Raw genomic sequence first — 224,759 nt, forward strand, 5'->3', positions numbered from 1 at the left:
AAGTTCGGCGTCCAGTCCACGGTTCCCTGCCCCAACTCACCCAGCAGAACATCGGCAAAGGCAGCCAGGCGGGATTCGGTGTATCGCATGGCGGCGAACGATTTCGGGTCGTCCGGGGAGCCCCAGTTACCTTGACCATCCACCAACGGGTAGCGATAGGAGAACGGCTGCGCCATCAGCACCATGGCTTCATAGCAGGCGCTGTCACCATGGGGGTGGAACTTACCCAGCACATCACCAACGGTACGGGCAGATTTCTTGTACTTGGAGGTGGATTTCAGCCCCAGCTCCGACATGGCATAAACAATCCGACGCTGCACCGGCTTGAGCCCATCCCCTACGTTGGGCAATGCACGGTCCAGGATCACGTACATGGAGTAGTCGAGGTAGGCCTTCTCGGTATAATCCCGTAGCGATACTCTTTCGAAACCTTCATCCGTTGTCTGAAACTCTGGCATAGATGCCTCTTTGCCTTAACTGCCTGTTTTGAAATGCGGCTTTGATGCAGCCCCGGTAACCCGGCACAAACACCGGGCAATGTGGCGCACATTATATGGACGCAAGCAACGATACACCAATTTCCAATAGCGGAATTCCCGCATGGAGAGTCTGTAAGGTGCACCGTATTCTCGCCACAGTGAATAGAAAGCCGTTTTATCCCCTGACAAGCGGAAACCTATGAAACCCAATCTTAAAGCCTGCGGGCACGCGCTGGTGACAGCCCTGGTGAATGCTACCCTGGCCGTCGCGCTGATGCTGCTGGTGGAATTCGCCATCAGTGGATCGTTCCAGATGCCGGAGCCCTACCTTTGGGCCGGTCTGGTCATCGGTGTTGTAATCTTTATTGCTCAGTTCTGGCGCCAACGACACCTTTGCCGAGCCAGTGAACAGTCTGGCAACGTCCAATAGCCCTGATTAGCCACCAAAATCTGAGCCAAATCAAGATTTCATCCCCTTGTTCAGGGTGACAACCCCCCGCCCCCTGCTACGCTTAGCCTCAAGGGCGGCCGAGATCACCCGGGAAGCAGACCTCAAGGGGCAGAACAGTGCCGAAATCATCCGAAATTCATCCAGGCAGGTGCACCGGATGGGCCGGGGCTTTGCGGTTGTGGCGGATGAGGTGCGAACGCTCGCCCAACGCACACAACAGTCCACCGAAGACATTCAGACTATGATCACAGCACTGCAGACTGGCGTTTCGGATGTGGTCAGTGTGATGGAAACCGGCAGTAAAGAAGCCGCTGAGACAGAAAAACTGGCCACCGAAGCCGAGCAGGAACTGCAAGCCATTCTGGAGGCCATCTCCAATATCACTGATGTAAACACCAGCGTGGCGTCGGCCACCGAGGAACAGACCCAGGTTGTTGACGAAATCAATCGCAGCATTACCGACATTAACGACCTGGCCGCGGCCAGCGCTGAACGCTCTCGTGCCATCGACGGAATCAGCAAGTCACTCAAGGACTATGCTGCAGAACTGGAGCAACAGACAGGCAGGTTCCGGGTTTAACCCCGGAACCTGAGGCAGAGGTTTCAATCAGGATTACTGACGAATGCCTTCGATGGAGATCTTGATTTCAACGGTTTCGGAGGCTTCACCCAGATCCATCGGAATACCGAAATCCTTCAGACGAAACTCAGTCTCGGCCTCAAAGCCCATACGGTAGCCGCCCCAGGGGTCTTCACCGTGGCCCAGCATTTCCGCTTCCAGAGTGATCTCACGGGTCACGCCGCGCAGGGTGAAGTCGCCGATGATATCAGCCTCGCCGTCGTCATCCACAACCACGCGCTTGCTCTTGAAGGTGGCCTGCGGGAACTGGCTCACATGCAGGAAGTCATCGCTGCGCAGGTGCTTGTCGCGCTCGGCGTGGTTGGAGTCCACACTGGCGGTGTCGATTGTGACGGTGACGGTGCTGTTCTCCGGGTTCTCGGCGTCGTAGACAAATTCGCCGTCGAAGTCGTTGAACCGGCCATACAGCCAGCTGTAGCCCAGATGGGAAATCTTGAAGGTGATGAACTGGTGTGCGCCCTCTTTATCAAAGGCATAGATGCCGCTGTGTTCGCTGGCGTTGGCAGTGCCGATCAGCGCCACGGAAACGGCGGATGCGAGCAAGAGTCTTTTCATGGTCTTCTCCCTGAGTGGGTCATGGTTATCGTTTCGGTCTTCGGATCTGCGTCAACCGCCGCCAAGCATGCGCCTGAGCGTGGCATCCCGATCAATAAAATGGTGTTTCAAGGCCGCCAGGGCATGCAGCCCGGCCAGCCCGACCAGTGCCCAGGTGCTCCAGTAATGGACCGCACCCGCGGTGTCCTCCATCCCCCTGATCCGGCCGGTAACTGAAGGCACCTCAAACCAGCCAAATACGCTGATGGACGAGCCATCGGCCGTGGTAATCAGGTATCCACTGATCATGGCTACGAACAGAAGCAGATAGAGCAGCCCATGGGCCCCATGGGCTGCGATCACTTCCCACCGCTGGTGCTCAGGCAGTGGCCTGGGGGGCGGAGTCACAACTCGCCACAACAGCCGGGCCACCACCACTATGAACAGCAGGATGCCAATGCTCCGGTGAATGTGTGGCCCCTGTCGGTACCAGGGGTCATAGTAGGACAGTTCCACCATCCACCAGCCGAGCCCGAACAGGCCAATGACCGCCAGCGCCACCAGCCAGTGCAAACTGACGGCGATCAGACCGTAGGCGGTGTTGGTATTTCGTAATTTCATGATTTGGGAAATCCTCCATCCCTGGACTGCGCCAACCTGTGCGACTGATACGTTAAGATCAGTCTAGGCCCCGAACCGCCGGGTGAAAATCAAAATATTCTGCCGGGATACATCAAATTATCTGATCAAGTCTCTGGCAGACGCCGGCTCTGGCATTGGCCACTTTGGTCGAATACGGCTTCTACGGATTGTGCAAATTCACAGCACCGCTAAACTTCTCACATACTTTAATTCGCCCCGTCGGGGGCCTCAGTGACCGAGAGGAAACGACATGGAACTGGAATTCGACGAATCCGTAGTAGTACCCAGCAACAATTAATACGCCCCATTCTGATCCCCCGGCCTGCCGGGGGTTCTGCTATCCAAAGCCCCGCCCCGAATTCCCCATACCAACACAAAGTCACAAACTGTTTCGAGTTTTACCGGTTAAACAGTGGTAATGATTCCTGTTTTTTGGCAATCTGCGCCTTAGCTAAACAGTTAACGCCTTGAAATACAGGCAAACGTGCCAGGGATGTCGGCACTCTGGCTAACAGTTCAGTGGTCAGCACCACAACTGCTGCTCCTGATGCGTTCGTTAAACGGTTCAGACTCGCCTATGTCCCACAGCCTTACCGATATCCTGCCAGCGCCAGAACTAGACCTGCTGTCGCCCATGTTCACTCAGCAAGGAGAGACCTGGACAGCCGATTTCAGAGGGCTAAAGCTCAGAACCGCCCTGCAACCGATTTACAGCATCTCCCACAAACGGACCGTTGGTTATGAGGCCCTGATCCGGGCGTTCGACAATGACAACGCGGCTGTACTTCCCAATCACCTGTTTGAACTTCCGGACACCGACGCTGAAAACCTGCTGCTGGACCGACTGTGTCGATACCTGCATATCCGTAACTACAGCGGCGTAAAAGACCAGCTGAACTGGCTATTCCTGAACGTATCCCCACGGGTGGTGACCAGTGGCAGCCGGTCTGATTCGTTCTTTGGGGCGCTTTTGAAGAAAACCGGGCTACCACCCCATCGAATTGTGATGGAGATTGTTGAGCAGCCCACAGACGATGCGGAGAGACTGAGAGACACCGTCGCCTACTACCGGAAACTTGGCTGCCTCACCGCGATCGATGATTTTGGCGCCGGCCACTCGAATTTCGAGCGAATCTGGAACCTGTCACCGGATATCGTCAAACTGGATCGTACGTTGCTGACCCGCGCCACTGACGATCAGCGGGCACGGCAGATTCTGAATGGCATGGTGTCGCTGCTTCACCAGTCGGGATGCCTGGTACTGCTGGAAGGCGTGGAAACCCGTGATCAGGCCATGATAGCCATCGATGCTGGCGTGGACTTTGTACAGGGATTCTATTTCCGGCGCCCTTGCCTTGAGCTCGGGGAACTGCCCCACACGCCGGCAGACCTCGAAGAATTACTTCAGGAATACAAGAAGCGCAAACAGATCACCCAGGACCCCACACAGCAACTGGTAAACTATTTCAACGGGCCGTTCCGGCGGGCTATTGAACGACTGCAGGACGGCAGCCTGATGTCACAGGCCTGCTTTGAACTGCTGAACCACCCCGTCGTATCCCGCTGCTATCTGGCGGATGACAAGGGCATCCAGATTGAAGACACCCTGGTCTCCGATTCCGCCATTGAGAATCGGGACCCTCGTTTCCGGCCGCTGGAGAACACCACCAGCGCCGACTGGTTCCGCCAGCAATACCTGCGCCAGGCCCTGGCCCAGCCTGAGAACCTGCACGTTACAACACCCTACCTGTGCGTAACCGGCGCCTATATGTGCGTCACCCTGTCACTGGCCTACGAGCACAAGGGACGTTTGCAGGTGCTGTGCTGCGATATCCTCGCCAACCCCCATCAAACGCCGTAAACCACAGAAATAACTCCAACCGTCACCAGGCCGATAAAGACATTCATCGGCAAACCCACCCGGATAAAATCACTGAAACGGTAGCCTCCCGGCCCGAACACCATCATGTTGGTCTGATAACCCAGCGGTGTGGCAAAGCTTGCCGAAGCGGCCATCATCACCGCAATGATAAACGGCTCGGAGTCCACGCCCATCGCAGACGTGAGCGACAGCACTACCGGCACAATCAGGACGGCGGCTGCGTTATTGGTAATGACTTCCGTCAGCACTGACACCACCAGGTAAACCAGTAATAACGCCAGCAGGGTGTGGCCATCGCTCAGGCTGAACACCGCACCGGCCAGGTAACTCGCCGCTCCGGTCTGTTCCAGCGCTCCGCCCATGGCAAAGGAGGCAGCGATCGTGAGAATCACCGGAACGTCTACCGCTTTCTGAGCCTGGCCAACCGTGCAGCAGCCGGAAAGGATCATCACGAATGCCCCTACCAGGGCAGCGTTGAGCATCGTCATGATGCCGCAGGCGGCAAGCCCGACCAGCACCAGCAGAATGCCCCAGGACAACCAGGCCCGGTCGTGGCGCGGCGCTTCTGTCTCAAGGTCGTTGATCAGCAGGAAATCCTTGTTGTATCGCTGCCGGCTGACGAACGCAGGGCGCGCTTCCAGCAACAACACATCACCGGGCTTCAGGCGAATGTTGCCAAGGTTACCCGGCACCCGCTCACCTCCGCGTGCAACCGCCAGCACCACGGCACCGTACCGGTCCCGAAACCGGGCATCCCTGATGGTTTGGCCAAGCACATCTGACTGAGGTGACAACACGGCCTCCACCAAACGTCGTTCGGCGCGGTCCTTGCTGAGCGACGGCTCATCATCATGCACCGAAGGCACGATGCCATTGATCCGCAACAGATCGGAAATGGCCTGGGTATCGCCGGCAAACACCAGGCGGTCACCGCCTCGAAGACGCTCTTCCGATGGCACCGCCGTTACCACGCTGCCATCCCGCTCAATTTCCACCAGATAGAGTCGATCCAGCTCCCGCAGCCCGGCCTCGCCTACGCTTTTGCCGACCAGCGGCCCCTCGAACGCGACCGCCACTTCCAGCGTAAACTCTTTAACCGAGCCGAACTTCTGCTGGTCTTTACGATCTGGCAGCATCCGCGGCAGTACCAGCAACATCACAGCAACCCCGATGATCGCTACCGGCAGCCCAACCTGGGTAATGGCGAAGATTGAAAAGCCTTCTTCACCGGTCAGCTGCTGGTACTGACCATTGACCACCAGGTTGGTACTGGTACCGATCAGGGTGAGCGTTCCGCCAAAAATGGCGGCATAGCTGAGGGGAATCATCAGCTTGGAAGGGGCAATACCAATCTTTCGGGACCACGCATGCACTGCCGGAATCATGGTGGCAACCACCGGTGTATTATTCAGGAAACCACTGAGCAGAGTGACTGGAAGGGCGATGCGGGCCTGGGCCCCGCGGACGGTTTTCGGGCTGCCGAGAATGTAGTGCACCAGGAGGTCAACACCCCCGGAATGGTGAACACCGGAGGCCACCACAAACAGAGCAACCACGGTGATCAGCCCCGGATTACTGAAGCCGGCAAGGGCCTGTTCCGGGCCGATGATACCGCTGGCACTCAGCACTACCAATGCCGCCATCATCACCAGATGCGGCGCAAAGCGGCCAGAGCTCATCAGTAACAGGGCGGCACCCGCCAACCCAAGGGAAAACCATCCGTGCCAGTCCATAACTCGGTTATTCCGGTTAGAAAACTGGCAGGATAGCGGCCCTCATCAATTCTGAGAAAGAATAAGTAATGATTTTTATAGTACTGCAGAGAATATCAAACCGCGATATCCGCCATATTGCCGTAGGCTTCCAGCCAAACCCGACGGTCTGAAGCCCGCTTCTTGCCCAGCAACATATCCATTCGCTCATCGGTGTCGTCACCCTCTTCCAAGGTGAGCATCACCAGTCGGCGAGTGTCAGGCGCCATGGTGGTTTCACGCAATTGCAGGGGGTTCATCTCACCCAGGCCCTTGAAGCGGGTTACCTGAACCTTGCCCTTGCGCTTCTCAGCCGCCAGACGGTCGATAATGCCCTGCTTCTCGTGCTCATCCAGGGCATAGAAGGTTTCCTTGCCCAGATCCACCCGGTACAGCGGCGGCATGGCGACAAATACGTGGCCAGCAGAAACCAGTGGACGGAAATGCTTTACGAACAGCGCGCACAGCAAGGTGGCGATATGCAGGCCGTCAGAGTCGGCATCCGCCAGGATACAGATTTTGTTGTAGCGCAAACCGGTAAAATCCTCTGCGCCAGGATCAACACCGATGGCCACGGCAATGTCGTGGACTTCCTGAGAGGCGAGAATTTCACCGGAATCCACTTCCCAGGTATTCAGAATCTTGCCCCGCAGCGGCATAACCGCCTGGAATTCCCGATCCCGGGCCTGCTTGGCGGAACCGCCAGCCGAATCACCTTCCACCAGGAACAGTTCTGAACGGGTGGTATCGGCACCGGAGCAGTCCGCCAGTTTGCCGGGCAACGCCGGGCCGGAGGTCACCTTTTTACGGGCCACCTTCTTGCTGGCCCGTAGCCGGCGCTGGGCATTGCTGATAAACAGCTCTGCCAGGGCTTCAGCGATATCGGTGTGCTGGTTCAGCCACAGGCTGAAGGCGTCTTTCACCACGCCAGAGACAAACGCCGCCGCCTCACGGGACGACAGACGCTCTTTGGTCTGGCCAGAGAACTGCGGCTCCTGCATCTTGAAGGACAGGACATAGGCCACCCGTTCCCAAATATCCTCGGGCGACAACTTGACGCCACGGGGCAGCAGGCTGCGGAATTCACAGAATTCCCGCATGGCTTCCAGCAGTCCGGTACGTAAACCATTGACATGGGTACCGCCCTGGGCGGTGGGAATCAGGTTGACGTAGCTTTCCATGACGGCATCGCCACCCTCCGGCAGCCACTGGATTGCCCAATCCACCGCTTCCTTATTACCGGAGAAACTGCCGGTGAAGGGCTCAAGCGGCACGGCTTCAATATCGGCCAGGGCGGTGCGCAAATAATCCCGCAGCCCATCTTCATAGAACCACTCATCTTTCTCCCCTGTTTTCTCCTGTACAAAGGTCACGTGCAGACCGGGACAAAGCACCGCCTTGGCCCGCAGGTTATGGCGCAGGCGACTGACGGAGAAATTCGGACTGTCGAAGTATTTCGGGTCGGGCGTGAACTTCAGGCGGGTACCGGTGTTGCGCTTACCAACGGTATCGACCACTTCCAGCTCGGAGGCCTTGTCGCCATTGGCGAAGGTCATCTGGTGAATCTGCCCGTCCCGCCGGATGGTGACTTCCAGGTGGGTAGACAGGGCGTTCACCACAGACACACCCACCCCATGCAAACCACCAGAGAAGTTGTAGTTACCTTCGGAGAACTTACCACCGGCGTGCAGGCGGGAGAGAATCAGCTCCACCCCCGGAACGCCCTCTTCCTTGTGGATATCGACGGGCATGCCGCGACCATCGTCTTCCACACTCAGGGAGTTGTCACTGTGCAGGATCACATCAATCCGGCGGGCATGGCCGGCCAGCGCCTCATCCACACTGTTATCGATGACTTCCTGAGCCAGGTGGTTCGGCCTTGAGGTGTCCGTGTACATGCCCGGGCGTTTGCGCACCGGGTCAAGACCGCTCAGAACTTCAATGGCATCGGCGTTGTATTGTTGCTGGCTCATAGTAACGGCATGGCTCCGCAAGTGGTCGTTAAAGCTGAGCCATAGCTTAGGGATTCGGGCTGAAAGATCAATGTTTGTTTTGTGGCTACGCCAAGTGGTTTCAGTTTCCGAGCTCTTTCAACAACGGCGTTTCAGACAACCCGGATACTTCCAGGCGCTGCCACTGGCTGTCCGCTACCGCAAGCACCGCGCAGGGCGAGGTAATCACCTGCGCCACCATCATGTCCGGTGCGGGCGAATTTACCTTCATGGCGAGTTTCAGGGTTTTCCGGTCCGCCGTAGCAGACGCAAGCCCAACGCTATAACCGGCAGTAGGCTTCTGGCCCAGGGTGACAATCACCAATGACTCTTTCTCAAGATTAACCTGGCGAATGATGCCGGTTGCCATGTTCTGCCCGCCAATATCCAGCAATGCCTCCAGTTCCGAACCGGTCCGCACGTGCGCGACGCCTGGTCCGGTCAGGCCACAGTGGGCGGACTGGGTTACCTGGCGCACCTGGGGCTGCACGCTGGCGTTTTCACCGCCGGTGGCACTGCAAGCCGTTATCAGGGCCGCTGCCAGCGGCAAGGCAAACAGCCGGGGAATGCGATCTGTCATTGTGTCATCCTGGGTCGGTTATCACTGTTAGTGCGGGCGCTGTCGCGCTCCGGCGTGATCAAACGGTAACCCTGAAACCCCGGCCTGGGCAAGATTTCCGGGGTTTCCGCAGAAATTGTGGGGCGGGTAAAGCTGGTGGTCATTCGAAGATCAGAAAGGCTTTGGCCTTCCTCAATAGTGATCACCTCACGCAAACCGGAAATCGGGTATTCCGCGCAGGCCTCACCGGGCTGACAGATAATGCCGTCGCCATCGATATCCGTGCCTGCTACCAAAAAGTAGTCGCCCGGACTGACTTCATTGAGCCGGCGCGGCTCCTCTCCATCCCAGGACTCAAAGCGGAAACCGTAGCTGCCATTGGAGGCCTCCACAGCAACCTGGGCCTCGGCCCAGTAGAAACCGTCATCATCCGGAGTGGTATCCACCAGCAGGACGAAGTGGGTGCCGGCGTTGCGGGCCTGTTCGTCGCTGATGAGCTGGGCGATAACGGGAATGCGCAGGCTGCGCTGAGTTCCACCATCGTCATAGGTCACCCGGATATCACCCCGGTAAGCCGTATCTGGCTCAATCTCCGACTCCACCAATGATACATTAAATACATACCGCCCGTTCTCAGGGGTCGGTTGGTTTGAGCTGAGCCAGGCAAGGTTTTCGGTAAGGACAACGTTGGAAATGGAGCCATCACCAATCTGGTTCAGGGTCACCGTGGCACTCGTCGCTCCCTCATTGCTGAGCGAGACCTGGGACGGCGACGGCGACAGAATCGTCACGCTGCCTTCCAGATTTGCCTGAAGCGCCTTGGCGGCATCGAGAACGCCATAACCCAACTGGTCGTTTCGGCTTCCCGGAAAATCGGTGAGTTCGCCGCTTTCCAGTCGGGCTCTAACCTCGCTGTAGGTGAGAGTATCCTTCTGGGCTTTCAGCAGTGCCATGACGCCAGACACATGAGGTGTGGCCATAGACGTACCCTGCAAGCCCGTATAACTGGCAACGAATTGACCGGCCTGCCCCACCGCACTGGTACTCCAGATCAGATCGGCGCGGCCATCGTTATTGCCATCCCGGCTGGCATCCCCACCGGGTGCCGCCAGATCAATCCAGCTGCCAAAGTTTGAATAAGACGCCAGTCGACCACCGGCATCTACAGCACTGACCGCCAACACGTTGGGCGACGCCGCCGGGAACGATTGCGTTGAGGTTGCTGAGTTTCCGGCTGCACCAACGAAAATCATGCCTCGCCCTACGCCGAAAGCAATGGCGTCTTCCAGCGCCTGAATCCTGGGCAAACCACCCAGACTCAGATTGACGATTTCGGCCCGGGGCAAGTTCTGCCTGGGAGAGTCCCCGGTCACCCAGCGAATGGCATCAATGAGATCTGTGGAGGAGCCAGTGCCACCCTCTCCCAAAACCCTGACTGGAACGATCCTGGATCCGAACGCAACCCCTCCGATGCCTTCACCGTTAACCACCGCAGCTACCGTTCCGGCAACGTGAGTACCGTGAAACACACTGGCGCCAACGCTGCCACCAGGATCCTCAGGATAGAAATCGTTATCCACCAAATCCCTGCCACCATCCACATTGGCGTCAAGATCGGTATGCCAGGCAGTCGTTCCGTTGGGGCTAAACAAACCGCTGTCCAGAACAGCGACGCTGGCGCCCTCGCCACCGTCAGGAGCCAACTGCCAGGCTCCGGGCCCGTTGATCAGATCGTAATGCCACTGCAAACCGTACAGAGGCTCATCCACCGGCGAGTTCTGCATGCTCGACATGGTGTAGTTGGGCACCGCATCTTTCACTCCCGGCATCTGCCGAAGTTGGGTAACCCAGGACAGGGTTTCCGCCTGCCTCTGAGTCGCACTGACAGCACGGGAAGAAGCCTGAGCCGGCATCCGCATCAACCAGTCCGAACCACCCAGATGCCGCTCAGCATTGGCCATACCGGTCGCCAGCGAAGACATGGTTCCGGAGTCGGTTGCATCCAACGTGACAATGGCCTGGCCGGGGAGGAATTGGTAATCCGGCCAGTCAAGACTGACGCTATCGAGTTGGCTATCGGCGGCTTTGACCAGAACATAGCGGGCGGGCCCACCTACGCTGGCCACACTGACCTCAACGGAGTAATTCCCTTCCGGGGCGCCGCTACCCAGGGTCACGCTGACGGAAGGCCTGTCCTTGTCGGTCTCTACGGCCCCATAGAGAATTCCACCGCCGGTAACACGCAATTCAAGTTCCGCATTGCCGTCACGGCCGCCAAAATTTCTCAGAATTACCGTTTCACCGGGCCCCATGGGCACGGTGTAGTTATCCACCGGGTCAGCGGCGTAACTGAACAACTGGCCGTTCAACGGCGGATAGGAGCCATCTCTTGAACTGACGAAACCCGCCAGAACAAAGCTGGCCGGCAAGATTTGAGTTCCCGAGGCGGGGCTGGCGTCAACAAACCGCAACTGATCCATGGTGTCCTGATCAATCCGGCTACCGGATTCGATACTGATCACACCAGATAGAGGGCCAAGATCAATGGCCGGGGGCTGGGATTCAGAACTTCCGGAACCACCACCGCACCCTGCGAACAATACCACTCCCGAGAGCACAAGATACTGCGGCAATGTTCTTCTCACGACCACCCTCTTTGCCTGTTTTATATGAACCTCCTTATCCATACGCAAACTATAGGTCAAAAGTTCCAAAATCGTTTACTCCCGGCCCGGGTAAAATGAGCGCTAGGATGGAGGAGCAGGTTGGAGGGGCTTTCTGAAACCCTGCGGAACCATGGGTGAAGCGCGACGCAGGAGCAATAAGCGCTGAGGGGCGAAGCGGAGCGTACAGGGATGTATTCACAGCATGTTTCAGACAAGCCCTCCGGCCTTCTCCCCCGCCCCCGAAACTCGAATATGTCGAACCAACAAAAAAACCCGTGAAGCAGAACTCCACGGGTTTTCAGTCTTCACGCCAACTACAAGGCGTAGAACAGCATCGGCACAAAGGCCACCAGCAGCAAGCTGGGTATCATCACCGCCAGCGGTAACAGCAGGCGCTGATAACGGTGCCAGAAGGTACCGGTACGCTCGGCGGCCAACACCTCGGTCTCACCAACCACCTGCCGCGTCAACAGATGGTTCAGGGCCACAGGCGGGCTCAGGTAACCCAACTCGAAGGCGACCAGACACACAATCCAGAAGTGCAGCGGGTCGACGCCAATCTGTATTGCCGGCTGGGCAATGGTGGCCGATACCAGAATCACCGCACCGAACGGGTCCATCACCATGCCGATCAGCGTCAGCATCACCACAATCACCATCATGGCAATCCAGGGGCTGGTCAGGGTCTCCGGGAAAACCGCATGGACGATATCGGAGCGCTCCAGAATACCGCCCAGGCAGATGGAGAAGCCGATCAGGGCCAGCAGCGCGCCGATGTGAACGGCTGAATCACTGGCAGCATTGCTGCTGCGCTCAAAGAAGGTCTGCATCCGGGAGACAGAAAGTTCCTTACTCTCCTTTCCGGAGTCCAGCACCACCAGGGCCAGCATCACCAACGGCAAAATCATCGGCGCACTGTACTCGTTGAATTTCAGACCCAGGACCACCCAGATTGCAAAGATCACAGCAGCGGCAGTCAGTGCATAGGGTACCAGTGGCAACAGTTGCTTCAGCGCTAGCCGGAAGGCCCCGGGTGCCGGCTTGGGCTTCCAGTTACCTTCGGTCTTGCACACGATGAACGAGAATAGACTGGCAGACAGAATGAACACCCAGAAGCCCCAACCGTACATCTCAGAGGTGGTCACTTCTTTGTTCAGAGCGGCGATCACCACAATCAGCAAACACGGATTGAGCACCACCCCGAGACTGCCTGACATGGCCGTAGTCGCCAGGGACAACTGCCGCCCAGCGCCGGCTTTGCGCAGCTCGTCGTACACCACACCGCCCACGGCAAGAATGAAGATACCGGAGGCACCGGTGAATGCCGTCGGGAAAGCCGTGGCAAAGATGATCACCGAGGCCAGCATAGGCGCCGGCAGGTTGAACGGCTTGACGATGTTCAGCAGCAATTCCGGTACCCGGGTCTGCTTGAGCATCATGCCCACCAACACATAAAGACCAATGTTGATGAACATGGAAGACAGGTTCGCCATCATGCCGAAGTAGATTGCCAGGCCCGAAGTGTAGCCATCCACAAAGAAGAAGTACGACATGGCGATCAAGCCCATCATGCAGTACAACGGGATGACCAGGCTCGATGACAGGTTCAGGCTGCCAGGCTTCATGCGTTCGGGGATATGGAAGAAGCGGATGGCGTTGATCACCATGAACAACCCGAATACCCCGGCCCAGGCGTACTGAAGAATCATGGTGCTTTCCGTGCCCGGCGATGTCGATAGCCGACCAAGATAGGCATTAAGCGAGAGCACCATCAAACCGTTGACGATGAACTGGATACCCTGACTGAGACGCCATTCCGAGCGGTTACGGGACAAACGCAAGGCAATGTGGTCTGCATCCAGAGCAGATATGGCTGCGGCCATGGCAAACATGGCAATGAACAGGTACTTGGTCAGTTCAATATTATCAAGCAGGAAACCGGCCAGACCCTGCTCAATACCCTTGTACACTCCCAGAGCCCAGGTAGCGTGTTTCTGGTTCTCAGCGAACTGCAGGTGACGCTGCTCGCACAATGCCAGATTGCTCTCCAGAGACTGTCGCAGTGCTTCAGGGTTAGGCGGCGAACTGAACAGATCATCCGGATCCGGCTTGTAGGCCTGGAGTCGCCGTTCCACCTCGGCATCCACATCCATAAACATATTACAGGTGGGCTCAGTGGCATCTGGGTTCAACAGGTAATAGTTCGGCCATACCTGCTCACCAACCCACAGCAATCGGGAATGAAGAGAGTTCCCCATACCCAGCAAAAGAGTTGACAGGAGCAAAAGTAGTAAAATAACCCCATGTATCCTGTGTACGGGGTAGAGCGTCCTTGCACCAGAGGCAGTCATCGCGCGCCAGTTCATGTGTTTTCTCTCCGATTATTCCCGGTTGTCAGCCGTGCACTCAGAAGCGCCCGGGTTGCTGGCGCAGCGAATTTTGCTCAATAGGCTCATCATGCGAGGGTCATACACACTCGGTGCACCGTTCACGCCATCACGCATTTCCAGACGGTTTTCACGGAACATCTCCTGATAGCCAGTGATGTCCTCGTCTGGAATCCGAATCCATTGCTTTTCAGGGATCGCTTTTTCCTGGCTCTCAATCAGGTTCATCGCCTGCGGGAACATGTCCCAGGCCACTTCACGGGATTTCTGCGCAGCGTCATCATCCAGAATGCCTTCGCGGGCAATGATCTGGATAGTCAACTGGGCCAATGGGTAGTCAACAATACCGCCTTTATCACCGATACCCTTGTATAACTCGAGGGCTTCATAGGCGAACGCTGGCGCATACGCGGTATCAACGGAGCCATTATTGAACTTGCCTGCGAAGTTGGTGATATCCGATGGCACCACCGTTGCCTTCACATGATTGACCATATGAATGGCGTCACGCTGGTAATCAAGGGTGGCCATTCGCTTCCCGGCCAGTTTGCTTGCGGTGTTGATGCTTCGGTCGTTGACGAACAAATACCCCGCACCCGCCGGCACAATCGCCAGCACCTCATAGCCGCCTGACTTCATCAGAGATGCCGCCCGGGGCTGGGCCAGTGTCGCCAACAAGGTTTCCAGGTCATCGTAGGTAGGAATAGCGCCAACCGCACTGACACTGCCCGTAAACTTGTTGAACGGTCGAGTCCGAATGTCGGTTGCGGCAACGGCATCACACTGTCCGGCGTTAAAGTCGCCAACGGCAACACCTTCGTCAGTGTACGGGCGAAGATTAAAGTCCACTCCATGGGCTTTCATTTCCAGGGCGTAGTCTTTGACCAGGTTGTATACGTCGCCATTAGCGCCGATAACGTCAAACACACACATGGAAACTGTCTGGGCTGATGCCAACGGAGCGGCAACGGCCAACGACAGCGCGGCAAGGGATTTACGGATCATGACGACCTCCGGGTCATTCTTGTGTTTATCGATCAAACAGGGCGTGGATGGGAGGGTTGCCTCAGAGCAACCCATCCAGATCCATGGTTTCAATATTCTCTCTCGCGCGCTCAGGACTCATCTTGCCGAAGAAATTGCGCGGCGTGCGGTGGCCATATTCCGATGTCCAGTGCTTGTCGGATGAGAACTGAACGATGGTTCGAGCCACTTCATCCACCAATCGATAGTCGTCCCAAACCTCGATCTGGTCATCGGCATCGGCGAAATGCGCAATCGCATCGGCGAGCACTTCAGGGCGGCCAAAGGTTTCAGCAGCAACAATCTGCACCGCATGGGAAGCCCGCATACCAGCCTTTACACCCATCTCAGCGCTGTACTCAAGCACCTGCCAGGGGTCGGGCGACAGTTCGGGACGGGTATCAGGCAACAGCAACCAGACCAGCGCCCGAACAGCATTAGGCAAACCGCCCCATTTTTCGTTATCTACACATTGCGCGGCACGCTCTGCCCTCGGCGCAATATTACGAGGCACGCCTGCAAGCGCACCAGAGTTGGAATCGTTCACGATAGCCTGCATACCGGTCAGAAGCCCCAACAGAAACGTCAGTTCGTCCTGATCGGTAAACAAGAAAGGGCACTCGATGGGCTCAGCAGCGGGATCGAAGTCGTAGGCTGCCATTGCCCGAAGATAGGCATTGTAACGGCGCGAGGCTGTCGTGGCATAGAGTCGTTTAGCGCGCTCGCGGGCATCTTTTGCGGCGGGCACATCACCATTGTACTGGGCACGGAGATAGTCCAGTTCTGCGTTCCAGGCACGATATTCCATGCAATTGCCGGCCAGCAGCATAAGCAATGAACCGGTGCTGTCAGGCGCAGAGGTTACGCGAGAAAAGGAGTAGACGAGAGGATCAGTACCCTCACCCAGCGCGCACGCCATTTCAGTGTCCGACATCTGCAGCACATACGGTGTTGCCTCAGACTCTGCATAACTGGAGAGCACCATACCCGTTGTCGTATATATGGGGTTGGCGGAGCAGCCGGCCAGGACAATCGCCAGTCCTGCAAGTGCGAACTGTCTGAGCAGGGCCGAGCTACGGCCCACTAGGGAAACCTCTGGGTAGAACATAATTTGCCCTGTCTTGCTTTGTTTTTGTCAGTAAGGGGTGACGAGTTTTTTATCACATTTTCGCTTCGTCAAACCGTGAACCAGAACCTTCACAGCCAGCATTCGGGCTGCTCCCCGAGGAACTGATCTCTATGACGCGAAGAATGCTTTGATTTTTGTCAGACAAGAATGGCTGGAATGCCGAAAATTATATGCCGATCGGGCCAATGGCCTCTAAGGAAAGCACAAAAATTTAAACTAATTGATTTAAAACAATAAGCTCCATAGGCAACCTGTTGTTACAGTCCGAGCATCGCCATGACTTGATCGGTCAACCCATCCTGCGTCAGTCCACCGCGCTCGGGCTTGTACCAGGTCACCGTCCAGCTCAGCGCTCCGGTCAACATCCGCCTTACAATAAAGGGGTCTGCCTTGAGCTGGCCACGCTCATTAAGCTCCTCCAAAACAGACAGCCACAGCCCTTCGTAGATCTCCCGCAATTCCAGCACCTGCACCTGAGAGCTCTCGGAGAGACTGCGCCACTCATAAACCAGCACCGCCATGGCTTCACCGGTCTGGCCGTTAATGGATTCCAGCTCACTTCGCACCAAAGCCCTAAGCTTGCCCCGGGGGGACTCCTCGCTGTCGGCCGCCGCCTGCATCAAAGCGGTATTGAGGCGGATGGTCTCAACCATCACCGCTTTCAGGATTTCCTCTTTGGTTCGGAAGTGATGGAACAGACTACCGGACTGGATGCCGACGGCTGCCGCCAGATCACGCACCGTGGTGCGCTCATAGCCCTTGTCCCGAAATAACCTCGCCGCTTCCTTTAACAAGCGCCCACGAGCACTGGCGGGGTCGGAAACGAGCTGTTCGGCAATCAGGGACTGAAGAATCTGGTTCTGGTTCACAAAGGCCATCCGGTTGTCTTGGTGGGACTTTTTATATTACCCGAGATTTGCCTGTTTACAAACCAAGCGCTTGCTTGGTATTGTCGTTCTTAACGTTGGATAACTTCCCGCCGACGCGGGCTTCATAACAAGGCCAAGAACATGTCACACGCCAACAAAACCATCCGTATCGGGTGCTCCGCCGCTTTCTGGGGTGATACCGAAACCGCAGCCGCCCAGCTGGTGCGCCAGGGCAATATTGATTACCTGGTTGCCGACTACCTGGCCGAGATCACCATGTCGATCATGGCTGGCCAGAAGATGAAAGACCCCACCCAGGGCTATGCCCGGGATTTTGTGGAAACCGTTATGGCGCCCTTGCTGGGCGACATTAAAGAAAAAGGCATCCGGGTGCTGGCCAACGCCGGCGGCGTGAACCCGGTGGCTTGCCGGGATGCGTTGCAAACGCTGTGCGAAAAAGCGGGAGTCGATCTGAAAATCGCCCTGGTGCTGGGCGACGACCTGCTGATGAAGAAAAAGAAACTGGCCGATGCCGGTGTCACCGAGATGACCACCGGCCAGCCCTTCCCCGCCATGATGGTGAGTTTGAATGCCTATCTGGGCGCGCCTGGCCTGGTGGCCGCCCTGGAACAGGGTGCCGACATCATTATTACCGGCCGGGTAGCAGACAGTGCGCTGGTACTGGCGCCGCTGGTGCATGAATTCGGCTGGCGCTGGAACGATTATGACAAGCTGGCCCAAGGCAGCCTGGCCGGGCACTTGCTGGAATGTGGCGCCCAGTCTACCGGCGGCAACTTTACCGACTGGGAGCAGGTGGCTGACGGCTACGTCAATATGGGCTTCCCCATTGCGGAAGTGAGCGCCTCCGGCGACTTTGTGATGACCAAGCCCGAGGGCACCGGCGGCCTGGTCAGCCGGGGCACGGTAAGCGAGCAGCTGGTGTATGAGATTGGTGATCCAAGGGCCTATCTGTTGCCCGACGTTACCTGCGATTTCACCCAGGTTGGGCTTGAGGAAATCGGTAAGGATCAGGTTCGCGTTTCCGGCGCCAAAGGTCTGCCACCTACCGACAGTTACAAGGTGTCTGGCACCTGGCCGGATGGCTTCAAGTGCACGGTCACCTTTTTGCTGGCTGGCATAAACGCGCCCGCCAAGGCTCAGAAAGTCGCAGAGGCGATTCTTGGCAAAACCTCGGCCATGTTTGCCGAGCGCGGCCTGCCGGACTATTCCGAAACCAGTATCGAATTATTGGGCACCGAGACCACCTATGGCGACCATGGCAAGGGCGACCAATGCCGGGAGGTGGTGGTGAAGATTGCTACGGCCCATCCGAAGAAAGAGGCGCTGGTGCTGTTTTCACGGGAGATTGCCCAGGCGGCCACCGGGATGGCTCCCGGCATTACCGGCATTGTCGGTGGTCGGCCGACGGTGTGGCCGAAGATTCGCTTGTTCTCTTGCCTGGTACCAAAATCGGAAGTGGCGGTTTCGGTGGATTTGGCTGGCGAGAAGTCTGAGGTGCTGGTCGCAACCGAGGGTGGTTTCGATCCAGGTGCTCTGGCGGCTGAGCCGGACTCTCGGATGGAGGTGGCGGCGGATACTACGGTGCCGTTGATCAAGCTCGCTTGGGCGCGGTCCGGGGATAAGGGTGATCACAGCAATATCGGGGTGATTGCGCGGGATCCGGAGTATGTTCCTTATATTGAGGCGGCGTTGACGGAGCAGGCGGTGGCGCAGTGGATGTCGCATACGCTGAATCCGGATTCTGGCAGGGTGACGCGTTGGTCTATGCCGGGGTTGTATGCGTTCAATTTCTTGTTGGAACACAGTCTTGGTGGTGGTGGTGTGGCTTCGCTTCGGATTGATCCGCAGGGTAAGGCGTTTGCGCAGCAGCTGTTGGAGTTTCCTGTGCCGGTGCCTTCGAATCTGGCGGCGCAATGAACATTCTAATCACACTCCGGCGCAAGATTCTTGCTTGGGACTCGGGCCCACAACTTGGGTGCTGGCACCCTGGTGGGGGAATGCCCTACAAAAAGCGCGCCTTCGGCACATCCATGTGGCGCTTCGCTCCGGCCATCCATGGCCTACGAGATTTTTGTAGGGCATTCCCCCACCAGGGCGCTCCGACTTTTTACGTGGATTCAGCTTTTTTTGAGAAGGATTATTTATGAGTTATCAGTCTGTTCTTCGGCCCGGATTGTTTGAAGGCCAGGTATTCATTGTGACCGGCGGCGGCTCTGGCATTGGCCGCTGCACGGCTCACGAACTGGCGGCGCTCGGTGCTCGGGTTGCGCTGGTGGGTCGTAAGCAGGAGAAGGTGGACGCGGTTAAGGCCGAGATTGAGGAAGACGGCGGCATTGCCAGTGCTCATGCCTGCGATATCCGTGAGGAGGAGTCGGTCAAGGCGACGGTGAAGGCCATTATTGAGACTTACGGTGGGCTGAACGGGGTGGTGAATAACGCCGGCGGGCAGTTTGCGTCTCCGCTGACGGGGATTAACCAGAAGGGTTGGGAAACCGTGGTTCGGACGAATCTGACCGGTGGCTTTCTGATTTCCCGGGAGGCTTATACCCAGGCCTTGAGTAAGACCGGCGGTTCGATTGTGAACATTGTGGCGGATATGTGGGGCGGCATGCCTGGCATGGGCCACTCTGGGGCCGCGCGGGCCGGGATGGTGAATTTTACTCAGACGGCGGCGGTTGAGTGGGCGCCGTCCGGAGTTCGGGTGAATGCGGTGGCGCCGGGGTGGATTGCGTCCAGTGGGATGGATAACTACCCGGCCCATATGAAGTCGTGGATTCGCAGTCTGGCGGATGCGGTGCCTATCAAGCGGATGGGTACGGAATCGGAGGTGAGTTCGGCGATCTGTTTCCTGCTTAGCCCGGGGGCGGCGTTTATCAGTGGCGATTGCTTGCGGATTGACGGTGCGGCATCCCAGGGCGGGCGTGTTTGGCCGATGCCGAAGGCGAAGAACAATGAGCCCTATAACGGTTTCCACCGGGCGGTAACGCCGAAAGTATTGAGTGACGACTGAGGATTTCCCATGCAGGTACTGGAAACAGCAATAAGCCCCCAGTCCGACGAGTTCCGGGCCAATGTGGAGGCCATGGAAGCGCACATCACCACCTTCCGGGATGTGGAGCAGAAGGTGCTGGACCTGGCGGAATCGGCCCGGGAGAAGTTCACCAAGCGGGGCAAGCTGCTGCCACGGGATCGCATCAACCGGCTGCTGGATCGTGGAAGTGAGTTTCTGGAGCTGTGCTCCCTGGCCGGTTACAAGATGCACGATGACAAAGACGGCTCCATGGCCGGTGGCGGGATTATTGCCGGTATTGGTCGGGTAGCGGGTGTTCGTTGTCTGGTGGTTGCCAGCAACAGCGCCATCAAGGGTGGCACCATTACCCCCGCAGGTCTGGATAAAACTCTGCGTCTTCAGCAGATTGCCATGGAGAACAAGCTGCCGGTGGTGTCGCTGTCGGAATCCGGCGGTGCCAACCTGAACTACGCCACCGATATCTTCGTGCTTGGCGCCCGAGGCTTTGCCAATCAGGCTCGTATGTCCGCTGCGGGCATTCCACAAGTGACGGTGGTGCATGGCAACGCCACCGCCGGTGGGGCCTATCAGCCGGGCCTGTCGGATTATGTGATTACTGTGCGTGAGCAGGCCAAGATGTTCCTGGCCGGCCCACCGTTGCTGAAGGCCGCCACCGGCGAAGTCGCCACCGATGAAGAACTCGGCGGCGCAGAAATGCATGCCACCGTGGCCGGCACTGCTGAATATCTGGCCGAAGACGACGCCGATGGCATCCGCCAGGCACGGGAAATCCTCGGTGCCCTGCCCTGGAACGAAAACCTGCCGCTGCGTCAGGAGCCCCAATGGGATGAACCTCTCTATCCGGCAGAGGAACTGCTGGGCGTGATTCCCTCCGATGCCAAGAAGCCTTACGACGTGCGGGAAATCCTTGCCCGGATCGCTGATGGCTCCCGCTTCCTGGATTTCAAGAACGACTACGACAACCAGACCGTGTGCGGCACCATCCGCATTCAGGGCCACAGCGTGGGCATCATTGGCAACAACGGCCCGATCACACCGGCCGGCTCTACCAAGGCTGCGCAGTTTATCCAACTGTGCGACCAGGCCGGTACGCCAATCCTGTTTCTGCATAACACCACCGGTTTTATGGTGGGCACGCATTCCGAGCAGAACGGCATCATCAAACACGGGTCCAAGATGATTCAGGCCGTGGCCAACTGCCGGGTTCCAAAGCTCGCCGTGGTTGTCGGTGGTTCCTACGGCGCCGGCAACTACGCCATGTGCGGCCGGGGCCTGGACCCGAGATTCATCTTCGCCTGGCCCAACAGCCGTACCGCCGTCATGGGCCCGGCCCAGGCCGGCAAGGTGATGCGCATCGTGGCGGAAGACAAGCAACGCAAAAGCGGCATAGAACCAGACGAGAAAACTCTGGCGTTCCTTGAACAGGCCACCGCCAAGAAACTCGAAGACGGCTCCACCGCCCTGTTCGGTACCGCACGGCTGTGGGACGACGGTTTGATCGATCCACGGGATACCCGGCGCGTGCTGGCCATGGCTCTGTCTGTTTGCCGCGAAGCCGAACAAAGACAACTACGACCCAACGTATACGGCGTCGCCCGTTTCTGATTTCCACACTGATTTACTGGGAGAACAACAATGAAATTCACAGCCGAACACGAAGCCCTTAGAAAAACCGTCCGCGATTTCGTGGAAAAGGAAATCAACCCACACTGCGACGAATGGGAAGAGGCCGGCGAGTTTCCGATTCATGACCTGTTCAAGAAGCTCGGCAACCTGGGCCTGCTGGGTATCCAGAAGCCGGAAGAATACGGCGGCATGGGCCTGGACTACAGCTACAACCTGGTGGCGGCTGAGGAACTGGGCATGGCCAAATGTGGCGGCGTGCCGCTGGCCGTGGGCGTGCAGACCGACATGTGTACTCCTGCTATCGCGCGCTTTGGTTCAGACGAACTCAAACGGGATTTCCTGGCACCGGCCATAGCCGGCGATATGGTGGGCTGTATTGGCGTGAGTGAAGTAGGCGCAGGTTCCGACGTGGCGGGCCTGAAGACCACGGCCAAGAAAGACGGCGATGACTACGTCATCAACGGCTCCAAGATGTGGATTACCAACTCCCCGAAAGCGGATTTTATGTGCCTGCTGGCCAACACCAGCGACGACAAGCCCCACAAGAACAAGACGCTGATGATCGTGCCCATGAACACGCCGGGCATCAGCTTCAGCCCGCACCTGAACAAACTGGGTATGCGGTCGTCTGAAACAGCGCAGGTGTTCTTCGACGACGTGCGGGTTCCCCAGCGCAATCGCATCGGTGCCGAGGGCACGGGTTTTATGATGCAGATGTTGCAGTTCCAGGAGGAACGTTTGTGGGGCGCGGCCAATGTCATCAAGGCTCTTGAGAATTGCGTTACCCAAACCATTGAGTACTGCCGGGAGCGCAAGACGTTTGGTCAGCCGCTGATCGATAACCAGTACATCCACTTCCGCCTGGCGGAGTTGCAGACCGAAATCGAAGCGCTGCGAGCGCTGACCTACCAGGCCTGTGAGCTGCACGTTGAAGGCAAGGATGTCACCAAGCTGGCATCTATGGCCAAGCTGAAAGCGGGTCGTTTAGGCCGCGAAGTGACGGACGCTTGTCTGCAGTTCTGGGGTGGCAACGGCTACATGTGGGACAACCCCCTGTCACGGGCTTACCGAGATGTGCGGCTAGTCTCCATCGGCGGCGGCGCTGACGAAATCATGCTGGGCATTATCTGCAAGCTGATGGGTACCTTGCCTGGCAAGAAACGCGACTGAGTTTTTAGTTTGGCGGAAGGCCATGAGGCGGGGTTCCCCTTCCGGGACACGCCTACGAGCACCCGCAAGCGGGTCCAGCCCGCAATCTTAGATTGCGGTCGTTCGTCTGTCGCATGAAGCAATGCTTCATAAACGCTCGGACGAACCGACGAACCCATGTGGGCTTGTTTCGGGCCGTCCATGGCCCTCAACGGTCCCGGAAGGGGAACCCCGCCTCATGGCCCCAAACGTTTTACGTGGAGTCCTGTATGGAATACCAACTACCACAATGCGAAACCCTGATACTTGAAAAACAGGGCCCGACACTGCTCATTACGATTAACAGACCCGACGTTCGCAACGCCATGAGCCTCCACATGGTCGCGGAACTGTCCACCGTGTTCAGCGAAGTCGAACACGACCAAACCATCCGAGCCGTCGTCATCCGCGGCGCCGGTGGACACTTCTGCGCCGGCGGCGATATCAAAGACATGGCCGGTGCCCGGGGCCAGAAAGCCGGCGAAGGCCGCAACGACCCGTTCTACAAACTCAACCGCGCCTTCGGCCAGATGATCCAGCAGGTCAACGAATCCGCCAAAGTCGTCATCGCCATCACCGAAGGCGCCGTCATGGGCGGCGGCTTCGGCCTGGCCTGCGTCTCTGACCTCGCCATCGCCGGCCCGACGGCCAAGTTCGGCATGCCGGAAACCACCCTCGGCGTCATCCCGGCCCAGATCGCCCCGTTCGTAGTAGAACGCATCGGCCTGACCCAAGCCCGTCGACTGGCCTTGCTGGGTTTGAGAATCGACGCAGCGGAAGCCTGCGCACTCGGCATCGTCCACCAGGTTGCAGAATCCGAAGAAAAGTTAAGCGACATGCTGAACCAGGCTCTGGAACGCATTCGCCTGTGCGCCCCAAATGCCACGGCAGAAACAAAGGCCCTGCTGCACCGGGTCGGCCATGAAGCCATGGCCGGTTTGCTGGATGATGCCGCCGAGAAATTCGCCGCAGCCATCCGGGGCCCGGAAGGCATGGAAGGCACCATGGCGTTCATGCAAAAGCGTGAGCCAAAGTGGGCCGGCAACGAAAGCTAATCAACAACAAGAAGCAACAGCAGCAGACTGCTTACACAACATGTCTGCAGGCACGAACAAAGTCAGCGGAAGCGCCGCTGGCGGGGAGGGCCTCCGGAAAATCTCGGAGGCCATGGATGGCCGGAGCGAAGCGCACACGGATGTGCTCGTAGCGTTTTTCCGGAGGCCCTCCCCGCCAGCGGTGCGCACGAGCACCCAAACACGCAGGCGCGTATCAAGGCAGGTGACATACAAATGTTAAAAAAACTACTCATCGCTAACCGTGGCGAAATCGCCGTCCGGGTCATCCAGACAGCCAAGGCGTTGGGCTACCGAACTGTTGCCGTCTACTCCGAAGCCGACGCCAACGCCCTACACGTTGAACAAGCCGACGAAGCCGTCTGCATAGGCCCGGCACAGGTTGCCGCCTCCTACCTGAACGCCGACGCCATCCTCGATGCCGCAAAGAAAACCGGCGCCGACTGCATCCACCCCGGCTATGGCTTTCTCTCCGAAAACGCCGGCTTCGCCAAAGCCATCAAACAGGCCGGCCTCACCTTCGTCGGCCCGCCCGAAAACGCCATCGAACTCATGGGCAGCAAACGCCGCTCCAAAATCGCCATGCAGGAAGCCGGCGTGCCCGTAGTCCCCGGTTACGAGGGCAACAACGCCAATGACGATGAACTCGTCACCGCCGCCAAAGACATAGGCTACCCCCTCATGCTCAAAGCCTCCGCCGGCGGTGGCGGCCGGGGCATGCGCCTGGTCGAGAGTGAAAACGAGCTGGCCGACAACATCAAACGGGCCCGCTCCGAAGCCAAACAGGCCTTTGGTGACGAAGAACTGATCATTGAAAAGGCCGTTATCGAACCCCGCCACGTGGAAATCCAGGTGTTCGCTGACCGCCACGGCAACGCCGTGTACCTGGGCGAACGGGACTGTTCCGTGCAGCGCCGGCACCAGAAAGTGGTTGAAGAAGCGCCCTCACCCTTTGTCACCCCGGAGCTGCGCAAAGCCATGGGCGAAGCCGCCGTCAAAGCCGCCCTGGCTTGCGGCTACGAAGGCGCCGGCACCGTGGAATTCCTGGTCGACAAAGACCGCAATTTCTACTTCCTCGAAATGAACACCCGCCTCCAGGTAGAGCACCCGGTTACCGAACTGATCACCGGGCAAGACCTGGTGGCCTGGCAGCTGATGGTCGCCGAAGGCCGCCCCCTGCCGCTGACCCAAGACGAGATCGAACTCAACGGCCATGCCATCGAGGTGCGCCTGTACGCCGAAGACCCGGCCAACGGCTTTACTCCGCAAACCGGCACCCTGCACCAATTTACACCGGCCGAAGGGGAAGGATTGCGCTACGACACAGGCGTGCGCTCCGGCGATGTGGTCAGCTCCCATTACGACCCAATGCTGGCGAAAGTCATCGCCTGGGGCCAGAACCGGGACGACGCCCGCCGCCGGCTGATCCGTGCCTTGGAAGACACCACCGTGTTCGGTGTGACCACCAACCGGCACTTCCTCAGCCGCATTATTGCCGACGACACCTTCGGTGCCGGTGAAGCCACCACCGCGTTCCTCCAGCAGGCCTTCAAGGATGATCCATCCCTGGCGCCCCAGCCGCTCACCATCCGCGAACTGGCGCTGGGCGCCTGCGTTCTCAGCCTGAGTGGTACCGGGCAGGAAGGCTGGAGCAACGCCCCTTCCACAGTCATGCCCATGAAGCTGGAAGCACAGGAAGAAAGCCTGGAATTGCTGGTCCGCCACAGCGGCAACACACTGCAGGTATCCCACGGTGAAGAACATTATGAGCTGCAACTGCAAAGCCACGAACTTGGCCTGCTATGCATTATCGACAATGGAGTTCGTCAGCGGTGCCAATACTACCGGAGCGGAGATTCCCTATATTTGCAGGCATTCGGGCGTTCCTGGTCCGCTCGGGACATCACCCACCAGCCGGCACAGGGTGCCCAAGGCGCCGGCAGCGGTAAGGTACAGGCCAGCATGGACGGCGCCATCATCGACGTCCTGGTGGCCGAGGGGGATCAAGTTGAACAGGGTCAGACCCTGGTGATTCTGGAAGCCATGAAAATGGAACACCCGGTGAAAGCCGATCGCAGCGGCACCGTCGGCCAACTGCTTGCCCGGCAGGGTGATCAGGTTAAACGGGGCCAACTGCTGGTTCAGGTAAAAGAGAACGAGGAGGCTGACGCATGAGCCGACTCAATCAACGCACCGTGTTCATCACCGGCGGAAGCCGGGGCATCGGCCGCGCCATCGCCCTGGCCTGCGCTCGGGAAGGGGCCAATGTGGTGATTGGCGCCAAGACCGATACACCACATGCGAAGTTACCGGGCACCATTCACACTGTGGCGGAGGAAATTCGCAACGCCGGCGGCCAAGCGCTGCCTTTGGTGCTGGATGTGCGGGATGAACGCCAGGTAAGACAACGGATGGAAGAAGCCGCACATCATTTCGGCGGCATCGACGCACTGGTCAACAACGCCGGCGCCATCCGCCTGACCGGTGTCGAAAACCTGAAGATAAGCCGCTACGACCTGATGCACCAGGTCAATGCGCGGGCGGTGTTCACGTGCAGCCAGGCTGCCCTGCCCTGGCTGAAGCAATCCGGTGGCCACATCCTGAGCCTGTCGCCACCGCTGAACCTGAACACCCGGTGGTTTGCCCAATACGGGCCCTACACCACCACAAAATATGGAATGACCATGCTCAGCATGGGCATGGCGGAGGAGTTCCGCCGCTACGGCATTGCCGTGAACTGCCTGTGGCCGAAAACGCTGATAGCCACGGCGGCCATCGAGTACGAAGTTGGCGGGCCCCAGCTCATGGTGCAGGGGCGCAAGCCAGAGATTATGGCGGATGCCGCCGTCAGCATTCTTTCCCGTACAGCAGAGGAACTGACGGGGCAGGCGCTGATTGATGAAGAGGTGCTTCGTCAGGATGGCGTAGAGGATTTTGAACACTACCGGTACGCCCAGGGCGACAAACCTCTGCTGCCGGACCTGTTCCTGGATTAGCCTCGGGGCTCTGTGTTGCTCCGCGGTTCAAAATTGATAAAGACAATGACGACTGAAACGGAAGCAACATGAGCCAAGAGATCGTAACCGCGCGCGACATCATACGTAGCCTGCCGACGGTACTGAAAAAATTCCCCTACGTGGCCAAGGGGCTTTATTACTACCGGCTGAAGGACGACAAAAAAGACCTGACACTGGGCCGGCTGGTCGAACGCAACGCTGACAAATACCCCAACCGCCCGGCCATTCTGTTTGATGATCGCACCACTACCTGGTCTGAGCTCGACGCCTGGAGCAACCGGATTGCCCATTACCTGAAAGACCAGGGACTGGTAAAGGGCGATGCCATTGCCGTACTGCTGGATAACCGGCCAGAGTTGCTGGCCACGGTAGTTGGCGCCGCCAAAGTCGGCGTCGCCTGCGCTATGCTAAATACCTCACAGAAGGGCAAGGTCCTGGCCCACAGCATCAACCTGATCCAGCCGCGCATGCTGGTGGTGGGCGCCGAACTGGTTGACCACGCCGAAGGTGTGCGAGACGACGTTCAACTACGCCACAGCAAACCCCTACAGTACCTGGCCGATGCTAATACCCTGAATATGTTTGGCGAAGCCCCAGAGGGCTACACCAACATGGCGTTTGAGGTCAGCCAGCGATCATCCACCCGCCCCATGCTCTCTAACAACGTCACCATGGGCGACACCGCGGTCTACCTTTACACCTCCGGCACCACCGGCCTGCCCAAGGCCGCACCAGGCTCACACCGCAAGTTTATCCGAGCCTATGGCGGCTTTGGCATGCTGTCCCTGGCCATGGAACCGGAAGACGTCCTGTACTGCACCCTCCCCCTGTATCACGGCACCGCGCTGCTGGTGTGCTGGGGCTCGGTACTGGCCGGCGGCTCCGCCATCGCCCTGCGCCGAAAGTTCTCCGCCAGCGCGTTCTGGGACGACGTCCGAAAATACAACGCCACCACTTTCGGCTACGTGGGCGAGCTCTGCCGCTACCTGCTGAACCAGCCCGCCAGCGACCAGGACCGCAACCACGGCCTGACCAAAATGATCGGCAACGGCCTGCGCCCGTCTATCTGGACTGAGTTCAAGGAGCGTTTCGGCATCGACAAAGTGGCGGAGCTGTACGCCTCGTCTGAGGGCAACATCGGCTTCAGCAACTTCTTCAACATGGACAACACCGTGGGTTTCTCCACTGCCCCGTACAAGCTGGTGAAGTACCACGAAGGCACCCGAGACCCGATCCGCAATGACAAGGGCCGCCTGGAAGAAGTGAAGAAAGGCCAGCCAGGTTTGCTGATCGGCGAGATCAACAAGAAGTGGGCGTTCGAGGGCTATACCCAGAAAGAGGCCACGGAAAAATCGATCCTTCGCGATGCCTTCAAAAAAGGCGATGCCTGGTTCAATACCGGCGATGTGTTGAAGGAAATCGGCTGCCGGCACCTGCAGTTTGTGGACCGCATGGGCGATACCTTCCGCTGGAAGGGTGAAAACGTTTCAACCACGGAGGTGGAAAACATCATCGACGGCTCCGGTATGGTTCAGGAAGCCATTGTCTATGGTGTGGAAATTCCCAAAACCAACGGCAAGGCGGGCATGGTGACACTGGTACCGCAAAATCCGGAGGCGGAGTTTGATGCCGATAAGCTGTTTGCTTACCTTCAGGACAATTTGCCACCGTATGCAATACCGGTATTCGTGCGGGTCACCCACGCCATCGAGAAGACGGGGACGTTCAAGTATCGGAAGGTGGATATCCAGAAACTGGGCTATTCACTGGACCGTCCCCATGAGGAGGTTTACGCGTGGCTTCCGGGCTCATCCTCGTACACGCAGCTTACGCCGGAGTTGGTGGCCGATATCGATGCTGGTGGTGTTCGGTTCTGACTTTTGGTGGTGGGGTCTAGTTTGGCCCTAGCCTGTTTGTTTCTGAGTTAGCCGGGTTGGCTTGGGCTTCCAAAAAAACGCTACGAGCACATCCATGTGCGCTTCGTTCGGGCCATCCTTGGCCCTCAAGATTTTTTGGAAGCCCAAGCCAACCCGGCTATTCGAGCATCGAGTAATAGTCTAAAAACACCGCTACTAGTCCAGCTCCTATCCAGGGACTAATGCAGACTACAACCGAACAGTTGAAGGGACGAGTGGGTGGCCCCTCCCAAAAATCTCGGAGGCCATGGATGGCCGGAGCGAAGCGCACATGGATGTGCTCGTAGCGTTTTTTGGGAGGGGCCACCCACTCGTACCCAGCACCCAGCCTAAAAAGCTAGGAGCCCAAACCAGACCTAAGAACCAACCCGAAGAACAATCTTGCCAGTAGCACGGCGACCGGTCAGGGCACCCAGAGCCTCGGCGTACTGGTCGAATTCGAATACTTCGCTGACCTTCGGGTCGATTTTGCCCTCGCTGTACAACTGCAACAGCTCCATCATATTCCGGGCACTGGCCTCCGGCTCCCGCTGGGTGAAGCTGCCCCAGAACACGCCGACTACCGAACAACCCTTCAACAACGTCAGGTTCGCCGGCACCTTTGGAATATCGCCCGCGGCAAAGCCGATGATCAAGTGGCGGCCATTCCAGGCCATGGAGCGCAGGGCCTGTTCGGTGAAGTCGCCGCCGACAGGGTCGTAGATCACGTCTACGCCCTTGCCTTTGGTGAGCTTCTTCACCGCATCTTTCAGAGATTCTTCGGAGTAGTTGATCAGCTCATCAGCGCCTGCGGCTTTGGCCACCTCCAGCTTCTCTACGGTGCTGGCCGCCGCGATTACCTTCGCGCCCATGGCCTTGCCCAGCTCCACCGTGGCAAGGCCGACGCCACCGCTGGCGCCGAGCACCAGCAGGGTTTCACCGGGCTGGATGTTGGCCCGTTGCTTCAGTGCGTAATAGGAGGTGCCATACACCATCATAAAGCCAGCGGCCTGTTCGTGGGGCATGCCGTCAGGAAGGGGCAACAGATTGGATTCGGGGGCAACGACCTCTTCTGCGAACGCACCCCAGCCGGTGAGGGCCGCCACGCGGTCGCCTGGTTTGAAGCGGGTGACTTTTTCGCCTACTTCAATCACTTCACCCGCCAGTTCGCCGCCCGGTGAAAACGGCATGGGTGGCTGCAACTGGTACTTGCCCTCGATGATCAGGGTATCCGGGAAGTTGAGGCCCGCGGCCTTGACCCGGATTTTCACGCCCCGGCCCTTGGCTTCCGGGCTTGGGATGTCTTCAATAACCAGGTTTTCGGCAGGTCCGTATTCTTTGCACAGAATGGCTTTCATGATCTCTCCTGATGCCTTGGGGCCGATCAGCGTAACTGCAGTGTTCAGGCTCAAGCGGCGCCTTGTTCAGCTTTTTTATTGAATCGCACCAAGCTAAACGCAGTTGCATCATGAAGCAAATCAAGATCGTTTATCGTTTTGCATAAACCACGCTGATGCAGCCCTATAACATAGTCGCGCTAACCGCCAGCACCACGACCAGCCCCACCGCAGCAACAACCAGACCGGCTTTAAGGCCTGGTGACAGGGTTTGTGGGGCGGGCGACTTACTGCGCACCGGCTCGTCGTGGTTGACCAGTTTCTGGTCCTGGCTGGAGCGTCGGATCAGGTCAATCATTTCTTCACACTGGGTGCTGTCAAAAGCGGATGGATTGAACTCTGGCAATTGGTGCTTCTGAAGAAATGCCTGAACGTCTGCAGACGCCGGCACGTACTTCATCGACCAGTTTGTGAACGAACGCTCGGCCACAGGTTCCTCGATCAACGTCCGGACATTACGATGCCTTGGGTCCTGAAGAATTCTCTGGTAAGTGTCCCGAACGGCTTCTTCTTCGCCTTCCAGGTATTGGAAAAAGCGGTTGTCACCGTAATACAGCCCTCCCACAAGGCCCACTTTTCCGTTGTTCCGACGAGACACAAGCAGAATACGGGCAACGTGGGGCTCTACCCCTTGCTCCAGGGGCTTGGCTTCAAAGGTCGCTTCACTGGCGTAGGCAAGACGAATCAGCGGCATTTATGGTGTACTCCGGATCAATGAAAACAGGGGCCGGTGAACATACGCCCTGCCAGCGGCTGACAGATCACTCCCCGGGTAATTCTGCATCCTGTCTCTGGTCTTCATCCTGGCCCGGCACAATGGCGTGTCGTCAGGTGAATTCGAGCCCGTTTTCAGCTATCCTCCGCGCTCCCGTTTGATCGCCTTTGCTTACGTACACTTTCTGCCCCAGAGCCGGCCATGTTCGACATCATCTATACACTTGAAATGATTGGGGTTGTGGCATTTGCCATTTCCGGCATGATTGTCGCGCGTTCGAAGAACATGGACCCCGTGGGCATTTTCGCCATCGGTTTTATTACTGCTCTGGGTGGTGGCACGTTGCGGGATCTGATCATGGATAACCACCCGCTGTACTGGATCAAGCACCAGGAGCAGCCTATCCTGATTCTGGCCATGGCGATTGTGTTCAGTTACTGGAGCCGGGCGCACAGCCTCAAGGAATCCCGTATCGTCTTTCCGGATGCCATTGGCCTCGGCATTTTCTCGATTCTCGGCGCCCAGCTGGCGCTGGATCTGGGCCATTCCTGGTTTATCGCCTCCATGCTTGGGGTAATGACGGGCTGCTTCGGCGGTGCACTGCGAGACACCCTGTGCAACGAAGTGCCGTTTATCTTCCGCAAGGATCAAATCTACGCCTCCATCGCGTTTGCCGGCTGCTGGCTGTACTTTGTGTGCCAGTGGTATCTGGAAAGCGAATCCATTGCGCTGACCATTGGCCTACTGTTCATTGTAATCGTGCGCATGCTGGCAGTGCGTTTCGATATCCGGCTTCAACGCGACCACATGGCAAACTGAACTGTCAATCATCCCTTGGCCTCAGCGTTATGAGCCGGTAAGATTGCCGTTTTTTCACCCAGTTCACGATTTCCGCACGTAAACAGAGTTTCAACCCCCAACCCAGGCATCCCGAGAGGCAGACCCCCGTCATGCTTGAACGACTGTTCCAACTCCAGGCCCACGGCACCAATGTTCGTAAAGAAGTGGTCGCGGGTATTACCACCTTCCTGACCATGGCTTACATCATCGTGGTCAACCCCAGCCTACTGTCCTCCACCGGCATGGATTTCGGTGCGGTGTTTGTTGCGACCTGCCTGGCGGCAGTAATCGGCACCCTGATTATGGGCCTGTGGGCCAACTACCCGATCGCACTGGCCCCGGGCATGGGCCTGAACGCGTTCTTCTCGTTCACCGTGGTTGGCAGCATGGGCTATACTTGGCAGGTGGCTCTGGGAGCCGTGTTCCTGTCCGGTTTCCTGTTCTTCCTGTTGAGCATCTTCAAGGTGCGGGAGTGGATCATCAATTCCATTCCCATGTCGCTGCGGTTCGGCATTTCTGCCGGCATCGGCTTCTTCCTGGCCCTGATCGCCCTGAAGAACGCCGGCATTGTGGTTGATCACCCCGCCACGCTGGTCAGCCTGGGTGACGTCATGGTACCCGAGGCACTGCTGTTCTTCGGTGGTTTTGTACTGATCTGCGCGTTGTCTTTCCGTCAGATCACCGGCTCTGTGATGATCGGCATTATCGCCATTACGGTGATCGCGATGATGCTGGGTATGGTGGAATACCAGGGGCTTGTGTCGGCGCCGCCAAGCATTGCCCCCACCTTCATGCAACTGGACCTGGCCGGCGCCCTGAACGTAGGCATGATCAGCGTGGTGTTTGCCTTCCTGTTTGTGGATCTGTTCGATACTTCCGGCACCCTGGTGGGCGCTGCCCAGAAAGGCGGCCTGCTGGATAAAGACGGCAAACTGCCGCGCCTGGGCCGGGCCCTGATGTCGGATTCGGTCGCAACCATGGCGGGCTCTGCCCTGGGCACCTCCACCACCACCAGTTATGTGGAATCCACCGCCGGTATCGCGGCGGGTGGCCGCACCGGCCTGACTGCCGTCGTGGTCGCCCTGCTGTTCCTGGCCTGTCTGCTATTCTCACCCATTGCCAGCGTGATCCCGCCTTACGCAACGGCCCCGGCGTTGCTTTACGTTGCCTGTCTGATGGCCAGTGGTCTGAAACTGGTGGACTGGGACGACATCACCGACATCGCACCGGCCATCGTCACCGCCTTAATGATGCCGCTGACGTTTTCCATCGCCCATGGTATTGCCCTCGGCTTTATCACCTACGTGGCAGTCAAGGCCCTGGCCGGCAAATGGTCTGACCTGAACTGGAGTGTCACCACCATCGCCGTTGTCTTCGTTCTGAAATTCATGTTCCTGGATCTGGCGTAAGCCAGGTCCGCACAGGTGAGTTATGGATTATTTTTCCGAGAGTATAAAGAAAGCCATCCGCACCGTGCCGGACTGGCCCAAACCCGGTGTTTCCTTCCGGGATATCACCACGGTTCTGCAAGACAAAACCGCATTTCGCAAGCTGATTGACGCCTTTGTTCACCGCTACCATGGCCAACATATCGACGCTGTGGCAGCGGTGGATGCCCGCGGATTTATCATCGGCTCGGCCCTGGCCTACGAGCTCAACGCCTCACTGGTGCTGGTACGTAAGAAGGGTAAACTTCCCTTTGATACCCTGGTGGAAGACTACGAGCTGGAATACGGCACGGCGTCGGTGGAGCTGCACAAGGACGCCTTCAAGCCGGGCGATAAAGTGGTACTGGTAGACGACCTGATCGCCACCGGCGGCACCATGCTGGCCGCTACCCGACTGATTCGGCGTATTGGCGCGGAGATCGTGGAAGTCGCCGCCATGATCGACCTGCCGGACCTGGGCGGTTCGCGCAAGCTGCAGGAAGACGGCCTGCAGGTTTATACTGTGTGTTCGTTCGAGGGAGAATAACCACCGTTAAAGGAGGCGACCATGCCCGATTATCAACATCACTGGAAAGATGGCACACCGGTTCATATGCCTCTGGGCAAAATCGTGTGCATTGGTCGCAACTACGCCGAGCACGCGCGTGAACTGAACAACCCGGTGCCCGACGAGCCGCTGCTGTTTATCAAACCCTCAACGGCAGCGGTGCACATCACCCGCCCTCTGGACTTCCCCCGCAACCAGGGCGAAGTCCACTTTGAAACTGAGCTGGCCGTGCTCATCGGCCGGCCGCTCACCAACGCCTCTGCCAGCGAAGCCGAGGGTGCCATTCTGGGCTACGGCCTGGCGCTGGACCTGACGCTGCGGGATGTGCAAAGCAAGCTCAAGGAGAAAGGCCAGCCCTGGGAGCGAGCCAAGGCCTTTGACGGCGCCTGCCCGCTCTCCCCGTTTGTGGCTGCCGACAAGCTTCCCAAAGGCAATATCCGTTTCACTCTGGACATAAACGGACAACGCCAACAGACCGGCGACACCCGTGATATGCTGAACCCCATTGTGCCGCTGATCGCCCACATGAGCAGCCAGTTCACCCTTCAGCCCGGGGACGTGGTGCTGACCGGAACTCCCAAAGGGGTCGGGCCGCTCGTCTCCGGCCAGACCCTGTCGCTGGAACTGGAAGATGTGCTGTTTGTGGAGACAACAGTGGTCTGATTTGCCCGCCTGAACGCATATTCAGGCGAACCACGCGTTTCAGGGGAAACAGACAGGACCATGGCGAAGAAACCAGTTACGTCCCGTACAGGACGCTTCTTCAAACTCGCGGGCATGACCGCCTCCGTGGCGGGCCAGTACGCAGGCCAAAGGGCGCGGCGCATGTTCCGCACCGTCGACGACGAAGGCGCTCGTAGCGAAAGTTACACCCGTATGGCCGGCGAGATTGCCGACACCTTGGGTGAACTCAAGGGTGCAGTGATGAAGGTGGGGCAAATTGCGTCCCAGACCCAGGACTTCCTGCCCAAAGAGTTTTCCCAGGCTCTGGAAAAGCTCCAGAAAGAAGCCCCACCCATGCCTTTCGATGTCATTCTTGCGCAGATGGAGAGCGAGCTGGGCAAACCGGTGGGTGAACTGTTCGAGTACCTGCAGGAAACCCCTTACGCGTCCGCCTCCATTGGCCAGGTACATCGCGCCCGCCTGCACGATGGCACCGATGTGATCGTCAAGGTGCAGTACCCAGGCGTTGACGAATCCTGTGACTCCGACCTGAAACAGCTACGCCTGGCCCTGAAGCTGGGCGGCCTGCTGAAAATGCCAAAGGAGACCGTAGACCAGCTGTTCGGCGAAATCCGCCTGCGCCTGAAAGAAGAACTGGACTACGAAAACGAAGCCCGCAATCTCAAACTCTTTCGCGAATTCCACAAAGACCAGCCCTGGGTGGTTATTCCGGAGGTGGTCGACAGCCACTCCACCCGACGGGTACTGACCCTGGAACTGGTGGAAGGCGACCATGTCAGCAAGGTCACCCCGGAACGCTATAGCCAGGACACTCTTAACGAAATCGGCCACCGCATCTTCACCATCATGGCCGACCAACTGTTCCGCTTCCAATGCATCCACGGCGACCCACACGCCGGCAACTTCGCCTACCGGCCGGACGGCACCATCATCATGTACGACTTCGGGTGCGTGAAGAAGCTGAAGCCGGAGATTGTCGAGGCTTACCGTAAGGCCTTGATTGCAGCGTTGGATGAAGATTACCAGGCTCTCGATCAATACCTGATCGATCTTGGCGCCAGGGTTGATAATCAACCAGCAGTTGACGAAGCCTACTACGCCATGTGGCGGGACATCCTGATCATTCCGTTCCTGAATGATGAGCCTTACGACTTTGCCGAGGCCGACATCCACAAGCACGTAGCGGCAAAAACCAGCACCGTGTTCAAGTACTTGGATTACTTCAAGCCACCCGTGGAGAGCATCTTTATAGACCGGATGATTGCAGGGCACTACTGGATGTTAAAAAGGCTGGGCGTACAGGCGGCCTTTAGATCAGAACTCGAGAAATACCTCCGTGGTTGAGGCAAGAGCCCTGTCGGGGAGGGCCAACTATCGAGCGCAGTGCTGCTATGGGGAAGGCTTTCCAAAACACGCTCCTTGCGGCACATCCCTGTGACGCTTGGGCTCCGCCATCCATGGCTCCGCACAGTTTTGGAAAGCCTTCCCCATAGCAGCACTCCAAACGTGGGTGCTAGGTCAACGTCGAGACCCACTCACTCAAGCCGTCACTCGCACTTTTGCGAATGACCCTTGCCCTGGAAACCGAGGCAGGCTCGCCGGGATCGATCACCGTGATGGGCACATCAATATCCACTTCGTAGACCAGCCCGGCGGCGGGGTAGACCTGAAGTGACGTGCCCACGATCAACAGCCGGTCAGCAGTACGAACCACCTCCGCTGCCGCATCCAGCATCGGCACTTCCTCACCGAACCAGACAATATGCGGCCGCAGCTGGGTGCCGCGTTCGCATACATCGCCGGGGTGGATTTCATTGTAGCCGATGTCGTAGATCAGCTCAGGAAAACCAGAGCTGCGGGCCTTGGTGAGTTCGCCGTGAAGGTGCAGAACGTTGGTGGAGCCGCCCCGCTCGTGCAGGTCATCCACGTTCTGGGTAACCACTGTGACGCGGTAGCGGCTTTCCAGCTCAGCCAGCATGCGATGGGCAGGATTGGGCTGGGCAGATTTCAGCTGGTGCCGGCGCTCATTGTAGAAACGCAGCACCAGTTCCTGGTTACGGGCAAAAGCCTCCGGCGTGGCCACATCGTACACGCTGTGTTGCTCCCACAGGCCGCCGCTGTCGCGGAAGGTGGAGAGACCGCTTTCGGCGCTGATACCAGCGCCGGTGAGCACAACAATGTGTTCCTGCACTCGCCGAAAACCTCGCCTTCAAAGAACCCGGATCAATCGAAGATTTTACCCGGGTTCATGATGCCATTGGGGTCGAACACCTGCTTGATGCCGCGCAGATAGGCAATTTCGGCTTCGCTGCGGGTGTACTGCAAGTATGGCTTCTTGGTCATGCCGACGCCATGTTCGGCGGAAACACTGCCCTGGTAGCGTTCAACAATCTCGAACACCCACTTGTTCACCTGCTGGCATTTCTCGAAGAAATCTTCGTTAGCCATGCCTTCAGGCTTGAGAATGTTCAGGTGCAGGTTGCCGTCTCCAATATGACCGAACCAGATAATCTCGAAATCCGGGTAATGGTCGGTTACCACGCTCTCGATTTCCTGCAGAAACCCCGGCACCTTGGACACCACCACGGAAATGTCGTTCTTGTAAGGCGTGCGCGGGGCGATGGATTCGGAAATCCGCTCCCGCAGCTGCCACAGGTTCTGGGCCTGGGTTTCGCTCTGGCTGATCACGCCATCCAGTACCCAGCCTTCCTCAACGCAGTGCTCGAACAGCGCCATGGCGTCGTCCATTACCTGGTCAGAGACTGCCTCGAACTCCAGCAGGGCATAATAAGGCGCTTCAGTTTCAAACGGCGCCTGCACCTGGCCGTGAGCCAGAACGTGGCCCATGGCCTGATGGGAGAAGAACTCGTAGGCGGTCAGGTCCAGCTTGCTCTGGAACTCCTGCAGCACATCCATGGTGTTGGTCAGGTCGCCCAGCCCCAGCACCAGCACGGTCAGGTTGTCTGGTTGGCGGGTGAGCTTCATGGTGGCTTCGGTAATGAAGCCCAGGGTACCCTCGGCACCGATAAACAGATGGCGCAGGTCGTAGCCGGTGTTGTTCTTTTCCAGGTCCTTGTTCAGGTCCAGGATATCGCCCTTGCCGGTGACCACTTTCAGGCCGGCCACCCAGTCGCGGCTCATGCCGTAGCGGATCACCTTGATGCCGCCAGCATTGGTGGACAGGTTACCGCCGAGCTGGCTGGAGCCCGCGGAGGCAAAATCCACCGGGTAGTACAGGCCGTTTTCTTCGGCAAAGTTCTGCAGCTGCTCCGTGACGACACCGGCCTGGCAACGCACAATGCGGTCGCTGGCGTTGAAATCCAGAATCTGGTTCATGTTGTCGAACGCGACGACCACCTCACCGTTCGCCGCCACCGCACCGGCACTCAAACCCGTACGTCCGCCTGAAGGCACCAGCGCTATCTGGTTCTCATTGGCAAACTTCACCAGCGCCTGCACCTGCTCAGTGGTCTTGGGCAGAACAATTGCCAGTGGTTTGGGGGGATAGATCTTGGTCCAGTCCTTGCCGTAGGTGTCCAGGTCGGCCGGGTCCGTCAGCACTTTTCCCGGTGCGTCACCGGCGGCTACCAGCTCTTTCAGGGAAGCAATGATCTGTTCGGAATTCATGGATGCGTCAGTCTCGTCAGGTTTGGGCCGGGCCTGTGGTTCGGCGATTCGCAAGGAATTGATTCAGGCAAACCGGCGCGCTGTGAAAAGTTCCTTTTATGGTATCATATCGCCCCTGTTCTGTGAGCCGGGTTGACGATCCCCGGCCGCGGTCATTTCACGTGACGAAAGGTTCGGAAGCAAGCCCATGTCAAATACGTCTCTCGAAAAGAGCAAAATCCGGATCCTGCTGCTGGAAGGCGTGCATCAATCCGCCATTGATACCCTGAACGCTGCGGGTTACACCAACATTGAATACCTGTCCCATTCCCTGGGCGAGGAAGAGCTGATCGAGAAGATTGCCGATGCGCACTTCGTCGGTATCCGCTCCCGCACCCAGCTGACCGAGAGGGTATTTGACGCCGCCAAAAAGCTGGTGGCCGTGGGCTGTTTCTGTATTGGCACCAACCAGGTCGACCTGCAAGCCGCCACCCGCCGTGGTGTTGCGGTATTCAACGCACCGTTTTCCAACACTCGCTCCGTCGCCGAGCTGGTATTGGCCCAGGCCATCCTGCTGCTGCGCGGCGTGCCTGAGAAGAGCGCCAAGGCGCACCGGGGCGAATGGCTGAAATCCGCCAAGAACAGCTACGAAATCCGTGGCAAGAAGCTTGGCATCATCGGCTACGGCAATATCGGTACCCAGTTCAGTGTTCTGGCCGAAGGCCTGGGCATGGACGTGTACTTCTACGATGTGGTCTCCAAGCTGTCGATTGGTAATGCCACTCAGGTAGGCACCCTGCAGGAACTGCTGAACATTGCAGACGTGGTTTCCCTGCACGTACCGGAAACGCCGGCCACCAAGTACATGTTCAAGGCCGAGCAGTTCGCCCAGATGAAGCCTGGCTCCATCCTGATGAACGCATCCCGGGGCACCGTGGTCGACATCGACGCCCTGGCCAACGCCCTCCGTTCCGGCAAGCTGCTGGGCGCTGCGGTAGACGTGTTCCCGGTTGAGCCGAAGTCCAACGATGAAGAGTTCATCTCTCCGCTGCGGGAATTCGACAACTGCATCCTGACCCCGCACGTGGGCGGTTCTACCATTGAGGCTCAGGAAAACATCGGTCGCGAAGTAGCCGAAAAGCTGGCCATGTACAGCGATAACGGCACCTCCGTCTCCTCTGTGAACTTCCCGGAAGTGGCCCTGCCTTCGCACCCGAACCAGCACCGCCTGCTGCACATCCATGAGAACGTGCCGGGCGTGATGTCCGAGATCAACCAGGTGTTCTCAGAGAATGGCATCAACGTGTGTGGGCAGTACCTGCAAACCAAGGAAGACATCGGCTACGTGGTAGTTGATGTTGACAAGGCCTACGGAGAGCTGGCACTGGAAAAATTGCGCCAGGTGAAGGGCACTATCCGTTGTCGGGTATTGTTCTGAGCGCAGTGCTTACGCTAAGAAACCGGGGCTTGGCTCCGGTTTTTTTATGCCATTTCGGGCCACAATACCCCGAATTAAGGTGACTTCAACAAAACTTAATCCTGACGCCCTTGAGTTTCCAGCACCCGAGGCCATGCTGGTAGATACCACTCATTGAAATGGTCGAGGAAGATGCCCGGCCTGACAGGAAAGTTAGCTATGTCATTGAAGGATTCTTTGCAGCGAAAACTGGAAACCCAGACAGAGCACTGGAGCAAACAGATCGAAAGCCTGAGAGCCGAGGCCAATGAGAAAATTGCCAAAGCAAAGGACGAAGAAGCTGAGGCTCAGATTCAGCGGGACTTCTCAGAGCGCATTCAGGCCATGGAAGACCAGATCGAAACGGCCCGGGCCAAGCTGGGCGAGCTGAAGGAGTCTGGCGAGAACCAGCTGGATGAACTCAAAAAGCGCGTTGATGAGTGGCTGCCCAGTAACACCAACTGATGCTCCACCTGCCAACACGGCAAACAAAAAGCCCCGGTCTTTGCAGCCGGGGCTTTTTCGTTGGGCGATGGCAAAACCCAGCCGGGCTTTACTGCATCGGCACCAGGGTCAACTCAACACGGCGGTTCTGCTCACGACCAGAAGCGGTGTCGTTGGAGGCAATCGGATAACGCTGGCCATAGCCCACAGCGCGGGTCCGGCGCGGCTCAATGCCCTGATTCAGCAGGAAGTCACGAACGGATGACGCGCGGCGCTCTGACAATAGCTGGTTGTAGTTTTCAGACCCTGTGCTGTCAGTGTGGCCTTCAATCTGAATGATCGTCTTATCGAATTCCTTGAGCACCAGACCCACGGATTCCAGGGTGTCGTTGAAGCCAGGGCGGATGGTGGACTGGTTAGTATCGAAAGTGATGTTTCCAGGCATGATCAATTCAATCTGGTCACCGTTGCGAACCACCCGAACGCCAGTGCCTTCCAGCTTATGACGCAGCTCGGCTTCCTGACGATCCATGTAGTAGCCGATACCGCCGCCGATGGCCGCCCCACCAGCCGCACCGATCAACGCGCCCTTGCCGCGGTCGCTTTTGCTGGAGGTTGCCGCACCTACAGCAGCACCACCGATAGCACCAATGATGCTGCCCTTGGTGGCACTGGAGGTTTTCTCTTCGCCGGTGTAAGGGTCGTAAGTCATACAGCCGCTAAGGCCAACGGTTGCCACTGCAAAGGCAAGAATGGTCTTTTTCACTGTGTTCTCCTGCTTCAGTTCCTGACTGGCGGCCACTCGTGGCGCAAACCAATGTATTACTCGATGAAAGTATCAATAATGGTGTTAAACACCGTCGCCTGCAAATCCTGCGCTTCGTTTACCAGATGATGACGCCCATCCGGGATTCTTTGTTCCCTTACTGAGGCAAATTTATTCCGGATAATCCGTAAATTGTGCTGCCAGTCCACGGTCAGATCCTTTTCCCCCTGAACCACCGTCACCGGAAAATCCACCGGCCGTGCCGATTCTATATGTGGCACCCATTTACGCAGGGCAGTCACCCAATCCACATGCACGGCCCTGGCCTGCAGGGGATCATGCTCCCGCAGAAAGTCCAGAAAGCGGGCATTGCCACTGTTGGTGCCAAACACCCTGCGCCAGCGGGTCAGAAAGGGTTTGACCAGACTATGCAGAATCTTGGCGCCCAACCATCCCATGGGGCGCACCAGCGGTGCCAGCAACACCACTCTACGGAAATCCGAGGTTTCCCGGCTATGGTGATTCGACAACAGGTAGTCGATCAGAATCGCCCCGCCCGTACTCTGCCCTACTGCAAACCAGGGGCCGCGGATTTTTTCCCGCACCCGCGCCATCACCTCCGACAACACCGCCTGGTATTCCAGGAAGCTGCCGATGGCGGCCGGTGTGCCGCTCGAAAGCCCGTGCCCCGGCTGGTCGTAGGCCAAGACATCAAAACCGGCACCAAGACAGCGGTCAATCAGCTGCGTGTAGAGCCCCACATGATCAAAATAACCGTGCAGGATGAACACCGTGCCCTTGGGGGCCGACGACTCCGGCAGCCGGAAGTAATGAACCATGACCTCATGCCGCTCAGCCTTGATGTAACCCTGATGGTAGGCCACCTCCGGATGCTCTACCCACAAGTCCAGGCCATAAAAACGGCAGTAGGCCTCCATCTCGACACTGAGTTCACGGTTGATGGCCGGATCAAAGGGTTCCAGACGATCCAGCAAAGAATGTCTGTCCCAGTTCGGAATTTCTATGGAATCTGTTTTCCAGTACACGTAGAGTTAAACGCCTGTCATGAATCGAGAATTGTTCGACATCCTAACGCATTCACGAGGGAGAACACAGATGTTCCAGCCGCTTCTTGAAGCCGGGCTGCGCCAGACAATGCAGCGCTTGGTCCGCCCGATGCTCTCGAATGCTGTACCCCTGAAACTGCAACGCCAGCTGATTCGCCAGGCCTATCGGTCGTCCGTGCCGCCTCGCAGCGCCCGGTTTGTCCGGGACGATCTGGGCGATGTACCGGTGGTGCGAACCACGGCAACAGCAACGCCGTCAGGGACGATTCTCTACCTCCATGGCGGCGGCTATATCATTGGCTCTGCCAACACCCATCGAGGCATCACCGGGCATCTGGCCAAACTGTCCGGGTGCGAAGTGATTACCCCCGATTACCGCCTGGCTCCGGAACATCCGTTCCCGGCAGCGCTGGATGATGCCGAATCCGTTTACCTGGCGCTGATCAGCCAGGGACGGTCGGCCAATAGCCTTGCCTTGGCCGGTGATTCGGCCGGCGGCGGATTATCCATCGCTCTGGCGATGAAACTGCGTGACCAGAAACACCCGCTTCCCTCCTCAATCACGTGTTTCTCGCCTTGGGTCGATCTCAGCCAGGGCGCGCTCTATCAGCCGGAGCGCGAGCCGGTGTTGCAGGAAAGCTGGACCGCCAATGCCGCCCGGATGTACGCCGGTGACACACCGCTGACCACGCCACTGATATCGCCGGTGTATGGCCAGCTGGATCACTTGCCACCGTTACTGATCCAGGTTGGCAGCGAGGAAATCCTGCTGAACGATGCTACCCGGCTGGCAGATGTCGCCAAGCGAGATGGCGTAGCAACCCAGCTGGAGATCTACAATAACCTGTGGCACGTGTTTCAAGTCCATTGCGGCCAACTGGACCGCGCCACCGAGGCCGTGCAGGTTGCCGCCGACCATGTCAGGGCCCATCTGGCAAGCTGAGAGCACCTCTGATAAGCGCTTCCTTACGGGCTTTGGACCAGCGTTTGACCTGCCATTCCAGTTGCGAGGCCCGGCTACGGTTGCCGACCGATGCCTGGAATGCCAGGGTCAAAGGCCCTTTGCCCCGCAGGCTGCGGGCCCCTTTGGGGGCCCCGGCCTGATGCTCTGAGAAGCGGCGTTCCACGTCTGTGGTAATGCCGGTATACAGGCTGCCGGTTCTGGTGCGAACCAGATAAAGGTACCAGCCGTCATCCATGGTTGAGCCCCCGCTGCCGAACCCGAACCTTCCTCTGCTGTAACCACAACCCGGCCATGATCAGCGTCAGCCCGACGTAGGTAGACGGCAAAATGATTTCGCCGAGGATGAAGTAGATAAACACTAACGACAGAAACGGTGAGATGAAGATCAGATTGCTGACCTTCGCGGTATTCTCAGCTTTTTTCATGGCCTGGGACCAGAGTACAAACGCTATTCCCATCTCGAATACGCCAACATAGACCGCCGCCGCCAGCGACCCGCCCAATGGGAGCGACAGCCCCACCGTGTACCAGCAGGCCAGCGTTATGAACGGCAAGCCGAACAGGAAATTCAGGAACAGGCCAACCACCGGGTCACGGGTGTCCCGGGTGGCAATAATCCAGTAGCTGGCCCACACCAGGGTACTGCCCAAAGCGAAGGCTACCCCCAGTGGGTCTGAAAAACTGAGGCTGGTGACCGCGCCCCGGGTAGCAATGACCACCACTCCGGCATAGCAAGCCAGACCGGCAAGAATGTCGATGCGGCGCAGTTTCTGGCCCAGAAAGGGCACCGAGAGATAGGCAAGCACCAGCGCCCAGGTGTAGTTGAGTGGCTGCGCCTCCTGGGCGGGCAGGCGATCAAAGGCGCCGAACAGGAAGAAGTAGTAAAGGCACGGGTTGATCAACCCCATCCCGATCGACTGCAGGTACTGCCGGCGGGATAACGCAAACACCAGATGCCAACGGCCCTGGGCCGCGAGAATTCCACCCATGACCACCACCGACGCCGCACAGGCTACCAGTAACATCTGCACCGGAACCAAATCGGCCAGGGCCAGTTTGAAGGCGGTTGCCACAGTCGACCAAAGCAGTACTGTCGCCAGGCCATATAGCATGGCCTGCTTCTGGTTAGTCATTTGCCGGTCCTGTTTCGGTTTCCAGCCAACGATACAGTGTTCGCCGGTTGATACCCAGAATCTGAGCAGCCCGGCGCTTGTTACCATCCACCGCCGCCATGACCCGGCGCACATAGTCCTGCTGTAAGACCTCCAGCGTCGGCCACTCTGACAGATTCACCGAACCCGGTGCCGCCAGCGGCTGGGGCGAGCCCCCCTGACGTTTTCGGATGCGCTCCGGCAAATGCTCAGGCTGTATAGTATCGCCCTCGCAGAAGGTGACCGCCCGTTCAATGGCGCTGGACAGTTCCCTGACGTTACCAGGGAACGGATAGTCACGCAGCACCCGCAGGGTCACATCACTGAGTTTGATAAACCCCCGGTTATGGCGGCGGCAGGCCTCCTTGAGGAAATGCATCGCCAGCAGTTCAACATCTTCGCCCCGTTCCCGGAGTGGCGGAATACTCAGCGACAGGGTTTCCAGGCGATAGTACAAATCCTCCCGGAACTCCCCCTGCTCCGCCGCCCTCATCAGATCAACGTGGGTGGCGGCGAGAATCCGCACATCCACGGTTTCTTCATGATCAGAGCCCACCGGCTTGATGGAGCCTTCCTGAAGCACCCGGAGCAGCTTCGCCTGCAGCGCCAGGGGCATCTCACCAATCTCGTCCAGCAACAGGGTGCCGCCGCTGGCTTCCGCAAACAGCCCCTTGCGCCCCTGTCTGGCGCCGGTAAACGCGCCGGCTTCATGGCCAAAGAATTCACTTTCCATCAGGTCTGGCGGAATGCCCGCGCAGTTTACGGCCAGAAACGCCTGCCCGGCGCGATCACTCTGCTGATGAACCGCCCGGGCCACCAGTTCCTTGCCGGTCCCGCTTTCACCGTTGATCAATACCGCCGCCTGGCTGCGAGCCACCTGCCGGATTTCGGTGCGCAAGCGCGCCATGGCGGAACTGTCTCCCACCAGGCCCAGGTTATCTCCGCCATTCTGGCTCGCCTGAATCTCCGCCAACTGCCGGTTGATGTCCGCCTGAGCCAGCAGCCGCTTTATCTTGAGCCTCAGGTGATCAGTCGATAACGGCTTGGTCAGAAAATCGTCAGCACCCGCTTTCAGTGCATCCACCGCCTGATCGACCGTGCCAAAGGCGGTAATCACGATAAACGGAATTCCCGGGTGCTCTGCCTGCTGAAACGACAGCACCTGCAGGCCGTCGCCATCCGGCAATCGCAGGTCGGAGACAATCAGGCTTGGCCGCTGGCCCCGCAGTTGCTGCCGGGCCTCATCAACGGTCCCGGCCCGGAGCATGGTGTAGCCGTCCATCTCCAGCTCTTCGGCCAGCAACTGGCCCAGGCTCTGGTCATCCTCAACCAGTAATATGGTCGCTACCGAATCACTCATAAGCCAGTCTCCCTGGGAAAATACAGACTCATTCGACACCCGCCCAGGCTGCTTTCTTCCACACCTACGCGACCTCCATGCTCCTTCATGACACTGCTCACAACCGCCAGCCCAAGGCCAGTCCCTTCACCGGCGGGGCGGGTACTGTAGAAGGGCTCGAAGATCCTGTCCCGGTCCTCAGGCGCGATGCCCGGGCCGTCATCCTCTACCCGGATTTCCCAGCAATCACTGGACTGGTGAGCCGTCACCCTGAGCCGGCTGCGGGCAGACTGGCAGCCATTTCGGATCACGTTCAGACACGCCAGACCAGCCCGCAGCGGCTCGGCCCGGGTAGGCATAGGTTGATCAAAGCCGTCGGTTTCCAGCCGACAATGGCTGCAACGTTCATCTTCGGGGGCGCGGGCCATAACGTCTCGCAGAACATCAGACAGGTCCAGTGGCCGCCTGGAGTCCGGCACATGGCGGAAACAGTCCAGCAGCTGCTGAATGATGGTGGTCATCCGCTGCACCTGGTGCTCGATATCCTTAAGGTGCCGCTGTTGATCGTCCGGCAGCCCGGCCCTGGCTAGTATCCGGGCACGGCCCTGAATCACATTCAGCGGCGCCCCCAACTCATGAGCCACCCCGCCGGCAACGCGGCCGATCATGGCCACCTTCTCTTGATACTCCAGTTGTTCCGCCAGCGCTCTTTCCCGGGCGATCCGGTCTTCGATCTCCGCCTCGGCATCGCCCATGCGCCGGCCCATATCCCGAATACCCCGGTGAATCTGTCGCAACTCCCGCGGCCCTGCCGCAGGGGTCGCCAGAAGCCAACGGCCAGGCGCCAATTTATCCATGTTCTCCATCAATCCATTCACGTGGCGCCCCACAGTACGGTAATGCCCCAGCACCACCACCAGGATGATGGTCACCGCGAGCACAGACCAGATACCCACCGCCCACCAGCGGCTTGATGCCACCAGGTCGTGGAAGTCACTGCGCTGTCTGGTCACCTGTAGCAGCCCCTGAATACGGCCGTCTTCGCCGACCAGCGGCGTGAACTGCGAAAACACCGATTCGCCATCCACCCGCCGGAAGGCACCGCCCAGCTCGCCACTGGAAATCACCCGCTCAGCGCTCACGCTGTTGGTGACGTCTGAATCCGCCACGCCCAGACTGGCCACCCGGTTACCTTCTTCATCAAACACCGACGCCCCGGAAATGCGGCCGATCTGGAAGATGGATTTGAGGGACTCTCCCAGCACCAGTTCGTCTTTCTCCACCAGGGCATTGGACAGTGGGCCGCTGACCGCCCTGGCCACCAGTTCAAGGTCTTCACGAAGGCGCTCATTCAACGCTTTTTCAACCGCGCCCAGGCCGATGTAGATCGCAATACCACTAAACAACAGAAGTGGGACCACGATGCTCAGAACCAGCGTTAACTGGAGCGAGCGAAACAGATCACCAATGCGGCGGCCAAGGGAAGCCATGAGCGATTCCTATGTAGAAGTGTCACAGCATTTGTGCCACATGTGGCATTTCGCCACAACCGGGATTACCCGAACGTAATGCCACGAAAAACATAACTACTTGTTTTTATTGCCTTTAATATTATTTGGGAAAGTTGGCACAGCACTTGTTAGGTCTACTGTGTGTTTCACAAATCGGCGGAACCTCTTAGTTCTCCGCCAAACCCTAAGTAAGGAGCTTGTTTATGAATAAACTGCTGATTTCCATGACCGCTTCCCTCGCCATTCTCGCGGCTGCACCTGCCATTGCCCAGCAAGATGCACAGCAAGGCGCAGAATACGCAGACCCAGCGGCTCAAAATGCTCAGGATGCCAACTACAGCGATTCCGAGCTGCAGCAGTTCGTCGAAGCGCAATCCGGTGTGATGGAAGTTCGTGAAGACTACATCGCGAAGATCGAAGCGGCCGATTCCCAGCAAAAGGCCCAGGAGCTGCAAATGGAAGCCAACGACAAGATGGTGGGCGTGATCGAGGAAGTCGGTATGGACATCCCGACTTACAACGCCATCGCAACGGCTTACAGCAGCGACCCGGAAGTACGTAATCGCGTTGACTCCATGATGTAAGCGAACCCTGCAACCCGGTTCGTCCTTCAGCCCCGCTCCCAGCGGGGCTTTTTATTGCCTGTCCCGGTTATATTACGGCCTATCCGGATCTGCCACTGGCTTCATCTTGTGATACCTTTCTGTGAGGAATAACGATCTGCTTTTCATCTTTCCGGGCCGGAGTCCGACCGCTATGATCAAAACACCCAGCCGCCCCTGGCTTGCACTGGCCGCCTGCTCCCTGATGCTCTCCGGATGTTCTGACGACCCGGCGCCCGGTGATCAGGGCAGCCTGCAACCCATCTCGGAGAAATACCCGATCACCTGGCGCTTTGCCCTGGAAGAGATTGAAGGCAGCGAGCAGCATCAGTACGCAGAAGCATTCCGCGCCCATATTGAGGATATTTCGGACGGCCTTATTGAAGTGGACGTCTTTCCTTACGGGTCTCTGGGTACCTCCACCCAGCTCACCGAACTGGCCCGCAATGGCTCGGTGAACCTGGCCTATGCCTCGCCCGGCCACCTGGCCGACACGGTTCCGGAAGCCGGCATTTTCAATCTGCACTTTCTTATGCCCGAGCAGCCGGAAGCCGCGCGGCAGTTGCTGGAAGACCCAGAATTGATCTTACAGTTCCAGCAGCCCTACCAGCAAACCGGCTTGCAACTGTTGGGCTTTATTCCGGAAGGCTGGATGACCTAGCCCGCGAATAAGCCCCTGCGCTCGCCAGACGACTTTCAGGGCTTGCGCATCCGTACGATGACGTCAGACATGGCTGCCGAGGCTTACCGTGCATACGGTGCAGAGCCGGTACAGACACCCTATTCACAAGTCTAAAGCGATCTTCAGCTACGCAAGATCGACGGCCAGACCAACCCGGTGTTTGCCATTGAGGAAATGGACTTCCACGAAGTGCAGACTACCCTCACCATGGCCAGGGCTTCTTATTTTGTCGCTTCTATCGTGTCGAACCAGCAATGGTACAACGACCTGCCCGACCGGGAACGAAAGTGGCTGAACGACGCGGTACCGGACCTGGCGGGTTTCGCCTGGGAAAGTCAGGAAGCACTCAATCGGCAGCGCCTCGAAAGTATCGTGGAAGCCGGCGATATACAGGTAGTACTTCTGGATGACGATGAGCGTGAACGATTCCGGCAGGCCAGCCTGCCAGTGCGCGACAAGTATCTCAAACAGACCGGTGAAACCGGCTGGGCCCTTCTGGAATTTGTGGATGAATGGACGCAGCCCTGGTGCTCCATGGAGCTCTAGTCTGCGTCAGTCACCCTTTTTGATACCATGCGAACGCCTTCCCGGGCACAGACATCGGCCGCTCTTGCGGTCAGGTCCGAGATAAACCGGCTCTGCTCCCTGGGCTCCGATGGGTAGGCTTTGAGGCGGTAGCGCATGGCGTCGTCGGTTGCGGAAACGGTCACAATCACCGGCTGATAGGTTTTGGTCAACGGGCAGGTAAACACCACGTCCCGAAACAGCTGCTGCATCCGCGCCACGTTGTGGTTTGGGTCCAGGTGCAGCTCGGCCACACACATCAGGTTGTCGGTTCCGTCATTGCCGTTCGCCAGCAGGGTATTCCACAGCAGGCTGTGGGGAATCACGATCACGGTGTCATCCAGGGTGACAATCTCCGCTGCCCGGGTACCGATAGACCTCACCTCACCGTACCGACCGTTCACCTCAATCCAGTCCCCCGGGCGATAAGGCATCTCATACAGGGTCACAATGCCCGCAATCAGGCTGTTGGCGTAATCCTTGAAGGCAAACCCAAGCGCCAGGCCCAGGGCCCCGAAAATCGCCACCATGTTCTCAAAAGACGGCTCCACCAGGATTGGCACCACGGTTACGATGGTCAGCACAATGATCAGTAACCGAAGTAGCGGCACCGACGCCAGCAGGTACAACCGGAGCTTGCCCCCCAACTTGCCGGCAAGGGCAGGTATCAGCTTCTGCACCAGCATGATCAATACGGATGCCAGTATCACCACCGCCAACGCTTCGAGCAAAGCGTCTGAGGTGATGGAAGAGAATGTCTCCTTGAAACCAAAATCGCCCATCGGAATCTCCTAGAAACCATCCACGGGATAGCCCCTGGCCTGAAGGTTTTTGCGAACTGAGGGGTATCCCAGTGGTGTCGCCCGATACACATCGGATGCCTGGTCACGGCCCACCAGCTCTGCCCGGATCAACCTGTCCAGCGTCAGGGCGATATCCTGTTTCTGCATTCCGGTCACCAACGCCAACTGCTCGGCATTCAAGCCGTCGTGCAGCAGCAAGGCGTGCAAAATGTGGCTAGGCTGCCGTCCGGCACTCGCCGGCACCGAGGGCAGGCTGATCTGATCCAGCGGAGCAACCCAGCACCGGCTCCCGGCCAGCCGGACAACTTCCTTGCCTGTGTCTTCATCATCTTTCTCGGGCCGGGCCCGCAAGGTGCGTTGCCAGATGGCGAGGGCCACGCCCCGGTTGCCCCGGGCAAGCGTTGCCAGATCCTGGGTGAAGCTGCTGTATTTCAGGTCAGAGTCCTGCTGAGGCGCCGGCAGTACATACAGCCCATCGCGCGTCATTCTGGCGGTTACCTGCTGCTCTCCATCGCCGGAAGCCAGGTAATCCAGCCATCGGGTCAATTGCTCACCGGTAAGCGGCGCCAGGGTATAGGGCGCCAGGCTGAGCTCCGGCGAATACTGGCGCCAGAACTGCCAGCACCAGCTGGAACAGCCAACCATGCCATTACCGGCGTGGTCCAGCGCGATGCGAGCGAAGAGTTCCCGAAGCAGATTCAACCCGGCCGGATGCCTGAGCCAGAAATCCGCCAGTTCCGGAATCACCCAGTCGCCGCCAGACAGTTGTTCATCCCACCAGGCACCAGCGTCCTGCTCTGTCATCAACAGGTTATCCGGAGGTGTCAGCACCCTCCGGGACAGGCAGCGTAGCGCCTCCGGCACCCCCGAAAACGGGGGCGCCACCACAAAGTTCACCTCGCGATGGCTGGCTCCGTCACGGTGAAGCTGATCGAACTGGTCCACCATTACCTGTGCCAGCAATGCGGCATCCGGTTCCGGCGCAAATTCCTCCAGCCGGTCCCCAGACAGCATCGGCAGATCATCCAGGCTCTGGAATGCCTGTTCCTCCGGGCTGATACCGGCTCTCAACTGGTCGAGAATGTCCCGAAAGGCGCCGCGGATGGTTTTCTGAACCGAGGTCTCAGGGGTTTTCCATTGGTCCAGCGGAATCAGTCCGCCAGGCAGATACGGGTGGTCTTCTACAACGTCATTCGCCAATGCGTTACTCCCGTCAGGTCATTCCGGAACCAGCCAGTTCAAGGATTGAGACAAGCCGAGCCCGGGGTCTCCCTGCACATCATCCATCATAGCGGCCAGGCGTTGTTCAAAGCCCCATGGCGGATTCACCACCAATATACCTGACCCGACCATGCCGCGCTCCGGCGGCTGATCCAGCCGCACCTCATGGCGCAGGATCTTGCGCACCTCGCCTTTTTCCAGCTCACTGATCAGGCGCTGCTCCAATCCGCTGGTCAGGATGGGATACCAGATAAGATAGACCCCGTGACGGCATTTTTTCCATGCCTTGTGCAAAGTATCCGAAACCTGCTGGTAATCGTCTTTGATCTCATAGGAGGGATCTATAAGGGTCAGCAGTCTTGGCTGGGGCGGCGGCAACTGCCGCACCAGCCCTGCCAAACCGTCCTGTTGAAGCACCCGGACACCGGCATCACGGGCCCAGGCTTCCAGAGCTCGCCCCTCGGAAGGGTGCAGTTCAAACGCCGTCACGGAATCACCAGGGCGGGCAAATTCCGCAAACCAGGCCGGAGAACCGGGATAATGGGCCAGCGTTTCACCAGCACCATTATGACGTGCCAGCACCTCCAGCATCGGGCGCCAGTCCGGTGACGACAGCCTCTGGCGCATGGCCCACAATCGCTGGATACCGCTGTCGGCCTCCGCCGTTTTCCTGGCCCGGTCGCTGGCCAGATCGTACATGGCACTGCCGGCGTGGGTATCAAAACAGGCAATCGGGGTCTTTTTCGCCTGCATCATGGCCAGCGCCAGCGTGAGGGCAGCGTGTTTTTGCACATCGGCAAAGTTGCCGGCGTGAAAGGCGTGAAGGTAACTCAGCATATCGGGCTCCTGATCTCAGGCGCCCATTAAGCATCACCTGCCGGGCCCAGGCAACCCTGCTGGAAGCCCGCAACTTGGCACTGGCACCCTCCAAGCCGGTGAACAGGCACCCGGCAACCTGCTATGCTTGCGTTCTTGTAAAATAAGGAGAATCACCTTGCCTGGCCAGAGTAACGCCCCCGTTGACCAGCTGTATGCCCTCATCGCCAACGAAGAAGACGCCAGGGTCTGCAAAGACATTCCCGAGGAGGCCTGTCGGGAGGTGCCCAGGAATTTCTTTCTGATTCTTGCGGCCAATGTTTTGACCAAGCTCGGCGACCTTCTGATCAGCCCGAAAACCGTTCTGGCGTGGATGATGAGCGCCGTCGGCGCCCCTGCCCTGGTGGCCTGGCTGGTGCCGATACGCGAATCCGGTTCCATGGTGCCTCAAATGGTGATTGCCGCCTGGGTTCGGCGCAAGGCGGTGCGCAAGTGGTTCTGGACACTGGGTAGCTTCGGGCAGTCAGTCAGCGTGGTTGGTATGGCCGCCAGCGTCTGGTTTCTGGAAGGCTATGCCGCCGGCCTGGGCATCGTTGCAGGGTTGGTGGTGTTTTCCCTGGCCCGGGGCTTTTGCTCAGTGGCCATGAAAGACGTTCAGGGCAAGTGTATTCCGAAAACCCGCCGGGGCCGTCTGTCTGGCCTTGCCACCACCCTTGGCGGTTCCCTGACGGTCGCCATGACCGCGCTACTGTTCTGGGACCGGGGCGATCCGACTCTGGCTTTCTACAGCCTTCTTTTGCTGTTGGCTGCGGTGCTCTGGGTGATCGCCGGCTTTCTGTTTGCCAGTGTGGAAGAATTCCCTGGTGAAACCGGCGGCGGCAGTAACGCCATGACCGAGGCCATCCAGAGCCTGTCGCTGCTGAAAGACGACGCGCCGTTTCGGCACTTTGTGGTTACACGGGCGCTGCTGCTTTGCTCTGCCCTGGCGTCACCCTATTTCGTGGTGCTGGCGCAGAAGCAATCGGATGTCGGCTGGATGCTCGGGGTGTTCCTGCTGGCCAGTAGCCTGGCCAGCTCAGTCAGTGCCAGTTTCTGGGGCTGGGCAGCGGATACCTCAAGCAGACGGGTCATCATACGGGGCGCAGCCATGGCCAGCGCCCTCTGCCTGCTGGTAGGCTTCAGTGCCTTGATCTTCGGGCCGGATGTAGGCGGTGCCTGGTTCTACCCCGCCGCATTCTTTGTTCTGAGCATCGCCCATGCCGGCGTGCGACTGGGGCGTAAAACCTACCTGGTGGATATGGCCGGTGGCAACAAACGCACAGACTATACCGCCGTCAGCAATACGGTGATCGGGGTTCTGCTGCTGGTAACCGGGGGGATTACCGCCGCGCTGTCGCTAATTTCAGACATCGCGGTGATTATCGTACTGGGGCTGATGGGCTTTACCGGAATGGTCAGCGCCCTGCGCCTGAAAGAGGTCACTGAAGACTGAGCATACCGTTACTCGGGTGCCTTGCCGTCGTTCAGCGCCAGGGCGCCTTTAACAATGCGATAAATCACCCAGATAGCCATCCCCAGAAGGATAAACCAGCCAATAATAACCATCAGGGTAATGGTGCCGATCACCAGCCACAGCAGACCAATCCAGAAGGTGCGGACCTGCCAGCGAAAATGGGGCTCAATCCAGGTGCCGCGCACCTCATCCATCTTGACGTAGTTGATGATCACCCCGACCAGCGCCGTGATCCCGCCAAGAAAGAAGGCCAGTCCCTGCAGAATATAGACAATAATCGCCAGGTTGCGGGCGGAATCCGCCCCCTGCGGTTTGTTCTGATCCGATTCAGCGGGAATAAACTCAGGCTCAGCCACACGCAACTCCTATCAACCAAACCCGCAGCATAGCAACGAACCTCAGTGCCCGGAAGGCCGATAGCCGATCCGGAAACCACCCCAGTGCTTGCCGTTGACAAAGATGGGCACCGACAGGTCATGCATGATTTCACCGGTATCGCGCCGGTAGGTTTGCAACAGCATGTCCTGAGTGTGGCTACCACAACGAATACCGGTGCGATCATTGAACAGTCGCTTGCTCCGGCTTTTCACCAGATCCACTTCGGGGTTACCGGTGGGCGGGTGGGCAAAATCCCGATTGTGGGTGGGCACGTAACCGTCCTGGGCGCAGGCAATGGAGAAGACGATGGCATCCTGGGAATTCTTGATGTTCTCCTGCACCGCTGGCAACACCTGGTCCGTGAAACGGTCGAAGGCGCTACTGTATTGCTGGGGGTTGGTGTTCGGGATCGGCTCTCGCTTCTTCTCGAATAGGGCCGATTCGCTCAGTTTGCCCTGCTGAATGGCCTGCTCAAAAATCTCACCGATCTGGGCGGCCCCCGCACGCGCCTGATCAAAGAACGATCGGTGGTAACTCTGGCTACTGTTCAACGCAAACGCGGCATTGGCGTTTTCCGCCAGTTCCATCAGAGTGGCCGCCTGATCCGCCAGCGACGCCACACTGCTATCGCTTTCGGCAATGTGGTCCCGCACCGATTCAATGACAGAGAACACCTGTTCCAGACTCTGCTCATTGGCCTGGTCAATCTCTGCAATGCGGGAAACCTGCTGCTGCACCCGGTCGGACTGGTCGCGAATCAAATCCAGCTGCGCGCCAACGCTTTCAACGGATGTCAGCCCCTGCTCCACGGAGCGGGCCAGGCCCTCAATGCGGGCAACGATCAGGGAAGTATCGCCCTGGATTTCTTCCAGGGTTTCCGCCACTTCGCTGGTCGCTTGTGCAGTGCGCCCCGCCAGCTGTCGAACCTCATCTGCCACCACGGCAAAGCCCCGGCCCTGATCACCGGCCCGCGCTGCTTCGATAGCGGCGTTCAGGGCCAGCAAGTTGGTCTGCTCAGCAATGCCCTGGATGGTAGAGGTAACGCCCTGAATCTTGGTGGACTTTTCATTCAGTGCCTGAATCAGGCTGAGATTCTCTCCTGACTGCTGATGCACAATCCGGACACTTTCAATGGCGGAAACCAACGCCTGGCGCCCCTCAACGCTGACTTCCCGGTTCTGCAACGCCATGGTGGCGGCGTTGATGGCCTGTTCGGACGACTCACGAACAGACTCGGTTATCTTGCCGGCGTAATCGGCCATCTGGGCGGTTTCTTCCACCTGCCGGTCGAGGCGTTTTTTCACCTGATCCGCCGCGTAGGACACTTCGGCCGCGGAAATGGCGTTCTTGTCGGCACTGTCTGACAGGGTCTCCACCAACGCCTTGCCGGCACGGGCATCCTCCAGCAAGCGCTGGCATTGGGCTCTCAGGGGGTGACCTTCCGCAAGCGAGCCATCATTCAGGCCGGCAATACCTTTCTCGATCGGCTCCAGTACCCGCGCAATCAGATATCCGGCCGCCACCGCCAGACCAAGCACCAGGCCGATCAACATCGAGGCCGTATCCAGCCCTAACAACGGTGCCACCCACAGACAGACAATGCCGAGCGCAACAGCAATGCCCACCCCCCAAATAATTGCAGCGCGATCGAGTAAGCCCATGGTGCCCTCTTCTTTATCATTGCATGCGCAAACATTTTGTTATTTAAGGCCAGTGTTGAGAGTAAAGAATTGATACAGGTTAATAACTCATACTTTAGTGGATTCTGGATGCCACCATTGGCTCCCTGATCAATTTATCGGCAGATTCCCGGGAATCTGTAACAAAAAAACCGCACCCCGAAGGGTACGGTTTTCAGGGCGGAACGTGACGGAGCGTTAGCTGCCGATCTTGCCACCGTCATCCTTGGTGATCACCACGGTGGCAGAACGCGGAATGCTGTTTCCTCCGTCTGGCCAGTGGCTGATCAGGTTGCCGTTCTCAAAATCATCACGGCTTGTTGTTGCGCCAGGGTGCTGCACGTTGATAAACATTGTGCGCTGGTCCGGGGTGGTAACAACGCCGGTGATTTCCTGGCCAATAGGGCCTGTCAGGAATCGGCGCAAAACGCCATTGACCGGGTCTGCAGCCAGCATCTGGTTATTACCGAACTGGGCAAAATCGCCACTGTTCTGGACGCTTTCACTGATGTCGGTCTGGATCCACAGACGGGAATCTGCGTCGAACCAAAGGCCATCGGGGTTAACAAATTTCTGATCATCATCCAGACCAGTATTCTGAAACTCCGAATCGTCCTCAGGACCAGCCAGCAGGAAGATATCCCAGTTGAATACCATGGCAGTTCCAGAGTCATTTCCTTCCTGCCAGCGAATGATATGTCCCCAGGGATTGGCAGCACGCGGGTTGGCTTCATCACTCTCTTCCCGGCGGGAGTTGTTGGTCAGTGTGAAGTACACCTCGCGGGTGTTTGGATCTACTGCCCCCCACTCAGGACGGTCCATTTTGGTAGCACCGACCGCATCGGCAGCAGAGCGTGTGCGTACCAACACATCCGCCTGGCTGCTGAAGCCATTCTCAGCAGTCAACTCACCCAAGCCAAATACCAGGGGAATCCACTCGCCGGTGCCGTCTTCGTTAAACTTGGCGACGTATAAGGTACCAGAATCCAAAAGGTGTCCACCGGCCGTAGCGGCATGAAAGGGCTGGGCACTAACGAACTTGTAGATGTACTCAAAGCGCGCGTCATCACCGGAGTAACAGACAACCGGCTGACCCTCGATTGCAGGAGCAAAGACGACCCCTTCGTGGGCAAAGCGACCCAACGCCGTTCGTTTGACCGGTTTGGAGGTTGAATCGAACGGATCGAACTCCACCATCCAGCCAAAGCAATGGGGCTCATTACGGAAGTCATCCGTTGCAGACGCACCGGACGGAGTGGCGTTAAATCGGGTGTATTGCTCTTCGCCGCTCTGCGCCAGTTCCCACGCATAGCGGGACGAACCCGAAGAGCGAACACCGTAGCGGCTCTGGGAATCCGGCTGCTCATCGGTGTTGAGGAAGTAACCCGCCCAATTCTCCTCAGACATCATGTAAGTGTTCCAGGGTGTTACGCCATGAGCACAGTTGTTCAGGGTTCCACGGGTTTCGGTACCGGCCGGGCTGAACTGGGTTTTGACAAAATCAGAGCCCCGGACAGGACCGGAAATTTCCATCGCAGTCAGCGCGGTAATGCGACGGTTGAACGAATCTCCTGGCACAGGCGCCCACACACCGCTGGCATCACGCTGAACACGATAAACGGATATACCGTGCGCATTCATTTCACGAAGCACCTGATCGGTATCCCGGGTTGACTCATCAATCATCGGAAAAGAACCGCTGCCGAAGTTCTGACCTTGAGCAGCTTGATGCATGAAGCGGGGTTCGATGTATTCATGGTTCAGGACAAGCAAACCATCTTCCGAGCTACCCTCGATCGGGAAGTAATGCATGCCGTCGTGGTGGGAGCCGATCTGGGCCGCCTGATCGGCACCGGAGTTATCCAGTGAAAACTCAGGGAAAACGCCCTCGTTAGACAAGATCGGGTCGCCCCAGGCGCCAATCACACGAGCAGAATATCCTTCAGGCACGACAATGGAGTCTGCCTCACTCACGGGAACAGCCTTAAAGCCTACAAGGTCAGGCGCCGTTGTCGAACCGTCCGTACCGCCAGAGGAGCTTGAACCTCCGCATCCGGTCAGAGCTGCCCCGCCAAAAACGCCTGCAACGGCAGCTGCAAGACCGCCTTTCAAAACGCCACGACGGGCGAGGCGGGCCTCAAGGATAGAGCCGAAGGTGCGATTGCTGGAGTTATTGCATTCTGGCTCGTAACCCGGATCTTGATGAACGGGGTTGAGATTACGCTTATCCATGGTTTCTCTCTCTTTTCGAGTTATGTTTCGGAAACCTGATGGTCGCTACTAATCTTTGCGTTTGGTTGACGATGAGATTGCAAATGCTGGTCATATTTATGACAGCGGTAGGTATGTTCTTGTCTAGCCCGTTCGGCCATTCGCTCACTGGATCCGACATGGAGTCAAATCGAAGAAAAAGGCAGGGCACCTATGTGCCCTGCCCAGCCAATATATCTAAATATCTAAGATTACTGGACCATCTCGTCATAACCCTCTTCCATGGCATCGCCGGCTTCATCGGCCGCTTCGCCCATTTCTTCACCGGCTTCCTCAGCACCTTCTTTCATTTCACCCCAGGCGCTTTCGTCCTGACCAGTGGCGTTTTCCCAGGTTTCTTCAGCAGCATCGGTGGCATCGTCCATCATCTCGCCAGCGTTCTCACCAGCCTGCTCAAAGTCTGCACCTTCATCACTTTCAGAGCTGCAGGCCGCCAGGCCGAATGTTGCAACCAAGGCCAGTGCACTCAACGTGAGCTTGTTCATAACATATCCCTCTGTTGATACATGTTTAAGACGCCAACAGAGTAGTGCCGATGCCCCGTAGAAGGCAATTACCTGCCGATTACTCTTTGGTTAACCGCTGGCCGTCCACCATGATGACATGCTCCACGCCTACCACTTTACCTTTACCCAATACCAGAAAGTCATGACCGGCGCGGCTCAGGAGGTCGCGGATAACTTCATGTACCACGCATATCTGCCCTGCCGGGTCCCGGTAGACAATCTCGGCCAGCTGCCGTGACCGCACGTATTCTCGAAGCCTTTCCTGAACGCTCCAGGAGATAATCGCTGGAGAAGGATTTGAGGCACTCATAGTTTCTTCCCTGTTGTTCTTGTTTTGACAAAGTCTGGACCAGAAGCGCAAGTCTTGCCACTTCCCATGAAAGACCATCAGCGCCATCCGAGGGCTCTGCCCGGTGTTGACACCTAAAGCATTGTCATTCAAGGCCAAGGTCGCCATCGATCACAAACGACTGTTGAATTGCAAGATTGTCCGACATAAATTAAAGGCACAATAACCGAAGAACACCACGGAGAGTCAGACATGAATGCCAAAGTGAAAGGGTCCCCGGACTCCCAACAGGTAGACGCCAACTGGAAAGATCCCAAACGGTACATGTGGTTGCTGGGGCCCGCGCTTCCCGGCATTGGCCTGGCGGCGTTAACTGGCTATGCCCTGGCCCCGAAGAAACTCAAGGCCCTGGCCTGGACTGGTCCCGCCCTCGTGCATGGCATCATTCCCGCACTCGATCGCGCCATCGGCGAGGACAAGAGCAACCCGCCGGAGTCTGCTGTTAAGTCTCTTGAGCAAGACAAGTACTACGACCGCATTGTGAAGGCGTTTATTCCAACCCAGTACGCCATGACCTTTATGGGCGCCTGGCTAGCCAGCCGCAAGAAAACGCCCCTTGAAGACAAGATCGGCCTGACCCTGACCGTGGGCGCCATTAACGGTGTGGGTATCAACACCGCCCACGAGCTGGGCCACAAGTCCAACAAGCTGAACAAACTGATGGCCATGGCGGCACTGGCGCCCACCGGCTACACCCATTTCGTGGTTGAGCACAATTTCGGGCACCACAAGCGGGTGGCCACACCGGAAGACCCGGCCAGCAGCCGGATGGGTGAGAGTTTCTGGAAGTTCCTGCCGCGCACGGTGTTTGGTGGCATGAAATCAGCGGTGAAAATTGAAAAGGCGAGACTGGCACGCAAGGGTAAAAGCTTCTGGAGCCTGGACAATGAATTGCTTCAGGGTTGGGCCATGAGTGCCGGTTTCTTTGGCGCTACCACGTTGATCTGTGGCCCTCGGGCGGTGCCCTTCCTGGCGGCACAGGCGGTATACGGTGCGAGCCTGTTGGAGAGCGTGAATTACATTGAACACTATGGCCTGCTGCGCCAGAAAGACGAGAACGGCAAGTACCAGCGCACTCAGCCGGAGCACAGCTGGAACAGCAATCACATTGTGACCAATCTGTTCCTGTATCAGTTGCAGCGGCATTCAGACCATCACGCGCACCCGACCCGGAGTTACCAGGCGCTGAGGCATTTTGAGAAGGCGCCGCAGTTGCCGGGTGGTTATGCGTCGATGTTGTTGCCGGCTTACTTGCCCCAGTGGTGGTACGAGACCATGGATAAGCGGGTGATTGACCACTACGAGGGGGATCTGTCGAAGATCAACTGGGACCCTGATCGTAAGGAGGAGTTGATGGCCAAGTATGCGGATTACGCTGCAAAAGTGGCGGCGGAGGCTGCGGCTAGGCGGGCTGACTCTGCTTCCGAGTCTGAAGCTGCATGAGGTCTGACTGATTTATTGGCTTGATTGCCGGCCCTAGCCTGTGGGTTATGGTGCCGGCGGCGGGTTGGGGCCATCCTTCCGGGAGACGCCGTGAACCCATCCATGGGGGCTTGAGCGCAGCATCCCTGCTGCGCACACTCCCGGAAGGATGGCCCCAACCCGCCGCTTTCGCTTCCGTGGGATAGTCGCTGATCCTACGGTTCGCTACGGACGTGATCTGGAATAACCTGACAATCCCGCTACTTTCCTTTGAACACCGCTTCCCTTCTTTCCAGGAACGACTGGATTCCTTCTTTGACATCTTCACTGGCCATGACCGGGCGTAGTTCCGGGAACAAGCGTTCCTTGGCCACTTCCTGGCCTTCGGAAACGGCAATCTTTGAGGATTTCAGGCTGCCCTGAACGCCCAGAGGTGCGGCCTTGGAGATCTTCTCAGCGATCTCCATGGCCTTGTTGAATTGTTCGCCAGGCTCCACCAGTTCCTGGATCAGGCCCCACTGGTAGGCCTGTTCGGCCGTCCATTCGTCGCCGGTGAGCAGGTAGCGCTGGGCATTGCCCCAGCCGATTTCACGCTGCAGGCGGATGGTGGCGCCGCCGCAGGCGAAGATGCCGCGTTTCACTTCCAACTGGGCGAAGCGGGTGCCTTTGGCAGCGACGCGGATGTCGGTGTTGAGCATCATTTCGACGCCGCAGGTGAAGCAGATGCCCTGGGCGGCGAAGACGACGGGTTTGGTGAGGCCCTCTCCGGTGATGTGGAACGGGTCGAGTTCACCTTCACCGGGCTCGATGCCTTTACCGTTGGCGAACACGCCGGCCCAGTCGTCCAATTGCAGGCCGCTGGTGAAGTGGTCACCTTCCGCGTACATCACGGCTACCCGCAGTTCCGGGTCGTTCTGGAGCTGGTGATAGGCGGCTGCAATTTCGTGGTACATGGCCCGGTTCATGGCGTTCATTTTTTCCGGGCGGTTCAGGCCAATCAGCAGGATGTGGCCTTGTTTTTCTATGTTTACGAGTGACATTGGCGTTTTCCTCGACTTTGGGAGCCTAGCCTGTTTGTTTGGGCGCTTGCACGATCAACGGGTAGAGCTTTCCGGGACACGCTGTGAATACGTCCCTGTACACTTGACTGCAGCACCCCTGCTGCAGACAGTCCCGGAAAGCTCTACCCGTCGCTCGTGCGCCATACTTCTGCGATATACCTCAGACGAAAGACTTGGAAATAGAACTCAGATTTCTCGATGCGGCTCCTTAATGACCAGCGAACCCGACCGCTGCTCGGGCGCGAGCGGCTGGGAGTCCTTTCAGGGACCGTCTTTGGCCATGGATGGCCAAAGCCGAGCGCACATGGACGTGCTCGTAGCGTGTCCCTGAAAGGACTCCCAGCTGATCGTGCCTGCACCCAAACATGCAGGCTACAACACGAACGAGAGCACCAAACTCAGAACCAGTCAGCCTTCATATTCAGGCAGGTATCATCCTGGTTCCTAAGCAACACCAGATCCTGGGCCACGGTGGGCAGCTCCCAGTGGAAGAAGTACTGGGCGGCCTGGAGTTTGCCCTGGTAGAAATTGCGCTCGCTGTCGCTGTTGGCAGACGCCAGCGCATTGGCTGCCGCATTAGCCTGCCGCAACCACATCCAGGCGACGACGATTTGGCCGAACAGGTGCAGGTAGCAGCTGGCGTTGGCCAGGGTTTTGTCCACTTCGCCGCCCATCAGCGATTTGCCCAGGCTCTGGGTGACTTTCACTGCCTGCTGCAGAGTCTCGCTCAGTGACAGCGCCCATTGCTGGCAGCGGTCGGTGGTGGCCGCTTGCAGGTCGGTCTGCATTTCCTGCATCAGCAACTGCAAACCGTGGCTTTGGTCCTGCCAGATCTTGCGCCCCAGCAGGTCCAGAGCCTGGATGCCGTTGGTGCCTTCGTGGATCGGGTTCAGGCGGTTGTCGCGCCAGCATTGTTCCACCGGATATTCCCGGGTGTAGCCTGCGCCGCCGTATACCTGAATCGCCAGGTCGTTGGCTTTCGGGCCGTATTCCGAGGGCCAGGCTTTGATCACCGGAGTGAGCAGGTCCAGCAGTTTGCCGGCTTCCATCCGCTTCTGTTCATCCGGGTGGGTGTGCTGGTCGTCCATCAGGCGAGCGCCATACAGGCACAGGGCCAGGCCACCTTCGCTGTAGGCTTTCTGGGCCAGCAGCATGCGGCGCACGTCGGCGTGGTCGATAATGGGCACCTGCGGGCTTTCGGGGTTCTTTTCGCTGGCTTTGCGACCCTGCAGGCGGTCTTTGGCGTATTCCAGGCTGTGCATGTAACCCCGGTAGCCGATCACGGCAGCACCGAAGCCGACGCCAATGCGGGCTTCGTTCATCATCTGGAACATGTATTTCAGGCCATGATGTGGTTCGCCTACCAGATAACCATGGCAGGGGGCATCATCGCCGAAGCTCAGGGCGGTGGAGGTGGTGCCGCGATAGCCGAGCTTATGAATCAGGCCGGCCAGGCTGACGCCGTTGCGGTCGCCCGGGTTGCCGTTTTCGTCCACGTGGAATTTCGGGACGATGAACAGGGAGATGCCTTTCACACCGGCCGGGGCGCCTTTGATTTTCGCCAGCACCATGTGAACGATGTTTTCGGTGATGCTCTGTTCACCGCCGGAGATGTAGATTTTGGCGCCTTTGATCAGGTAATGGCCATCGTCAGTGGGCGTAGCGGAGGTGCGGATGTCCGCCAGGCTGGAGCCGGCATGGGGCTCCGTCAGCGCCATGGTGCCGCTATAGCGACCACTGAGCATGTTGGGCAGGAACTTTTCCTTCTGCTCGTCATTGCCAAATACGCGGATGAGGTTGGCGGCGGCGGTGGTCAGGAAAGGATAACCGGCGGTGCCGGGGTTGGCGGCGGTGAAGAAGCCGTTACACGCGGCCATAACGGATTCCGGCAGTTGCATGCCGCCGAGGTCGTAGTCGTAGCGACCGGCGAGGAAGCCGGCTTCAGCATAGGCGTCGAAGGCCTGTTTGACGTCCGGCAGCATCTCCACCTGGCCGTTGACGAATCTGGGTTCGTCTTTGTCGGCAGCGCTGTTGTGATTGGCGAATTTTTCTTTCGCCATTTTGTCGGCGGTTTCGATGACGGCGTCGAAGGTGTCTTTGCTGTGTTCGCTGAAGCGCTCCCGTTCGGTGAGGGCTTCGGTGTTCATGACTTCGTAGAGCTGGAATGCCAGGTCTCGGCGGTCGATCAGGGTGTGGGTCATTCTGGGTCTCCTGTTTATTGCCTCTAGCGTCTCACAGTCTTTGCGGTTGATGGAATTGTCATTTCTGACTTATTCTTGTTTATATCCGCCACTCATTACTCTGACAAGACGGCCACTGTCGTGGGAGATCCCTTCCGGGAGACGCCGTGGACCCGTCCGCGGGGGCTTGAGCGCAGCTTCCCTGCTGCGCACACGCCCGGAAGGGATCTCCCACGCCAATGGCCTAATTAGGAGGCTGCCGTCATTCCATTCCAAATCATGCTTCCACCCACGATAAAGGAGCAGCTTCCTTGAAAACCGTCACTATCGTCGGCTTCAACGGGGCGCTCGCCAGCGCCATCACCGGGATCATCGACTTGTTCCGTCTTGCGGGGGTTACCTGGGCGCGGATTCATGGGGAGCAGCCTGCGGCGTTGTTCAAAACGCGGCTTTTGACGGAGGGCGGCGAGCCCTGTCGGTGTATTAATGGGGTGACGTTGCTGGCAGATGGGTCTTGGCAGGAGGCGGATGGGCTTGGACTTGATGATTTGCTGATCATTCCGACCATCGGTGCACCAATTGATGAAATTCTGGCCGGCAATCAGGCGCTGGTTAAATGGCTAACGCAGTTTCAGGCGGTGCCGGAGGGTCAGGTTCGGGTGGCGAGTAATTGTACCGGGGCTTTTTTGTTGGCGGCCGCGGGCTTGCTGGATGGTCGGGAGGCGACGACCCATTGGGGGTTCGGGGATCAGTTCCGGCGGCGGTTTCCGGAGGTGAAGCTCCATCCGGAGAAGCTGGTGACGGTGGACGGGCCGGTAGCCTGTGCCGGGGGCGGTATGGCCTGGTGGGATTTGGGGGTGTATCTGGTGGAGCGGCTGGCGGGGGCGCAGGTGGCGCGGGAGTTGGCTAAGGCGTTTGTGATTGATGCCGGGCGTACCAGTCAGGCGCCATACAGCGTGTTGCAGGCCAAGCGGTATCACTCTGATTTGGCAGTGCTTCGGGTACAGGATTGGCTGGAGGCGCATTTTCGGGAGCCGGTGTCTTTGCCGGCGCTGGCCGAGGCCGAGGGAATGTCGGAGCGGTCGCTGTTACGGCGCTTTCAGCAGGCGACGGGGGATGCTCCCTCGACCTATTTGCAGCTGTTGCGGGTCGAGGAGGCACGGCGGTATCTGGAATCTTCACGGCTCGGGCTGGAGGCAATCACCCGGGCGGTGGGGTATGAGGATGTCAGTTCGTTCAGCCGGCTGTTTCGCAGGCACACGGGGCTGGCTCCGGGGGCCTATCGGGCAAAATTCAGCCGTTAGTCGGAGCATTCCGGGGTGGATTAGACCTTTGGTAGTATTCGGCTGGCCCGGGTTATGCACCAGAATAAGTGAGTAGGCGGTTTTTTGCCGTTTTACGTAAATAATTCTGACATAGCCAACCCCTGCGGGGAGGTCGTTCACATGAACACGTCACTGAAGCAAAGCCAGGTCGATATTCTCAGCCGTCTGTATGACATGAAGCGCAAGCAGGTGGAGCACGCCCTACAGCAGGGTAACAGCCTGCGCTGCCAGGTACTGCAGGCCGAGGCGGAGGCCATTTCCAACGCACTGAAAGCTGCCCGTTAACCCTCACTCGCCTTGTTATCCGGAGGCAAACTTTTTCAGGCGACGGCTCCAGCGATGCTTCGCATAACGGCGAAGATTAGAGACATTGTCGGTTTCATCCATGATTTCCGTGCCCAAAAGTGTCTCCAATATGTCCTCCAGCGTCACTATTCCCAACCAGGTACCCAGCTCGTCATAGACCACGGCCAGATGTTGCCGCTCTCTCAGCATGTCCGAGAACAGGAATTCGATATTGGTATTGCCTTTCACACGCTTGATCTTGCGCATGTGCTCCCATAGGTCGACATCGCTATCGAGGCTGATCAGATCGGCCCGGTGGAGGTATCCAAGCGCCTCGCCGTCTTCATCAATCACCGGGTAACGGGAGAACGGGGATTTTCTGACTTGGTCTCGGAACTGCTCATAGGAGATTTCCGGATTAACGTATTTGCAGACCGTCCGCGGAGTCATCACCGAACTGACCTTGATTTCGTGAAAGCGAAGGACATTGTGGATCATTCGTCGTTCGTCTTCGTCCAGCGCCTGCTGATCCTTCCCTATCTCTGCCAGGGCACTGATCTCCGCACGGATATCAACGTCTGCCTCACCGGAGCCAATTCGACGGGTTATCTGTTTGGATAACCATATGAACGGCAACAACGCCTTGATCATGACGCCGAGAATGGCTGGCAACCGTGGCGCAATGCTCCGCCAGTACTTGGCGCCTATCGTTTTCGGAATAATTTCCGACAAGATCAGTATTGCCAGGGTCATCACAGCTGAGGCGACCCCCAGCCAGGCTTCACCATATAACACCGTTACCTGTGCACCTACACCGGTCGCGCCGACCGTGTGGGCAACGGTGTTCAATGTAAGAATTGCAGATAGCGGGTCATCCACATCGTCCTTGAGCTTGCGCAACCGAACGAAGAGCTGCGGCCTCTCTTTTTTGAGCGAGGCAATATAGCTCGGAGTCACCGACAACAGCGCCGCTTCTAAAATGGAGCACAAGAAGGAGAAGCCAATCGAGATTACTGCGAAGGCAATAAGTAGTGTCATAGTTTAGCTGCGACTTCTGTTCCCTGCCGGATGGCCCGTTTTGCGTCCAGTTCTTCGGCAACGTCTGCGCCGCCGATCAGATGAGTGTTCACACCAAAGGCCGACAACTGATCGAAAAGTTCCCGTAACGGTTCCTGACCTGCGCAAATTATCACATTATCCACTGGTAACACTCTATTTTCCGTAACCTTGCCATCCTTGTCGGTCAGGGTGATGTGCAAGCCCTGGTCATCAATCCGGTCGTAACGGCACCCTCTGAGCATTTCAACATCCCGGTGCTTGAGGCTGCTGCGGTGCACCCAGCCTGAGGTTTTGCCCAAGCCGCCGCCCACTTTTCCGGTTTTGCGTTGCATCAGGTAGATCTTCCGGGGTGACGCCGTTGGCTCCCGCTCCGCCAGGCCGCCCGGGCCCTCAAACGCGGGGTTCACACCCCATTCGGCCTGCCAGTCGGCCACACTCACCTGCTCGCCTTCGGGCTGTTTGCCGAAGTCGTGGGTCAGGAACTCGCTGACATCAAAACCGATACCCCCGGCGCCGATCACCGCAACACTCTTGCCCACCGGCTTGTTGTGGCGCAGCACGTCGAGATAACCCAGCACTTTCGGATGGTCAATGCCGTCGATCTTTGGTGTCCGGGGTTTCACGCCGGTGGCGACGATGACATCGTCAAAGCCTTGCTCAATAAGGTCTGAGGCCTCCACGCGGGTTTCAAGTCTAAGATCAATCTCCAACAACTGGATCTGGCGCTGGAAGTAACGCAGGGTCTCGTAAAACTCTTCCTTGCCCGGTATGCGCTTGGCGTAGTTGAACTGGCCACCGATCTTGTCGTCGGCTTCGAACAGGGTCACCTTGTGGCCGCGCTTGGCGGCGGTGGTTGCCGCGGCCAGGCCCGCCGGCCCGGCACCGACCACGGCCACCCGCCGCACCACCGGGGCAACGGTCAGCACCAGTTCGGTTTCGTAGCAGGCCCGGGGGTTAACGAGGCATGAAGCGCGCTTGGCCTGGAACACATGGTCCAGGCAGGCCTGGTTGCAAGCGATACAGGTGTTGATTTCATCGCTACGCCCCTGCTCTGCCTTACGTACGAACTCGCTATCGGCCAGTAATGGGCGAGCCATGGACACCATGTCTGCCTTGCCGGCAGCAAGGATCTCTTCACCTTTCTCGGGTGTGTTGATGCGGTTGGTGGTGCACACCGGAATGTCCACCTCGCCGTAGAACTTGGCGGTAACATCGGCAAAACCACCGCGGGGCACCGAAGTCACGATGGTGGGTACCCGGGCCTCGTGCCAGCCGATGCCGGTATTGATGATGGTGGCACCGGCCTGTTCGATAGCTTTGCCCAGGGTCACTATCTGATCCCAGGTCTGGCCGCCTTCCACCAGGTCCAGCATGGACAGCCGGTAGATGATGATGAACTCCGGCCCTACTGCCTCACGCATGCGGCGCACGATCTCCACCGGCAAGCGCATGCGGTTTTCGTAGGGCCCGCCCCACTTGTCGGTTCGCTTGTTGGTACGTTCGCACAGGAACTGGTTGATGAAGTAGCCTTCGGAACCCATCACTTCAACGCCGTCATAGCCGGCAAATTTGGCCAGCTTCGCCGCGCTGACGAAATCGTTGATCTGCCGCTCAACACCTTTTGTCGACAGGGCCCTGGCCTTGAACGGGCTGATCGGCGCCTTGGTTGCCGAGGCGGACACAATCAGCGGCTGATAACCATACCGGCCAGCGTGCAGTAACTGCAGGCAGATCTTACCGCCCGCCTCATGCACTGCTCCGGTCACATGACGATGCAACAAGGCTGTTGCACGGTTATTCATGGTTGACGACAAAGGCGCAAGTTGGCCAACAAGGTTGGGCGAAAAGCCTCCCGTTACCATAAGGCCAACGCCACCCTCGGCGCGTTCTGCAAAATACCGGGCAAACTTGTGAATATTCCAGAAACGGTCTTCCAACCCGGTGTGCATGGAACCCATGAGCACACGATTTTTCAGCTCGGTGAAGCCAAGGTCGAGCGGTTTCAGCAAGTTAGGGTAATTCGCAGTCATGATACAGGTCGCCAGAGTGTGATGAATGAACGCTGACTGAGATTAGCACACCCTCTACGACCAAGGTATTACCCGGCGGGACCCTTCTGCTTTATTTACCGTCAGACGGCACCGGTTGTGGAGCACGGTTTACCTTGCCTTTGATCAATCTGTCAGATAGTCTTTCTGGCACCTATAAAAGGCTAAACCATAGATATTCCCTATCAATGAATATCCCGCACCCCGGTGTCGGCATATCGCCGCGGTGCCCAAATGGAGCTTTGACGCACATGCTGTTAGCTGTGTTATCCGGCTTTTTGCTGGCAATTGCCGCCCCTTTCCTACACCGGGTTGCGGGCAAATACGTTGGGTGGGTGCTGGCACTTTTGCCGGCAAGCCTTGCGGTCTACTTCAGCACCTTTCTTTCTCAGGTTCAGGATGGGCCGGTGCTGCTGGAGTATCAGTGGCTGCCAGGCCTCGATATCTCCCTGAACTTTCTTGTTGATGGCCTCTCGCTGACGTTTGCCTTACTGATCAGCGGTATCGGTACCTTTATCCTGATCTATGCTGGCTCTTACCTTGCCGGCCACAAGTATCTGGCCCGCTTCTATGTGATCATGCTGTCGTTCATGGCATCAATGCTCGGGCTGGTGCTCTCGGATAACCTGATTACCTTGTTTGTGTTCTGGGAGCTGACCAGCATCACCTCTTACATGCTGATTGGCTTCAACCACGAAGATCTGGATGCCCGAAAGTGTGCATTGCAGGGTCTGTTTGTGACCGTGGCCGGCGGCCTGGCGCTGATGGCCGGGCTGATCATGCTGGCCATAATGACTGGCAGCTATTCCCTCGCGGAAATCCTGGCATCCAGTGAGCCGCTGCATCAGCATGTTTTCTACACGGGTGCCGTGCTGTGCATACTCGCGGGCACCTTTACCAAATCGGCGCAGGTGCCCTTCCATTTCTGGCTGCCAAATGCCATGGCAGCGCCGACTCCGGTCTCCGCTTTCCTGCACTCCGCCACCATGGTCAAGGCCGGCGTTTATTTGATGGCACGCCTGAATCCCTCCCTGGGTGAAGGTGAGCTATGGAGCCTGATGCTGATGGGCTTCGGCGCTGCCACCATGTTTACCGGTGCCTGGCTGGCCTTTGGCAGCACTGGCATCAAAAAGATTCTGGCCTATTCAACCGTGATGGCACTTGGCACCCTGACCATGCTGATCGGTGTTGGCACAGAACTGGCCATGACGGCCTTTATCTGTTTCCTGGTAGCCCACTCCCTGTACAAAGGTGCGCTGTTCATGCTCGCCGGTGCCCTGGATCATGAAACCGGCACCAAGGACATCACATTGATGGGTGGCTTGCGCAAATCCATGCCCGCGACAGCGACCATTGCCGCCTTCGCAGCCCTGTCCCTCGCAGGCCTGCCACCACTGTTCGGTTTTATTGCCAAAGAGTTGATGCTCGAAGCGCTGATTGATGCGCCGGTCTGGAGTGGTGTGCTGCTCTTCGTGACTGTTGCCTCTGCCATGCTGATCGTTGGCGTAGCGGGTCTGGTTGCGATCAAGCCGTTCTTTGGCGCCAAGGGAGATACGCCGAAAACGCCTCACGAGGCACCGTTTGGTATGCTCATCGGTCCAGCGGTGCTGACTATTATTGCACTGGTTTTCGGCCTGCTGCCCTTCATCCCGGAGAATGCCTTGCTGACGGCTGCGGTTGCCTCAGTTTATGGTGCCCCGGTGGATTTCTATCTGGCGCTCTGGCACGGAATCAACGCACCGCTGATGCTCTCCGTGGCCAGCCTGGTCGTTGGTCTGCTGCTGTTCAAGGCCTGGCCGCGTATTCAGCCAACGCTGTATGCCATCAACTACGCAGGCGGTCGTGTCGGCCCGGAGGCGGGCTACTTCAAGTTCATGGAATGGATTACCGTAGTGGCAAGTTGGCAGACCCGGATGCTGCAGAACGGTGTACTGGGCATCTACATGCTGGTGATGGTTGCCGTTACCTTCGGTCTGGCCGGCTACACCATGCTGGACCAGTATGGTGTGCATTTCACGCTTAACCTGGCCGACAGCCACTTTTATGAATGGGGCATTGCGCTCTTGCTGGTTGCGTCTGCGGCGTTTGCCAGCGGCACCCATTCCCGCCTGGGCTCGGTAGCGTCTATGGGGGTACTTGGCTTTGGTGTAGCACTCACGTTCATCCTGTTCAGCGCGCCGGACCTCGGGATCACCCAGCTACTAGTGGAAACCCTGACGGTCATTCTGTTGGTACTGGTGCTATTCAAGCTGCCGGAATTCGTCAACCTGTCTACACCTTTCCAGCGTTATCGGGATCTGGCCGTGGCGATCTTCGGCGGAGTTGTTATCACCCTGATGATCCTGGCGGCACTGGACATCCAGTATTTCGAGTCGATCTCTTCGTATTACGTGGAGAACAGTGCTCCACTCGCCTATGGCCGGAACATTGTGAACGTAATCCTGGTGGATTTCCGGGCCCTGGATACGCTCGGTGAAATCTTCGTACTGGCGCTGGCGGCCTTGGGCGTGTTTTCCATGGTTAAACTGAAAGCGGAGGATCAGCACAAACCATGAAATCCAACACCATGATTCTGCATACCGCGGCATTGCTGATCATGCCGCTGCAGCTGATGTTCTCGATTTTCCTGCTGTTACGGGGCCATGATGAACCCGGTGGCGGGTTCATCGGCGGGCTGGTTGCCTCTGGTGCTTTCGTGCTCTACGCCTTTGCCTTTGGCGCTGAAGCCACTCGTCGGATTCTGCGGGTTGGCCCCCGCGATCTGCTGGCAGCAGGCCTGCTGATGGGGTTGGTATCCACCCTGCCTGCGTTTTTCTCTGGCCAACCCATGCTGACAGCCCACTGGTGGGAAGTACCGTTGCCAGGCGATGCCTACCTGAAGCTGTCCACGCCGTTGATTTTTGATATCGGCGTCTACTTTGCGGTTCTTGGCACCATCATGACCTTTGTGATCGGCTTGATGGAGTCTGAAGAATGATCTTCTCCCAAGAGCAGAACTCCGGAGGATCTTTATGGAGAGCCTGATGGCGTATGTGGTGGGCATCATGTTCACTGCGGCCTTTTACATGATGCTCAGGCGGTCCATCGTCAAACTGGTTATCGGTTTGATGATACTCAGTAATGCCGCCAACCTGCTGATCTTTGTTGTTTCCGGCATGACCCGTGGCGCGCCGCCACTGATTGCGGAAGGCGCCAGCGCCCCGGCCGGCATGATTGCCGACCCGCTGCCCCAGGCATTGATCCTAACCGCTATCGTGATTGCCTTTGGCGTATTGGCCTTCGCCGTGGTTCTTATCCGCCGTGCTTATGAAGTGGTTGGAACCGATGACCTGGACCAAATGAAGGATACGGACACTTGAGCCCGGAAATCATTCTTCCTGTATTTATTCCCCTGACGGCTGGTGCCCTGTCGCTGGCATTGTGGCGGTCGGTTCGCTATCAGCGAATTCTGGGTGTACTGGCTAACATCCTGTTGCTGTGGAGCGGCATCTGGCTGCTGATGTCCACCACCGACCAGGGCTTTGTGACCATGGAAATGGGCAGTTGGCCAGCACCGTTCAGTATTGTGTTTGTGGCCGATGTTCTGGCCGCCATCATGATCGTACTGACCGGGATTATCGGCCTGGCCATCGCTATCTACTCGCTGGCGTCCACGCCCCGGGGTCATGAAAAGTTTGGCTACTACCCGCTGATGCATCTGTTGCTGGCCGGCGTGGCTGGCTCTTTTCTGACCGGCGACATCTTCAACCTGTTTGTCTGGTTTGAGGTCATGCTGCTGGCCTCGTTCGCGTTGCTGACCCTCGGTGGTGAGCGGGCGCAAATGGAAGGCGCCATCAAGTACGTCACCCTCAACCTGTTCTCGTCTGCGATTTTCCTGTCTGCGGTGGGCCTGCTCTACGGCATGGTCGGCACCCTGAACATGGCGGATATCGCCCAGAAAGTCAGCCAGGTGGAAGACACCGGCATGCTGACCGTGGTCGCCATGATGTTTATGGTGTCGTTTGGTGTTAAGGCAGCAGCGTTCCCGCTGTTCTTCTGGCTACCTGCGTCTTACCACACCCCCCAGGTTGCGGTTTCAGCGCTGTTTGCCGGCCTGCTCACCAAGGTGGGCGTATATGCCCTATTCCGGATGTTCACTCTGGTTTTCACCCAGGACGTCGATTACACCCACAACATCCTGCTCTGGGCGGCCACCCTGACGATGCTGACGGGTGTTCTGGGCGCGGCAGCGCAGTTCGAATTCCGGCGAATCCTGTCGTTCCACATCGTCAGTCAGATTGGCTACATGATGCTGGGCCTGGCGCTGTTCACACCACTGGCCATCATCGGCGGTGTGTTCTACATCATGCACCACATCATTGTGAAGACGAACCTGTTCCTGGTCAGCGGCTTTACCTATCGCCTGCTGGGCAGCTATGAACTGAAAGACCTCGGCGGTGTTTACAAGTACCGCCCGCTGCTAGCGGTGCTGTTCCTGATCCCGGCCCTGTCTCTGGCGGGCATTCCACCGCTGTCGGGTTTCTTTGCCAAGTTCGTAGTGATCCGCGCAGCCCTCGAAGCAGAAGCCTACCTGGTCACCTTTGTGGCCCTGCTGGTTGGCCTGTTGACGCTCTACTCAATGATCAAGATCTGGGCAGAGGTGTTCTGGAAGAAGATACCAGACCACGTCAGAAATACCGAAGAGCTCAAGGGCAAGCTGAACGAAAAGCATGCCTGGGCCTACTACCTGCCCATGGTTGGCCTGGCCATCTGCACCCTGATTATCGGCCTGTATGGCCAGCCCATCTATGAGCTGGCAGAGATGTCTGCCGAGCAGCTGATGAACCCGCAGCTCTACATCGAAGCGGTGTTGGGAGGTGATCAGCCATGATCGGATTTTTCTGGAACGTTTGCCTGGCACTGGCCTGGGTGGCCCTGAGCGGATCATTTACTGCATGGAACCTGTTTGCGGGCCTGGCCTTCGGTTACCTGGCGTTGATGGTGCTACAGAAGCATGTTCCCGCGCTGAAGGGTTATTCCCGGCGCCTGCCAAGACTGATTTCCTTTTCCCTGTTTTTCATCAAGGAACTGATCAAGGCCAACTTCCGGGTGGCGTACGACGTAGCCACCCCCGTCTGGTACATGAAGCCCGGCGTTATTGCCTTTGAGATGGAAGCCCACACCGACGCGGAAATCATGTTCCTGAGCAGCTTTATCTCGCTGACCCCCGGCACCCTGAGCCTGGACGTCTCCGATGATCGGCGAGTGCTCTATATTCACGCCATGTTCCTGCAGGACGAGGAGCAGTTGCGCAAGGATCTCAAGGAACTTGAGTTCCGGATTCTCAAGATCATGCGCTGAGGAGCCCAAACGTGCTGGATGTTGTTATCAATATTGTCTATTTCATGCTGTCGGTGGCCCTGTTGTTCGGGTTTATCCGGCTGATTAAAGGGCCATCACTGCCCGATCGGGTAGTTTCTCTGGAACTGATCGCCTCTATCGTGGTCGGTTACGTAGGGGTGCACGCCATCGATACCGGCGTGCCCAGCCTTCTGGATGTCGCCATTGTTATCGCCCTGACAGCGTTCCTGACTGCCGTTGGTTTTGCCCGGTTCCTGGAGCGAGGAGGACCCAAGAGTGATTGAACTGATTGTTGCCATATTGCTCCTGACTGGTGCCAGCTTCATGATTCTGGCGTCTGTGGGTATCCTCCGGCTTCCGGACCTGCCCACCCGAATGCACGCATCGACAAAGGCCGGTGCCATGGGAGCCATGATGACCATGGCCGGTGTGGCGGTGTATTTCGCGGATGTGGTGGTGTTTACACGGGCGTTCGCGATTGTGATTTTTATCCTGATCACCGCGCCGATTGCCGCACATGTGATTGGCCGGGCAGGCTACTTCCTAGGCACACCACTTTGGGAAGGCACCGTGAAGGATGAACTCAAAGATAACTACGACGACAAAACCCACAAACTGTACAGCGGCTTTGAACCCGCTCCGGAAAGCGTGATCCCGCCCAAGCACGAAAAGCGCAGCGAGGATGACGAAGACTGAATAAACAAGAACAACCATCCAACAAGATGTCGAAGAGGTGTAGACCATGGCACAAACCCGCATTCTCCCCGCGGCCGACAACGCTTATCAGTACTCCCTTCTGATCAAACGGCTTCTGCTGTCTGGCCCCCGCTATAACCCGGACCAGGAAATCGTTTACGCCAACCGCAGCAAGTACACCTATACCGACCTGGTTGAACGCATTCACCGGCTTGCCAACGCCCTGACAGACGCGGGCGTAAAGCCCGGCGACACCGTTGCCGTCATGGACTGGGACACCCCACGGTACCTGGAATGTTTCTTCGCGATCCCCATGATCGGTGCCATTCTGCACACGGTTAATGTGCGCCTGTCACCTGAGCAGATCGTGTACACCATGAACCACGCGGAAGACGATGTGGTGCTGGTACATGACGACTTTATGCCGATCATCGAAGGCGTTAAAGACGAAATCAAGACCGTCAAAACCTGGATTCAACTGACCGACAGCGACAGCGCAACGGCAACCTCAGTTGACACGCTTGGCGAGTACGAAGCCCTGCTGGCCAAAGCCGACAACCAGTTCGATTTCCCGGACTTTGACGAAAACAGCGTGGCCACCACCTTCTACACCACGGGCACCACCGGCAATCCCAAAGGCGTCTATTTCAGCCACCGGCAGCTGGTACTGCACACCCTGGCCATGACCGGCACCATTGCTCACTTCGATGAAATGCCGCTGCTGCGTTCATCCTCCGTGTATATGCCGGTCACCCCCATGTTCCATGTTCACGCCTGGGGTGTGCCCTACGCAGCCACGATGATGGGCATCAAGCAGGTTTACCCGGGCCGCTACGAGCCGGAACTGTTGGTTGACCTGCTGAAAACACACAAAGTGTCTTTCTCCCACTGCGTACCCACCATTATGCAGATGATGATGGCCACCGAGTCCATCAAAACGGCCGACCTCAGCAACTGGCATGTTCTCATTGGCGGCAGCGCCCTGACCAAGGGCCTGTGTGATGCCGGCGCCAAGCTCGGCATCAAGATGTTCACCGGCTACGGCATGTCGGAAACCTGCCCGCTGCTGAGCGCTACCCATATGAAGCCGGAAGACCTGGAGCTGCCCCTTGAACAGCAGACCGCCATTCGGGTGAAAACCGGCATTGCGGTTCCGATGGTCGACCTGGAAATCGTCGACCCGGATGGCAAGCCCGTACCCCACGACGGCGAAGCCAAGGGCGAAGTGGTTGCCCGGGCACCCTGGCTGACCCAAAGCTACTTCAAACAGGCAGACAAGGGCGAGGAACTCTGGGAAGGCGGCTGGTTGCACACCGGTGACGTGGCCAGCATGGAGCCGGACAACACCCTGACCATCAAGGATCGCATCAAGGATGTGATCAAGACTGGCGGTGAGTGGCTGTCGTCCCTGGACCTTGAGAACCTGATCAGCCAGCACCCGGCCGTGGCGGGTGCCGCCGTGGTTGGCGTTCCGGATGAGAAATGGGGCGAGCGGCCGCATGCCCTGGTGACACTCAAACCCGGTGAGCAGGCCGGCGTCGAAGACATCCAGAGCCACTTGAAACAGTTCGTGGAGAGCGGCGAGATCAACAAATGGGCAATCCCGGAGCAAATTGATTTCGTGGAGGATATCCCCAAGACCAGTGTTGGCAAAATCAACAAGAAGTTGATTCGAGACCAGCTCAAGGACTGACCACCTCCGACCCAAAAAAGCCGGCCACTGCCATGCAGTCGCCGGCTTTTTTGTGCACGGAAATCAGAGCCCGGAGAACGTGAAGTCAACCTCGGGTTTACGCCCTGCCACAATGTCTGCCAATGCCGCTGCGGAACCACAGGAGTGAGTCCAACCCAGGGTGCCATGGCCGGTGTTCAGGTACAGGTTGGCAAAATGGCTTTTCCCGATATAGGGCACGTTCGAAGGTGTTGCTGGCCGCAGACCAGTCCATAACTCGGACTTGTCCCAGTATGCGGCTTCCGGCATCAGTTCCGCTGATCGTCGCACGATAGCCCGGCACCGAGTGTAGTTCAGATCCCGGGTATAGCCATTGAGCTCAGCCGTACCAGCCACCCGTATCCTGTCCCCCAGTCGCGAATAGACCAGTTTGTACTCATCATCGGTCAAACTGACATTGAACGCCGCGTCCGGGTTCTTGACCGGCACGGTGATTGAGTAACCCTTGGCGGGGTAAATGTTCAGGAATAGCCCCAGTTTGCGGGCCAGGATGGCACTGAAGCTGCCGAGACTCAGCACATAGCTGTCCGCGCGAAGGATCTGGTGTTTGCCTTCGTTAACGACCTGCACGCCCAGAATACGGTCACCGGCGCGATCAAAATCCAACGCCTCGGTCCCGTACACAAACTTTACGCCGGCCTCCTCACAACTCTTTGCCAACGCCTGGGTGAAGGCCCGGGCATCACCACTTTCGTCATCGGCGGTGTAAGTGGCACCGGCAATTCGATGGCGTACTGGCTGCAGAGCAGGTTCAATCTGCACCGCCCGCTCCGCATCGATCACCTGTCGGTCACAGCCGAGGTCACGCATAATCCGGGCGGGCTCCATGGCCGCATCGAATTCTGCAGGGTTGGTGTAAAAATGAAGGATACCTTTCTCGAGGTGGTCGTATTCGATACCCACATCTCTGCGCAGTGCCTGCAGGCAGTCCCGGCTATAGGTGCCCAGATTAACCATCTGGCGAATATTATGGGCTGCCTTGGCTGAGGTGCACTGAGTCAGGAAAGACAAGGCCCAGCGCCATTGGTAGGGGTCCAGTCGGGGGCGGAACAACAGAGGCGCATCCGGCTGAAACAGCCACTTCAGCACCTTGACAGGCGCCGAGGGATTGGCCCAGGGCTCGGCATGAGAGACAGAAATCTGGCCACCGTTGGCGTAACTGGTTTCCAGGCCTGACTGGCTCTGACGGTCGACTACCGTGACCTGATGGCCCTGCTGGTGCAGATACCAGGCCGAGGTAACTCCTACGACACCGGCCCCTAGAACCAGTACATGCATGCGCGCCTCCACTGAATCGTTGTCTGTAGTGAAATCTCAGCCTCCGGATTTTTTTACCGTCCATCCTTTCTGCTGAAGCAAGGGCACGAGAATATCGCGTTGGTCTCCCTGAATTTCCACCACACCGTCCTTCACTGTACCACCTGTGCCGCATTTGGCTTTTAGCACTTTGGCGTAGGCCTTCAGTTCTTTGTCATCCATCGGGATACCGGTAATCAGAGTGACTCCCTTACCTTTTCGCCCTTTGGTTTCCCGGCTGACCCGAACAACTCCGTCACCCGACGGCCGTTCCGGCTGCCCGCAGGTGCAATCCGCGACAGGGTTCCGACACTCCGGGCACATACGCCCCTGCTCTGTGGAGAAAACCAGGCCGCCTTCCCGCTTTTTCATTCCCATACACCAGCCTCTGCCTGTTGATCAGTTCAGGCCGGGAGGGTATTTGGAAAACATTTCCGAGACAACCTCGTCAATCAACTTGCGCCGGGTTTCCGGTGACTGGTTTTCGTTCAGGTAACGGCGGCTCGCAGCACGCCAGACCACCTCTGAGGAACGTCTATCAGCAAGTTCGACAACCAGCTTGCCCTCGGTGATTTCCCGAACCGGTGGCGGAGCCGATACGCCCCAGCCAAAGTTGCCTCGACCAAAACCGAAGCCGAGCCCTACACCCACTTGCTCCAGGCGCTCTTCCGGAACGATCTGCCAGGTAACCAGCAGATCAGCCTCCGTACCAGGAACCCGCTTCATTGCCTTGCGGGTCATTTCGCGCTCTATCGCGGCACGAACCCGACTGTCATCCAGCGACGCGAAGCCGGAATCCTGTTGTCCCGGTGCGTATGCCCAACTGGTGAAGTTTCCGAACACGGTCGCCGAGTTGTAGTCGGTAACCACGTTGCTGGCGCAGCCGGTGATAAATGCGGCCATCACCGCTATGATTAACATTCGCATGGTCTTCTCCTGCATTAAACACTCATATGGTCCAGTATACGCCCGACTGGGCACTTTCAGTTTGCCACCGGGTTCAGGTTTCCAAACGGTAATCCATCTTCTGCGCATCACAGAACGCTGCAAGCTCACCCGCCCGGATTTCAGGGACCGACACCAACGCATTGACCCGGTCACTGTACCGAATCGACTCAATGTGACCTTCATGGCCTTCACACCAGTGCCTAAGTGGTTGCTCGTCGGCAAAACCCAGAACCACCTCTGCCTGCACCCGGGACTGCTGTATGGTCCGCCCCACCTCCGACAACACACTCTCCGCCGCGCCGGCGTAGGCGCGAACCAGACCGCCCGCACCCAGCTTGATGCCCCCAAAGTAGCGGACAACGATCACCAGTACGTCCCCCATGTCCTTGTGCTGGATCACGTTCAGTATGGGCTTGCCGGCCGTACCGGAGGGTTCGCCATCATCATTCATGGCGGCTTCTGCCGCCGAACCGGGCCGGCCAATCTGGTAAGCCCAACACACATGGCGGGCATCCGGGTAGTCCTGATGGGCACGAGCAACATGTTCCCTGACCTCATCACGAGAGCTTACCGGATACACCCGGGCGATGAAGCGGCTCTTCTTCACTTCCGTTTCTCGCTCAAGGTATCCTGAGGGTACAGGGTAATCTTTACTCATGGAGCAACCTATGACCTCCGAAGATAACGATCAAAACAGTCCTGGTACCGCCGCCCCGGCAAAAATACGCAAAGCGGCCTGCGGCATTCGCTTTGATGAGGACGAGCTGCAAGAAGGCATCGACTTCTCAGCCGCTGAACGCCTTAAACCCGAAGACGAGCCAAAAACTGCCAAAAGGCAGTCAACCACCGATAAAAACCGGTAGCCGGATGGTCACCTGCAGGCCACCCTCGGGACGGTTCCGGGCCGAGATCGTGCCATCGTGAGCGTTAACAATGTCCCGGGAAATTGCCAGCCCCAGGCCCCAACCTTTACCGCCCCGGGACTTGTCAGCCCGGAAAAACGGCTCGAACAACTGCTGTAACAGCTTGTCTGGTGCGCCGGGGCCATCATCCGCTATCTCCAGCTGGATGCTGCCATCCACCAAAGCCAATGATGCGTGCACGGATTTCCCCGGTGGTGTGTGGTCCAGCGCATTCTGCAACACGTTATCCAAGGCGCGCTGCAACAACCCCGAATCGCCAAGCACTGACACTGCCCTGGTGTCATCGGTCGCGATCAGTTTACAGTCCACCCCCCGGTGTTCGGCGTAATCGGCCGCATCCCGCAATACCCGGTTCATTAGTGAAAGGGGTTTCACCGGCTCACGCTCCATCGAACCACCGTTCTCGGACACCCGGTAAAGCGTCAGAATCTGCCCGGTCATGTTTTCCAGCCGCTCGTTCTGGCGCAGGATACTGTCCATAAGCGCGGGGTCGGCACCACTGTCACTGGCAAGCTCAATGGCAACCCGCTGTCGGGCCAGCGGCGTTCTCAGGTCATGGGAAATATCACGCAGCAGATGATTCTGGCGTTCCAGTAACTGACACAGCCGATCGGTCATGGCGTTAAACGCACTGGCCAGCTGACCGACTTCGTCCCGGCGGCGGGCAATCCTGTTCGGAACCCGCAACTGGGTGTCGCCATCCGCGATTGCCTTTGCCGTCGACTCCATGTGGCGCAGAGGCCTGGAAACGAATCGGGCAATCCACCAGCAAGCCAGAGAGATCAGCACAAAGGCGAGACCAAGCTCGACAAACCGGAAGAATTTAGGGTCTAGCCAGCCATCACTGCCCATCCGCGGCCAGGCGACCAGTTGATAGCCTTCTTCCAGAGTGATTACGGCAGGCTTGTTGGGATACCAGCCCGACTGGATGCGTTCCCGAATCTGGCGTGGCAATCGGTGATGCCCCTCTTCTTTTTCGATCAGCATCAGGTGCAGGTCAAGGCGCTCACCTTCGGCTCTCAGAAAACGCCACATCGCCCCGCGATCTTCTCCCAAGCGCAGGGCCAGGGCTTCCCGGGCCAGCTCATGCAATCCTACCTGGCGCTCGATGGCCTGGCGTTCCCGGTCCAGCAGATACCGGGTTGCGAGGTTGCTGGCCACCACGGTAACCGCCATGGCGAGCCAGATTGATAGGAAAATTCGCCAGAACAAGGGGAACATAAAACGCTTCATACTGCAGGCACCCGGTAGCTGTAACCCAGGCCTCGTATGGTTTCGATTCGAGGAGGATCATCATTGCCGAGCTTCTTGCGCAGGTTGCTGATGTGCATGTCCAAAGTACGATCGTAGGCTTCCAGCCTACGGCCAAGGGCCCACTGCATCAGGTCGGTTTTGCGCACCACACTGCCGGCGTGGGCCAGCAACACCTGAAGCACTTCGTATTCCGTCGCTGTCAGTTCCAGGGGCGCATCATCCTGATATATTCGCCGTTGGCCGGGCTCCACCCTCAGGTCTCCGTAGGTGCGGGTGGCATCCACATCGGATTTCTGGTCCCAGGCGATGCGGCGAAGCAGCGCCTGGAGGCGGGCAACCAGCTCGCGGGGGTTGCAGGGTTTCGGGATGTAATCGTCGGCACCCACCTCAAAACCGACAATACGGTCGGTCTCGTCGCCCCGGGCGGTCAGCAGAATCACCGGCAGGTGGGTTTGACCGCGCAGCTCGCGCAGCACATCCAGACCATTGATGTCTGGCAACATAATGTCCAGAACCACGATATCGCAATCCTGCCCCAGGGCCAGGGCGAGGCCATCCCGGCCATTGGCCGCTTCTCGTACCGTGAAGCCCTGATTGCTCAGGTATCTGGCCAGCAATTCTCTCAGTTCGTCATCGTCCTCAATCAACAGTACCCGGTTCTGCATGCTGCTCTCTCCTGTTGCACCGCCACAGTCTAGCACGGGCGCCGGAGGGTTCTGATCTGCCAAGTTTTTTCTTTACCGAACCTTTACAACGGCCTGACACCATCTGACTCAGCACTGCGTACCATGGCAGTCATCCGATAACGCCTAACAGGCAAAACCGAACCCTAGAGGTAATCGTTATGAAAGCTAAATCATCTCTGCTCACCGCCGGTGTACTGATGGCCACACTGTTTGCCGCCAGCCCGGTTGCCATGGCGGACCATCATGGCAATAAGCATAAAGCGGGCAAGTGGGACAAACAGGAAATGTGTGAAAACTTCCGCGAGGGCAAAGGCCCGTTCAGCGAAGAAATGCGGGAGAAGTACCAGGAGAAGCGGGAAAAGCGCCAGCAAAAGATGCAAGAGCACCGTGCAGAAATGGCCGATCGCCTGAAACTGAACGAAGAACAGCGCCAGATCTGGAGCGAAATCCATCAGGAACGCCAGGAAAAGTCTCAAAACCGCCTAGGTAACTGGCAGGAAAAAATGGAAAAGCACTGCGCCGACACCCAGGAGTGATCACCAGCGGGGTTCTGTCGTATGGTATAGGGTCACTTAAACAAGCTTGATCCGACCCCATGACCGAACCCGCTGCTCCTGAAATCACACTAAGCACCTGCGCCAGCATTGCCGATATCCCAGGGCGTGACTGGCAACGGCTGGCCGGGTGCGACAACCCCTTCCTGCGCCATGAATTCTTTCAGGCACTGGAACACTCAGGCTGCACCCGCACCGAAAGCGGCTGGACACCCAGCCATCTGGTGTTCCGGGTTAACGGCAGGATCTGCGGCCTCGCCCCGGCCTACCTGAAAAGCCACTCCATGGGCGAATATGTGTTCGACTTCAGTTGGGCGGAAGCCTACCAGCGCTACAACCTGCCCTATTACCCCAAACTCCTGATCGCCGTGCCGTTCACCCCTTCCCAGGGCCCCCGATTTTTGCTGGATGACGGCTTCCGCGAGCAGCTCACACCGGCACTGCTCGACTCGCTTCTGACCAACCTGACCGAACAGCTTGGGGCGCATTCCTGGCACCTGCTGTTCCCGAACACTGCCGACCAGGCGCTACTTCAGCATGAGGACGAACTGCACCGCATAGGTTGCCAGTTTCACTGGCACAACCACGGTTATCAGGGTTTCGAGGATTTTCTGGCGGCACTCACCTCCCGCAAACGCAAGTCCATCCGCAAAGAGCGCCGGCAAGTGGCCGAGCAAGGCATCCGTTTTCAACGTTTTCACGGGAGGGATATCTCAGACCAGGTACTGTCTGCCTTTTACGTGTTCTATCAGGCCACCTACCTCAAGCGTGGCCGCCCTCCCTACCTGAACAAAGCGTTCTTTGAGCAGTTACGAGAAACCATGCCACAGCACCTGCACCTGATCATGGCGGTTCGTGACGGCCAACTGATTGCCGGCGCCCTGTTCCTGGCCAGCGACACGACCCTCTATGGCCGCTACTGGGGATGCCTGGAAGAGTACAACCACCTGCACTTTGAAACCTGTTACTACCAGGGCATTGAACTTGCCCTGACCCTGGGACTAAAACACTTTGACGCAGGGGCCCAAGGCGAGCATAAACTGGTGCGGGGGTTCGAGCCTACGATCACTCACTCCTGGCACGGCATCCTGCACCCGGGGTTTCGGGAGGCTATCCAAAGCTTCACACATGAAGAGGCAGAGCATGTGATAAGTTACTTTAACGACGCTCAATCCGCCCTGCCATTCCGACAGCAGGACCAGGATTAGCCTCTATACTGTAACCTCAGTACGGGAATTCGACGGAGGTCGAACGCCATGGACACAGGCCAACTGGGAAATTTACTGTCATCAGACAACCTGGCGCTGCTGCTTTCGGCGGGGGCAGTACTGCTAGCCTTGAGCACCATCCTGTTTACCGCCACTGCCCGGCGCCGGCATCAGGGGCAGTTAACAAGTTTACGGGAGCGTGCCGACACCCTCTGGCGGGAGGTGGACGATATTCGGGTGGTGCAGTTCAACCGCGCCGGCGAGCCCGGTTCGCCATCACAGGTGACCTCGTCATTTGATGAAGCCCGGTACCTCACTGAAAAAGAAGCCTATGATAAACTCTGGCCACAGGTGTGGCACCTCTACGAGCGCCTGGGCATGTTCCTCAGGGCCGTGGAAGCCGGTGAGGCATCGGGGGAATTGCGGCTGGAAGCCCGGCACGCCGCCCTCGAAGCCCGCAATTTTTTGAACAGAAACCGCCCGTTCTGCAGTGAAGTGGTCGACGGACACGCCTATGACACGACTATTGAAGTACTCCGGCTGGTTTCTGGGCGCACTGCTATTGCTGCTTTCCGGCCCTATCCTGCTGGCAGCCACCGGCGCCCAGCCAGAGCGAAATGCCTGGCAAACCGCCAGCCGTGACAGCGCCGGTATAGCGCCGGCGGCGGCAGACACCTCCGAGGCCATTGTCCAGGTATACGGTGCCCGGGCCTGGAGCTGGCGGGGCTATTTCGCGGTACATACCTGGGTGGCCACCAAAGAGGAAGGCGCCGATCACTACAAGGTGCATGAGGTGATTGGCTGGCGCCAGCACGTAGTCAGCTCCCGCCCGGATGATCCTGACCGCCACTGGTTCGGCGCCCGGCCAGAGTTGTATGCAGATATTCGGGGAGAGCATGCCAAGGCACTGATTCCCGACATCTACAAGGCGGTGGAGTCATACCCGTACATCAACGAATACGAAGCCTGGCCCGGCCCCAACAGCAACACGTTCGTGGCCTGGGTTATCCGGGAAACCCCGGGGCTGAACGTGGCTTTACCCAATCACGCCATCGGCAAGGATTACTTGGGTAATCGTGTGGGGGCAGCAACGCCCGGCGGTGCCGGTTACCAGCTTTCGCTGGGAGGCTATGTTGGTGTTCTGGCGGGTGTCCGGGAAGGCGTAGAGCTGAACATTCTGGGATTGTCGCTGGGTGTTAATCCCTTGGCGCTGGGGATCAAGTTACCTGGGATTGGTGAGCTGGCATTGAGAAACCCCAATCCGATGCCAGATTCAACTCCCTGACTTTGAACACGGCCGGGGAGCGGGTAAGCCTCCTAGACTAAAGCCGACCACGCCGAAGTTTGAAAGAGCTGGTCGGGTGGACCTTCCCAAAAATGTGCGGAGCCAGGGATGGCGGAGCCAAGCGTACACGGACGTATTCACAGCGTTTTTTGGGAAGGTCCACCCGACCGGCGCTAACTCCCAAGCTCAAAGTCAGAGCCTGGCAAACTCCAAATAACGACTGGCCGCCTGTTTTTTCTCGTCCTGAGAATTAAGCAATTCCAGGCGCAGCCGGTCAATCAGCTTCAGGTAATCATCCAGCGGTGATTTCTTTTTGCCCTGATCCTTGGAAGCCTCGATAAAGTCCTGTTGCTTCTTACGAATTTCGTTCAGTTTTTCCAGTGCGTTCTGGATAGCTTCAATGCGGGCACTTACCGGGCCATTACCGTTAGAGTTTCCATTTCCGTTGCCATTAACGGCTTCATTACCACCTCGCACGCCAAGGAAGTTGCTCTCCGCCGGTGCGGACTCGGTATTCTGCTCCGCCAGGTCTAGTTCTTCCAAAGTGCGTACCTCACCGCCCGTGGTCAGGTAAATACCAGAGGCCTTGATCTGGCCCAGTGGCACACCCTGAGGGTTCGTAAGGGTAAACTGATCTTCCACGCTGCCAACATAGAGAGCCTGCACGCCCACCTCGTCCAGTGACCGCAACGCCTGGCCACCATCGGCAGTTTGTACCCAGACCGACAACGACTTGAACACTTCGTCGTTGGCGTCAATCCAGCGGTTGCCGTCGTCGTCAAACTTGGCGAGTTCGCTGAAACCTGAACCCGTCTGGGGACCAAACAATTCAGAGCCGTCGTCCACTTTGCCATTACCGTTGCGGTCGAACACCAGGTAGCCACTGCCCGCACCCAGGCTGGCGAACTGGCTGGTCTGGCCGTCGCCGTTCATGTCGAATTCGAACAACGTGTCGGTCAACCGCGCGGTGGAGGCGCCGAAGTTGATCACCAGCGGGTCAGTCAGCGGGCGTTCCTGGATCTGGATCAGTTCGGAGTATTCGTAGGTGCGTGACTGTGACTGGCGCAGCGACAGCGTGAAGTCGATGGTTTCGCCATTCTGCAGGGTAATGCTGCCGGTGGAGGCAAAGCTGCGACTCTCGCTTGCCGAATAGAACATGTAGCGGCCAGCGGTCACAGACAGGCTGCCCTGGGATTCACCCACAGCCTCGCCACCCAGCGCAGCCCGGCTCACGGTCAGGGCCTGCTGGCCGAGCAGGAACAGGTCGGCGGATTTTTCAATCAGCTCGGCACTGGTGAACGAGGCTGTGCGATTGTCCCCATTGACTTGGCTGGCACTGCTGAACGCAAGCTGTTCCTGGCTGCTATAGCGGTAGGCCGCCTGCCGGAACAAAGACAACTCGGTGGCGCCGGCCTGTAATCCCTGTTGAGGCAAACCCGCGTTCTGCTGGGTAATGCGCAACTGGCTACTGTCCATAGCCTGCACCTGGCGGGTGCTGTTCTGAAACAGGGAAATCTGACTGGATGAAATCATGGTGTTCGTACCTCAACTGACCTGTCAGGGTATCGGCACCACACCAAAAAACTTGAGCAGTTTTTAACCAGACAAAATCAGAGACTTAGTTGAGATACCGCACCAACGCGGCGGCCAGAAGGCCCAGGGTAATGGCCGGCAGAGGTTTGCGGATGGCAAGCATGGCAACGCCGGTGGTCACTAGCGCAGCCAGGGCACCCAGATCGCCAGCCACCGCCATGGGCACAATAATGGCAATCAGCACCGAGCTCGCCATGGTGTTGATGAAACTCTCAACCCGCGGGCTGATACGCAGGAACGACATGATGAACACCCCGCCGAAGCGGGTTACCAGGGTCACCACTGCCATGATGGCGATTAACGCCAGAACACCCAGGGTTGTGGTTTCAATCACCATGCCGGACCTCCAGGTTATCTTCCCGGCTCTGGGCTCCGGGTTCCAGCCAGAACAGTCCGATCACACCACCGGCCAGTGCACCCACCACAACGTGCATATTGGGCGGCAGCCATTTCCACGCCGCCAGCGAAGCAGCACCTGCCACCAGCCAGGCCACAAGAATGCGGGGCGATTTCTTGCCACCGAGGGCCATGGCCAGCAAAAAGCAGCCCAGTACCATATCCAGGCCCAGTGCCCTGGGGTTCTGCAGCAGGCCACCGAAGTACACACCCAACCCGGTACCGATAATCCACGCCAGCCAAAGCACCAGCCCGCCCCCCAGGATCACCTCCAGGTTGCGCCGGCCACTCTGATACTCCTGCGCCGAGACTGCCCAGTTGGCGTCTGTCAGTAACAGCAGCAAACCGTAGCGCTTGCCTGGAGAAACGTCTCTAAACATGGGATACAGCGAGGCCCCCATCAGCAGATGCCGGGAGTTGATGGCGAACACCACCGCAATCATTGGCAGCACCGAGACTTCGGCGCCCCACATGTCCACCGCGGCAAACTGGGACGCACCGGCGAACACGGTGGTGCTCATCAGGATGGATTCAAGCGGCGACAAGCCCTTCTGGATGGCCGCCAGGCCAAAGGCAGCACCAAACGCCACCACGAATAACGAGATGGGGAGCAAACGGAAAAATTCAGCGCGCACCTTGTGCGGCTGAAACTGATAAGCGTATGGGTTGGCAGACATTACGAGAAACTAAGCCGGAATCGCCAAAACACGAATAGGTAATAACCGCTAGCCAGAAATTATTTTCCCTAATTTTCTCAATCAGTTATATGAACAACTCACGCTTTTGTGAACTCAATCGCCTCGCCCTTGTTGACGTGCACGTAAACTTAATCTAGTTTGTTTTTCGTCCAGCCCCAAAAGGGCACCCCGGCCAATCCACCGGGCGGGACTGATGAAATCGAACATCCGGCCAAAAGCCGGGATTACAAAAACAAGACAAACCTACCGCCGCGATCCGGCCAGGTGGGAGAGGATTTCAACATGTCTGATCTTTTACGCTCCCCCAAGGGGCTGCGTCCCGTCAGCCTTGACGATGTCTGGGAAAAAGATGCCGGTTCGGTGTACATGAACGGCAGCCAGGCCCTGGCGAGACTTCCCCTGCTCCAAGCTCAACTCGACCGCAAGAACAACCTGAACACCGCCGGCTTCATCTCCGGTTATCGCGGATCTCCCCTCGGCGGTTTTGACAAGGTTCTGTGGAAAGCCCGGGACCACCTCAAAGAAAAAAATATCCATTTTCTACCCGGCGTGAATGAAGATCTTGGCGCTACCGCTGTCTGGGGCAGCCAGCAGGTCAATATCTTTGAAGGTGCCCGTTACGACGGTGTGTTCGCGCTCTGGTATGGCAAAGGTCCTGGCGTGGACCGCACCGGTGATGTCTTCAAACACGCCAACGCGGCAGGTACCTCCCGGTTTGGTGGCGTTCTGGCGGTGGCAGGCGACGACCATGCCTGCAAGTCCTCCACCCTGCCCCATCAGAGCGATTACGCGTTTCTGGATGCGGGCATGCCGGTGCTGAACCCGGCAGGCATTCAGGATATTCTGGACCTCGGTCTCTACGGCTGGGCCATGTCGCGCTTCAGTGGCTGCTGGATTGGTTTCAAAGCCCTGGCCGAGAACATGGATTCGTCCATTTCTGCCAATCTGGACCTCAGCCGAATCAACATCCGTATCCCCACACAGTTTCCCATGCCGGAAGGTGGCCTGAACTCCCGCTGGCCAGACAAACCCATGGCGCAGGAAGAACGCCTGCACCGGCACAAGCTGGAAGCGGCCAAGGCCTTTTGCCGGGCGAACCGCCTTGACTACACTGTGCTTTCGGTTGAGCAGCCCCGGCTGGGTATCGTCACCACCGGCAAGGCCTACCTGGACGTGATTCAGGCCTTGGCCGATCTGGGCCTGGGCGATGAGGAACGTGAGGCCATCGGGCTGGCCGTGTACAAGGTTGCCATGCCCTGGCCCCTGGAACCCGAGGGTATTTTTGAGTTTGCCTCCGGCCTGGATGAAATCCTGGTTGTCGAGGAAAAGCGAGGATTGATTGAAGAACAGATCAAGACCCAGCTCTACACCTGGCAGGATGGCCGACGCCCCAATGTCATCGGCAAGCGGGACGACCAGGGTAACGACCTGCTACCGACCATCGCTGAACTGACACCGGCCATGGTGGCACGAGCCATAGCCTCCCGCCTGGATGGCCGTTATTGCAACGACAAACTGCAACAGCGCCTCGGTTTCCTGACCGAGAAGGAGAACAGTCTGGCGCAACCCCGGGAGCGCCTGGAACGCACTCCGCACTTCTGCTCTGGTTGCCCTCACAACACGTCTACCCAGGTACCGGAAGGCAGCCGGGCCCTCGGCGGCATTGGCTGTCATTACATGGCGACCTGGATGGAACGAGGTACCGACACCTTCACCCAGATGGGTGGTGAAGGCGTCACCTGGCTTGGCCAGGCACCGTTTACCAACCAGAAACACGTGTTCCAGAACCTGGGCGACGGTACCTACTTTCATTCGGGGATTCTCGCCATTCGCGCGGCCATCGCTTCCGGGGCTAACATTACATACAAAATTCTGTACAACGACGCCGTGGCCATGACTGGCGGGCAGCCGGTAGACGGTACCCTGACAGTCCAGCAGATCAGCCACCAGCTTTACGGCGAAGGCGTTCGGCGCATCGCCGTGGTCAGCGACGACATTGACAAATACCCGTCACGGGCCGATTTTGCCGACCGCACCACCTTCCATCACCGGGATGATCTGGATGCCTTGCAACGGGAAATGCGTGAGATTGAAGGCTGCTCTGTGATCATCTATGACCAGACCTGCGCCGCAGAGAAACGCCGGCGCCGCAAACGCGGCACCATGGAAGACCCGAACCAGCGAGTGATGATTCATTCGGACGTATGCGAAGGCTGTGGTGACTGCGGCATCCAGTCCAACTGTCTGTCGATTCTACCCAAAGACACAGGTGCCGGGCGCAAGCGCACGATTGATCAGTCCTCCTGCAACAAGGACTTTTCCTGCGTGCGCGGTTTCTGCCCGAGCTTTGTTACCGTCAAAGGTGGCAAGCTGAAAAAGCCGGCCGGTGTCAGCGCAGACGTGGACTTCCCGGAGCTTCCGGAACCGACCCCCGTCACCGGCAACAATCCCTACGGCATTCTGCTGACCGGCGTCGGCGGTACCGGCGTGGTGACCGTCAGCGCCCTGTTGGGCATGGCGGCTCATCTTGAAGGCAAAGGCGTCTCCGTGCTGGACCAGGCCGGCCTGGCCCAGAAGTTCGGCGCGGTGGTCAGCCATATTCGCATCAGTGACCGGCAAGACAACATCCACGCGGTACGCATTCCGGCCGGCGAGGCCGACCTGATGATTGCCTTTGATCTGATGGTCGCGGCCACAGACGACGCCCTGGCCAAGCTGGATAACCGATTCTCCCGGGCGGTGGTCAATACCGAGCAGGCCATGCCCGCCGCCTTTACCCGAGACCCGGACATCCAGTTCCCCGGTGAATCCATGGAGCAGACCGTCAAGGAGGCGTGCCGGCCGGATGGCAGCTGGTTCCTCAACGCGGGTGAACTCGCCAAAGCCCTGATGGGTGACGGCATGGCGGTCAACCTGTTCACCGTCGGCTTCGCCTGGCAACAGGGGCTGCTGCCCCTGAGCGCCGAGTCCATTGAGCGGGCCATTGAGCTAAACAACGTGGCAGTCGAGAAAAACAAACAGGCATTCCTCTGGGGCCGCCGTGCCGCCCATGATCTGGAGCGGGTGATGGCTCTGGCCTTCCCGAAACCCAAAGGCACGCCAGTGCAGGTGATGGAAACCACGGATCAACTGATCAAGCGCAACATGGAACACCTGAGCGACTACCAGAACACCGCGCTGGCCAAGCGCTACGAAAAACTGGTGCGCCAGGCGGAACACACCATCTCCCAGAAACTCGGCCGTGACCCGTTGCTGTTCCGAGCCATCGCCGACAACTACGCCAAGGTACTGGCCTACAAAGACGAGTACGAAGTGGCGCGACTGTTCAGCAATGGCAGCCTGCGCAAGCAGCTGGAGGAGCAGTTCGAGGGCGACATTGAGCTGGAGTTCAATCTGGCACCGCCGCTGCTCAGCCGGAGCAAAAATGGCGAACGCCCTAAGAAACACACCTTTGGTCCCTGGATGGAAACCGTGTTCGCATGGCTGGCGAAAGCCCGAAGCCTGCGAGGCACACCCCTGGACCCCTTCGGATACACCGCGGACCGCCGCCTGGAGCGCAAGATCATCCGGGAGTACGAAACCGATGTGGCCTTCCTGCTCAAACACCTGAGCAAAGACCACGCCGATGCCGCACGAAACCTGGCCAGCCTGCCTGCGAAGATCCGCGGTTACGGCCCGGTCAAAGAAGCGGCCTATCATGCCACCCGAAAAGAACGGGCGCAGTACCGGGCTGAACTGAACCCCGGTGAACGGGCACACCAACAAATCGCCAACGCGGCGGTCTAAAACAAAACAGCCGCCGCAGGCCCCACAAGGGTAGCGGCCGGCCACGGAACAGAGGTGAAACGCCATGAACGTATTCAGCCATCCGGAGTTCGATCACCACGAACACCTGTCTTTTGTCTGCGACGCCGAAACCGGCCTGAAGGGCATCATTGCCATCCACAATACGTCACGGGGTGCAGCACTCGGCGGTTGCCGAATGTTCCCCTACGCCAGCGATGAGGAAGCGTTGAGGGATGTGTTGCGACTGTCCCGGGGGATGACCTATAAATCTGCCCTGGCCAATCTCGACCTGGGTGGCGGCAAGTCAGTCATCATCGGCGACCCGCGTAAGCACAAGACCGAAGCCTTGCTCGAGGCCATGGGCAGGCACCTGGAAAGCCTCGGCGGCCAGTACATTGCCGCTGAAGATTCCGGCACCAGCGTGCCAGACCTGAAAGTGATGGGCCGCCATACCCGGCACGTGGCCGGCGTCACCACCCGCACCGGGTTCGATGGCCAGCCCAGCACAGGGGACCCTTCACCGGTAACCGCCTACGGCACCTTTATCGGCTTGAAAGCGGCGGTAAAACACAAGCTCGGCACGGATAACCTGACCGGACTGAAGGTGGCTATCCAGGGCATCGGCAATGTTGGCTACCGCCTGGCCCGCTACCTGAAAGAGGCCGGTGCAGAGCTGTGGGTGACAGACATTCACGCCGACAACCTCCAGCGCGCAGTGGACGAGTTTGATGCAAAGCCCGTTGGCTCCGATGACATCCTGAGCCTGCCGGTGGACGTTGTAGCCCCGTGCGCCATGGGCGCTGTCCTGAATGACCAGAGTATTCCGGCCATCCGGGCGGCCATCGTTGCCGGCGCCGCCAACAATCTCCTGGACCGCCCCGAACATGATGCGGCCCTCAAAAACCGGGGCATCCTCTACGCCCCAGATTTTGCCATCAACGCCGGCGGTATCATCGATGTGTTCTACGAGCGCACCGGAGGCTCATCCGAGCAAATCCGCGCCCACGTGGACACCATTGGTGACACCCTGACCGAAATATTCCAGCGCTCTGATCGCACCGGGCTCCCCACCGGTGAGATCGCCAATGAACTTGCAGAAGAGCGCTTCAGAAAGCACGCCGCGGGTGCTGGGCTGGCGCCCAGGCGGCTGGCTTGCGCCGGGTGACCTGACACCGGTGCTTCCCCTTGGGCGCCGCAGGGTTCTGCGGCTCCCCTTTTAACCCCTGAAACAAAAACAACACCTTCGGGAGATCACTATGTCTGTCACTTCATCCGGCTCCGCTACCTATTCGGATGCCCTTGAGGGCTCCAATGCGAAACGAGGACTATGGTCCTCACGGTTCGCGTTTATTCTGGCTGCCACCGGCTCCGCCGTCGGGCTTGGCAATATCTGGAAATTCCCCTACGTTACCGGCGAAAACGGTGGCGGCGCCTTTGTGCTGGTGTACCTGCTGTGCATCGCCGTTGTCGGCATTCCCATCATGATGGCCGAGGTCATGATCGGCCGCCGGGGTGGTCGCAGCCCGGTCAACAGCATCCGACTGATTACCGAACGGGACAGACTCAAACCGGCCTGGAAACTGGTGGGCGCTATCGGCGTTCTTGCTGGCTTTTTAATACTGTCGTTCTACTCGGTGATTGGTGGTTGGGCAATATCCTACGTGGGTACAACTGCCAGCGGGCAGCTGGCCGGGCAATCCGCCGAAGCTGTGGGAGCCATTTTCTCCGGCTTGCTAAGCAATCCGTCCACCCTGCTGCTTTGGCACACGGTGTTTATGGCCCTGGTGATGGTGGTCGTCGCCCGGGGCGTCCGCTCCGGCCTTGAGCGGGCCGTCAGTATCCTGATGCCAGCGCTGTTCGTATTGTTGCTGCTGGTGGTCGGCTACGCTATGACCACCGGCCACTTCGGCCAGGCCGCGGCCTTCCTGTTCCAGCCGGACTTCTCCAAGCTGACCACCTCCGGCGTGCTGGTCGCCCTTGGCCACGCGTTCTTTACCCTGAGCCTGGGTATGGCGGTAATGATGGCCTACGGCTCTTATCTGCCGAAAAAGATCTCCATCGCCAAAACCTCCATCACCGTCTCCGTGATCGACACCGGCGTAGCGCTGCTGGCTGGTCTGGCAATCTTCCCCATTGTGTTCGCCAACGGCCTGGAGCCGGGCGCCGGCCCGGGCCTGATCTTCCAGACACTGCCCCTGGCCTTCGGGCAGATGCCCATGGGCACCCTGTTTGGCACGCTGTTCTTCGTGTTGCTGATCTTTGCCGCCTGGACCTCCGGCATCTCACTGCTGGAGCCCATCGTGGAGTGGCTGGAAGAGCAGAAAGGCATGAACCGGACCATCAGCACCATCGCTGCGGGCGGCGTATGCTGGGCTCTGGGCATTGCCTCCGTACTGTCACTGAACCTGTGGGCGGACGTTGCTCCGCTGGGCTTCATTCCCATGCTGGAAGGCAAAACCATTTTCGACCTGCTGGACTTCTTCACCGCCAACATCCTGTTGCCGCTGGGTGGCCTGCTGGTCGCACTGTTTGCCGGCTGGGTGATGTCCCGCCAGGCCATGGAGAACGAACTGTCGTTGTCACCGCCCATGTTCAACCTGTGGTTTATCACCGTGCGGTTTGTTACCCCGGTGGCCGTTGCCATTGTGTTTATCTACAACCTGATGTAACCCCAATCGCCCGGGCAGCGCGCTGCCCGGGCACCCCCTCCCTGCCTATTCTGGGCACCAACATACCAATTGATAAACATCTGTCCCTTTCTGACCGGACTTTTACGGCTCTTGGCGCGTAATGTGTGATTGTAAGACAAACACAATCGAGGCAGTCGCTATGTCAGCAGTCACAGCATCTTTTCCGGTACGCCGTCAGGACTTTGGTTTTGAGGATGTACCGCGGCACTGGGTCGACAGTGACCCGTTCATGACCCACCTGTTCAACGCCCTCTCCGCACTGTTCCCAGACGGTGAGCGCTTCTTCGTGGACAGTGTTCGGGCAGTCCGTGACCAGATCAACGACCCTCAGTTACAGAAAGACATCAGCGCCTTTATCGGGCAAGAGGCCATGCACGCGAAGGAGCATGGTCACTTCAACGAGGGCGCCATCAATCAGGGTTTCGATATCAAGAAACTGGAAGGCTGGACCCGCGGTTTCCTGTCCGCCAAGAACCTGCCCCTGCTCAACAACAAACGGGCGCACCTGGCCGCTACAGTTGCCCTTGAGCACTTCACCGGCATCCTCTCGGCGCAGCTGCTCAAGCGCGAAGACCTGGTGAATGCCATCGACCCGTCCATGCGCACCCTGTGGGCCTGGCACTGTATCGAAGAGAACGAGCACAAAGCCGTGGCCTTCGACACCTATGAAAAACTCTACGATAAGACCGTAATGGATTACGCCATCCGCATGGGTGTTATGGCGTTGATCACCACCCTGATCATGGTGGCGATTCACTCGTTCATCTTTGAGCTGATGCGCGAAGACAAGCAGTTGCTGAATCTTAAGTCCTGGGCCAAAGGCCTGAACCGTGTGTGGGGCCGTAAAGGGATGTTTACCGCCATCATTCCGGAGTACCTGGATTACTTCAAACCAGACTTCCACCCCTGGCAGCACGACACCGAGTTCCTGCTGCACAAATGGCGTAAGCAGCTGAACTTCTCCTGATCTCCATCCCTTCCCTGTACCTGCTCGCCGGACTCAGTCCGGCTTGCGGGCCACGTAGACGGTGTTGAACGATTCGCGGTTCTGGAAGGGGTTGTAGAAGCTGACCACGTGGCAGGCTACGTCGGTAAACACTTCCCGCAGAGTCGCCATGAATTCATCGTCCTCATCTTCGTTGGACCACATGGCAAACACGCCTCTGGGCTTGAGTTGCCGGGCCATGAGGCGGAGGTTGTTGGCGGTGTAGAAGCTGGCGCTTGAATCGTGCAGCAGCGCTCTGGGCGAGTGGTCGATGTCGAGCAGGATGGCATGGAACTGTTTGCCTGGTGCTTCCGGGTCGAAGCCGCCGGTTTCGGGGTCGGCGATGGCGAGGTCGAAGAAGCTGCCGTGTATGTAGCGGTTGCGGGGATCGGCGTTGAGGTCTTTGCCGAGGGGCACTTTTTCTTGCTGGTGCCAGCCGATGACGGGTTTCAGGTATTCGACCACGAGCAGTTCGCTGACGCGTTCATGGTTGAGAGCGGCCACGGCGGTGTAGCCAAGGCCGAGCCCGCCTACAACGACACTGAGGTTGTCGCCTTCGGTTTCACCCAGGCCGATGTCTGAGAGGGCCACTTCGGCGTCGACAAACATGCTGGACATGAGGAATTCTTCGCCCAGTTTCACTTCGTAGATATCCCGGTCACCCAGTGCCGGAATCCTGCGGCGGCGCAGCGTGATTTCCCCGATCACCGAGGGCTGGCTGTCAATTTGTTCGAAAAGCAGTCCCATAGTCTTTGACTCTTATTCTGGAATTTCACGAGCGCGCATCTTCGGGAGTTACCATCACCCAGCCTGATAGACCGTGCTGTCGCAGTTGGGGTAAGGCTTTCAAAACACGCTCAAGCACATCCATGTGGCGCTTGGGCTCCGCCTCTCAACGCTAATTGCTCCTACGTCGCGCTGAGAGTCCTGGGCAGGCCATCCATGGCCTGCCCGTGAAGCGCTGTTGCGCTCCACCCCTGGCTCCGCACAGTTTTGAAAGCCTTACCCCAACCGCTCCTGTCGTCTACTCCCCTGCCCGCTCCTGGGCAGAGACGTTCAGACAATTTGCGAGAATACTCCGCATCTTCTCCGCACCCAGCTCATTCATCAGTGCGATATTCCGATCAGGAATCCCATCCACATCCGGATGGCTATCAATCGCCGCCTCCAGACTCGCCTCCCGCAACAGGTGCAGCATGGGGTACGGAGACCGGTTGGTGTAATTCTCGGCAGCCCCCGGTTCGGTGCCAGCAAACTGGTAGTCCGGATGGAAACTGGCGATCTGGTAAACGCCCTCCAACTCCAGGTAGGCCAGCAACGCATCGGCAGCGTCGAGAAACTCATTGTAGGCGTAGAAATCCTGCAGCACGCCCGGGTGTATCAACAACGTGGTTTCGATTTCCGGTTCGTCTTCCAGGCGCTGCAATTCCGCGTGTAGGGCCTGCAGGAGGTCGTCTTCATTGTTGGCGTCTGTCACCGTAAACCGAACCCGGTTCTTGACCAGTTCCCGTTTGGCGAAGGGGCAGAGGTTGTAGCCAACGACGACGTCTTCAACCCATTTTCGGGTTGCGATCACAACCGGAGACTCACTCATCAGTTTGTCCTTTATTCTCTGGATGACCACTCAAAGGTACGAGCGGACGGTTGGGTAGGCCTGTCCAAAAATGTGCGGAGCCATGGATGGCGGAGCCCAAGCGCCACAGGGATGTGCCGAAGGAGCGTTTTTTGGACAGGCCTACCCAACCGTCCGCAAACTCCCAAGGTCGAATGATTCAGGATCAGACGTAACCCTGACTCCGAAGATAATCATCATAACTGCCGCTGAAGTCGGTAATCCCATCCGCCTTCAACTCGATGATCCGGGTCGCCAGCGACGAGACAAACTCCCGGTCATGGCTGACGAAAATCAGCGTACCCGGATAATTCTCCAGCGCCAGGTTCAGCGCCTCGATGGACTCCATATCCAGGTGGTTCGTCGGCTCATCCATCAACATCACATTCGGCTTCTGCAGAATCAGCTTACCAAACAGCATCCGCCCCTGCTCACCACCGGAAATAACCTTCACCGACTTACCAATGTCATCCCCGGAGAACAACATCCGTCCCAGAGTTCCGCGCACCAGCTGCTCACCGCCGGTAGTCCACTGCGCCATCCAGTCGGTCAGGGTATCGTCCCGGGCAAAGTCGGCGGTATGGTCTTGGGCGAAGTAACCTACCTCGGCACTGTCAGTCCATTTCACCTCGCCGGCGTCCGGCTCGTAGGCACCTGCCAAGCACTGCAGCAGCGTGGTTTTACCGATACCGTTCGGGCCGATAATAGCCACCCGCTCTCCCGCCTCAATCTGCAAATCCAGGTTCTTGAACAGCGGACCGTCTTCAAACCCCTTGGTCAAACCAAGCAGAGTCACCGCCTGACGGTGCAACTTCTTGCCCTGCTCGAAGCGGATGAACGGGCTCACCCGGCTGGACGGTTTCACTTCCTCCAACTGGATCTTGTCGATCTGGCGGGCACGGGAGGTGGCCTGCTTGGCCTTGGAGGCGTTGGCGGAGAAGCGGCTGACGAACTGCTGCAGTTCGGCAATCTGGGCCTTCTTCTTGGCGTTGTCTGACAACATGCGTTCGCGGGCCTGGGTGGCGGCGGTCATGTATTCGTCGTAATTGCCCGGGAACAGGCGTAGCTCGCCGTAATCCAGGTCCGCCATGTGGGTGCACACACTGTTCAGGAAGTGGCGGTCGTGGGAGATGATGATCATGGTGCTGTTGCGGGCCACCAGGATGTTTTCCAGCCAGCGGATGGTGTTGATGTCCAGGTGGTTGGTGGGCTCGTCCAGCAGCAGTACGTCCGGGTCGGAGAACAGGGCCTGGGCCAGCAGTACACGCAGTTTCCAGCCGGGGGCCAGGGCGCTCATGGGGCCGTTGTGCTGCTCCAGCGGAATATCCAGGCCCAGCAGGAGTTCGCCGGCGCGGGATTCGGCGGTGTAGCCGTCCATTTCAGCGAATTCCACTTCCAGGTCCGCCACCGCCATGCCGTCTTCTTCGCTCATTTCCGGCAGGGAGTAGATACGGTCCCGCTCTTTCTTCACCCGCCACAGTTCCCCATGGCCCATGATCACGGTGTCCATCACCGTGCAGTCTTCGTAGGCAAACTGATCCTGGCGGAGTTTACCGAGGCGGATGTTGGGCTCCAGCATCACCTGACCGGCGGACGGCTCCAGGTCGCCACCGAGAATTTTCATCAGGGTGGACTTGCCGCAGCCATTGGCACCGATCAAACCGTAACGGTTGCCGTTGCCAAACTTGGCAGAAACATTTTCAAACAGGGGCTTGGCCCCGAATTGCATGGTGAGATTGGCGGTGGAGATCAAGAAAAGAACCTGTCAGCGTGAGGGCCGGCAACAAGCCGGCAAATAAAAGCCGGCATTGTACAGGTTTGGGCGCAAGACTGTGAGGCCGCAGAAACACGGATAAAAAGGGCTTGCCAGCAGCACGCTGTGCGGGCAGCATTCACGTCAGACGTTTCCGTCCATTCCTCCATCCGACAACAGGAACTTGACCATGGCACAAGCAACTGCACGCCACATTCTGGTAGACAGCGAAGCAAAATGTGAAGAACTAAAGAAGGCTATTGAAGGTGGCCAGGATTTCGCCGAAGTGGCGAAACAGCATTCCTCCTGCCCGTCAGGCCGTAACGGTGGCGACCTGGGTTCATTCGGCCCTGGCCAGATGGTTCCCGAGTTTGACAAGGCCGTGTTCAGCAGCGACCTGAACACCGTGATTGGGCCGATCAAGACCCAATTCGGCTATCACCTGCTGGAAGTGACTTCCCGCAGCTAAGCCAGTGCAACTGCTGTCTGCGCTTGACTGCGCAGACAGCAGGCGTTTGTTATCGGGATTCGCCTGTCCCGAAATTCCTGAACCGCGCCAATTGACTACCGATGGTTTCAATCGGGTCCGTAATAGACGCCTGAATGCTCTCTGTGACCACCTCGGTAAAGTGCTTACCCGACTCACTCTCCAGAAAGTCCAGATAAAGACCCAGCTCCTGAACACTGATATCCCGGTAGGTGTACAAATAGCTGTCGTATACCTGTTGCCCAACCATGCCCTGCAACATCCCACGCTGGCTCTCCAAACGCTGACGTAACCGCTCGTAATGCACCGAGTCACTGCTCAGGGCCGCCATGGCCGTTGCCAAACCCAACTGCACGGCAATGGTAGTATCCACTGTGGTTTCCGTTGCGCGGGAAGCCCGGTCAAAACGGTCAAACAGCTTTTCCCGGGTGGTGCCCTTGTAAGCTTCGTTCAGCTCTCCGGCGCGGCTTCGTACCTCTGACCAGGCGGCAGGTGCAGACGCTGCTATCTCCACACGGGATATCTTCTGCGCAACAGGCGTCTGGTACCAGGCATGAACCTCCTCAAGCTGTTTGTTCGTCAGCGACTCATCAAGGCTGGCTACCAGCTTTCGCTCGATATCTTCTGCACGATAGCTACTACTGACCACATAACCGATAGTATCCGCCACCATCGGCGGCACCTGGCCGCTCTGTTTGAGACCGTCACGAATACTCTGGCTCATCATGGCCGGGTACTGGCCCACGATGTCATCAATGGGCGATGCCGCCAGAACGTCACGGGCATCCGTTGATGCATGGGCCGTCCCCGACAACAAAAGCCCGGCAACTAAAAGAGGTTTAACTAGGGTGATCAGTCTCATTTCTCTATTATCCTGTTACTGCAATGGCCCTGTTTATGACACGCCCGAAGCCATTACGGCAAGTGCCCCAAGGCCTTTGGAGATGACAGTTTGGTAGGGAAGTGGCGCAGAGGAACCCGAAAATCCCGAAATATCCGCAACAAGCGGTTTAATGTATGGCGCTCTCGCCTGAGCTGGTATGGCCTGCCTTTGCTGGGGCTGGTGATCGGCACCTGGGCCACCCTGCGTTTCAGCCTGCTGGCCCCGGAACCTCCGGCCAACCCGGAAAACATCTGTGAGATCTTCAGGGAGCATACGGTGTGGTACGACTATGCCCGGGCCTTCGAGGAGAAATGGGGCACCCCCATCGCCACGCAACTGGCTTTCGTCTATTACGAATCGTCGTTCCGGAGCCATGCCCGGCCGCCCCGCACCCGGCTTTGGGGACTGATTCCCTGGAAGCGCCCCACCACTGCCTACGGTTATGCCCAGGCTCTTGACCCCGCCTGGGGCGAATACCTGGTGGCCAACGACGCATCCTGGCGAACCGTGCGCACCGACATGCAATACGCACTGGATTTTGTCGGCTGGTACAACCACCTCAGCAATCGCCAACTGGGCATTCCATTCAGCTCCCCCAGGCAGCTCTACCTGGCCTACCACGAAGGCCGGGGCGGCTACGCCCGGCGTTCCTATGAACAAAAACCGGCCATACAGTCCCTAGCCCAAAGGGTTCAGAACCGCGCCTTCCGCTACGACAACCAGTTAAAGCAGTGCGAAGCGGAGTTCCAGTGTTGGCGCTGGTACCAGTTCTGGCCGTTCTGCAAGGCCGACAATTAGGTTCAGAGCGACGCGCTTATCTCAATGGCAGATTCCAGAGCTTTCAGGCGATCAACCAGAAACTCCATGACGATGCGCACCCTGGCCATCTGCTGGGTATCCTGGTTTACGTGCAGCCACAAATCCACGCTCTCGCCCTCCAGCGGGTCTGATAACCTGCGCAGCTCTTTCGCGGCTTCGCCCAGATAGCAGGGCAACACCGCCAACCCCGCTCCGGACCTGGCCAGGGTTGCCATGGATTGCAGGCTGTTGCAGCGAATCACCGAGGAGACGTTCTTCAGGTGCTTCCGGTACCAACGCCCGGTCGCCAGATGGCTGAAACTCTCATCAGGCAGTATCCATGTGCAGTCTTCCGGGTGGTTCTCGATATCCATATTGCGGTGTCGGCGGCAGTATCTGGCGGCCCCGTAGACAGCGGAATCCACAGCGGCAATGCGCTCGCCCTCCAAGGTCGCCTGGGGTTTGTTCTCCGGCCGCAAGGTCAGGTCTGCTTCCCGGTGGCTGAGGTTCGCCACATCGTTATCGGTCAGCACTTCCAGTTCAATATCCGGATAGGCGTGAACCAGTTCCGCCAGGATCGGCCCGAGCAGCTCATTCATCATGGCGTCTTCCGCCGCCACCCGAACCTTGCCCACCGGCGCAGCGTCGTCACCGACCAGCTTACGTTCCAGATTTTCCACATCGGTCGCCAGCCGCTGGGCCTCCCGAAACGCCATTTCGCCAACCGGGGTGAGCTGCAAACCATCCCGGTTGCGTTCGAAAAACTGCACACCCAACGACTCTTCCATCTGATCAAGTCGTCTTAAAACAGTGGTTTGGTGTACACCCAGCAATTCACCGGCTTTCGCCAGCGTTCCACCTATTGCCAGAGCCCGTATATATCGAAGATAATCCCAGTCCATAGTTACTGCATATTCGCAACGTGAGTACGGATTTTAACGTATTCAAACTGCAAATAAGAACTCCTAGAATAGTCGTTAAATTAAAGATAGATCGCTAATTAATCCACCAGACAAAGGAGGAAGGCGCTATGACCAAGAGCCATATCGCAACCGTAAACCCGCTGCCGTCAAGTATCCTCCACAACAGTACCGAGGTCAGGCGCCAGTATACCCGTGCTGCTGCACAGCAGGCGATGCAGTTTTTCAGCCGTAAGGTGCGGATTTTCAACCGCAAAGCCGCTGCGGTCGCCCCAGACATGCCCCAGGTACAGGGCGGTCACTGAGATTACCGGAACCCGGTAACCGAAGCACAAATAAAAACGCCGGCATGTTTCCATGCCGGCGTTTTCTTATGGTGAGGGTTTAACGCCCTGATCAGAACTCCCAGATCACCTTACTCTTCTTACCAAACCACTCGTCCATCTTCTGATTGTAGAAGTCCTCGATCACATTGCGCTTGATCTTCATGGTCGGCGTCAGCATGCCGTTTTCCATGGTCCAGGGCTCCTTGACCACCACCACGAAGGCCACTTTCTCATGGGCTTCGCTCTGGGCGTTGACGGCATCCAGTTCCCGGGCCAGTTCCTGTTCCAGCTCCGCCCGGTCACCACCACGATCCAATTCATCCCGGGCCTCTTCTGACAGCAACACCATCAGGCACGGCTGAGGCTGATTGGCACCGGCCACACACACCACTTCGGCTTTCGGGTGATTGAACCGGTTCTCAATTGGCACGGGCACCACGTATTTGCCCTTGGAAGTTTTGAACAGATCCTTCACCCGGCCAGTAATGCGCAGGCAGCCATCCTGGTCGATTTCACCCATATCGCCGGTTTTCAGGAAGCCGTCGTCGGTCAGGTCCTCCTTGGTCTTTTCTTCGTTCTTGTAGTAGCCCAGCATCTGGCCAGGACTCTTCACCTGAACCTCGCCGCCTTCACCAATGCGGTGTGTCACACCAGGGTTAGCCATGCCGACCGTACCCACCTTGGCCTGGCCGGGGCGGTTGGCGTGGGAGTAACCAAAGTTTTCCGACATGCCATACACTTCCAGCAGTTCCAGACCAAGACCCCGATACCAGCCGATAATCTCTCCAGACAACGGTGCCGCGCCCGTCAGCGCGGCCCGGCAATGGTCCAGGCCCAGTTGCTTGAGCACCTTCTTTTTAACCAGTGAGTTCAGGATCGGAATATTGAACAGGATTTTCTGCTTCTTCGGCGGTAACTTAGCATTCACGCCCAGATAGAACTTCATCCACAGGCGCGGTACCGAGAAGAACAACGTGGGCCGGGCCCGCTGCAGGTCTTCCTGGAAGGTATCCAGGGAGTTGGCAAAGTACAGGTGGAAACCGTAGTAAAGAGACTGGGTTTCAACCGCTGCCCGCTCCGCCACGTGGGCCAGCGGGAGGTAGGACAGCATGCGTTCGTTGGAGGATACCGGGAACAGTTGCTGCAGGCCGTCCGCCACCGAAATCATGGTGCGGAAGCTGTGCATCACGCCCTTGGGGCGGCCGGTACTGCCAGAGGTGTACACGATGGTGGCCAGCGCATCCGGGTCAGGCAGTTTCGGCTCAGCGGGTGATTGCTCTTTGATGATCTCCTGCCACTTTGGAGTGTCATCGCGCGGCGACAGAGGCAGAGACACGATGGGCATGTCAGCAGGGATATGATGCTTGATGTCGTTCCAGCCGTCGGCCGTACCGTCCAGCTTACCCAGGAACAACAGTTTGGCCTCGCTGTGTTCAAGAATGTAAGCGGCTGTTTCACCATTCAAGGTTGGGTAAAGGGGCACGCTGACATGACCAGCTGCCCAAATGGCCAGATCCGACAGTATCCAATGCGCGCTATTCTTGCCCAGGATTCCGATATTGCTGTGCTCCGGCAGACCAAGGCTGTTCAGGTAGGCGGCCATTCGGGACACCTGGTCAGCGGCCTGAGCCCAGGTAATGTCTTCCACCCGGCCATCCGGGAACGGCTGGGTCAGGTATACGTTATCGGGAGTGTGCTGGGCCCAGTAGTACAGGCAGTGCAAAGACGTCTGCTTTTGTGGGTCTATAGCCATGGTGGCTCCTTGTTGTTGTTATCTTCGGCTGTCTGGAATCGCTTTTTATTGTTGCATTCATACTAGCCAACTTTCCCGCGGGCTCAATAGCAATAAACATCCCGGGCGTTGACCATTTAGCTCGAAGCTGAGACGCACCTCCCAAAATATTTCGTGACATCCATCAAGTCTGGTCTAGATTGAGAAGTACCGCGTATTGATAACCAATACCACAGGAGACTGTCGCTCTATGAGAACTTCGACTCGCTCTGCTTTGATCTTTCCCGCCTGGGCCGTCATTCTTATCGGTTCTGGCGCCTTTCTTTATACCGCCTATGCGGGTTTTCTTGGTTCCTGAGCGCTGGCTAACGCCGGAACCGGGTCTCAAGCACAACTGCCGAGTTAGTCCGCTCAACCCCTTTTAGGTTCCCTATGTCATCCAATACACGGCTCAACTCCTCCAGAGATTGGGCCTGGACGATGGCGATCAAGTCGTACTCACCACTGACCGAAAACAACTGGCAAACCTGAGTAATCTGCTCAAGTTCAGCGTTGGTGCGAGCGGTAAGTTTCTGGTGCACCTTGACCGACACATGGGCCTCCACCTGGTTGGCGGCGTACTCACCGCCCAGCTGAACGGTATAGCCGCGGATGATTCCCTGCACCTCCAGTTTCGCCAGTCTGTTTTGTACGGTGGAACGGGAAACATGCAGCCCCTTGGCCAGGTCAGTGACACTGGCGCGAGCATTCTGCCGAAGCAGTCCCAACAGTTTCTGGTCTTGCATACTAATCATTTTGATTACCCGATTCGTCAATATGGCTAAATTCTATACCATATCGACCTATTTGAATCTACAGATCGGCATAACCAGCCGCCATACTGGACCTAAACAACGTTCAGGATGTCGGCTATGTTAATCCGCCCTATCACGCTTCGGGATCTTGATCCCCTTTATCAGATTGCCGTTGAATCCGGGCCGGGATTTACATCCCTGATGCCAGACCGGGACGCGCTGGCACAGAAGATCGTGCATTCCATGAAGAGCTTTGAGCGGCGCGTAGACAATCCCACAAACGAGCAGTATCTGTTTGTACTTGAGGATGAGCACAGCCATGAGATCATGGGCACAACTGGCATCCAGGCCAGTGTTGGGCTCGACCGGCCGTTGCACCACTTCAAACGCGACAGAACGACCGGGCCAGCAGGCCTCGCGAGGGAAACCCTGACCCGTTGCGAGCACTACGCGGGCTGCACCGAGATCTGTTCGCTGTATCTTCGCCCGGACTATCGCCAGGCCAATGCCGGCAAACTCCTCTCGAAAGTCCGGTTTCTGTTTATGGCGCTACACCCCGAGCGTTTCGCAAACACCGTGATAGCAGAGATGCGGGGGGTGTCTGACTCTCATGGCCACTCGCCTTTCTGGAACTGGCTGAGACATCAGGTGGTCGATCTGGATTTTTCCACGGTAACGCAACTCTCCGCCCAGAGTGATGCTCGCTTTCTGGAACAACTTGTTCCCCCTGGCCCGTTCGACATTGCAGCCATGACCATTCAAGCTCAGGCAGTCATCGGCCAGGTTCACCCGGACACCCGCCCGGCGCTACACTTGCTGGAACAGGAAGGATTCCGGCATCGTGGACTGGTAGATCTTTTCGACGCGGGGCCGACCGTTGAGTGCGCACGGGATGCCATCACCAGTGTTCGCAACAGCGGACTATACCGGGGTTTATATGGCGGCACCCGGATGACCGCCCATACAGGGTTCCCCTTGATTGTGGCCAACGGCCAGTGTTCCGGATTCCGTGCGACGATCATCGATTCGCTACCAGGTGGAGACGAGCCGGAGCAAGTTCCCCTGCCGACTGGCATTCAGCGGAAGCTGGGCTTGAATGGTGGAGACCCGGTGTGCGCACTACCCCTGGTCAAAAACCGCCCCACACTGAACACAAGTGAGATGAGTGCTCACCAGGAGTTCCGTCATGCACAATGATCTGAACACGCTTTTTTCCCGGCTCTGGCAATCCTATCGACGGGTGACGCCCTCGGCTGAGCGTATTCATCAGTTGCTGGGCGAACGCGAAAGCCACCCTATCGTGAACGATCACATTGCACTGCGCACTTTTAACCTGGCCCCGGTGCGCCTGGACAAACTGGCCGGCCACTTTCTCAAGTTGGGCTATCAGCCGGGTGGCGAATATCATTTTGAAGCAAAAAAACTCTACGCACGGCATTACGAGCACCCTGACCCGGATGTTCCCAAGGTGTTCATCTCTGAGCTACTGGTGGATCAATGTTCAGTGCAACTGCAGGCCATCGTTTCTGACCTTGTGGCCCAAACGAATCCGGACGCGGTGGATGCCGACGATTTTCTCACTTCCGGCCGCCACTGGAAGCTGGATTACGGCACTTACCGTTCACTTCTGGAGGAAAGCGAATACGCCGCATGGACCGCAGCCTGGGGTTATCGAGCCAACCATTTTACGGTCAGCATCAATCATCTTGAGAGCATCAAAACCGTTGCGCAGATCAACCAATTGCTCAAAGACCACGGCTTCGCCATAAACACCTCCGGGGGTGAGGTAAAGGGGTCACCTCAGGAGCTGCTCGAGCAATCCTCCACCCTGGCAGACCGGGTAGCGCTGGAATTCACAGACCAGGTGGCCAAGGTACCCAGCTGTTTCTATGAGTTTGCCCTGCGCTATCCGAAGCCGGATGGCAACCTGTACTCCGGCTTTGTGGCGGCGTCTGCAGACAAGATCTTCGAGAGTACCCATGCGTCAAACTGACTTCGGCGCCTCCTGACAATGAAGTCAGGACCATCCTTGTTCACCCAACAGGGGCACGAACCGAACATCACCGAAGTCTTCGCGCTCGAAGTCAGCATCCGTCCGGCGGGTAATACACACCAGCCGCTGCACGGAATGTTCCGACCCCACCGGAATAATCAACCGGCCACCGACGGCAAGCTGCTGTTTAAGGGTCTCAGGCACGGCGGGAGCACCTGCAGCAACGCAGATGCCATCAAATGGCGCAGCCTCGGGCCAACCAAGGGTTCCATCGCCGCAGTGAACATGCACCTGGCTGAACCCCGCCTGTTCCAGGTTCCTCCTGGCCTGCTCGGCCAACTCAGGAATCCGCTCGATACTGAAGACCTCCAGGGCGAGGCTGGCCAAAACGGCTGCGGCATAACCCGATCCAGTCCCAATATCCAAAACCCGTTCCCGCCCCTCCAGCTGAAGCGCCTGCGCCATCAGCGCCACGATATAGGGCTGGGAAATTGTCTGCCCCCAACCAATCGGCAAGGGGTAATCTTCATAGGCTTCGCCGGCCAGATGCTCGGGAATAAAGCGTTCTCTGGGCACCCTGTCCATGGCTTCCAGCACTCTTGAATCGAATATCCCCCTGCCGGCAAGCTGATACCGAACCATGTCTGCGCGCAGGTTGTTGAAATCCGGAACCCGTTCATTCATTACCGGCCCCTCCCTGATTACCCGTCGTTACAAAGCCATAACCCTTTTACAACAGCGCAAACTTTAACCACTGTCTACTTTTTACCCACAGGTTACTCCTCTGCACGGATGAGGAGAACCAAAAACAAAAATAACGGCGAGGGTTTAACCCTCACGCTCAGGGAGATAATCATGTCTACATCTGTCGACCACCTGATGGAACGCACCCAGGATGCCAGCGATCTGCTCGCCGATATCTTGCCATCAGCCATGACCCTGGCAACCATGCTCCGACATCGCCAGATGGCAGCCTGGCTAAGGGCTGAGTTTGATGGATACCCCGATATAGACAAAGCACCACCTTATCGGCTCGACCTGCCCGGACACATCGTTGCCAAATCCCCCCAGTATGGCTGGATTCCTGCACCGGTGAATGACACCCAAACCAGGGAGTTCGGGCACCTGAACCTGATGGAAGGGGTAAAGGAACTCGAACATACCTGTTTAAGCTGCAAGAAAGGCAATGGCAATCGAGTGTTGCTGGATAAAGAGGCCATGTCAGACCTGCAAAAGCAGATTAATCTCAGTGCCGAACTGGCCATCAACCTTAGCCGGGAGGTTTACTGCCGGCTTCTTCGAACCCTTCGGGCAGCGCTCTATCTGTGGGCCGAGCAGCTGATGGACGCTGGTATCTCTGGAGATCACAACCACTACAGTCCGGAGGAACGAAAGCTGGTCTCGCATCTTGATAGCCCAGAGACCTTCTGGCGCGAAGCCATGCAGGAACTGGACACTGTGCCGGTGGCAGATGTTCGGGAGCTTGGCTTTCTGGAACGCATGTTTGGCCGGGCCGGCTAAGTCAAGACAGTCACATAAAGACCAAAAGGCTATACTGGAGAACACGCAAACCGATTGACTCGTCTATAAAGGGGCCAGGAGCGCCACTATGAGAGACGCAGGATGGAAATATCTCAGATCACGCGGCCTGGCTCTGATTCTTCTACTGGCATGCCCCCCCGTCTTCAGTGACGATAGCATCATCAACCGCATAGAAGCTCTGCAGGCCGGGCATCCTGTCACGGTTCTCGACGCACCAATACTTGCAAAGGAAGCCCTGACCCGTTTCTACGAGCTCAGGGAATTTGACCTGGCCTGGGATTCCTACAGTGCACGACGTCAACTGGCCCAGGCCATCAGTGAGGTGGCTGATCAGGGTTTAAACCCGCTGGATTATCACCACGAAACGATTTCCGCCCTGGCCCTGCAACCGACGGATCAGGTCGAGGAAGAAGTGCGGGCCGATCTGGACCTAGTACTGTCAGATGCATTCCTGTTGCTTTCCTCCCATTTGCAGGCGGGGAAAGTTAACCCGAGGACCATTCACGCTGAATGGACCGCCAATCGCCAGGATATGGAAACCCACACGGTGCTTGCACAAGCGCTGGACACCAATTCCGTTTACCAGACCCTGCAACAGCTAAAACCTTCAGCGCCAGCCTACCAGAAACTGGTCACGGCGCGCCGCACCCTGACCGCATTGCTGGGACAGCCCTGGCACGAACTCGCCGCCACTCCCACACTCCGGCCGGGGGACAAAGACCCGCGCATCCCCGAGATACGTCGTCGGCTTACCCTTCTTGGCGACATCCCGAGTGCCGACCATGATCGCCAGGATGCCTACGATGCGTCGGTCGAAAGTGATATCTACGACGACGAGCTGTTGATCGCCCTTCCCGCGTTCCAGGCCCAGCATGGCCTTGAACCGGATGGAATCATCGGGCGCCAGACTGTTACTGCCCTGAATAGATTACCTGTCGAGCGCATCCGCCAACTGGATGCCAGCCTGGAGCGTTGGCGTTGGTTGCCGGACGATCTTGGTGACACCTACGTACTGGTCAACATCGCCGGCTTCGAGATGATCATGGTACAATCCGGAGAGGAAATCCTGCGCCAGCGGGTGATCGTCGGGCGCCCATACCGCCAGACGCCTGTCTTCAGTGATCGCATTCGCTACCTGGTATTCAACCCCACCTGGACGGTTCCAAGAAAGTTGATGGTTCAGGACCAACTACCACTCATCCGCAACGATCCCGGCTATCTGCAGCGCATGAATTTCAAAGTCTACCGTGGTTGGGGCACTGATCGCGTTGAAGTGGACCCTTCCACCATCGACTGGCAAAGGTTGTCGGCCAATAACTTCCCATATCAGCTGGTTCAGGAACCGGGGCCGATGAATGCACTGGGGCAAATCAAATTCATGTTCCCGAACCAGCACGATATCTACTTGCACGACACACCTGGTCAGGCGCTGTTTGGGCGCGCTGAACGGACGTTCAGTTCTGGCTGTATCCGGGTTGAGCGGCCCTTTGAACTGGCCGAACGCCTGTTGGAGGGCAACAGTAACTGGTCCAGAGCGAATATAGACCGAGCCATTGAACTCAGGGACCCGGTAAACGCGATGCTGAGAACGCCGATACCGGTTCACCTGCAATACTGGACGGTATGGGTGGACCACTCCGGAACCATCCAGTTCCGGAGCGACATCTATGGACGAGATCAGCGGCTGATCGACGCGCTCCGTTCGGACCCCCAGGGCGCGCTGATGCCAACACCACGGAGGCCTTGATGACGAGAGTAGCTTTACTGACTGCCCTTTTGCTGATCCTGACAGCCTGCCAGAATCTGCCGGATCGCCAGGAGGGTCTGGACAGCGACGTAGCGTTTCTCAAAGCTCACCACTGCCTTGAGGAATCTGTGGACGACGTCAACCGCATTCACTTCGGCCCTTGCCTGAAAGTTATTGAAATCAACGGTCAGGCACCGCTGGTCAGGGACGACGACTTTATCGAGCTACCCCTTCGACAGGCGCTGACCATAGGGACAAGTTGCGTTTATCGGCACGCCGATGGCACACCCATACCCGCCACCGTTGAAACTGCCGACTTTCAGGTGCGAGCGGACACCTTCACCCGTGGCGGCCAGAGGTGGTACCTGCATGCTCACAAGCAGGCCCGCAGGGTGATTGGCTGCGAGCCCACGCTATCTCGCTCAGTTCACCCCACCCGGAGCACAGACTGAACTGCCCATCGGCCTGCCCCAACCAGGGATCATTCGTACCGGGCAACAATGGCGTCCAGCTCACCCTCACTGCGGGCGCTGTCCAGCGCTTTCTGAAGATCCTCCACAATGCCCGGACTGGTTTCCAGACTGATGGCCAGATACATCGGGGTTTCCCGGAAAACCAACACAGGCTTAAGGCCGGTAATGCCATGTTCGTCTTCAGCAACCAATGGCCCCACAAGGCCATCCGTTACCCACAGATCGGCCTGGCCCAGCGCCAGACGGCGGGGATTCACATCGCCCGATGTATTCATGATCACGTTAAACCCCTGATCCACCAAGTACTGCGACATGACATCGCCCCGGTAGCCGGCAATTCTCAGGTCTTTGGCATCATCCAGAGTGGATACTGTTATATCGGAGTCTGGAGCCGCAAACAGGGTCCATTCGATGGATGCCAACGGGCCCACCCACTGGAACAGCTGCTCTCGTTCATCGGTACGCGCCGTACAGAACAGACCGTGGTTTTCACGACCCTGCACCCAGTCGTAGGCATAGCTCCACGCTCGCATTTTCATCTGCACATCGTAATCTACCCTTGCCAGCATGGCTTTCACCATATCGGTGCAGATACCGGTGATCTGGTCCTCGTTGTGGGCAAAGCCCTCACCTGAAACAGAGGCGTTATAAGGAGGATAATGTTCGGTAAAAATATAAAGCCGCTCAGAAGCCTGAACCGTGGCGCTTGAAGCCGCGAGCGTTAATCCGACGAATAATGCCCTCGTGACGTTTCGCAGGGCATTTCTGGCTGATGCGATGACAACGTGCATGTTTTTTTCCTTTTGGCTGGCAATCGTTGGTATGACGCAAAAATAGGCAGATTTGGAAGTTTGTGCCAATTGAACTGGCAGTTTATGACAGCATAACTCCGTAGCCCTTATCCGGCATTGAAAGTTCCGTGACAGAACGTATCTGGAAATTACGGCAGCCTAGTCGCCGGGACCACAGACACCCTAGCCAAACCTGTATCCGGAATTACCATTTCTCAACAGAGCAGCTGTTTCGTTGCGCATTCTTTAGCCATGTGCCACGTTGGAAGGGAACCGTAAAAAGGAGGATAGGAAATGCTCTATTGGGCGGTAGTGTGTCTTGTTATTGCAATTGTTGCGGGCGTTCTGGGTTTCGGAGGCATCGCCGGAACGGCTGCGGGTTTTGCCAAGATCCTGTTTTTCATCTTTCTGGTCTTGTTGGTTGTTTCACTCCTCGCCAACGCGTTACGCGGTCGGGGCCCAAAAATCTGACTAGGCAGACCTGGCTTTTCGTGGCCCTGAAGCAACAACCAGAGCCACGCCAGCCACCGCAACAACCCCGCCGGCCATGGCCATCGGCCCCAAGCGCTCATCAAACAGGATAAACGCCTCCAGTGCCGTTACCGGTGGCACCAGGTAGAACAAACTCGCCACCTGAGAGGCTGCGCCGCGTCGAATCAACCACATCAAAAGCAAAATGGCACTGACCGACAGGCCAAACACCAGCCAGCCAAGGGCCAGCTTGAACTGCAGCGACCATTCCACACTTCGGGACTCCAGCACCATCGCACCAACACCAAACAAAACGGCCGCTGCGGTGTACTGAATCATGGTGCCGGATACCAGATCAACCGACGTGCCAAACCGTTTCTGGTAAACGGTGCCAAGGGAGATTCCGATCAGCGCCAGCCCTGCCCAGACCAGTGTCAGCCCGGGTAGCCCTGTATCGCCGGAGCTGGTTCCTCCAAACTTTTCTGCGATCACCAGAGCAACACCCGCAAGCCCCAAAACCAATCCCGCCCACTGCTTTCCCGAAACCGCCTCACGTAGAAACACCACAGCAGCCAGCGCTGTTACCAACGGCTGCAAGCCCACAATGAGCGACACCAATCCTGACGACATACCCTGATCAATGGCGTAGAACACCCCTCCCAGGTAGCAGCCATGCACCAGAATACCGGTGACTGCCACGTGACCAGCGCTGCGCCAGCCCGACCATCGGGCACGCATGACGATGGCCAAGACTGCCAGCGGTATTAACGTGAGCAACATCCGGATAAACAACAACGTAAAAGGTTCGGCATACGGCAGGCCGTACTTGGCACCAATGAAACCGGTGCTCCAGAGCCAGACAAACAGGGCAGGAACAAAAAAGGAAAAGAAAACCGGGGGCATGGATCAAGGCTCGGGTGATGTGAATCCTGGCAGGAGACTATACCCTGCCAGAATCCGGCCAGACAGGCACAGAAAACGGTCGACCGACCGGTACAGTCAACTGCCGGCCAGCATAGACTGCAACTTCTGGGTAAACTCCACCGCCTCACAACCGAGTGGCGTCAGATAACCACCGTCTTTCTGGCTGATCAGCCCCTTTGCATACAACGACTCCGCAGCGCTCACCGTTTCCGGCGCCGCCGTATGGGCGTGTACCTTGATACCTTCCTGGGTGGAAATGGAAGGAAATTGCAGCAACAGGTTCAGCTCAGCAAGATGGCTCGGAGAGAACGGCATAAAAGCTCCTGATCGTTGGAATTATCTGCAGTTTAGCTCAAATACCCGAGCGCCATAGTCGAATCACGAAGAAATTGATCCAGATGCATCTTTTGCCCAAATATCCTATTGTTACACCCATTGTTCCGCTACTTACAGTACAAGCCACCGACACCGCACTATCAAAAACACGGACACGTTGATCATGGATAGCGCGCCGGGCCAGACAGCCAACAACACACCCCGCCCCCTGCGCCACCTGAGCGTCTACCTGGCCACACTGGTCAAAGGCAGGCTCTGGCTCAAGGTACTTATTGGCATGGGACTGGGCCTGGTAGTGGGCACCCTCCTCGGCCCCTCTGTTGGCCTGGTTGAACCGGAAACCGGCACGCTGATTGGCAACTGGCTGGCCTTTCCCGGGCAACTGTTCCTCGCCGCCATCCAGATGATTGTGATACCCCTGGTGATAGCCTCTGTGGTAAGAGGCCTGGCCGCCAGCGACAACCTGGAACAACTGCGCAAAATGGGTATGCGGGTCACCTTGTTCTTTGTGGTGACTACCGCGATTGCAGCCACGATTGGTCTTTGGGTGGGCGGTCTGGTTAACCCGGGTGACCTGATGACCGGCCTTACCGCACCACCGGCCGATACCGTGCCTGTGCCCGCAGACATCCCGGGCCTGGACGCCATTCCCCAGACACTGATCGGCCTTCTGCCCGGCAACCCCCTCGATGCCATGGTGGAAGGGCAAATGCTGCAAGTGGTGATTTTCTCCATCATCATCGGCGTTGCGCTGGTCAGTATGTCGGGAGACAAAGCCAAGCCGATGCTGGACCTGCTCGACTCCCTGCAGCAAATCTGCATGACGGTGGCTCGTTGGGCAATGCGCCTGGCGCCCTATGCAGTCTTCGGATTGATGGCGCAACTGACCACCACGCTCGGGTTCCGTGCCATGCTGGGCATGGCCTCCTACGTCGCTACGGTGCTGCTCGGCCTCGCCGTTTTGATGGTTTTCTACCTCGCCCTTCTCAAGCTCCTCGCAGGGGTGCGACCACTTCAGTTTCTGAAAGACACCCGCAATGTGTTGCTGCTGGCCTTTTCAACCTCCAGCTCTGCCGCCGTCATGCCGCTGTCTATCCGCACCGCGGAAGACAAACTGGGTGTGCGGCCTTCCGTTTCCCAGTTTGTCATCCCCCTGGGGGCCACCATCAACATGAACGGTACCGCGCTCTACTAGGCTGTGGCCACGGTCTTCCTGGCACAGGTGTATGGTATTAATCTGAGTGTGGGCAGTATGGCCCTGGTGTTTGCCATGGCCGTGGGTGCGTCGATTGGTTCACCGGCAACACCGGGGGTCGGTATTGTAATTCTCGCGATGGTGCTTCAATCGGTGGGTGTACCAGCCGCAGGCATTGCCTTGATTATGGGCGTGGACCGGATTCTTGATATGTGCCGCACCGCCATCAACGTAACCGGCGACCTGGTCGCCTGTCGGCTGATGGAAAACTGGTCGGGCAAGCGACTACCAGACCAACCCGACCCTGTGCCCGGAGAGGCCTAAAGCCCGGGACTAGTTTGTGACCCCATGAACAATTGGTATCATCAAGGCACGAAACTCCCACATTTACAGGGGCATCTACCGCGATAATATCGGCAGATTGTCATGCAGAATAAACGTACCGGGTCTTTGATGAATTTAAGCGGTATCTCTCTACTGGCCAGAATAATGATCGCCTTTGTCACCGGATTCGTCCTGGCGACCGGCATTGCCCATGCCGACAGCATCCAGCGCATTGTCCATCCGGACGGCCGGGTAGAATTCACCAACGTGAAAAGTCCGAGCCAGCCCCGGGCTTCAACCCGCAACGAAACCGTGTACCGATACACCGATGAGCACGGTGTGGTCGCGTACAGCAGCCAACGGCCCAGCACAGAAGACGTCGAGGTTATCCGGTTTCACTGCTACGCCTGCGACCCGGGTTCCAAAGTGGACTGGCACAAAACCCCTCTGTTCGTGAGTCCGTTCCGGGATGAAATCCTGACAGCCGCGCAAGAGTTTGATGTCGACCCGGCTCTGGTTCGAGCGGTCATTCATGCCGAATCTGCGTTCAACCCGATGGCCGTGTCGCCAGTCGGCGCCCAGGGCCTGATGCAGTTGATGCCCGGCACCGCACATGAACTGGGCGTGAGAGACCCATTTGCCATTGAAGACAATATACGTGGCGGGGTCGATTACCTTGCCCGCATGCTCAAACGCTTCAATGGCGATGTCCGCCTGGCAACCGCCGCTTACAACGCTGGCCCTGGCGCCGTCGGGCGCTTCAATGGCATCCCACCCTACGCGGAAACCAAGGCCTACGTCGAACGGGTCGGCATTCTGCACCAACGCTACGCCAGCAACTGATGGGCACAATTATCAAGCGCCCTGAAATCAAGGGCGATATCGTGCATGTGGCAAGCGACCCCCATGGCAACATCCTGGTGATCGATGACCGCAAACACCGGATTCTGAGCTTTGATTCGGTGTTTGAGCAAAGCAAGATCTTGCGCGCATCCCCCAACGTGCCAGTGCATGAATACAACCGCGCCATGCTACTGCCAATCGCTTTTGCCTCACCCAGCCAGGTAACAGTCCTGGGCCTGGGTGGTGGTGTGCTGGCCCATGGTCTGTTCACGCTGCTGCCGGACAGCATCATTGATGTGTATGAACTTCGGCAAAAGGTTGCGAAAATCGCAAAGGACTGGTTTGCACTACCCGAATCAGAACGGCTAAGGGTGCATATTGCCGACGCCCGCCTGGCCGTGGACCAGCTACCCGAAGCCAGCGCGGATATGATCCTGACGGACCTGTACAGTGCTGACCGTATGAGCCCGGCGCAAAGCCAGCGGCAGTTTATAAAAGCCTGCAGCAGGGCATTATCCTCTACCGGCTGGTTGGTGCTTAACTACCACCGAATGCCGGAACCAGATGGCAATCTGCTGCGGGAACTCAAGCGCCAGTTCCCGTTACTTCTGGTGTTCAAAAGCCGGACCAACAACTGGGTGATCTACGGGCGCAAACAGGACTTTGACCCCTGGTCCATCGACAAATCCCGGTTGAACGCGCTGGAAGAGCGCCTGCCCATTGGCTGGCGGAAACTGATCAAGAAGCTGAGCCGGCTGGTGCCGGCCGTTACCCCAAGCGAGCCATGAAGCTCTCCCGTATTATCAGTAACCAGAACGGTGTCAGTCGTCGCCATGCAAGACAGCTTCTGGCTTCTGCCCGGGTGAGCGTGGACGGCCGGAGATGTCGGGACGGCGCAGAGGAGGTTTCCCGGTTTCAGGAAGTCAGAATTGACCAGGACATCATCCAGCAAGCCGAACCCGCTTATTACCTGATGCTCCACAAACCCGCCGGCTACCTCAGCGCCACTCAGGATGACCAACACCCGACCGTCATGGAACTGATTGCGCCGGAAATACGGGAGCACTTGCACATCGGCGGCCGCCTGGACCGGGCCAGCACCGGGCTTCTGATTCTGAGCAGTGACGGGCTATGGTCACGCCGGCTTACCGAGCCTGCCATCAAACTACCGAAAACCTACCGGGTCACAACCGCTTCCCCCATCAGCCCGGAAACGGCCACGCGCTTTGCCGAGGGCATCTGGTTTGGGTACGAACAGTTGACAACCTCCCCCGCCCAGTTGGAGCAACTGAATGACCGTGAGGCTCGGGTAACCATCTTTGAGGGGCGATATCACCAGATAAAGCGCATGTTCCACGCGGTCGGCAATCGGATTACATCGCTGCACAGGGAAAGCATGGGCAGTCTGGTACTGGACCCGGAACTTCCAGTTGGCGAGTATCGTCACCTCAGCGTTGACGAAATCAGCTCCGTCGGCGGACGGAACTGATCAAAACATCAGGCGCGGCTGAGGAACTTACGCTCTTCCACGTTCACCTTGATGCGATCACCGGTAGAGATGTGCTCAGGCACCTGAACCACCAGGCCAGTGGTCAAGCGGGCTGGCTTGGTACGAGCCGTTGCCGAACCGCCCTTGATAGACGGGTCGGTTTCTTCAATGGTGAGCTCAACGGTAGGCGGCAGATCAATGGCCACCGGTGTTTCACTGACCAGAATCGCCATCACGCCCTGGGTATCCTCGGTGATGAACAACAGCTCGTCTTCAATGGCGCTTTTGTTCAGCATGTACTGGGTGAAGTCTTCGTTATCCATGAACACGTACTCTTCGCCATCGGCGTAGGAGAACATGACCGGACGACGCACCAGATCCGCCAGATTCAGCATGTCAGAGTCTTTAAAGGTCTCATCCAGCTTCTGGTTAGTAACCACATCGTACATGCGCATGCGGTACAAGCTGCCGCCAGCACGACCCTGAGGTACCGAGCGCTCGATATCCTTCACAAAATAGACGCGTCCGTCATATTCAACGGCCTGATTCTTCTTGATCTCACTCGCTTTAGGCATAACATCCGATTCCGATAAAAAAGGTTTTCTGTGGCGCTGATATACCATGACTGGAATCAATAAGCGATAGTCTCTCAGCCATTTGCCTTTGAAAGCGCGTCTCGCGTTCTCAGCCGCCCTTCTCGGCGAATCTCGGCTTTCTCGTAACGACGAATCTGGTCTTTCGTTTCCGGAATCACCGGTGGCACCTCAACAGGCCGATCGTTCTTGTCCAGGGCCACAAAAGTGAAAAAAGCGGAAAGGATGTGGCGGGTCTCACCGGTATAGCTGTTCTCGGCCTCTACACGGGCACCAATTTCCATGGACGAGCCCCAGCTGCGGTTCAGAGACAGATTGAATAGAAGTGTGTCATTCCCCTTGGCAGGGGCCCGGAAGTGGATGGAATCCACCGCCGCAGTCACGCAAACATGGGCCGAATGGCGCTCCGCCACCACCAGAGCCAGGCGATCACACTTGGCCATGATCATGCCGCCAAACACCGTGTTGTGTGAGTTCATATCGTTGGGGAAAACCTTGTACACATGCTTGTCGATGGCGGATGCCGCCACCGGCTTGCCCGGCTTTTCAGACATTTCACTCAACCCCCTCTCGTGTTTGCCCACAAACTCTGCGAAACCTCTTCTGGCCTAGCTGTTCAGATTCAAACCTGCCAGCCAGTTCCAGAGAGAGGTGAGCTCGGGTTAACCCATCAGATCAAAGTGAGCAGCGTCCTGTTCGATGCAACGGTCCAGCAACGCCAGGTAATCGCCTTTCACCTTCAGCTTGGTTTGCTTATGCGCATTCAGGTTGAGCTGCTTCATCTGAGTTGCAACCGCTACCGCTCGCTCCATCAGCTGCTCCGGAGCCACCACCTCATCCAGGAAACCCGCTGCAACGGCGCCTTCCGGATTAAAGATCTCGGCATTCACCACCGAACGGTAGAAATACGGCGCCGGCATACGGTGGCGGGCGATCTCGATACCAGCGTGGTGCATGGTCATACCGATGGCCACTTCGTTCAGGCCCAGCTTGAAACCGCCCTCTACGCCAATGCGGTAATCTACAGACAACAGGATAAACGCACCCTTGGCGATGGCATGGCCACTGCAAGCACCGATCACCGGGAGCGGGAACGCCGCCAGGCGACGGGTCAGGGTTGAGCCCACCTTCACCAGCGCCATCGCTTCTTTCGGGCCTTTCTGCATTTCTTTAAGGTCATAGCCGCCGGAGAACATACCCGGCTGGCCAGTCAGAATCACAATGGCCTTGTCTTGCTCGGCCTGGTCCAGAGCGGCATTCAGCCCGGCAAACACGTCATGGCTCAGGGCATTGGCTTTGCCGTTGTTCAGGCTGATGGTGGCAATACCGTCGTTCAGTTCGTAGCTTACGAGTTCAGTCACCTGTGCGTCCTCATCTACTGCGTTTTATTAAAGTGAGTGTTTGTTAACATCATAATCCCAAGATTGTGGGCGATCTGGGGCATCAGGTAAAGCCCTGATCATAGCTATGCCACCGCCGTGCACCAACGGTCATGGCCGAACAATACCGCCCTGCGGCACCAGGCAATTCATCATCGAGATAGAGACATCCCGGAACATCGCCTCGGACGTCACCCGGTCCGGGAAGTTGTCATACACAGCCCGGCGGCACGTGGACGTTCGGGATTGCGCACGCTTTTCACAATCGTTAACTGCGTCACTGCCGGCAGGCTGCCCTACCGCCTGCGCGCAAACCTCCGGAATCTGGGTAATTGCCCAGTCCACCACGTCACTACTTTTGGCAGGGTTGGCCTGAAGATTAGCAAAGCGGGCGGGATCGGTCGGGTCAGAGGATTCCTGAGTCTGGCCCCAGAACACGTAGACGAGGGCAACAGACACCATGGCAATCGTAACAATGGGGAACTTCATTAACGCTTTCCATTTATGCGGCGACAACGCCGGGTGATAGACATGCAGGCAGCCTACCCCAAGCGGCTTCGTCATGCATCACCCAAGGTTACGCACAGAATCTGTGGATAACTTTGTGCGTAGTCCAAGGATAGCCGGCCTGAGCCCAATAGAACCGGGGGCTCAAGCAATATGGCCGCAAAATGAACGGGTCAAAACCTATCCACCGGAGAAGCCGTGCACACCGCCAAGACATAACGCATTTTCCGACAGGTAATCGTTACAAAAAAATCCCGGTTCAACGTTTACAAATTCCGATTCCAACACAACACTTGCCACTGAAGTCTTCAACCAGCAGATGTAATCTGGTTGTTTGTACGGAAAGCCATGCATCCACGGTCACCTTGCTTCGATAGCTGGCCGTACGCTGAGGAACTGAACGACAAGGTTGTCTTGCCGCAGGGAAACGTCCAGCGGCACCGGTTGTATTGTCTGCATCGCCCGCCCGGCAGGGGTCCCACCAGGATGCACAATCAACCGAAAGGACACATCATGCCCAATCAACTGTGGTTAAGAATTGAACCCGAAAAGGCCATCAACAGCGCAGACGCTGAATCACTTCAGGTCCGTGTCAGCTACGAGATTTCGATCCAGACCGAAGACAAGCAGAATGATAGTCATCCTGCCAGCGACATTATCAGACTCGATCGCCATGCCAGTGCAGAAAGCAAACTCGAACCCGTCCTCCTGAGCAAGCCCATTCACGCGCGACTGGAAAGCCGACAGGGCCAGGAGCTGGCAGACCTGGGCGAGATTGATACCGGGCCCGGCAAGACCGGGGAGCCCGTCACCCTCGTCATTCCTGCAGAGTCCCTGAAGCATGCCCTTGAGCGCAACAACCCGGAGCAGCAACCGGTGCTGGAACGATTCGGTCGTTTTGTCACGCTTGGCCAGGTCGACCGCAGGTTCGATGACTATTCACTGAGCGTCGACCTGATCGATACCGAGGCAAAACATCAGGCAATTTCCAGTCTGCTGGCACAAAACGCTGACAACGGCACTAACGCCCGTTCAGCCGAAGTGGCTCTGGATACCCACACGGCTGGCCATCTCGGGGCACTGTCACTGACAGGCGCAGATCTCAAATTCGATGGCAGTTTTCATATAAAGCGTCCCTTCAACGTCGGCACCGAAGCCAATGGCTGGATCTGGGTGTTGAACGGGCCAAAGTTGATTGTCGGTTACCAGTCCGACGGCTCCGTTTATACCCCTATGCGGGACCTCCGCATTATGCTGCCCTGGCAAGATCCGGTGAGCGATGGCCAGGAGCACGGGAAGGGTTCGTGCTGCGATAATGGTCATCCGCCCCTGAACATGGACGAAGACAGCCTGCTGAACGATCCGGACCTGTTCAGCGACGACCCCGGCTCATTTTGTCGGCCTTTCAGCAACCCGGCCCGCATTCTGGGTGAACGCCGTTTCCAGACCGTCTTCCGGGTGGAACAGCCTGAGATCGAATCCACCTCCAACACCAAACCGGACTACCGGGGACTGATCGCCCCCAGGGATGCCAATGAGTTCCGAATGATGTCCACCGCCATGGTGGCCAGCGAACAACCGGACAGTGAGGCCGCCAGCGTTACCGGGGCCAGGTTCGCCATTGACACTGCCAGCCTGCAGCGTTTCCTGCCCAAAACCCCCGGCGTATTCATGCCGCCTATTAAAGCCATTGATTTCCTGCCATTGCCCAAACTCCCCTGGCTGAACAAGCGGCAACCTGTGAGCGCCCGAAACCCTGTCGACTGGGACGGCGACACCACCAAATATCAGGCTCTTTCCGTGGCGGGTGGCCACATCATGGAATGGCGGGTGCAATGGCGATCCAACGGCTATTCCCTAGGCGATGTGGCGCATACCCTTACCCTGGCACCACGGCAAACCCGCCGGATTGTGAAACTGGATTGGCGACGCCGCGAAGCGAGCATCCGGCGCGAGACCAGCCAGTTTGCGGAAGAGGTTTCCCAAAGCACGTTCAGCGACCGGGATTACCACAACGCCGTTCGCTCCAACCTGAACGAATGGAGCAAGGGCGGCAGCAGTTCCAAAACCACCGGTGTGGCAGGAGGCATCGGATTTGCGCTCGGCCCGGTGGTGATTGGTGGTGGTGCCGCCCACGGCCGGGCCAGTTCCAGCAGCTGGCAACAGGGTGGCCGCAGCGTGTCGGCAGCAGAGGAACAAAGCCTGAGAGACGCGATCCGCCAGTTCGGTGACTCGTTGCGCCAATACGAATCCACAGTGGTGAACGAAGTCAGTCAGGACGAATCGATTGAAGGCGTTTCGGAGGTGGTCCGCAACCCCAACTACTGCCACTCCCTGACCATCATTTACCATGAGATTCTCCGACATATCCGCGTAGACACTGTACTCGCCGGCGTGCGCGAATGCCTGTTTGTGCCCTTCGCGATTCGGCCCTTTACCTTTTCCCGTGTGATTCGCTGGCGCGATGTGTTCGAGCGTTACCTGCAAAAGCGCGACCTGCGTTGGGCCTTGAAATACACCGAAGACATTCAGAACCACTGGCAAGGCTCCGATGTTCCAGCCGGCCCCCGCAAGGCCCAACCCCTGGAAAGCCTGACCGGAACCATTTACATCAAATTGGGCATTGAGCGCCCCCGGGACGAGGTGGTATCGGATCAGATCGACGACCAGCTAAGCGAGGAAGGCGCTGTCGGCGAAAAAATCACCACCCGTGTCTGGCAGGCTTACGCCAATATCCTCCCCATTCCAGTGGGACAGATTGTGGCCCGTATCCGTGGCTTCTCTGCCGCCCAGCGGGAGGCCTATTTTCAGAGGGAAATCGCACCGGCGATGGCGCGGAGATGGGTCGACCGACTGCGCCTGGACAGCCAGAACGGCGAACTCGAAGGCACCGATTTTACCCTGGTGGGCGAATACCGGTTCAACCGCACGGTGCGAGTTGACTTCAACGTGCCATCGGAGGCCTTGGCCGGGAATAAACGGGAGGACATCGCCAAGCTGATTCTGTCCGCCACCGAGCACCTACCCAAAGGTTCCGTGGCAAACGTGACAAGTGCGAACATTCATTTTCACACCAGCCATTACGAGCGGCGTGTCAGCTCACCACGGGGTACGGATGACCTGATCTCCCCTCCCGCCTGGGATGACAACGAAACCGATCGCCCGGCTCCGAGCGAGAGCGCCACGCTGTCTTTCCGGCCGTCTAACTGGGAAGAGCAGAATATGCGGCTGGAAGCCGAGAAAGCGAACCGCAAGTTACTGGAACACATTAACGACAACCTGCACTATTACCACAAGGTGATCTGGTGGACCATGGACAGGGACGAGCTGTACATGCTCCTGGACGGCTTCGCCATATCCCCCAGCGATGGTCGCTCGATCGCCTCGGTGGTTGAACGTGAACCCATTGCCATCATGGGCAACACACTGGTGTTCAAGGTGGCTGCTGGCGCATTCCTGGGCATCAACGGCCATGAAAGCTATGAAGATGCCTTCCGCTACTACAAGGGCGAAGGCGCGCCGGCCATGCCCATGCGAATCAGCCTGCCCACCGATGGCCTGTACGCGCAGGCCATCATGGACGAGTGCAACGCCTGTGAAGAGCATGAAGGCTCAACCGACTGGGTGCTGAAAGATGAAGACCCGGCCCTGGCCGACTTCCCGGGCAACTTCTTTGATTCTCGCCGCAGCCAACCGCAAGACATGACCCCCACCAAAATGCCGGATTCCATCATTAACCTGCAGAATGCGCCTGCCGCACCAGCCCCTCAGGGATTTGGCGACATTCTGGGAGCCGTGGCAAACAGCAACGCCTTCCGCGACATGGCTGGCCTTGAGGGCACCCAGAAGAACGCTTTGGGTGCGCTGAATTCGGCGGCCAACCTGGCCGGTCAGTTCGGCGGCTTTGCATTACAGACCCGCCTGGCGGAACTGCAGGCCGAAAAGGACGCAGGCGCAAACTTCGACAAGAAACGCGCCGCCATAGACCGAGCCGTTGAAAAGGGTTCCATGTCAAAACAGGATGGCGAAGCGGCCTTGCGCAAACAGGCAGAGCAAATGGGGCAGAAAGCCACCGATGGCGTCTCTGACCGCGCCAAATCCATCGTTGAGCAATTCGGTAAAGATCGGGATGTGTCTGTCACCGAGCAAGACGCTGGCGGCATTCGTACGGTGAGTGTGGGCAAGGGTTTGCAGCTCGCATCGTTCCGGCCAGATGCTGACGTTGAAGCCCTCGAACGGTCTCTGGCGAACCAAAAGATTATTGAGCGCTATAACCGCGGCACCGCCTGGAAACGGGACATCGTTGCCAACGCGGAAGCGGAGGAAACCGCCTGGACCAACGACGACGGGACCAAGAAGCAAGAAGGTACTGAATTGGCGAAGCTCCAGGATTACTTCGGAGCCATTGGCCAGTGGGCCGTGGATCAGTTCGCGGAGGACTCGCGAGACAATGAAGCCGCCTGGAGTGCCGCGTTTATTTCCTACGTCGTCAAGAACGCCGGGGTAACGCCCAGCCATGGGTTCAGTCCCAGCATCCGGCACATGACCTACATTGTTGAGGCACTGGTGAACCGAAAGAACCGGGATCTGGACAGGCCGTTCTGGCTTTACAAAGCAGAAGACCTGTCACCTCAGGTCGGCGACATCCTCTGCAAGCCCTGGAACGAGACCCCTTGCGCCAATCTCACATTGGCCGGGCTGGAGAGCCAGTTCATCGAAAAGAAAGCCAGCGGCGAATACGCCATCAAAGGAACGCCAACCGGGCATTCCCACACCGATGTGGTCGTCCGGCGTTTCTCTGATGACGGGATCGATTACATCGAAACCCTTGGTGGCAACACCCGTGATCTGTCTGGCGTAGCTCACACCGTTGGCCGCCGACGTTGGCGCCTCAATGCGAATGGCCGGGTAGACGCATGCGTCGATCGCAATGACGAGGTAATCGAAGACTGCCCGCCATTTGCGTTCATCCGGATTGTCCACCCGACAACGCAGCAACTGCTCGACGCAGCCGCCGATGAGGAGGGAGGAGTCAGTGTCTAATTCCGTGTAACACCGGGATACGCCTTCCTCGCCTCTGGCCGCCGGAGGCTTGCGAAGGCGTCAATCTCCCACGGCCGCATGGCCATCAGCAAGCTGACTCCGAAACGCTGTTCTAATGGCAGGGCCAGGTCTTCCTCATGACAATGACGAAACTCAAGAGCCAGGCGTTTCAGTTTCTGTTGCAAGGATTCGTTCGATTGGGGCGACAGCATACCGCTTACAAACAGCCGTATCTCACCCGGCTGATGGAATCGACACTTCAGGAAATCCTGCTGAACTTCCGTTTCAAAAAAACGCTGGATTGGCCCCCGGGGTTGCCAGGCGAAGTCGTGGCTGACCAGTAATTTGATTCGGTTACCGGGCAACAGCTCCACCAGTCCCATGCGATCAAGCCGGGCCAGATAGCGGATTAACTCCGGCTCCTCTATCTGATAGTTCTGGAGTATCTCGCCAAACTGCCAGCGGTTCATGGCACACACCGCCACCAGCAACAGGCGCAAGTCAGACACCAGCTCCCGTTCCTGTTCTTCGCTCAGCTGTTCAACCCGGGGCTCGGGGGCCAGCTTGCGGACCAGGTCGGTGATTTCCATCCCCATCAGCCCGCATATCTGGTCCAGGCGCTTCAAAGAGAACTGGCGGTCTGAAAACAACCGTTTCACACTGGCCTCTGACAGCGTCAGCGCCTGCGCCACATCCTGGTAGGTCAACCCGTGTGCCCTGAGCTGGCGTTTCAATTCACTGACAATCGCGCTGGTTTGCGCCATAACCGCCTCCTTTCTTACCAGCCATTCAGCCAAACGTATCAATATACGATACCTGATGTATAGGGCAGCACGACCTTTACAGAAAACCTCGCCCGCCCTCCCTGGTTCACGCACAGTGGAGCCGTTCCAACAACAACGTCATCAGGAGTTAATCATGGACAGCGAACTCAAAAGCAATTCCGCCGGGTGGGTATTCTTTGTGAAGGTTTCCTTTGCTATCGCACTCTTTGCAGCTGCCGCCGGCGTGGTGTTGGCACCGGTGGATCTGGTGCTCAAGGGCTACATGGCCATCAGCGCCCTGTTTCTGGTCAGCACCACCATCACGCTTTCAAAAACCATCCGCGACGAGCACGAGCACCAGCGCATCGTCAACCGCATCTCCGAGGCACGCACCCATCAACTGCTGAAAGAATACGGGGAGTAACACCATGAGCATCTGGCGCAAACTGAACACCCTGTTCCGGGCATCCGCCCAGGAGCCGGTAGCAAAACTGGTGGATGCCAACGGTATCCGGATATTCGAACAGGAGCTGCGCGATGCAGAACAGGCCATCGCCCGCTCCAAGCGGGAACTCGCCTGCCTGATGGCGGAAAAAACCCGGCTGGCCAGGGACAACGAACACCTGAGGGCCACCATCGACAAACGGGAGCATCAGGTAACCGAAGCGCTGGAGAAGAACGAGGAAGAGCTGGCGCTGGAACTGGCCAACCTGATCGCCGAAGATGAACCACTTCTTGAGCGCCAGCAACAGCAGCACGACAAACTGCAACAGCAGGAAAACCGGTTGCGCAAACAGCTGCGGGACTCTGGTCGGGCGCTCAAGCATTTCCACAGCGAACTCCGGCTGGCCAGGGCCAACCGCCACGCAGAGCAGGTTAACCGCCAACTCCGCGGACACGCACGGGGGCTGAGCAGTCACATGGAAGACCTCAACCAGTCCGTCTCCCGCATTCAGGAAAGACAGGCCGAAGCGGAAGATATCGAGGCGGCGTTGACAGAGCTGGACCGGGAACAGGAGGACGACACCCTGGATTCGAAACTGAAAGCCGCCGGCATCAGCAACGGAAAGAGCAGTGGCGAACAGGTTCTCGCGAGGATTCGTTCGAAGCCATCCGCAGACGACCGTGAATAATGCACCTGAACCAAGCTCTATACAGCTATAAGTCAGAGTTTATTAACTCGACTTATAGCTGACCTCCAGGAGACATTCGAGGCCTCTGCTTTGCGCGCCAGAGGCCCCTTATCGGAACGCACCGATTAAAACTGGGAAACCCCGAAAAAGGCTGCTATTTTCATAGATAATTGCTTGCTTCCCGGCCGATGGGTATTCGCGGGCCGCTCCCGGAGCCGAGAAATGAAACGATACCTGACCATGCTGCTGGTATCGCTGTTTACATGGATTGAGGCAGTCACCGCAGATGATACACAACACCTGAGCATAGCGGTTGGTGACTGGCCGCCGTATTTTGATCAGGAGGCACCCGATCAGGGGATTGTCGCCCAATTGCTGCGGGATGTGTTTGCCGAAGAGGGCTTTACGGTCTCCTACCGTTTCCTCCCCTGGAAACGGGCTTACTACGAAGCCGCAATGGGCAAACACGATGCCACAGCGGTATGGATGCATGCGGAGGAACGTGAGCAGGACTTCACCTTCAGCGACCCGGTCCTCAAAGAGCGGTTCGTGGTTTTTCACCTGAAAGACCAGCCGGTCAGTTGGTCCAGGGTGGAAGACCTGTCTGACCTCAGACTCGGCGGCAGCATTGGTTACAGTTACGGTTCGGCTTTCGATCAAGCCGTAGAGGATAATCTGCTTAGTATTGAATGGGTCGCCAGTACCGTGCTGAATTTCCGCAGGCTCCTGTTCGACCGCATCGATGCGTTCCCCGAAGAGATCAACGTGGGCTATCACATTCTGCGTCGTGAACTTGACCCCGAGGAAGCCAGCCGCATTACCCACCACCCCCGCTCTCTTCTCGAGAACGAAAGTTTCGTGTTGTTTCCAAAAACACGACCAGACACCGCACAACTGACAGACCGCTTCAATGAACGACTGCAGGCGTTCCGTGATAGTGGCCGTTATAATCAATACTTCGAGTCCCACCGCCAGGCCTCTGCTGGGTCAAACTGAAAATGTAAAGCCGGGGATTCCACAGTACCCGACTGGCTACACCTGCCATAACCTACCGCGCTCCAGAATTTCTCCCCCATAAGATGGAGCGTGTTCATGAAAGGGAAAATCGGGCTAATTGTTGCCCTCATGCTGACCTCAGGCTGCGGGACCTGAGCTACGGACTTAACCGAAGCGAGCAGCATCACAATCACGGCATCTACTGCGTTTCCAAGACCGATGAGCGGGAGCCTGCGTTTGACTGGGTAGGGCCATTAGCCAGTATCCAATGGACACTCTTCGCGAAAGCCGGCAGCACTATTCGACTGAGCAAACTGGAAGAAGCCAAGAACTATCGCATTGGCGGTTATCGCGGCGATGTAATGACCACGTATCTTGAAGAGAAAGGCTTTAATGTGTCCGCCATCAGCACCAACGGCCTGAATGCCCGGCGCCTTGAGCAGGACCAGATTGACCTGTGGGTAGCCGATGGCCTGGCTGGCCCCTACCTTGCCGCCGATGCCTCAGATGTGACGGATCTGGAGCAGGTTCTGGTGTTCCGGGAAACCCCGATGTACCTGGCCGTGAACAAGAACACAGACCCAGACATCCTCAAAGCCCTGAACCAGAGCTTCCAGGCACTGGTCAACTCCGGTGAGATCAAGACGATCTCCCGCGCTTACGGTTTTTGATTCTTCCTCTCCCGGTGGCCCGTCTGCCACCGGGAGAGCCACCGTCAACCAGAATCAGAACCGGCTCCGCCCCCGCAGCAACACCTGCAAGTCATCGATGCTGTCATCCCCATCCAGCGGAAACGCCAGGTCGAAGTGCAGCATTCTCTGTACTTCAACTCTGCTGGATGCCAGCCTCAAGCCAACCCCTATATCCCTCAACACACCACCGTCCGGCCCGTTACTCTGACCGTCAGAAAACCAGGCGCGGCCGGCATCAAGGAACACGACCCCGCCCATCCGAAACAACTTGAAAGGATGCCAGTCGGGGAAGTACCGGCGCTCAACAGTCCATAAAGCCCTGCGATCGCCCTGCTGGTACTCACTGGGATAGCCCCGCAGCCCGTTTTCTCCTCCAATCAACAGTTGTTGGTCGGCGGTCAGGTTGCGGGCAGCGGTGAACGCAAGGCTGGTGTACCAACCGGTCCAACGAACAGAGCCACCGTGAAAGTATTCCAGGCTGAGCGTGCCCAGAAGATTCTCCACACGGTTCTGATCGAGCCGGTAGGTGCCGCTCTGACTCAGGCCATAGCTGGCGTAGTTGGTTTCCGTAGCCACCAGCGAATCCTGAAAACTCATGTTCAGGACAACCCGGTCTTCCGTCGCCCCCAACCCTGAGCCTGAATAGCCCAGCTCCGTGCGCCATACAAAGCCATCCCGAACGTCCTCCACCCGTTGCAATCGGGTCAGGTTGGTCATCTCGCGAAAGCGGTTCTGGCGGTAATCAAAACCAATCCACGGGTAGCTCAGGGTTCGATCATCCGGCAACACATCCAGAGCCGGCTGGTTGGGTAACGGCTGAAACCCGAACGCCTCGTAGCGATAACCCGCCAGCAGGCGAAGTTGCCGTTCGTTTCGCTCGGCCAGGCGCCAGCCGCCGTCAATACTGAAATACTCACGGCTGCGGCGATAATCGGCGATGGCTTGCGCCCCCACATAACGGGATTCCTCGCGCACATCATCCACTCCAGCCACTCCAAAACGCCAGTTGGTGCGATCGCTGAAGAATGGCCGTTCCAGATAGGCGCTCCGCCCCCGCCCGTCACTGCGGTCATCGTAGGAAAAGCCTGCCTGCCAATGAGAGCCGATGACATTGGGATCGTCCACAAACACGCTGGTCTCGGAGCGATCCGGATCTTTGGTGTAGGAAATCCCCAGGCTCTTGCCCGAGCCCAGAAAGTTAGGGTCGGAGATACCGGCATTGGTGGTATTGTCACCACCGGACCTTGTAATACCCAAGGTCGGAAGCAGCGTCCAGGTATCCCTGGCCAGAACACTCACCTCTACCTCATCCCCACAAAGGCGGGTAACCCCCACCCAGGCCGCTGTAAGATATTCCCGCTGCCGCAAGACCCGCTCAGACTCTTCCAGCAACCCGGGGCTGTAGATGTCGCCCTCCACAAACACCAACTGGGAACGAAGGGCCGACTCCCAGGTCGGTGTGTTGAGTGTATTGAGGGCGTGGTAAAGGAAGTTATCCTGCTTTGGGTCGCTGGTATCGAAAATGGGGCGCTGAATGATTCGAATGCTGCCAATTTTTGCACCCGGGGGAATCACGAGATTGCTCTGGCGCGCCAGCTGATCCCGCGGTTTGTCCAGATCAATCATTTCCGGCTGGATGTCACTGACAGTACACGCCTCGTCTGGCGACTCGGCCCCGAATGCAAGACCGGCCAGCATCAGGCCGGCTACCAACAGCCCCTTCCGGCACATGATCACTGCTTTGCTAACTGCCCGTACTGTCATATCCCGCCAATGAAACCGCCAACCTGGCGCAAATTAATAAAAGGATTCATCCGAAGCTATGACAGGATAGAGCAACAATCACAAAAAGAGGACAGACCATGATTGGTTTTCCTATCGCCCTGATCTTTGCAAACGGCTTCGAATGGTATGCCCACAAATACATCTTGCATGGCACGCCCAGGCCCGGACAGCCTCGCTACAGCCCCATCCCCAAGTCCATGAAGAGCCACTGGCAGCACCACAAAATCGTGCGCACCACCGATTACCAGGATGATGGTTACGCGGAGGGCCTGAGCAACTGGCGCACCCGGGATGAGATCACCTCCCTGCTCAAGCTCACGGCCATTACCTCCCTGGCCATGCCGGTGGCGCCGTTTTTCACCCTGGGTACCTACTATGCTGCTGCTCGCTATTTTTACGTGCACCGGCGCTCACACCTGGAACCGGAGTGGGGGAAAAAAGCGATTCCCTGGCACTACGACCACCACATGAACACCAACCAGGATGCTAACTGGTGCGTAACACGCCCCTGGTTCGACTACATCATGGGCACCCGGGTAATTGCCAACGAGGCAATGGCCGAGTCTAACCCACTGGGCATTCGCTTACCCAAGGTCGTTGAAAAGCCTTTGAATCAGGCCTGCCGCAAGCTCTTTCCAAAAAGCTTTGAAAGGTTCAATCAAGGGCGGCTTGCTTAACTGTTTTTAGCCAATCTCTGTATATCGTCGTACTCCCGAACCTTAATTGTGGGTCGGGAGCTTTCGGCCCCGGCTGACTCGATCAGTTCATTCACCATCGCCGCCGCAACGACCTCCGCCTGAACGGCCCGATACTTTTGCAGGGGGCCAATCAATGCGCGGTTCGCCAGCGGCATTACAGCCATCCCCAACGCTTCACCGGTACGATGTTCCTTCCTGTCGCCCAGCAACAGGCTCGGGTGGTAAATAGACAGGTAATCGAACCCCAGCTCACGGACCGCATCCTCCAATTCACCTTTTACACGACTGTAGAAAACCGTCGAGCGAGACGAGGCACCGATCGCCGACATCAGAATCATTGTGCTCGCACCGGCCTGCCGGGCCAGCCGGGCACCCTTCAACGCATACTCGTAGTCCACCTTACGGAACGCTTCCTGGGACCCGGCTTTCTTGATGGTCGTCCCAAGGCAACAAACCAGAACGTCCACTTCAAAGATTTTCGAGTGGGATGCCAGCGCGTCAAAGTCGACCAGGTGCTCCGCCAGCTTTGGGCTCGTCAGGCCCAGTGAGTGGCGCACTGGCACCACGACGGACGTTACTTCAGATCGCGTTAACAGCTGCTCGACCACCAGGCGGCCTGTCAGGCCGGTGGCTCCCAGTACCAGAACAATCATGACACACTCCTGAAAATTGATTAGGCTCACCAGAATCCACTATGTTCTAACAAATGGAAACCCATGCTGAAAATCTCCAACGCCGTTGAACTGGCGGACTGGGAAATTGAAATCACCCAGATACGCGCGCAAGGCGCCGGCGGGCAGAACGTCAACAAAGTCGCCTCTGCCGTTCACCTGCGGTTCGACATCCTTAACTCCAGCCTGCCACCGTTCTACAAGGAACGGCTGATGGCGTTATCAGATCAGCGCATCAGTAAAGATGGCATCATCGTGATCAAAGCCCAGTCTTTTCGAACTCTTGAACTGAACAAGGAGGATGCTCTGGAGCGACTGAAAGAGCTGATTCAGGAGGCGGTGAAACCGCAGAAAGCCCGGCGCCCAACCAAGCCCACGAAGGGGTCACAACGGCGGCGAGTGGACAGCAAAACGAAAAAGGGCAAAACCAAGGCGCTCAGGGGAAAAGTTCAGCTTTGATGGCGTTTTTTACCCACAACATCTGTGGATAACTTTGTTAGGAACGAAAGGATAGGCGGTGCAAACCCTTTAACCACAAGGGCTGGTGGAATGCGAAGGTTATTTGATCAACCCGTTCTTCCACACGCCTCCAGTGATCAATTTATCCACAGCACAGCAACGGAAGACCGATGGCATTGCCCTACTTTCTCGGCTGTCCTCAGTGGCAAGACCCGAACTGGAACAGCCAACTGCCACCTGGCGGCTCGTCCCTGGCGCGATATGCCCGGGCATTCAACACCGTTGAGGGCAACACCACCTTTTACGCCAGCCCCAGCCAGGATCAGTGCCAACTATGGCGGCAGCAGGTTCCGGACAACTTTAGATTCCTGTTCAAGCTGCCCAAAGCCATCACCCACGAACGTTTCCTGAACGGCGCCGGCGATGAACTGGACGCCTTTCTGTCGCTGATTGAGCCGCTTAATGATGTGCTCGGCCCCATGTTTCTGCAACTGCCAGCAGGCTTCGGCCCGGAGCGGCTGGATCAACTCTGGCGCTTTCTGGATACCGCACCGGGGTTTCTGGACTGGACAGTAGAAGTCCGGCACCCGGCATTCTTCGCCAAGGGTGAGCAGGAGCGGGCCCTGAATCAGGGCTTGCGGGCTCGCAAGCTCGCCCGGGTTGTACTGGATAGCCGGGCGCTGTTCTCGGCAACACCGGACTGTGAATCAACCGTCGATGCCCAGCGCAAGAAGCCCCGGGTTCCGGTGCACATCCTCCCCAGCGACGCACCGCCGGTGATTCGATACATAGGGCACCCAGACCTGGAGGCCAACCGGGCATTTCTTACACCCTGGGTACAGCGGGTGGCGGCCTGGGTAACGGCTGGCATTCAGCCCTATATCTTCATGCACATGCCCGACAACGGCCATGCAGTGGCACTGGCCTCGCTCTGGACGGAGCTTCTGCAGGAAAAGCTACCGGATCTGGAACCTCTACAAGTGAACGTTTCAACGCCGCAAATCGGACTGTTCTGACGCGTTGCTGTATACCTATCGCGATGACAGTCCCTCAGTCCAGGAGTTCGTCCACGGTATCAGCAACCGCCGCATAGAGGTCCCGCGTTGACGCTAACGCGCCGTCATGTACCGCCTGCGCTGAAATCACTCTTCCCCGATCCGCCAGCAAAGGCCTGCTGGCAGTGGCACTGGCCACTAGCGTAGTGGAGTAACCAAGGTTGAAAGCGCCATGAGCGGTCGAATTAACACACATGTGCGTCATAAAACCTGCCAACACCAGATTGGTCACACCCTTCGCTTTCAACTGCTCGTCAAGGTCCGTATTAACGAACGAGTTTGGATAGTTCTTGGTAATCATCGACTCCCCTTCCACTGGCGCTACGACATCAGCAATCGCGCCAATGTGGTCGTTCACATCGTAGGGCGACCCCGGGCCCGCATCATGGCGAATATGGATAACGGGTATACCCAGCGCCCTGGCTCGCTCCAGAAGTTTTCGAGCTTCAACCAGAGCTTCTTCAACACCTTCCAGCTTCATAATCCCTTCACGATACGTATTCTGGCAATCGATCATGATCAGGGCAGATTCAGACAGCCGGCCCGGTGTCTGGCCTAACCCAAGGAGCACACGCAGTGTTGTTGATGCAGTCGTCATACAAATCTCCATATTCATTATTGTTAAGCGATCACTCTCCCAAATCCGCCACACCACCGTACATGGTACGAAATCACGAATTCCTAACGACTTTGGATCAAGGCTTCCGACACAGTGGAACCCAACTGCGCCAAACAGCGAATGATCTCAGGCTTGCACGGAATAACCACTATGATCTAATCAAGCGATCTACCCACTGAGAAACAAGGAGAGGATATGTTCAGCCTGGAAAATCGTGTCGCGCTAGTAACCGGTGGTGAGCATGGCATTGGCAAAGGCATTGCCGGAGTGCTGCACAAAGCCGGCGCCAAGATCGTGATTGGCGGCATTGATGAAGCGGCCGGCCAGAAAGTAGCCAAGGAACTTGGTGGGCTGTTCATCAAACTGGACGTTACCCAACAGAGCGACTGCCAGGCCGCCGTTGCCGAGATCGAAAGGCAGTTCGGGCAGTTGGACATACTGTGCTCAAACGCCGGCATCTTCCCCCAGGCCAACCTGGATGAGATGACCGAGGCCCAGTGGGATCAGGTACACAACGTGAACCTGAAAGGCACCTTTTTCATCGTGCAAGCCGCCATGGCGGCCATGAAGAGGCAGAGTTACGGTCGCATCGTGCTGACGTCATCCATCACCGGCCCGGTCACCGGCTTCCCGGGGTGGAGCCATTACGGCGCCAGCAAAGCAGGCCAACTGGGGTTCATGCGCAGCGCTGCCCTGGAAATGGCCAATAGCGGCATCACCATCAACGCGGTGATGCCCGGTAACGTGCTGACAGAAGGCCTTCAGGCGCAGGGAGAGGAATACCTCAACCAGATGCGGGCAGCCATTCCCACCCATACACTGGGAACCCCGGACGACATCGGCCACGCAGCCTGCTTCCTGGCCTCCGAGGAGGCCCGCTACATCACCGGGCAGCAAATCATTGTTGATGGTGGACAGGTACTGCCGGAATCTCCGGATGCGATTCCGGGTTGACGTTCTGCAGCCAACAACAGGAAACTGACGTCCGTTGACGTAGTTGGTTATAAACGCGATGAAACAATGTGGCTCCAAACGAAGCCGCCTCATTCTGGAGGATGCTGATGACTGACGAAGACACCCTAACGGCATTAAAAACCGCCTTCACCTTCATGCCCCAGCCAGTGGAGATCAACCGCTATGAATACGGCGACGATGCCGACCGCATTCTGGCTCAGGTGAACTTCGTGCGTGAGGTTCTGGTCAGCCATGGCATTGACCCGGAGGAAGTGGCCGGCGAGATTAATCCGGACACTTCCCCCAACTCCTGTTACTGAGGGTTGTATGCCAAGGCTGTTTTTCGGGCTGGAGATTCCCGAGCCCATCAAGGCGAGCCTCCTGCAAGTAAAAACACCGGTGGTGGGGGCTCGCTGGCAAAACCGTGGACAACTGCACCTGACCTTGGCATTCCTCGGCCAGGTAGAAGAGCAGCAGGTGGCCCTGGCCTGCGACCTGGCCAGGGGAATTACCCAATCGCCTTTTGAGCTTAATGTGCATGGGCTGGGGTGTTTCGGTTCTCCGGAAAAACCCAAGATCCTCTGGGCTGGCGTATCTCCGGAGAATGAACTCAGAGAGCTCCAAAAAAATCTGGCAACCGCGTTGACCGACAACGGGTTCATACTCGAAAACCCGAGCTTCAAACCGCATATCACGCTAAGCCGTTTTCGACATTCGGCCGGGCCGGTGGCTCCGCTGCTTGAAAGCTACCAAGACACCCTGTTTGGATTGATGCCGGTTCAACACTTCGTACTTTATAAGAGCACACCGGGGCCAGGAGGGTCCGTTTATACCGTTACTGAGCGGTTTACCTTGCACCCCTGATACTGTTATCAGCGCCGGGGCCTGACCAAAAACCAACTGGCCAGCACCAACGCCCCAAACAGGGTATAGACCAGAATAAAAACCCAGTCCGGCGCGTTGTAGTACAGAATTGTTTCCAGCCAGTGCTGAACGAACGAACCCTCATAACCACCCTGCCCGGCCTTCGCCCGCAATTCCATTTCCCAGATCGTCAGTGGGCACAACACGCCAAGCCAGGCCTGAAGGACGACAATGCCAATGACCACAAGGTGGCTCAGCCGGAACCAGAGGTTTCGAACCCAACTCCACTGGCGAAAGTAACCCACGAGGGTAGCCACCAGGCCAAAGATGACGAACGCCACCAGCAAGATATGGAAGAGCAGTAACAAGTCTGCGAAGATCTGGAACCAATTGGCATCCATAGGCGCCCCGGTTTCAGTGAATGGCCTCATAAGTCTAGGTTGTCAGAACAACAGGACTCTAGAATACCCTTCTGCAAACCATCATCCGAGGATGAATCCATGATGGATGTCGTCAATTTGTATAACCGGCTTAGCCGACTGCCCATGGGCAAAACCCTGTTCAGCCGTGCGGTCTGCCAGACAGCACCATACTTCTCCAGCATCTCACCAACGGTGGAGACCCTTGCCCCGGGCCATTGCGTGGTCACCATGAAAAAACGTAGAAAGGTCACCAACCACCTGAAAACCGTTCATGCGATTGCCATGTGCAACATGGCAGAACTGGCGGGCGGGTTGCTGACAGATGCCTCGATTCCCAAGGGGGCTCGCTGGATTCCTTCTGGCATGACCGTCAAATACCTCAAGAAAGCCAAGACCGACCTCAAGGCGACCGCCGATGGATCAGGTATTGAATGGTCGAAGGAAGGTACCGTACAAGTGCCAGTCTCTGTCACAGATACCTCAGGCCAGGAGGTTTTTCACGCTCTTATCGATATGAACATCAAACATACCCGTTAACGGCCTGGCCGTCACAAATCCGTTCTTTGAAAATTGTGACTATACTACCCGAGCCATTGGCATTGCGGAATTTCAGGGGAAGCAGATGACGGGTTCACAAGGCTAGGGAGAGGAAACCTATGACAATGTTGATACTGGGACTGGTCCTGTTTCTGGGCGTTCATTCCTTGTCCATCGCGAACGAGCCCCTGCGGGACCGACTGCATGCGTCTCTGGGGGAGGCAGCATTCAAGGGGCTCTACTCCCTCGCCTCTCTCGCCGGCCTGCTGCTGATCATATGGGGTTACGGCGCTGCGCGTCTTGATCCTAGCGTCCTTTACGTGCCGCCCACCTGGCTAAGGCACTTGTCGCTGTTGCTTCTGATCCCCGTTTTCCCACTACTTTTCGCAACTTACTTTCCCGGCCGGATCAAGACAAAGGTCGGCCAGCCGATGCTCGTTGCGGTCAAACTCTGGGCGCTGGCCCACCTTCTGGCCAACGGCATGCTGCATGATGTTCTGCTGTTCGGCTCTTTCCTTGCCTGGGCTGTTGCAGACCGAATCTCCATGAAACGCAGAACACAGCGGCCTATCGCGACCCTTCCTGCCACCAAAGCAAACGACGCTATAGCTGTGGTCGGTGGTCTTGTCGCGTACGTTGTGATGGTGCTTTGGGTGCATCAATGGGCCTTCGGCGTCGCACCGGTATAGCGGTACAAGACACCTACACGCATTCGAGACGACACTCCGTCGTTACGAACAATTCAATAGAATCACAGCGAGGAAACTGCCATGGGAAGCTCAAAACTGATCGGTGTCGTGTTACTCGTGGTAGGCGTTGTCCTGCTCTACTTTGGCTACTAGTCCAGCCAGGCTGCTGGCAATCAGGTTACCGAAGCGCTGACCGGTCGCTTCACGGATGAAACCATGTAGTATCTGATTGGGGGTGCAGCGGCAACCGCAGCGGGAGCCTTTCTGACGTTTATGAAGAAATAGCGGATGCCTCGGCCTCCATCCGCCCAGCAACCAATCACAGCCCCTCAAGATACCGCAGCCCAGAAAGCTGGGTCATTTGCCGTTGAATCCAGTCGACTCGCTCCTGCACATAGGCTGACGGAGAGTTAACACTCAACACCTTCGGGTTTGGTAAAACTGCGGCCAGCCTGGCGGCCTGAGCTTGAGAAAGATAACGCGCCGGCTTGCCAAAGTAGGCCCGACTGGCGGCCTCCACACCGTAGATGCCCTGGCCGAATTCCGCGATATTCAGATACACCTCAAGCACTCTCTGCTTGGGCCAGAGGTCGTCGATGGTCACGGCCAGGGCCGCCTCAATGGCCTTGCGAGCAAAGCTACGCCCGTTCCAGAGAAACAGGTTCTTGGCGATTTGCTGGGTGATCGTACTAGCGCCCCGCAGCCCTTCCCCCGCCTTGTACTCCGACACAGCCTTGCGGATAGCATCCACATCCACGCCACGATGGTGGGGGAACCGTTGATCTTCACTGGCCACCACCGCCAGCGGCATCCACGGAGAGATATCCGACAGCGGCACCCACTCATGCCGTAACGGCCGGGGTGGGTTATCGAGTTCATACGCCAGCATAAACGCTGACGTGGGAGGGTTCACAAAGCGGAACAGCAGAATAGCCAGCAACATCAGTGCGATAACGGCACCGAGCGCCATCGCCACCAGACGCAGCGATTTGCGAACAAAAGACCTCTTGGCCATAACCAGAACCTACCCACCGCCATTGGCTGAATACGAACAAACAGGCCGTACATGTTAGCCGACACGACAGGCTTTGGCGGTTACCATCTGGAAAGCCTGGGAGAGAAGCGCTGAATATCGACGTAGTTAATGTTATGTTATAACATATAAATTAATGAGAACCGAAACTCCGACCCTTTCAGGAGAAGACCAATGACACTCAAAGAAAAACGACTTCCGGTTACTGTTCTATCGGGCTTTCTCGGTGCCGGAAAAACCACGGTACTGAACCACATCCTGAACAATCGCGACGGCAAGAGAGTGGCGGTCATCGTCAACGACATGAGTGAAGTCAACATTGACGCCGCCCAGGTACAACAGGAAGTCACGCTGAACCGCTCGGAAGAGAAGCTGGTTGAGATGAGTAATGGCTGCATTTGCTGCACTCTGCGTGAAGACCTCTTAATCGAAGTGCGCAAGCTGGCCGCAGAAGGTCGCTTTGACTGCCTGGTAATCGAGTCCACAGGAATTTCAGAGCCACTGCCCGTGGCCGAAACCTTCACCTTCGCCGACGAAGACGGCGTCAGCCTGTCGGATATCGCCCGGCTCGACACCATGGTTACCGTAGTGGATGCGGTAAATTTTCTGAAAGACTATGACGAGGCACAATCGTTACAGGAAACCGGAGAAAGTCTTGGCGAAGAAGATGAACGCAGCGTGGCGGACCTGCTGGTAGACCAGGTGGAGTTCAGCGACATTCTGCTGATCAGCAAAACCGATCTGGTCTCCCCTGACGATCTGGCCAGGCTGACAAGCGTACTGCGCAGCCTAAATTCTGAGGCAGAGATCCTTCCCATCAAACAAGGCGCCGTGCCGCTGGATAAAGTGCTTAATACCAATCGCTTCAGCTTTGAACACGCCCAGCAGGCGCCCGGCTGGCTGAAAGAGATGCGCGGTGAGCATATTCCGGAAACCGAGGAATACGGCATTTCCAGTTTCGTCTACCGGGCCCGCCGCCCGTTCCACCCGGCAAAGTTCTATGATTTCCTGCACCAGGGCGTCTCCAGTGGAAAACTGATTCGCTCAAAAGGTTATTTCTGGCTCGCCACCCGCCCGGAGTTTGCCGGCAACTGGAGCCAGGCGGGCGGCATTGCCCGGCATGGGTTTGCCGGAATGTTCTGGAAAGCAGTACCGGAAAAAAACTGGCCCGAAGACCCGGAGTATCGCCAGGCAATTATGGAAAGCTGGGTAGAGCCGTTCGGCGATATGCGCCAGGAGCTGGTGTTTATCGGCCAGAATCTCGACCAGGACAGCATCACCCGCCAACTGGACGATTGCCTGCTGGATGAAGAGCAGCTGTTGGCCGGAAAGTCTTTCTGGAAAACGCTGAACGATCCGTTTCCGGCCTGGGAATAATATCAGATGACACTGACAAAAGATGAGTTGTTAAAGGCGCCCGCCGACGAGTACATGAACGAGGCGCAGCTGGCGTTCTTCCGACAGTTGCTCGAAGACCTGCGCCAGGAAACCATGGACAACATCGAAGCGGCAAAGCAACAGCTGGCCAGCCCTCCGGAAATGAACGATGAAGCAGACCGGGCCTCATATGAGGAGGAATCCCGGCTGGCCCTACGCATAGTCGACCGCGAGCGCCGCCTGCTACCGAAAATAGATGCCGCGATGAAGCGGATTGCCAACGGTGACTATGGGTACTGCCTGGAATCTGGCGAGCCCATCGGGATACCCAGGCTACTGGCACGCCCCACAGCGGAGTTATGTGCCGAGGTGAAAACCCTGAACGAGCGAAAGGAGCTTAACTTTCGGCACTGAGCATTGCCTTCCCCACGTCCGGATGGGGAAGCAACTCAGCCAGCGACTTTCACCGGCCCGTGGTCGTCGCAATGATCGCCATGGGGGTGATGCAGGTGGCCATCCACCAGATAGTCAACATGGTCTCCGTGTGGCACGGGCTCATGCCCACAACCCGGGCCATGAACGTGATCCGGTGCGTGTCCTGTGCAGGAGTGGTTTGGCGTGCAAGTATCTGGGTTAGTGTCCGACACCTCAATCTTGTGCTCATCAACATGATTCTCGTGCGGATGATGCAAGTGGCCATCATGCAGATAATCGATGTGGCCGTCGTGTTCAATAGCCGTATGACCACAGTTTGGGCCATGCTCATGAGGGTGATGCTTATGGACATTGCAGCTCATCTCAGCCTCCTTGGAAGACAATCATGTATCTGGAAAGTTTGGACTGATTATCTATTTCCTGACAAGGGATTGATCATTTAACAATCAGTATAGAAGACGGATGCCGACTTTGCTGTCTGCACGATCAAGCGTAAGTCCCGCGGGGCACTTCGGCTCCCGGGCCTGCCAGCATTTACGCCGAGATGGGAGCCTCTCACTTCAAAGCTTGGTCGGATTGGGCGCACCGCCATAGACATCAGCGGGGTCAAAGGTTTTGTCCTGCTCAACAAATAACAAGGCCTCGCCATCTGCCCTGTCAGCCCCCACAGGCACCTGCCGGTAAAAGCATGAGCGGTAACCAACATGACAGCTAGCCCCGGAGCCGGCCACGTTGACCCGCAGCCACACCGCGTCCTGATCGTCGTCAATCCGCATCTCGACAACCTGCTGGAATAGCCCGCTGGTTGCCCCCTTGTGCCAGAGTACTTGCCGGCTGCGGCTCCAGTAATGGGCCTCGCCGGTAACAATGGTTTTCTCCAGCGCCTCGGCGTTCATATAGCCCAGCATCAGGACCTCGCCGCTGTCGGCATCGGTCGTCACACAGGTAATCAGTCCATCATCATCGAATTTGGGGGCCAGTTCTGTCTGCTCCTCCACCTGCTCAATGGAGTTTCTGGGGGCAAAGCTAACGGCATCCGGCCCGGCGGGCTGAGACTGGTCAGGCGTTTCTTTCATGAATTTTTCACTCTCAATGGTTGTGGCAATTCAAACGGTGACGTTTTTTTATCGGGCGTTTCCAGAAAGCGGATGGCTTGGCCTTCGGGAGCGCCGACCAAGGCTTCATCCCGTACGACCACCTGTCCACGCACAATAGTGTGAACAGGCCAACCGGTAACGACTTTGCCATCGTAGGGAGTCCAGCTACTGCGACTGGCAATCCAGTCATTTGTGATGGTGCGCCGGGCGGCAAGGTCAACCAACGTCAGGTCAGCGTCGTAGCCAAGGGCAATGCGCCCCTTACCCTCAATCCCGAAGATGCGCGCCGGGCCGGCACTGGTCAGGTCCACCAGGCGTTGCAGGCTGAGACGCCCGGCATGGACGTGATCCAGCATCACCGGTAAAAGTGTCTGTACGCCGGTCATGCCACTGGGCGATTGCGGATACGGTTTTGCTTTCTCAGCCAGGGTATGAGGCGCGTGGTCACTGCCAATAACATCCACAACGCCCTTGCGAATAGCCTCCCACAAAGCGTCCTGATGTCGCTGTTCCCGGACCGGCGGGTTCATTTGCGCGAGGCTCCCCAGTCGCTGGTAACACTCGGGGGCCGCCATGGTCAGATGATGGGGCGTTACTTCCACCGTCACGCAGCGTTTGTGGCGGGCCAGGTACTGCATTTCCTCGGCCGTGGAGACGTGTAAAACATGGAGCCGGCGGCCTGTGTCTTCAGCCATGGTCACGATCCGTTGCGTGGCGAGGAGTGCGCTGTCCACATCCCTCCATTCCGGGTGCTGGCAAACGTCTCCGCTGGCCTCGACAATCGACTTACGCTCTTTTAGCCGGGCCTCATCTTCGGCATGTACGGCCATTCGCCGGCGACCATGGCGCAAAATACGCTTCAGTACCGTGTTATCGTCTGCCAGCAGGTCACCGAATGAGCTGCCCATGAAGACTTTCACGCCGGCACAACCTGGCAGACTCTCCAAGGTCTGTAGCTGCTCCGCATTGACTCCCGAACCGCCAATATAAAAGGCATAGTCGCACCAGGCCCGGCCCTTGGCCGCATCCAGCTTGGCCTGGAGATCCGCTTGCCAGAGCGTCAAGGGGTTGGTGTTCGGCATCTCGAAGACACCCGTCACACCACCCAGTACTGCGCCCCGGGTTCCAGCTTCAAGATCTTCCTTATGGGTTAAACCTGGCTCACGAAAGTGAACCTGACTGTCGATCACCCCAGGCAGCACATGTAAACCGGTCGCATCGATGGTCGTATCGGCGGTCCAACGCCCTTTCAGTGCCCCGAGCGCCACAATACGGCCGCCCCGGCAGGCGATGTCCGCTCTCTCCGCACCATTCGGAGTAATCAATGTTCCGACGCAGATCATAAGATCTGCATGTTGTGGTATTGCGCTCAAAATATAGATCTCCCTGCTCGCTTCCAGCGTGTTCCGTCAGGCGTGTCCTCGATGGCAATATCAAGCAGCTCCAGCTCTTCCCTCAGCGCATCCGCGCGGGCAAAGTCGGCCTGACGGCGGGCTTCCTGCCGCTGGCGCACCAGGGCCTCAATGCGCTCGGATGAACGTTCGTTTTCGGCGGACTCGATGCTTTCCCCATGCAGCTCACGTAATGCCTGGTGGGCAGGTTTCTGGAGCAAACCAAGCGGCCCGGCCGAGGAACGAAACGCCCGCGCCGCTTCTTGCGCATGTTCGGCGCTTTCGGCCCGCTCCAGCAGATGACAGAGCTCGTGCAGACGTTTCAGCGCGCGGGAGACGTTGAGGTCATCCCTCAGGGCCTCAAGCACTTCGCCGTCTGGCTCTGTCTCTGACCAGTCTGCGTGGGCCTCGCCTTCCGTGCGTGCAAGGCTTGTGTACCACCGGTTCAATGTTGCCCGCGACTGGCTCAGGCGCCGGTCATTCCAATCGAGGGGATTACGGTAATGGGTAGACAGCAGTACCAGCCGGATGGCCTCGCCGGAAGCCTCCGCGAGCAGGTCCCGGACCAGCATCACATTCCCCTGGGACTTGGACATCTTTTGCCCGTCCACGGTCACAAAGGAGTTGTGAACCCAGGTACGGCAATAAAGGGCTCCATTGGCACAGGTCCCCTGAGCGATTTCGTTCTCATGATGGGGAAAGATCAAATCCTGCCCACCGCCATGGATGTCTATGGTCTTGCCCAGATGCTTGCCAATCATGGCTGAACATTCAACATGCCACCCTGGTCTTCCACGGCCCCAGGGGCTTGCCCAGCCGGGCTGATCTTCCGTTGACGGTTTCCAGAGCACGAAGTCCAGCGGGCTACGCTTATATGGCGCGACTTCAACACGGGCACCAGCGAGCATGTCTTCCGTTTTGCGTTTGGACAGAGCGCCATAGGCAGAATAGGACGGCACGTGGAACAGTACATGCCCAGCTGCTTCGTAAGCATGACCACTCACGATGAGCGCCTGAATCAGCTTTACGATCTCCGGAATATGCTCAGTGACACGGGGCTCCAGATCCGGAGACTCAACTCCGAGGGCTGCCAGGTCCTCGTGGTAGGCCTGAATGTACCGATTCGTGATGGTGTCAATGCCAACGCCTTCTGCCGCTGCAGCGGCATTGATCTTGTCATCCACATCGGTGAAATTGCGGGCATAGAGTACACAGGCGTAGTCTTGGCGCAGCAGTCTGGCCAGCACATCAAAGATCACCGCCGGTCGCGCGTTACCAATGTGGGCAAAGCTGTAGACCGTTGGCCCACATACATACATGGTCACCCGGCCTGGGAGCTCCGTGCTCAGTGGCTCTTTCCTGCCCGCAAGGGTGTTGTAGAGCTGGATACGGTCAGAGCCCATCAGATAACCCCCTGAAAATCTCCGCTGGCAGATGCCACAGCATCATGGGAATGCAGACTTTCCAGATGCCGGACCTGGGTCTGCAGATTGTCATAAGCGTTGGTAAGCGCGCTCTGGATTCGCCGGGCTGCATCCTCCACATACATCAGGTTCTGGCCATTAAGCCATGCAAACGCTTGCTCATCCGCTCGTTTAACGGCGGTCTGGACAGGTGTTGCCAGAACCGCCTCCACCTGATCAATGAGCCTCATCAGGCCGAAATCACCGGCAGATTCGGGAACATCGACACTCACACGTGCCTCGCTGCGCTGGCTGTGGGGTGTGGCCAGCGTGGCGTTTTGTTCCAGCCAGACGGCCACATCCTCGCTCATCAGCCCGGCACTCTCAGGGAAACTCTTCCTGAAACGATCGGCCACCAACTGACGGGACAAGGCTGCGGAACAGGGGCAGGTGGAGGAATATTCCACCTGAACCGACGCTCTTAACGAGAACGACTTTTGGTCCAACTTTGCCTCAAGCTGCACTGGATAGGCCTTCCACCCCGCCAGTTCCGGTGACCGCAGTGCCGCCCGCCGGGCAAGCAGGCTGAAATCCAGAACCACTCTTGCGCCATCGGTATAGCAGTCGTGGTGGCTATCGACCATTTGTTCCAGTAGTTTTCGTAAATGCCCGGGCGCTATTGCCTCCTGGCTCGACATTTCATCAAGCATTCGGTAGATACGGGACATGTGAATGCCTTTAACCGTCACTGCGGGCAAGTTGACCTGGGCATCCACAACAGCGTGAACTGGCCCCGGGCAACCCGGTTCGGACAGATGGATGGGTATATCAATCCGGCTCATCCCGACCCACTCCAACGGTGCACGGATTTGCGGGGCTTCATTGCTGGCAACATCTGGCAATTCTTTGTTCATGCTAAGCCTGTGTCGATTTAGGTGTACACCCGCTCTCGGCATTGCTCGGGGCCGCTCATTAGCTTTTTGATCAACTGTGGATATCGAAGTTGCGCCGGCCGCAAGCACACCAAGATGACGCTTTAAATGATATGTTATAACATATCATTAGCTATGAGAACCCGCAGGTTGTCAGGTACCAGCGTATCCCTGACCTGCCCTGCTTCTGTCAACATTGAACCCAGACCTCGCCATAGCGAGGGCATTTCACCTGGCCGGGATAAACCTTCCATACCCCATCTCCCACCCTAATGCGGGAGCCAGCTGTTCGTCATCCACCGCCAGCTTGCCGTTGATCAGTACGGTTTTCACGATTCCGGGGTTGCGGTTAACCAGGCGTTGAAGGTCGAAATTTTCCATGTCACCCCAGTGCACCTGCTCCAGGTTCTGGTTAAATCCTGACGGGTCCAGCACCACCACGTCGGCCCTGTCTCCCTCCCGGATTTTCCCGGCGTCAATGCCAAACCAGTCGGCCTGGTCGCCAGTCAGGCGATGCACCGCCTGCTCCATGGTCATGATCGAGTCGCCTTCCTCGATGGATTCGTGCACCAATTTCAACATGCGTAGCGGCAGGTTGTAGAACGCCATATTGCGGATATGAGCGCCGGCGTCGCTGAAGGTAATCAGCGAGCGAGGGTCTTTGACGATGCGCTTGAGCACCTGTTTCCGGTGGTTACCCACGGTGGTGTACCAGCGGATCTTCTTACCGAATTCCACCACCAGATCCAGGAACAGATCGACCACGTGTACACCACGGGCCTTGGCCACTTCCTCGAAGTTCTTGCCGATCAGGGATTGATCCGGGCAGTCGATGATCATGGCGTCACCAAAGTCTCGCTGCCACACCCTTGGGCTCAGTTTTTCGCCATAGAACTTACGGAACTTACGCCGGTACGCTTCGTCTTTCAGGAGTTCGTTGCGCTCAACCGCGTCTTTCAGGTCCAGTGCCATTTCCCCGGCGCCAAACTCTTCAAAAAACACCACATCGATGCCGTCGGCATACACGGTGAACGGCGTGGGCAACACCTGCCAGCGGAAATCCCCTCGCAACGCATTGGTAAACACAGAGGTCAGGCGGGTCAGGTTGGTGAGGTAGGCACTGCCTTTAAGATCCATCTGGCTGATCAACGTGGTCTTCAGGGGCCGGCGCAACCAACCCAGGCATTCGCGCACATACTGCAGAATCTGTAGCGGCGTGGCGGCATTCGGCGCCCCCTGATGCACCCGGTTGTACTGGCGCACCAGCTTATTCAGGCGCGCCACCTCTTTCCATTTGGCGTAGGTGCTGGGCAAACTCTTGGACCACTCCCGGTCGCCGTCTACCTTGTCCCATTTAAGGCACATGGTAGACAGCCCCAGGAAGCCTTCATCCAGGGCCTCTTTGAGTAACCGTTCCATTGTTTGCATTTCTTCTTCGGTGGGCTGAATCGCCAGGTCGGTAGCCCGGCTGAGCCCCATCACCCCCACTCGCAGGTCGCTGTGGCCCAGAAAACTGATCACGTTGGGGCCCAGTGGCACTTGCTGGATATGCTCAACCCATTGCTTGGGGGTCGACCAGGTTTTATGTTCCTTCAGGATCGGCAGCACCCGTTCCCGGGGCACGGTTTCCACCCGGGTAAAAATGTCCGATGCGTCCTCATATTCGCTACAAATCATGCTCAGGGAACAACTGCCCACCAGCACCGTGGTCACACCATGGCGCACCGATTCCGACAGGCTGGGGCTGACCAGCAGCTCGGCATCGTAATGGGTATGGGTATCCAGGAATCCCGGCGTCACCCACTTGCCAGAGGCATCAATCACGCGGTCAGCCTCAGCATGATCGATGGCTTCACCAGTGACCCTGGCAACACGGCCATCCTTTATCGCCAGATTGCGGATGGAAGACGGGGCGCCGGTGCCGTCAAAGTACCGGCCGCCTTCAATGATGAAGTCATACTGAGCCATAGCGGTGTTCCCTTTCACTGATCTTGTTATTGTCAGGGCATTGGCAAAATCAAATGCAATTCTATGTCTGGCCTGAGACTACTCAGGATAGCTCAAGAGCAGGCGATTATCGCCGCAAAACAGGCCTCAGAGTATCAACGTTAACCCGCCGGTAAACAGCGCGAGCAGAATCGACAAGCCTATCAGCGTCTTCCAGGGGAATGGCGGTGGCGTTGGCTCAACGGCCAACTGCTGTTCCAGGTACGTTCGCAGCAATCCGGTGTTGCGGGTATTGGCTTTGTAGATGGCATCAAAGGCGTCGCCAACCACGGGTAACAGACCGCCCAAAAAATCAATCATCATATTGCGCCGCATGCGTCGCTTTACGGCTTTGCTTGCGCCAACCCGATGCGCTTCGATCAGGACATAACTCGACAACACCAAGCCTACGAAGTCTCCCACCACCGGTATCAGGCCAATGACGGCTTCCACGCCAAACTTGAAGCGGGTAAAAGGAACGCCAATGCTGCTGTCCATCAAACGGCTGAATCTATCCAGCCGTTTCAAGGTGGCCCGTTGCTGGGCTTCAGTGGGTTGCTTCACTGTTTCGCCATCAATCCAACATAGGCTGTGGTGAAGGCGGTTTCCTGGAAGGCTTTCAAACCGGTCTCCTCAAAATGAATCGGCAGTGGGTTGGCGGCGAGCGTAGATTTGATCAACGCAGGAGGGAGCAATCTGACTTCCAGATCCGGGTCTGCAATCAGCTGTATCGTCGCCTCCAGTTTGAAACTGATGGCACCGCCAGCAAACTTGCCTTTGGGAATGCGTTCCTTGATTGCAACACGGGTAACCCCATGCTCGGCCATCAGCTCCGCGAACGCCGCCTGGAACTGCTTCAGGTCTTCGCGAGTGTGGTTTTTAACCAGCGATAGCCTGCGCACTTTGCATTCCGGCAAGCTGATCAGCCCCCGATCCAGTTTCAGCAAACACAGCACTGCGTCGCTCGCGGTAAGTTCAACGCCACAAATAATCATAATATTGCTCTCTTTGCTCGCCGGACCTTCAGCCACAGCACTTTTTGAACTTCAGACCACTACCGCAACTGCACGGGTCGTTACGAGACGGCGTTTTCGTGGTGACGACAGTCGCAACCTTGTTCAGAAGTACCGTCAGCTCGGCGATGGATTCAACCGCTCCCTCGCGGTCGTCTACCGTGATGTTGGCATGCAGCCCGGCCTCGGCCACCTGGGCTTCGATCTCTTGCTTGCGTGCCTCACTGGTTACCACCAGCGTTAGCGGAAATTTCTTGCTGCCGCTTTTCTGACTGGCCTTGGTTTTGAACCCGCCGTAATCGGTGTGGTGCTGGCGAGCATCTTGCCGGCCTTTATAAAAGAACTTGTCTGACATGCTGACATCCTGATGAACGGAAGAGAGCCCGGAAGCCTGGAGAACGCCTGCAGCCGCTGGGCGGAGACGTTTTAGCACGCTTGTGGCGCCGAATATATAGGCAGAAGCGGAAGTCACTCAGTTAAAGCGGCAAATCCAGTGAAGAAGCCCTGCGGACGCTGTGTGAATACATCAGCCCAAGAGCCGCTCTTTCGCCTCATTGATGCGTGCCGCCAGATAGTTACTACCTCCACGGTCCGGATGCATTTTCTGCATCATCCGGCGGTGGGCCTGGACAATCTCTTCCTCACTGGCGCCGGGCTCCAGGCCAAGGATATCCAGCGCTTCGGCCTCGGTAAGCGGGCCGCCCGCCCGGGAGGGTTCACCGGATTCACCGCCAGCGGTATCGTCCTGATCATCCGCCCGCCAGGAGTCGCCAAACCGGCGGTCCAGGTAGGTTTCCAGCAATCGGACAGAGTCTTCATCTTCAGCCCGGCAAAATCTTAACAACTCCAGAAACTCGCTCTCGCTCAGATCCGACAGCGCTCGCCCAGCCATCGGCCCTTTCAGAACCTTGCCGCTCATGGACCCGGAATCGTGGTCCAGACTCATTTCCAGGATATCGCTACTCACCCGGGATTGATTTCCGGTTTTCGCCTGGGCACCGCCGGGCAGGTTGCCGGCCAGCAATGAAGGCAACACCCGGCGCAACAATGGATAAAGGAAGGCCAGTAACGCGAAAAGAAAGTGCAGTCGGCCGGTAACCGCCATCACCAACACCAACCCGATCCCGGCAATCAACGCCAGTTTGATAACCGCCGGTTTGCGTTGACTTGCCGGCTGGCTGCGCAGCCAGACCCACGCGACAACCGTTAAAACAATAACCAACAGCGTTAGTGGCACTCAGATACCCCGGGATTGGTCAGTGGATTCAGTAAGCGCTATCGGATTTGCTGGGTCAGGCGCTTCACTTCCGGAGAGCTACGGCTGGAAAAATCCTCCAGGGCTTTTACTCCCCCGGAAGCATAGACCGCAACGGCCGCCATAAGATCCTTAAGCACCTGTGGGCTGTTCCGGTCGAAAGGCACATAGGCGCCACCAGACAACTTGCTGACCTGTTGGAAAACGGCTTTGGCATGAGGGTCGTGCCCTTCATGGAACATGAATACCGGCGTTCGCAACAGGCCCAGCTCGCCTGCGCTGTGGCAAAGCTCATCCACAGACTCCTCGCAACAATCTCCGATAAACACCACGGCTTTGACCGCTTTGGCCCGAGTTTCCTTCACTGCATGGGTCAGCACCCGGCCGATCTGGGTACGGCCACCCAGGCAAGACACGCCGTTCATCAAGTTCAGCAGCTGGCCAGTTTCATTCACAAACCCGGTCGCCTTGAACTCACCAAATCCGCGGTAGTAACACAGCTGAATGGCCAGGCCACCCAAATCCTTGGTGGCCATAAACAGTTCACTTTGCAAGTGGCAGGCCTGGTCCCAGGTTGCTTCGCGGCTGGCCGTGGCATCCAGGGCGAAAATCAGGCGACCCTGGCCACCTCCCTTCGCGGGCAGCGTGCGAACCTGGTGGATAAACTGGTCGATGGCCTGTTTATCGGATTTGGTACGTAGCTCTTTGTCAGTCATCAGCGTCCGCCACCTCCCATGCAAGACTAGAACGAGCTGGACATCACCTCTTGCAGATCACGCTTGAGTTCTTCCGCCGGGGTAATCCACAACTCACCCTCCCCACCGGGGAAGACGCCCACTTCCAGGCCGTCTCGGGTTAAACCTGGCACCCACTTTTTGAAGAAGTCCGGTAGAGACACGGCTTTCGGTGAAAGGTCACCGGAATCCTTGGCGTAATCCGCCGCGAACTCAGTTCCCGGCCAAACCGGTAGGTACCCAACACCGTCCTCTTCCGAAACAATTTTCAGAAACTGATTGTCGGCATTGATCAAAATCCAGATTTCGCGCTCCTCGGCGACGGCGTCCAGAAAGTAGTCGTACCGCTCCTCGCCATCCATCTCAAGAATCTGGGCCAAGGGGTTATCGCTCATGAAAACTCCATTATAGGGAACCAATCCCGGTTTCACCGCCCGAAGCGGCCATGCGTAAACTGAAGCCTATCAGGAAAGACAACAAGTTGCCTGAACAGGCGCTATGGTTAGTGTACAGCCCGAACGATGGTAGGCCCTATGGTATTCCGCGAATCCAGTGCCCGAACCAGAAATCACCCCGGAACAGCGCAAGCAGTTGCGACAGCCATACTGTTATTCCCGCTCACATTGCCCGGCCCGGCCAACGCTGCCAGCACTCTCTACCTGCAGTATCGTCATTACCAGCCATACAGCTGGCCCGTTAACGAGCCCGCCGCCAAAGACGTCAGCCGTTCCCAGCGCGGGCTGGGCTGGCAACACAAGGGCACAACCTCCACCTTGGGCCTCGACTACGATTACCAGCCGCTGCGCATACGCACTGGCACACCGGCCCACAACGGCCACCTGCATCGGTTGACTTTCGGGGGCGAGTGGCAACACAACCTTTATCAACTGGAGACTCAGATGGGCGTCGCAGGCACCTCCAATATGTTCAAACATCAGGACTTCCACCGCCAGGTACTCAATGGCCGCCTCGCTGTATTCAAAGCCTGGCACGAGGGCTCAGACCTGAGCGTGGGTGTTGGCGGTGATCATCGCTTCGGTTCGTTCCGCTGGCTGCCGCGGTTGAGATGGGCGCAGTCCACTGATAACGGCCACTGGTTGATGGATTTGCCCGTTTTGCTGCAACGGCAAAATGCCGATCATCGCTGGACCATCCGGATTGAGCGCGCGGGCGACCGTTGGGCCACACTCGACAAGTCCCGCGAGGTTGAAAGCGCGCTGTATCTTCGGGAATGGCGGGCGGAACTGAGCTACCGGCTCTACTTCGGCCATGATTCTTGGCCTGCGGTTGTGCTGGGGTTTGGCGCCAGTGTCGATACCCGCGTGCGATACCAGGATCTGGACGCGGGTACCCGGGATATTCGCCTCGGCGATAGTGTCTCCGGCCGAGTGATGCTCAGCTGGTAGGCATTAAAGCTTTGCCACAGCATCAACCACCGGCGTATCGCCTGAAACCACATCAAACACCCGGTTGTCGGTGTTATCCGAGTCCAGCACAGCCAGCAGCACCCGGGCCACGTCTTGGCGGGGAATCTCCGCGAAGGAGTCCAACCGTTCACTCACCGCCACCTTGCCAGTGCCATCATCATTGGTCAGTCGCCCCGGCCGCACAATGGTGTAATTCAGGCCGCTGTTCTTCAGGTGTTCATCGGCATTTCGCTTGGCCCGAAGATAGTGCTGGAGTTTCTCCGGCCCCTTCTCGGGCTCTTCGGCACGCATACTGCTCACCATGATGAAACGCTTTATCCCCATGGCCTTGGCCGTGTCTACCAGGCGGATAGCACCATCCTGATCCACATCAATCGTTTTATCCGGGCCAGTATGAGGGCCAGAGCCCGCCGTAAAGACGACTGCATCGCAGCCCCGCATGGCCTCACTGCAGTCGTGCTCCAGATCCCCCAATACGGTTTCGGTGGCACCCAGCTTCTGCAGTTCCGGCCCCTGATCGGGATGCCGAACTAACGCCCGGGCCTCGTGATCGCTGTTCGCCATCTCCTGCAACAGGTGTTGTCCGATTTGCCCGTTGGCTCCGGCTATAAACACATGCATGTAGACCTCCTGCTTCGCTGTTCAGCGTATGTATTCTTTATAGCTGAGTGCACTCCCGACGCAATTCAAGGCAGTTAAACGCTTTTGCTATGAAGCATCATTAAAAATGGATAACACCAGAAGTGAACCAAAAAGCCACTTACACACTATTCTACTACCTGAATATTCTTTTTAACGGGAACGGAGCTTCCGCATGATTACAGTCCACCACCTCAACAACTCCCGCTCACAACGGGTTCTCTGGATGCTCGAAGAACTGGGCTTGCCTTACGAAATCCAGCGTTACGAGCGCGATGCTGAAACCATGCTGGCCCCCGCCAGCCTGAAGAAGGTACACCCGCTGGGAAAATCGCCGGTGATTACCGACGGTGATCTGGTGGTGGCAGAATCCGGCGCCATCATTGAATACCTGGCCCACACCTACGGCAAAGACACCATGCTGCCCCAAAACGGCGGCCAGCAATGGTTGGACTACACCTACTGGATGCATTACGCCGAGGGTTCACTGATGCCGCCGCTGGTCATGCGTCTGGTGTTTGAAAAAGTGAAAACCAGCCCGATGCCGTTTTTCATCCGGCCCGTGGCGAAAGGCATCGCCGACAAGACAAACCAGATATTCATCGGCCCTATGATCAAAACCCATCTGGACTTTGTCGAAGCGCACCTGGCGAAGAACACCTGGTTCCTGGGGGACGAACTGAGCGCAGCCGATATCCAGATGAGCTTCCCGCTGGAAGCCTCGGTGGCACGCGGTATTGTGGGTGCAAGCCGCCCCCATATCTCTGCCTGGGTGGCGCGAGTACATGCCCGGCCGGCTTACCAGCAGGCTCTGGAGAAAGGCGGCGAGTACGACTTCGCCTGAGGGATACCGGCGAGGGCCTGCGGCCCTCGCCTTAACAAATCAGGGTAGGTGCTCAGCCCGCCAGTGCAGCCCGCACCTTCTTGCTCAATTGCCCCATATCCACCCGGCCAGTCACCTTCGGGCGCAGCTCGTTCATTACATTCCCCATATCCTGCATACCCTGGGCACCGGTTGCGCTAACAGCCTCAGCAATCAACCCGTCCAGCTCTTCCTCGGATAACGCCGCGGGCATGAACTCCTCAATAATCGCCATTTCCGCCCGTTCCTTGTCCGCCAGCTCAGCCCGGCCGGCATCATCGTACTGACTGGCGGCATCCCGGCGCTGCTTGAGCATCTTGTCCAACACCTTCAGCACATCGTCGTCGCTCAGCTCACGGCGCTCATCAATTTCAATCTGCTTGATGCCTGCCTGGGCCATACGCAGGGTAACCAGCCGGTCCTTGTCTTTGCTGCGCATTGCGTCTTTCACCGCATTGCCGAGCTGTTCCTTGAGAGATGCTTGTGCCATGGTTGGGCTCCTGTTTGAAGGGAAAAGAGTGTGGGCATAATATCAAAGAACCAACCTCAGGCCCTCAAAACCAACTCGATAAACACCGCCATGGAGTTTCAATGCCCTATCAGTTCGAAGATCTAAAAAACGCGTTTCCCACCGAGTGGCGGGATTACATTGAACACAGTTTTGTGCAGCAGCTGGGCAACGGTTCGCTCGCGCCGGAAGCTTTCCAGCATTACCTGAAACAGGACTACCTGTTCCTGATCCAGTTTGCCCGGGCCTATGCCCTGGCGGCTTACAAAAGCCCAACCCTGGCTGACCTGTTGCAAGCCAAAGACGGGTTGCTGGCCATTCTGGATACCGAGCTGGGGTTACACATCAGCTATTGCAAAGAGTGGGGAATCTCAGAGCAGGAACTGAACAACCTGCCCGAAGCCCGCGCCACCCTCGCCTACACCCGCTACGTGCTGGATACAGGCAATCGCGGCGACCTGCTGGACCTGCACGTGGCCCTGTCACCCTGCATGGTCGGCTACGGCGAGATCGCCAACTGGCTGAACCAGCGCGCAGAAACCCTGCGTGGCGAAGCCAACCCCTACGATGCCTGGATCGCCATGTACGAAAGTGACGAATTCCAGGGTGCCATGCAAGCGGAAATCCGCTGGCTGGATGAACGCCTGGCCGACGTCACCCCTAGCCGGTTTGAACAACTGTCCCATATCTTCCGGGATGCCACCCGTCTGGAAATCGACTTCTGGGATATGGGACTGAACCTGAGTGACTAGGTTTGCGCCCACTACTCCACCGTGACGGTGATTTTCTCAGACATCACAGGCGGCTCACGGGGAATATGCAGGTGATCACCAACCAAAAGCTGGAGTGTGTATTCCCCCGGCTCTAACTCCAGAGTGGTCTGGGTTTGGCCTCCCCCAAAATGAATATGCCGTTCATCCGCGGGGATCGGTTTGTCCATCGGGGGCAGGTCATCCACATTAACCAGCAGATGGTGGTGCCCGGTTTTCTCGCGCTCCACGCCCGCCGGCGCAACACCCAGGCCCTCCAGGCCAAACCTTACCGTCACCGGAGAGCCCACTGTTTGCCCGTCGAGCGGCGTCACAAAATACACCGCCGCCCCATCAGGCGCGGGAATTGCCCCATGGGCAACGGCGACAATCGAAGCAGCAAGGATCAAACCAAACGTGACACGCTGTGTCCTGATCATGGTGTTCATAACCTATTCCTTCAGTGAGTGAACCACTTCCTAATAGTATGTTAACTTTCCTGGTTATGAAAAACTCAACCACCCCCACCTTTAGTCCAGCTGTATACCCGCTTGGGCGGAATGTTCAGCAGCTCCAGCGTACAGCTGGTATGAGCCCCCATTACCGGATCGGTAAACCGGGCGACATCTCGGCGGAACTGGTAGGCGATAAACCGCCCACCCTCTACCAGGTTGTCATTCACCGCCTGCACGACACGATGAGCCACAGCTGCCGGCATCTTTGAGAAGGGAATCCCAGAGATGATCACATCCGGCTGTGTCATGTGGTGAACAGCCAGAATCTCGGTGAGGTTCTCGGCGCTGCCCAGGTGGTTGCAAAAGCGGGGGTCAACAATGTCGCCAAGCAACTCATGGAAGAAAGGGCTCAACTCAATTGACAGAAGCCGCGCGTCTCGCCCTAGGTGACGAAGAAATGCGCGCGTGGTGCAGCCCGTACCGGGGCCCAGCTCCACGACCTGTCGGGCGACAGATAGACCAGACGCTTCAACGATTCGCTGCTCCAGAAATCTCGAACTGGGGATAACAGAGCCCACCTGGCCCGGTTCCCGCAGGAATCCTCGAAAGAAGGCCGCCGGATTCGTCCTCCGGCTCGAATCGGCCTTCGGCTCGCCACTTCCTCCATCCATTTCGCTCGCCCCACTAACGACCTCAACTGTTCATCGAGTATAGCAGTGCGACCCATAACCCGACTTACCCAGCCGTAAGCAAAGGCTGCAGTGCGCTATCCACGTGGCGCGCCCAATCGTTGAGCGACATTTCCTGGTAACCGTCCTTGTCGGCAAATGCGCTGGAAATGACAACATCTGGCTGCAACTTACGCAACATCCGTAAGCTGGCCACCAGAGTGTCACTGTCACTCCAACCCTTGATGAAGCCATTACTCCATTGCCCTTTTCTGTTTCGATAAACCGTGTCGCCCGTGAAAAGGTAGGTCTTACCGGTCGCTGATCTCACCTAAAAACAAGTACTGCCAGGTGTATGGCCGGGGGTTGGAATCACCTCAATGTTACCAGCGAGAGTCTGCCTTCCAGTGAACAAAACATCCGGCTCCAGAATCTCCGCGAAGGCTTCCCGCTCAAGCGCATGCCCGCCCAGCTTGGCTCCGTAGCGTTTACGCACCCGCAAGAGCGACTTACCCAGTTCATCCTGATGACTCAACAATTGCCAATCAACGCCACCCAGGGTGGCCATGGCATCAATTTCATACTCGTGGCCGGTGTTATAGAAGAGCACGTTGCCCTCTTCTCTCGTCAGCAGATAGGCGTGGGTGGTAAGTCCGGGGAATGGATTCTCGACGTCAGTTTGCCAAAGGTCTGGAAAAATCTGTTTCATGACATCCTCCTGATTAGTCACTGATTGAACAGTTAGTCACTGCACCGCCAGCCTAATACCTAAAGTTAAGTTGAGGTCAACGAACAGAATCATGGAAAATGGCTATCGGGAGAATAGCCAAACCAAGCACCCCAGAGGCCATCATGAAGACAGAAAACAACCAGGAGCTACGAGCCACGCTCAGTGTTGGGGAAGTTGCCAGGCGCAGCGGCGTAGCGGCTTGGTATTCCATTGACCGAGGTCGGCGATGCCCTGGCCGCACTGCCAACGGATCGCACGGTTACCGCTGACGACTGGAAACACCTCTCAGAGCTCTGGCGGGCAGACCTGGACCGCCGCATAGACATGCTCACCGGACTGAGGGACCAACTCAGCGACTGCATTGGCTGCGGCTGCCTGTCTATCGACGCCTGCCGGCTAAGGAACCCCTGGGATGAATTGGGCGAGCGAGGCCCCGGGGCACGGCTCTTGGAGCCGGATGCCGAGTAACCGGGTTACCCCGAGATCATCAACTGCTTTTCAGGTTGATCTGCTTTGTACCGGTGGATGTGAGTTGCCCACTTTTACCTTTGCCCACCTGCTCAACACGACCGCCGGACTTTAAAAAGGCTGCAGTCTGCGCTTCAATTTCGGCAGATGTTAAGGTAGCTTTAACAGCTTTCTTACTCATATTGTTTTCCATATCAGGTCTTGGCTTAAGTGCCAGAGTCAGCGATCCCAGTCTATCTGAAACAAAAATATAATGCTGAACTGATTCAAACCGGCGAGCCCAACCCATGACCATCAACCGTGAACGCCTGGCAGCCCTTGCCGCAGAATCCCATTTCCATGGGGGCAGGTATCGAAACCTTGAGCCTGTACCCCGCCACGGCCTGGGGGATTTCCTGCGCTGGCAACTGGCGCCAGGTCGCCGCTTCCCGCAGGGTAAACGCTTCACGCTGCTGCGCCCGGATGGCCACTTGCTGGCAAAGCCACCCCAAAAGCCACAACTGGTCTGGCTGGGGCACTCGTCTTTCTTGTTCCAGCATCGGGGCCTGAACGTGCTGACCGACCCGGTATTGTCAGACCGTGCCAGCCCTTTCCAGTTGATCGGGCCAAAGCGGCACACACCGCCGGCCCTGACCGTGGCAGACATGCCGCCTATCCACCTGGTATTGATCTCACACAATCACTACGACCACCTGGACGAAGCAACCGTGCGCCAGTTGCACCGGCGCTTCGGGACACACCTGCGCTTTTGTATTCCCATGGGCTTGCGCCCCTGGTTTGAAAAACGCGGCATCCGTAACCTGGTGGAACTGGGTTGGTGGCAGTCTGAGCGAATAGCCGACGATCAGGAGGTGTTCTGTCTGCCAGCCCAGCACTTCAGCGGCCGCACCGCGACGGACACAAACACCACGCTCTGGTGTAGCTGGCTTCTGGAAATCGACGGCTTCCGTCTCTATTTCGCCGGGGACACCGGCTACGGCGGGATATTCAGGCATATCGGCGAGATGTTCTCACCCATTGATCTGGCGCTGCTACCTATCGGCGCTTACGACCCGCGCTGGTTCATGGCTCCGGTGCACGTGGCGCCGGAAGAGGCGGTCAGGATTCATCAGGACATTGGCGCCCGCCAATCCGTCGCCATGCATTGGGGCACCTTCGTACTCACTGATGAGCCCATGGATGAGCCACCACGGCGGCTGCGGCTGGCGCTGGAAAGACAGGGTTTGGGTGACTCGGAGTTTCGGGTAATGCAACATGGAGAAGTCTGGTCGCCAACCTAGTCCCCTCTATGAACCGGCGTCAGCCCTCTGGCGTTTCCGTTCAGCATTCAGCAACGCCCGCTTTCTCTCCAGGCCCCAGCGATACCCGCCAAGCCCGCCATCACCCCGCAACACCCTGTGACAGGGAATCAGTACGCCTATCCGGTTTTTGCCGCAGGCAGAGGCCACGGCCCGCACCGCTTTGGGCTTGTCGATCTTCGCGGCCAATTCGCTGTAGCTAAGCACATCGCCTTCCCGAATGCTCAACAGGAATTGCCACACCTTCATCTGAAAAGCCGTCCCTCGCATATCCAGCGGCAGGTCCGGCCTCGGGGCGCCTTGGCTGATGTGCTCATCCAAAGCCTCCACCCAGGCATCAAGCTCCGGGGCATTCCGTGCCGGTGACGCCCTCACTTCGGCCTTGGGAAACTCTGCTTTCAGACCACTCACCAACGAGGACTCACTGTCACCAAACTGGACAAAGCAGACCCCCTTGTCCGTTGCCGCCATGGCCATCAAGCCGAGAGAGGTGGGTCGGCAGGCGTAGACGATGACCTCACCCTCACCCCCAGCCCGATAGGCCCTTGGCGGCATTCCAATATTGCGGTGCGCTTCCCCATAAACCCGGCTGACGGAACCAAACCCAGAGGCAAAGATCGCATCCGTGACCTTATCGCCATCTTTCAGGGATTGCTTGAAGCAGCGCATCCGCACCGCGTCCTGATAGGCTTTGGGAGAAACGCCAAACGCTTCCTTGAATTGCCTTTGTAACCGCGAGGGAGAAAGCCCAACAATAACCGCCAAGCCTGCCAGTGTCAGCGGCTCGTCTGCGTGGGTTTCAATAAAACGTGCGATTCTTACCAGTCGGGTCATTCGTGAATCCCACTCCTGGCGATCATCCCCGGATTCCGAGGCAGCCCGCATCTCCTGCTCCACTGGCAACGGCATGTCATTCCCCTATATTCGCCAAGCACGGGGTTATTACAACGGACATTGCCAGGCGTTTCCATCCGATTCTTGCCCTGTTACTCCTTGCCAAGCATGCCGACGTTTACTGGCCAGTCCTCTCGCATCGGGAAACAACAAAAATCACGCTCTTGGGATCGGCATCTCCTGCAGTTGGTGCCAGCATCCGGGAAACGCCTAAACCCGCCTCACTGAATAACCGGCTCCAGTCGTCCAGTGTCCGAACATAAAGAGGAGACGGTTCGCCGAAATCGCCGGGCAAGTCGGCCCAGGTGCCTTCCCGCCAACCGCTCTTGGCCACCTCGTTTCCGCTGAACATCATCGGGTGCAGTGTCTGGATAATCAACACGCCGCCTGGGTTCAGCATTTGAGGGACAGACATCACGCACTGGCGCACAGTTTTGTCGCCAAACAGTGAAAAGTTGCAGACGACCAGGTCAAATATTCCAAGCCCCAACTTGGCGAGATCAGACTGATCTCCAACCACATAATGCCCCTTGCGATGCTCTTGGGCGTATTCGATTAGCTCGCGGGATGCATCCACGCCGACGACGCGATAACCGGACCCGGTCAGTAAATCCACCAACCAGCCCTCTCCGCATCCCACATCCAGGACCCGAGAGTTCGGCTGAACATGGCCATTGATTGCGGCAAGCAAAGCGTCACGCGACGCCACGCCTGGCGCACGGATTCCGTGATCCCGAACGGCATCAATCCAGGCCCTCCCGTTCTCATCCCATGCCTGGATAATCAACTTTTCAGGGTGTTCGTGATTCCTCTCGATAGCCATGGGGTTCTCCCGGACACTATAAATGCACCATTCTGGCCGGCGCCTTGGCTCTCACCAAACCTCAGGCTCGCCAGTAATCCTTACTGCTCTCATCCATCGGAAAGAAATGCTCAATCCGCAGATTCTGCGCAGTAACATCCAAAGGCGTGCCGATGGTTGCGATGGTGGAAAAGATTCTGAGCTGTTGGTCACCCAGATTCAGGGTAAAAGGAATCGCCGGGTAATCCAGGTTTTCCACCACGTGGCTCTTCCAGTTCTGCGGAACGCCGGGAACCGTCAGCGCCTGTTCCAGCAAACGATTGGGCTGGTCCCTGTAAGGGCCTGAAAGATGTTCCTGGTAGACACGTTGCAGCATGTGGCAGGCCATGGCTTCCCAATCGCCCACGAATGGCTTGATGCCTGTACTATCCAGCAGTGATAACAAAAAGTTTGGCTGGGCTGGAAACTGAGCGCCCAGCTCGACCATGCGCACCATCATCTCCTGCATGGCTTGGTTGGCCATCACCAAATAGTATTCGTGGTCGAACACCACCGCCGGGTAAGGCAAATGCGACTGCAACAGGTGTTCAAGCGCCTCCCTGATCATCGCCATGCCAGGCGCACTCAAATCCTGATCGGAGTATACCTGGCTGTAACCCGCTGCGGACAACAGGCGGTTAGTTCCCGCCAGGTCCGTTTGCAGCATCTGCGCAAGATGAAGAACCATACCCTTGCTGGGCTGACTTCGACCGGTTTCCAGAAAGCTGATGTGTTTTGCCGACACTTCGCAGGCAAGGGCAAAATCCATCTGACTCAGGCGCTTACCCTGCCGCATTTCTCTGAACAGCGTACCGAAGGCACTCATGTGTGGCCCCGTCAATTCCAAGTGTTCAGCCATTATCTTAGCCGAGTGCAGGCTAAACCATTACCTCACAGGTAATTGAGCCTATCACCGCCCGGGTAGAAGCTTCGTAGTGTAGTCAAAAAAATACGAAACCCGTTTGAGGTGACCCTATGAAGAACTTTCTCCGTCAATTCAGTGTGAAACAAATCATCCTGGGCGATGTACTTCTCTCCGCCCCCCTGGCGTTGGCATTGATTCTGGCCGCAGAGCCGATTGCCCAATGGGCGGGAGGCCCCGGCGCAACCTTCTATCTGGTGGTAGGGGTGGTGTTATTGCTCTGGTGCGTGGAAATGACCGCCATGGCCATCAACGAACGGTGGATGGAAAAATACCTTAGCCTTATGATTGCTGTCGATGTCACCTGGGGCTTGCTGTCCCTTGCCCTGATGGTGTGGTTTGCGGAAACCCTGCAGCCCATGGGCTGGCTGCTATTCACACTGAATGTGCTGATTCCGCTGGACATGGCGTGGATGAAACGGGTTGCGGGGGGTAAACCTCAACAGCCGGCTTACCGATAATGACGCACTCTCCCAACTTATCGCAGCCAATTCTTCCGCATCGGCTGCGATAAGTTCACGGGGGACCCTAGCCCTGCCAGATGCCAAGCATCGCTCCTACCCCCAAAACCAGGCTACCACCCACTTCCCCGAGTATCAGCAGCATCATGAATACCCCAGTCATCCAAGGCGGTAGAAGTCGCTTCCCCAAGCGGTGAGGGCGGCGCAGTTGGTTGTCGGTGTCCTGAAGCAGGCCATGGACGATGTAGGTACCAATGGCAAACGCGAAAAACGTTAGGGCCGAGACAGCCGCCACAACGTTAACCCAGCCCGCAAAAACGCTGTGGGCGCTGAACGCAGCCAACAGCAGTGCCGCAAAGCTGTAGAGCAGTGAACTGCGGTGAGCGATGTCGACATAGGTCGGCGATAAAGCGTCCTCGCTTCGGGCCATGTGGCGGTATTTCCAGATGCCAGTGAGAAGCCCCGTCATGAAGAACAGGAACGCCGCTGAAAGACAGATCTTTTCGGCCAGAGACATACATTTACTCCTTGGTTATAGTTGTGAGGCTGAAGTATGCCGGACAAGTTCCGGTACAACTTGTACGTTTGGGCTATTCGATGACGCAGGAAAAACGCATCTGGCTGGCGCGTGACCGGGCTCTGTTCCAGGGTGAGCTCCCTCCGGCAAGAATGCACGCACATGCCGCGCCGGTGCTCTTGATTGGCCTGAGTGGCCCCATCACGCTGCATTTCCCGGATGGTCGCCGTGAGACCTGCCACAGCGCCCTGGTGAATGCCGATGTGGAGCACGGGCTGGATAGCGGAGGAGAGTACATAGCCTCCCTCTACCTGGAACCGGATGCGCCGGAGACTCGCCTCCTGAAAGCAGGTTGGCTGAGTGATCGCCCGCTGGTGTTAGACCCAATCCCCTCTCCCGCGCGGCCCAGAAGTCTGGAGCGAAGGCTGCAATCCTGTGACATGTCTCAACTCCTCCCCGCGTCGGCACTTGGGCACCGAGCCGAGCTGGACAACCGCATTGCCCGAAGCCTTGACTACTTGCGGGAAGCGGGAGACCAACCCTTCAACCGCGCCAATCTGGCCAAACAGGTGCACTTATCGGAATCGCGATTCAACCATCTTTTCCGGGAGGAAGTGGGCATCAGTTTCCGGCGTTACCGAAGCTGGTCGCGCCTGCGTTCCGTGTTCTATCACGTAGCGAAGAACCCGTCGCTCACCGAGGCAGCCCTTAGCGCGGGCCTGCACGACTCTGCACACCTCAGCCGGATGTTTCAGGATATGATTGGCATCGCGCCGTCACGGGTGCTTCAGGGCCTGCAAGGGTTGCAGGTTCTGCGTTAACGCCTGAAGAGGAACCTGCATTCCTGGAAAATGGCAGAGCTTACCGGCCATCGGAGGGTTGGCACACACCTCGCCGAACTCGTGGGCAACCATGCGCCCCTTTTAAAGCATCACACCTCATTCGCCTTACGATACTGCCCCCGATAATCAAATATCCGCTCCTGTACCTGCCAATAATGCTTCTGCTTGCGGGCAATCACAAAATCCGGTGCCGGCAACAGAGCTTGCATCTCTAGTACCTCCTCCGCCTTACCGAAGGTTTTCGGGGCCTGGCCGTTGGCAAATCTGCGGCCGAACAGTTTGTTAAACACGTGGCGCTGTGCTGGCTTGCTGAAATCAAACGACTCGCCAAGCTCCTCCCCATCCTCACCGTGGTAGGTCATCTTCAGCTTGCTTCCGCCAAGGCCCAGGGTGATACCGGCGCAACGAATCACCATGGCATCTTTGAGTTTCAGGGCATCCCTTAGCTGATCGTCCGGGTCGATAATCGCTTTATGACAGTGCCCGCAATTTCTGGCCGCAATGTCATTCTCGCCACCACAGTGGGGGCACTCCTTGAAGCGGAAACGGTAGTCGCATTGCAAGGCACGCGCGCTCTCCCCCTCCACGGGCGCCAGCAGCCCCTGGCAACGGCGCCCGTAGTGCTCAATCACCCGGCCGTCGCTGTCGGTTTTGCCCCAGAAGATGTTGGCAAACCCACAGCCCGGGCAGAACACCTGCACCGGCGCACTGTCTGGATTCGGCTTCGGCTCCCCAACCTCCGGGTGATGCAGATTCACGTGGTTACCGGCGTAATCCATCACCAGGCAGTCCTTTTTGCCGTCGTCCAGGCGAAGACCACGGCCCACCATCTGCTGATACAGGCTCACCGACTGGGTAGGCCGAAGAATGGCGATCAGGTCCACATGGGGCGCATCAAAGCCTGTGGTGAGCACAGATACATTCACCAGATACTTTAACTGCCGCTGTTTGAAGCGCTGTATCAGCAGGTCCCTATCTTTCTGGTCGGTGGCGCCGGTCACCAGGGCGGTCTGGTTCTCCGGCAAGTAGCCTGTGATCTCCCGGGCATGCTCCACCGTTGCGGCGAATACCATCACTCCCTGGCGTTCAGTGGCCAGCTCCACCACCTGATCAATAATGGCGCGGGTCACCCGCTTGTGTTTGCTCAGCAGCTGGTTGACGTCGTTCTCGGCGTATTCGCCAAAACGGTTCTGAGCCAGCGACGAGAAATCGTATTGCGCCACCGCGGCGTTCACCAACTCCGGCCGAGTGAGATAGCCCCGGTTGATCATATAGCTCAACGGCAGCTCGTAGATGCAGTGCTGGAAGGGCTTATCCTCTTCACTACGAACAAAGCCCCGGTGGTGATAACGATAGATCCAGCCCATGGCCAGACGATAGGGCGTGGCGGTCAGCCCGAGCACCTTAAGAGAATCGTTCTGCTGCCTTAGTAGCTCAATGATTTGTTGATACTGGCTGATTTCCTCACCGCTGACCCTGTGGCACTCGTCAATGATCACCAACGAGTACTCATCCCGGAACTGATCCAGGTTCGCCGCTACCGACTGCACACTGGCAAAGGTGACCTGATGATGACTTTCCTTGCGCTTAAGCCCGGCGGAGAAGATGCCACCGGCTAACCCATAGCTCTCGTATTTGGCGTGATTCTGCTCCACCAGCTCTTTGACGTGTGTGAGCACCAGGATCTTCCGCCGGGCAAGGCGGGCCAATTCGGCAATCACCAGGCTTTTGCCGGCGCCGGTTGGCAACACGATGGCGGCAGAGTCGTCCGACTTGCGGAAATGGTTCAGCGTGGCATCGACAGCTTCCTGCTGGTAGGGGCGGAGTTTGAAAGGGGTACTCATTTTTTCTCAGTCAGCTACCGAACATGCGCCTGCAAAGACTTTGACAAATCAAAGCCTTTGGCGTCGTTCCAGCCGCTAAGCAACCCTTTTTGATTCAACGCATCTCTCCCAGCAGTGGATACGCCCCATTATACCGGCTTCATGGCCAGAACACCGTTTTATGATACCGTTCCGGGAAAAGGAGAAACCTATTGATGACCACCCACCTGCCCTTTTCCCAAGCCTGCGAAAACAACAAAGGCCCAATACTGGAAAGACTGCGTGAGGTCTTCAATGCCCCGGGCACCGTACTGGAAATAGGCACCGGCACCGGCCAGCACGCCGTGCATTTCGCCGCAGCCCTGCCCCACATAAAGTGGCAGCCAACGGACCACCCCGCGGCCGCACACCTGGCGATTACCCGGCTGGAACAGGCTGCGCTGCCGAACATACTCCCCATGCGAAAGCTGGACGTGGGCAACCCCCCTTGGCCCACACGGGGATTCCAATGGGCGTTCTCCGCCAACACCGCCCACATCATGGCCTGGACAGAAGTGGAACAAATGTTCCAGGGCATCGGCGCAAGCCTGCCTGATGACGGCGCGTTTTGCCTGTATGGGCCGTTCAGGCACCAAGGCGAGTTCACCAGTGAAAGCAATCGGGCGTTTGACCAGTCACTCAGATCTCAGGCGCAACACATGGGCATCCGCGATATCGAGGATTTGTCTGCACTGGCCAAGGCGGTGGGTTTGGTACTACGAGAAGATTATGCAATGCCGGCGAACAACGAGATGCTGGTGTTTGTACCGGTGCATTCGACCGGGACAAGACCAACAGACTGAGGATCAGGGGCTGTATCCGCGAATATGGGCATCTGGAGTGTCTCGCGGTCAGTGGCTTGCCTTACTCACGACTTTCGGTGTTGCCGATTTACCGCTTTTACCAGCGAGAATACGGTCTGCATCCAGCGAAGCGATTTGAAGAACTGCGCAAGCCAGGCCGGATACGCCGAGCATTTACGCCCCTCCAGCACCCCCGCTGCGGCCAACAACTGAGCTCCGTGGCAGATCGCCGCCACCGGCTTGTTGGTTTTAAAGAAATGGCGAACCAGCTTCTGCACATCCTGGTTGAGCCGCAGATATTCCGGAGCACGGCCGCCGGGCACCACCAGCGCGTCGTAATCTGCCGGATTCAGTCCATCAAAATCCGCATTCAAGGCAAACCGGTGGCCGGGCTTTTCAGTGTAGGTCTGGTCACCCTCGAAATCATGAATCGCCGTGGCGACCGTATCGCCAGCCATTTTGTCCGGGCAGACGGCGTGAACCGTATGACCAACGGCCTGCAGTGCCTGGAACGGCACCATGGTTTCGTAGTCTTCGGTGAAATCACCGGTAATCATCAGAATTTTCTTCCCGCTCATGGCTGTCTCCTTGTGTTTGTATTGCCAGGTCAGGAAACATTAGCAGCGGTGGTGTCGAGGCGGGTATTAAGGGGTTACTACAGGTCTTGTCTTGGTCTGCTACCAGATAAGCGGCCACAAAGACTTCGACAAATCAAAGCCCATTTGTTGCCGCAACCCCATCGCCTCCGGAGCCACAAGCAACCAGCCCAACGCGCCCAGATTGGCCAGCACCGCCAGCCAGAACACGAACTGGTAGCTACCTTTTCGCGTCTTGTGGCGAAACACCTGCTGTGCCATCAGCGCACCAGGCCAGCCGCCGCAGAGCTCAAAGAAGTGCAGCGTTTTCTCAGCGGTGCGCTGGGCTCCTCGCTGGGCAGCCTTCTTGTCAATCCAGTACATGACAAACAAAACCAGACTCACCCCGCCGTAGGCGGCGGGGATCGATACCGGCAGATAACCGTGATAGAACAGGCCAGCCAACACACTGAAAAACACCAGCACAACAGCGGCCGCCACCCAGACTCCCGGCGCAATGTTGGCACCCAGCTTTGCCGCCCCAACATATTGGAACCGACCAGCCCTCAAACGGCCCTGGTCATCTTTCACGGCGCTGAATGTCACCTTGCGATTAGCAACCGGCCGGCCCCGGCCTGCATAACTGCTGATGTGAGCAAACACACGCTCACCGCCACCCTCCGGCGAGATAAAACCAAAACCCTTGGCGTCATTCCAGGCAGTGAGCATTCCTTTCTGATTCAACGCGCTCACAAATACCGCCCGCCAGCCCCAATCGTCACCACAATCAGCCCAAGAATCAGGTTAGTCCCAACCAACTTGCGAATCTGCCCCACCTGGCGCCCGCCCTCCTGAGGGTCCTGATTGGCCACTGCCTGTTTCAGCCGCCGGAAGGGGGCAAAGTAAACATGGGCGTAGATCAGGATCATCACAATACCCAGCGCCTGCATCACGTGGATATGCCAACCGGCACCGGCCATGCCGCCGAACACACTCAAAATCATCCAGTACCCGGTGACCAACAATAGAATCACCGCCGCCCATACCCACCGGAAAAATCGGGACAACGTGGCACACCAGAGCCCGCCTCGCTGGGAGGCATCAATCACCTCAACCACCGCAGGGCGCATAGCCATGTAGGCGAAAAACATACCGCCAACCCAGATTACGGCAGATAGGACATGCAGTGCGATGGCTAAACCCATAAAGCAACTCCTGGATGAGAAATTCGAGTGGTAAGTATAAGTTTAGCCCTCGCGAAACAACCCTAAAACAACGGAAGCGGTTGAGGACGATCGAGCCCGCCTATAGAGCATCAAGCTCTGCCCGGATAGTCTGATAAACTTCCTGGTTCCGGGATTCCAAAAACACCGCAAACTCAAAAGCGTTAAAGCCATGATAGTCCTTCCCCGGACTATCAATCGGCAGACTTGGATCCGCCCCCAACTCCAGAAGGGCGCGGAGATAATCCACATCGGCGTAAAGCACCGCCTCATGCACTGGTGCCAGCCCGTTGTGGTAGCCGTTCAACGGCTCTCCCCTGACGGCAAAGTGTCGAAGTAACGCATAGCCACGGCGCGTCATGATGGAATCAGCATCGTGCCTATCCAACGAGGCGCCTACGAAATTGACCAAAGGTTGCGAACAGCCACCCATCGCCGTCATAGCTTTACCGCAGCGTTCATAGGGCCAGTCGAAATTGGTGAGAAGCCAGTAGGCCACTGCAGGCCGGATGGCCAGACTATTGAAATCCGAAGGGCTCCAGGGCACTTCTTCGGGGTCAAGAAGCGCTATGACTGTCAGCCCCCAGGCATCGGAACCGAAAGCCCAGGAGCGATAGAACATCGGGTACAACGTCAGGGCAATCACCAGGCACCCGCCACATAGGGTGAGCGCCTTTTTGTGGCCCAGGAAATATTTGATAAGCACTTTGCTCCTCCTTGAGCTTTGTGTGTTTCGGCGGATTGCCAGATATCTCTTAAAAGAGCAAACCCACTATTAGCAGGACTGCAAAGCATCCGTACAAAATCAACGGAGGCACTACCGCCCACAAAGTCAGTCGAGCAGGCAATGGTGTGGAGACGTCACCGATTTTCTCTGCTGATCGCTTGAGCCGGCTTGACGGAACCGATCTAAGCAAGAGAAACGTAAACACATAGCCGCTTCTCATTAACCTCCCAAGGGGATCATTCCCCCAGATTCTTCTGTGTTCTAGCGCAGAAGTGCCGGGACGTGAAATTTTCTCCTCGATTATGGACACACGAGAAAAAGCAAAAGTGAGGATTATAAATAACGATACCAGCCCTAACCCCAGAGCCCCAGCACCTACGAATGCAGCAATGATCTGAAAAGAGTCATTCATCGATTGTTACCTCGTAAAGTACTTCACCTATATTCTCACCAATGTCCCCAGCCTTTGCACCTCCTGCAAAACCGCCAACACCAGCCATTATGATGCCGCATGCAACTCCTCCCGGACCTCCTGTGGCTAGCCCCATTGCCCCACAAACCAAAGTTCCAGCAAAAGCACCAGCACTGCCACCAACTACAGAACCAGATAGCCGCCCTCCTTCGACGTACTTAACACGTCTGCACTCGGATTCGCGCGCTGCTGTGCATGCCGCATGAATTTTCACTCCCGAGGCAGCCACATCGAGCCCCAGCGATATATAGCCAACTCCCTTTGCATACTTAGCCCCTGCGGCCACTCGCTCATAATGCGTTGCATACCCAGGTATACCGCCAACCCCAGCCGTCTTCCAATTATGCACAATGCTCTTGGACGATAATCCCAACGCCCGCTTTAGTTTTGCATCATCATCCAGTGACATCCCCTTACGAGCCGCTTTTCCCAAAGCAAAATCCAGCTCTTTGAAAAGCGCCCGCCGCTTCTCGAAAAACTCCGGGTGGTTAAGGTGCCCATGCCTCCGGTAAGTTTCCTGATGAAGCCGCTCGATGTTCTTCAAAGTCGACTCAATGCTACTAATCTGCTTGGAAACCATCACGGCTCCAGCACCCAGCCCCGCCGAACCGGTCGAGGTGATGGCTTCCAATAAATCGTAGTATTTGACAAGAAACTGCGCTTCATCCTGCTCCAGTGACCTAACCTGCGCATTGATCTGCGCTGCCACCTCCATCAACTCGACTTCTTTTTGAGTGCATTCCATACCCTCTGGGTCACCCAGCACAATCATCTCACCGGGCATCAGCTGCCCGCCCAGGCCTGGATTCAATCGATCAAAATGATCTGGCTTTGCCGAAGCGTCTCCGTACAAAGCGCTCAATAGCTCCGTCCTGCTTATCGGCGTCTGAACGACATGGTAACCCGGCTCTACCGCAGCCTGAGACTGATCCTTTGTTGGGGATGAGATTGGAATTGATGGAGTCATACTGGATGCAGCCGCCCCACCTGCTAAGGCATTGTTCGTGCCATTACCGACACCGCTGGCACTTTGTGATTCCGGAACAGTGCTGCCAGAGTGATTAGCACGAGAGGCCGCTTGCGGAGCTGGCTTTGACGGCGACGGTGAGATACCCGAAAACGGCGTGGGCGTGAAGGTATCACCAATCACAACGCTACCACTGCCAATAGTGACACCCCCACACGAAATTGCACTACCAGTCACCGCAACAGGAATACCGTTGATGAGCACGGTTGCCGAACCTGCAGCGATGGCTCGCGGGTGGGGAGGGTGTTTGGGCTTGGAGTGCGGGGCGAGAGGATCACCCACGCGGGCAACAGGTTTGCCGTCAATCAGCACATCGGGGGAGCCGGCAACAACCGGGGTGGGTGGGAATCCTTCATGATCTGTACCCAAGTCACCCAGCAACACAACTTTCTTGCTCATTCCTTTGCTCCTTCCTTGAAGAGTCATCCATCGATTTCAGGGGCCGTCACTGGCACCGCACGCCATATGGTAAACAATGACTCACGAAGACCCAACCCAAAAGTTGGTAAAGACAGATGCCGTTTGAGAGGTGCATAAGTTTGAATCCGATGGCCTTCCGGCACAAGATTTCCACACTATGCTCAGGGCCGCGGCCTGCACTCAAATGAGAGACCTCATTAACATGCCAAAATCAAAACGCATCTACCTCGCCGGCCCGGAAGTCTTCTTTCCGGCGGAAGAACACCAGGCCATCGTGGCCGAGAAAAAACGCCTGCTCCGGGACGCCGGATTCGAGGGCGTCGACCCGCTTGACACAGCGCTGGCATTTTCAGACGACCAGGCAAAACCGGAGCGCGGCCACCGGATATACCAGGCCAACCGCGAACTGATGGACAGCTGCACTGCCATCATCGCCAACCTCACACCCTTTCGCGGCATCAGCGCCGATCCGGGCACCGTGTTCGAGGTGGGTTACATGATCGGCCGGGGCAAGCCCGCATTCGGGTTCACCCTGGACAGCCGGCTTTATCATCAACGGGCTGGCGCAACCGGCCGGGATGAATTGGGCCACAGCATTGAAGACTTTGAGATGAGCGATAACCTGATGATCGAAGGCGGAATCCGTGAATCCGGTGGTCAGCTGTTTGTGGCGCAGCAGCCCGGCGAACACCGCTTTTTCTCGGCGGAGATGTTTAGCTGCTGCGTAAGAGCGCTCGCCCATTCCTGAACCGGCTGGTGTAGACAAATCTTGCAAAGTTCCAGGGAATGATCACACCCAGGGAAACTCAACAGCGCTCACATCCGCCACGAAAAACGGAAAGTACTCGTCCGTCCCGAAGTGGTTGCCAGCTTCCACATGAGTCGGCAAACGAAACCCGTCGAACGACCGGAACTCAAAGAGATACCCGCCAAACGGCTGCAACCGGTGCTGTTTCTCGGGGTTGGCGTTACTCCACCGCTGGAAACTGACCTCAATAGGCTGGCCATCTGCCGACACTTTGAGATCAACGGACTGTGACATGCCAGAATATTCCACAGTAACCCTCGCCTGATCGGAGTCCAGCCCCTCCCAGGTAACACCAGGGCCAGGCAACAGCGCTGCAGGCGTCCAGAATATGGCCTCAGCGACATAGCGGCCAAACGCCGAACGGGTATGGTCAGGATCTCCACCAAAGCGGGCAACGGGCAGCAACCCCATCAGCCAGAACCGCGTCCACTGTTGACTGTCAGAACCGGACAACCGCATCAGGCCCCGCCGCGCGCACATTTTCCAGATAAATCCAGAAGGCATGGCCAACACCTGGGTTGCCTCAAAATCCAGATAATTGGGATTGCTCCTGTCACCCATGCCGAAACGCCCCGCCATCCGGATGCGGGCGACCGTCGCGAGCGGCGTACCGGGTTCAATGGTATACAGAAAATAGCGCCGTGCCGGCTCGGGAAGATCGGCAACCATCTCGGTGGCAAAGACCGGGGGCTGTGCGGGCTGCAGGCCCACCAGCTCGCGCATGGCTTTGCGGTCTGCCCGATGGTCCAGCAGCCGCCAGGCCGACAGCACCAGCCCGGCCAGAATAAGTACCCCCAGCAAAATCACCGGATAACCTCCTCAACCGGCCGCCGGAGAGAACGCGGCATCTCCGGCCCACGGCCAATCCGCACAATCAGGTCCGGGCGCCGGTCCCCAATGCCAATGCCGCGGGCAAACTCCGGGCGCAGTGTCGCCACCTCCACAGGCTGGTTAATAAACGCCGTACGCAGGCCCAGGGCCGCAGCCTGCAGGGCCAAGCGCTGGTAGCACCGGCCTGCCTCAATCCAGTGGGGAATGTCATCGGCCTCTGAATAGATGACGGCAATGGCAGAAGAACTGTCAATGTGCCGTCGATCCTTCTTGTTCTGGTTATTTGCAGAAAACGACCCCTTCATCGCCAACAATCCAAGCCAGCGGGGCACGGCCGGATTGCCCAAAACAGGCCCGTACAACCCATCGCCGGAAATCACCGCCTCCTTGCCGTTAAACCGAATCCAGGCTTTAAGCTCCCGAGCCCATTCAGGGTCTGCAAATTGGGCATCGTTGCCCTTGGCGACATAATCTGCGACCAGCGCTTTTTGATCGGCATCGGTCATCAGAAACACCGACACGCCATCCCCCTGCCCCGCTACCTGAAGCTGCTCCAGCACTTCAGCCGCAAGTGGCACACCGTCATACTCTGAACGGCTGCACTGGCGCAGGGGAATCGCCTCGAAAAGCGCAGACTGCGCGGCCGTAGCCTCTTCAAAATCAATCACCACCGAGGATGCCGACGCATCGAATTGGCAATGCCCCTTTAACCCGGCGGCTTGCGCTGCCAGCAGAAGATTCTCCGTGGCGCACCCCAGGCTGGCGTAAAGATGGTGATCATCCGGGTCCACTGCCGGGCAACGCCTGGACAGATCAGGAAGCACCCGAATCCGGTTGGATTCAATCTGGAATATCCAAGGCTGGGTATTGTGACTGGACGCCGCCAGCGTGGCGTACCGCACCAGCTCTTTGTAGTCGTGTGGTGCGGCACCAGGCGCAGCGTGGCACCAGGTTTCAATGACTCTGTCTGAATAGTTCATAGCGCCTCCAGACCCCAATCCATGAAGTGTAGGCTTTGAACTTTGCCTCTGCTAGAGGCGATTGAGGCAATCAAACCTGGAAGTACCCGAGCTCTCAGAACCCGCTAATAGACAGCCATAACGCGAAGAAAGCCGCTCCGAAAATAAGCACCGCACAATGCACCGCCAGGTTCTTCCGGGTAGTTGGCGCGGGCTTTGGGTCAAAGCTGAAGTAATCCTCACCAAACAACCCAACACCGCAGCCCTCGCAGTAGTTTTTTGAGTAAGACACCCCAACGCCGATGGCTCAAACTTCTTCCGGCAACTGTAACAACTGGGTTTAAACATGTCGGGTCCGAGTCAGTTCTTATCGATAGTGGAAATGCCGTCGATCTCGGTGGCCAACTCCGGCGTTTTTCCAAAGTACTCCATCGACACTAACGGGTAGCCATGAAAGCCCTTCTTGACCTGCTTGGCAATACGCTTTCTTGCTTTATCCACGTGCATAGTCGGGCCTGTCGCTGCGTTTGTTATCGGGGTGCCACATGAACACCTATTAGATACTATTTGCCCATCCTATGTCGTTAAATTCACCAGTAATTGGTCGACCTCTGATTGACCAGATGGTTGAATTAATCGGGTCAAATCTCCGCTGAATCTTCAGCCTGGACCGGCGGCGCTGACGGATGGGTTGGACGCGTTATCTGAGATTATTGATCGGGCCTACCGACAACGCATAGTCGATCGCCGCACACACCGCGGCAACCTGCGCGGCATTGCATTGCTCCGTGGTTACTCGGCCGCTGTCTGGGTATACCTCTGTGGTGGTCCGGTAGCGGGCGTTGGTTATGCTGGTGCAAAGGCCAAGCTGCGCCAGCGGATACTGAATCACGCCACGAGCGACCGCCGGTGAGCCGATGATCTCACCCTTGTCATCCGCCGGCGCGATATGAGTGATCTTTTCCACCGCCTCAATCACCGCCTGCTGGAATTCAGGCTGCGGGTTCTCGGTGTCGTCCACCAGATAGAAGCCGTCCGGAATGTCACCCGGCTCAAACGATTTGCCATCGCGGGCCGCAAGCGCTGGCCGGAACTCGGTTTCGTCGGTATCGGTGGTCTCGTGCAGGTCGACGTGCAGCAGTATTGGCTCAGCTATCGAAGCGACCAGCTGCATGAGCGCCGCGGACTCCCCTGCCTGACAGTCATCACGGAATGAGCGGTTGGGATCAACCGCGTTCGCGTTCCAGCGATGGATGCGTTCGTAAGCCCAGGGGCTGACGCAAGGCGCAATCAGCAGGTTTACACGGCGCGCGTAATCCAGTGCATGTTGTTCAACAAACTGCAGCGCTCCATGGACACCGCTGGTTTCATAGCCATGCACTCCGCCCGTAATCAGTACCACCGGCCGATCGGCACGCCAGTCGCGGCTGCGGATCGCCATCAGCGGATAAACGTCCAGGCCGTATTCCAGACGGCCATACTCTTGCACATCGAAGCGCGAACACAGACGCTCGATCACGCTCAACACATCGGACTCGTAACTGCGTTGACGGGTCTGCCGTGACAGCCACTGAGCACGTTCCGCATCGCCCCAGGGAATGCCGGGCGTACCGATTGGATAAGCCGCTGAAGCGCTGTTCATATCGCAAGTCTCCTTCGCTCAGTTACTCGCGCGCATCTCACGCATTCGCATAGGCATGGTATCGATCCTGAGAAAATAAATCTGACCCAATTTCCCATGTCTCCAAATCACTTCTCGAGACCATGGTTATCGTATATGATAACCAAAAGATAAAGGAGTCCCCATGGATTGGGAAATAGAATTCTACGGGAAAGTAGATGAAGAACTGGCAAAGCTGCCGCCCAAAATTCAAGCCAGAATGATTCGGCTGATGGAATTGATGGAGAAGCATGGGGCGAACCTCGGGGAGCCACACACAAAGTCGCTGGGTGGCGAATTATTTGAGATCCGCGCAAAAGCCAAAGAAGGAATAGGTAGAGGCATTTTCTGCTACATGCAGGGCAAGCGAATTATCATTCTGCATGTCTTTGTAAAGAAGGATCAAAAAATACCAAAGAAAGACCTGGAGCTCGCCAACGAGCGATTGAAGGAGGTCAAAAAATCGTGAATTTCAAACAGTTTAAGCAAAAGGCACTGGAAAATCCCGAGATCCGCCGGGAGTACGATTCACTTCAAGACGAATTCAGCCTGATCGATCAGCTGATTACGATGAGAACCAAAGCTGGCCTCACCCAGGAGGACGTTGCGAAGAAACTCGGAACTAACAAAAGCAACATATCCAGACTAGAACGCGGCCGAAGCAATCCGAGCTGGGGAACACTCAGCAAATATGCCGCAGCCTGCGGTTTTCGGGTCAAGCTGGAAGCAGTTGAAAACGACCGAGCTTCGGGTGCATCTCAATAGACCTGTGTAATTGCTGTTACCAGATAAGCGGCTGCGACAACTTCGACAAATCAAACCCCAGCGATTCCGGTTATCCTACCGACAGCGCACATTCAATCAGTGTGCGTTCCGGAGATGCCGTTCAGAAGCTCGGCATTGGTGGGGTACTTCTCAAGCAGCTCAACCAGCTTTCTTGTGCCCTCTAGCGGTTTGAGGCCGCCAAGCGCCCGACGCAACGCTCTTATTTTGTCTAAATATTTCGGATCTAACAGCAGCTCTTCACGGCGGGTACTGCTTTTCGAAATGTCCAGCGCGGGGAAGATTCGCTGGCTCGCAACGTCTCTTGATAAAACCAGCTCCATGTTCCCCGTGCCTTTAAATTCCTCAAAGATAACCTGGTCCATACGGCTGCCGGTATCCACCAGAACGGTGGCCAAAATGGTCAGCGAGCCGCCATTCTCAATGTTTCGTGCAGCGCCAAACAACCTGCGCGGCATCTCCATCGCTCGCGCATCCATCCCGCCAGACATAGTACGACCGCTGCTCTTTCGCTCCGCATTATGCACACGGGAAAGCCTGGTGAGAGAATCAATCACAATCATCACATTGTGACCCTCGCCAGCTTGTTGGCGGGCGATATCAAGAAGCTCATCGGCAACGCGAACGTGATGAGCATAGCTTTCATCCGAAGAAGAAGCGTGTACCTCCGCCGGGACGCTACGCTTGAAATCAGTGACCTCTTCCGGTCGCTCATCGATCAATAACGCGTAAAGTTTAATCTCGGGATACGCCTTTCCCACCGCCTGACAAATATCTTTTAATATCGTCGATTTTCCAGACCCCGGCGGTGCAACGATCAAACCTCGCTGCCCCATGCCAATCGGCGTGATCAAATTCATCGCACGCACCGTGAGCTTTTCTGAACCTGACTCCAAACGAATCGCCGGCGCTGGATTGATAACCGCACCGTTTAAAAAACGCTTTTGGGGATCAGCCTCAACCTCAACCATAGCTTCGGCTTTCTCAGCCACTGGCTTGGCGTCTTTAATTGGTTTCCGGGTAAAACCTAATGTCTTTCTCGTCATGGTTGTTTGATAGCTCTTGTTTGATAGATATTTTTCGACATAGGCTGATAACGCCAGAAACAGTGTGCATAAAATAAATCTGTCCCGGTTTGCCTTAAGGCAAAAGCCCATAAGGCCGCTCCAGCGCCGAACGAACATCGTCGATGGAGAAGACCCTGGCGAACTCCGCGAATCGCTGCCCATCAAACCACAGCTGAACAACCGGCAGGGAAAAGATACCGCGAGCCGCACATAACGGGCCGGCGGCCTCCTGGCAATCGATGTAAGCGGTGACCAGTTTCGGAAATTCCTCGCAGGCAAGCTGTTCCAGCCTCGGCTTGATGGCCTGACAGACGCCACAGCTTGCGCCCCCATACAAAAGCAGCACCGCAGGGCTGGACTGTAGCAGTTCTGATAAAGCCTCTTCTGAACAGATCTTTTGCACTGTTAAATCCTGATAAGCATGACTGGTTTCACCTTCAGCGTCTGGCGGAAAGCATGAAAACAGAACTGTCCCGGTTTTCACCGGTTTTCTCTAAAGTCGATACGGCTCTTTTCTAAGGTAACAATTTGTTTCATTTTTTGAACTGTGCAGATTGTTGTTAGGTTGATAACTTACGCTCTGTAATACCAAATTTCACCGGAGAAGGTCACGTCACGGTAGACCCGCGCGGGAAGCAAACTCAAAAAATCAAAGGATGAAGTATGGAATACGATGACCTGGAATACGTCGGCTTTTGGGCTCGAACTGGCGCAACGCTGATCGATACAATCTTGATAGGTATTATTGTGTTTCCCTTGCTCACGGCGTTCTATGGTGAGTCCTATTGGGATAATACAAGTTTGATTGTTGGGCCTATGGATTTTCTTTTGTCCTGGGTGTTTCCTGCTGTAGCTGTGATCCTATTTTGGATATCAAAACAAGCGACACCAGGGAAAATGGCCGTTTCTGCCAAAGTTGTTGATGCCAAAACTGGCAATGCTGCAAGCACTGGCCAGCTGATCGGACGCTACCTCGCATACTATCTCTCCTTAATACCTCTTGGTCTTGGCTATGTCTGGGTGGCCTTTGACGCCCGCAAGCAGGGCTGGCATGACAAGCTCGCGGGGACCGTGGTCGTGCGGAAGAAGCACCGAGCACCGAAACCGGTTTCGTTCGACAACTGATAAGCGTGTATGGGAAGGTCTGCTGCGCAGACCGGCTGAATATGGGGGGAGAAAGGGGCTAACGCTGCTGTTGTTGCCCCAACTGGATTCCACAGCAAGCGAAACGTTGTGCCGTCACAATTTCACCAGCCAATACCGCTTACTCCACATTCATAAGGGAGCGAAACCGGGACATATTTACTTCGAGGTTTGAAACGGTTCGATAATAAATCTGTCCCGGTTTTCCGCAAATCCGGGGATTGTGTATGGGAAATCCAGATGCTACCGCCGGGCGAGTGGTCAAGGTAGTATTGGAACAGTCTACCCGCGACCCACAAGGAACAGGATGAGCAAACCTGGCGCCATCAAACCCGAAATTCGATACCTCCTGTACTTCGCTGGTTTCTGGGTTGTATTACTCGCCGTTGTAACCCATTTTTTCGGCAGTTGGGGCTCCCAACAAAACAACCCGAATCAGCAACTAGTCAGCCACACCCGCGGCAGCGTCACAGAGATTGAACTGCAAGCCAACCGACAGGGCCATTATTTGGCAAACGGCACCATCAACAACCAGCGTGTCACCTTCATCCTGGATACCGGTGCCACAACCGTGGCAGTCTCAGAATCCCTCGCCCAAAAAGCAGGCCTTAGAAAGGGCCAATCCGGCCGTGCACATACCGCCGCTGGTACAGTCAATGTGTGGAGCACGACCATTCAGGAACTCCGCCTGGGCGATATGACATTCTACAATGTGCCCGGCACCATCAACCCAGCCATGGACCCCGACATGGTACTGCTGGGCATGAGCGTGCTCGGCCAGCTTAACTTTTCCCAGCAATCGGGCGTTCTAACCCTGAGCCAGGACACACGTTGAAGCGGTTCTCATAACGCTTTTGCCCTTCGGTCAGTCACTCGCGCGCCTCATTTCCGCTACTATCAAAGTAAGCCAGTGCTAGAGACACAGCCGCTATGGGACTGTCGATAGAACAATCGGAATTTACAGCGGAAGAGTTTGACCGTTTTGCCGCCAAGGTGCGAACGGACCTTACCGCACTCACCCGCCTTCTGGACCGGCCCGGCTTTGGTGAGGGGGAATCTTCCATTGGCGCCGAGGTCGAGTTCTACATCGTAAACCCGAACCTTCGTGTTCAGCCGATCAACACAGACATAGCCGCCAGCGTTCAGGATCCACAACTGACGGTTGAACTCAACCGCTTCAATCTTGAATACAATCTCAGCCCCCAGGCCTTCAAGGGCACCCCCTTTGCCAGAACCGAGCTGGAACTGCTCAGGGCCATGCAGCGAATCAACCAACACGCCGCGCCATTGAATGGCGAACTGGTCCCCATCGGCATTCTACCCACGTTGCGCCAGTCCGATATGGGCGCAAAGGTGATGACAGACGAACCCCGCTACCATGCGCTATCCAACGCCTTGATCCAGCAACGGGGCGAGCCATTCAGCATCCATATCGGTGGCAACGACGTCATCGACCTGGAGGCGGACGACGTCACCATGGAAGGGGCGAACACCTCATTCCAACTGCACTGGCGCGTTCCAGCCCGCCGCTTTGCCGACTATTTCAACGCCGTGCAGCTGGTGACGCCCATTGCGCTGGCTCTGGCCAGCAATTCGCCCAGCCTGTTCGGCCACCACCTATGGGACGAAACCCGTATCGCCCTGTTCAAACAGTCCGTCGACAGCCGCTCGCCCAACCACAGAACCTGGAAACACCCGCCAAGGGTTTATTACGGCAACGGCTGGGCACGCAGCGCCTGGGAGCTGTTTGCTGCCTCGGCCTCCTTGTATCCCCCCATCCTGCCATTGATGTCCGAAGAAGATCCGATGGCGGTTATTGATCGGGGAGGCGTACCGGAACTGGCCGAACTGCGGCTGCACCATGGCACCACATGGCCCTGGAACCGAGCCATCTTTGATCACAACGACGGCGGCCATCTGCGCATCGAGATTCGTTCCATGCCGGCCGGACCGACCGCCGTGGATATGTGCGCGAACGGACTGTTCGAGATCGGGGCGGCGTTGGCGGTACTCGAGGATATCCGTCACCTGACGTCGATACTTCCCTTTCATTACACCGAACACAATTTCTATCGTGCCGCCAAATACGGCATCGGTGCAGACATTATCTGGCCGCACAAAGACCAGGTGCAGTTACAGGATACACCCCTGTTGAACGTGGCCCGTGACCTGCTGCCCCGCGCCCGGGAAGCTTTACAACGAACCGCCGTGGACGAGGCGGAGATCCACCGCCTGCTCGGAATCATCGAAGGCCGCATTCAAACCCGGATGACCGGCGCCCGATGGCAGCGACAGGTCACCGAGTCTTATTTCCGGTCCCAGACTACCGACGAGGCGTTCAGGAGTATGCTGTCGCTTTACATGGCCAATCAGAAGACAAACACACCACTGCACGAATGGACCTTGTCACCATGAGCCGCTCGAACACCCTGGATTATCTCAACAACCCGTCACCCCAAACCCTGGGCCGCTCGCCCCTGGAGTGGCTGGACCGGCTGCAACGGCCCACGGTGGTTCGAGTTGCTGGCCGCGACCCTTCCAGAACCCGGGCCATGGCAACCCTGCTTCACGGCAACGAACCCTCAGGGCTGTTCGCGATTCACCGATGGCTACTGGAGCAGCACACCCCGGAGGTCAACCTGCTGTTCCTTCTGGGCGGCGTCCTTCCCGCGAAAATCCCGCCGACATTATCGCTGCGCCAAGTGCCAGGCGGGCGTGATCTGAACCGGTGCTTCAAAGAACCGTTTGAAGGCGAAGAAGGCGCCATTGCCAAGGCCATGCTGGCCGAGCTTCAAACAGCCAACCCCGAATGCCTGCTGGACGTGCACAACACCTCAGGCACCGGCCCTGCCTTCGCCGTAACCATCACCAACGACGCTGCCCATCAGGCGCTGGCGTCGCTCTTTACCGACCGGCTGATCATGACGGATCTTCGCCTGGGGGCACTGATGGAATATTCCGAGCAGGAGGTGCCCACCGTCACCATCGAGTGTGGCGGGGCTCAGGATGATCTCGCGCACCAACTGGCGTACGAAGGGCTTGTTCGGTATGCCTCACAACCAGACGTGCTATCGCTGGAAAAAACGGAATGGAACGTTGCGGTACTGCGCAATCCGATCCGGGTGGAGTTGGCCCCCGGTGCGACTATCGAGTACCGGTTAACGCCCAGCGGGCAGGCGGACCTCACGTTTCCGCCCGACATCGAACACCGCAATTTCGGGATTGTATCGCCGGATGAGCCGCTCGGATGGGTTGGGCAAAAAGGCCTGGAGGTTCTCACTGCGATCAGCCACAACCGGACCGAGAACATGGAACAGGTGCTTAAAATCAAGGATGGGCGAATCTACCCCGCCCAGGCCCTCAAGGCCTTCATGATCACCACCAACCCGGTGATTGCGAAGAGCGATTGTCTGTTCTATGCCGTCAAAGCCACGGGCGATCCTATTTTTTAGACCATGGCGAACCGCTTTTTCTCGTAACTTAACCATCAGAGTCAGCTCATCCCCTAGACAGGAAATTCACAGATTGGCATATTATGCCAATGCACTTCCGACAGGATCACTCTAATGGCAGCGAGAAACATCGTACTCACTAACCATCAATCCCATGTAGTCGATCACCTGGTTGCCTCGGGCCGATATCAAAATGCGAGTGAGGTACTTCGAGCTGGCCTGAGAATGGTCGAGGAAGCCGAGTCCCGCTACGTCACGAAAATGAATGACCTCAGAGCCGCCATCGATGCGTGCCAGGAAGACCTGGAGGCTGGCAGAACCAGAACATTCACTGGTGACCAATTCGCTACTTACCTTTCAGAGCGTGCGGAGCACGCCATCAGGGAAAAACGGGATATCTGATTAGATCAGACATTCGGTCCAGACTCGCTACCTATCCGCTTGCAAGGGAAGGCAAAGCTTCACCCTATCAATTCTATTTCAGGATGGAGCTACACTGGATTCCCAACTGACAATGGATCCTCTGGAATCAAACATGCGATGTTTTGCTCTGCTGACAGTACTCCTGCTTACAGGCTGCACTTCGACCAGCCATGTACCTTCCTCCGGTACCGACTTCGCTCTTGATGGCTGCACGCCCTTCCTGAACTGTGTATCCAGCACCTCATCAGTGGGCCTCTATTACGTGAAACCCATTCAGCTGTCTGCGCCCCTGGATCAGCCAACATGGGACACCGTTAAAGCTGTCGCCAAAGAAATGCCGGGCGCTAGTCTCAATGACTCGCGCTTTGGCTATCTGGACATGACCTTTCATAGCGACCTGCTCCGCTTTCCCGACTACTTCGAGGTTCTGGTGAGCCCGGACCGACGCAGCCTGGATGTCCGATCCCAGTCGCTGGTCGGCTTTTATGATCTCGGCGTTAACCGGCGGCGCGTGGAGCGACTCAGACTCAATCTGGTTGAGTCGGGTGTTGCCAGCAGTAATAGCCAGGCTCTAAAAGGCGCTGACTGAGGGAAGGCAAAACTGGTAAACAATAGCGAACCGCTTTTAGTAGATGGCCCGCTCCCTCGCATCGCGTTTTCGATCAGGGTCTTCCTGGCTTCGCGTGGCTGAAATGGCCTCAAGGTAGTCAGCGGGAACACCGGTTTCTTTCGCACCAACGATCACGTGATTCAAATACCAGGAGTGCGGCAGCAAAGACGGATCCGTTGACGTTGCGCAGTAGGTAAAAGCATCCAGGGAATTGCCGAGAGCATCCGTAACCGTAACCTGCTTTTCGTCGTAACCAAAGCCCAAGCCCTCAGCCCTGTCCAACGGGCCTTTCTCGCTGCGCGGAATCTCAAACAGTGCGCCAATAACGACGTCCTCCGGATTGCCGGTGAACAGCGCGTCGCATTTTGCGGATTGGTCTTTCCTGCTCCACTTATGGAATCGAAGGGCATGCTCAACAAGCGTGAACATACCGATTCGCTCTGCGCTTGGAACCCTCGCTCTTAATCTGAGGAGTGACATATTCGATCCGTAAGCAAAATACTTCATGCTGCCTCTGTGTCTGCACTGTTCACTCAGGAGCCTGGAGTCATAACTTTAGCAAAACCGGGGTAGGTCATCCCCAAAGCGCACCCAGCTTTGCCAAGCGTTGTGATGGTTACACCAGGACCGCCCACCCTTTCCATCCGCATGTTCAAACAGTAGACTTTCACCCAAAGGACTGAAACTTCTCCAAAGGAACCGGAACATGAAGCGACTCGGAACAACCGCTTTGGCCCTGCTGCTATGCCTGTCAGCTTCGGCCTGCGCCTCTCCCAAACTCAGTGTGCTTGACCCTGTCGAACCACGTACAGAGACACACGGCGTCACCATCAGCCGTTCAGCGCACCCTATTAAACTCCCCCTTGAATCACTGGCCGGCGCAACCTTCATCGGCAGTGATGGCGAGCTCATTCTGTACAACAAACGCAAAGGTCTTTTTGCCACGGTTGTTACATCCGATGACTGGGGCAATCCCGCCATTCAAATGAATGAGGTGCCCAGCTACATCTTCAATCGTGACCTCAGTGCAGTTCAGACCCCCGAGCTCCGGAAGGAGCTCGAAGGCGTCATCAGAATGACCCTGGAACCGGCCAAAGAAAAGGAATCCAGCGTGGTAACCATGGGCAAGATCACCGCCTATATCGCTTTCAATCCGAAGAAAACCATCATCATGCTGACCTCACCGGATAAGCCGGACCTGTTTACTCAACTGGTGCTGGACAACTTCAGCTGGGAAGAAATCGAACACGAAATCCTGAAAGGAATCGGGGGGTAGTAGAATGCTAACGATGGAATGGCATGCCGCAACCAGGTGACAATCAATTTCCGAATGGAAGTTTACCGCTCTGCCCTCTAGGCTACTTTCATCCGAGACAAGGAAAGCCCAAACACAATGAACAACAACTACAAAATTGCGCTCCTGATCGACTGCGACAACGTCAGCCATCAATCCATTGAGGGCGTGCTTCAGGAACTTGCCAAATACGGCGCGGTGAATGTCCGTCATGCCCATGGCAACTGGAATGGCCCTCAACTGGGCGGCTGGATAGAAAAACTGCACGCCAACGCCATTCGGCCGATTCAGCAATTTGCCTACACGACCGGCAAAAACGCGACTGACGCATCCATGATCATCGATGCCATGGATCTGCTCTACAGCGGCAACGTTAACGCCTTCGCGCTGATGACCAGCGATTCCGACTTCACTCCCCTCGTCATGCGCATTCTTGAGGCGGGCCTACCGGTCTTTGGCTTCGGCGAGCGCAAAACACCCATGCCCTTCGTGAACGCCTGCTCTCAGTTCATCTATACGGAAAACCTGCGAGAAGAGTCGGAAGAGCAAGACGACAATGACAGCGGCGACACCGAAAAGCCCACAGCTACCGCAAAGCGCACGCGCAACGAGCTGAGAGGTGACACGGTTCTGGTACGAACACTGCGAACGGCCGTGGAACAAACCGCCGATGATGATGGCTGGGCGCATTTGGGCAAAGTTGGCCAGTACATTTCCAACAACAGCTCCTTCTCCCCGGTGAACTATGGGTACAAGAAGCTGAGCGACCTGATCCGGGCGAGTGAGTTGTTTGACATCGATACCAGAGAAAAAAACGTAGTTTTCATCAGAAGCCCAGAGAAATAGGTCTGGCTAACAATTCATTGTTCGGTTAGGTCGCAAAGCGAACATTCGATGGCACCCCCTAGCGAAACCGCGGCTTTAAACATCGGATTGCAGGTGGCGCATGGCTTGGCGGCCATTTCGTCGAAGACATGGGGTTGATGAATACGCCCTGGATCGGTGGCGTCATCGTTATCAGTGCGCTTCTCCTGACACGGCTTTCAGCCTCGTTGGACAACCGTCAGACAGCAACAGCATAAGACGTGAAAGGCCTCCCAAACGGGAGGCCCAAATTAAGATTACTTTTTGTCTGCTAATAGCTATACGTATCAAAAATTAAGTTCAACACGATCTGTTCAGTATTACAGATCAGCAGCGCATGATGTCCGATTACTACTTGGCCTTTGGCGAAATCCACATCGAAATCTTTGCTCTAAAAACAACTGCGCCCTCAGCGTCCTGGACATCTACTCTCACAAGAAACTCTCCTGGTTTGCCCCAATCAAACTCCCCAAGAGGCGTGGCGACGGCTGTCAGATCTGTAACGGCCTTTTTCAAGTATTCGACGGTCATTCCTTTGGGAATCCAGCGGTGCGTTTCCGGAATACTGACTTCAGTCATCGTTCCTCCAGCAAGCTCTGCCATGTTACACATCGCGATGGCATGAACGGTTCCCAAATGATTGAGTAAGCGTCTGCGCTTCGCAATGCGGACTTCACAATAGTTTGGGCGCAATTCCTTGAACCGGGGGGAAATGCTTCCGAAGTAGGGTGCCTTCATACACAGCAACCTAGAGAAGGCCCATTTACCACCTGGCTTTGAAGCCAATGTTTTCCATATTTGAAGCGTGTTTAATGATGATTTCATTACGGTTACCTTCTGAATATTGGCCGAATGGCCACGCTAATCGGCCGATCCTGACAGTCATCGAGATCTGCTCGATGGACTCTTTGCTTATCTCATTTCAAAAATTCTTACTGGCACCATTCACGAGACGCCTTCAGGTCCAAAAATTAAACGCTGAAGGCGTCGTTGCTCATAGGGATCTTTCTGTGTTTCCGATTATCAGCTGCCCAAAAAGAATATTATTCGGTTAAAGAACATTATTCTTTTACGAATGAGGCTGTCAAGCGCTAGAATGACCACCAACGAAGCTCCAGATAGCCAACCAACTGAGCAGACGAAAAAGCTTATGTGTGAACTCAGCATCTTGGAAAGACGGTTTCCAGGCCGTAAATCAGGCTTAAAGCGGGAAGTTCTTGAGCAGGCTCTCGCCTGTTTTAATGAAGCAGGCATCGAAGCAACGACAATTGATTCAATTAGATCTCGCTGTGAAGCCAGTGTCGGGGCGATTTACCATCACTTTGGCAACAAGGATGGCATTCTCGGAGCACTCTTTTTCACCGCTTTAGATGATCAGCATGAATTCTTCGAGCATTACCTGGCCAAGGCTGGCACGCTCGAAACCTTAGTCTCCGCTATTGTGATGGGCTATATCGACTGGGTTGTGCAAAATCCAGAATGGGCAAAGTTCCTGTTTCAGGCTCGCAGCTCTGTAGCGAAAGGCCCGCTTTGCCATGAGCTCTCAGAGAGAAACACCAGACAACTTCAAGGCTTAAAGGAAAAGCTGCGTACCATCGATAACCACGGCACTGAAATCACCCTACCTTTTGAGCTGATCCCGTCTCTGGTCATCGGAGCTTCAGAGCACTATTGCCGAGCTTGGCTATCCGGAAGGGTTCCGACCTGTCCGAGTGCATATCGTGAGCAACTTGCAGCCGCTGCATGGCGTTCGATTCAAGGTTAATCCTATTGTAAACATCCTTATTTGTCACAGAGCTGACTATCGTTTTCTGACCGTCACTATTTCACCAGATACTCCAATGGTGCGAAGTCTCTCAGTCAACTTGTACGGGTGCGGGTTCGCTTTGCCTAAGGTGCCAGCTGGGAGGCGGATGGTCGCGAAGCGAACGTTCGATGGCATGCCCCAGCGCAAGCGATTCCCGTCGACTTTCTCGGCTCAACAGTCCCTCAAAGACTTTGCCAACGGTGAGTAAAGAAATCCAGGAACACTTGAATACGTGACGCCAACGTGGTGTTTCGGTAGTAAACCGCGTTGACCAACTCTCTCGGGTTTGGGCGGGCAACGTAATCATCTAGCATTTCCACCAAGCTTCCCTTCCCGAAATCCTCGGCAATCATGAAATGAGAGAGATAGGCTATGCCGTTGCCTTGCAGGCAAAGTTGGCGAACAGCTTCACCACTACTCGCTCGAATCGTCGGTCTCATCCTCATTCCCTCGCCCAGATGCCAAATGTTCAACGACTCAGGAGCGGTGAAGCCAATGATGTCGTGTTCTTGGAGGTCGGCAGGCGAGTCACAATCACCTTTGCGTTTCAGATAATCCGGTGATGCAACCACTGACAGTGGGGAACGACCGAGTACCCGGGCGTGCAGAGTTGAGTCATCCAGTGGGCCGATCCGTATTGCGATGTCGATCCGGCGTTCCAGGAGATCCACGATCTGGTCACTGGCCGTCAGTTCGAGCTCAATGTCCGGGTAGGCCTCCCTGAATTCGCGCACGTGCGGAACGATCTGATGTAACAGGAATGGATTTGCGGCATCCACTCTTAACCGTCCGGCTGGCCGTTGCTTGCGAATAGCTAACTGCTCCTCAGCTTCCTCAAGCGCGGCCAAACCACCCCGCACCTTTTCTACAAACAAATGCCCTTCCTCTGTCAGCGCCACCTTGCGGGTCGTTCGATTCAAAAGTGTGGTGTTCAAGGACGCCTCTAGCCGTGTAACCGCTCGGGAAACCCGAGTCACGGACACCTCCAGCTGCTCCGCAGCGCCACTGAAGCTGCCACTGTCCACCACAGAGAGCAGAAAAAAGAGATCATCCGACCGGCTTTTCATTTTCACAATCCGCAAAAGTATTTTTCTAAAAGCGTTGTTTATCGCAAAAGTATGAAAGAGGACACTAGGCAGCGTCAATCAACTCCAATGGAGAACCGTTATGCCTATTGCATTATTTGCGCTGACATTAAGCGCCTTTGCAATCGGGACCACCGAATTCGTGATTGTCGGTCTGGTCCCGACCATCGCCCAGGATCTGGGCGTTACCCTGCCTTCAGCCGGCCTCTTGGTCAGCCTGTATGCCCTTGGTGTCGCCGTTGGCGCGCCTGTCCTGACTGCACTCACAGGACGCTGGAATCGGAAGTGGGCTCTGCTGTCACTGATGAGTCTTTTCATCATCGGCAATGTACTTGCCTGGATGGCCCCGAATTACGCCTCTCTGATGACCGCTCGAATCCTGACGGGGCTCGCCCACGGTGTGTTCTTCTCGATTGGCTCAACGATTGCGACCAGTCTTGTTTCAAAAGACAAGGAGGCCAGCGCAATAGCCATCATGTTTACCGGTCTGACGGTGGCTCTGGTTACAGGCGTTCCACTGGGCACGTTTATTGGGCAAACCTTTGGCTGGCGCGCAACCTTCCTGACCGTGGCTGCGCTTGGCGCAATCGCGCTGGTCGGCAGCGCCTTGCTTGCGCCCAAAAACCTGAAGCAATCTGCTCCAGCGACACTGCGCCAACAGCTTGAGGTCATTACCCATCCCAGACTGCTGCTCGTGTACGCAATGACCGCAGTCGGCTATGGCGGCACCTTTACCGCATTCACTTACCTCACGCCCATTCTGGAGGACGTCACCGGGTTTGCTTCTGGCATCGTCAGTATCTTGCTACTGGTTTATGGCGTGTCCGTAGCAACCGGCAACATCTGAGGAGGCACGTTGGCAGACCGCCTTGGGCCGACCTCAGCCCTGTACATCATCTTTGGCGGCCTCGCGGTCATCCTGTTTGCACTCACGTTCAGCGCCTACAACCCCATCGCAGCAGTCATCACGCTACTGGTTTGGATTGCCTTCGCGTTCGGTAATGTGCCTGGATTGCAGGTCTATGTCGTACAACTGGCCGAGCGTTATACCCCGCACTCTGTCGATGTTGCATCCGGCTTGAACATCGCTGCATTCAACATCGGCATTGCAGGTGGCGCATGGCTTGGCGGCCATGTCGTCGAAGATATGGGGTTGATGAATACGCCCTGGATCGGTGGCGTCATCGTTCTCAGTGCGCTTCTCCTGACACGGCTTTCAGCCTCGTTGGACAACCGTCAGACAGCAACCGCATAAGACGTGAAAGGCCTCCCGAGAGGGAGGCCCAAAGAGGTTTGTTATGACCATTTCAAAGTTGACTTCAGGGCCATTGACCGTTGGCCTTGAACTGCCCTTGGATAATGATTGGACTCAGGAAGGCCAGCGCCAACGAATGCTGGACAAGCGACCTTTTGGTGTGCCGGATCTCAGCGAGCATCAATCGCTGGCCAGACTGGCCGATGAACTGGGATTCCGGGCTCTGTGGATTCGAGATGTTCCCCTATACGACCCGTCGTTCGGCGATGCCGCCCAGGTGTTCGATCCGCTGGTGTATCTGGGATTCCTGTCGGGAGTAACCCGGAACATTCTGCTGGGCACGGCGGCAGTAGTTCTACCGCTGCGCAGCCCATGGATCGTGCGCAAATCCGCGGCCTCGATTCAGGCACTGAGTCATGACCGATTGATGCTCGGCGTGGCAAGCGGAGACCGTCCCTCGGAATACCCATTGTTTGGTGCGGACTATGAAAATCGTGGACAAGCCTTCCGGCACAGTGTGGAGATCTTCACCGGCAAACAGGATTAGCGATTGTCACCAGGCCAAGCGATCCTACCCGATACTCGAACACTCCCGCTGTTATCTGCCGGATTATCACAGCAGTCGCCGGAATGGATCGGTCAGCATATGAGTGGCTGGCTGGCATATCCGGGAACGCCGGAGGAGCACGTTCATCGCGCCAACCTGTGGCGCAACGTCGCCGGTGACAAGCCCTATGTTTCCTTTATTCACTTGGACTACCTCAACGATCCCAAGGCGCCGCGTAGACGTCATCGCTTCGGCCTTCAAACCGGGCGGGATGGCCTGATCCGGGAGCTGGAGGAAATGCAGAGTGCTGGCGTGAACCACATTGGACTTCATTTCCGGCGTAATCAGGCGCCGGTGGATGAGTCACTACGACTCGTTGCCCAAGATGTTCTGGGAGTGTTTCATGAAACAAACTGAGAGACCAATAGCTTGGGGCGTGGTGGGAAAAGACAGACCCGCCATCGCCCTTCAACGGAAGAATCTGAATTCTATACCGACCCCAGGCCCGGAAGATGTAGTCATCCGGAATGAATACATCGGCCTGAACCCGGTTGATTGGAAAATGATCCGGAACTGGCCGGCGAATTGGAATATCGGTCACGTACCCGGCGTTGACGGCGCAGGCACTGTGCTCAGATTGGGCGAAAACGTGAAGGGTCTTATACCCGGACAAAGGGTGGCCTACCACCAGGATCTGTACCGGGACGGCAGCTTTGCCAGCCACACCGTGGTCGATAACAGGGCTCTATTGAAAGTTCCGGACACCCTGCCGCTGTTACTGGCAGCTTCGCTGCCCTGCCCATTGATGACCGCCTGGCAGGCGATCGAAAAAGTCCCGCGTCGACCGGAAGCCAATGTCCTGATTACAGGAGCTGGGGGCATGGTTGGACGCTTTCTGATTCAGCTGGCCGCGCAGCGGAATTACCGCGTAACAGCCATGGCTTCGCCCCGCCATCACAAGACGATTCGTCAGTTGGGAGCCGAAAGCGTGATTGCCTGGGACACCCAGTCGCTTAAAACCCAGTTTTTCGCTGTGTTTGACACCGTGAACGCCCAGCATGCTGCGTCGATGGCCGACTGGATTGAAGCGAATGGCCACCTGGTTTGTATTCAGGATCGTCTGGAAACACCGCCGGTGCCAGCGTTTGATAAGGCCATCTCTCTGCACGAAGTCGCTCTGAACGCACTGTTTCGCGTTGGCACTGATCGCCAATGGGCTCAATTCCGCCAAGCCGGAGAGGACCTTCTCACCATGGTGGCCCATGAAAACCTGCGCGCCCCAGAACCTCACATCGAAGACATGGCAGCACTTCCTGACGCGCTGGAGGAACTCACAACTCAGGATCGCCCACTTAAGACGGTCATCGACGTCCGTCACTTTGCAAATGGGGAGTAAACCATGACAACTGCTATTCCAAACCCCCGGTCTTGGCACCTTCCGCCTGAAAGGCGACGACCTGAAATCTGCTGTTACCGAAGCGCTTGATTTGGGTTACCGTCACATCGACACCGCTCAGATTTACGAAAATGAAGGTGAAATCGGGGACCTGCTTTCTACCTCCGGCATTGATCGGTCGGAGCTGTTCATCACCACCAAGGTTTGGTACGAAAACTTGACACGTGACAAGTTCATTCCCAGTGTGCGCGAGAGCCTTACCAAATTGAGGACAAACTACGTTGATTTATTGCTGATCCACTGGCCGTCGCCGGATGAGGAAGTCCCGATACAGGAGTACATCGCCAAGCTGGTCGAAGCCAAGAAACAGGGCCTTGCGAGAGAGATCGGAATCTCCAACTTCACCATCGAACAGATCAGACGTGCTATCGGCATTGCCGGAAAGGGCGAGATTTTGACTAACCAGGTGGAGGTCCATCCTTTCCTACAGAATGACGCGGTAGTCGAGTTCTGCCAACGAAATGGCATTGAGGTAACGGGTTTCATGCCATTGGCAGTCGGCAAAGTTCTGGAAGACGAGACTCTGCACAGAATTGCTGAAAGCCACGACGCAAAAACCCCAGAAGTAGTGCTTGCCTGGTTAAGACAAAGGGATATTGTAGCGATTCCCTCATCTACCAAACGAGCGCATCTGGCATCGAATCTGAAGGGGATGGAATTGGTTTTATCTGACAAGGAACTGTCTGAAATAGCAACGCTGGATAGTAACCATCGAATAGCAGATCCAGACTTTGCGCCAAACTGGGACCAATAGAATCAGTGGTGAACGGCGACCATGAACGTTTAATTCTGCATGGTCGCTGATTACTATAGCAGCGAGCATGTTCGCCTTTGTTTAGGTGTCGCGTGGGCTGCGGGACGGCCGGAAAGAGGGCATTCGAGATGGAGCAAGCCGTTCTGTCTAATCGACCTTCAAGATGAACATCTCATAACCAAACTCACCGAAATACTGGTCAATAATTCCAATCTCTCGATCAATGTCGTTCAGTGCCATCGATTCTGCCATCTGAGGCTTCAATTCATTGAGGCGTGAGCGTAAAGGTTCATAATAATTTGCCCATGCCTGCTGGCTCAGGGAAAAATGATCAATTACCGTATATCCCGCCCGCCGGATTTGTTGCTCACGTAAAGAAACTGACTGCATGTCAGGATATTCTTGATGCCAAAAGTCCACGGCGGTCTGACTTGGCGTGTCTGTCAGCCAGACCAAATCATTCACCACGATGCAGCCTTTTGGCTTCAGGAATTTTTTCCAAGTTGTAAGCGCTTTCTCAAAGCCCATAACGTAGGCCGACGCTTCTGCCCAGATGAGATCGAAGCTGCCAGTCTGGAATGGCAAATCCGTCATACTTGCGCATTCGGTTCTCACTCGGTCTTGAAGACCTTGCTCAACAAGCCGTTGTTTCAACGCCTCCAGTGCGCTTGCTTCATTGTCTACGGCCACGACCTGAGCCTGAGTCTTTTCAGCAAGTATGATAGTGGCAAGGCCCTTGCCACAGCCGATATCGACCACTTGGGTTGGTATGATAGGCACTAGCGCCAGAGCTTTAACAGTATCTTCTTCAGAACCTGGTCCCCACCGGTCAAGGCCCTGGAAAACGGCCATAAAGTCGGCCATGTATTGGTCATGTTGATTCATATCTTTAGATAACCATTTCAAATGCAGGGCTTGCCGCTCACTAAAGCCTTGCTGTTTAATCCAATCCAGGTAGGCGTCGGGTGCGACCCGATCAGTTACCTGATGCCAGGAACGCAGCGAGCCTTTACCGAGCAATGCAGAAAGCAGGCGACTTGCTCTCTGCTTTGCTTGGATCTCAGCATTCAACTGCACCATTCGGCGTTGCAGCATGTCTCTATCGAGCTTGCCATCGAGGCAGTCCTTGCACTCCTGGAGACTCAGCCCCCCGGCTTGTAGCTGTTGCAACAGCCGAAGGCGCTGGAGGTCCTTTTCCCCATAAAATCGATATCCGTTCGACTGACGCTGGCCAGTGATTAGTCCTTTTCTTTCGTAATACAACAAAGTTGATCGGGACAGACTGAGCTGTGCAGCCAGCTCTGAGATTCGATACATGACACCCCCCAACTTTGCTACTACAGATAGAAGGTAAACTATGAAGTTATAGACGGGTCAACAACGAACGTGGTTTTGAGTCAGTTTACAATTTCCCGAAAACCAGGCCAATGTTCGCTTTTGTTTACGACTAAAGGAGCCTGATCGAAACCCGAAGGTGATCATCAACCGGATCTGCCAGCGTCTGCAACATCCAGCGACCAACGAGCCAAGTTACGCATTTAGATCTCAATACTCTCGGCTATCTCCAGAGCATCCTCGACCTCCACACCAAGGTACCGCACGGTGCTCGACATATTCGTGTGTCCCAACAGCAACTGGACGGCTTGAAGATTCTTGGTCTTCTTGTAGATCAATGTCGCTTTGCTGCGTCTCATTGAATGGGTTGCATAGACTGAAGGGTCAAGTCCAATGCTGGTAATCCACTTTTTGACAAGGCGGGCGTATTGGTGGGTAGTGATATGGTCGAACTTTCGTATCCGGCTCGGCCACAAATAATCCATACCCGAGAGTCCGCGCAACTCGATCCATGCTTCGACCGATTCGCGCGTCTTTTTGGTTATCTCAAACTGAACAGGCTGACTGGTCTTCTGCTGGATGACTTGCGCCCGGTCCAGAACCTCACCGTTTCTGGAAATATCTCGAACCAAAAGCTTTACCAAATCGCAGGATCGGAGTTTGCAGTCAATTGCCATGTTGAACATCGCCAGCTCGCGGATATTCTTCGCTATCTCTAACCGAATACGGATAGCCCATATTTGTTCGAGTTTGAGCGGTAGCTTCTGGCCGACGAGCTTCCCTTTGTTCCAAGGAACTTTGCTGGTAGAAAACGTCATGACGTGGCCCTCTTTGGAGGGTAAGGGCCTTTAAGTATGGCTCAGAAATTTGTTTTCTGTTGGCCAACCTGGTCGCAAAGCGAACATTCATGTTGGGCGATCACGGCCTTCAGAAGGGGCGCCGGTTTACTAGCGACTGCTGGCTGCCAGCCCCAGCGCACCCGGAATCTGGGCAGCAAGCCTGCCCAGCTGCACCGAAGACGCCTGATCCAAGCTAATTTAGTGTTGGTGGCCCCGAGTGCGACTCTGTGGCCATAGGCGGCCCTGCCAGACCACACCAAGTGCGAACCTCAGTTCATCGTCTGCCAGGGTTTCGTCCTGAATGACTTCTGCCCGAAAGGCGACATCTGGTCGCCACTGGTAACGCCAAACCGCGGTGTATCGCATCGGGTCATGGCCTGATGCATTGGCCAACCCTGAGTCCTCAGCCAAAACAGGGGCAGCGGAACCGATGAGATGATTATCCATAGTCAGAACCTCTCCTCGCACACCAAGCGTATGTCGGCGCCAGGAGACCGACGGCTCCAACCAGAACCCCTGCTGATCTGCGTCTAGACGAGCTTGCCTGCCAACTGCATCGTGAACCGTTCCGTCCATAGCAAAGCGCATCCATTCCCCTTCCAACCCCATTACCCAGTCAGTCGAAAGCCGGTACTCCAGGCCAGCGTGGATGCCATAGACATCCACGTCACCGGTGAAACGGGTATCGGGGAAAGCTTCAGCCGTTGCGCCGGGCGGTGCCACCGGGGTGTGGGTATGACCTCCGCCATAGCGGTGATCAGCCCGCGCGCTGGCGTTCGCGCGATAATACCAGCCACCGGCGGTGGTGCGGATGCGGCCAGCGCTCCAGGCATGCCTGGCAAAAACATCCCAGGCACCGTCACCGTCGGTGTTGGCGGGAAACGCCTTACCGCGCCAGTACTCGGCGCCGGCCGACCAGCCTGCCGTTTCATGCCACCACAGGCGCACCCCCTCATCGTGAAAATCCCGCCCGAAAAACACGTCGTTCACGAGCGGCGATTCGCTCGCCAGACGGTCGCCGGCGTGGGCCGCCAACGAGGGCGAAAAGGCCGAGCTCATCCGCCCCACCTCCAGCACCCAGGGCCCCGGCTCCTCGCAGCATTGGAATCCGAGGTAGGCGTGCTGGACTTCGGCGCTGTCACCGTGTCCATCACCGCCGCCATGTGTCCCGACCTCAATCACGGCGAATGTCCGCTCATTGATTCTGGCACCAAGACCCAACAAGGCTTCGTCAACCGCCACGCCCTTTTCGTAGGGCCAGGCATGGCCGCCCATGAGCGTGCCCGGTATCTGCCAGTAGTCGTTCTGTTCCACAATGTCGTCTGATCGCCAGGTCGCCACAACGCTGGCCGAAAGCTCAACCGGGCCATCGCCGGGTATATAGTGGCCAAACGTTGGCATGGCCATGCCAAGCCCAGTCAAAAGCATAAATGTTTTTCGAATCATGGTGTTTCCTGACCGGTACTGTTCCAGGGATTGCTGAAGCGGGGATTGGTGATGAAGGATTCGTCAGTGAGCGACTCAAGGAAAGCAACGACGTCGTCGATTTCCTGCTCGCTGATTGCAAATGAGGTGATGAATCCATCCTTAAACGGATTCATTCGGCCATCACCGGGGTTGGGGCCTGTGGTCAGCACCCGTCCGCCAGCGGCGTAGTTCCGGATGACACCCTCAAGGGTCTCCACGGAGCCATCGTGATTGTAGGGCGCCGTCAGGGCGATATTACGCAGCGTTGGGGCCCGGAATTGTCCCATGTGATCGGGATCACCCGTCACCTCATGGCGGCCGGTATTGGGTTCCGGGTAGCCGCCCATGCCATCCACGTTGTAAAGCCCGGTGTTGTGGAACATCAACTGATTGAACGTGGTCAGCCGGTCCACGGTGGCATCGGAGAAATTATAACCGGCGTGACAGTGGAAGCACTCCAGACGCTCGCTGTTGAACATGCGCTCGCCCCGCTGTGCAGACGCGGAGAGTTCCCCCCGGTCGAACTTAGAGTCAAATGACACCAGACCACGCACGAACGAGGCGAGCGCCTTCACAACGTTGTCCCATGCGAGATCGCCAAACAGCGGGTCGTTTTGCTCTGGAAAGGCCGCCTGGAATAGCGGCCCGTAGGTCGGATCTGCTTGCAGGCTCCGTAGCACCTGTTCCGAGTTCGCTTCATTCAGGCCATGCTCCACCGGATCATCGCCAAAGAGCGGTAGTAGAATCTGGCGCTCGATGGTTCCGAGGCTCGGGTTGCCCCAGGTCACCGTGGATGCCCAGGCAACATTCACGAGCGGCTGACTGTTACGCGGATGCTGCTCACCCGTGGCGCCAAACGGTCGCGCCACGCCATCACTAAAAGCCTTGTCTTGCTGATGACAGCCAGCGCAGCTGACCGTGCTATTGGTCGAAAGCCTGCGATCATAAAACAGATGTCTACCAAGCTGGAACTTGGCCTCTGTCATCGGATTGTCTTCCGGCTCCCTCGGCAGGGGGATGGATTCCGGCAAGCCCCAGTCAAATGAGGACACCCGCGCACCCTGGTCATCCACCGTGGTGGAACTGGACTCCAGACAACCGGACAGGAGCGCCGACACGCACAGCAGAAGCGCGGGCCAGACAGGCCCCGCGCGAAGCTTCTTAACAAACATACTGATTAGCGCTCGACAATCGAGAACACCATAGCGTTGGGGTTACCGCCGGTGTTTGGTTCGCCGCCCCAAGGCAGGGCTAAACGTTCAAAAACGGCGTCACACTCCGGGTCTGTCGGTCCGGACATACACCCTGGCGCCCCACCATTGTCCTGGCCAAGATTCGATCCTGCCACCAGGGCGGCGTAGTCGATCTGGACCGCCAGATTCTCAAGCTCCAATGCGCCCACCGGCAGTGTTACCTGCAGCCGGTTCTCATTAGCACAGGTCTCGGGGTCAGTGCCCTCAGCCGGTTCACTCGTAGAAACCTCGCAACCGGTACTTCCGAGATGAACGTTCCACTTCTGACTTAAATAGCTGGAGTCGGACGGCCGGGTGACACCACCGCTTGGTAATACATCAGTCGCGAGGAATTTATAGCCATTCTGCCAGTTCCAGGTCATCCCAGCGGCCTGTCCCGGACTGCGAAGCGGCTCCTCGGCACTGGTGGGGTTTGCATGATTGAGATCGAACGGCACGCCGAGAGTGAATTGCACAGACTGGATTGTGACAGCAGGATCCAGCGTTACGGAGCCCTGAACGGCATCTTTAAAACCGGGATTGTCGTCAGTGCCAGCTGTGCAAACATCCACCAAATCGCCGTCGTCGTTCACATCGGCTCTGTCCCGGAAATCCAAGAGCGCGACATCGGCGTTCTGGCCTGCAGCGGAGGGGTCAAGCGAAACGGGGATCACCTCGCCCTGGTCCGTCACCAGTGCCAGGTCATGCACAAAGAATCGGAAGTCAGCAAAACTAACCTCTGTACCCGAGGTGCCGAGGCCTGTGAAGGTGTTGCCGCAGGTCACCGGGTCCGAGCCAACAACTGCCTTGAAGGGGAGGCTTAGCTGGGTTTCAGCAGACTGCTGGTTCGTGTCTGAAGAGGAGGAAGACCCACCACAACCCGCCAGAGCGAGAAGCCCAGAAACTACTCCCAGACCAACGCATTTATTCATAACATTCTCCGTGTCATTACGGCTATTATTTCGTTCGGGGAAGTATGAGAGAGGGTTTGCCAGAAAAGTATGTGGCACAGTGTCGCACCCTATCAGCCGCGCCTGCTACCAGCAGACAATCTGCGGCTAATAGGAAGGGATCCCAGCTGAAGGACGTGCTCCAAAGCCGCAGAGCACCAAATACCAGAGCAAAGCTATGCCCAGGGTCATGATCACGATGGCTGGCCCGACCGACACATCGAAGGCAACAGAGATGTCGATCGCCGTCAGGTGGCCGGCGATGGCAGAGCAGGCTGCGCGGAGTGTTTCAGGGAGAGAGAAACGTGTGGACATGAGCGGCCGTGGATGTTCGCTTTTGTTTATTAGCCAATCGCCGATGCTTTGTCGAACTGCCCCCAAATTTGCGTAGTTCGCCTCAATTAGTTCGAAAACAAAAACTCCGTACCAAGCATCACTCGGCACGGAGTCGTTATGTTCAGGTCTTATAGGACTCTCGAAGCGGGAGAATATCCAGGTGGCTAAACCGTCAGGTGCTTCCTGATAAGTTCATCCGTCAACCCCGCAATCTCATCCCCAGCAACCCTCCTCCCCCGATCCAAAATCGCAAACCGATCCGCATACTTCCGCGCAAACGGCAACTTCTGCTCTACGAGTAGAACGGTCAGTCCATCCTCCTCGATAAGCCTGCGGATCACTTCTCCGATTTGAGCTACGATGTTCGGCTGAATCCCCTCCCCCGGTTCATCCAGTATCAGCAGCCTGGGCTCAATCACCAGCGCCCGGCCGATAGCCAACTGCTGTTGCTGCCCACCAGAAAGGTCACCGCCTCTGCGGTGTTTCATTTCCTTCAACACCGGAAACAACTCATACACCCGTTCGGGGATTTTCTTGCTGCCATCTTTGCGCACAGCCAGGCCGGTGCGGAGGTTTTCTTCTACGGTCAGAAGGGGGAATATCTGCCGGCCCTGGGGCACGTAGCCGATACCGAGGCGTGATCGGTCTTCGATTTTCTTTTTGGTCAGTTCCACATCTTGGGCGAACTCGATGCTGCCGCTGCTGGTGGTTTCCTCGCCCATGATGCATTTCATCAGGGTGGTTTTGCCCACGCCGTTGCGGCCCATTACGCAGGTGCACTGGCCCTGGGGGATGTCCAGGTCCAGGTCCCAGAGGGTGTGGCTTTCCCCGTAGTATTGGTTGAGCTTCTGGATTTTGAGCATTACGCCTCCTCCCCCAGGTATACCTTGATCACTTCCCGGTCGTTGGAGACCTGGTCCATGGTGCCTTCGGCCAGTACGCTGCCCTGGTGCAATACGGTGACTTTGCGGGCGATGGAGCGCACAAAGCCCATGTCGTGTTCCACCACCACTACGGACTGTTTGCCGGCCAGGCTGGTGAGCAGTTCGGCGGTGCGTTCCATTTCCTGTTCGGTCATGCCGGCGACGGGTTCGTCTACCAGCAGCAGCCGGGGTTTTTGCATCAGCAGCATGCCGATTTCCAGCCACTGCTTCTGGCCGTGGGAGAGGATGCCGGCGGGTTTGTCCCGCAGGGTTTTCAGTTTGATCATCTCCAGCACTTCGTCGATGCGGTCCCGGTATTCGGGTTTCATGATGGCGGTCAGGGTTGGGAAAATGCGCTTGTCAGTGGCCATGGCCAGTTCCAGGTTTTCAAACACGGTGAGGGCTTCAAACACCGTGGGTTTCTGGAACTTGCGGCCGATGCCCAGGCTGGCGATGTCGGGCTCGTTCATGGTGAGCAGGTTGTGGCGGCTGCCGAACCATACCGAGCCGGTGTCTGGCCGGGTTTTACCGGTGATGATGTCCATCATGGTGGTTTTGCCCGCGCCGTTGGGGCCGATGATGCAGCGCAGTTCGCCGTCGTCGATGGTCAGGTTCAGGTTGTTGATGGCCTTGAAGCCATCAAAGCTCACGTTCACGTCTTCCAGGTACAGGATGGGGCCGTGGCGCACATCCACCGGGGAGGCGGCCGGAGCCAGGAATTCAAATACCTGTTCGCGGTTGGTGAGTTGTTCAAACATGCTCATGCGGTGGCCTCCTGCCCGGTGGCGATGTCGTCTTTGGCTTTTCTACGCTTCTGCAGCAGTCCGGCAATGCCCTTGGGCAGAAACACGGTCACCAGCACAAACAGCGCGCCCAGGGCGAACAGCCAGGCGTCCGGCATTACGCCGGTGAACACGGTTTTGGCGTAGTTCACCAGGATGGCGCCGATCACCGCCCCGTATAGCGTTGCGCGGCCACCCAGGGCGACCCACACCACGATCTCGATGGAGAACAGCGGTGAGAATTCGCTGGGGTTGATGATGCCCACCTGCGGCACGTACAAGGCCCCGGCCACGCCCGCCAGCATGGCGGACACCACGAACACAAACAGCTGCACCCGTTCCACCCGGTACCCCAAAAAGCGAGTGCGGGCTTCGGCATCCCGGCAGGCCACGCTTACCCGGCCCAGCTTACTGGTCACAATGCCCCGGCAAATCAGGTAGCCAATGGCCAGGGCGATGCCGGTGGCGATGAACAGCCCCAGGCGGGTGGCGTCGCTGCGCAGGTTAAAGCCGAGTATGTCCCGGAAATCGGTCAGGCCGTTGTTGCCGCCAAAGCCCATTTCGTTGCGGAAGAAGGCCAGCATCAAGGCGAAGGTGAGCGCCTGGGTGATGATGGACAGGTACACCCCGGTTACCCGGGAGCGGAAGGCCAGGAAGCCAAACACCAGCGCCAGCAGGCCGGGAGCCAGCAGCACCATGATGAAGGCAAACCAGGCCATGTCGAAGCCCTGCCAGTACCAGGGCAGTGTGTCCCAGTTCAGGAACACCATGAAGTCTGGCAGTACCGGATCGCCGTACACGCCCCGGTCGCCAATCTGGCGCATCAGGTACATGCCCATGGCGTAACCGCCCAGGGCAAAGAAGGCACCGTGGCCCAGGCTGAGAATGCCCAGGTAACCCCACACCAAGTCTACCGCCACCGCCAGCAAGGCGTAACACAGGTATTTCCCCAGCAGGGTCACCGTGTAGGCGCTCACATGCAGGGCGCTGTCCTGTGGCATGAACAGGTGCAGAAAAGTGACTACTATCAAGGCGCTGAACAGCACGCCCAGGAAGATTTGGGTTGAACGCTCCTGCAGGGGCCGGAGCAGCCAGGTTGTTGATGAAGCCATAACTCAGCCCTCCGCCGCTCGGCCTTTCTGGGGAAAGAGCCCCCTCGGTCGTTTTTGAATGAACAGGATGATCATTACCAGCACCATGATCTTGGCCAGTACCGCGCCAGCCCAGGGTTCCAGAACCTGATTGATGGTGCCCAGGGTCAGCCCGGCTACCAGGGTGCCCCAGAGGTTACCCACGCCGCCGAACACCACCACCATGAAGGAATCGATGATGTAGTTCTGGCCCAGGTTGGGGCCCACATTGGTGATCTGTGACAGCGCTACACCGGCCAGTCCGGCCACGCCGGAGCCCAGGGCAAAGGTCATGATGTCCACTTTGGTGGCTTTGATGCCCATGGAGCGCGCCATGGCCCGGTTCTGGGTAACGGCGCGCACTTCCAGCCCCAAACGGGTGCGGCGCATAATCAGCATCAACCCGGCGAACACCACCAGGGCAAAGCCGATCACGTACAGGCGGTTGAGGGTGAGGGATAGCGCCTCGTTGATCATGATGGAGCCGCTCATCCACTCCGGGGTCACCACGGTGCGGTTCAGCGGGGAAATCACGGTGCGCACCAGCTGCTGCAGAATCAGGCTGATGCCGAAGGTGGCCAGCAGGGTTTCCAGCGGGCGGCCTTTAAGGTGCTGGATCACGCTGCGCTCAATAATGATGCCCGCCAGTGCGGCCACCATGAACCCGGCGGGGATGGACAGAATCAGCGCCAGGCCCGGTTGGCCGGGAAACAGTTGCTGCATGCCCCAGGTGGTGTAGGCACCCAGCATAATCAGTTCGCCATGGGCCATGTTGATCACGCCCATTACGCCGAAGGTGATGGCCAGGCCGATAGCGGCCAGAACCAGCACCGAGCCGAGGGAGAGACCGAAGTACAGGGTTTCGGCGGCTTTGTTCAGATTGAGTTTCTGTTCGATGCTCGCCAGGGCTTTTTCGGCAGCGGCCGCCATGGCTGGGTCACCGCTGTTGGCGGCGTTATTCAGGGCGGCCCGAACGCGGGCGTTCAGGCTGCCGGAGAGTTGTTCGATGGCGTTGATGTCGCCTTGTTCCAGTTGGTGGATGGCCAGGGCATTGGCCAACAAATCGCGAACCTGGCTGTTTTCTTCCACCTCAAGCCGTTCTTTAATCAGCGGCGCCATCACCGTGTCTACCCGGCCCAAAAGATGGCGGGCGGCTGCGCGGCGTGCCCGGTGATCAGCCACACTCAGGTCAACCACCGAGAGAATACCTTCCACCTGGCTGCGCAGGGCGTTATTCACCCGAATGCTGTCCAGATCCCGGCGAGACATCTCGCCCATGCTGTCACCGTTCACGGCGCTGGCCACCTGCCAGTTGCGGCCGGTGTTACTGGTTACCAGCACCACGTAGCCAGAGATTTTCACCGTTGCCAGGCGGCCGCCGGCAAAGGCTTCCAGCCAGCCACGGGCACGTTCATCGCCGCTTTCTGCGATCTGTTTCAGTACCTTGCTTTTTTCAGCGTTGCTGGCTTCTGCGAGCCGTTGCAAGAGAGTTTGGGCGGTGTCGTCCTGCACCTGGGCAGTGGCCACCGCAGGCCCCAGGGCCAGGCACCAGGCCAAAGCGAGCCCGGCGAGCAGTCGGAAGATGCTCATGGTTCATTCCTGTTGGCGTTGAATGAGGTTGGAAACACCGGGCAGGCAGGCTCACCTGCCCGGTTGGTTCACTTAGTTGGAAGCCACTTCCGCAGAGCCACCGCACTTGCCGGTGACCACGTTGAAGTTGCCGCAACGCAGCGGGGCGCGCCAGTCACTGATCAGGTCTTTGGAACCTGGCAGGAAGTCAGACCAGGCATCGCCGGCCACGGTAGACGGCGTTTCCCAGACCACGGAGAACTGGCCGTTGTCCTGGATTTCGCCAATCAGTACCGGCTTGGTGATGTGGTGGTTGGGCATCATGGTGGCAATGCCGCCAGTCAGGTTGGGTACGGCTACGCCGATGATCGCGTCTTTGATGGCGTCGACATCGGTGGTGCCGGCTTTCTTCACCGCCTCAACGTACATGTTGAAGCCAATGTAGTGGGCTTCCATGGGGTCGTTGGTGACGGCTTTTTCGTCGCCCTTGAACTCTACCCAGGCGTCGATGAAGTCGTAGTTGGCTTCGTTGTCCACGCTCATGAAGTAGTTCCAGGCGGCCAGGTGGCCCACCAGCGGTGCGGTGTCGATGCCGGAGAGCTCCTGCTCACCCACCGAGAAGGCCACCACCGGAATGTCGGAGGCGGATACGCCCTGGTTACCCAGCTCCCGGTAGAACGGCACGTTGGCGTCACCATTGATGGTGGAGACCACGGCGGTTTTCTTGCCGGCGCTGCCAAAGCTCTTGATGTCGGAAACGATGGACTGCCAGTCGGAATGACCAAACGGGGTGTAGTTGATCATGATGTCGGCATCGGCCACGCCCTGGTCTTTCAGGTAGGTTTCCAGAATGCGGTTGGTGGTGCGCGGGTATACGTAATCGGTGCCCGCCAGTACCCAGCGTTCAACGCCCAGTTCGTTCTTCAGATAATCCACCGCCGGAATGGCCTGCTGGTTGGGCGCAGCGCCGGTGTAGAAGACGTTCTCGGAAGATTCCTCACCCTCGTACTGCACCGGGTAGAACAACAAGCCGTTCAGCTCTTCCACCACCGGCAGCACGGATTTACGGGAAACCGAGGTCCAGTTGCCGAAAATCACGTCCACTTTTTCTTTTTCCAACAGCTCCCGAGCCCGCTCCGCAAACAGCGGCCAGTTGGAGGCGGGGTCTACTACGACCGGTTCCAGCTTGCGGCCCAGTACACCGCCTTCGGCATTCTGCTTTTCAATCAGCATCAGCATGGTGTCTTTCAGTGCGGTTTCACTGATCGCCATGGTGCCGGAGAGGGAATGCAGAATGCCCACCTTGATAGGGTCTTCCGCCGCCATGGCGTGGAAGGAGACAGACAATGCCAGTGCAGACAGGCCCATTTTCACGTGTTTTTTGATGCTCATGTTGCGCGTCCTTTTCGTTGGGTTATGAGTCGTCAAACGCAACGGGGTGATTGCATCTGCCGTTCCAACTCTTACAAAAAGCATTACACAACAACAATTTATCTAGTATACAAGCTATCGACTCGCCGCTAACGCCCGTTATTTACCCGGTTTAAGGCCTGATTTTGGTGCCTTCTGGTGTGATTCTGCGCCTTGCTGGTGCATGCCGGTTTTGCCCAATCATCATGCAAAAACCATTAACCAACTGTTTTTAATGAATTAGTTACTTTTTTCGGATGTCTGGCACGTCGCTTGCCATTGCTCATGTATACAAGTTTGACCACACATGAGGACGACATCCCATGCCAACTTCCCTTGGATGGACGATCACAGACTGGCAACAGGCCTATAGAGAAGGGGCAGAGCCGGAAGCCCTGATCAGCAAACTGCTGGATTACCTGAAAAGTAACGACAACGCCTGGATCTCCCGGCTGAGCGGCGAGGGTTTCCACCAGGCCATGGCGGAACTGGCTGACAAGCTGGAGGGCGTCGACGGTGATCTGGAAAAATTACCGCTTTACGGCATTCCCTTCGCGGTGAAAGACAACATCGATGTGGCCGGCTTTGAGACCACCGCCGCCTGCCCCGCCTTTGCCTACACCCCCGAACAAGACGCCACGGTGGTGCGCCAACTGAAAGCCGCCGGCGCGGTGGTGATTGGCAAAACCAACCTGGACCAGTTCGCCACCGGGCTGGTGGGCACCCGGTCCCCTTACGGTGCCGTGCCCAACAGTTTTAACCCGAAGGTGGTCAGTGGCGGTTCCAGCTCCGGTTCTGCCTCGGTGGTGGCTCGGGGCCTGGTGCCCTTTGCCCTGGGCACCGACACCGCCGGCTCCGGCCGGGTGCCGGCAGGCCTGAATAACCTGGTGGGGTTAAAGCCCACCAAGGGCCTGTTCAGTATCAACGGTGTGGTGCCGGCCTGCCGGTCGCTGGATTGTGTATCGGTGTTCGGCCTGACCATTGCCGATGCCGCACGGGTGGCTGAGGTGATGGCGGGCTTTGATAAAGCCGACGCCTTTTCCCGGAAAGCGCCCAGCGCCCTGCCTTTGGATGCGCCCGCCATTCGCCGCCCCGGCCCGGTGCAGCGCCTGGCCATTCCCGAGCAACCCGAGTTCTTTGGTGACCAACAGGCGGAAGCGGCCTGGAATACCGCGTTGAGCCAATGGCGCCAGTTGGATACCGCCGGCGTGGAACTCGTGCCCCTGGATTTCAGCCCGCTGCTGGAACTGGCCGCCCTGCTCTATGAAGGCCCATGGGTGGCCGAGCGCCACGCGGCGGTGCAAGGCTTTATGGCAGACCTCGCCAGCGATATGAACGAGACCGTGCGTTCAATCATCAGCAAGGCGGGGAACTTCACCGCCACCGATACCTTTAACGCCCAGTACCGCAAGGAAGAATTGCTGCGGCAGATCGATACGCTGCTGGCTGAAGTGGACGGCCTGCTGGTGCCCACTGCCCCCATCGCGCCCACCATTGAAGCCGTGAATGCTGACCCGGTCGCACTGAACAGCCAACTGGGCACCTACACCAATTTTGTGAACCTGGCGGATTTGTGCGCCCTGGCGGTGCCCGCCGGGTTCCGGGACGACGGCCTGCCCTTCGGCGTGACGTTGATAAGCGGCGCCTGGAAAGATCGGGAACTGCAAACCCTCGCCAGCCAGTGGCTGAACGCCCACCCAACACCCCTGGGCGCCTCTGATAAAGCACGCCCGGAGGAAGTGGTTACTTACCAACCAGCCGTTCCGACCATTCAGGTAGCGGTGGTGGGCGCCCATTTATCCGGCATGCCCCTGAACACCCAGCTCACCGAACGCAAAGCGCGGCTGCTGGAGCAAACCACCACCACCCCCAACTACCGCCTGTTCGCCCTGCCCAACACCACCCCGCCCAAACCGGGCCTCAAGCGGGTGGAAGACGGCGGTGCCGAAATCGTGCTGGAAGTCTGGGAAATGGCCGCCTCGGAGTTCGGCTCCTTTGTTGACCTGATTCCTGCCCCCCTCGGCATCGGCAACGTCGAACTGGCCGATGGCCGCTGGGTGAACGGCTTTATCTGCGAAGGCTACGGCTTCACCGGCGCCCGCGACGTCACCGACTTCGGCGGCTGGCGCGCGTTTATCAAATCGGGAACTGCCACTGCCAACTAATTCGATTCAGCGTCAGCCCCCGCGGGTCCACCCACCCAAGTCGCGAATCGGGGTCAGACCCTGCGGGTCTGACCCCACCCAGCACCGGGCCTGATCCACCTACAAGGAGTTTCTATAACATGTTCAAAAAAGTCCTCATCGCCAACCGAGGCGAAATCGCCGTTCGCACCATCCGCACCCTGAAAGCCCTGGGCATCGGCAGCGTGGCTGTCCACTCCCATGAAGACCGCCACAGCCTACACGTCACCACCGCCGATGAAGCCGTGGCATTGGTGGGCAAAGGCGCAAGCGAAACCTACCTGGACAAGGCCCAGATTCTGGCGGCGGCCAAGCAGACCGGCGCCGAAGCCATCATTCCCGGTTACGGCTTTTTGTCCGAAAACGCCGACTTCGCCGAAACCTGCAAAGCCGAAGGCATTGTGTTCATCGGCCCGACTCCGGAACAGATGCGGGAATTCGGTCTGAAACACCGGGCCCGGGAACTGGCGGAAGCCGCCGGCGTGCCCCTGGCTCCGGGCAGCGGCCTGCTGGAAACCCTGGACGAAGCTCTACAAACCGCCGAGCGCCTGGGCTACCCGGTGATGCTGAAAAGCACCGCTGGTGGTGGGGGCATCGGCCTGACCCGCTGCAACAGCGACAGCGAACTGCGGGATGCCTTCGAAACCGTGCGCCGCCAGGGCCAGAGCTTCTTTAACGACAGCGGCGTATTCCTGGAGCGCTTCATTGCCCGTGCCCGCCACGTGGAAGTGCAGATGTTCGGTGATGGCCAGGGTAATGTGGTGGCCCTGGGCGAACGGGATTGTTCCCTGCAGCGGCGCAACCAGAAGGTAGTGGAAGAAACTCCAGCCCCCAACCTGCCGGCGGCCACCCGCCAGGCCATGCTGGATGCGGCGGTGTCGCTCGGGCAATCGGTGAATTACCGCTCTGCCGGTACCGTGGAATACATTTACGACGCCGACCGGGACGAATTCTATTTCCTGGAAGTAAACACCCGCTTACAGGTAGAGCACCCGGTGACCGAGTCTGTCACCGGCCTGGACCTGATCGAATGGATGCTGAAAATCGCCGCCGGCGAAAGCCCGGACCTGGCGAACTTCAAGCCGGAGCTTAACGGCGCGTCCATGGAAGTGCGCATCTACGCGGAAGACCCGCTGAAAGATTTCCAGCCCTCCCCCGGTGAACTGACCGATGTGTACTGGCCGGAAGACGGCGTGCGGGTAGATACCTGGGTGGAGAACGGCAGTGAAGTCTCCGCCCACTACGACCCGATGATCGCCAAGTTGATTGTGCACGGCAAAGACCGGGCCGATGCCCTTGCGAAACTGCGCACGGCATTGTCGGAAACCCGGCTCATGGGCATCGCCACCAACCTGGATTACCTGCGCCAGGTGGTGGCCCAGACAAGTTTTGAGGATGGCATTGTCTCCACCCGCGCTTTGGAGAGCTTCGAGTTCAAGCCGTCGGTGGCGGAGGTGCTGAAACCTGGCACCTACACCACGGTGCAGGACTACCCCGGCCGTGTGGGTTACTGGAACATCGGTGTACCGCCCAGTGGCCCCATGGACGACTACGCCTTCCGCATCGCCAACCGGATTGTCGGCAACCACAACGACGCCGCCGGCCTGGAAGCCACCCTGATCGGCCCCAGCCTGAAATTCCACAAGGACTCTGTGGTAGCGCTGACTGGCGCACTGACGGATGCCACCCTGGACGGCAAAGCGGTTGAATTCTGGAAACCCATTACCGTCAAAGCCGGCCAGGTGTTAGCCGTGGGCAAGGCCATCAAGGGCTGCCGTACCTATCTGGCGGTACGTGGCGGTTTTGATGTGCCGGTGTACCTGGGCAGCCGCTCCACCTTCGCCCTGGGCCAGTTCGGCGGCCACGGCGGCCGCCCCCTGCGCCCGGGCGACATGCTGGGCATCAGCCAGCTGGAATTGCCCGCCTGCACCACACCGGGGCCAACCCACGACCCCGCACCGGCAGACCCGGACCTGATTCCGGACTACCCCAACCACTGGGAAATCGGCGTGCTCTATGGCCCCCACGGCGCCCCGGATTTCTTCTCGGAAAAATCCATTGAGAAGTTCTTCGAGCAGGACTGGGAAGTGCACTACAACTCCAACCGCCTGGGCATTCGCCTGAACGGCCCGAAACCCGAGTTCACCCGAGAAGACGGCGGCGAAGCAGGCCTGCACCCGTCCAACATTCACGACACCGAATACGCCATCGGCTCCATCAACTTTACCGGTGATATGCCGGTTATCCTCACCAAAGACGGCCCCAGCCTGGGCGGTTTCGTGTGCCCGGTCACCATCGCCAAGGCCGAGTTGTGGAAAGTGGGCCAGGTAAAACCCGGCGACACCATCCGGTTTGTGGCCATTGATAACGACACAGCAGTACAACTGGCCGAACGCCAGGAACTGGCCATCAAGAGCCTGATGGCTCCGCCGGCAGTGACCCTGGTGGCGCCTGACCTGGCCCCATTGAATGGCTTGTCTGCCACCATCCTGGCGCACCTGGACGAAACCGACGGCCGCCCGGAAGTCACCTACCGCCAGGCCGGTGACCAGTACATCCTGCTGGAATACGGCGCCAACGTGCTGGATCTGGGCGCCCGAATGCGCATCCACGCCTTGATGGAAGCCATCGCCGATGTACAACCCAACGGCCTGCTGGAACTGTCTCCCGGCGTGCGCTCCCTGCAGCTGAGATACGACGCCCGCCTGCTGTCCCAGGAAGCACTGATGACCTACCTGCTGGACCTGGAAGCCACCCTGCCGCCCACAGACGAACTGAAAGTGCGCAGCCGGGTCATCCACCTGCCCATGGCCTTCGAAGACAGCGCCACCCTGGAAGCCGTGGAGAAATACCGCCAGTCCGTGCGCGACACCGCGCCCTGGCTGCCTAACAACGTCGATTTCATGCAACGCATCAACGGCCTGCCCAGCCGGGACGACGTAAAAGACGTACTCTTCTCCGCCCGCTACCTGGTACTGGGCCTGGGCGACGTCTACCTCGGCGCCCCCTGCGCCGTGCCCCTGGACCCAAGGCACCGACTGCTCACCTCCAAATACAACCCGGCCAGAACCTACACCGCCGAAGGTACTGTGGGCATCGGCGGCATCTACATGTGCATCTACGGCATGGATTCCCCAGGCGGCTACCAGCTGGTAGGCCGCACCCTGCCGATCTGGAACAAATACCTGAAAAACAAACAATTCGCCGAAGGCGCGCCCTGGCTGCTGCGGTTCTTCGACCAGGTGTGCTACTACCCGGTCACCGAAGACGAATTGACCGAAATGCGCGACCAGTTCCGCGCTGGCAAGCTGGAGATCAGGATCGAAGAGGAAACCTTCGATCTGAAATCCCACCAGGTCTTCCTAGACGCCAACGAAAATTCCATTGCCGAGTTCCGCAAACTGCAGCAGACGGCCTACGCTAAAGAGGTGGCTTTGTGGAAGGAAAGCGAAGCCGAAGAACTCGACCGCCTGGCCAAGGCCCCGCCAAAACCGGATACCTCAGACCTGGAGCGGTTTGGGGAGTTGGTAAGCGCGGAGATTGCCGGCAATATCTGGAAGTGCCTGGTGAAGCCGGGGGATACGGTGGCGGAGGGTGATCCGTTGGTGATCGTAGAGGCTATGAAGATGGAGTTCGAGGTAAATGCGACGCTGTCTGGCACCATCAGTGCTATGCATGTGGAGCCTGGGAAGTCGGTTACTCCCGGGGAGCCCCTGCTTAGCATCGAAGTTTGATTACGGTTGCTGGTTGCTGGTTTCGGGTTTGGGAGATCGGCGCTTTTGGTGCTGGCCTTCTGTTTAGGCGAAATCGCCGCTGTGCGGGTTGGCTCCAGTGATTGCGGCTTGGAAAAAGTGATTACGATTGACTGAAATTGGGTGTGAAATGACGCGCCAACTCCACCTTCTCGGCAAACGCCTCTCGCAGGCTTGGGGAGTCGGGGGTGGGGGGCGGAGTGGCTTTTCAAAAGTGTGTGCGACAGGGATGTCGCACTCAAGCCTACAGGGACGTATTCACGGCGTCTTTTGAAAAGCCACTCCGCCCCCCATGCCCAGCGCCAAACTCCAAAACAAGAGGACACCCCCAAAGAGGGCAAACTCCGAAAATGAAAACGACCACTAAAAGAAAAGCCTCCATGGCAGACAGGGTTTATGAAGCCCTGAAGGACGATATTTTTGAGTTCCGCCTGATTCCCGGAGACAAATTCAGCGAGGGCGACGTGGGTGCTCGACTGAATGCCAGCCGGACACCGGTGCGCGAGGCCCTGTATCGGCTGCAGCGGGAAGGCTATGTCGATGTCCTGTTCCGCAGCGGCTGGCAAGTCAAGCCGTTTGATTTTCAGCAGGTAGAAGAACTCTACGACTTGCGGATTACCCTCGAGCGGGCCGCCATGCACAAAATCTGCGCCCTGCCCGAAGAACCTCAAACCCTGCGCACCCTGATTGCCATCTGGAACCCGGACCACCCCTCCGAACGGGCCGTCGGCAGCACCGTGCGGGCGCTGGACGAGAGCTTTCACTGTGATCTGGTGGCCGCGGCAGGCAATCGGGAGATGACCCGTATACACCGGGAGATTACCGACCGCCTGCGGATTATCCGTCGGCTGGATTTCACGCGGGACGACCGGGTGGATGCCACCTATATAGAACACTCACAGATTCTGGAAGCCCTGCGCACCGGCCATGCCACCGATGCCGCGGACCGGTTAACCCGGCATATCCGCTCCAGCCAGAAAGCGGTGCGGGAAATCACCATGGAGAAGATAAAAGAGGCCGCCGAAGCCCATCGTGGCGGGCAAGAAATTGCCCAGAAAAGCCCCATAAAACAATTAACTTAGGTTCACCGGCAATCTCACAGCGCTGTAGGAAATATCGCACACACCAACAGGCAGATGTCCGATTCTTAATGATCCGGCCAGGCGTAGAATGAGCATTGTCAGGGATGACAAGCCAGCACGGACGTTGGCTCAGGGGTGGAAACTCCACTTAACCGGAGTTGCCCGATGGAACAGGGCTTACAGGGACGAACGCAAGGACGAAGTGCTCAGGATGATGCGCGCCTGATGGATTAGGCAGGGGTCAGCCACGGAATTGGGGGACTACACGGACTGTGGTCCCGTTCCGTGCACTTACACAGCCTACCGTTTTAACGTTTCTCTCATCGCTCCACCCCATTACCCACACCCACGGTTTGTTACTCCTGACGTCTCATAACAACGTCTTTAAAAAGGAGTTCTCCGATGAAACACACAGGCATTCTGGCTACCCTCGTTCTGCTGTTCTCCCTGGCCACAGGCTTCGCCCACGCTGAACAGCCAGCCACCATCAATATCAATCAGGCGGACGTTGCCACGCTGGCCACCCTGAACGGCATTGGCGAGAGCAAGGCCGAGGCCATTGTGGCTTACCGCAGTGAAAATGGCCCCTTCCAGTCGGTGGAAGACCTGGCCAATGTGAAAGGCATCGGCGCACGGACCGTTGAGCGCAATGCTGATCGGCTGTCTGCCGAGTAAGCGTTAAAGCCTTCCGGGCAGCCCTGGCTGCCCGTTCTTTCCCCTATAGCGCCAACTGCCAGCCACTGTTACCCTTTTTGGCTTTACATTCATTGCGTTGGCCACTTTCATGATTCATGGCGCTTTACTCATCGCGTTTGCGGCCCTGCTGTGGGGCACCACTGGCATAGTTGCCAAATTCCTGTTTACCGGCACCGAGTTGACCGGCATTACGCTTGCGCTATTGCGCCTGGTGGTTGCGTTGCCGTTTTTCTACCTGCTGATGCGGCGGGAACAGCAGCAGCTGGAATTACAGCATCCCGGCCAGAAGGTCGCCGGTAGCTCATTGCGCGGGCTCAGCGCCAAGGCCCTATTGCCATTAGCGGCAATGGGGTTGTTCCAGGCGTTTTATCAGGGCAGTTATCTGGTGGCAGTGGATTTGACCGGGGCCGGTATTGCTACGCTCATCTCACTGTGCCTGCCGCCGGTTCTGGTGGCCATTCTGGCGGCACCCATGTTAGGCGAGAAGCCCGGCCCGCTGACCCTGGCGGCGGCGTTTGCGGCCATCCTCGGCACTGGCATGCTGGTGGCCAGTGATATGGACACGGCCGGTACCTTGCGGCTTGCGGGCATTCTGATGGCGTTGCTTGCCGCCGCCGTATACACCGGCTTTACTCTCACCAGTCGCTACAATTCCGCCGGCACACCGGTGTTCACCACAGCCTTTATCTGCTTTCTGACCGCCGCCCTTCTGTTATTGCCGATAGTGGCGCTTACCGGTGGCTTTGCCGGGCTGGCCAGCCTGGGGCTGTCGCACTGGTTGATGGTGCTGTACATCGGCGTGGTGCCAACCTGTATTGGCTACCTGTGTTTCTTCGCGGGGATGAAGACCACTCTGGCAACGCTTTCCAGCATTATTGTCACGCTGGAACCGTTGTTTGTGGCACTTCTGGCCTGGCTGATTCTGGGGGAGGTCCTGGGGCCCATCGGCATCACCGGGGCGCTGATACTGACCATTGCGGTTATTGTGGCTTCCCGTTACGGCAATGCCCCCGGCAACAGTCGCTCAGACTGAAGCCGGGGCTGTGTCAGGCCAGCCTTACTTGCGCTGTTTTTCCAGCATGTTGGGCTGCAGAATTTCAATCCAGTAGCCATCCGGGTCTTTGATAAAGGCCAGGCCTTTCATCTTGCCGTCGTCCGGCTTCTTCACAAACTCCACGCCCAGTTTCTCAAAGCGCTCGCAGGCAGCGTACACATCTGGCACGGCCACACCAATGTGACCAAAGCCCTGGGGCTGGTCGTTGCCGTTGTGGTAGGCAAAATCAGCGTCGTCTTCCGTGCCCCAGTTGTGGGTCAGTTCCAGCATCGCTTCCCGGCCAAAGGTGAAGGTGGTGCGGTGGGCGTCATCGTTTGGTACGAGCTGCGCCTGTTTGTCGTCCAGGTATCCCAGGAAATACAGGGTGAACTTCATTTCCGGGAAGTCGAGCTTGCGCACCAGGCGCATGCCCATCACGCGGGTGTAAAAGTCCATGGAGCGCTCGGGCTCTTTGATGCGCATCATGGTCTGGTTGAAAACGTAGCCTTCGGTCTCGGGAACCGGGGCGTCGTAAAGGCCCGGTGCCTGTTCGAAATGCTTGGGCATGTCGAGTGTCCTTATCGGATTGAGGGTTCAGCCTGTAAACCTGTGTGCCCTCGCCCCGGATTTCAAGGGCACAAAAAAAGACCCCGTGAACCAGAGACGCATTCACGGGGCTTCAAGGCCGGGTATTACCCCGGCATTCTCCAGAGACACTCTGAAGGCTGTAGTGCCCCGGCCGTGCAGACCGGGGCCATGAAAGGACTGTCAGGAAGTCAGCTGGTGCTCTTCACCCTGATAGTAGGCTTCTACCCTTGGGTTCATTACCTTGCGCCAGAGTGGCGGGATGCAGGCCAGCACCACCATGGCGGCGTAACCAGCGGGCAGCTGCGGTGCGATGTCGTGGTGGCGCAGCACCTGGTAACGACGCTTGGCAAAGGCGTGGTGGTCACTGTGGCGCTGCAGCTGGAACAGGAACACGTTGGTCAGGAAGTAATTGCTGTTCCAGCTGTGTTCCGGAGTGGTTCGCTCGTAGCGGCCGTTGTCCAGCTTGCGACGGTGCAGGCCGTAGTGTTCCAGGTAGTTCACAATCTCCAGCAGGGTAAAGGCGATGAAGCTCTGGCCCAGGAAGAAGGCCGCGCCCAACCAGCCGAACGCGACCGTGAAAGCCACCAGGGCCAGCAGGCTGATGCCGTACCACCAGATCAACTCGTTACGCCAGCTTAGAGGCGCCTGGCCCTTGCGCTTGAGCCGCTCAGCCTCCAGCTTCCAGGCGTTGGCGAAGTTACGCACATAGGCCTGGGGCAAGAAGTTGTACAGGGACTGGTTGTAGCGTGAGGACGAGGCATCCTCCGGGGTGGATACATGCACGTGATGGCCCCGCAGGTGCTCCACCTTGAAGCCCGCGTAGCACACCAGTGACAACAGAAAGCCACCGGCCCAGGGTTCCAGCTTGCCATCTTTGTGGATCAACTCGTGGGCAACGTTGATGCCCAAACCGCCCACAATACCGATGGACACCACCCAACCAATGGCGCCGGTAACGCTGAATACGCCGGAGGCCAGGGTGACCATGCTCCAGATCAGTAACACGGCATAGGCGGCTACCCAGCCGAGCGTAATCACCTTGTAGAACTTTTCCTGATTCAGCCGGGGCACATCATCCTGCTCATCCGGGTTCAGGGCGTCTTTGCCGAGCATCATGTCCAGCACCGGAATGATGCCGAACACCACCACCGGCACACCCCAGGCGAACAGGTTCACCAGGCCGGAGCTCTCACCGGCTGCCAGCAGCAGCGGCGGAAGCACCAGCGGAATCATGGCAATCAGGTAGCTGTATTTTTTCAGGGTAATCAATACCCGCCGGCGGCCGGCTTCGGTGCGCAATGCGATCTGACGTGAGCTCATGGTAGCCCCCCCTTGTTGTAGGACGTTGTGTCGGGATGTGGATCTCAGCCTTACTTTTTCTGCATTATTGTCCTACAATATATCAGTCGTCAAGCGCTACCCTAGTTATTTTTTGATAATTGTCACGAAACACCCGCCCTACACGGGTCTGAATCCATCAATAAAAAGGCTGTGATAAACTCATGCGCGTTCAACCATCTGCCGGCGTACTGCCCTCTTTGGCCAGCCGGATCGTTCAACCTGTTCAGAGAGCCCTTATGGATTTTCAGGTGCCCAACACCCTGGCGGAGCAGATATCCAACTACTTGGCGGAACGCATCATGACCGGGCAGATCCGCCCCGGGGAGCGCATTCAGGAAGCCACTCTGGCGAACGAACTCAAGGTCAGCAGGGCATCGGTGAAGGAAGCCTTGTATACCCTGGAGCGCTGGCACCTGGTGGAAATCACCCCCCGCAAAGGCGCCTCAGCCACCAAACTGAATGCCGATTACGCCTCGGAACTGTATGACGTGTACATGCACCTGCTGATGATGCTGGCCGCCCGGCTGTGTGAGCGCTGGCAGGAATCCGACAAGCAGATGATGCTGAATGCCGTGGCCCAGGTGGTGGAACAAGTGAAGCAACCGGCCACCGACATTACCGCAGTGGTGGAGGCGAGCTTCGGGGTGATGGAGGCCTGCTGCAAAGTGGTGGACAACCCATACCTGACAGAAGCCCTGTCGAACTTCAAGCCGGCGGTCAGCCGCGCTTACTATCTCAGTGCCGAGCGCTACCGCCAGGGGCTGGCCCAAACCAGCCAGTTTTTCTCTGAGCTCCCCCAGGCGGTTCTGGCCAGAGACGCCGACAAAGCCCAGACACTGATTCGCGGCTTTGCCGAGCACCAGAAACAGCTGATTCGACAGGCCCTGAGCTGAGGCACCGATCATCTGCTGCTCAGGGTGTGATCAGTCTCACAGATCCTTCCAGGGCACCGGCATAAAGTAACACTGTGTAACTATTAACCACCGCAGCCTTGGTCCTGCTGTCCCTGCGGCCCGTCAGAGAGCCTAACGCTGAGCCTTCAGGCCTCTGAATAACAACAAGAATGCCGAACGGAATCCGGGGCCCTTATGTTCTCTTACACTGCATTGACCAGCAGATCCGCACTGGCCGGCGCTATTGCCGCCATCTCACTCCTGCCAGCGACGGCTCTGGCGGATTTCCGCCCGCTGGATGATGCCTCCATGGCCGCCGTTACCGGCCAGGCTGGCGTGTCCATCGAGCTGGAAACCAAGCTCAGCATCGACCGGCTGACCTGGACCGACGAAGGCTCGCTCAGCGTTAACGGCCTTCGGCTGTCCGGCCACAACGACACCGTACTGGATAACCTGAAGCTGACCATCGACATCGCCGGTGAGGGAGAGGTGCTGGAACACGGCTTTTCCGAGATTGCCCGGCGCGCCAACGCGGGCCTGCTGGACACCAGCAATCCGGACGTCGCCGATGCCCTGGCGACATACTCCGTGGCAGGCAGTTTTGGCAAGCAGTTCAACAGCGGTGATCTGGTGATTCACCTGGGCGCCACCGATTACGGCGACCCAACCAGCCTCGACGACTACCTGCAAGCAGTGGATTTTGAACTGGCCATCGACAGCATTACCAACTCCGGCACGGATGGCAGTACCAACCTGTTTTCAGACATTAACCTCCAGGGCTACATCGGCCCCACGGATCTGGTCATCCGTAACGGTGGCAGCTCTACCCGCACCCTGGCCAATGGCAATACCGTCTCCGGCTCGGAACTGCAGCTCGACACCCATTTTGAGGTGACAGACGGCAGCCTGAACTGGGATGCCGCCGATGTAATCCTGATTTTCAACTTCGCCGCCGTGGGCATTGAAGGCCTGCAGATTCATAACCGCAGGGGCAACGACACCCTCGGCCATTTCGGCATGGCCCACGCCACCGCCAAATTGTCTCGCGGCACCGGGGCGACCTCTGGCAAGGAAGGCCTGTCGATCCATGAGGTGGAGTTCCGGGCCGACATCGACATGCCGGTGTTCAAGGTGGGTGGCACCAGCATTGGCTCGGTTCAGTTCACGGATTTTGTCATCAGCGACACCACCATGATGGTGTACGGCCACTGACGGCTCCGCAATTGCCCGGATGAACACTCTGCCCTGACTTGATCGGGCTATACTCACAGCACGTATAGTGGTGTAGTACCCGATCATCCAACGGCTGGAGAGTTTTAGTGACCGGTATTCCTGTTGGCATTAGCACTTGCCTGCTCGGCAAGGAAGTCCGCCACGACGGTGGCCACAAGCATTCCCGATATTGTACCCAGGTGCTGGCGAAGCATTTTGAGTTCCGCTCTATCTGCCCGGAACTGGAGGCCGGCCTGGGTGTGCCCCGCCCGGCCATTCACCTGCGCGAACACGAAGACGGTCTTCGCCTGGTTGAAAGTAAAGGCACGAAAGATCACACCGAAGGCATGCAGAATTTCATTGCCGAGGTGATGCCCTCGCTCGCCAACCTGCGTGGCTACATTCTGATGGCGAAATCTCCCAGCTGCGGCATGGAGCGCATCAAGATCCATAACGCGGAAGGCGCATTCATGCACCGGGATGGCCGCGGCATGTTTGCCGAAGCCCTGATGAAAGCCTACCCGTTGATGCCGGTCGAGGAAGAAGGCCGCCTGCACGATGACATGTTGCGGGAGAACTTTATTGAGCGGGTATTCTCCTACGACGACTGGATGCAGAACGTGGCCGGCGACAAGCTCACCAAGCAGTCACTGCTGGAGTTCCATCAACGCCACAAGTTCACGTTGCTGGCCCACTCTGAAAAAATCTACCGCCAGCTTGGCCCAATGCTGGCGGACCTGAAAGCCGAGCCACTGGCACAGATTGCGGACCGCTACATTCACGGTTTTATGGAAGCCATGACCCAGCGCGTAAGCCGGGGTTCTCACGTGAATGCCATGCAGCATCTGCTGGGTTACCTGAAAGAAGGAATGTCGTCGGAGGAAAAAGCCGTTCTGCTGGAGCAGATTGAAGCCTACCGGCGCGGCGAGATTCCGCTGGTGGTGCCAATGACATTGCTGCGCCTGGCCCAGCGCAAGGAGCCAGTAGATTATTTGCATACCCAGAAGTACCTGACGCCCTACCCGGATGAGCTGGGGCTGCGGAACAACGTCTGAGGTTCCGGATAACGAAGAGGGGCGGGTGGTTTGACCACCTGCCCCTTTTTCTTTGGCTCCGGGAATCCGGAATCAGAACCCGTACAGCAGCGAGAGCGAGGTCTCGGTGTCGGTTTTGTCTGAGCCGACGGGCGCATCAGACACGTGCTTCAACCGGAACGCGGCCTTCATGGACAGGCTGCCGACAATGTTGCTTTGCAACGCTGTCTCAGACTGGCTGATGGTGTTGTTATCATCCAGTCCAATCTCGGTGCTCAGCTTCTGGCGGAACAGGGCGTTATCAGACAACGCATAATCGAATTGGCCTGCCAGGCGGGCGATGGCCTCCTCTTCCACGTCCCGACCATCCGGGTTTTCCTGCTTCAGCTTGTTGTAGCGATAACCGCCTCCTACTGAGAGGTCCAGGAAGGAACGATCCCCTGCCTGCCAAACACGGTTTCCATAACCCGTAGTGAGTGTGGATTCGAAGTCATAACCGGAGAACCGGTCATCTTCATAGGAGCCACGCACAAACCAGTATTGTTTGTCGTCGAATTTGTAATCAGATTCCAGGGCCGCCTTGTACTCTTCAGCGGTTGTCTGATCTTCCGTTTCTGTGTAACGAGAGCTGAACTCACCGGTGTTGCGCCAGGTTTGGGTCTCATGCTGCAATCCCAGGCGGCCGTTCACCTTGGTTTCTTCGCTGTTGCCGGAGGTTACCAGCACACCGAGTTCTGCCTCCCCTGTCCAGTTGCCACTGGACTGGGCCTGGGCCAGCGGGGCCAGTGCCATACATGCGACTGCCAGTGGTTTTCTAATACCCATGTTATCTCCTTGGTTGGGTTAGTCTTCAGTTGTTCACAACCTTACGAACTTTCTCCCCCTCCAGACTTCTGCGGGCCTGTTCTTCCCTTTCGGCCTTCTTGCGGGCCTTCCGTTCAGCAATGATGCGGGCGGCTTCGCCACCCACGTGGGCTTCTCCGCGTTCCCGGGCCAGTTGCATCTGGCGTTCACGTTCCTTGAACCGGCCTTTTTGTTCTTCTGTCAGTGATTCAATGCACTGGTGGCAGCTCACGCCCTGTTCGTATTCCGGGCGCTGCTTGTCTTCTTCGGTAATCGGCCGGCGGCAGGCGTGGCACTGGTCGTAATCGCCGCGCTCGAGGTTGTGGTTGACGGTTACCCGGTCGTCAAATACGAAGCACTCGCCCTGCCACAGGCTTTGTTCCTGGGGCACCTCTTCCAGGTATTTCAGGATGCCGCCTTTGAGGTGGTATACCTCGTCGAACCCTTGCTCTTTCAGGAACGCCGTGGATTTTTCACAGCGGATGCCGCCGGTGCAGAACATGGCGACTTTCTTGTGTTTGCTGGGGTCCAGGTTCTGTTTCACATACTCTGGAAATTCCCGGAAGGTGTCAGTGGCCGGATTGACGGCGTTTTTGAAGGTGCCAATCTCGACTTCGTACTGGTTGCGGGTGTCTACCAGCAGTACTTCGGGGTCTGAGATGAGGTCGTTCCAGGCTTTGGGGTCAACGTAGGTGCCAACCACCCGTTTGGGGTCGATGCCTTCGACGCCCATGGTGACGATTTCTTTTTTGAGTTTGACCTTGGTGCGCTTGAAGGGCTGTATGTCTACATAGGATTCTTTGTAGTCCACGCCGTCGAAGCGCTCGTCGCTGGCGATCCAGGCTTTGACGGCGTCGATGCCTTCGCGGCTGCCGGCGATGGTGCCGTTGATGCCTTCCCTTGCCAGCAGCAGGGTGCCGTGGACGTCTTTTTCCAGCATGAGGTTCAGCAGGGGCTGGCGTAGGTCTTTGTAATCATTCAATACTGCGAACTTGTAGAGTGCGCAGACGACTATTTCGTTGCTCATGGTTTCTCCTGCGGGCCGGATCGTAAATCCGGAGCATGGTTTGATAATTGTCACGGGGATTAGCCGTTAGGGGGCAAAGTTTAACCAACTGGGGTTTGGGTGCAAGTTGGGGATATGCGCAGATTGCGCGTTTAGGTGTTCTGGGGGCCCGCGTTCCCGCCACTGGGTGGGGAGGGCTTTACAAAAGACGCTGTGAATACGTCCTTGTACGCTCCGCTCCGCCATCCATGGCTCCGCAGGCTTTTGTAAAGCCCTCCCCACCCAGTGGCTAACTTCTCAGGTTGCCGTCCGGCACTTATGGCTCAGGCTCGTTAGTTGTTTACTTTGTTCAATTCCCGCTCCACCACTGCGGAGAGCTGTCCCCAACCCGGTCGGGTTAGTTGGATGTTGTCTACCATCACTGTCGGGGTGCTGGTGACGCGCATTTGGACGGCCACTTGCAGGCTTTGTTCTACCGCTTCTTTGTGGAGTTCGGTGGTCAGGCAGCGGCGGAAGCGGCGTTCTTCGAGGCCCAGGCCATTGGCGTAGCGGGTGAAGGTGGCGACGGGGTCGTTGGAGCCGCTCCATTCGCTTTGGGCGTCGTAGAGTTTGTCGTGCATCTCCCAGTATTGGCCCTGGTCACCGGCGCAGCGGGCGGCCTGGGCGGCGGGGACGGCGTTTTGGTGTTGGCGTAGGGGAAGGTCGAAGTAGACGAAGCGAACTTTGCCGGTGTCGACGTATTCCTGCTTCAGGCGTTTGCTGGCTTCGGCGAAGCGGGCGCAGGCGGGGCATTGGTAGTCGGCGAATTCACGGACGACGACGGGGGCGTTTTCCGGGCCCACGGAGATGCCGTACTGGTCGAGGACTGCCGGGAAGTCTGATGCGTTGGGGGCGGCTACCGGTAGTGCCTCGGAGGTTGGTTTGGGCGGTTGTGTCAGGAAGTAGACAGCCACTGCAACAACGGCGATGACGGCAACAGAGATACCGATGATGGCCGGTTTTTTGTTTCGGTGCTTACGCGGTGCGGGGGCGCCGGTTTGTTTGCGTCTTTTTGCTTCACCCATGGTGGGCTCCTTTTGTTTTGTCCTGTCACCCGTTGGAACGATTGTCCAACGTTCTCCGGGCAGGCTAAGATCCCCTATATCCTGAGAAAGTTCCAATAAAAATCAAGGACCAACCATGCCAATGCCCGTTCAGTTGAAAGATTCTCTCGCTTTACCGCTGATTGCAGCTCCCATGTTTCTGATTTCGTCGCCCCGGCTGGCGCTGGCTTGCTGTAAGGCGGGCGTGGTGGGAAGTTTCCCGGCCCTGAACCAGCGCAGCAGTGAGGGGTTTGAGGAATGGCTGGTTCACATGAATACGGAGTTGGCGCAATGGAAACAGGCCCATCCGGACTCAGTTACCGCGCCCTATGCGGTCAATCTGGTGGTGCATCGCACCAATCCCCGCTGGCAGGCGGATCTGGAGCTGTGTGTGAAGCACCAGGTGCCGATGGTGATTACCTCACTGGGCGCGGCCAGCCAGGTGGTGGAGGCGGTGCACAGTTATGGTGGGCTGGTGTTCCATGATGTGACCAATCAGAAGCACGCCCGCAAGGCGGCGGAAGCCGGGGTGGATGGCATTATCGCAGTGAGTGCCGGGGCCGGTGGCCATGCCGGTACGGTGAATCCCTTTGTGCTGGTGCATGAGATTCGTGAGGTGTTCGACGGCACGATTCTGTTGGCGGGAGGGCTGTCTCATGGTGAAGACCTGCTCGCGGCGCAGGCGCTGGGGGCGGATCTGGCCTATATGGGTACCCGGTTTATCAATACCGAGGAATCCGAAGCCGAGGATGCCTACCGGAACATGATTCTTGAGGCGGTCTCTGCAGACATTATTCACACTCCTGCGGTTTCCGGCGTTCCCGCCAGTTTCATGCGCCAGAGCCTGGAGGCAGCCGGTTTTGATATGGCGAAGCTGAACCAGGCCGGTGATGTGAATTACGGCGAGAAGCTCAAGCCCATGGACGACGAGGCCAAGGCCTGGAAAACCGTCTGGTCCGCCGGCCAGGGGGTGAGCCTGATTCACGACGTTCCGAGCGTCCAGGCGCTGGTTGACCGGCTGAAAGAGGAATACCAGCAAGCGCGTTCACGATTGGGCTGACAGACTGGTGGATTCTGCTTCGGCGAAGTTAAGCAGTTCCGGGAAGAACTGGAGAAACCGGGCTTCGAGCTGTTCATCGTTGGCCCGGATTTCTTCGATGATGCCGGCGAACTGATTGGCAAAGCGGATTCTGCTGGCCACGCGATCAAGGGCATAGCCGATGTTTTCGAAGTCTTCGTAGGCGCCGAACCAGTCGTGCTGGACCATTCGACGGGTCACTTTGACCATGGTTGGCGGCATAACATCTTCGTGACGTGTCAGCTCCCGATACACGCCCCGCACAAACCGGTGATGATCAACGTCGCTGAATCTCTGCCAGTGCCGTAGCAGGTAGTGATCATAGAGAATGTCCAGCGCCACACCGGCAAAGCGCCGGCGCTGGCTGGAGAACAGCTGCTTACTGGCCCGCACTTGCGGGTGCTGGTCGGTGAAGGCATCCACTGCCCGATGGTGGCGAACGCCCAGCAACACCGATTCGGGCAACTCCGCCAGCCTCACACCTCTGCAGAAGTCACCCAGGATGCTGCCCACACGGGCCTCCGGGGAGTCCGGGGCAAGGAAGGTGTGGGCCAGGTGGTTCATTGCTCTGCCTTAGTCACCTTCACATTCGACTTCGCTGGCAATGAAGCCACCATTACCCTGCCGATACTCAACTTCCACAAAGTCGCAGTCGCTCAGATTGTCCTCGATGGCGTCGGGAGCGAGCGTCATTGAAACGCCAAGCACTTCCAGGATGCCCCCTTGCAACTGTGCTGGGGAGAACCGTCCCGTCATCTCAAAATCAGAGTCCCCCGAAGCTTCGACTTCAATATTCAAAGCTTCGAGATAAACGTCTGAATCGGTTCTGCGCTCAATGCCCTCCACTTCAGCATAGACCCCAGTTGAGATTGCAGAGAGTCCGTCGTCATACTCAATAAGCGTTGAATTGGTCAAAACAACGGTCACGCCACCGATATTCCAGCTGTTTGGGCGAAGCCCCTCTCTCAGTACTCTGGCCTGAACTTCTGAGTCGCCCTCAAACAACTCGATTTCCTCCGCGATAACAACGCCCCCCCGGAACTCACCTTCCACCTTAACCAGGAGGCCATCTTGCAAACGATTGCGACTAATGTCGTCAAACTCGGTGTCGTCCGTAATGACGATAGTTACGCCGTTCAAAAGAAACTCTGTTTCACTTGGCGTATAGCCTTCAACCGGGCCGGTGAGTTCAATGTCCTCATCCTCCGTCCCAAGGAACCGGCGACTGTCGGCCGGACGAATGGTTTCTGCAGTAATCGTATCTCCATCCAGCAGGCCTTCCACTTCGACAGAACGGCTTGCGTTGTTAAGGTCATCCGCCGTCAGCCCATCCCGGAACACCTCATCTGACAAATAGATTACCCTTTGGGTACCAATCTGGAATGAACCTTCAGCCTCATCATGTGAACCAGCGAGACCTTCAAGCTCGAGGGTTTGATTTGGCAGGACATCAATTACGCCAATGTAGCTGGCTCGGTACCCTTCGGACGTACGCCACGCGCTTATCCGCACCAACCGATCCTTCAGGGAACTCTCATCCACAAAACCATCCGGCACGCTGAAAACGGTTCGGCGATCAAACGATATGCTCTGTCCAAACATTGTGATCGCCCCCCTTCTGATGCTTCCATCTCGTGCCTGCTCCAGAGAACTCACCGAGGATATAACCCCCCGGAAGGTGTCGTCATACTCAACCGCGCTGGCAGTACCCTGGCCATCGGTTCGCCATTCACCGTCTATCCGCAGAATCATGCCCTTGTCGAGTTGAGCCTCAAAGCCAATGCCATCGTTGCTGACAACATTACCATCGGTCTCAAACCGCACGCCGTTCACAAACACGCTGCCAAATCCGGATATTGGCCCAACGCTGGAGCCTGTGCCGCGAATGCCGCCCTCGGCGATATCAACACCCCCTCCGCCACCGCCACCACAGGCGCTTAACACGCCCATGGCCAGGAGGGCTAGAATCAGTGACAAGCGCTTGCGAGTGGGTTCAGACGTCATGGTGATCTCCAGCTGGCCTTCCTGGCCAGCTACTGTGGTCAGATATCGTTGAAACGACGGCGTGGGGGGTACGCAGTCAGGCAGTCTTCAAGTTCGGTTGTGCACTGCGAGTCGCCGCTGGTAGCGGGTGCATAGGCGCTGCGCCTGAGCAGGATATGGCCGCTTTCCAGGGTCTCCACAATGCCCTTTCTAAGCAATTCGTTCAGCACCACCGCTGGCACGAGATTCGAATTGGCGGTGCGCACAAGGTCTGGAAAGGTGCCAGGCTCATTGATCATGGAAAGCAGCATTCTTGGGTGATGTTGCTCGTCCAGAAACCCGAAAGGCCCGAGCCAACACCGAATGACTTGCCTGGCACCGGGCGATAGCAGGGTGGTTACCAGGCCCGTCGGGTGCCATTTTAAGCTCTGGCTGTCCAAATGATTGAGGCTCATGACTCATCTTCTCCGCTGTCACCGCGCTGAATCGGCTCTTCAAAATAGAAGATACTGACACCGGTTCGCACTGCGCCTTGTGCGTTATCGTTGCTCTGCGAGCCGGAGACATCCCGGTCGTAGGGGCCAAGCCAGCTGTCGAGGTCTTCCAACAACGCCTGTGAACGCCCTGCGGCGTGTTTACGCCAACGTTCAATAACGTCCACAGGTATGTTGTCGTAGGTCAGCGTTCGCTGGAAAAGCGGCTGCCGACCTTTTTCGCTGCTGACCAGGTTGTGATCAACGGTTGCTATAAGATCTGATACGTCTTCGCCAAAGATCTGGAGCATGTCTTCGCTATCGCCGGCGGGAACATAGGCCCTTTTGCGAAGATGGAGACGGCCGGTGCCATCCTCGACTACCACTACGCCAACCCGAAGAAGCTCATCCAGTACCGCTCTCGGCGGCATGTCACCACTGTACTTGCGGACCAGGCTGGCAAAGCTCGGCTCGCCTTCAAAGGCCAGAGCAGCGGGCTGACCATCGGCTGACTGGAATACCGGGTCATGAACCCAGCCAGAGACCACCCTTGAGGCCCGGTTGGCATGAGAGGTGGTTTCCCGAACCGGGTTTTCACCGGCCAGTATTTCCCGCTGGCGTTTTACTTCCTTGCGGGTCAGGCCTGTCATAACCGCTGCCCGTGAGTCTGTGGGTTTGCGCCGACCATCGGTGAAATCCTCCAGAGCCGATTCCACGTAGGCCCGTTTGACCAGTTCGGAGAACTCACCGTAGGGCACACCATTGCGCAACAGCAACCTGGCCAGGGGGCGCAGAATGCGGAACAGCGCTTTGTGCAGGGGATTGGTGTTGGAATCAGTCATATTTGGGATTGTATTCCCATAGCAACCTTGAAGCCAGCGCCGGGGGCCCTGAGGCACCTCAGGCGCTGCCGGGACGATTAATCGTCGATATCGTCGGTCAACACATACTGACCACCGCTGGTGCGACGATATTCCACTTCAACTTCGTCACCCACGCGGGCGCCGTCGGTGCTGTACCCGTTCAGCAGGATTTCCAGGTTCATAAAGGTAACCGACTCGCTGCTGAGTGCATCGATCCGTGCTCCCAGTTCGTAGTCGTCATCATCGTCGTCGTCTTCACGTTCGATGGTGAAGGCTTCCAGGTAGCCACCGTTCTCGCTACGCTGACGACCTTCGATCTCAAGGTAATCGCCAACCCGGAATCCATTGATGTCGTCTGCCCGGTTGCGCCGGTCATCGTCATCGTCGTCGTCATCAATCAAGGTGTTTGGCGTTAGCTGAACCCGGATACCGCTGACAATCAGCACTTCATTACTCAGGTCGATCTGCTCTACCCGACCATCCAGCTCAACATCCCCATCGCGCCCTTCGATTTCTTCGGCAATCAACACGCCGTTGCGGAAATCACCTTCCACTTTGACCAACAAGCCGTCCTGCAAACTGCTTTCGCGGATGTCGTCAAACTCGGTACCACGGTTGTACTGAACCAGTACACCATTGATCCTGAAGCTCCGGCCGGAGCCATCGAAATCGTAGATTTCACCCGAGATCTCAACATCATCGTCGTCATCGAACAGGTCGTCTTCATCATCGATCTCCCTGGCGATCAGAACGCCGTTCTCCAGGTAGCCTTCCACTTCCACCGCCAGACCGTCGCGGAGATCGCCCAGGTCAAAATCGTCATCACCGGTTGCGGAGGTATAATCGACTGACAACCCGTTGATCTCAAAGGTTCTGGCGCTGGCATCCAGGTTGGCAACAAGGCCTTCGATTTCAACCTCATTGAAGTCGTCAAACCGCGAGCCAGCGCTGCGGGCGCCTACGTAACTTGCGCGAAAGTCGCCATTTTCCATGCGCCAGCCGCTGATGCGCACGCTGTACGCCGCGGGACTACCCGCCAGCGCTGCCGGTGTCGCGCCACGGAAGACCGTTTGACGGTCCAGCCGGACGGTCTGGTTCAGCAACTGCAACTGGCCGGTTTTATTGACACCATCCCAACTGGCACCGGTAAGCGGGCCACGCAGGGTGTCATCGTAGGAAACCCGCTCAGCGCGACCTTCACCACGGCCATTCCATGAACCTTTGACCTTCAGGATCATGCCTTTCTCGAGTTGCTCCTCACGCTCGATGCCATCGTCACTGCTCACAGAGCCGTTGGTTTCAAAGCGGGTGCCATTCACGTAAACACTGCCAAAACCGGTAACCGCGCCCACGCTGGTGCCATCGCTGGTGCTGCTTACCGCTTCCCCACTACCAGAACCGCCGCCACCGCAGGCCGCCAGGGTCCCGATAAGGGTTCCGGCAATGACCATTCTTACCGCTGTTGTTAGTGCGTTGCGTTTCATGATTGATCTCCAGGCATATCGTCGTTCAATTCCCGGCCATCTCGGCCATTTATTTGGGATATATTTCCCAATCTGCATTTGGGAATTTAATCCCATATTTTTTATTTGTCCAGTTTTTGTGCATGAAAATTTTATGAACCCTGCGCCCGAAGCTTCGTATACCCTTGGACATACACTTCAACCGGGCCAACGTTATGCTGGAATTTTTGAAAAGCGATCCGAAGAAAAAACTGCAGAAAGCCTATGAAGACAAGCTCGCCAAAGCGCTGCACGCTCAGAGGAATGGGGACTTACGCAGTCACGGAACGCTAATGGAAGAGGCAGAGAAGATCTATGCGGAGATTCAGACCCTGGAGCAGGGCAAGAATTGATGGTGGGGGGCAGTGCTTCTGACACTGCCCCGGGCAATCATTCGTCCATCAGTTGTCGAAGCTGTTGGTTAAGTCGAGCGATTTCTCTGCGCATATCCTGAACTTCGTCGAGCAAATCCAGAGATACCGCCAGCCCCGGCAGGTTGAGTTTCAGGTCTCTCTGCAGCCGCATGGCTTTTTGCAAACGGGCCAGAGCATCCACATCAAACTGCCATTGGCGTGCTTCAGGCACGTCGTCCACCGGCGCGATGATGCCGTAGCTCACCAGTTTGATGACGAACTCGGCATGGCAGTCGCCCCGTTCACATATCTCCCTGAGGGTGAAAGTACTGCCAGCGGCGTCGGTGATTTCCACGGTCACGATCTGATCTTTGCTAGTCATACCCACCCCGCTCACACGTGCAACTTGCTGCGTGGATTAAAGTTCTTTTCCAGTTCGGCCAGCTTCCCATAAAGCGCTTCGGCCTCGGCTGTATGCTGTTCCGGCATCGCCACCTGCAACACCACAATCTGGTCACCAGGATGCTTGCCCGGGAAGCCTTTGCCTTTCAGCCGGAGTTTTCGGCCACTGGTGGAACCCTTTGGTACTTTCACGTTCACCTTGCCACCAATGGTTGGCACGGTAATGGTTGCACCAAGCGCCGCCTCCCAGGGGGCCACGGGCACGGTAACCAGCACATCCGTGCCCTCCACGGCAAAGTGCGGATGCGGCGCCAGTTCCACCTCAATAAACAAATCCCCGCTGTCGCCGCCGCCCATACCCGGCGCGCCCTGCCCTTTCAGGCGGATATGCTGACCCTCGCGCATGCCGGCCGGTATCTTGACGTTCAGGGTCTTGCGGCGCGCGATCATCCGGCCGTGGTCATCCGGCTCATGTACGGTAAACGACACCTGTTTTTCACAGCCATTGAACGCTTCCTCAAGGAACAGTGCCAGGCGGGCGTGCACATCCTCACCACGCATGGAACGGGCCTGCCGGAAACCACCGCTGTAACCTGCACCGGAAAACCCTCCGGCACGCCCACCGCCAAAGATCTCTTCGAAAAAGTCACTGAACTGCCGGGCGTCGGCTTCGGTATAGCCGCCACCGCCAAAGCCGGATGAGCTCTGCCAGCCCGGAGGAGGCTGGAACGAGCCATCGGCACGGGCTCCGTATTTGCGCAGTTGGTCGTATTCGGCGCGTTTTTCGGGGTCTTTCAGAACTTCGTAGGCTTCCCCGACTTCCTTGAATTTGTCGCTGGCACTCTCTTCCTTGCTGACATCCGGGTGATACTTTCGCGCCAGCCTGCGATAGGCCTTTTTGATGTCCTCGGGTGAGGCAGACTCACTCACCCCGAGGGCAGCGTAATAGTCTTTGAAGTCCATGGAACTCCTCACGTCTGATCAAAGGTGATGCTCTGATAACTAATAGTTGACGCTGGCGCGGAAAATACAAGGCGGGCGTGTTCCGGAATTGCGTTGGGTCAAAGCCGATACTGTCGCGCTCCCTCCCAGCTTTCGTGACACCGCTCACAACTACCTGACGCTGGCCGGTTAGGACAATTTTTAACCAGCTACAGCCATTCAAAACCCCAGGTTTTCAAACCACTATTCATGCTGCAGTCCAAGAAGTTGGAGTATCTATCCCTTACAAACGGAGTTGCACTATGAACAACAATCACAAAAAACCGATGTACCTGCCGGCTGTTGTTAACGCCAGCCTGACCAAAGCCCTGGCCGCCCTGTTAATGGCAGCCCTGTTCACCGGATGTAGCGAACTAGGTTACCTGTTGAGTAACGACAAGGTGACCGATGCCGACAACAATCAGGTTGTCTTTATTGGTGATTCCATCTTTGCCTTGTCTGGCGAGATCCAGAACCAGTTGGAAACCAAGGCCGGTGAAACCTTCCGGCGCTATACCGTGTCTGGCGCCCAGTTGTCCGGCGAGCTGATTGCCCCGTCTATTCCAAATCAGTTCCGGGAGGCGGTATCTGAAAACCCGGATATCAAGACCATGGTGGGCGATGCTGGTGGTAACGATATCCTGAT

At 57.4% G+C, this 224,759-nt stretch carries 224 protein-coding genes and 4 pseudogenes (2 of these 228 cut by a window edge); 106 read left to right on the forward strand and 122 right to left on the reverse strand.

Translation table 11 applies throughout. The features are described from left to right. A protein-coding gene (parC, locus tag ACTZWX_RS10615) for a DNA topoisomerase IV subunit A (protein ID WP_444713905.1) crosses the window boundary here: on the reverse strand, positions 1 to 458 show its 5' end (the start). Its footprint begins 1,849 nt before the window's first position; 458 of the gene's 2,307 nt are visible here — the first part of the coding sequence; its start codon is at positions 456 to 458; its stop codon lies beyond the left edge, outside the window. Positions 459 to 678: 220 nt separating this feature from the next. Here parC and ACTZWX_RS10620 point away from each other — a divergent pair, with 220 nt between their 5' ends. Beyond that, positions 679 to 909, forward strand: coding sequence for a hypothetical protein (locus ACTZWX_RS10620; protein WP_444713906.1), 231 nt, complete (start codon positions 679 to 681; stop codon positions 907 to 909). 55 nt (positions 910 to 964) lie between these two features. Then, a complete protein-coding gene (locus ACTZWX_RS10625) occupies positions 965 to 1,510 on the forward strand; it encodes a methyl-accepting chemotaxis protein (RefSeq protein WP_444714117.1) in 546 nt (181 codons plus the stop codon). Positions 1,511 to 1,543: 33 nt separating this feature from the next. Here ACTZWX_RS10625 and ACTZWX_RS10630 read toward each other — a convergent pair whose 3' ends face one another. Together ACTZWX_RS10630 and ACTZWX_RS10635 are read right to left on the reverse strand one after the other, a co-directional pair. Next, the gene (locus tag ACTZWX_RS10630; protein WP_444713907.1) at positions 1,544 to 2,125 is read right to left on the reverse strand and encodes a YceI family protein; all 582 of its coding nucleotides are present in this window, start codon (positions 2,123 to 2,125) and stop codon (positions 1,544 to 1,546) included. Positions 2,126 to 2,176: 51 nt separating this feature from the next. After that, a complete protein-coding gene (locus ACTZWX_RS10635; protein WP_444713908.1) occupies positions 2,177 to 2,725 on the reverse strand; it encodes a cytochrome b in 549 nt (182 codons plus the stop codon). 598 nt (positions 2,726 to 3,323) lie between these two features. Between ACTZWX_RS10635 and ACTZWX_RS10640 the strand changes: the two genes are divergently transcribed. Then, a complete protein-coding gene (locus ACTZWX_RS10640; protein ID WP_444713909.1) occupies positions 3,324 to 4,607 on the forward strand; it encodes an EAL domain-containing protein in 1,284 nt (427 codons plus the stop codon). On the opposite strand, the gene ACTZWX_RS10645 is transcribed toward ACTZWX_RS10640, so the two are convergent. The 8 genes from ACTZWX_RS10645 to ACTZWX_RS10680 form a co-directional block, all read right to left on the reverse strand. Then, a complete protein-coding gene (locus tag ACTZWX_RS10645; RefSeq protein WP_061331598.1) occupies positions 4,595 to 6,361 on the reverse strand; it encodes an SLC13 family permease in 1,767 nt (588 codons plus the stop codon). The genes ACTZWX_RS10640 and ACTZWX_RS10645 overlap by 13 nt on opposite strands. A gap of 95 nt (positions 6,362 to 6,456) precedes the next feature. Further along, a complete protein-coding gene (parE, locus tag ACTZWX_RS10650) occupies positions 6,457 to 8,352 on the reverse strand; it encodes a DNA topoisomerase IV subunit B (protein WP_444713910.1) in 1,896 nt (631 codons plus the stop codon). A 100-nt stretch (positions 8,353 to 8,452) separates the two neighbouring features. Further along, positions 8,453 to 8,950: a protease complex subunit PrcB family protein gene (locus tag ACTZWX_RS10655; RefSeq protein ID WP_444713911.1), complete on the reverse strand. Its 498-nt coding sequence runs from the start codon at positions 8,948 to 8,950 to the stop codon at positions 8,453 to 8,455. Beyond that, on the reverse strand, positions 8,947 to 11,574 hold the full coding sequence (locus ACTZWX_RS10660) for a S8 family serine peptidase (protein ID WP_444713912.1): 2,628 nt from the start codon (positions 11,572 to 11,574) through the stop codon (positions 8,947 to 8,949). Before ACTZWX_RS10660 ends, ACTZWX_RS10655 begins: the two co-directional genes overlap by 4 nt. A 335-nt stretch (positions 11,575 to 11,909) precedes the next feature. Beyond that, a complete protein-coding gene (locus ACTZWX_RS10665) occupies positions 11,910 to 13,961 on the reverse strand; it encodes a TRAP transporter large permease subunit (RefSeq protein ID WP_444713913.1) in 2,052 nt (683 codons plus the stop codon). A gap of 15 nt (positions 13,962 to 13,976) precedes the next feature. Next, positions 13,977 to 14,987 carry a putative solute-binding protein gene (locus ACTZWX_RS10670; protein WP_444713914.1) on the reverse strand — a complete coding sequence of 337 codons (1,011 nt, stop codon included), beginning with the start codon at positions 14,985 to 14,987 and terminating at the stop codon, positions 13,977 to 13,979. A gap of 61 nt (positions 14,988 to 15,048) precedes the next feature. Further along, on the reverse strand, positions 15,049 to 16,113 hold the full coding sequence (locus ACTZWX_RS10675) for a hypothetical protein (RefSeq protein ID WP_444713915.1): 1,065 nt from the start codon (positions 16,111 to 16,113) through the stop codon (positions 15,049 to 15,051). 278 nt (positions 16,114 to 16,391) lie between these two features. Further along, positions 16,392 to 17,012, reverse strand: a complete 621-nt coding sequence (locus ACTZWX_RS10680) for a TetR/AcrR family transcriptional regulator (RefSeq protein WP_444713916.1) — start codon at positions 17,010 to 17,012, stop codon at positions 16,392 to 16,394. Between the two features lie 132 nt (positions 17,013 to 17,144). On the opposite strand from ACTZWX_RS10680, the gene ACTZWX_RS10685 reads away from it, so the two are divergent. The 8 genes from ACTZWX_RS10685 (at position 17,145) to ACTZWX_RS10720 (ending at position 28,836) form a co-directional block, all read left to right on the forward strand. Further along, positions 17,145 to 18,941 carry an acyclic terpene utilization AtuA family protein gene (locus tag ACTZWX_RS10685; protein ID WP_444713917.1) on the forward strand — a complete coding sequence of 599 codons (1,797 nt, stop codon included), beginning with the start codon at positions 17,145 to 17,147 and terminating at the stop codon, positions 18,939 to 18,941. 226 nt (positions 18,942 to 19,167) lie between these two features. Beyond that, complete coding sequence (locus tag ACTZWX_RS10690) at positions 19,168 to 20,034, forward strand: SDR family oxidoreductase (protein ID WP_444713918.1); 867 nt, start codon at positions 19,168 to 19,170, stop codon at positions 20,032 to 20,034. 9 nt (positions 20,035 to 20,043) lie between these two features. Then, a complete protein-coding gene (locus tag ACTZWX_RS10695) occupies positions 20,044 to 21,660 on the forward strand; it encodes an acyl-CoA carboxylase subunit beta (protein ID WP_444713919.1) in 1,617 nt (538 codons plus the stop codon). A gap of 30 nt (positions 21,661 to 21,690) precedes the next feature. Further along, positions 21,691 to 22,851: a citronellyl-CoA dehydrogenase gene (atuD, locus tag ACTZWX_RS10700; protein WP_072676656.1), complete on the forward strand. Its 1,161-nt coding sequence runs from the start codon at positions 21,691 to 21,693 to the stop codon at positions 22,849 to 22,851. A 248-nt stretch (positions 22,852 to 23,099) separates the two neighbouring features. Further along, on the forward strand, positions 23,100 to 23,924 hold the full coding sequence (locus ACTZWX_RS10705; RefSeq protein WP_444713920.1) for an enoyl-CoA hydratase/isomerase family protein: 825 nt from the start codon (positions 23,100 to 23,102) through the stop codon (positions 23,922 to 23,924). A 234-nt stretch (positions 23,925 to 24,158) separates the two neighbouring features. After that, positions 24,159 to 26,117 (forward strand): acetyl/propionyl/methylcrotonyl-CoA carboxylase subunit alpha, encoded by a 1,959-nt coding sequence (locus ACTZWX_RS10710; RefSeq protein WP_444713921.1) that lies wholly within the window; start codon positions 24,159 to 24,161, stop codon positions 26,115 to 26,117. Next, positions 26,114 to 26,938: an SDR family oxidoreductase gene (locus ACTZWX_RS10715; RefSeq protein WP_444713922.1), complete on the forward strand. Its 825-nt coding sequence runs from the start codon at positions 26,114 to 26,116 to the stop codon at positions 26,936 to 26,938. Before ACTZWX_RS10710 ends, ACTZWX_RS10715 begins: the two co-directional genes overlap by 4 nt. A gap of 68 nt (positions 26,939 to 27,006) precedes the next feature. Further along, positions 27,007 to 28,836 carry a long-chain-acyl-CoA synthetase gene (locus tag ACTZWX_RS10720; protein WP_444713923.1) on the forward strand — a complete coding sequence of 610 codons (1,830 nt, stop codon included), beginning with the start codon at positions 27,007 to 27,009 and terminating at the stop codon, positions 28,834 to 28,836. A gap of 395 nt (positions 28,837 to 29,231) precedes the next feature. Here the strand turns inward: ACTZWX_RS10720 and ACTZWX_RS10725 are convergent, their stop codons facing one another. Both ACTZWX_RS10725 and ACTZWX_RS10730 read right to left on the reverse strand, forming a co-directional pair. Next, positions 29,232 to 30,212, reverse strand: a complete 981-nt coding sequence (locus ACTZWX_RS10725) for an NADPH:quinone oxidoreductase family protein (RefSeq protein ID WP_444713924.1) — start codon at positions 30,210 to 30,212, stop codon at positions 29,232 to 29,234. Between the two features lie 163 nt (positions 30,213 to 30,375). Continuing rightward, complete coding sequence (locus ACTZWX_RS10730; RefSeq protein WP_444713925.1) at positions 30,376 to 30,945, reverse strand: BLUF domain-containing protein; 570 nt, start codon at positions 30,943 to 30,945, stop codon at positions 30,376 to 30,378. A 222-nt stretch (positions 30,946 to 31,167) separates the two neighbouring features. Here ACTZWX_RS10730 and ACTZWX_RS10735 point away from each other — a divergent pair, with 222 nt between their 5' ends. From ACTZWX_RS10735 to ACTZWX_RS10755, 5 genes are all read left to right on the forward strand, one after another. Further along, positions 31,168 to 31,785, forward strand: coding sequence for a trimeric intracellular cation channel family protein (locus tag ACTZWX_RS10735; protein WP_444713926.1), 618 nt, complete (start codon positions 31,168 to 31,170; stop codon positions 31,783 to 31,785). A 131-nt stretch (positions 31,786 to 31,916) separates the two neighbouring features. Beyond that, positions 31,917 to 33,215 carry an NCS2 family permease gene (locus tag ACTZWX_RS10740; protein ID WP_061331616.1) on the forward strand — a complete coding sequence of 433 codons (1,299 nt, stop codon included), beginning with the start codon at positions 31,917 to 31,919 and terminating at the stop codon, positions 33,213 to 33,215. Positions 33,216 to 33,237: 22 nt separating this feature from the next. Beyond that, a complete protein-coding gene (locus ACTZWX_RS10745) occupies positions 33,238 to 33,780 on the forward strand; it encodes an adenine phosphoribosyltransferase (protein ID WP_072676649.1) in 543 nt (180 codons plus the stop codon). Positions 33,781 to 33,801: 21 nt separating this feature from the next. Then, positions 33,802 to 34,464 (forward strand): fumarylacetoacetate hydrolase family protein, encoded by a 663-nt coding sequence (locus tag ACTZWX_RS10750; protein WP_444713927.1) that lies wholly within the window; start codon positions 33,802 to 33,804, stop codon positions 34,462 to 34,464. 60 nt (positions 34,465 to 34,524) lie between these two features. Continuing rightward, a complete protein-coding gene (locus ACTZWX_RS10755) occupies positions 34,525 to 35,829 on the forward strand; it encodes an ABC1 kinase family protein (RefSeq protein ID WP_444713928.1) in 1,305 nt (434 codons plus the stop codon). Between the two features lie 169 nt (positions 35,830 to 35,998). On the opposite strand, the gene ACTZWX_RS10760 is transcribed toward ACTZWX_RS10755, so the two are convergent. Together ACTZWX_RS10760 and ACTZWX_RS10765 are read right to left on the reverse strand one after the other, a co-directional pair. Further along, positions 35,999 to 36,676, reverse strand: coding sequence for an SIR2 family NAD-dependent protein deacylase (locus tag ACTZWX_RS10760; protein WP_444713929.1), 678 nt, complete (start codon positions 36,674 to 36,676; stop codon positions 35,999 to 36,001). A 32-nt stretch (positions 36,677 to 36,708) separates the two neighbouring features. After that, positions 36,709 to 38,112: an FAD-binding oxidoreductase gene (locus ACTZWX_RS10765; protein WP_444713930.1), complete on the reverse strand. Its 1,404-nt coding sequence runs from the start codon at positions 38,110 to 38,112 to the stop codon at positions 36,709 to 36,711. Positions 38,113 to 38,299: 187 nt separating this feature from the next. Here ACTZWX_RS10765 and serA point away from each other — a divergent pair, with 187 nt between their 5' ends. Together serA and ACTZWX_RS10775 are read left to right on the forward strand one after the other, a co-directional pair. Beyond that, positions 38,300 to 39,529 carry a phosphoglycerate dehydrogenase gene (gene serA / locus ACTZWX_RS10770; RefSeq protein WP_444713931.1) on the forward strand — a complete coding sequence of 410 codons (1,230 nt, stop codon included), beginning with the start codon at positions 38,300 to 38,302 and terminating at the stop codon, positions 39,527 to 39,529. A gap of 198 nt (positions 39,530 to 39,727) precedes the next feature. Next, positions 39,728 to 40,012, forward strand: a complete 285-nt coding sequence (locus ACTZWX_RS10775; protein ID WP_444713932.1) for a hypothetical protein — start codon at positions 39,728 to 39,730, stop codon at positions 40,010 to 40,012. Positions 40,013 to 40,100: 88 nt separating this feature from the next. Here the strand turns inward: ACTZWX_RS10775 and ACTZWX_RS10780 are convergent, their stop codons facing one another. Together ACTZWX_RS10780 and ACTZWX_RS10785 are read right to left on the reverse strand one after the other, a co-directional pair. Beyond that, positions 40,101 to 40,757, reverse strand: a complete 657-nt coding sequence (locus ACTZWX_RS10780) for an OmpA family protein (protein WP_138437143.1) — start codon at positions 40,755 to 40,757, stop codon at positions 40,101 to 40,103. Positions 40,758 to 40,813: 56 nt separating this feature from the next. Then, complete coding sequence (locus ACTZWX_RS10785) at positions 40,814 to 41,803, reverse strand: alpha/beta hydrolase (RefSeq protein ID WP_444713933.1); 990 nt, start codon at positions 41,801 to 41,803, stop codon at positions 40,814 to 40,816. Between the two features lie 70 nt (positions 41,804 to 41,873). On the opposite strand from ACTZWX_RS10785, the gene ACTZWX_RS10790 reads away from it, so the two are divergent. Beyond that, positions 41,874 to 42,767 (forward strand): alpha/beta hydrolase, encoded by an 894-nt coding sequence (locus tag ACTZWX_RS10790; RefSeq protein ID WP_444713934.1) that lies wholly within the window; start codon positions 41,874 to 41,876, stop codon positions 42,765 to 42,767. Here ACTZWX_RS10790 and ACTZWX_RS10795 read toward each other — a convergent pair. Genes ACTZWX_RS10795 through ACTZWX_RS10810 form a run of 4 tightly spaced genes read right to left on the reverse strand, consistent with a single transcriptional unit; the run spans position 42,745 to position 46,768 of the window. Next, the gene (locus tag ACTZWX_RS10795; RefSeq protein ID WP_072676639.1) at positions 42,745 to 43,023 is read right to left on the reverse strand and encodes a GIY-YIG nuclease family protein; all 279 of its coding nucleotides are present in this window, start codon (positions 43,021 to 43,023) and stop codon (positions 42,745 to 42,747) included. The two genes, ACTZWX_RS10790 and ACTZWX_RS10795, sit on opposite strands and share 23 nt — an antisense overlap. Then, positions 43,016 to 43,921, reverse strand: coding sequence for a DMT family transporter (locus ACTZWX_RS10800; protein WP_444713935.1), 906 nt, complete (start codon positions 43,919 to 43,921; stop codon positions 43,016 to 43,018). The genes ACTZWX_RS10795 and ACTZWX_RS10800 overlap by 8 nt, the downstream gene beginning before the upstream one ends. Beyond that, positions 43,914 to 45,299: a sigma-54-dependent transcriptional regulator gene (locus ACTZWX_RS10805; protein WP_444713936.1), complete on the reverse strand. Its 1,386-nt coding sequence runs from the start codon at positions 45,297 to 45,299 to the stop codon at positions 43,914 to 43,916. Before ACTZWX_RS10805 ends, ACTZWX_RS10800 begins: the two co-directional genes overlap by 8 nt. Further along, entirely contained in the window at positions 45,296 to 46,768 is a 1,473-nt protein-coding gene (locus ACTZWX_RS10810) for an ATP-binding protein (protein ID WP_444713937.1), read from the reverse strand. The genes ACTZWX_RS10805 and ACTZWX_RS10810 overlap by 4 nt, the downstream gene beginning before the upstream one ends. Positions 46,769 to 46,992: 224 nt before the next feature. Between ACTZWX_RS10810 and ACTZWX_RS10815 the strand changes: the two genes are divergently transcribed. Next, entirely contained in the window at positions 46,993 to 47,373 is a 381-nt protein-coding gene (locus ACTZWX_RS10815; RefSeq protein ID WP_444713938.1) for a DUF4168 domain-containing protein, read from the forward strand. A gap of 223 nt (positions 47,374 to 47,596) precedes the next feature. Continuing rightward, positions 47,597 to 48,619, forward strand: a pseudogene (gene dctP, locus ACTZWX_RS10820) (TRAP transporter substrate-binding protein DctP). Here dctP and ACTZWX_RS10825 read toward each other — a convergent pair. Genes ACTZWX_RS10825 through ACTZWX_RS10835 form a run of 3 tightly spaced genes read right to left on the reverse strand, consistent with a single transcriptional unit; the run spans position 48,616 to position 51,498 of the window. Further along, positions 48,616 to 49,419, reverse strand: a complete 804-nt coding sequence (locus ACTZWX_RS10825) for a mechanosensitive ion channel family protein (RefSeq protein WP_444713939.1) — start codon at positions 49,417 to 49,419, stop codon at positions 48,616 to 48,618. The pseudogene dctP and the gene ACTZWX_RS10825 sit on opposite strands and share 4 nt — an antisense overlap. Positions 49,420 to 49,428: 9 nt before the next feature. Beyond that, positions 49,429 to 50,640, reverse strand: a complete 1,212-nt coding sequence (locus ACTZWX_RS10830; RefSeq protein ID WP_444713940.1) for a MarR family transcriptional regulator — start codon at positions 50,638 to 50,640, stop codon at positions 49,429 to 49,431. 18 nt (positions 50,641 to 50,658) lie between these two features. Beyond that, a complete protein-coding gene (locus ACTZWX_RS10835) occupies positions 50,659 to 51,498 on the reverse strand; it encodes a 23S rRNA (adenine(2030)-N(6))-methyltransferase RlmJ (protein ID WP_444713941.1) in 840 nt (279 codons plus the stop codon). A 157-nt stretch (positions 51,499 to 51,655) separates the two neighbouring features. Here ACTZWX_RS10835 and ACTZWX_RS10840 point away from each other — a divergent pair, with 157 nt between their 5' ends. Continuing rightward, positions 51,656 to 52,969: an MFS transporter gene (locus tag ACTZWX_RS10840; protein WP_444713942.1), complete on the forward strand. Its 1,314-nt coding sequence runs from the start codon at positions 51,656 to 51,658 to the stop codon at positions 52,967 to 52,969. An 8-nt stretch (positions 52,970 to 52,977) separates the two neighbouring features. On the opposite strand, the gene ACTZWX_RS10845 is transcribed toward ACTZWX_RS10840, so the two are convergent. The 5 genes from ACTZWX_RS10845 to ACTZWX_RS10865 all read right to left on the reverse strand — a co-directional run bounded on the left by ACTZWX_RS10845 (position 52,978) and on the right by ACTZWX_RS10865 (position 58,134). Further along, positions 52,978 to 53,346: a DUF4870 family protein gene (locus ACTZWX_RS10845; RefSeq protein WP_444713943.1), complete on the reverse strand. Its 369-nt coding sequence runs from the start codon at positions 53,344 to 53,346 to the stop codon at positions 52,978 to 52,980. Positions 53,347 to 53,388: 42 nt separating this feature from the next. After that, the gene (locus tag ACTZWX_RS10850; protein WP_444713944.1) at positions 53,389 to 55,029 is read right to left on the reverse strand and encodes a methyl-accepting chemotaxis protein; all 1,641 of its coding nucleotides are present in this window, start codon (positions 55,027 to 55,029) and stop codon (positions 53,389 to 53,391) included. Between the two features lie 216 nt (positions 55,030 to 55,245). Further along, entirely contained in the window at positions 55,246 to 57,279 is a 2,034-nt protein-coding gene (locus tag ACTZWX_RS10855; protein ID WP_444713945.1) for a PhoX family protein, read from the reverse strand. Positions 57,280 to 57,509: 230 nt separating this feature from the next. Further along, complete coding sequence (locus ACTZWX_RS10860; RefSeq protein WP_058092139.1) at positions 57,510 to 57,803, reverse strand: hypothetical protein; 294 nt, start codon at positions 57,801 to 57,803, stop codon at positions 57,510 to 57,512. A gap of 79 nt (positions 57,804 to 57,882) precedes the next feature. Further along, positions 57,883 to 58,134, reverse strand: a complete 252-nt coding sequence (locus ACTZWX_RS10865; protein ID WP_058092140.1) for a hypothetical protein — start codon at positions 58,132 to 58,134, stop codon at positions 57,883 to 57,885. Positions 58,135 to 58,365: 231 nt separating this feature from the next. On the opposite strand from ACTZWX_RS10865, the gene ACTZWX_RS10870 reads away from it, so the two are divergent. Continuing rightward, a complete protein-coding gene (locus tag ACTZWX_RS10870) occupies positions 58,366 to 59,616 on the forward strand; it encodes an alkane 1-monooxygenase (protein WP_444713946.1) in 1,251 nt (416 codons plus the stop codon). Positions 59,617 to 59,855: 239 nt separating this feature from the next. Here the strand turns inward: ACTZWX_RS10870 and ACTZWX_RS10875 are convergent, their stop codons facing one another. Together ACTZWX_RS10875 and ACTZWX_RS10880 are read right to left on the reverse strand one after the other, a co-directional pair. Beyond that, entirely contained in the window at positions 59,856 to 60,635 is a 780-nt protein-coding gene (locus ACTZWX_RS10875) for a crotonase/enoyl-CoA hydratase family protein (protein WP_444713947.1), read from the reverse strand. 419 nt (positions 60,636 to 61,054) lie between these two features. Beyond that, positions 61,055 to 62,857, reverse strand: a complete 1,803-nt coding sequence (locus tag ACTZWX_RS10880) for an acyl-CoA dehydrogenase (protein ID WP_444713948.1) — start codon at positions 62,855 to 62,857, stop codon at positions 61,055 to 61,057. 290 nt (positions 62,858 to 63,147) lie between these two features. Here ACTZWX_RS10880 and ACTZWX_RS10885 point away from each other — a divergent pair, with 290 nt between their 5' ends. Together ACTZWX_RS10885 and ACTZWX_RS10890 are read left to right on the forward strand one after the other, a co-directional pair. Beyond that, the gene (locus ACTZWX_RS10885) at positions 63,148 to 64,140 is read left to right on the forward strand and encodes a GlxA family transcriptional regulator (RefSeq protein WP_444713949.1); all 993 of its coding nucleotides are present in this window, start codon (positions 63,148 to 63,150) and stop codon (positions 64,138 to 64,140) included. A gap of 141 nt (positions 64,141 to 64,281) precedes the next feature. Beyond that, positions 64,282 to 64,446 (forward strand): hypothetical protein, encoded by a 165-nt coding sequence (locus tag ACTZWX_RS10890; protein ID WP_444713950.1) that lies wholly within the window; start codon positions 64,282 to 64,284, stop codon positions 64,444 to 64,446. A 15-nt stretch (positions 64,447 to 64,461) separates the two neighbouring features. On the opposite strand, the gene ACTZWX_RS10895 is transcribed toward ACTZWX_RS10890, so the two are convergent. Then, complete coding sequence (locus ACTZWX_RS10895) at positions 64,462 to 65,484, reverse strand: CNNM domain-containing protein (RefSeq protein WP_444713951.1); 1,023 nt, start codon at positions 65,482 to 65,484, stop codon at positions 64,462 to 64,464. Further along, positions 65,481 to 67,535 (reverse strand): FAD-dependent oxidoreductase, encoded by a 2,055-nt coding sequence (locus tag ACTZWX_RS10900; protein ID WP_444713952.1) that lies wholly within the window; start codon positions 67,533 to 67,535, stop codon positions 65,481 to 65,483. Before ACTZWX_RS10900 ends, ACTZWX_RS10895 begins: the two co-directional genes overlap by 4 nt. 269 nt (positions 67,536 to 67,804) lie before the next feature. On the opposite strand from ACTZWX_RS10900, the gene ACTZWX_RS10905 reads away from it, so the two are divergent. Genes ACTZWX_RS10905 through ACTZWX_RS10940 form a run of 8 tightly spaced genes read left to right on the forward strand, consistent with a single transcriptional unit; the run spans position 67,805 to position 75,282 of the window. Further along, positions 67,805 to 70,108 carry a putative monovalent cation/H+ antiporter subunit A gene (locus ACTZWX_RS10905; RefSeq protein ID WP_444713953.1) on the forward strand — a complete coding sequence of 768 codons (2,304 nt, stop codon included), beginning with the start codon at positions 67,805 to 67,807 and terminating at the stop codon, positions 70,106 to 70,108. After that, a complete protein-coding gene (locus ACTZWX_RS10910; RefSeq protein WP_444713954.1) occupies positions 70,105 to 70,530 on the forward strand; it encodes a Na+/H+ antiporter subunit B in 426 nt (141 codons plus the stop codon). Before ACTZWX_RS10905 ends, ACTZWX_RS10910 begins: the two co-directional genes overlap by 4 nt. Before the next feature lie 34 nt (positions 70,531 to 70,564). After that, positions 70,565 to 70,912: a Na+/H+ antiporter subunit C gene (locus ACTZWX_RS10915; protein ID WP_058092148.1), complete on the forward strand. Its 348-nt coding sequence runs from the start codon at positions 70,565 to 70,567 to the stop codon at positions 70,910 to 70,912. Beyond that, positions 70,909 to 72,423 carry a Na+/H+ antiporter subunit D gene (locus tag ACTZWX_RS10920; protein ID WP_444713955.1) on the forward strand — a complete coding sequence of 505 codons (1,515 nt, stop codon included), beginning with the start codon at positions 70,909 to 70,911 and terminating at the stop codon, positions 72,421 to 72,423. The genes ACTZWX_RS10915 and ACTZWX_RS10920 overlap by 4 nt, the downstream gene beginning before the upstream one ends. Beyond that, complete coding sequence (locus ACTZWX_RS10925; RefSeq protein WP_444713956.1) at positions 72,420 to 72,893, forward strand: Na+/H+ antiporter subunit E; 474 nt, start codon at positions 72,420 to 72,422, stop codon at positions 72,891 to 72,893. Before ACTZWX_RS10920 ends, ACTZWX_RS10925 begins: the two co-directional genes overlap by 4 nt. Positions 72,894 to 72,904: 11 nt before the next feature. After that, positions 72,905 to 73,177: a monovalent cation/H+ antiporter complex subunit F gene (locus tag ACTZWX_RS10930; protein WP_444713957.1), complete on the forward strand. Its 273-nt coding sequence runs from the start codon at positions 72,905 to 72,907 to the stop codon at positions 73,175 to 73,177. Further along, complete coding sequence (mnhG, locus tag ACTZWX_RS10935; protein WP_444713958.1) at positions 73,170 to 73,589, forward strand: monovalent cation/H(+) antiporter subunit G; 420 nt, start codon at positions 73,170 to 73,172, stop codon at positions 73,587 to 73,589. The genes ACTZWX_RS10930 and mnhG overlap by 8 nt, the downstream gene beginning before the upstream one ends. Before the next feature lie 46 nt (positions 73,590 to 73,635). Beyond that, complete coding sequence (locus ACTZWX_RS10940) at positions 73,636 to 75,282, forward strand: fatty acid--CoA ligase (RefSeq protein WP_444713959.1); 1,647 nt, start codon at positions 73,636 to 73,638, stop codon at positions 75,280 to 75,282. Positions 75,283 to 75,345: 63 nt separating this feature from the next. Here the strand turns inward: ACTZWX_RS10940 and ACTZWX_RS10945 are convergent, their stop codons facing one another. The 4 genes from ACTZWX_RS10945 to ACTZWX_RS10960 all read right to left on the reverse strand — a co-directional run bounded on the left by ACTZWX_RS10945 (position 75,346) and on the right by ACTZWX_RS10960 (position 78,223). Continuing rightward, positions 75,346 to 76,599, reverse strand: a complete 1,254-nt coding sequence (locus ACTZWX_RS10945; RefSeq protein ID WP_444713960.1) for a D-amino acid dehydrogenase — start codon at positions 76,597 to 76,599, stop codon at positions 75,346 to 75,348. A 36-nt stretch (positions 76,600 to 76,635) separates the two neighbouring features. Continuing rightward, positions 76,636 to 76,995 (reverse strand): translation initiation factor Sui1, encoded by a 360-nt coding sequence (locus tag ACTZWX_RS10950; protein WP_072676617.1) that lies wholly within the window; start codon positions 76,993 to 76,995, stop codon positions 76,636 to 76,638. Between the two features lie 21 nt (positions 76,996 to 77,016). Beyond that, complete coding sequence (locus ACTZWX_RS10955) at positions 77,017 to 77,544, reverse strand: DUF4136 domain-containing protein (protein ID WP_444713961.1); 528 nt, start codon at positions 77,542 to 77,544, stop codon at positions 77,017 to 77,019. A gap of 73 nt (positions 77,545 to 77,617) precedes the next feature. Continuing rightward, the gene (locus ACTZWX_RS10960) at positions 77,618 to 78,223 is read right to left on the reverse strand and encodes a YigZ family protein (RefSeq protein WP_342630895.1); all 606 of its coding nucleotides are present in this window, start codon (positions 78,221 to 78,223) and stop codon (positions 77,618 to 77,620) included. 10 nt (positions 78,224 to 78,233) lie between these two features. Between ACTZWX_RS10960 and ACTZWX_RS10965 the strand changes: the two genes are divergently transcribed. Then, positions 78,234 to 78,428, forward strand: coding sequence for a hypothetical protein (locus ACTZWX_RS10965; RefSeq protein WP_444713962.1), 195 nt, complete (start codon positions 78,234 to 78,236; stop codon positions 78,426 to 78,428). Here ACTZWX_RS10965 and ACTZWX_RS10970 read toward each other — a convergent pair. Both ACTZWX_RS10970 and ACTZWX_RS10975 read right to left on the reverse strand, forming a co-directional pair. After that, positions 78,405 to 79,721, reverse strand: a complete 1,317-nt coding sequence (locus ACTZWX_RS10970; protein WP_444713963.1) for a sensor histidine kinase — start codon at positions 79,719 to 79,721, stop codon at positions 78,405 to 78,407. The two genes, ACTZWX_RS10965 and ACTZWX_RS10970, sit on opposite strands and share 24 nt — an antisense overlap. After that, a complete protein-coding gene (locus ACTZWX_RS10975) occupies positions 79,718 to 80,407 on the reverse strand; it encodes a response regulator transcription factor (RefSeq protein WP_444713964.1) in 690 nt (229 codons plus the stop codon). The genes ACTZWX_RS10970 and ACTZWX_RS10975 overlap by 4 nt, the downstream gene beginning before the upstream one ends. Positions 80,408 to 80,586: 179 nt before the next feature. On the opposite strand from ACTZWX_RS10975, the gene ACTZWX_RS10980 reads away from it, so the two are divergent. Genes ACTZWX_RS10980 through ACTZWX_RS10995 form a run of 4 tightly spaced genes read left to right on the forward strand, consistent with a single transcriptional unit; the run spans position 80,587 to position 83,475 of the window. Then, a complete protein-coding gene (locus ACTZWX_RS10980) occupies positions 80,587 to 80,964 on the forward strand; it encodes a hypothetical protein (RefSeq protein ID WP_444713965.1) in 378 nt (125 codons plus the stop codon). Positions 80,965 to 81,023: 59 nt separating this feature from the next. Continuing rightward, positions 81,024 to 82,190: a GNAT family N-acetyltransferase gene (locus ACTZWX_RS10985; RefSeq protein WP_444713966.1), complete on the forward strand. Its 1,167-nt coding sequence runs from the start codon at positions 81,024 to 81,026 to the stop codon at positions 82,188 to 82,190. 48 nt (positions 82,191 to 82,238) lie between these two features. Beyond that, positions 82,239 to 82,832 (forward strand): hypothetical protein, encoded by a 594-nt coding sequence (locus ACTZWX_RS10990; protein ID WP_444713967.1) that lies wholly within the window; start codon positions 82,239 to 82,241, stop codon positions 82,830 to 82,832. Beyond that, positions 82,753 to 83,475: a DUF3750 domain-containing protein gene (locus ACTZWX_RS10995; RefSeq protein WP_444714118.1), complete on the forward strand. Its 723-nt coding sequence runs from the start codon at positions 82,753 to 82,755 to the stop codon at positions 83,473 to 83,475. The genes ACTZWX_RS10990 and ACTZWX_RS10995 overlap by 80 nt, the downstream gene beginning before the upstream one ends. Before the next feature lie 192 nt (positions 83,476 to 83,667). On the opposite strand, the gene ACTZWX_RS11000 is transcribed toward ACTZWX_RS10995, so the two are convergent. From ACTZWX_RS11000 to ACTZWX_RS11010, 3 genes are all read right to left on the reverse strand, one after another. Further along, entirely contained in the window at positions 83,668 to 85,008 is a 1,341-nt protein-coding gene (locus ACTZWX_RS11000; RefSeq protein ID WP_444713968.1) for a hypothetical protein, read from the reverse strand. An 85-nt stretch (positions 85,009 to 85,093) separates the two neighbouring features. Further along, on the reverse strand, positions 85,094 to 85,405 hold the full coding sequence (locus ACTZWX_RS11005) for an AzlD family protein (RefSeq protein WP_072676606.1): 312 nt from the start codon (positions 85,403 to 85,405) through the stop codon (positions 85,094 to 85,096). After that, positions 85,395 to 86,141 carry an AzlC family ABC transporter permease gene (locus ACTZWX_RS11010; RefSeq protein WP_444713969.1) on the reverse strand — a complete coding sequence of 249 codons (747 nt, stop codon included), beginning with the start codon at positions 86,139 to 86,141 and terminating at the stop codon, positions 85,395 to 85,397. Before ACTZWX_RS11010 ends, ACTZWX_RS11005 begins: the two co-directional genes overlap by 11 nt. Positions 86,142 to 86,444: 303 nt before the next feature. Between ACTZWX_RS11010 and ACTZWX_RS11015 the strand changes: the two genes are divergently transcribed. From ACTZWX_RS11015 to ACTZWX_RS11030, 4 genes are all read left to right on the forward strand, one after another. Next, a complete protein-coding gene (locus ACTZWX_RS11015; RefSeq protein ID WP_444713970.1) occupies positions 86,445 to 89,948 on the forward strand; it encodes an indolepyruvate ferredoxin oxidoreductase family protein in 3,504 nt (1,167 codons plus the stop codon). A 64-nt stretch (positions 89,949 to 90,012) separates the two neighbouring features. Next, positions 90,013 to 91,113 carry a Leu/Phe/Val dehydrogenase gene (locus ACTZWX_RS11020; protein WP_444713971.1) on the forward strand — a complete coding sequence of 367 codons (1,101 nt, stop codon included), beginning with the start codon at positions 90,013 to 90,015 and terminating at the stop codon, positions 91,111 to 91,113. A gap of 91 nt (positions 91,114 to 91,204) precedes the next feature. Further along, a complete protein-coding gene (locus tag ACTZWX_RS11025; RefSeq protein WP_444713972.1) occupies positions 91,205 to 92,617 on the forward strand; it encodes a sodium-dependent transporter in 1,413 nt (470 codons plus the stop codon). A gap of 160 nt (positions 92,618 to 92,777) precedes the next feature. After that, positions 92,778 to 93,605, forward strand: a complete 828-nt coding sequence (locus ACTZWX_RS11030) for a metal-dependent hydrolase (RefSeq protein ID WP_444713973.1) — start codon at positions 92,778 to 92,780, stop codon at positions 93,603 to 93,605. 33 nt (positions 93,606 to 93,638) lie between these two features. Here the strand turns inward: ACTZWX_RS11030 and ACTZWX_RS11035 are convergent, their stop codons facing one another. The 3 genes from ACTZWX_RS11035 to ACTZWX_RS11045 form a co-directional block, all read right to left on the reverse strand. Further along, positions 93,639 to 94,370 carry a spermidine synthase gene (locus tag ACTZWX_RS11035; protein ID WP_444713974.1) on the reverse strand — a complete coding sequence of 244 codons (732 nt, stop codon included), beginning with the start codon at positions 94,368 to 94,370 and terminating at the stop codon, positions 93,639 to 93,641. A gap of 277 nt (positions 94,371 to 94,647) precedes the next feature. After that, positions 94,648 to 95,217, reverse strand: a complete 570-nt coding sequence (locus ACTZWX_RS11040; RefSeq protein ID WP_444713975.1) for a DUF1415 domain-containing protein — start codon at positions 95,215 to 95,217, stop codon at positions 94,648 to 94,650. A gap of 184 nt (positions 95,218 to 95,401) precedes the next feature. Then, complete coding sequence (locus ACTZWX_RS11045; protein WP_072676600.1) at positions 95,402 to 96,988, reverse strand: ABC-F family ATPase; 1,587 nt, start codon at positions 96,986 to 96,988, stop codon at positions 95,402 to 95,404. Positions 96,989 to 97,178: 190 nt separating this feature from the next. Between ACTZWX_RS11045 and ACTZWX_RS11050 the strand changes: the two genes are divergently transcribed. Then, the gene (locus ACTZWX_RS11050) at positions 97,179 to 97,457 is read left to right on the forward strand and encodes a peptidylprolyl isomerase (RefSeq protein WP_022987955.1); all 279 of its coding nucleotides are present in this window, start codon (positions 97,179 to 97,181) and stop codon (positions 97,455 to 97,457) included. Positions 97,458 to 97,506: 49 nt separating this feature from the next. Here the strand turns inward: ACTZWX_RS11050 and ACTZWX_RS11055 are convergent, their stop codons facing one another. Then, complete coding sequence (locus ACTZWX_RS11055) at positions 97,507 to 98,337, reverse strand: DUF2059 domain-containing protein (RefSeq protein ID WP_444713976.1); 831 nt, start codon at positions 98,335 to 98,337, stop codon at positions 97,507 to 97,509. A 90-nt stretch (positions 98,338 to 98,427) separates the two neighbouring features. On the opposite strand from ACTZWX_RS11055, the gene ACTZWX_RS11060 reads away from it, so the two are divergent. Next, positions 98,428 to 99,156, forward strand: coding sequence for a transglycosylase SLT domain-containing protein (locus ACTZWX_RS11060; protein ID WP_444713977.1), 729 nt, complete (start codon positions 98,428 to 98,430; stop codon positions 99,154 to 99,156). A 2-nt stretch (positions 99,157 to 99,158) separates the two neighbouring features. Here ACTZWX_RS11060 and ACTZWX_RS11065 read toward each other — a convergent pair whose 3' ends face one another. Beyond that, positions 99,159 to 100,058 carry a LysR family transcriptional regulator gene (locus tag ACTZWX_RS11065; RefSeq protein WP_072676597.1) on the reverse strand — a complete coding sequence of 300 codons (900 nt, stop codon included), beginning with the start codon at positions 100,056 to 100,058 and terminating at the stop codon, positions 99,159 to 99,161. 128 nt (positions 100,059 to 100,186) lie between these two features. Between ACTZWX_RS11065 and ACTZWX_RS11070 the strand changes: the two genes are divergently transcribed. Next, positions 100,187 to 100,381, forward strand: coding sequence for a hypothetical protein (locus tag ACTZWX_RS11070; RefSeq protein ID WP_061333071.1), 195 nt, complete (start codon positions 100,187 to 100,189; stop codon positions 100,379 to 100,381). Positions 100,382 to 100,472: 91 nt separating this feature from the next. Here ACTZWX_RS11070 and ACTZWX_RS11075 read toward each other — a convergent pair whose 3' ends face one another. After that, a complete protein-coding gene (locus ACTZWX_RS11075; RefSeq protein ID WP_072676596.1) occupies positions 100,473 to 102,155 on the reverse strand; it encodes an AMP-binding protein in 1,683 nt (560 codons plus the stop codon). Between the two features lie 344 nt (positions 102,156 to 102,499). Then, positions 102,500 to 102,928 carry an Lrp/AsnC family transcriptional regulator gene (locus ACTZWX_RS11080; protein WP_152438784.1) on the reverse strand — a complete coding sequence of 143 codons (429 nt, stop codon included), beginning with the start codon at positions 102,926 to 102,928 and terminating at the stop codon, positions 102,500 to 102,502. A gap of 117 nt (positions 102,929 to 103,045) precedes the next feature. Here ACTZWX_RS11080 and ACTZWX_RS11085 point away from each other — a divergent pair, with 117 nt between their 5' ends. After that, positions 103,046 to 104,125: an arginine N-succinyltransferase gene (locus ACTZWX_RS11085; RefSeq protein WP_444713978.1), complete on the forward strand. Its 1,080-nt coding sequence runs from the start codon at positions 103,046 to 103,048 to the stop codon at positions 104,123 to 104,125. Next, positions 104,115 to 104,921 carry a DUF1338 domain-containing protein gene (locus ACTZWX_RS11090; protein ID WP_444713979.1) on the forward strand — a complete coding sequence of 269 codons (807 nt, stop codon included), beginning with the start codon at positions 104,115 to 104,117 and terminating at the stop codon, positions 104,919 to 104,921. The genes ACTZWX_RS11085 and ACTZWX_RS11090 overlap by 11 nt, the downstream gene beginning before the upstream one ends. A gap of 24 nt (positions 104,922 to 104,945) precedes the next feature. Here ACTZWX_RS11090 and ACTZWX_RS11095 read toward each other — a convergent pair whose 3' ends face one another. Further along, a complete protein-coding gene (locus ACTZWX_RS11095) occupies positions 104,946 to 105,605 on the reverse strand; it encodes a protein-L-isoaspartate(D-aspartate) O-methyltransferase (RefSeq protein WP_444713980.1) in 660 nt (219 codons plus the stop codon). 171 nt (positions 105,606 to 105,776) lie between these two features. On the opposite strand from ACTZWX_RS11095, the gene ACTZWX_RS11100 reads away from it, so the two are divergent. From ACTZWX_RS11100 to ACTZWX_RS11110, 3 genes are all read left to right on the forward strand, one after another. Continuing rightward, positions 105,777 to 106,442 carry an AbiTii domain-containing protein gene (locus ACTZWX_RS11100; protein ID WP_444713981.1) on the forward strand — a complete coding sequence of 222 codons (666 nt, stop codon included), beginning with the start codon at positions 105,777 to 105,779 and terminating at the stop codon, positions 106,440 to 106,442. A gap of 88 nt (positions 106,443 to 106,530) precedes the next feature. Beyond that, positions 106,531 to 108,210, forward strand: coding sequence for a L,D-transpeptidase family protein (locus ACTZWX_RS11105; RefSeq protein ID WP_444713982.1), 1,680 nt, complete (start codon positions 106,531 to 106,533; stop codon positions 108,208 to 108,210). After that, positions 108,210 to 108,662 carry a hypothetical protein gene (locus ACTZWX_RS11110; RefSeq protein WP_152438787.1) on the forward strand — a complete coding sequence of 151 codons (453 nt, stop codon included), beginning with the start codon at positions 108,210 to 108,212 and terminating at the stop codon, positions 108,660 to 108,662. Before ACTZWX_RS11105 ends, ACTZWX_RS11110 begins: the two co-directional genes overlap by 1 nt. Positions 108,663 to 108,691: 29 nt before the next feature. Here ACTZWX_RS11110 and ACTZWX_RS11115 read toward each other — a convergent pair whose 3' ends face one another. Then, positions 108,692 to 109,474 (reverse strand): substrate-binding periplasmic protein, encoded by a 783-nt coding sequence (locus tag ACTZWX_RS11115; RefSeq protein ID WP_444713983.1) that lies wholly within the window; start codon positions 109,472 to 109,474, stop codon positions 108,692 to 108,694. A gap of 294 nt (positions 109,475 to 109,768) precedes the next feature. On the opposite strand from ACTZWX_RS11115, the gene ACTZWX_RS11120 reads away from it, so the two are divergent. After that, positions 109,769 to 109,945 (forward strand): DUF1328 domain-containing protein, encoded by a 177-nt coding sequence (locus ACTZWX_RS11120; RefSeq protein ID WP_072676589.1) that lies wholly within the window; start codon positions 109,769 to 109,771, stop codon positions 109,943 to 109,945. On the opposite strand, the gene ACTZWX_RS11125 is transcribed toward ACTZWX_RS11120, so the two are convergent. Both ACTZWX_RS11125 and ACTZWX_RS11130 read right to left on the reverse strand, forming a co-directional pair. Beyond that, on the reverse strand, positions 109,946 to 110,848 hold the full coding sequence (locus tag ACTZWX_RS11125; protein WP_444713984.1) for a DMT family transporter: 903 nt from the start codon (positions 110,846 to 110,848) through the stop codon (positions 109,946 to 109,948). 96 nt (positions 110,849 to 110,944) lie between these two features. Then, positions 110,945 to 111,184, reverse strand: coding sequence for a TIGR02647 family protein (locus ACTZWX_RS11130; RefSeq protein ID WP_152438789.1), 240 nt, complete (start codon positions 111,182 to 111,184; stop codon positions 110,945 to 110,947). A 298-nt stretch (positions 111,185 to 111,482) separates the two neighbouring features. Here ACTZWX_RS11130 and ACTZWX_RS11135 point away from each other — a divergent pair. The 4 genes and pseudogenes from ACTZWX_RS11135 to ACTZWX_RS11150 all read left to right on the forward strand — a co-directional run bounded on the left by ACTZWX_RS11135 (position 111,483) and on the right by ACTZWX_RS11150 (position 115,056). Then, positions 111,483 to 112,724 (forward strand): annotated as a pseudogene (locus ACTZWX_RS11135) (dicarboxylate/amino acid:cation symporter). A 165-nt stretch (positions 112,725 to 112,889) separates the two neighbouring features. Further along, the gene (locus ACTZWX_RS11140) at positions 112,890 to 113,567 is read left to right on the forward strand and encodes a lytic transglycosylase domain-containing protein (RefSeq protein WP_444714119.1); all 678 of its coding nucleotides are present in this window, start codon (positions 112,890 to 112,892) and stop codon (positions 113,565 to 113,567) included. Continuing rightward, positions 113,567 to 114,355: a spermidine synthase gene (locus ACTZWX_RS11145; RefSeq protein ID WP_444713985.1), complete on the forward strand. Its 789-nt coding sequence runs from the start codon at positions 113,567 to 113,569 to the stop codon at positions 114,353 to 114,355. Before ACTZWX_RS11140 ends, ACTZWX_RS11145 begins: the two co-directional genes overlap by 1 nt. After that, complete coding sequence (locus ACTZWX_RS11150; protein ID WP_444713986.1) at positions 114,352 to 115,056, forward strand: pseudouridine synthase; 705 nt, start codon at positions 114,352 to 114,354, stop codon at positions 115,054 to 115,056. Before ACTZWX_RS11145 ends, ACTZWX_RS11150 begins: the two co-directional genes overlap by 4 nt. An 8-nt stretch (positions 115,057 to 115,064) precedes the next feature. Here the strand turns inward: ACTZWX_RS11150 and efpL are convergent, their stop codons facing one another. The 4 genes from efpL to ACTZWX_RS11170 form a co-directional block, all read right to left on the reverse strand. Then, a complete protein-coding gene (efpL, locus tag ACTZWX_RS11155) occupies positions 115,065 to 115,631 on the reverse strand; it encodes an elongation factor P-like protein EfpL (protein WP_444713987.1) in 567 nt (188 codons plus the stop codon). A 74-nt stretch (positions 115,632 to 115,705) separates the two neighbouring features. Then, a complete protein-coding gene (locus ACTZWX_RS11160) occupies positions 115,706 to 116,203 on the reverse strand; it encodes an acyl-CoA thioesterase (protein ID WP_072678156.1) in 498 nt (165 codons plus the stop codon). Between the two features lie 108 nt (positions 116,204 to 116,311). Further along, entirely contained in the window at positions 116,312 to 117,010 is a 699-nt protein-coding gene (locus tag ACTZWX_RS11165; RefSeq protein ID WP_072676583.1) for a crotonase/enoyl-CoA hydratase family protein, read from the reverse strand. 129 nt (positions 117,011 to 117,139) lie between these two features. Next, complete coding sequence (locus ACTZWX_RS11170; RefSeq protein ID WP_444713988.1) at positions 117,140 to 117,517, reverse strand: hypothetical protein; 378 nt, start codon at positions 117,515 to 117,517, stop codon at positions 117,140 to 117,142. A 531-nt stretch (positions 117,518 to 118,048) separates the two neighbouring features. On the opposite strand from ACTZWX_RS11170, the gene ACTZWX_RS11175 reads away from it, so the two are divergent. Continuing rightward, on the forward strand, positions 118,049 to 122,578 hold the full coding sequence (locus ACTZWX_RS11175; RefSeq protein WP_444713989.1) for a DUF2272 domain-containing protein: 4,530 nt from the start codon (positions 118,049 to 118,051) through the stop codon (positions 122,576 to 122,578). Here the strand turns inward: ACTZWX_RS11175 and ACTZWX_RS11180 are convergent. Beyond that, a complete protein-coding gene (locus ACTZWX_RS11180; protein WP_444713990.1) occupies positions 122,575 to 123,342 on the reverse strand; it encodes a helix-turn-helix domain-containing protein in 768 nt (255 codons plus the stop codon). The genes ACTZWX_RS11175 and ACTZWX_RS11180 overlap by 4 nt on opposite strands. A gap of 154 nt (positions 123,343 to 123,496) precedes the next feature. On the opposite strand from ACTZWX_RS11180, the gene ACTZWX_RS11185 reads away from it, so the two are divergent. From ACTZWX_RS11185 to ACTZWX_RS11200, 4 genes are all read left to right on the forward strand, one after another. Continuing rightward, positions 123,497 to 123,766 (forward strand): YiaA/YiaB family inner membrane protein, encoded by a 270-nt coding sequence (locus ACTZWX_RS11185; RefSeq protein ID WP_058092198.1) that lies wholly within the window; start codon positions 123,497 to 123,499, stop codon positions 123,764 to 123,766. Positions 123,767 to 123,770: 4 nt separating this feature from the next. Beyond that, positions 123,771 to 124,475, forward strand: coding sequence for a PspA/IM30 family protein (locus tag ACTZWX_RS11190; RefSeq protein WP_444713991.1), 705 nt, complete (start codon positions 123,771 to 123,773; stop codon positions 124,473 to 124,475). A gap of 222 nt (positions 124,476 to 124,697) precedes the next feature. Further along, complete coding sequence (locus tag ACTZWX_RS11195; RefSeq protein ID WP_444713992.1) at positions 124,698 to 125,471, forward strand: substrate-binding periplasmic protein; 774 nt, start codon at positions 124,698 to 124,700, stop codon at positions 125,469 to 125,471. An 83-nt stretch (positions 125,472 to 125,554) separates the two neighbouring features. Beyond that, positions 125,555 to 126,142 (forward strand): substrate-binding periplasmic protein, encoded by a 588-nt coding sequence (locus ACTZWX_RS11200; protein ID WP_444713993.1) that lies wholly within the window; start codon positions 125,555 to 125,557, stop codon positions 126,140 to 126,142. A gap of 54 nt (positions 126,143 to 126,196) precedes the next feature. Here the strand turns inward: ACTZWX_RS11200 and ACTZWX_RS11205 are convergent, their stop codons facing one another. Next, entirely contained in the window at positions 126,197 to 127,927 is a 1,731-nt protein-coding gene (locus tag ACTZWX_RS11205) for a BamA/TamA family outer membrane protein (RefSeq protein ID WP_444713994.1), read from the reverse strand. Positions 127,928 to 128,025: 98 nt separating this feature from the next. Between ACTZWX_RS11205 and ACTZWX_RS11210 the strand changes: the two genes are divergently transcribed. After that, entirely contained in the window at positions 128,026 to 128,625 is a 600-nt protein-coding gene (locus ACTZWX_RS11210; RefSeq protein WP_444713995.1) for a sterol desaturase family protein, read from the forward strand. Here the strand turns inward: ACTZWX_RS11210 and ACTZWX_RS11215 are convergent. After that, a complete protein-coding gene (locus tag ACTZWX_RS11215; RefSeq protein WP_444713996.1) occupies positions 128,622 to 129,299 on the reverse strand; it encodes an NAD(P)H-binding protein in 678 nt (225 codons plus the stop codon). The two genes, ACTZWX_RS11210 and ACTZWX_RS11215, sit on opposite strands and share 4 nt — an antisense overlap. A 63-nt stretch (positions 129,300 to 129,362) precedes the next feature. Between ACTZWX_RS11215 and arfB the strand changes: the two genes are divergently transcribed. Then, a complete protein-coding gene (gene arfB, locus ACTZWX_RS11220; protein WP_444713997.1) occupies positions 129,363 to 129,776 on the forward strand; it encodes an alternative ribosome rescue aminoacyl-tRNA hydrolase ArfB in 414 nt (137 codons plus the stop codon). 170 nt (positions 129,777 to 129,946) lie between these two features. Continuing rightward, positions 129,947 to 130,792, forward strand: a complete 846-nt coding sequence (locus tag ACTZWX_RS11225; protein WP_444713998.1) for a DUF72 domain-containing protein — start codon at positions 129,947 to 129,949, stop codon at positions 130,790 to 130,792. A gap of 34 nt (positions 130,793 to 130,826) precedes the next feature. Here ACTZWX_RS11225 and ACTZWX_RS11230 read toward each other — a convergent pair whose 3' ends face one another. Further along, a complete protein-coding gene (locus ACTZWX_RS11230; RefSeq protein WP_444713999.1) occupies positions 130,827 to 131,429 on the reverse strand; it encodes a cysteine hydrolase family protein in 603 nt (200 codons plus the stop codon). Positions 131,430 to 131,645: 216 nt separating this feature from the next. Between ACTZWX_RS11230 and fabG the strand changes: the two genes are divergently transcribed. The 3 genes from fabG to thpR all read left to right on the forward strand — a co-directional run bounded on the left by fabG (position 131,646) and on the right by thpR (position 133,268). After that, positions 131,646 to 132,404, forward strand: a complete 759-nt coding sequence (fabG, locus tag ACTZWX_RS11235; RefSeq protein WP_444714000.1) for a 3-oxoacyl-ACP reductase FabG — start codon at positions 131,646 to 131,648, stop codon at positions 132,402 to 132,404. 107 nt (positions 132,405 to 132,511) lie between these two features. Further along, the gene (locus ACTZWX_RS11240) at positions 132,512 to 132,724 is read left to right on the forward strand and encodes a hypothetical protein (RefSeq protein ID WP_061333053.1); all 213 of its coding nucleotides are present in this window, start codon (positions 132,512 to 132,514) and stop codon (positions 132,722 to 132,724) included. A 7-nt stretch (positions 132,725 to 132,731) separates the two neighbouring features. Then, positions 132,732 to 133,268: an RNA 2',3'-cyclic phosphodiesterase gene (thpR, locus tag ACTZWX_RS11245; RefSeq protein ID WP_444714001.1), complete on the forward strand. Its 537-nt coding sequence runs from the start codon at positions 132,732 to 132,734 to the stop codon at positions 133,266 to 133,268. A gap of 8 nt (positions 133,269 to 133,276) precedes the next feature. Here the strand turns inward: thpR and ACTZWX_RS11250 are convergent, their stop codons facing one another. Continuing rightward, positions 133,277 to 133,669, reverse strand: coding sequence for a DUF2784 domain-containing protein (locus ACTZWX_RS11250; RefSeq protein WP_444714002.1), 393 nt, complete (start codon positions 133,667 to 133,669; stop codon positions 133,277 to 133,279). Between the two features lie 99 nt (positions 133,670 to 133,768). Here ACTZWX_RS11250 and ACTZWX_RS11255 point away from each other — a divergent pair, with 99 nt between their 5' ends. Further along, the gene (locus ACTZWX_RS11255) at positions 133,769 to 134,227 is read left to right on the forward strand and encodes a hotdog fold domain-containing protein (RefSeq protein WP_444714003.1); all 459 of its coding nucleotides are present in this window, start codon (positions 133,769 to 133,771) and stop codon (positions 134,225 to 134,227) included. Positions 134,228 to 134,346: 119 nt separating this feature from the next. After that, the gene (locus ACTZWX_RS11260; protein WP_444714004.1) at positions 134,347 to 134,916 is read left to right on the forward strand and encodes an NnrU family protein; all 570 of its coding nucleotides are present in this window, start codon (positions 134,347 to 134,349) and stop codon (positions 134,914 to 134,916) included. 319 nt (positions 134,917 to 135,235) lie between these two features. Here the strand turns inward: ACTZWX_RS11260 and mtgA are convergent, their stop codons facing one another. Further along, complete coding sequence (mtgA, locus tag ACTZWX_RS11265; protein WP_444714005.1) at positions 135,236 to 135,931, reverse strand: monofunctional biosynthetic peptidoglycan transglycosylase; 696 nt, start codon at positions 135,929 to 135,931, stop codon at positions 135,236 to 135,238. 192 nt (positions 135,932 to 136,123) lie between these two features. Here mtgA and zigA point away from each other — a divergent pair, with 192 nt between their 5' ends. Together zigA and dksA are read left to right on the forward strand one after the other, a co-directional pair. After that, entirely contained in the window at positions 136,124 to 137,326 is a 1,203-nt protein-coding gene (gene zigA, locus ACTZWX_RS11270) for a zinc metallochaperone GTPase ZigA (protein WP_444714006.1), read from the forward strand. A gap of 6 nt (positions 137,327 to 137,332) precedes the next feature. Continuing rightward, positions 137,333 to 137,740 carry an RNA polymerase-binding protein DksA gene (gene dksA / locus ACTZWX_RS11275; RefSeq protein ID WP_072676566.1) on the forward strand — a complete coding sequence of 136 codons (408 nt, stop codon included), beginning with the start codon at positions 137,333 to 137,335 and terminating at the stop codon, positions 137,738 to 137,740. Positions 137,741 to 137,775: 35 nt separating this feature from the next. Here dksA and ACTZWX_RS11280 read toward each other — a convergent pair whose 3' ends face one another. The 12 genes from ACTZWX_RS11280 to ACTZWX_RS11335 form a co-directional block, all read right to left on the reverse strand. Continuing rightward, entirely contained in the window at positions 137,776 to 138,123 is a 348-nt protein-coding gene (locus tag ACTZWX_RS11280; protein ID WP_444714007.1) for a hypothetical protein, read from the reverse strand. A gap of 198 nt (positions 138,124 to 138,321) precedes the next feature. Next, positions 138,322 to 138,837, reverse strand: coding sequence for a phosphoribosyl-AMP cyclohydrolase (gene hisI, locus ACTZWX_RS11285; RefSeq protein WP_444714008.1), 516 nt, complete (start codon positions 138,835 to 138,837; stop codon positions 138,322 to 138,324). Next, a complete protein-coding gene (locus tag ACTZWX_RS11290) occupies positions 138,834 to 140,231 on the reverse strand; it encodes a dihydroorotase (protein ID WP_444714009.1) in 1,398 nt (465 codons plus the stop codon). The genes hisI and ACTZWX_RS11290 overlap by 4 nt, the downstream gene beginning before the upstream one ends. Next, positions 140,228 to 141,652 (reverse strand): cysteine--tRNA ligase, encoded by a 1,425-nt coding sequence (cysS, locus tag ACTZWX_RS11295; RefSeq protein WP_444714010.1) that lies wholly within the window; start codon positions 141,650 to 141,652, stop codon positions 140,228 to 140,230. The genes ACTZWX_RS11290 and cysS overlap by 4 nt, the downstream gene beginning before the upstream one ends. Beyond that, complete coding sequence (gene folE2, locus ACTZWX_RS11300) at positions 141,652 to 142,566, reverse strand: GTP cyclohydrolase FolE2 (RefSeq protein WP_444714011.1); 915 nt, start codon at positions 142,564 to 142,566, stop codon at positions 141,652 to 141,654. The genes cysS and folE2 overlap by 1 nt, the downstream gene beginning before the upstream one ends. Positions 142,567 to 142,812: 246 nt before the next feature. Continuing rightward, entirely contained in the window at positions 142,813 to 144,552 is a 1,740-nt protein-coding gene (locus ACTZWX_RS11305; RefSeq protein WP_444714012.1) for an N-acyl-D-amino-acid deacylase family protein, read from the reverse strand. Positions 144,553 to 144,678: 126 nt separating this feature from the next. Then, positions 144,679 to 145,134: a DUF4112 domain-containing protein gene (locus ACTZWX_RS11310; protein WP_444714013.1), complete on the reverse strand. Its 456-nt coding sequence runs from the start codon at positions 145,132 to 145,134 to the stop codon at positions 144,679 to 144,681. Next, a complete protein-coding gene (locus ACTZWX_RS11315; RefSeq protein ID WP_444714014.1) occupies positions 145,131 to 145,565 on the reverse strand; it encodes a DUF3010 family protein in 435 nt (144 codons plus the stop codon). Before ACTZWX_RS11315 ends, ACTZWX_RS11310 begins: the two co-directional genes overlap by 4 nt. 28 nt (positions 145,566 to 145,593) lie before the next feature. Then, positions 145,594 to 145,938 (reverse strand): PBPRA1643 family SWIM/SEC-C metal-binding motif protein, encoded by a 345-nt coding sequence (locus tag ACTZWX_RS11320; RefSeq protein ID WP_058092218.1) that lies wholly within the window; start codon positions 145,936 to 145,938, stop codon positions 145,594 to 145,596. Between the two features lie 171 nt (positions 145,939 to 146,109). Beyond that, complete coding sequence (locus ACTZWX_RS11325; RefSeq protein ID WP_444714015.1) at positions 146,110 to 146,820, reverse strand: DnaJ domain-containing protein; 711 nt, start codon at positions 146,818 to 146,820, stop codon at positions 146,110 to 146,112. A 38-nt stretch (positions 146,821 to 146,858) separates the two neighbouring features. Beyond that, complete coding sequence (locus ACTZWX_RS11330) at positions 146,859 to 147,554, reverse strand: VWA domain-containing protein (protein ID WP_444714016.1); 696 nt, start codon at positions 147,552 to 147,554, stop codon at positions 146,859 to 146,861. Between the two features lie 26 nt (positions 147,555 to 147,580). Further along, positions 147,581 to 147,967: a DUF2750 domain-containing protein gene (locus ACTZWX_RS11335; protein WP_152438819.1), complete on the reverse strand. Its 387-nt coding sequence runs from the start codon at positions 147,965 to 147,967 to the stop codon at positions 147,581 to 147,583. Between the two features lie 138 nt (positions 147,968 to 148,105). On the opposite strand from ACTZWX_RS11335, the gene ACTZWX_RS11340 reads away from it, so the two are divergent. After that, positions 148,106 to 148,978 carry a hypothetical protein gene (locus ACTZWX_RS11340; RefSeq protein ID WP_444714017.1) on the forward strand — a complete coding sequence of 291 codons (873 nt, stop codon included), beginning with the start codon at positions 148,106 to 148,108 and terminating at the stop codon, positions 148,976 to 148,978. A gap of 3 nt (positions 148,979 to 148,981) precedes the next feature. Here the strand turns inward: ACTZWX_RS11340 and ACTZWX_RS11345 are convergent, their stop codons facing one another. Continuing rightward, a complete protein-coding gene (locus ACTZWX_RS11345; RefSeq protein WP_444714018.1) occupies positions 148,982 to 149,620 on the reverse strand; it encodes an SDR family oxidoreductase in 639 nt (212 codons plus the stop codon). Positions 149,621 to 149,813: 193 nt separating this feature from the next. On the opposite strand from ACTZWX_RS11345, the gene ACTZWX_RS11350 reads away from it, so the two are divergent. After that, positions 149,814 to 150,482, forward strand: a complete 669-nt coding sequence (locus ACTZWX_RS11350) for a glutathione S-transferase family protein (protein ID WP_444714019.1) — start codon at positions 149,814 to 149,816, stop codon at positions 150,480 to 150,482. Positions 150,483 to 150,534: 52 nt separating this feature from the next. Here ACTZWX_RS11350 and ACTZWX_RS11355 read toward each other — a convergent pair whose 3' ends face one another. Next, a complete protein-coding gene (locus tag ACTZWX_RS11355; protein WP_444714020.1) occupies positions 150,535 to 150,990 on the reverse strand; it encodes a GatB/YqeY domain-containing protein in 456 nt (151 codons plus the stop codon). 101 nt (positions 150,991 to 151,091) lie between these two features. Between ACTZWX_RS11355 and tenA the strand changes: the two genes are divergently transcribed. After that, positions 151,092 to 151,760, forward strand: a complete 669-nt coding sequence (tenA, locus tag ACTZWX_RS11360) for a thiaminase II (RefSeq protein WP_444714021.1) — start codon at positions 151,092 to 151,094, stop codon at positions 151,758 to 151,760. 11 nt (positions 151,761 to 151,771) lie between these two features. Here tenA and ACTZWX_RS11365 read toward each other — a convergent pair whose 3' ends face one another. From ACTZWX_RS11365 to ACTZWX_RS11375, 3 genes are all read right to left on the reverse strand, one after another. Beyond that, complete coding sequence (locus ACTZWX_RS11365) at positions 151,772 to 152,206, reverse strand: DUF4399 domain-containing protein (RefSeq protein ID WP_444714022.1); 435 nt, start codon at positions 152,204 to 152,206, stop codon at positions 151,772 to 151,774. Between the two features lie 65 nt (positions 152,207 to 152,271). Continuing rightward, positions 152,272 to 152,883 carry a class I SAM-dependent methyltransferase gene (locus ACTZWX_RS11370; protein ID WP_444714023.1) on the reverse strand — a complete coding sequence of 204 codons (612 nt, stop codon included), beginning with the start codon at positions 152,881 to 152,883 and terminating at the stop codon, positions 152,272 to 152,274. Positions 152,884 to 153,211: 328 nt separating this feature from the next. Continuing rightward, positions 153,212 to 153,589 carry an MBL fold metallo-hydrolase gene (locus ACTZWX_RS11375; RefSeq protein ID WP_444714024.1) on the reverse strand — a complete coding sequence of 126 codons (378 nt, stop codon included), beginning with the start codon at positions 153,587 to 153,589 and terminating at the stop codon, positions 153,212 to 153,214. Between the two features lie 225 nt (positions 153,590 to 153,814). Here ACTZWX_RS11375 and ACTZWX_RS11380 point away from each other — a divergent pair, with 225 nt between their 5' ends. Continuing rightward, complete coding sequence (locus ACTZWX_RS11380) at positions 153,815 to 154,078, forward strand: MerR family DNA-binding protein (RefSeq protein ID WP_444714120.1); 264 nt, start codon at positions 153,815 to 153,817, stop codon at positions 154,076 to 154,078. Between the two features lie 19 nt (positions 154,079 to 154,097). Here the strand turns inward: ACTZWX_RS11380 and ACTZWX_RS11385 are convergent, their stop codons facing one another. Next, on the reverse strand, positions 154,098 to 154,259 hold the full coding sequence (locus tag ACTZWX_RS11385; RefSeq protein WP_167392895.1) for a hypothetical protein: 162 nt from the start codon (positions 154,257 to 154,259) through the stop codon (positions 154,098 to 154,100). Positions 154,260 to 154,365: 106 nt separating this feature from the next. Between ACTZWX_RS11385 and ACTZWX_RS11390 the strand changes: the two genes are divergently transcribed. After that, positions 154,366 to 155,358 (forward strand): MBL fold metallo-hydrolase, encoded by a 993-nt coding sequence (locus tag ACTZWX_RS11390; protein ID WP_444714025.1) that lies wholly within the window; start codon positions 154,366 to 154,368, stop codon positions 155,356 to 155,358. A 6-nt stretch (positions 155,359 to 155,364) separates the two neighbouring features. On the opposite strand, the gene ACTZWX_RS11395 is transcribed toward ACTZWX_RS11390, so the two are convergent. From ACTZWX_RS11395 to ACTZWX_RS11405, 3 genes are all read right to left on the reverse strand, one after another. Beyond that, positions 155,365 to 156,285 (reverse strand): bifunctional transcriptional activator/DNA repair enzyme AdaA, encoded by a 921-nt coding sequence (locus tag ACTZWX_RS11395; protein ID WP_444714026.1) that lies wholly within the window; start codon positions 156,283 to 156,285, stop codon positions 155,365 to 155,367. Positions 156,286 to 156,388: 103 nt separating this feature from the next. Then, positions 156,389 to 157,093 carry a class I SAM-dependent methyltransferase gene (locus tag ACTZWX_RS11400; protein ID WP_444714027.1) on the reverse strand — a complete coding sequence of 235 codons (705 nt, stop codon included), beginning with the start codon at positions 157,091 to 157,093 and terminating at the stop codon, positions 156,389 to 156,391. Positions 157,094 to 157,154: 61 nt separating this feature from the next. After that, positions 157,155 to 157,937 carry a helix-turn-helix domain-containing protein gene (locus ACTZWX_RS11405; RefSeq protein ID WP_444714028.1) on the reverse strand — a complete coding sequence of 261 codons (783 nt, stop codon included), beginning with the start codon at positions 157,935 to 157,937 and terminating at the stop codon, positions 157,155 to 157,157. Between the two features lie 149 nt (positions 157,938 to 158,086). On the opposite strand from ACTZWX_RS11405, the gene ACTZWX_RS11410 reads away from it, so the two are divergent. Further along, positions 158,087 to 158,494, forward strand: a complete 408-nt coding sequence (locus tag ACTZWX_RS11410; protein ID WP_444714029.1) for a hypothetical protein — start codon at positions 158,087 to 158,089, stop codon at positions 158,492 to 158,494. A gap of 67 nt (positions 158,495 to 158,561) precedes the next feature. Here ACTZWX_RS11410 and ACTZWX_RS11415 read toward each other — a convergent pair whose 3' ends face one another. Then, complete coding sequence (locus ACTZWX_RS11415; protein WP_444714030.1) at positions 158,562 to 159,011, reverse strand: hypothetical protein; 450 nt, start codon at positions 159,009 to 159,011, stop codon at positions 158,562 to 158,564. 80 nt (positions 159,012 to 159,091) lie between these two features. Between ACTZWX_RS11415 and ACTZWX_RS11420 the strand changes: the two genes are divergently transcribed. Further along, a complete protein-coding gene (locus tag ACTZWX_RS11420; protein ID WP_444714031.1) occupies positions 159,092 to 159,832 on the forward strand; it encodes a helix-turn-helix domain-containing protein in 741 nt (246 codons plus the stop codon). 110 nt (positions 159,833 to 159,942) lie between these two features. Here ACTZWX_RS11420 and ACTZWX_RS11425 read toward each other — a convergent pair whose 3' ends face one another. After that, entirely contained in the window at positions 159,943 to 161,697 is a 1,755-nt protein-coding gene (locus tag ACTZWX_RS11425) for a DEAD/DEAH box helicase family protein (RefSeq protein WP_444714032.1), read from the reverse strand. 194 nt (positions 161,698 to 161,891) lie between these two features. On the opposite strand from ACTZWX_RS11425, the gene ACTZWX_RS11430 reads away from it, so the two are divergent. Continuing rightward, positions 161,892 to 162,518, forward strand: coding sequence for a DUF938 domain-containing protein (locus ACTZWX_RS11430; RefSeq protein ID WP_444714033.1), 627 nt, complete (start codon positions 161,892 to 161,894; stop codon positions 162,516 to 162,518). Positions 162,519 to 162,673: 155 nt separating this feature from the next. On the opposite strand, the pseudogene ACTZWX_RS11435 reads toward ACTZWX_RS11430, so the two are convergent. The 5 genes and pseudogenes from ACTZWX_RS11435 to ACTZWX_RS11455 form a co-directional block, all read right to left on the reverse strand. Then, positions 162,674 to 163,096 (reverse strand): annotated as a pseudogene (locus tag ACTZWX_RS11435) (DJ-1/PfpI family protein); the annotation flags it as partial. A gap of 99 nt (positions 163,097 to 163,195) precedes the next feature. Next, positions 163,196 to 163,846: a DUF1294 domain-containing protein gene (locus ACTZWX_RS11440; RefSeq protein WP_444714034.1), complete on the reverse strand. Its 651-nt coding sequence runs from the start codon at positions 163,844 to 163,846 to the stop codon at positions 163,196 to 163,198. Then, positions 163,843 to 164,298, reverse strand: a complete 456-nt coding sequence (locus tag ACTZWX_RS11445; protein ID WP_061333659.1) for a CopD family protein — start codon at positions 164,296 to 164,298, stop codon at positions 163,843 to 163,845. The genes ACTZWX_RS11440 and ACTZWX_RS11445 overlap by 4 nt, the downstream gene beginning before the upstream one ends. A 100-nt stretch (positions 164,299 to 164,398) precedes the next feature. Further along, on the reverse strand, positions 164,399 to 165,022 hold the full coding sequence (locus ACTZWX_RS11450; protein ID WP_444714035.1) for an ankyrin repeat domain-containing protein: 624 nt from the start codon (positions 165,020 to 165,022) through the stop codon (positions 164,399 to 164,401). 425 nt (positions 165,023 to 165,447) lie between these two features. Further along, a complete protein-coding gene (locus tag ACTZWX_RS11455) occupies positions 165,448 to 166,941 on the reverse strand; it encodes a type VI secretion system PAAR protein (RefSeq protein WP_444714036.1) in 1,494 nt (497 codons plus the stop codon). Positions 166,942 to 167,164: 223 nt separating this feature from the next. Between ACTZWX_RS11455 and ACTZWX_RS11460 the strand changes: the two genes are divergently transcribed. Further along, positions 167,165 to 167,710 carry a nucleoside 2-deoxyribosyltransferase gene (locus ACTZWX_RS11460; protein ID WP_444714037.1) on the forward strand — a complete coding sequence of 182 codons (546 nt, stop codon included), beginning with the start codon at positions 167,165 to 167,167 and terminating at the stop codon, positions 167,708 to 167,710. Positions 167,711 to 167,752: 42 nt separating this feature from the next. Here ACTZWX_RS11460 and ACTZWX_RS11465 read toward each other — a convergent pair whose 3' ends face one another. The 4 genes from ACTZWX_RS11465 to ACTZWX_RS11480 form a co-directional block, all read right to left on the reverse strand. Further along, a complete protein-coding gene (locus tag ACTZWX_RS11465) occupies positions 167,753 to 168,577 on the reverse strand; it encodes a DUF6544 family protein (protein WP_444714038.1) in 825 nt (274 codons plus the stop codon). Further along, positions 168,574 to 169,581, reverse strand: a complete 1,008-nt coding sequence (locus tag ACTZWX_RS11470; RefSeq protein ID WP_444714039.1) for an Acg family FMN-binding oxidoreductase — start codon at positions 169,579 to 169,581, stop codon at positions 168,574 to 168,576. The genes ACTZWX_RS11465 and ACTZWX_RS11470 overlap by 4 nt, the downstream gene beginning before the upstream one ends. Before the next feature lie 339 nt (positions 169,582 to 169,920). After that, positions 169,921 to 170,061, reverse strand: coding sequence for a hypothetical protein (locus ACTZWX_RS11475; RefSeq protein ID WP_444714040.1), 141 nt, complete (start codon positions 170,059 to 170,061; stop codon positions 169,921 to 169,923). A 199-nt stretch (positions 170,062 to 170,260) separates the two neighbouring features. Further along, entirely contained in the window at positions 170,261 to 171,202 is a 942-nt protein-coding gene (locus ACTZWX_RS11480; protein WP_444714041.1) for a M14 family metallopeptidase, read from the reverse strand. A gap of 163 nt (positions 171,203 to 171,365) precedes the next feature. Here ACTZWX_RS11480 and ACTZWX_RS11485 point away from each other — a divergent pair, with 163 nt between their 5' ends. Next, positions 171,366 to 171,689, forward strand: coding sequence for a type II toxin-antitoxin system RelE/ParE family toxin (locus ACTZWX_RS11485; protein WP_354445689.1), 324 nt, complete (start codon positions 171,366 to 171,368; stop codon positions 171,687 to 171,689). Then, positions 171,686 to 171,985, forward strand: coding sequence for a helix-turn-helix domain-containing protein (locus ACTZWX_RS11490; protein WP_354445691.1), 300 nt, complete (start codon positions 171,686 to 171,688; stop codon positions 171,983 to 171,985). The genes ACTZWX_RS11485 and ACTZWX_RS11490 overlap by 4 nt, the downstream gene beginning before the upstream one ends. A gap of 92 nt (positions 171,986 to 172,077) precedes the next feature. On the opposite strand, the gene rho is transcribed toward ACTZWX_RS11490, so the two are convergent. Together rho and ACTZWX_RS11500 are read right to left on the reverse strand one after the other, a co-directional pair. Beyond that, on the reverse strand, positions 172,078 to 173,160 hold the full coding sequence (rho, locus tag ACTZWX_RS11495) for a transcription termination factor Rho (protein ID WP_444714042.1): 1,083 nt from the start codon (positions 173,158 to 173,160) through the stop codon (positions 172,078 to 172,080). Next, complete coding sequence (locus tag ACTZWX_RS11500; protein WP_444714043.1) at positions 173,144 to 173,473, reverse strand: thioredoxin family protein; 330 nt, start codon at positions 173,471 to 173,473, stop codon at positions 173,144 to 173,146. Before ACTZWX_RS11500 ends, rho begins: the two co-directional genes overlap by 17 nt. A gap of 260 nt (positions 173,474 to 173,733) precedes the next feature. Between ACTZWX_RS11500 and ACTZWX_RS11505 the strand changes: the two genes are divergently transcribed. The 6 genes from ACTZWX_RS11505 (at position 173,734) to ACTZWX_RS11530 (ending at position 178,677) form a co-directional block, all read left to right on the forward strand. Next, positions 173,734 to 174,195: an RDD family protein gene (locus tag ACTZWX_RS11505; protein WP_444714044.1), complete on the forward strand. Its 462-nt coding sequence runs from the start codon at positions 173,734 to 173,736 to the stop codon at positions 174,193 to 174,195. A 325-nt stretch (positions 174,196 to 174,520) separates the two neighbouring features. Continuing rightward, positions 174,521 to 175,048 (forward strand): retropepsin-like aspartic protease family protein, encoded by a 528-nt coding sequence (locus tag ACTZWX_RS11510; protein WP_444714045.1) that lies wholly within the window; start codon positions 174,521 to 174,523, stop codon positions 175,046 to 175,048. A gap of 95 nt (positions 175,049 to 175,143) precedes the next feature. Next, positions 175,144 to 176,628, forward strand: coding sequence for a hypothetical protein (locus ACTZWX_RS11515; RefSeq protein ID WP_444714046.1), 1,485 nt, complete (start codon positions 175,144 to 175,146; stop codon positions 176,626 to 176,628). After that, entirely contained in the window at positions 176,625 to 177,665 is a 1,041-nt protein-coding gene (locus ACTZWX_RS11520) for a succinylglutamate desuccinylase (protein ID WP_444714047.1), read from the forward strand. The genes ACTZWX_RS11515 and ACTZWX_RS11520 overlap by 4 nt, the downstream gene beginning before the upstream one ends. Positions 177,666 to 177,779: 114 nt before the next feature. After that, complete coding sequence (locus tag ACTZWX_RS11525; RefSeq protein WP_444714048.1) at positions 177,780 to 178,067, forward strand: type II toxin-antitoxin system ParD family antitoxin; 288 nt, start codon at positions 177,780 to 177,782, stop codon at positions 178,065 to 178,067. Between the two features lie 133 nt (positions 178,068 to 178,200). Further along, positions 178,201 to 178,677: a DUF1499 domain-containing protein gene (locus ACTZWX_RS11530; protein ID WP_444714049.1), complete on the forward strand. Its 477-nt coding sequence runs from the start codon at positions 178,201 to 178,203 to the stop codon at positions 178,675 to 178,677. A 36-nt stretch (positions 178,678 to 178,713) separates the two neighbouring features. Here the strand turns inward: ACTZWX_RS11530 and ACTZWX_RS11535 are convergent, their stop codons facing one another. Then, positions 178,714 to 179,205, reverse strand: coding sequence for a gamma-glutamylcyclotransferase family protein (locus tag ACTZWX_RS11535; protein ID WP_444714050.1), 492 nt, complete (start codon positions 179,203 to 179,205; stop codon positions 178,714 to 178,716). 199 nt (positions 179,206 to 179,404) lie between these two features. Between ACTZWX_RS11535 and ACTZWX_RS11540 the strand changes: the two genes are divergently transcribed. Beyond that, positions 179,405 to 179,974 carry a hypothetical protein gene (locus ACTZWX_RS11540; protein ID WP_444714051.1) on the forward strand — a complete coding sequence of 190 codons (570 nt, stop codon included), beginning with the start codon at positions 179,405 to 179,407 and terminating at the stop codon, positions 179,972 to 179,974. Positions 179,975 to 180,091: 117 nt separating this feature from the next. Next, positions 180,092 to 180,838, forward strand: coding sequence for an NYN domain-containing protein (locus ACTZWX_RS11545; RefSeq protein WP_444714052.1), 747 nt, complete (start codon positions 180,092 to 180,094; stop codon positions 180,836 to 180,838). A 369-nt stretch (positions 180,839 to 181,207) separates the two neighbouring features. On the opposite strand, the gene ACTZWX_RS11550 is transcribed toward ACTZWX_RS11545, so the two are convergent. Continuing rightward, complete coding sequence (locus ACTZWX_RS11550; protein ID WP_444714053.1) at positions 181,208 to 181,681, reverse strand: hotdog fold domain-containing protein; 474 nt, start codon at positions 181,679 to 181,681, stop codon at positions 181,208 to 181,210. A 271-nt stretch (positions 181,682 to 181,952) separates the two neighbouring features. Here ACTZWX_RS11550 and ACTZWX_RS11555 point away from each other — a divergent pair, with 271 nt between their 5' ends. Continuing rightward, complete coding sequence (locus ACTZWX_RS11555) at positions 181,953 to 182,621, forward strand: TetR/AcrR family transcriptional regulator (RefSeq protein ID WP_444714054.1); 669 nt, start codon at positions 181,953 to 181,955, stop codon at positions 182,619 to 182,621. Positions 182,622 to 182,845: 224 nt separating this feature from the next. Here ACTZWX_RS11555 and ACTZWX_RS11560 read toward each other — a convergent pair whose 3' ends face one another. Continuing rightward, entirely contained in the window at positions 182,846 to 183,730 is an 885-nt protein-coding gene (locus tag ACTZWX_RS11560) for a LysR family transcriptional regulator (RefSeq protein ID WP_444714055.1), read from the reverse strand. Positions 183,731 to 183,830: 100 nt separating this feature from the next. Between ACTZWX_RS11560 and ACTZWX_RS11565 the strand changes: the two are divergent. From ACTZWX_RS11565 to dkgB, 5 genes and pseudogenes are all read left to right on the forward strand, one after another. Beyond that, a pseudogene (locus ACTZWX_RS11565) lies at positions 183,831 to 185,003 on the forward strand (MFS transporter). A gap of 43 nt (positions 185,004 to 185,046) precedes the next feature. Continuing rightward, entirely contained in the window at positions 185,047 to 185,550 is a 504-nt protein-coding gene (locus tag ACTZWX_RS11570; protein WP_444714056.1) for an LLM class flavin-dependent oxidoreductase, read from the forward strand. Positions 185,551 to 185,649: 99 nt separating this feature from the next. Beyond that, complete coding sequence (locus tag ACTZWX_RS11575; protein WP_444714057.1) at positions 185,650 to 185,967, forward strand: hypothetical protein; 318 nt, start codon at positions 185,650 to 185,652, stop codon at positions 185,965 to 185,967. Further along, positions 185,954 to 186,946, forward strand: coding sequence for an alcohol dehydrogenase catalytic domain-containing protein (locus ACTZWX_RS11580; RefSeq protein WP_444714058.1), 993 nt, complete (start codon positions 185,954 to 185,956; stop codon positions 186,944 to 186,946). The genes ACTZWX_RS11575 and ACTZWX_RS11580 overlap by 14 nt, the downstream gene beginning before the upstream one ends. 10 nt (positions 186,947 to 186,956) lie before the next feature. After that, positions 186,957 to 187,760, forward strand: a complete 804-nt coding sequence (gene dkgB, locus ACTZWX_RS11585; protein ID WP_444714121.1) for a 2,5-didehydrogluconate reductase DkgB — start codon at positions 186,957 to 186,959, stop codon at positions 187,758 to 187,760. A gap of 147 nt (positions 187,761 to 187,907) precedes the next feature. On the opposite strand, the gene ACTZWX_RS11590 is transcribed toward dkgB, so the two are convergent. The 10 genes from ACTZWX_RS11590 to urtA all read right to left on the reverse strand — a co-directional run bounded on the left by ACTZWX_RS11590 (position 187,908) and on the right by urtA (position 199,715). Beyond that, positions 187,908 to 189,077 carry a MerR family transcriptional regulator gene (locus ACTZWX_RS11590; protein WP_444714059.1) on the reverse strand — a complete coding sequence of 390 codons (1,170 nt, stop codon included), beginning with the start codon at positions 189,075 to 189,077 and terminating at the stop codon, positions 187,908 to 187,910. A 221-nt stretch (positions 189,078 to 189,298) separates the two neighbouring features. Continuing rightward, positions 189,299 to 189,913: a tyrosine-type recombinase/integrase gene (locus ACTZWX_RS11595; protein ID WP_444712881.1), complete on the reverse strand. Its 615-nt coding sequence runs from the start codon at positions 189,911 to 189,913 to the stop codon at positions 189,299 to 189,301. Between the two features lie 219 nt (positions 189,914 to 190,132). Continuing rightward, positions 190,133 to 191,380, reverse strand: a complete 1,248-nt coding sequence (locus ACTZWX_RS11600) for a hypothetical protein (RefSeq protein ID WP_444714060.1) — start codon at positions 191,378 to 191,380, stop codon at positions 190,133 to 190,135. Further along, positions 191,377 to 192,573 carry an MbnH family di-heme enzyme gene (locus ACTZWX_RS11605; RefSeq protein ID WP_444714061.1) on the reverse strand — a complete coding sequence of 399 codons (1,197 nt, stop codon included), beginning with the start codon at positions 192,571 to 192,573 and terminating at the stop codon, positions 191,377 to 191,379. The genes ACTZWX_RS11600 and ACTZWX_RS11605 overlap by 4 nt, the downstream gene beginning before the upstream one ends. A gap of 5 nt (positions 192,574 to 192,578) precedes the next feature. Continuing rightward, positions 192,579 to 193,565, reverse strand: a complete 987-nt coding sequence (locus ACTZWX_RS11610) for an MbnP family copper-binding protein (protein ID WP_444714062.1) — start codon at positions 193,563 to 193,565, stop codon at positions 192,579 to 192,581. 518 nt (positions 193,566 to 194,083) lie between these two features. Next, a complete protein-coding gene (gene urtE / locus ACTZWX_RS11615) occupies positions 194,084 to 194,782 on the reverse strand; it encodes an urea ABC transporter ATP-binding subunit UrtE (protein ID WP_444714063.1) in 699 nt (232 codons plus the stop codon). Continuing rightward, on the reverse strand, positions 194,782 to 195,606 hold the full coding sequence (gene urtD / locus ACTZWX_RS11620; RefSeq protein ID WP_444714064.1) for an urea ABC transporter ATP-binding protein UrtD: 825 nt from the start codon (positions 195,604 to 195,606) through the stop codon (positions 194,782 to 194,784). Before urtD ends, urtE begins: the two co-directional genes overlap by 1 nt. Next, the gene (gene urtC, locus ACTZWX_RS11625; protein ID WP_444714065.1) at positions 195,603 to 196,736 is read right to left on the reverse strand and encodes an urea ABC transporter permease subunit UrtC; all 1,134 of its coding nucleotides are present in this window, start codon (positions 196,734 to 196,736) and stop codon (positions 195,603 to 195,605) included. Before urtC ends, urtD begins: the two co-directional genes overlap by 4 nt. A 3-nt stretch (positions 196,737 to 196,739) precedes the next feature. After that, positions 196,740 to 198,344 (reverse strand): urea ABC transporter permease subunit UrtB, encoded by a 1,605-nt coding sequence (gene urtB / locus ACTZWX_RS11630; protein WP_444714066.1) that lies wholly within the window; start codon positions 198,342 to 198,344, stop codon positions 196,740 to 196,742. A gap of 72 nt (positions 198,345 to 198,416) precedes the next feature. Continuing rightward, positions 198,417 to 199,715, reverse strand: coding sequence for an urea ABC transporter substrate-binding protein (gene urtA / locus ACTZWX_RS11635; RefSeq protein ID WP_286921022.1), 1,299 nt, complete (start codon positions 199,713 to 199,715; stop codon positions 198,417 to 198,419). 341 nt (positions 199,716 to 200,056) lie between these two features. Here urtA and atzF point away from each other — a divergent pair, with 341 nt between their 5' ends. The 5 genes from atzF (at position 200,057) to ACTZWX_RS11660 (ending at position 208,479) form a co-directional block, all read left to right on the forward strand. Next, complete coding sequence (atzF, locus tag ACTZWX_RS11640; protein WP_444714067.1) at positions 200,057 to 201,898, forward strand: allophanate hydrolase; 1,842 nt, start codon at positions 200,057 to 200,059, stop codon at positions 201,896 to 201,898. Between the two features lie 119 nt (positions 201,899 to 202,017). Then, positions 202,018 to 205,650 carry an urea carboxylase gene (uca, locus tag ACTZWX_RS11645; RefSeq protein ID WP_444714068.1) on the forward strand — a complete coding sequence of 1,211 codons (3,633 nt, stop codon included), beginning with the start codon at positions 202,018 to 202,020 and terminating at the stop codon, positions 205,648 to 205,650. A 398-nt stretch (positions 205,651 to 206,048) separates the two neighbouring features. After that, positions 206,049 to 206,750, forward strand: a complete 702-nt coding sequence (locus ACTZWX_RS11650) for a GntR family transcriptional regulator (RefSeq protein WP_444714069.1) — start codon at positions 206,049 to 206,051, stop codon at positions 206,748 to 206,750. Positions 206,751 to 207,152: 402 nt separating this feature from the next. Then, the gene (locus tag ACTZWX_RS11655; protein ID WP_061332622.1) at positions 207,153 to 207,425 is read left to right on the forward strand and encodes a ComEA family DNA-binding protein; all 273 of its coding nucleotides are present in this window, start codon (positions 207,153 to 207,155) and stop codon (positions 207,423 to 207,425) included. 109 nt (positions 207,426 to 207,534) lie between these two features. Next, positions 207,535 to 208,479, forward strand: a complete 945-nt coding sequence (locus tag ACTZWX_RS11660) for a DMT family transporter (protein ID WP_444714070.1) — start codon at positions 207,535 to 207,537, stop codon at positions 208,477 to 208,479. A 24-nt stretch (positions 208,480 to 208,503) separates the two neighbouring features. Here ACTZWX_RS11660 and gloA read toward each other — a convergent pair whose 3' ends face one another. Further along, positions 208,504 to 209,046 carry a lactoylglutathione lyase gene (gloA, locus tag ACTZWX_RS11665; RefSeq protein ID WP_431474033.1) on the reverse strand — a complete coding sequence of 181 codons (543 nt, stop codon included), beginning with the start codon at positions 209,044 to 209,046 and terminating at the stop codon, positions 208,504 to 208,506. Positions 209,047 to 209,247: 201 nt separating this feature from the next. Next, on the reverse strand, positions 209,248 to 210,387 hold the full coding sequence (locus ACTZWX_RS11670) for an alkane 1-monooxygenase (RefSeq protein ID WP_444714071.1): 1,140 nt from the start codon (positions 210,385 to 210,387) through the stop codon (positions 209,248 to 209,250). 257 nt (positions 210,388 to 210,644) lie between these two features. Between ACTZWX_RS11670 and ACTZWX_RS11675 the strand changes: the two genes are divergently transcribed. The 3 genes from ACTZWX_RS11675 (at position 210,645) to ACTZWX_RS11685 (ending at position 213,568) form a co-directional block, all read left to right on the forward strand. Beyond that, a complete protein-coding gene (locus tag ACTZWX_RS11675; protein ID WP_444714072.1) occupies positions 210,645 to 211,301 on the forward strand; it encodes a GntR family transcriptional regulator in 657 nt (218 codons plus the stop codon). A gap of 195 nt (positions 211,302 to 211,496) precedes the next feature. Then, positions 211,497 to 212,513 (forward strand): DUF6160 family protein, encoded by a 1,017-nt coding sequence (locus tag ACTZWX_RS11680; protein ID WP_444714073.1) that lies wholly within the window; start codon positions 211,497 to 211,499, stop codon positions 212,511 to 212,513. A gap of 107 nt (positions 212,514 to 212,620) precedes the next feature. Continuing rightward, positions 212,621 to 213,568 carry a YbgA family protein gene (locus tag ACTZWX_RS11685; RefSeq protein ID WP_444714074.1) on the forward strand — a complete coding sequence of 316 codons (948 nt, stop codon included), beginning with the start codon at positions 212,621 to 212,623 and terminating at the stop codon, positions 213,566 to 213,568. A gap of 72 nt (positions 213,569 to 213,640) precedes the next feature. Here the strand turns inward: ACTZWX_RS11685 and ACTZWX_RS11690 are convergent, their stop codons facing one another. The 3 genes from ACTZWX_RS11690 to ACTZWX_RS11700 form a co-directional block, all read right to left on the reverse strand. Beyond that, positions 213,641 to 214,372, reverse strand: coding sequence for a DUF481 domain-containing protein (locus tag ACTZWX_RS11690; RefSeq protein ID WP_444714075.1), 732 nt, complete (start codon positions 214,370 to 214,372; stop codon positions 213,641 to 213,643). 25 nt (positions 214,373 to 214,397) lie between these two features. Further along, positions 214,398 to 215,417 (reverse strand): oxygen-dependent tRNA uridine(34) hydroxylase TrhO, encoded by a 1,020-nt coding sequence (gene trhO / locus ACTZWX_RS11695; RefSeq protein ID WP_444714076.1) that lies wholly within the window; start codon positions 215,415 to 215,417, stop codon positions 214,398 to 214,400. Between the two features lie 311 nt (positions 215,418 to 215,728). After that, on the reverse strand, positions 215,729 to 216,460 hold the full coding sequence (locus tag ACTZWX_RS11700) for a DsbA family protein (protein ID WP_444714077.1): 732 nt from the start codon (positions 216,458 to 216,460) through the stop codon (positions 215,729 to 215,731). A 115-nt stretch (positions 216,461 to 216,575) separates the two neighbouring features. Here ACTZWX_RS11700 and ACTZWX_RS11705 point away from each other — a divergent pair, with 115 nt between their 5' ends. Continuing rightward, complete coding sequence (locus tag ACTZWX_RS11705; RefSeq protein WP_444714078.1) at positions 216,576 to 217,538, forward strand: NAD(P)H-dependent flavin oxidoreductase; 963 nt, start codon at positions 216,576 to 216,578, stop codon at positions 217,536 to 217,538. On the opposite strand, the gene ACTZWX_RS11710 is transcribed toward ACTZWX_RS11705, so the two are convergent. The 5 genes from ACTZWX_RS11710 to ACTZWX_RS11730 form a co-directional block, all read right to left on the reverse strand. Beyond that, complete coding sequence (locus ACTZWX_RS11710) at positions 217,524 to 218,120, reverse strand: acyl carrier protein phosphodiesterase (RefSeq protein ID WP_444714079.1); 597 nt, start codon at positions 218,118 to 218,120, stop codon at positions 217,524 to 217,526. The genes ACTZWX_RS11705 and ACTZWX_RS11710 overlap by 15 nt on opposite strands. A gap of 9 nt (positions 218,121 to 218,129) precedes the next feature. Next, entirely contained in the window at positions 218,130 to 219,560 is a 1,431-nt protein-coding gene (locus tag ACTZWX_RS11715; protein WP_444714080.1) for a DUF5666 domain-containing protein, read from the reverse strand. 38 nt (positions 219,561 to 219,598) lie between these two features. Continuing rightward, entirely contained in the window at positions 219,599 to 219,994 is a 396-nt protein-coding gene (locus ACTZWX_RS11720; protein ID WP_444714081.1) for a DUF6502 family protein, read from the reverse strand. Beyond that, the gene (locus ACTZWX_RS11725) at positions 219,991 to 220,854 is read right to left on the reverse strand and encodes a DUF6502 family protein (protein ID WP_444714082.1); all 864 of its coding nucleotides are present in this window, start codon (positions 220,852 to 220,854) and stop codon (positions 219,991 to 219,993) included. The genes ACTZWX_RS11720 and ACTZWX_RS11725 overlap by 4 nt, the downstream gene beginning before the upstream one ends. Before the next feature lie 77 nt (positions 220,855 to 220,931). After that, positions 220,932 to 222,359 carry a DUF5666 domain-containing protein gene (locus ACTZWX_RS11730; protein WP_444714083.1) on the reverse strand — a complete coding sequence of 476 codons (1,428 nt, stop codon included), beginning with the start codon at positions 222,357 to 222,359 and terminating at the stop codon, positions 220,932 to 220,934. A 194-nt stretch (positions 222,360 to 222,553) separates the two neighbouring features. Here ACTZWX_RS11730 and ACTZWX_RS11735 point away from each other — a divergent pair, with 194 nt between their 5' ends. Next, positions 222,554 to 222,730: a DUF6435 family protein gene (locus ACTZWX_RS11735; RefSeq protein WP_143151140.1), complete on the forward strand. Its 177-nt coding sequence runs from the start codon at positions 222,554 to 222,556 to the stop codon at positions 222,728 to 222,730. Positions 222,731 to 222,767: 37 nt separating this feature from the next. Here the strand turns inward: ACTZWX_RS11735 and ACTZWX_RS11740 are convergent, their stop codons facing one another. Together ACTZWX_RS11740 and ACTZWX_RS11745 are read right to left on the reverse strand one after the other, a co-directional pair. Then, positions 222,768 to 223,112, reverse strand: a complete 345-nt coding sequence (locus ACTZWX_RS11740) for a chaperone modulator CbpM (protein WP_072678148.1) — start codon at positions 223,110 to 223,112, stop codon at positions 222,768 to 222,770. A gap of 11 nt (positions 223,113 to 223,123) precedes the next feature. After that, complete coding sequence (locus ACTZWX_RS11745) at positions 223,124 to 224,095, reverse strand: DnaJ C-terminal domain-containing protein (RefSeq protein WP_444714084.1); 972 nt, start codon at positions 224,093 to 224,095, stop codon at positions 223,124 to 223,126. 281 nt (positions 224,096 to 224,376) lie between these two features. Between ACTZWX_RS11745 and ACTZWX_RS11750 the strand changes: the two genes are divergently transcribed. After that, positions 224,377 to 224,759, forward strand: the 5' portion of a protein-coding gene (locus ACTZWX_RS11750; RefSeq protein WP_444714085.1) for an SGNH/GDSL hydrolase family protein. 397 nt of this gene lie beyond the right edge of the window; the window shows 383 of its 780 coding nt (coding positions 1–383); the start codon lies at positions 224,377 to 224,379; the stop codon falls past the right edge of the window.

Origin of the sequence: Marinobacter sp. NSM (assembly GCF_052380025.1) — a bacterium.
Taxonomy (GTDB): domain Bacteria; phylum Pseudomonadota; class Gammaproteobacteria; order Pseudomonadales; family Oleiphilaceae; genus Marinobacter.

Excerpts from the sequence above, each read along its gene's own strand:
- ACTZWX_RS10620 (WP_444713906.1), top strand. The coding sequence starts at position 679 with ATGAAACCCAATCTTAAAGCCTGCGGGCACGCGCTGGTGACAGCCCTG.
- ACTZWX_RS10630 (WP_444713907.1), bottom strand. The coding sequence starts at position 2,125 with ATGAAAAGACTCTTGCTCGCATCCGCCGTTTCCGTGGCGCTGATCGGC.
- ACTZWX_RS10635 (WP_444713908.1), bottom strand. The coding sequence starts at position 2,725 with ATGAAATTACGAAATACCAACACCGCCTACGGTCTGATCGCCGTCAGT.
- ACTZWX_RS10640 (WP_444713909.1), top strand. The coding sequence starts at position 3,324 with ATGTCCCACAGCCTTACCGATATCCTGCCAGCGCCAGAACTAGACCTG.
- ACTZWX_RS10645 (WP_061331598.1), bottom strand. The coding sequence starts at position 6,361 with ATGGACTGGCACGGATGGTTTTCCCTTGGGTTGGCGGGTGCCGCCCTG.
- parE (WP_444713910.1), bottom strand. The coding sequence starts at position 8,352 with ATGAGCCAGCAACAATACAACGCCGATGCCATTGAAGTTCTGAGCGGT.
- ACTZWX_RS10655 (WP_444713911.1), bottom strand. The coding sequence starts at position 8,950 with ATGACAGATCGCATTCCCCGGCTGTTTGCCTTGCCGCTGGCAGCGGCC.
- ACTZWX_RS10665 (WP_444713913.1), bottom strand. The coding sequence starts at position 13,961 with ATGAACTGGCGCGCGATGACTGCCTCTGGTGCAAGGACGCTCTACCCC.
- ACTZWX_RS10670 (WP_444713914.1), bottom strand. The coding sequence starts at position 14,987 with ATGATCCGTAAATCCCTTGCCGCGCTGTCGTTGGCCGTTGCCGCTCCG.
- ACTZWX_RS10675 (WP_444713915.1), bottom strand. The coding sequence starts at position 16,113 with ATGTTCTACCCAGAGGTTTCCCTAGTGGGCCGTAGCTCGGCCCTGCTC.
- ACTZWX_RS10680 (WP_444713916.1), bottom strand. The coding sequence starts at position 17,012 with ATGGCCTTTGTGAACCAGAACCAGATTCTTCAGTCCCTGATTGCCGAA.
- ACTZWX_RS10685 (WP_444713917.1), top strand. The coding sequence starts at position 17,145 with ATGTCACACGCCAACAAAACCATCCGTATCGGGTGCTCCGCCGCTTTC.
- ACTZWX_RS10690 (WP_444713918.1), top strand. The coding sequence starts at position 19,168 with ATGAGTTATCAGTCTGTTCTTCGGCCCGGATTGTTTGAAGGCCAGGTA.
- ACTZWX_RS10695 (WP_444713919.1), top strand. The coding sequence starts at position 20,044 with ATGCAGGTACTGGAAACAGCAATAAGCCCCCAGTCCGACGAGTTCCGG.
- atuD (WP_072676656.1), top strand. The coding sequence starts at position 21,691 with ATGAAATTCACAGCCGAACACGAAGCCCTTAGAAAAACCGTCCGCGAT.
- ACTZWX_RS10705 (WP_444713920.1), top strand. The coding sequence starts at position 23,100 with ATGGAATACCAACTACCACAATGCGAAACCCTGATACTTGAAAAACAG.
- ACTZWX_RS10710 (WP_444713921.1), top strand. The coding sequence starts at position 24,159 with ATGTTAAAAAAACTACTCATCGCTAACCGTGGCGAAATCGCCGTCCGG.
- ACTZWX_RS10715 (WP_444713922.1), top strand. The coding sequence starts at position 26,114 with ATGAGCCGACTCAATCAACGCACCGTGTTCATCACCGGCGGAAGCCGG.
- ACTZWX_RS10720 (WP_444713923.1), top strand. The coding sequence starts at position 27,007 with ATGAGCCAAGAGATCGTAACCGCGCGCGACATCATACGTAGCCTGCCG.
- ACTZWX_RS10725 (WP_444713924.1), bottom strand. The coding sequence starts at position 30,212 with ATGAAAGCCATTCTGTGCAAAGAATACGGACCTGCCGAAAACCTGGTT.
- ACTZWX_RS10730 (WP_444713925.1), bottom strand. The coding sequence starts at position 30,945 with ATGCCGCTGATTCGTCTTGCCTACGCCAGTGAAGCGACCTTTGAAGCC.
- ACTZWX_RS10735 (WP_444713926.1), top strand. The coding sequence starts at position 31,168 with ATGTTCGACATCATCTATACACTTGAAATGATTGGGGTTGTGGCATTT.
- ACTZWX_RS10740 (WP_061331616.1), top strand. The coding sequence starts at position 31,917 with ATGCTTGAACGACTGTTCCAACTCCAGGCCCACGGCACCAATGTTCGT.
- ACTZWX_RS10745 (WP_072676649.1), top strand. The coding sequence starts at position 33,238 with ATGGATTATTTTTCCGAGAGTATAAAGAAAGCCATCCGCACCGTGCCG.
- ACTZWX_RS10750 (WP_444713927.1), top strand. The coding sequence starts at position 33,802 with ATGCCCGATTATCAACATCACTGGAAAGATGGCACACCGGTTCATATG.
- ACTZWX_RS10755 (WP_444713928.1), top strand. The coding sequence starts at position 34,525 with ATGGCGAAGAAACCAGTTACGTCCCGTACAGGACGCTTCTTCAAACTC.
- ACTZWX_RS10765 (WP_444713930.1), bottom strand. The coding sequence starts at position 38,112 with ATGAATTCCGAACAGATCATTGCTTCCCTGAAAGAGCTGGTAGCCGCC.
- serA (WP_444713931.1), top strand. The coding sequence starts at position 38,300 with ATGTCAAATACGTCTCTCGAAAAGAGCAAAATCCGGATCCTGCTGCTG.
- ACTZWX_RS10775 (WP_444713932.1), top strand. The coding sequence starts at position 39,728 with ATGTCATTGAAGGATTCTTTGCAGCGAAAACTGGAAACCCAGACAGAG.
- ACTZWX_RS10790 (WP_444713934.1), top strand. The coding sequence starts at position 41,874 with ATGTTCCAGCCGCTTCTTGAAGCCGGGCTGCGCCAGACAATGCAGCGC.
- ACTZWX_RS10795 (WP_072676639.1), bottom strand. The coding sequence starts at position 43,023 with ATGGATGACGGCTGGTACCTTTATCTGGTTCGCACCAGAACCGGCAGC.
- ACTZWX_RS10800 (WP_444713935.1), bottom strand. The coding sequence starts at position 43,921 with ATGACTAACCAGAAGCAGGCCATGCTATATGGCCTGGCGACAGTACTG.
- ACTZWX_RS10805 (WP_444713936.1), bottom strand. The coding sequence starts at position 45,299 with ATGAGTGATTCGGTAGCGACCATATTACTGGTTGAGGATGACCAGAGC.
- ACTZWX_RS10810 (WP_444713937.1), bottom strand. The coding sequence starts at position 46,768 with ATGGCTTCCCTTGGCCGCCGCATTGGTGATCTGTTTCGCTCGCTCCAG.
- ACTZWX_RS10815 (WP_444713938.1), top strand. The coding sequence starts at position 46,993 with ATGAATAAACTGCTGATTTCCATGACCGCTTCCCTCGCCATTCTCGCG.
- ACTZWX_RS10825 (WP_444713939.1), bottom strand. The coding sequence starts at position 49,419 with ATGGGCGATTTTGGTTTCAAGGAGACATTCTCTTCCATCACCTCAGAC.
- ACTZWX_RS10835 (WP_444713941.1), bottom strand. The coding sequence starts at position 51,498 with ATGCTGAGTTACCTTCACGCCTTTCACGCCGGCAACTTTGCCGATGTG.
- ACTZWX_RS10850 (WP_444713944.1), bottom strand. The coding sequence starts at position 55,029 with ATGGGCTTACTCGATCGCGCTGCAATTATTTGGGGGGTGGGCATTGCT.
- ACTZWX_RS10855 (WP_444713945.1), bottom strand. The coding sequence starts at position 57,279 with ATGGATAAGCGTAATCTCAACCCCGTTCATCAAGATCCGGGTTACGAG.
- ACTZWX_RS10860 (WP_058092139.1), bottom strand. The coding sequence starts at position 57,803 with ATGAACAAGCTCACGTTGAGTGCACTGGCCTTGGTTGCAACATTCGGC.
- ACTZWX_RS10865 (WP_058092140.1), bottom strand. The coding sequence starts at position 58,134 with ATGAGTGCCTCAAATCCTTCTCCAGCGATTATCTCCTGGAGCGTTCAG.
- ACTZWX_RS10870 (WP_444713946.1), top strand. The coding sequence starts at position 58,366 with ATGAATGCCAAAGTGAAAGGGTCCCCGGACTCCCAACAGGTAGACGCC.
- ACTZWX_RS10875 (WP_444713947.1), bottom strand. The coding sequence starts at position 60,635 with ATGTCACTCGTAAACATAGAAAAACAAGGCCACATCCTGCTGATTGGC.
- ACTZWX_RS10880 (WP_444713948.1), bottom strand. The coding sequence starts at position 62,857 with ATGACCCACACCCTGATCGACCGCCGAGACCTGGCATTCCAGCTCTAC.
- ACTZWX_RS10890 (WP_444713950.1), top strand. The coding sequence starts at position 64,282 with ATGAACACGTCACTGAAGCAAAGCCAGGTCGATATTCTCAGCCGTCTG.
- ACTZWX_RS10895 (WP_444713951.1), bottom strand. The coding sequence starts at position 65,484 with ATGACACTACTTATTGCCTTCGCAGTAATCTCGATTGGCTTCTCCTTC.
- ACTZWX_RS10900 (WP_444713952.1), bottom strand. The coding sequence starts at position 67,535 with ATGACTGCGAATTACCCTAACTTGCTGAAACCGCTCGACCTTGGCTTC.
- ACTZWX_RS10905 (WP_444713953.1), top strand. The coding sequence starts at position 67,805 with ATGCTGTTAGCTGTGTTATCCGGCTTTTTGCTGGCAATTGCCGCCCCT.
- ACTZWX_RS10910 (WP_444713954.1), top strand. The coding sequence starts at position 70,105 with ATGAAATCCAACACCATGATTCTGCATACCGCGGCATTGCTGATCATG.
- ACTZWX_RS10915 (WP_058092148.1), top strand. The coding sequence starts at position 70,565 with ATGGAGAGCCTGATGGCGTATGTGGTGGGCATCATGTTCACTGCGGCC.
- ACTZWX_RS10925 (WP_444713956.1), top strand. The coding sequence starts at position 72,420 with ATGATCGGATTTTTCTGGAACGTTTGCCTGGCACTGGCCTGGGTGGCC.
- ACTZWX_RS10940 (WP_444713959.1), top strand. The coding sequence starts at position 73,636 with ATGGCACAAACCCGCATTCTCCCCGCGGCCGACAACGCTTATCAGTAC.
- ACTZWX_RS10945 (WP_444713960.1), bottom strand. The coding sequence starts at position 76,599 with ATGCATGTACTGGTTCTAGGGGCCGGTGTCGTAGGAGTTACCTCGGCC.
- ACTZWX_RS10950 (WP_072676617.1), bottom strand. The coding sequence starts at position 76,995 with ATGGGAATGAAAAAGCGGGAAGGCGGCCTGGTTTTCTCCACAGAGCAG.
- ACTZWX_RS10955 (WP_444713961.1), bottom strand. The coding sequence starts at position 77,544 with ATGCGAATGTTAATCATAGCGGTGATGGCCGCATTTATCACCGGCTGC.
- ACTZWX_RS10960 (WP_342630895.1), bottom strand. The coding sequence starts at position 78,223 with ATGAGTAAAGATTACCCTGTACCCTCAGGATACCTTGAGCGAGAAACG.
- ACTZWX_RS10965 (WP_444713962.1), top strand. The coding sequence starts at position 78,234 with ATGACCTCCGAAGATAACGATCAAAACAGTCCTGGTACCGCCGCCCCG.
- ACTZWX_RS10970 (WP_444713963.1), bottom strand. The coding sequence starts at position 79,721 with ATGAAGCGTTTTATGTTCCCCTTGTTCTGGCGAATTTTCCTATCAATC.
- ACTZWX_RS10975 (WP_444713964.1), bottom strand. The coding sequence starts at position 80,407 with ATGCAGAACCGGGTACTGTTGATTGAGGACGATGACGAACTGAGAGAA.
- ACTZWX_RS10980 (WP_444713965.1), top strand. The coding sequence starts at position 80,587 with ATGAAAGCTAAATCATCTCTGCTCACCGCCGGTGTACTGATGGCCACA.
- ACTZWX_RS10985 (WP_444713966.1), top strand. The coding sequence starts at position 81,024 with ATGACCGAACCCGCTGCTCCTGAAATCACACTAAGCACCTGCGCCAGC.
- ACTZWX_RS10990 (WP_444713967.1), top strand. The coding sequence starts at position 82,239 with ATGGACACAGGCCAACTGGGAAATTTACTGTCATCAGACAACCTGGCG.
- ACTZWX_RS11000 (WP_444713968.1), bottom strand. The coding sequence starts at position 85,008 with ATGATTTCATCCAGTCAGATTTCCCTGTTTCAGAACAGCACCCGCCAG.
- ACTZWX_RS11005 (WP_072676606.1), bottom strand. The coding sequence starts at position 85,405 with ATGGTGATTGAAACCACAACCCTGGGTGTTCTGGCGTTAATCGCCATC.
- ACTZWX_RS11010 (WP_444713969.1), bottom strand. The coding sequence starts at position 86,141 with ATGTCTGCCAACCCATACGCTTATCAGTTTCAGCCGCACAAGGTGCGC.
- ACTZWX_RS11015 (WP_444713970.1), top strand. The coding sequence starts at position 86,445 with ATGTCTGATCTTTTACGCTCCCCCAAGGGGCTGCGTCCCGTCAGCCTT.
- ACTZWX_RS11020 (WP_444713971.1), top strand. The coding sequence starts at position 90,013 with ATGAACGTATTCAGCCATCCGGAGTTCGATCACCACGAACACCTGTCT.
- ACTZWX_RS11025 (WP_444713972.1), top strand. The coding sequence starts at position 91,205 with ATGTCTGTCACTTCATCCGGCTCCGCTACCTATTCGGATGCCCTTGAG.
- ACTZWX_RS11030 (WP_444713973.1), top strand. The coding sequence starts at position 92,778 with ATGTCAGCAGTCACAGCATCTTTTCCGGTACGCCGTCAGGACTTTGGT.
- ACTZWX_RS11035 (WP_444713974.1), bottom strand. The coding sequence starts at position 94,370 with ATGGGACTGCTTTTCGAACAAATTGACAGCCAGCCCTCGGTGATCGGG.
- ACTZWX_RS11040 (WP_444713975.1), bottom strand. The coding sequence starts at position 95,217 with ATGAGTGAGTCTCCGGTTGTGATCGCAACCCGAAAATGGGTTGAAGAC.
- ACTZWX_RS11050 (WP_022987955.1), top strand. The coding sequence starts at position 97,179 with ATGGCACAAGCAACTGCACGCCACATTCTGGTAGACAGCGAAGCAAAA.
- ACTZWX_RS11055 (WP_444713976.1), bottom strand. The coding sequence starts at position 98,337 with ATGAGACTGATCACCCTAGTTAAACCTCTTTTAGTTGCCGGGCTTTTG.
- ACTZWX_RS11065 (WP_072676597.1), bottom strand. The coding sequence starts at position 100,058 with ATGGACTGGGATTATCTTCGATATATACGGGCTCTGGCAATAGGTGGA.
- ACTZWX_RS11070 (WP_061333071.1), top strand. The coding sequence starts at position 100,187 with ATGACCAAGAGCCATATCGCAACCGTAAACCCGCTGCCGTCAAGTATC.
- ACTZWX_RS11075 (WP_072676596.1), bottom strand. The coding sequence starts at position 102,155 with ATGGCTATAGACCCACAAAAGCAGACGTCTTTGCACTGCCTGTACTAC.
- ACTZWX_RS11080 (WP_152438784.1), bottom strand. The coding sequence starts at position 102,928 with ATGATTAGTATGCAAGACCAGAAACTGTTGGGACTGCTTCGGCAGAAT.
- ACTZWX_RS11085 (WP_444713978.1), top strand. The coding sequence starts at position 103,046 with ATGTTAATCCGCCCTATCACGCTTCGGGATCTTGATCCCCTTTATCAG.
- ACTZWX_RS11090 (WP_444713979.1), top strand. The coding sequence starts at position 104,115 with ATGCACAATGATCTGAACACGCTTTTTTCCCGGCTCTGGCAATCCTAT.
- ACTZWX_RS11095 (WP_444713980.1), bottom strand. The coding sequence starts at position 105,605 with ATGAATGAACGGGTTCCGGATTTCAACAACCTGCGCGCAGACATGGTT.
- ACTZWX_RS11100 (WP_444713981.1), top strand. The coding sequence starts at position 105,777 with ATGTCTACATCTGTCGACCACCTGATGGAACGCACCCAGGATGCCAGC.
- ACTZWX_RS11105 (WP_444713982.1), top strand. The coding sequence starts at position 106,531 with ATGAGAGACGCAGGATGGAAATATCTCAGATCACGCGGCCTGGCTCTG.
- ACTZWX_RS11110 (WP_152438787.1), top strand. The coding sequence starts at position 108,210 with ATGACGAGAGTAGCTTTACTGACTGCCCTTTTGCTGATCCTGACAGCC.
- ACTZWX_RS11115 (WP_444713983.1), bottom strand. The coding sequence starts at position 109,474 with ATGCACGTTGTCATCGCATCAGCCAGAAATGCCCTGCGAAACGTCACG.
- ACTZWX_RS11120 (WP_072676589.1), top strand. The coding sequence starts at position 109,769 with ATGCTCTATTGGGCGGTAGTGTGTCTTGTTATTGCAATTGTTGCGGGC.
- ACTZWX_RS11125 (WP_444713984.1), bottom strand. The coding sequence starts at position 110,848 with ATGCCCCCGGTTTTCTTTTCCTTTTTTGTTCCTGCCCTGTTTGTCTGG.
- ACTZWX_RS11130 (WP_152438789.1), bottom strand. The coding sequence starts at position 111,184 with ATGCCGTTCTCTCCGAGCCATCTTGCTGAGCTGAACCTGTTGCTGCAA.
- ACTZWX_RS11140 (WP_444714119.1), top strand. The coding sequence starts at position 112,890 with ATGATCGCCTTTGTCACCGGATTCGTCCTGGCGACCGGCATTGCCCAT.
- ACTZWX_RS11145 (WP_444713985.1), top strand. The coding sequence starts at position 113,567 with ATGGGCACAATTATCAAGCGCCCTGAAATCAAGGGCGATATCGTGCAT.
- ACTZWX_RS11150 (WP_444713986.1), top strand. The coding sequence starts at position 114,352 with ATGAAGCTCTCCCGTATTATCAGTAACCAGAACGGTGTCAGTCGTCGC.
- efpL (WP_444713987.1), bottom strand. The coding sequence starts at position 115,631 with ATGCCTAAAGCGAGTGAGATCAAGAAGAATCAGGCCGTTGAATATGAC.
- ACTZWX_RS11160 (WP_072678156.1), bottom strand. The coding sequence starts at position 116,203 with ATGTCTGAAAAGCCGGGCAAGCCGGTGGCGGCATCCGCCATCGACAAG.
- ACTZWX_RS11170 (WP_444713988.1), bottom strand. The coding sequence starts at position 117,517 with ATGAAGTTCCCCATTGTTACGATTGCCATGGTGTCTGTTGCCCTCGTC.
- ACTZWX_RS11175 (WP_444713989.1), top strand. The coding sequence starts at position 118,049 with ATGCCCAATCAACTGTGGTTAAGAATTGAACCCGAAAAGGCCATCAAC.
- ACTZWX_RS11180 (WP_444713990.1), bottom strand. The coding sequence starts at position 123,342 with ATGGCGCAAACCAGCGCGATTGTCAGTGAATTGAAACGCCAGCTCAGG.
- ACTZWX_RS11185 (WP_058092198.1), top strand. The coding sequence starts at position 123,497 with ATGGACAGCGAACTCAAAAGCAATTCCGCCGGGTGGGTATTCTTTGTG.
- ACTZWX_RS11190 (WP_444713991.1), top strand. The coding sequence starts at position 123,771 with ATGAGCATCTGGCGCAAACTGAACACCCTGTTCCGGGCATCCGCCCAG.
- ACTZWX_RS11195 (WP_444713992.1), top strand. The coding sequence starts at position 124,698 with ATGAAACGATACCTGACCATGCTGCTGGTATCGCTGTTTACATGGATT.
- ACTZWX_RS11200 (WP_444713993.1), top strand. The coding sequence starts at position 125,555 with ATGGAGCGTGTTCATGAAAGGGAAAATCGGGCTAATTGTTGCCCTCAT.
- ACTZWX_RS11205 (WP_444713994.1), bottom strand. The coding sequence starts at position 127,927 with ATGACAGTACGGGCAGTTAGCAAAGCAGTGATCATGTGCCGGAAGGGG.
- ACTZWX_RS11210 (WP_444713995.1), top strand. The coding sequence starts at position 128,026 with ATGATTGGTTTTCCTATCGCCCTGATCTTTGCAAACGGCTTCGAATGG.
- ACTZWX_RS11215 (WP_444713996.1), bottom strand. The coding sequence starts at position 129,299 with ATGATTGTTCTGGTACTGGGAGCCACCGGCCTGACAGGCCGCCTGGTG.
- arfB (WP_444713997.1), top strand. The coding sequence starts at position 129,363 with ATGCTGAAAATCTCCAACGCCGTTGAACTGGCGGACTGGGAAATTGAA.
- ACTZWX_RS11225 (WP_444713998.1), top strand. The coding sequence starts at position 129,947 with ATGGCATTGCCCTACTTTCTCGGCTGTCCTCAGTGGCAAGACCCGAAC.
- ACTZWX_RS11230 (WP_444713999.1), bottom strand. The coding sequence starts at position 131,429 with ATGACGACTGCATCAACAACACTGCGTGTGCTCCTTGGGTTAGGCCAG.
- fabG (WP_444714000.1), top strand. The coding sequence starts at position 131,646 with ATGTTCAGCCTGGAAAATCGTGTCGCGCTAGTAACCGGTGGTGAGCAT.
- ACTZWX_RS11240 (WP_061333053.1), top strand. The coding sequence starts at position 132,512 with ATGACTGACGAAGACACCCTAACGGCATTAAAAACCGCCTTCACCTTC.
- thpR (WP_444714001.1), top strand. The coding sequence starts at position 132,732 with ATGCCAAGGCTGTTTTTCGGGCTGGAGATTCCCGAGCCCATCAAGGCG.
- ACTZWX_RS11250 (WP_444714002.1), bottom strand. The coding sequence starts at position 133,669 with ATGGATGCCAATTGGTTCCAGATCTTCGCAGACTTGTTACTGCTCTTC.
- ACTZWX_RS11255 (WP_444714003.1), top strand. The coding sequence starts at position 133,769 with ATGATGGATGTCGTCAATTTGTATAACCGGCTTAGCCGACTGCCCATG.
- ACTZWX_RS11260 (WP_444714004.1), top strand. The coding sequence starts at position 134,347 with ATGACAATGTTGATACTGGGACTGGTCCTGTTTCTGGGCGTTCATTCC.
- mtgA (WP_444714005.1), bottom strand. The coding sequence starts at position 135,931 with ATGGCCAAGAGGTCTTTTGTTCGCAAATCGCTGCGTCTGGTGGCGATG.
- zigA (WP_444714006.1), top strand. The coding sequence starts at position 136,124 with ATGACACTCAAAGAAAAACGACTTCCGGTTACTGTTCTATCGGGCTTT.
- dksA (WP_072676566.1), top strand. The coding sequence starts at position 137,333 with ATGACACTGACAAAAGATGAGTTGTTAAAGGCGCCCGCCGACGAGTAC.
- ACTZWX_RS11280 (WP_444714007.1), bottom strand. The coding sequence starts at position 138,123 with ATGAGCTGCAATGTCCATAAGCATCACCCTCATGAGCATGGCCCAAAC.
- hisI (WP_444714008.1), bottom strand. The coding sequence starts at position 138,837 with ATGAAAGAAACGCCTGACCAGTCTCAGCCCGCCGGGCCGGATGCCGTT.
- cysS (WP_444714010.1), bottom strand. The coding sequence starts at position 141,652 with ATGGGCTCTGACCGTATCCAGCTCTACAACACCCTTGCGGGCAGGAAA.
- folE2 (WP_444714011.1), bottom strand. The coding sequence starts at position 142,566 with ATGAACAAAGAATTGCCAGATGTTGCCAGCAATGAAGCCCCGCAAATC.
- ACTZWX_RS11305 (WP_444714012.1), bottom strand. The coding sequence starts at position 144,552 with ATGGCTCAGTATGACTTCATCATTGAAGGCGGCCGGTACTTTGACGGC.
- ACTZWX_RS11315 (WP_444714014.1), bottom strand. The coding sequence starts at position 145,565 with ATGATTATTTGTGGCGTTGAACTTACCGCGAGCGACGCAGTGCTGTGT.
- ACTZWX_RS11320 (WP_058092218.1), bottom strand. The coding sequence starts at position 145,938 with ATGTCAGACAAGTTCTTTTATAAAGGCCGGCAAGATGCTCGCCAGCAC.
- ACTZWX_RS11330 (WP_444714016.1), bottom strand. The coding sequence starts at position 147,554 with ATGACTGACAAAGAGCTACGTACCAAATCCGATAAACAGGCCATCGAC.
- ACTZWX_RS11335 (WP_152438819.1), bottom strand. The coding sequence starts at position 147,967 with ATGAGCGATAACCCCTTGGCCCAGATTCTTGAGATGGATGGCGAGGAG.
- ACTZWX_RS11340 (WP_444714017.1), top strand. The coding sequence starts at position 148,106 with ATGGTATTCCGCGAATCCAGTGCCCGAACCAGAAATCACCCCGGAACA.
- ACTZWX_RS11345 (WP_444714018.1), bottom strand. The coding sequence starts at position 149,620 with ATGCATGTGTTTATAGCCGGAGCCAACGGGCAAATCGGACAACACCTG.
- ACTZWX_RS11350 (WP_444714019.1), top strand. The coding sequence starts at position 149,814 with ATGATTACAGTCCACCACCTCAACAACTCCCGCTCACAACGGGTTCTC.
- ACTZWX_RS11355 (WP_444714020.1), bottom strand. The coding sequence starts at position 150,990 with ATGGCACAAGCATCTCTCAAGGAACAGCTCGGCAATGCGGTGAAAGAC.
- tenA (WP_444714021.1), top strand. The coding sequence starts at position 151,092 with ATGCCCTATCAGTTCGAAGATCTAAAAAACGCGTTTCCCACCGAGTGG.
- ACTZWX_RS11365 (WP_444714022.1), bottom strand. The coding sequence starts at position 152,206 with ATGAACACCATGATCAGGACACAGCGTGTCACGTTTGGTTTGATCCTT.
- ACTZWX_RS11370 (WP_444714023.1), bottom strand. The coding sequence starts at position 152,883 with ATGGATGGAGGAAGTGGCGAGCCGAAGGCCGATTCGAGCCGGAGGACG.
- ACTZWX_RS11375 (WP_444714024.1), bottom strand. The coding sequence starts at position 153,589 with ATGAAACAGATTTTTCCAGACCTTTGGCAAACTGACGTCGAGAATCCA.
- ACTZWX_RS11385 (WP_167392895.1), bottom strand. The coding sequence starts at position 154,259 with ATGAGTAAGAAAGCTGTTAAAGCTACCTTAACATCTGCCGAAATTGAA.
- ACTZWX_RS11390 (WP_444714025.1), top strand. The coding sequence starts at position 154,366 with ATGACCATCAACCGTGAACGCCTGGCAGCCCTTGCCGCAGAATCCCAT.
- ACTZWX_RS11395 (WP_444714026.1), bottom strand. The coding sequence starts at position 156,285 with ATGCCGTTGCCAGTGGAGCAGGAGATGCGGGCTGCCTCGGAATCCGGG.
- ACTZWX_RS11400 (WP_444714027.1), bottom strand. The coding sequence starts at position 157,093 with ATGGCTATCGAGAGGAATCACGAACACCCTGAAAAGTTGATTATCCAG.
- ACTZWX_RS11405 (WP_444714028.1), bottom strand. The coding sequence starts at position 157,937 with ATGAGTGCCTTCGGTACGCTGTTCAGAGAAATGCGGCAGGGTAAGCGC.
- ACTZWX_RS11410 (WP_444714029.1), top strand. The coding sequence starts at position 158,087 with ATGAAGAACTTTCTCCGTCAATTCAGTGTGAAACAAATCATCCTGGGC.
- ACTZWX_RS11415 (WP_444714030.1), bottom strand. The coding sequence starts at position 159,011 with ATGTCTCTGGCCGAAAAGATCTGTCTTTCAGCGGCGTTCCTGTTCTTC.
- ACTZWX_RS11420 (WP_444714031.1), top strand. The coding sequence starts at position 159,092 with ATGACGCAGGAAAAACGCATCTGGCTGGCGCGTGACCGGGCTCTGTTC.
- ACTZWX_RS11425 (WP_444714032.1), bottom strand. The coding sequence starts at position 161,697 with ATGAGTACCCCTTTCAAACTCCGCCCCTACCAGCAGGAAGCTGTCGAT.
- ACTZWX_RS11430 (WP_444714033.1), top strand. The coding sequence starts at position 161,892 with ATGACCACCCACCTGCCCTTTTCCCAAGCCTGCGAAAACAACAAAGGC.
- ACTZWX_RS11445 (WP_061333659.1), bottom strand. The coding sequence starts at position 164,298 with ATGGGTTTAGCCATCGCACTGCATGTCCTATCTGCCGTAATCTGGGTT.
- ACTZWX_RS11455 (WP_444714036.1), bottom strand. The coding sequence starts at position 166,941 with ATGAGCAAGAAAGTTGTGTTGCTGGGTGACTTGGGTACAGATCATGAA.
- ACTZWX_RS11460 (WP_444714037.1), top strand. The coding sequence starts at position 167,165 with ATGCCAAAATCAAAACGCATCTACCTCGCCGGCCCGGAAGTCTTCTTT.
- ACTZWX_RS11470 (WP_444714039.1), bottom strand. The coding sequence starts at position 169,581 with ATGAACTATTCAGACAGAGTCATTGAAACCTGGTGCCACGCTGCGCCT.
- ACTZWX_RS11480 (WP_444714041.1), bottom strand. The coding sequence starts at position 171,202 with ATGAACAGCGCTTCAGCGGCTTATCCAATCGGTACGCCCGGCATTCCC.
- ACTZWX_RS11485 (WP_354445689.1), top strand. The coding sequence starts at position 171,366 with ATGGATTGGGAAATAGAATTCTACGGGAAAGTAGATGAAGAACTGGCA.
- rho (WP_444714042.1), bottom strand. The coding sequence starts at position 173,160 with ATGGGCTTTTGCCTTAAGGCAAACCGGGACAGATTTATTTTATGCACA.
- ACTZWX_RS11505 (WP_444714044.1), top strand. The coding sequence starts at position 173,734 with ATGGAATACGATGACCTGGAATACGTCGGCTTTTGGGCTCGAACTGGC.
- ACTZWX_RS11510 (WP_444714045.1), top strand. The coding sequence starts at position 174,521 with ATGAGCAAACCTGGCGCCATCAAACCCGAAATTCGATACCTCCTGTAC.
- ACTZWX_RS11515 (WP_444714046.1), top strand. The coding sequence starts at position 175,144 with ATGGGACTGTCGATAGAACAATCGGAATTTACAGCGGAAGAGTTTGAC.
- ACTZWX_RS11520 (WP_444714047.1), top strand. The coding sequence starts at position 176,625 with ATGAGCCGCTCGAACACCCTGGATTATCTCAACAACCCGTCACCCCAA.
- ACTZWX_RS11525 (WP_444714048.1), top strand. The coding sequence starts at position 177,780 with ATGGCAGCGAGAAACATCGTACTCACTAACCATCAATCCCATGTAGTC.
- ACTZWX_RS11530 (WP_444714049.1), top strand. The coding sequence starts at position 178,201 with ATGCGATGTTTTGCTCTGCTGACAGTACTCCTGCTTACAGGCTGCACT.
- ACTZWX_RS11535 (WP_444714050.1), bottom strand. The coding sequence starts at position 179,205 with ATGAAGTATTTTGCTTACGGATCGAATATGTCACTCCTCAGATTAAGA.
- ACTZWX_RS11540 (WP_444714051.1), top strand. The coding sequence starts at position 179,405 with ATGAAGCGACTCGGAACAACCGCTTTGGCCCTGCTGCTATGCCTGTCA.
- ACTZWX_RS11545 (WP_444714052.1), top strand. The coding sequence starts at position 180,092 with ATGAACAACAACTACAAAATTGCGCTCCTGATCGACTGCGACAACGTC.
- ACTZWX_RS11550 (WP_444714053.1), bottom strand. The coding sequence starts at position 181,681 with ATGAAATCATCATTAAACACGCTTCAAATATGGAAAACATTGGCTTCA.
- ACTZWX_RS11555 (WP_444714054.1), top strand. The coding sequence starts at position 181,953 with ATGACCACCAACGAAGCTCCAGATAGCCAACCAACTGAGCAGACGAAA.
- ACTZWX_RS11560 (WP_444714055.1), bottom strand. The coding sequence starts at position 183,730 with ATGAAAAGCCGGTCGGATGATCTCTTTTTTCTGCTCTCTGTGGTGGAC.
- ACTZWX_RS11570 (WP_444714056.1), top strand. The coding sequence starts at position 185,047 with ATGACCATTTCAAAGTTGACTTCAGGGCCATTGACCGTTGGCCTTGAA.
- ACTZWX_RS11575 (WP_444714057.1), top strand. The coding sequence starts at position 185,650 with ATGAGTGGCTGGCTGGCATATCCGGGAACGCCGGAGGAGCACGTTCAT.
- ACTZWX_RS11580 (WP_444714058.1), top strand. The coding sequence starts at position 185,954 with ATGAAACAAACTGAGAGACCAATAGCTTGGGGCGTGGTGGGAAAAGAC.
- ACTZWX_RS11590 (WP_444714059.1), bottom strand. The coding sequence starts at position 189,077 with ATGTATCGAATCTCAGAGCTGGCTGCACAGCTCAGTCTGTCCCGATCA.
- ACTZWX_RS11595 (WP_444712881.1), bottom strand. The coding sequence starts at position 189,913 with ATGACGTTTTCTACCAGCAAAGTTCCTTGGAACAAAGGGAAGCTCGTC.
- ACTZWX_RS11600 (WP_444714060.1), bottom strand. The coding sequence starts at position 191,380 with ATGATTCGAAAAACATTTATGCTTTTGACTGGGCTTGGCATGGCCATG.
- ACTZWX_RS11605 (WP_444714061.1), bottom strand. The coding sequence starts at position 192,573 with ATGTTTGTTAAGAAGCTTCGCGCGGGGCCTGTCTGGCCCGCGCTTCTG.
- ACTZWX_RS11610 (WP_444714062.1), bottom strand. The coding sequence starts at position 193,565 with ATGAATAAATGCGTTGGTCTGGGAGTAGTTTCTGGGCTTCTCGCTCTG.
- urtE (WP_444714063.1), bottom strand. The coding sequence starts at position 194,782 with ATGCTCAAAATCCAGAAGCTCAACCAATACTACGGGGAAAGCCACACC.
- urtD (WP_444714064.1), bottom strand. The coding sequence starts at position 195,606 with ATGAGCATGTTTGAACAACTCACCAACCGCGAACAGGTATTTGAATTC.
- urtC (WP_444714065.1), bottom strand. The coding sequence starts at position 196,736 with ATGGCTTCATCAACAACCTGGCTGCTCCGGCCCCTGCAGGAGCGTTCA.
- urtB (WP_444714066.1), bottom strand. The coding sequence starts at position 198,344 with ATGAGCATCTTCCGACTGCTCGCCGGGCTCGCTTTGGCCTGGTGCCTG.
- urtA (WP_286921022.1), bottom strand. The coding sequence starts at position 199,715 with ATGAGCATCAAAAAACACGTGAAAATGGGCCTGTCTGCACTGGCATTG.
- atzF (WP_444714067.1), top strand. The coding sequence starts at position 200,057 with ATGCCAACTTCCCTTGGATGGACGATCACAGACTGGCAACAGGCCTAT.
- uca (WP_444714068.1), top strand. The coding sequence starts at position 202,018 with ATGTTCAAAAAAGTCCTCATCGCCAACCGAGGCGAAATCGCCGTTCGC.
- ACTZWX_RS11650 (WP_444714069.1), top strand. The coding sequence starts at position 206,049 with ATGGCAGACAGGGTTTATGAAGCCCTGAAGGACGATATTTTTGAGTTC.
- ACTZWX_RS11655 (WP_061332622.1), top strand. The coding sequence starts at position 207,153 with ATGAAACACACAGGCATTCTGGCTACCCTCGTTCTGCTGTTCTCCCTG.
- ACTZWX_RS11660 (WP_444714070.1), top strand. The coding sequence starts at position 207,535 with ATGATTCATGGCGCTTTACTCATCGCGTTTGCGGCCCTGCTGTGGGGC.
- gloA (WP_431474033.1), bottom strand. The coding sequence starts at position 209,046 with ATGCCCAAGCATTTCGAACAGGCACCGGGCCTTTACGACGCCCCGGTT.
- ACTZWX_RS11670 (WP_444714071.1), bottom strand. The coding sequence starts at position 210,387 with ATGAGCTCACGTCAGATCGCATTGCGCACCGAAGCCGGCCGCCGGCGG.
- ACTZWX_RS11675 (WP_444714072.1), top strand. The coding sequence starts at position 210,645 with ATGGATTTTCAGGTGCCCAACACCCTGGCGGAGCAGATATCCAACTAC.
- ACTZWX_RS11680 (WP_444714073.1), top strand. The coding sequence starts at position 211,497 with ATGTTCTCTTACACTGCATTGACCAGCAGATCCGCACTGGCCGGCGCT.
- ACTZWX_RS11690 (WP_444714075.1), bottom strand. The coding sequence starts at position 214,372 with ATGGGTATTAGAAAACCACTGGCAGTCGCATGTATGGCACTGGCCCCG.
- trhO (WP_444714076.1), bottom strand. The coding sequence starts at position 215,417 with ATGAGCAACGAAATAGTCGTCTGCGCACTCTACAAGTTCGCAGTATTG.
- ACTZWX_RS11700 (WP_444714077.1), bottom strand. The coding sequence starts at position 216,460 with ATGGGTGAAGCAAAAAGACGCAAACAAACCGGCGCCCCCGCACCGCGT.
- ACTZWX_RS11705 (WP_444714078.1), top strand. The coding sequence starts at position 216,576 with ATGCCAATGCCCGTTCAGTTGAAAGATTCTCTCGCTTTACCGCTGATT.
- ACTZWX_RS11710 (WP_444714079.1), bottom strand. The coding sequence starts at position 218,120 with ATGAACCACCTGGCCCACACCTTCCTTGCCCCGGACTCCCCGGAGGCC.
- ACTZWX_RS11715 (WP_444714080.1), bottom strand. The coding sequence starts at position 219,560 with ATGACGTCTGAACCCACTCGCAAGCGCTTGTCACTGATTCTAGCCCTC.
- ACTZWX_RS11720 (WP_444714081.1), bottom strand. The coding sequence starts at position 219,994 with ATGAGCCTCAATCATTTGGACAGCCAGAGCTTAAAATGGCACCCGACG.
- ACTZWX_RS11725 (WP_444714082.1), bottom strand. The coding sequence starts at position 220,854 with ATGACTGATTCCAACACCAATCCCCTGCACAAAGCGCTGTTCCGCATT.
- ACTZWX_RS11730 (WP_444714083.1), bottom strand. The coding sequence starts at position 222,359 with ATGAAACGCAACGCACTAACAACAGCGGTAAGAATGGTCATTGCCGGA.
- ACTZWX_RS11735 (WP_143151140.1), top strand. The coding sequence starts at position 222,554 with ATGCTGGAATTTTTGAAAAGCGATCCGAAGAAAAAACTGCAGAAAGCC.
- ACTZWX_RS11740 (WP_072678148.1), bottom strand. The coding sequence starts at position 223,112 with ATGACTAGCAAAGATCAGATCGTGACCGTGGAAATCACCGACGCCGCT.
- ACTZWX_RS11745 (WP_444714084.1), bottom strand. The coding sequence starts at position 224,095 with ATGGACTTCAAAGACTATTACGCTGCCCTCGGGGTGAGTGAGTCTGCC.